The sequence below is a fragment of the Nocardiopsis flavescens genome (assembly GCF_900141985.1).
GTDB lineage: Bacteria > Actinomycetota > Actinomycetes > Streptosporangiales > Streptosporangiaceae > Nocardiopsis > Nocardiopsis flavescens.
Genome location: NZ_FQZK01000001.1, coordinates 387,856 through 595,662, shown reverse-complemented (window position 1 = coordinate 595,662; position 207,807 = coordinate 387,856). Strand labels below are relative to the sequence as shown.

At 75.2% G+C, this 207,807-nt stretch carries 183 protein-coding genes, 2 pseudogenes, 2 CRISPR repeat arrays and 1 riboswitch; of the genes and pseudogenes, 89 read left to right on the top strand and 96 right to left on the bottom strand.

What is annotated here, in order from left to right; all coding sequences use genetic code 11:
* The first annotated feature begins 160 nt into the window (after positions 1-160).
* Positions 161-804: pseudogene (locus BUE45_RS02775) on the top strand (NUDIX hydrolase N-terminal domain-containing protein).
* Between the two features lie 58 nt (positions 805-862).
* Here the strand turns inward: BUE45_RS02775 and BUE45_RS02770 are convergent.
* Positions 863-1,354 (bottom strand): nuclear transport factor 2 family protein, encoded by a 492-nt coding sequence (locus BUE45_RS02770; protein ID WP_073374519.1) that lies wholly within the window; start codon positions 1,352-1,354, stop codon positions 863-865.
* Between the two features lie 311 nt (positions 1,355-1,665).
* Positions 1,666-2,214 carry a TetR/AcrR family transcriptional regulator gene (locus tag BUE45_RS02765; RefSeq protein WP_245832731.1) on the bottom strand — a complete coding sequence of 183 codons (549 nt, stop codon included), beginning with the start codon at positions 2,212-2,214 and terminating at the stop codon, positions 1,666-1,668.
* Between the two features lie 272 nt (positions 2,215-2,486).
* Between BUE45_RS02765 and BUE45_RS02760 the strand changes: the two genes are divergently transcribed.
* The 3 genes from BUE45_RS02760 (at position 2,487) to BUE45_RS02750 (ending at position 5,594) form a co-directional block, all read left to right on the top strand.
* Positions 2,487-3,056: a TetR/AcrR family transcriptional regulator gene (locus BUE45_RS02760; RefSeq protein WP_073374517.1), complete on the top strand. Its 570-nt coding sequence runs from the start codon at positions 2,487-2,489 to the stop codon at positions 3,054-3,056.
* Positions 3,057-3,241: 185 nt separating this feature from the next.
* A complete protein-coding gene (locus tag BUE45_RS02755; protein WP_073375349.1) occupies positions 3,242-4,450 on the top strand; it encodes an FAD-dependent oxidoreductase in 1,209 nt (402 codons plus the stop codon).
* 382 nt (positions 4,451-4,832) lie between these two features.
* Positions 4,833-5,594 (top strand): phytanoyl-CoA dioxygenase family protein, encoded by a 762-nt coding sequence (locus BUE45_RS02750; protein WP_073375347.1) that lies wholly within the window; start codon positions 4,833-4,835, stop codon positions 5,592-5,594.
* A gap of 62 nt (positions 5,595-5,656) precedes the next feature.
* Here BUE45_RS02750 and BUE45_RS33155 read toward each other — a convergent pair whose 3' ends face one another.
* The 4 genes from BUE45_RS33155 to BUE45_RS02730 form a co-directional block, all read right to left on the bottom strand.
* Positions 5,657-6,151, bottom strand: a complete 495-nt coding sequence (locus tag BUE45_RS33155) for an NUDIX hydrolase (RefSeq protein WP_143173238.1) — start codon at positions 6,149-6,151, stop codon at positions 5,657-5,659.
* A 279-nt stretch (positions 6,152-6,430) separates the two neighbouring features.
* A CRISPR array of direct repeats spans positions 6,431-7,130; the repeat unit is 29 nt; unit sequence CTGCTCCCCGCGCACGCGGGGATGGACCC.
* A gap of 16 nt (positions 7,131-7,146) precedes the next feature.
* The gene (locus tag BUE45_RS02740; RefSeq protein ID WP_073374515.1) at positions 7,147-7,491 is read right to left on the bottom strand and encodes a DUF1048 domain-containing protein; all 345 of its coding nucleotides are present in this window, start codon (positions 7,489-7,491) and stop codon (positions 7,147-7,149) included.
* A gap of 1 nt (position 7,492) precedes the next feature.
* Complete coding sequence (locus tag BUE45_RS02735) at positions 7,493-7,849, bottom strand: DUF1048 domain-containing protein (protein ID WP_073374513.1); 357 nt, start codon at positions 7,847-7,849, stop codon at positions 7,493-7,495.
* The gene (locus tag BUE45_RS02730; protein WP_073374511.1) at positions 7,846-8,172 is read right to left on the bottom strand and encodes a PadR family transcriptional regulator; all 327 of its coding nucleotides are present in this window, start codon (positions 8,170-8,172) and stop codon (positions 7,846-7,848) included. The genes BUE45_RS02735 and BUE45_RS02730 overlap by 4 nt, the downstream gene beginning before the upstream one ends.
* 647 nt (positions 8,173-8,819) lie before the next feature.
* Between BUE45_RS02730 and BUE45_RS02725 the strand changes: the two genes are divergently transcribed.
* The 3 genes from BUE45_RS02725 to BUE45_RS02715 all read left to right on the top strand — a co-directional run bounded on the left by BUE45_RS02725 (position 8,820) and on the right by BUE45_RS02715 (position 14,180).
* Entirely contained in the window at positions 8,820-11,981 is a 3,162-nt protein-coding gene (locus BUE45_RS02725) for an AfsR/SARP family transcriptional regulator (protein ID WP_178378428.1), read from the top strand.
* A gap of 439 nt (positions 11,982-12,420) precedes the next feature.
* Positions 12,421-13,659, top strand: coding sequence for a hypothetical protein (locus BUE45_RS02720; protein ID WP_084736798.1), 1,239 nt, complete (start codon positions 12,421-12,423; stop codon positions 13,657-13,659).
* Positions 13,656-14,180 (top strand): hypothetical protein, encoded by a 525-nt coding sequence (locus BUE45_RS02715; protein ID WP_143173237.1) that lies wholly within the window; start codon positions 13,656-13,658, stop codon positions 14,178-14,180. Before BUE45_RS02720 ends, BUE45_RS02715 begins: the two co-directional genes overlap by 4 nt.
* Here the strand turns inward: BUE45_RS02715 and BUE45_RS02710 are convergent.
* Positions 14,083-16,197 carry a tetratricopeptide repeat protein gene (locus BUE45_RS02710; RefSeq protein WP_245832730.1) on the bottom strand — a complete coding sequence of 705 codons (2,115 nt, stop codon included), beginning with the start codon at positions 16,195-16,197 and terminating at the stop codon, positions 14,083-14,085. The two genes, BUE45_RS02715 and BUE45_RS02710, sit on opposite strands and share 98 nt — an antisense overlap.
* Before the next feature lie 241 nt (positions 16,198-16,438).
* Between BUE45_RS02710 and BUE45_RS02705 the strand changes: the two genes are divergently transcribed.
* The 4 genes from BUE45_RS02705 (at position 16,439) to BUE45_RS02690 (ending at position 20,507) form a co-directional block, all read left to right on the top strand.
* Complete coding sequence (locus tag BUE45_RS02705; protein ID WP_245832729.1) at positions 16,439-16,930, top strand: hypothetical protein; 492 nt, start codon at positions 16,439-16,441, stop codon at positions 16,928-16,930.
* 24 nt (positions 16,931-16,954) lie between these two features.
* A complete protein-coding gene (locus BUE45_RS02700; RefSeq protein WP_143173236.1) occupies positions 16,955-17,920 on the top strand; it encodes a hypothetical protein in 966 nt (321 codons plus the stop codon).
* A 215-nt stretch (positions 17,921-18,135) separates the two neighbouring features.
* On the top strand, positions 18,136-18,639 hold the full coding sequence (locus BUE45_RS02695) for a hypothetical protein (protein WP_073374503.1): 504 nt from the start codon (positions 18,136-18,138) through the stop codon (positions 18,637-18,639).
* Between the two features lie 710 nt (positions 18,640-19,349).
* Positions 19,350-20,507 carry a glycerol dehydrogenase gene (locus tag BUE45_RS02690; RefSeq protein ID WP_073374501.1) on the top strand — a complete coding sequence of 386 codons (1,158 nt, stop codon included), beginning with the start codon at positions 19,350-19,352 and terminating at the stop codon, positions 20,505-20,507.
* Between the two features lie 86 nt (positions 20,508-20,593).
* Here BUE45_RS02690 and msrA read toward each other — a convergent pair whose 3' ends face one another.
* Positions 20,594-21,103 carry a peptide-methionine (S)-S-oxide reductase MsrA gene (gene msrA, locus BUE45_RS02685; protein WP_073374499.1) on the bottom strand — a complete coding sequence of 170 codons (510 nt, stop codon included), beginning with the start codon at positions 21,101-21,103 and terminating at the stop codon, positions 20,594-20,596.
* 407 nt (positions 21,104-21,510) lie between these two features.
* Between msrA and BUE45_RS02680 the strand changes: the two genes are divergently transcribed.
* The 5 genes from BUE45_RS02680 to BUE45_RS02660 all read left to right on the top strand — a co-directional run bounded on the left by BUE45_RS02680 (position 21,511) and on the right by BUE45_RS02660 (position 27,574).
* Positions 21,511-22,989 (top strand): MDR family MFS transporter, encoded by a 1,479-nt coding sequence (locus BUE45_RS02680; RefSeq protein ID WP_073374497.1) that lies wholly within the window; start codon positions 21,511-21,513, stop codon positions 22,987-22,989.
* A gap of 277 nt (positions 22,990-23,266) precedes the next feature.
* Positions 23,267-23,815 carry a (2Fe-2S)-binding protein gene (locus BUE45_RS02675; RefSeq protein WP_073374495.1) on the top strand — a complete coding sequence of 183 codons (549 nt, stop codon included), beginning with the start codon at positions 23,267-23,269 and terminating at the stop codon, positions 23,813-23,815.
* On the top strand, positions 23,812-24,804 hold the full coding sequence (locus tag BUE45_RS02670; RefSeq protein WP_073374493.1) for an FAD binding domain-containing protein: 993 nt from the start codon (positions 23,812-23,814) through the stop codon (positions 24,802-24,804). Before BUE45_RS02675 ends, BUE45_RS02670 begins: the two co-directional genes overlap by 4 nt.
* A complete protein-coding gene (locus BUE45_RS02665; RefSeq protein WP_073374491.1) occupies positions 24,801-26,924 on the top strand; it encodes a xanthine dehydrogenase family protein molybdopterin-binding subunit in 2,124 nt (707 codons plus the stop codon). The genes BUE45_RS02670 and BUE45_RS02665 overlap by 4 nt, the downstream gene beginning before the upstream one ends.
* 89 nt (positions 26,925-27,013) lie before the next feature.
* Entirely contained in the window at positions 27,014-27,574 is a 561-nt protein-coding gene (locus BUE45_RS02660; protein WP_073374489.1) for a TIGR03086 family metal-binding protein, read from the top strand.
* A gap of 390 nt (positions 27,575-27,964) precedes the next feature.
* Here the strand turns inward: BUE45_RS02660 and BUE45_RS02655 are convergent, their stop codons facing one another.
* From BUE45_RS02655 to BUE45_RS02645, 3 genes are all read right to left on the bottom strand, one after another.
* On the bottom strand, positions 27,965-28,633 hold the full coding sequence (locus BUE45_RS02655; RefSeq protein ID WP_073374487.1) for a lysophospholipid acyltransferase family protein: 669 nt from the start codon (positions 28,631-28,633) through the stop codon (positions 27,965-27,967).
* Positions 28,634-29,048: 415 nt separating this feature from the next.
* Positions 29,049-30,902 (bottom strand): FHA domain-containing protein, encoded by a 1,854-nt coding sequence (locus tag BUE45_RS02650; protein ID WP_218619476.1) that lies wholly within the window; start codon positions 30,900-30,902, stop codon positions 29,049-29,051.
* Positions 30,903-31,329: 427 nt separating this feature from the next.
* Positions 31,330-32,250, bottom strand: a complete 921-nt coding sequence (locus BUE45_RS02645; protein ID WP_073374485.1) for a threonine/serine dehydratase — start codon at positions 32,248-32,250, stop codon at positions 31,330-31,332.
* 100 nt (positions 32,251-32,350) lie between these two features.
* On the opposite strand from BUE45_RS02645, the gene BUE45_RS02640 reads away from it, so the two are divergent.
* Entirely contained in the window at positions 32,351-33,271 is a 921-nt protein-coding gene (locus BUE45_RS02640) for a LysR family transcriptional regulator (RefSeq protein WP_073374482.1), read from the top strand.
* Between the two features lie 7 nt (positions 33,272-33,278).
* Here the strand turns inward: BUE45_RS02640 and BUE45_RS02635 are convergent, their stop codons facing one another.
* Positions 33,279-33,911, bottom strand: a complete 633-nt coding sequence (locus tag BUE45_RS02635; protein WP_073374480.1) for a trimeric intracellular cation channel family protein — start codon at positions 33,909-33,911, stop codon at positions 33,279-33,281.
* A 210-nt stretch (positions 33,912-34,121) separates the two neighbouring features.
* Here BUE45_RS02635 and BUE45_RS02630 point away from each other — a divergent pair, with 210 nt between their 5' ends.
* Positions 34,122-35,480 (top strand): dihydrolipoyl dehydrogenase family protein, encoded by a 1,359-nt coding sequence (locus BUE45_RS02630; RefSeq protein ID WP_073375335.1) that lies wholly within the window; start codon positions 34,122-34,124, stop codon positions 35,478-35,480.
* Positions 35,481-35,727: 247 nt separating this feature from the next.
* Here the strand turns inward: BUE45_RS02630 and BUE45_RS02625 are convergent, their stop codons facing one another.
* From BUE45_RS02625 to BUE45_RS02615, 3 genes are all read right to left on the bottom strand, one after another.
* Positions 35,728-36,615: a glycoside hydrolase family 19 protein gene (locus tag BUE45_RS02625; RefSeq protein ID WP_073374478.1), complete on the bottom strand. Its 888-nt coding sequence runs from the start codon at positions 36,613-36,615 to the stop codon at positions 35,728-35,730.
* Positions 36,616-37,032: 417 nt separating this feature from the next.
* Positions 37,033-37,887, bottom strand: coding sequence for a siderophore-interacting protein (locus BUE45_RS02620; protein WP_073374475.1), 855 nt, complete (start codon positions 37,885-37,887; stop codon positions 37,033-37,035).
* 114 nt (positions 37,888-38,001) lie between these two features.
* Positions 38,002-39,009 (bottom strand): N-acetylglucosamine kinase, encoded by a 1,008-nt coding sequence (locus BUE45_RS02615; protein ID WP_073375333.1) that lies wholly within the window; start codon positions 39,007-39,009, stop codon positions 38,002-38,004.
* A gap of 298 nt (positions 39,010-39,307) precedes the next feature.
* Between BUE45_RS02615 and BUE45_RS02610 the strand changes: the two genes are divergently transcribed.
* From BUE45_RS02610 to BUE45_RS02600, 3 genes and pseudogenes are all read left to right on the top strand, one after another.
* Positions 39,308-40,585 (top strand): GNAT family N-acetyltransferase, encoded by a 1,278-nt coding sequence (locus tag BUE45_RS02610; protein ID WP_073374473.1) that lies wholly within the window; start codon positions 39,308-39,310, stop codon positions 40,583-40,585.
* A gap of 143 nt (positions 40,586-40,728) precedes the next feature.
* Positions 40,729-40,896 (top strand): annotated as a pseudogene (locus BUE45_RS02605) (sterol carrier protein domain-containing protein); the annotation flags it as partial.
* A 57-nt stretch (positions 40,897-40,953) separates the two neighbouring features.
* Positions 40,954-42,228 carry a GNAT family N-acetyltransferase gene (locus tag BUE45_RS02600; protein ID WP_073374471.1) on the top strand — a complete coding sequence of 425 codons (1,275 nt, stop codon included), beginning with the start codon at positions 40,954-40,956 and terminating at the stop codon, positions 42,226-42,228.
* Between the two features lie 72 nt (positions 42,229-42,300).
* Here the strand turns inward: BUE45_RS02600 and BUE45_RS02595 are convergent, their stop codons facing one another.
* Together BUE45_RS02595 and BUE45_RS02590 are read right to left on the bottom strand one after the other, a co-directional pair.
* Entirely contained in the window at positions 42,301-43,353 is a 1,053-nt protein-coding gene (locus tag BUE45_RS02595) for an aminotransferase class V-fold PLP-dependent enzyme (RefSeq protein ID WP_073374469.1), read from the bottom strand.
* Between the two features lie 129 nt (positions 43,354-43,482).
* Positions 43,483-44,022, bottom strand: a complete 540-nt coding sequence (locus BUE45_RS02590) for a MarR family winged helix-turn-helix transcriptional regulator (protein ID WP_073374467.1) — start codon at positions 44,020-44,022, stop codon at positions 43,483-43,485.
* A gap of 494 nt (positions 44,023-44,516) precedes the next feature.
* On the opposite strand from BUE45_RS02590, the gene BUE45_RS02585 reads away from it, so the two are divergent.
* The 5 genes from BUE45_RS02585 (at position 44,517) to fahA (ending at position 50,690) form a co-directional block, all read left to right on the top strand.
* On the top strand, positions 44,517-45,479 hold the full coding sequence (locus BUE45_RS02585; protein ID WP_073374465.1) for an MBL fold metallo-hydrolase: 963 nt from the start codon (positions 44,517-44,519) through the stop codon (positions 45,477-45,479).
* Positions 45,480-45,573: 94 nt separating this feature from the next.
* A complete protein-coding gene (locus BUE45_RS02580; RefSeq protein ID WP_073374463.1) occupies positions 45,574-47,247 on the top strand; it encodes an FAD-dependent monooxygenase in 1,674 nt (557 codons plus the stop codon).
* 56 nt (positions 47,248-47,303) lie between these two features.
* Positions 47,304-48,509, top strand: coding sequence for a homogentisate 1,2-dioxygenase (locus BUE45_RS02575; RefSeq protein WP_073374461.1), 1,206 nt, complete (start codon positions 47,304-47,306; stop codon positions 48,507-48,509).
* The gene (locus BUE45_RS02570; RefSeq protein WP_073374459.1) at positions 48,506-49,399 is read left to right on the top strand and encodes a hypothetical protein; all 894 of its coding nucleotides are present in this window, start codon (positions 48,506-48,508) and stop codon (positions 49,397-49,399) included. Before BUE45_RS02575 ends, BUE45_RS02570 begins: the two co-directional genes overlap by 4 nt.
* A gap of 76 nt (positions 49,400-49,475) precedes the next feature.
* Positions 49,476-50,690: a fumarylacetoacetase gene (gene fahA / locus BUE45_RS02565; protein WP_073374458.1), complete on the top strand. Its 1,215-nt coding sequence runs from the start codon at positions 49,476-49,478 to the stop codon at positions 50,688-50,690.
* Positions 50,691-50,825: 135 nt separating this feature from the next.
* Here the strand turns inward: fahA and BUE45_RS02560 are convergent, their stop codons facing one another.
* Together BUE45_RS02560 and BUE45_RS02555 are read right to left on the bottom strand one after the other, a co-directional pair.
* Entirely contained in the window at positions 50,826-52,190 is a 1,365-nt protein-coding gene (locus tag BUE45_RS02560; protein ID WP_073374456.1) for an MFS transporter, read from the bottom strand.
* Between the two features lie 140 nt (positions 52,191-52,330).
* A complete protein-coding gene (locus tag BUE45_RS02555; protein WP_073374454.1) occupies positions 52,331-53,890 on the bottom strand; it encodes a DUF4241 domain-containing protein in 1,560 nt (519 codons plus the stop codon).
* A gap of 136 nt (positions 53,891-54,026) precedes the next feature.
* On the opposite strand from BUE45_RS02555, the gene BUE45_RS02550 reads away from it, so the two are divergent.
* Complete coding sequence (locus BUE45_RS02550; RefSeq protein ID WP_073374452.1) at positions 54,027-54,671, top strand: maleylpyruvate isomerase family mycothiol-dependent enzyme; 645 nt, start codon at positions 54,027-54,029, stop codon at positions 54,669-54,671.
* Positions 54,672-54,692: 21 nt separating this feature from the next.
* Here the strand turns inward: BUE45_RS02550 and BUE45_RS02545 are convergent, their stop codons facing one another.
* Entirely contained in the window at positions 54,693-55,097 is a 405-nt protein-coding gene (locus tag BUE45_RS02545; RefSeq protein WP_073374450.1) for a GatB/YqeY domain-containing protein, read from the bottom strand.
* A gap of 197 nt (positions 55,098-55,294) precedes the next feature.
* On the opposite strand from BUE45_RS02545, the gene BUE45_RS02540 reads away from it, so the two are divergent.
* The 3 genes from BUE45_RS02540 (at position 55,295) to BUE45_RS02530 (ending at position 57,108) form a co-directional block, all read left to right on the top strand.
* The gene (locus BUE45_RS02540) at positions 55,295-55,618 is read left to right on the top strand and encodes a sensor histidine kinase (RefSeq protein ID WP_245832727.1); all 324 of its coding nucleotides are present in this window, start codon (positions 55,295-55,297) and stop codon (positions 55,616-55,618) included.
* Positions 55,615-56,313 (top strand): response regulator, encoded by a 699-nt coding sequence (locus BUE45_RS02535; RefSeq protein ID WP_073374448.1) that lies wholly within the window; start codon positions 55,615-55,617, stop codon positions 56,311-56,313. The genes BUE45_RS02540 and BUE45_RS02535 overlap by 4 nt, the downstream gene beginning before the upstream one ends.
* 138 nt (positions 56,314-56,451) lie before the next feature.
* Positions 56,452-57,108, top strand: a complete 657-nt coding sequence (locus BUE45_RS02530; protein ID WP_073374446.1) for a DUF2306 domain-containing protein — start codon at positions 56,452-56,454, stop codon at positions 57,106-57,108.
* Positions 57,109-57,383: 275 nt separating this feature from the next.
* Here the strand turns inward: BUE45_RS02530 and BUE45_RS32365 are convergent, their stop codons facing one another.
* From BUE45_RS32365 to BUE45_RS02515, 4 genes are all read right to left on the bottom strand, one after another.
* Positions 57,384-57,530 (bottom strand): hypothetical protein, encoded by a 147-nt coding sequence (locus BUE45_RS32365; protein ID WP_178378427.1) that lies wholly within the window; start codon positions 57,528-57,530, stop codon positions 57,384-57,386.
* Positions 57,531-58,550: 1,020 nt separating this feature from the next.
* Complete coding sequence (locus BUE45_RS02525) at positions 58,551-61,694, bottom strand: PHP domain-containing protein (protein ID WP_073375331.1); 3,144 nt, start codon at positions 61,692-61,694, stop codon at positions 58,551-58,553.
* Between the two features lie 182 nt (positions 61,695-61,876).
* Entirely contained in the window at positions 61,877-62,581 is a 705-nt protein-coding gene (locus BUE45_RS02520) for a haloacid dehalogenase type II (protein ID WP_073374444.1), read from the bottom strand.
* Between the two features lie 57 nt (positions 62,582-62,638).
* On the bottom strand, positions 62,639-63,466 hold the full coding sequence (locus BUE45_RS02515; RefSeq protein ID WP_073374442.1) for a SecDF P1 head subdomain-containing protein: 828 nt from the start codon (positions 63,464-63,466) through the stop codon (positions 62,639-62,641).
* A 327-nt stretch (positions 63,467-63,793) separates the two neighbouring features.
* Between BUE45_RS02515 and BUE45_RS02510 the strand changes: the two genes are divergently transcribed.
* From BUE45_RS02510 to BUE45_RS02490, 5 genes are all read left to right on the top strand, one after another.
* Positions 63,794-64,633, top strand: coding sequence for a phosphotransferase enzyme family protein (locus tag BUE45_RS02510; protein ID WP_073374440.1), 840 nt, complete (start codon positions 63,794-63,796; stop codon positions 64,631-64,633).
* A 174-nt stretch (positions 64,634-64,807) separates the two neighbouring features.
* Entirely contained in the window at positions 64,808-65,341 is a 534-nt protein-coding gene (locus BUE45_RS02505) for an NUDIX hydrolase (protein WP_073374438.1), read from the top strand.
* A gap of 185 nt (positions 65,342-65,526) precedes the next feature.
* Positions 65,527-66,960, top strand: a complete 1,434-nt coding sequence (rox, locus tag BUE45_RS02500) for a rifampin monooxygenase (protein ID WP_073374436.1) — start codon at positions 65,527-65,529, stop codon at positions 66,958-66,960.
* Positions 66,961-67,938: 978 nt separating this feature from the next.
* Positions 67,939-68,274: direct repeats of the CRISPR family, unit length 29 nt; unit sequence GTGAGCCCCGCGCACGCGGGGATGGACCG.
* Positions 68,275-68,462: 188 nt separating this feature from the next.
* Positions 68,463-69,941, top strand: coding sequence for an AAA family ATPase (locus BUE45_RS02495; RefSeq protein ID WP_245832725.1), 1,479 nt, complete (start codon positions 68,463-68,465; stop codon positions 69,939-69,941).
* Positions 69,938-70,657: an HNH endonuclease gene (locus BUE45_RS02490; RefSeq protein WP_245832723.1), complete on the top strand. Its 720-nt coding sequence runs from the start codon at positions 69,938-69,940 to the stop codon at positions 70,655-70,657. The genes BUE45_RS02495 and BUE45_RS02490 overlap by 4 nt, the downstream gene beginning before the upstream one ends.
* Before the next feature lie 1,118 nt (positions 70,658-71,775).
* On the opposite strand, the gene BUE45_RS02485 is transcribed toward BUE45_RS02490, so the two are convergent.
* The 6 genes from BUE45_RS02485 to BUE45_RS02460 all read right to left on the bottom strand — a co-directional run bounded on the left by BUE45_RS02485 (position 71,776) and on the right by BUE45_RS02460 (position 76,905).
* Positions 71,776-72,666 (bottom strand): hypothetical protein, encoded by an 891-nt coding sequence (locus BUE45_RS02485; RefSeq protein WP_073374434.1) that lies wholly within the window; start codon positions 72,664-72,666, stop codon positions 71,776-71,778.
* A 76-nt stretch (positions 72,667-72,742) separates the two neighbouring features.
* The gene (locus tag BUE45_RS02480; protein WP_245832721.1) at positions 72,743-73,144 is read right to left on the bottom strand and encodes a peptidase inhibitor family I36 protein; all 402 of its coding nucleotides are present in this window, start codon (positions 73,142-73,144) and stop codon (positions 72,743-72,745) included.
* Between the two features lie 331 nt (positions 73,145-73,475).
* Complete coding sequence (locus BUE45_RS02475) at positions 73,476-73,832, bottom strand: DMT family transporter (RefSeq protein WP_073374432.1); 357 nt, start codon at positions 73,830-73,832, stop codon at positions 73,476-73,478.
* A 1-nt stretch (position 73,833) separates the two neighbouring features.
* Positions 73,834-74,148: a DMT family transporter gene (locus BUE45_RS02470; protein ID WP_073374430.1), complete on the bottom strand. Its 315-nt coding sequence runs from the start codon at positions 74,146-74,148 to the stop codon at positions 73,834-73,836.
* Between the two features lie 16 nt (positions 74,149-74,164).
* Positions 74,165-74,230: riboswitch (guanidine-III (ykkC-III) riboswitch) on the bottom strand.
* A gap of 7 nt (positions 74,231-74,237) precedes the next feature.
* Positions 74,238-75,839 (bottom strand): hypothetical protein, encoded by a 1,602-nt coding sequence (locus tag BUE45_RS31620; protein WP_143173235.1) that lies wholly within the window; start codon positions 75,837-75,839, stop codon positions 74,238-74,240.
* Positions 75,840-76,284: 445 nt separating this feature from the next.
* Positions 76,285-76,905: a TetR/AcrR family transcriptional regulator gene (locus BUE45_RS02460; RefSeq protein ID WP_073374426.1), complete on the bottom strand. Its 621-nt coding sequence runs from the start codon at positions 76,903-76,905 to the stop codon at positions 76,285-76,287.
* Positions 76,906-76,959: 54 nt separating this feature from the next.
* On the opposite strand from BUE45_RS02460, the gene BUE45_RS02455 reads away from it, so the two are divergent.
* Positions 76,960-78,417 carry an aldehyde dehydrogenase family protein gene (locus tag BUE45_RS02455; RefSeq protein ID WP_084736782.1) on the top strand — a complete coding sequence of 486 codons (1,458 nt, stop codon included), beginning with the start codon at positions 76,960-76,962 and terminating at the stop codon, positions 78,415-78,417.
* A gap of 44 nt (positions 78,418-78,461) precedes the next feature.
* Here the strand turns inward: BUE45_RS02455 and BUE45_RS02450 are convergent, their stop codons facing one another.
* Positions 78,462-79,193, bottom strand: a complete 732-nt coding sequence (locus tag BUE45_RS02450) for a polysaccharide deacetylase family protein (RefSeq protein ID WP_073374424.1) — start codon at positions 79,191-79,193, stop codon at positions 78,462-78,464.
* A gap of 133 nt (positions 79,194-79,326) precedes the next feature.
* Positions 79,327-80,862, bottom strand: a complete 1,536-nt coding sequence (locus BUE45_RS02445; protein ID WP_073374422.1) for a polysaccharide deacetylase family protein — start codon at positions 80,860-80,862, stop codon at positions 79,327-79,329.
* A gap of 357 nt (positions 80,863-81,219) precedes the next feature.
* Between BUE45_RS02445 and BUE45_RS32360 the strand changes: the two genes are divergently transcribed.
* Positions 81,220-81,465, top strand: coding sequence for a hypothetical protein (locus BUE45_RS32360; protein WP_178378426.1), 246 nt, complete (start codon positions 81,220-81,222; stop codon positions 81,463-81,465).
* Between the two features lie 70 nt (positions 81,466-81,535).
* Here the strand turns inward: BUE45_RS32360 and BUE45_RS02435 are convergent, their stop codons facing one another.
* Positions 81,536-82,597 carry a pyroglutamyl peptidase gene (locus BUE45_RS02435; protein ID WP_073374418.1) on the bottom strand — a complete coding sequence of 354 codons (1,062 nt, stop codon included), beginning with the start codon at positions 82,595-82,597 and terminating at the stop codon, positions 81,536-81,538.
* A 194-nt stretch (positions 82,598-82,791) separates the two neighbouring features.
* Between BUE45_RS02435 and amaB the strand changes: the two genes are divergently transcribed.
* From amaB to BUE45_RS02410, 5 genes are all read left to right on the top strand, one after another.
* Positions 82,792-84,336 (top strand): L-piperidine-6-carboxylate dehydrogenase, encoded by a 1,545-nt coding sequence (amaB, locus tag BUE45_RS02430; protein ID WP_073374416.1) that lies wholly within the window; start codon positions 82,792-82,794, stop codon positions 84,334-84,336.
* Positions 84,337-84,473: 137 nt separating this feature from the next.
* Positions 84,474-84,944: a MarR family winged helix-turn-helix transcriptional regulator gene (locus BUE45_RS02425; RefSeq protein WP_245832719.1), complete on the top strand. Its 471-nt coding sequence runs from the start codon at positions 84,474-84,476 to the stop codon at positions 84,942-84,944.
* A 62-nt stretch (positions 84,945-85,006) separates the two neighbouring features.
* A complete protein-coding gene (locus BUE45_RS02420) occupies positions 85,007-85,435 on the top strand; it encodes an organic hydroperoxide resistance protein (RefSeq protein WP_073374412.1) in 429 nt (142 codons plus the stop codon).
* Positions 85,436-85,913: 478 nt separating this feature from the next.
* Complete coding sequence (locus BUE45_RS02415; RefSeq protein WP_073374410.1) at positions 85,914-86,540, top strand: ABC transporter ATP-binding protein; 627 nt, start codon at positions 85,914-85,916, stop codon at positions 86,538-86,540.
* Positions 86,537-88,012, top strand: coding sequence for a DUF6297 family protein (locus BUE45_RS02410; protein WP_073374408.1), 1,476 nt, complete (start codon positions 86,537-86,539; stop codon positions 88,010-88,012). Before BUE45_RS02415 ends, BUE45_RS02410 begins: the two co-directional genes overlap by 4 nt.
* Before the next feature lie 66 nt (positions 88,013-88,078).
* On the opposite strand, the gene BUE45_RS02405 is transcribed toward BUE45_RS02410, so the two are convergent.
* The 4 genes from BUE45_RS02405 to BUE45_RS02390 form a co-directional block, all read right to left on the bottom strand.
* Positions 88,079-89,089 carry a hemolysin family protein gene (locus BUE45_RS02405; RefSeq protein ID WP_073374406.1) on the bottom strand — a complete coding sequence of 337 codons (1,011 nt, stop codon included), beginning with the start codon at positions 89,087-89,089 and terminating at the stop codon, positions 88,079-88,081.
* Positions 89,086-90,471 (bottom strand): hemolysin family protein, encoded by a 1,386-nt coding sequence (locus BUE45_RS02400; RefSeq protein ID WP_073374404.1) that lies wholly within the window; start codon positions 90,469-90,471, stop codon positions 89,086-89,088. The genes BUE45_RS02405 and BUE45_RS02400 overlap by 4 nt, the downstream gene beginning before the upstream one ends.
* 264 nt (positions 90,472-90,735) lie before the next feature.
* Positions 90,736-91,296: a TrmH family RNA methyltransferase gene (locus BUE45_RS02395; protein WP_245832717.1), complete on the bottom strand. Its 561-nt coding sequence runs from the start codon at positions 91,294-91,296 to the stop codon at positions 90,736-90,738.
* 122 nt (positions 91,297-91,418) lie between these two features.
* Positions 91,419-92,054: a class I SAM-dependent methyltransferase gene (locus tag BUE45_RS02390; RefSeq protein WP_073374400.1), complete on the bottom strand. Its 636-nt coding sequence runs from the start codon at positions 92,052-92,054 to the stop codon at positions 91,419-91,421.
* A gap of 325 nt (positions 92,055-92,379) precedes the next feature.
* Here BUE45_RS02390 and BUE45_RS02385 point away from each other — a divergent pair, with 325 nt between their 5' ends.
* Both BUE45_RS02385 and BUE45_RS02380 read left to right on the top strand, forming a co-directional pair.
* Entirely contained in the window at positions 92,380-92,658 is a 279-nt protein-coding gene (locus tag BUE45_RS02385; RefSeq protein ID WP_073374398.1) for a DUF1876 domain-containing protein, read from the top strand.
* Between the two features lie 239 nt (positions 92,659-92,897).
* Complete coding sequence (locus BUE45_RS02380; protein WP_073375319.1) at positions 92,898-94,172, top strand: APC family permease; 1,275 nt, start codon at positions 92,898-92,900, stop codon at positions 94,170-94,172.
* Between the two features lie 191 nt (positions 94,173-94,363).
* On the opposite strand, the gene BUE45_RS02375 is transcribed toward BUE45_RS02380, so the two are convergent.
* Together BUE45_RS02375 and BUE45_RS02370 are read right to left on the bottom strand one after the other, a co-directional pair.
* The gene (locus tag BUE45_RS02375; protein ID WP_073374396.1) at positions 94,364-95,353 is read right to left on the bottom strand and encodes an alpha/beta hydrolase; all 990 of its coding nucleotides are present in this window, start codon (positions 95,351-95,353) and stop codon (positions 94,364-94,366) included.
* A 47-nt stretch (positions 95,354-95,400) separates the two neighbouring features.
* The gene (locus BUE45_RS02370; protein ID WP_073374394.1) at positions 95,401-95,718 is read right to left on the bottom strand and encodes a putative quinol monooxygenase; all 318 of its coding nucleotides are present in this window, start codon (positions 95,716-95,718) and stop codon (positions 95,401-95,403) included.
* 185 nt (positions 95,719-95,903) lie between these two features.
* Here BUE45_RS02370 and BUE45_RS02365 point away from each other — a divergent pair, with 185 nt between their 5' ends.
* Together BUE45_RS02365 and BUE45_RS02360 are read left to right on the top strand one after the other, a co-directional pair.
* Positions 95,904-96,809 carry an AraC family transcriptional regulator gene (locus BUE45_RS02365; protein ID WP_073374392.1) on the top strand — a complete coding sequence of 302 codons (906 nt, stop codon included), beginning with the start codon at positions 95,904-95,906 and terminating at the stop codon, positions 96,807-96,809.
* Positions 96,810-96,948: 139 nt separating this feature from the next.
* Positions 96,949-97,710, top strand: a complete 762-nt coding sequence (locus tag BUE45_RS02360) for an SDR family NAD(P)-dependent oxidoreductase (RefSeq protein WP_073374390.1) — start codon at positions 96,949-96,951, stop codon at positions 97,708-97,710.
* A 251-nt stretch (positions 97,711-97,961) separates the two neighbouring features.
* Here BUE45_RS02360 and BUE45_RS02355 read toward each other — a convergent pair whose 3' ends face one another.
* The 5 genes from BUE45_RS02355 to BUE45_RS02335 all read right to left on the bottom strand — a co-directional run bounded on the left by BUE45_RS02355 (position 97,962) and on the right by BUE45_RS02335 (position 102,620).
* Positions 97,962-98,723, bottom strand: coding sequence for an NUDIX hydrolase (locus BUE45_RS02355; protein ID WP_073374388.1), 762 nt, complete (start codon positions 98,721-98,723; stop codon positions 97,962-97,964).
* A complete protein-coding gene (locus BUE45_RS02350) occupies positions 98,720-99,454 on the bottom strand; it encodes an HAD family hydrolase (protein ID WP_073374386.1) in 735 nt (244 codons plus the stop codon). Before BUE45_RS02350 ends, BUE45_RS02355 begins: the two co-directional genes overlap by 4 nt.
* Before the next feature lie 153 nt (positions 99,455-99,607).
* On the bottom strand, positions 99,608-100,555 hold the full coding sequence (locus BUE45_RS02345; RefSeq protein WP_073374384.1) for a VWA domain-containing protein: 948 nt from the start codon (positions 100,553-100,555) through the stop codon (positions 99,608-99,610).
* A gap of 34 nt (positions 100,556-100,589) precedes the next feature.
* The gene (locus BUE45_RS02340; protein WP_073374382.1) at positions 100,590-101,549 is read right to left on the bottom strand and encodes a DUF58 domain-containing protein; all 960 of its coding nucleotides are present in this window, start codon (positions 101,547-101,549) and stop codon (positions 100,590-100,592) included.
* A 6-nt stretch (positions 101,550-101,555) separates the two neighbouring features.
* Positions 101,556-102,620, bottom strand: a complete 1,065-nt coding sequence (locus tag BUE45_RS02335) for an AAA family ATPase (protein WP_073374381.1) — start codon at positions 102,618-102,620, stop codon at positions 101,556-101,558.
* 166 nt (positions 102,621-102,786) lie between these two features.
* Here BUE45_RS02335 and BUE45_RS02330 point away from each other — a divergent pair, with 166 nt between their 5' ends.
* From BUE45_RS02330 to BUE45_RS33730, 5 genes are all read left to right on the top strand, one after another.
* Positions 102,787-103,479, top strand: coding sequence for a hypothetical protein (locus tag BUE45_RS02330; RefSeq protein WP_245832715.1), 693 nt, complete (start codon positions 102,787-102,789; stop codon positions 103,477-103,479).
* 290 nt (positions 103,480-103,769) lie between these two features.
* On the top strand, positions 103,770-104,513 hold the full coding sequence (locus BUE45_RS02325) for a HipA family kinase (RefSeq protein ID WP_245832713.1): 744 nt from the start codon (positions 103,770-103,772) through the stop codon (positions 104,511-104,513).
* The gene (locus BUE45_RS02320) at positions 104,510-104,944 is read left to right on the top strand and encodes a DUF3037 domain-containing protein (RefSeq protein WP_073374375.1); all 435 of its coding nucleotides are present in this window, start codon (positions 104,510-104,512) and stop codon (positions 104,942-104,944) included. The genes BUE45_RS02325 and BUE45_RS02320 overlap by 4 nt, the downstream gene beginning before the upstream one ends.
* Before the next feature lie 175 nt (positions 104,945-105,119).
* Positions 105,120-106,394 carry a multidrug effflux MFS transporter gene (locus tag BUE45_RS02315; RefSeq protein WP_084736776.1) on the top strand — a complete coding sequence of 425 codons (1,275 nt, stop codon included), beginning with the start codon at positions 105,120-105,122 and terminating at the stop codon, positions 106,392-106,394.
* A gap of 206 nt (positions 106,395-106,600) precedes the next feature.
* Entirely contained in the window at positions 106,601-108,586 is a 1,986-nt protein-coding gene (locus BUE45_RS33730) for an AMP-binding protein (RefSeq protein ID WP_073375314.1), read from the top strand.
* Between the two features lie 54 nt (positions 108,587-108,640).
* On the opposite strand, the gene BUE45_RS02305 is transcribed toward BUE45_RS33730, so the two are convergent.
* Positions 108,641-109,288, bottom strand: a complete 648-nt coding sequence (locus BUE45_RS02305) for a LuxR C-terminal-related transcriptional regulator (protein ID WP_073374373.1) — start codon at positions 109,286-109,288, stop codon at positions 108,641-108,643.
* A complete protein-coding gene (locus tag BUE45_RS02300) occupies positions 109,240-110,508 on the bottom strand; it encodes a sensor histidine kinase (protein WP_073374371.1) in 1,269 nt (422 codons plus the stop codon). Before BUE45_RS02300 ends, BUE45_RS02305 begins: the two co-directional genes overlap by 49 nt.
* Before the next feature lie 217 nt (positions 110,509-110,725).
* Between BUE45_RS02300 and BUE45_RS02295 the strand changes: the two genes are divergently transcribed.
* From BUE45_RS02295 to rnhA, 3 genes are all read left to right on the top strand, one after another.
* A complete protein-coding gene (locus tag BUE45_RS02295; RefSeq protein ID WP_073374369.1) occupies positions 110,726-111,169 on the top strand; it encodes an SMI1/KNR4 family protein in 444 nt (147 codons plus the stop codon).
* 95 nt (positions 111,170-111,264) lie between these two features.
* A complete protein-coding gene (def, locus tag BUE45_RS02290) occupies positions 111,265-111,924 on the top strand; it encodes a peptide deformylase (RefSeq protein ID WP_073374366.1) in 660 nt (219 codons plus the stop codon).
* Positions 111,925-112,446: 522 nt separating this feature from the next.
* Positions 112,447-112,902 carry a ribonuclease HI gene (rnhA, locus tag BUE45_RS02285; protein WP_073374364.1) on the top strand — a complete coding sequence of 152 codons (456 nt, stop codon included), beginning with the start codon at positions 112,447-112,449 and terminating at the stop codon, positions 112,900-112,902.
* A 50-nt stretch (positions 112,903-112,952) separates the two neighbouring features.
* Here the strand turns inward: rnhA and soxR are convergent, their stop codons facing one another.
* From soxR to bla (BUE45_RS02265), 4 genes are all read right to left on the bottom strand, one after another.
* Positions 112,953-113,447 (bottom strand): redox-sensitive transcriptional activator SoxR, encoded by a 495-nt coding sequence (soxR, locus tag BUE45_RS02280; RefSeq protein WP_073374362.1) that lies wholly within the window; start codon positions 113,445-113,447, stop codon positions 112,953-112,955.
* A gap of 10 nt (positions 113,448-113,457) precedes the next feature.
* A complete protein-coding gene (locus BUE45_RS33145) occupies positions 113,458-113,934 on the bottom strand; it encodes a hypothetical protein (RefSeq protein ID WP_245832790.1) in 477 nt (158 codons plus the stop codon).
* Between the two features lie 674 nt (positions 113,935-114,608).
* Positions 114,609-115,532: a class A beta-lactamase gene (gene bla, locus BUE45_RS02270; protein WP_084736773.1), complete on the bottom strand. Its 924-nt coding sequence runs from the start codon at positions 115,530-115,532 to the stop codon at positions 114,609-114,611.
* Between the two features lie 153 nt (positions 115,533-115,685).
* Positions 115,686-116,603 (bottom strand): class A beta-lactamase, encoded by a 918-nt coding sequence (gene bla / locus BUE45_RS02265; RefSeq protein WP_073374360.1) that lies wholly within the window; start codon positions 116,601-116,603, stop codon positions 115,686-115,688.
* A 148-nt stretch (positions 116,604-116,751) separates the two neighbouring features.
* Here bla (BUE45_RS02265) and BUE45_RS02260 point away from each other — a divergent pair, with 148 nt between their 5' ends.
* Together BUE45_RS02260 and BUE45_RS02255 are read left to right on the top strand one after the other, a co-directional pair.
* Complete coding sequence (locus tag BUE45_RS02260) at positions 116,752-117,681, top strand: LysR family transcriptional regulator (RefSeq protein WP_073374358.1); 930 nt, start codon at positions 116,752-116,754, stop codon at positions 117,679-117,681.
* Complete coding sequence (locus BUE45_RS02255; RefSeq protein ID WP_073374355.1) at positions 117,678-118,589, top strand: serine hydrolase; 912 nt, start codon at positions 117,678-117,680, stop codon at positions 118,587-118,589. The genes BUE45_RS02260 and BUE45_RS02255 overlap by 4 nt, the downstream gene beginning before the upstream one ends.
* Positions 118,590-118,877: 288 nt before the next feature.
* On the opposite strand, the gene BUE45_RS02250 is transcribed toward BUE45_RS02255, so the two are convergent.
* Complete coding sequence (locus BUE45_RS02250) at positions 118,878-119,765, bottom strand: LysR family transcriptional regulator ArgP (RefSeq protein ID WP_073374353.1); 888 nt, start codon at positions 119,763-119,765, stop codon at positions 118,878-118,880.
* Between the two features lie 73 nt (positions 119,766-119,838).
* Between BUE45_RS02250 and BUE45_RS02245 the strand changes: the two genes are divergently transcribed.
* Positions 119,839-120,468 carry a LysE/ArgO family amino acid transporter gene (locus BUE45_RS02245; protein ID WP_178378425.1) on the top strand — a complete coding sequence of 210 codons (630 nt, stop codon included), beginning with the start codon at positions 119,839-119,841 and terminating at the stop codon, positions 120,466-120,468.
* 233 nt (positions 120,469-120,701) lie between these two features.
* Here the strand turns inward: BUE45_RS02245 and BUE45_RS02240 are convergent, their stop codons facing one another.
* The 3 genes from BUE45_RS02240 to BUE45_RS02230 all read right to left on the bottom strand — a co-directional run bounded on the left by BUE45_RS02240 (position 120,702) and on the right by BUE45_RS02230 (position 123,979).
* The gene (locus BUE45_RS02240; RefSeq protein ID WP_073374349.1) at positions 120,702-121,253 is read right to left on the bottom strand and encodes a dihydrofolate reductase family protein; all 552 of its coding nucleotides are present in this window, start codon (positions 121,251-121,253) and stop codon (positions 120,702-120,704) included.
* Positions 121,254-121,463: 210 nt separating this feature from the next.
* Complete coding sequence (locus BUE45_RS02235) at positions 121,464-122,267, bottom strand: SAM-dependent methyltransferase (protein WP_073374347.1); 804 nt, start codon at positions 122,265-122,267, stop codon at positions 121,464-121,466.
* Between the two features lie 143 nt (positions 122,268-122,410).
* A complete protein-coding gene (locus BUE45_RS02230) occupies positions 122,411-123,979 on the bottom strand; it encodes an MDR family MFS transporter (RefSeq protein ID WP_084736771.1) in 1,569 nt (522 codons plus the stop codon).
* A gap of 184 nt (positions 123,980-124,163) precedes the next feature.
* Between BUE45_RS02230 and BUE45_RS02225 the strand changes: the two genes are divergently transcribed.
* The gene (locus BUE45_RS02225) at positions 124,164-124,769 is read left to right on the top strand and encodes a TetR/AcrR family transcriptional regulator (RefSeq protein ID WP_073374343.1); all 606 of its coding nucleotides are present in this window, start codon (positions 124,164-124,166) and stop codon (positions 124,767-124,769) included.
* 36 nt (positions 124,770-124,805) lie between these two features.
* On the top strand, positions 124,806-125,531 hold the full coding sequence (locus BUE45_RS02220) for a creatininase family protein (RefSeq protein WP_073374341.1): 726 nt from the start codon (positions 124,806-124,808) through the stop codon (positions 125,529-125,531).
* Here the strand turns inward: BUE45_RS02220 and BUE45_RS02215 are convergent.
* From BUE45_RS02215 to BUE45_RS02195, 5 genes are all read right to left on the bottom strand, one after another.
* Complete coding sequence (locus BUE45_RS02215) at positions 125,418-126,716, bottom strand: lysylphosphatidylglycerol synthase transmembrane domain-containing protein (RefSeq protein WP_245832711.1); 1,299 nt, start codon at positions 126,714-126,716, stop codon at positions 125,418-125,420. The genes BUE45_RS02220 and BUE45_RS02215 overlap by 114 nt on opposite strands.
* Positions 126,717-127,027: 311 nt before the next feature.
* Positions 127,028-127,813 (bottom strand): class I SAM-dependent methyltransferase, encoded by a 786-nt coding sequence (locus BUE45_RS02210; RefSeq protein WP_073374339.1) that lies wholly within the window; start codon positions 127,811-127,813, stop codon positions 127,028-127,030.
* Positions 127,810-128,841 (bottom strand): glycosyltransferase family 4 protein, encoded by a 1,032-nt coding sequence (locus BUE45_RS02205; protein WP_073374337.1) that lies wholly within the window; start codon positions 128,839-128,841, stop codon positions 127,810-127,812. Before BUE45_RS02205 ends, BUE45_RS02210 begins: the two co-directional genes overlap by 4 nt.
* Positions 128,838-129,221, bottom strand: coding sequence for a 6-pyruvoyl trahydropterin synthase family protein (locus tag BUE45_RS02200; protein ID WP_073374335.1), 384 nt, complete (start codon positions 129,219-129,221; stop codon positions 128,838-128,840). The genes BUE45_RS02205 and BUE45_RS02200 overlap by 4 nt, the downstream gene beginning before the upstream one ends.
* A gap of 431 nt (positions 129,222-129,652) precedes the next feature.
* Positions 129,653-130,690 (bottom strand): LacI family DNA-binding transcriptional regulator, encoded by a 1,038-nt coding sequence (locus BUE45_RS02195; RefSeq protein ID WP_073374333.1) that lies wholly within the window; start codon positions 130,688-130,690, stop codon positions 129,653-129,655.
* Between the two features lie 223 nt (positions 130,691-130,913).
* Between BUE45_RS02195 and BUE45_RS02190 the strand changes: the two genes are divergently transcribed.
* The 5 genes from BUE45_RS02190 to BUE45_RS02170 all read left to right on the top strand — a co-directional run bounded on the left by BUE45_RS02190 (position 130,914) and on the right by BUE45_RS02170 (position 135,582).
* Complete coding sequence (locus tag BUE45_RS02190) at positions 130,914-131,957, top strand: extracellular solute-binding protein (RefSeq protein WP_073374331.1); 1,044 nt, start codon at positions 130,914-130,916, stop codon at positions 131,955-131,957.
* Positions 131,951-132,817: an ABC transporter permease subunit gene (locus BUE45_RS02185; RefSeq protein WP_178378448.1), complete on the top strand. Its 867-nt coding sequence runs from the start codon at positions 131,951-131,953 to the stop codon at positions 132,815-132,817. The genes BUE45_RS02190 and BUE45_RS02185 overlap by 7 nt, the downstream gene beginning before the upstream one ends.
* Positions 132,814-133,575: an ABC transporter permease gene (locus BUE45_RS02180; RefSeq protein ID WP_073374327.1), complete on the top strand. Its 762-nt coding sequence runs from the start codon at positions 132,814-132,816 to the stop codon at positions 133,573-133,575. The genes BUE45_RS02185 and BUE45_RS02180 overlap by 4 nt, the downstream gene beginning before the upstream one ends.
* Entirely contained in the window at positions 133,572-134,663 is a 1,092-nt protein-coding gene (locus BUE45_RS33725) for an ABC transporter ATP-binding protein (protein ID WP_073374325.1), read from the top strand. The genes BUE45_RS02180 and BUE45_RS33725 overlap by 4 nt, the downstream gene beginning before the upstream one ends.
* A gap of 136 nt (positions 134,664-134,799) precedes the next feature.
* Positions 134,800-135,582: an MBL fold metallo-hydrolase gene (locus tag BUE45_RS02170; RefSeq protein ID WP_073374323.1), complete on the top strand. Its 783-nt coding sequence runs from the start codon at positions 134,800-134,802 to the stop codon at positions 135,580-135,582.
* Positions 135,583-135,888: 306 nt separating this feature from the next.
* Here the strand turns inward: BUE45_RS02170 and BUE45_RS02165 are convergent, their stop codons facing one another.
* From BUE45_RS02165 to BUE45_RS02140, 6 genes are all read right to left on the bottom strand, one after another.
* On the bottom strand, positions 135,889-136,863 hold the full coding sequence (locus BUE45_RS02165) for a zinc-dependent alcohol dehydrogenase (protein ID WP_073374321.1): 975 nt from the start codon (positions 136,861-136,863) through the stop codon (positions 135,889-135,891).
* Positions 136,864-136,897: 34 nt separating this feature from the next.
* Positions 136,898-137,635, bottom strand: coding sequence for a CDP-alcohol phosphatidyltransferase family protein (locus BUE45_RS02160; protein ID WP_073374320.1), 738 nt, complete (start codon positions 137,633-137,635; stop codon positions 136,898-136,900).
* Positions 137,628-138,251: a GTP cyclohydrolase II gene (locus BUE45_RS02155; RefSeq protein ID WP_073374319.1), complete on the bottom strand. Its 624-nt coding sequence runs from the start codon at positions 138,249-138,251 to the stop codon at positions 137,628-137,630. The genes BUE45_RS02160 and BUE45_RS02155 overlap by 8 nt, the downstream gene beginning before the upstream one ends.
* A gap of 121 nt (positions 138,252-138,372) precedes the next feature.
* On the bottom strand, positions 138,373-139,278 hold the full coding sequence (locus tag BUE45_RS02150) for a carbohydrate ABC transporter permease (RefSeq protein ID WP_073374318.1): 906 nt from the start codon (positions 139,276-139,278) through the stop codon (positions 138,373-138,375).
* 8 nt (positions 139,279-139,286) lie between these two features.
* Positions 139,287-140,195, bottom strand: a complete 909-nt coding sequence (locus BUE45_RS02145; protein ID WP_245832709.1) for a carbohydrate ABC transporter permease — start codon at positions 140,193-140,195, stop codon at positions 139,287-139,289.
* Positions 140,192-141,475, bottom strand: a complete 1,284-nt coding sequence (locus tag BUE45_RS02140) for an ABC transporter substrate-binding protein (protein ID WP_073374317.1) — start codon at positions 141,473-141,475, stop codon at positions 140,192-140,194. The genes BUE45_RS02145 and BUE45_RS02140 overlap by 4 nt, the downstream gene beginning before the upstream one ends.
* Positions 141,476-141,675: 200 nt before the next feature.
* Here BUE45_RS02140 and BUE45_RS02135 point away from each other — a divergent pair, with 200 nt between their 5' ends.
* Positions 141,676-142,683, top strand: coding sequence for a LacI family DNA-binding transcriptional regulator (locus BUE45_RS02135; protein WP_073375302.1), 1,008 nt, complete (start codon positions 141,676-141,678; stop codon positions 142,681-142,683).
* Positions 142,684-142,690: 7 nt separating this feature from the next.
* On the opposite strand, the gene BUE45_RS02130 is transcribed toward BUE45_RS02135, so the two are convergent.
* Positions 142,691-143,341 carry a hypothetical protein gene (locus BUE45_RS02130; protein WP_073375305.1) on the bottom strand — a complete coding sequence of 217 codons (651 nt, stop codon included), beginning with the start codon at positions 143,339-143,341 and terminating at the stop codon, positions 142,691-142,693.
* Positions 143,342-143,373: 32 nt separating this feature from the next.
* Here BUE45_RS02130 and BUE45_RS02125 point away from each other — a divergent pair, with 32 nt between their 5' ends.
* Positions 143,374-143,691, top strand: coding sequence for a hypothetical protein (locus tag BUE45_RS02125; RefSeq protein ID WP_073374316.1), 318 nt, complete (start codon positions 143,374-143,376; stop codon positions 143,689-143,691).
* Between the two features lie 31 nt (positions 143,692-143,722).
* Here the strand turns inward: BUE45_RS02125 and BUE45_RS02120 are convergent, their stop codons facing one another.
* The gene (locus BUE45_RS02120) at positions 143,723-144,163 is read right to left on the bottom strand and encodes a very short patch repair endonuclease (protein ID WP_073374315.1); all 441 of its coding nucleotides are present in this window, start codon (positions 144,161-144,163) and stop codon (positions 143,723-143,725) included.
* 123 nt (positions 144,164-144,286) lie between these two features.
* Here BUE45_RS02120 and BUE45_RS02115 point away from each other — a divergent pair, with 123 nt between their 5' ends.
* Positions 144,287-145,039 (top strand): thioesterase II family protein, encoded by a 753-nt coding sequence (locus BUE45_RS02115; RefSeq protein WP_073374314.1) that lies wholly within the window; start codon positions 144,287-144,289, stop codon positions 145,037-145,039.
* 297 nt (positions 145,040-145,336) lie between these two features.
* The gene (locus tag BUE45_RS02110; RefSeq protein ID WP_073374313.1) at positions 145,337-145,858 is read left to right on the top strand and encodes a GNAT family N-acetyltransferase; all 522 of its coding nucleotides are present in this window, start codon (positions 145,337-145,339) and stop codon (positions 145,856-145,858) included.
* Positions 145,859-145,913: 55 nt separating this feature from the next.
* Here the strand turns inward: BUE45_RS02110 and BUE45_RS02105 are convergent, their stop codons facing one another.
* Complete coding sequence (locus BUE45_RS02105; protein ID WP_073374312.1) at positions 145,914-146,792, bottom strand: aldo/keto reductase; 879 nt, start codon at positions 146,790-146,792, stop codon at positions 145,914-145,916.
* A 249-nt stretch (positions 146,793-147,041) separates the two neighbouring features.
* Positions 147,042-147,188, bottom strand: a complete 147-nt coding sequence (locus BUE45_RS32355) for a hypothetical protein (RefSeq protein ID WP_178378424.1) — start codon at positions 147,186-147,188, stop codon at positions 147,042-147,044.
* 25 nt (positions 147,189-147,213) lie between these two features.
* Between BUE45_RS32355 and BUE45_RS02100 the strand changes: the two genes are divergently transcribed.
* On the top strand, positions 147,214-147,777 hold the full coding sequence (locus tag BUE45_RS02100) for a CGNR zinc finger domain-containing protein (protein WP_073374311.1): 564 nt from the start codon (positions 147,214-147,216) through the stop codon (positions 147,775-147,777).
* Here BUE45_RS02100 and asnB read toward each other — a convergent pair.
* From asnB to BUE45_RS02015, 17 genes are all read right to left on the bottom strand, one after another.
* Positions 147,725-149,566 (bottom strand): asparagine synthase (glutamine-hydrolyzing), encoded by a 1,842-nt coding sequence (asnB, locus tag BUE45_RS02095; protein ID WP_245832707.1) that lies wholly within the window; start codon positions 149,564-149,566, stop codon positions 147,725-147,727. The two genes, BUE45_RS02100 and asnB, sit on opposite strands and share 53 nt — an antisense overlap.
* Positions 149,567-149,587: 21 nt before the next feature.
* On the bottom strand, positions 149,588-151,066 hold the full coding sequence (locus tag BUE45_RS02090; protein ID WP_073374307.1) for a peptide MFS transporter: 1,479 nt from the start codon (positions 151,064-151,066) through the stop codon (positions 149,588-149,590).
* Positions 151,063-152,097, bottom strand: a complete 1,035-nt coding sequence (locus tag BUE45_RS02085) for a ketoacyl-ACP synthase III family protein (protein ID WP_073374305.1) — start codon at positions 152,095-152,097, stop codon at positions 151,063-151,065. Before BUE45_RS02085 ends, BUE45_RS02090 begins: the two co-directional genes overlap by 4 nt.
* Before the next feature lie 34 nt (positions 152,098-152,131).
* A complete protein-coding gene (locus BUE45_RS02080; protein WP_073374303.1) occupies positions 152,132-153,469 on the bottom strand; it encodes an acetyl-CoA carboxylase biotin carboxylase subunit in 1,338 nt (445 codons plus the stop codon).
* Between the two features lie 16 nt (positions 153,470-153,485).
* Positions 153,486-153,947: an acetyl-CoA carboxylase biotin carboxyl carrier protein gene (locus BUE45_RS02075; protein WP_073374301.1), complete on the bottom strand. Its 462-nt coding sequence runs from the start codon at positions 153,945-153,947 to the stop codon at positions 153,486-153,488.
* Positions 153,944-155,611 (bottom strand): acetyl-CoA carboxylase carboxyltransferase subunit alpha, encoded by a 1,668-nt coding sequence (locus tag BUE45_RS02070; RefSeq protein WP_073374299.1) that lies wholly within the window; start codon positions 155,609-155,611, stop codon positions 153,944-153,946. Before BUE45_RS02070 ends, BUE45_RS02075 begins: the two co-directional genes overlap by 4 nt.
* Complete coding sequence (locus BUE45_RS02065; RefSeq protein WP_143173233.1) at positions 155,608-155,808, bottom strand: hypothetical protein; 201 nt, start codon at positions 155,806-155,808, stop codon at positions 155,608-155,610. Before BUE45_RS02065 ends, BUE45_RS02070 begins: the two co-directional genes overlap by 4 nt.
* 11 nt (positions 155,809-155,819) lie before the next feature.
* Positions 155,820-156,128 carry an antibiotic biosynthesis monooxygenase family protein gene (locus BUE45_RS02060; RefSeq protein WP_073374295.1) on the bottom strand — a complete coding sequence of 103 codons (309 nt, stop codon included), beginning with the start codon at positions 156,126-156,128 and terminating at the stop codon, positions 155,820-155,822.
* On the bottom strand, positions 156,125-156,430 hold the full coding sequence (locus tag BUE45_RS02055; RefSeq protein ID WP_245832705.1) for an antibiotic biosynthesis monooxygenase family protein: 306 nt from the start codon (positions 156,428-156,430) through the stop codon (positions 156,125-156,127). The genes BUE45_RS02060 and BUE45_RS02055 overlap by 4 nt, the downstream gene beginning before the upstream one ends.
* Before the next feature lie 31 nt (positions 156,431-156,461).
* Positions 156,462-157,208 (bottom strand): SDR family NAD(P)-dependent oxidoreductase, encoded by a 747-nt coding sequence (locus BUE45_RS02050; protein ID WP_073374292.1) that lies wholly within the window; start codon positions 157,206-157,208, stop codon positions 156,462-156,464.
* 32 nt (positions 157,209-157,240) lie between these two features.
* Positions 157,241-157,711 carry an anthrone oxygenase family protein gene (locus BUE45_RS02045; RefSeq protein WP_073374290.1) on the bottom strand — a complete coding sequence of 157 codons (471 nt, stop codon included), beginning with the start codon at positions 157,709-157,711 and terminating at the stop codon, positions 157,241-157,243.
* A 66-nt stretch (positions 157,712-157,777) separates the two neighbouring features.
* Positions 157,778-158,245, bottom strand: a complete 468-nt coding sequence (locus BUE45_RS02040) for an SRPBCC family protein (RefSeq protein WP_073374288.1) — start codon at positions 158,243-158,245, stop codon at positions 157,778-157,780.
* Positions 158,242-158,499 carry an acyl carrier protein gene (locus tag BUE45_RS02035; protein ID WP_073374287.1) on the bottom strand — a complete coding sequence of 86 codons (258 nt, stop codon included), beginning with the start codon at positions 158,497-158,499 and terminating at the stop codon, positions 158,242-158,244. Before BUE45_RS02035 ends, BUE45_RS02040 begins: the two co-directional genes overlap by 4 nt.
* Positions 158,500-158,501: 2 nt before the next feature.
* Entirely contained in the window at positions 158,502-159,749 is a 1,248-nt protein-coding gene (locus BUE45_RS02030) for a beta-ketoacyl synthase N-terminal-like domain-containing protein (protein WP_084736767.1), read from the bottom strand.
* Positions 159,746-161,017, bottom strand: coding sequence for a beta-ketoacyl-[acyl-carrier-protein] synthase family protein (locus BUE45_RS02025; RefSeq protein WP_073374285.1), 1,272 nt, complete (start codon positions 161,015-161,017; stop codon positions 159,746-159,748). Before BUE45_RS02025 ends, BUE45_RS02030 begins: the two co-directional genes overlap by 4 nt.
* Entirely contained in the window at positions 161,014-161,445 is a 432-nt protein-coding gene (locus BUE45_RS02020; RefSeq protein WP_073374283.1) for a cupin domain-containing protein, read from the bottom strand. Before BUE45_RS02020 ends, BUE45_RS02025 begins: the two co-directional genes overlap by 4 nt.
* 79 nt (positions 161,446-161,524) lie before the next feature.
* Positions 161,525-161,851 carry a TcmI family type II polyketide cyclase gene (locus tag BUE45_RS02015; RefSeq protein ID WP_073374281.1) on the bottom strand — a complete coding sequence of 109 codons (327 nt, stop codon included), beginning with the start codon at positions 161,849-161,851 and terminating at the stop codon, positions 161,525-161,527.
* Positions 161,852-162,053: 202 nt separating this feature from the next.
* On the opposite strand from BUE45_RS02015, the gene BUE45_RS02010 reads away from it, so the two are divergent.
* The 5 genes from BUE45_RS02010 to BUE45_RS01990 all read left to right on the top strand — a co-directional run bounded on the left by BUE45_RS02010 (position 162,054) and on the right by BUE45_RS01990 (position 167,614).
* A complete protein-coding gene (locus tag BUE45_RS02010) occupies positions 162,054-162,518 on the top strand; it encodes an anthrone oxygenase family protein (protein WP_073374279.1) in 465 nt (154 codons plus the stop codon).
* A complete protein-coding gene (locus BUE45_RS02005; protein ID WP_073374277.1) occupies positions 162,515-163,930 on the top strand; it encodes an MFS transporter in 1,416 nt (471 codons plus the stop codon). The genes BUE45_RS02010 and BUE45_RS02005 overlap by 4 nt, the downstream gene beginning before the upstream one ends.
* Positions 163,927-164,964 (top strand): acyltransferase domain-containing protein, encoded by a 1,038-nt coding sequence (locus BUE45_RS02000; RefSeq protein WP_245832703.1) that lies wholly within the window; start codon positions 163,927-163,929, stop codon positions 164,962-164,964. The genes BUE45_RS02005 and BUE45_RS02000 overlap by 4 nt, the downstream gene beginning before the upstream one ends.
* A gap of 102 nt (positions 164,965-165,066) precedes the next feature.
* On the top strand, positions 165,067-166,653 hold the full coding sequence (locus BUE45_RS01995; RefSeq protein WP_178378423.1) for a multicopper oxidase family protein: 1,587 nt from the start codon (positions 165,067-165,069) through the stop codon (positions 166,651-166,653).
* A gap of 55 nt (positions 166,654-166,708) precedes the next feature.
* Positions 166,709-167,614 carry an NADP-dependent oxidoreductase gene (locus BUE45_RS01990; RefSeq protein ID WP_073374274.1) on the top strand — a complete coding sequence of 302 codons (906 nt, stop codon included), beginning with the start codon at positions 166,709-166,711 and terminating at the stop codon, positions 167,612-167,614.
* A gap of 4 nt (positions 167,615-167,618) precedes the next feature.
* On the opposite strand, the gene BUE45_RS01985 is transcribed toward BUE45_RS01990, so the two are convergent.
* Positions 167,619-168,506 carry a DUF6410 domain-containing protein gene (locus tag BUE45_RS01985; protein ID WP_073374272.1) on the bottom strand — a complete coding sequence of 296 codons (888 nt, stop codon included), beginning with the start codon at positions 168,504-168,506 and terminating at the stop codon, positions 167,619-167,621.
* Positions 168,507-168,720: 214 nt separating this feature from the next.
* Between BUE45_RS01985 and BUE45_RS01980 the strand changes: the two genes are divergently transcribed.
* From BUE45_RS01980 to BUE45_RS01970, 3 genes are all read left to right on the top strand, one after another.
* Positions 168,721-168,936, top strand: coding sequence for a DUF5957 family protein (locus BUE45_RS01980; protein WP_073374270.1), 216 nt, complete (start codon positions 168,721-168,723; stop codon positions 168,934-168,936).
* Positions 168,937-168,942: 6 nt separating this feature from the next.
* A complete protein-coding gene (locus tag BUE45_RS01975) occupies positions 168,943-170,151 on the top strand; it encodes a sensor histidine kinase (protein ID WP_084736761.1) in 1,209 nt (402 codons plus the stop codon).
* 72 nt (positions 170,152-170,223) lie between these two features.
* Entirely contained in the window at positions 170,224-170,889 is a 666-nt protein-coding gene (locus BUE45_RS01970) for a response regulator (RefSeq protein ID WP_073374268.1), read from the top strand.
* Between the two features lie 298 nt (positions 170,890-171,187).
* Here the strand turns inward: BUE45_RS01970 and BUE45_RS01965 are convergent, their stop codons facing one another.
* Complete coding sequence (locus BUE45_RS01965; protein ID WP_073374266.1) at positions 171,188-172,156, bottom strand: cytochrome d ubiquinol oxidase subunit II; 969 nt, start codon at positions 172,154-172,156, stop codon at positions 171,188-171,190.
* Positions 172,157-172,200: 44 nt separating this feature from the next.
* The gene (locus tag BUE45_RS01960) at positions 172,201-173,448 is read right to left on the bottom strand and encodes a cytochrome ubiquinol oxidase subunit I (RefSeq protein WP_073374264.1); all 1,248 of its coding nucleotides are present in this window, start codon (positions 173,446-173,448) and stop codon (positions 172,201-172,203) included.
* A 544-nt stretch (positions 173,449-173,992) separates the two neighbouring features.
* On the opposite strand from BUE45_RS01960, the gene BUE45_RS01955 reads away from it, so the two are divergent.
* The 7 genes from BUE45_RS01955 (at position 173,993) to BUE45_RS33720 (ending at position 190,774) form a co-directional block, all read left to right on the top strand.
* Entirely contained in the window at positions 173,993-175,921 is a 1,929-nt protein-coding gene (locus tag BUE45_RS01955) for an AfsR/SARP family transcriptional regulator (RefSeq protein WP_084736758.1), read from the top strand.
* A 343-nt stretch (positions 175,922-176,264) separates the two neighbouring features.
* Positions 176,265-178,100, top strand: a complete 1,836-nt coding sequence (locus BUE45_RS01950; protein WP_073374262.1) for an asparagine synthetase B family protein — start codon at positions 176,265-176,267, stop codon at positions 178,098-178,100.
* 64 nt (positions 178,101-178,164) lie between these two features.
* The gene (locus tag BUE45_RS01945) at positions 178,165-179,220 is read left to right on the top strand and encodes a PLP-dependent cysteine synthase family protein (RefSeq protein ID WP_073374261.1); all 1,056 of its coding nucleotides are present in this window, start codon (positions 178,165-178,167) and stop codon (positions 179,218-179,220) included.
* A 26-nt stretch (positions 179,221-179,246) separates the two neighbouring features.
* Positions 179,247-180,446: a M24 family metallopeptidase gene (locus BUE45_RS01940; protein ID WP_073374259.1), complete on the top strand. Its 1,200-nt coding sequence runs from the start codon at positions 179,247-179,249 to the stop codon at positions 180,444-180,446.
* Entirely contained in the window at positions 180,443-181,249 is an 807-nt protein-coding gene (locus tag BUE45_RS01935) for a putative hydro-lyase (RefSeq protein WP_073374257.1), read from the top strand. The genes BUE45_RS01940 and BUE45_RS01935 overlap by 4 nt, the downstream gene beginning before the upstream one ends.
* A gap of 32 nt (positions 181,250-181,281) precedes the next feature.
* Positions 181,282-181,992: a sulfotransferase family protein gene (locus BUE45_RS01930; protein ID WP_143173232.1), complete on the top strand. Its 711-nt coding sequence runs from the start codon at positions 181,282-181,284 to the stop codon at positions 181,990-181,992.
* Positions 181,993-182,029: 37 nt separating this feature from the next.
* The gene (locus BUE45_RS33720; RefSeq protein ID WP_073374255.1) at positions 182,030-190,774 is read left to right on the top strand and encodes a type I polyketide synthase; all 8,745 of its coding nucleotides are present in this window, start codon (positions 182,030-182,032) and stop codon (positions 190,772-190,774) included.
* A gap of 698 nt (positions 190,775-191,472) precedes the next feature.
* On the opposite strand, the gene BUE45_RS01920 is transcribed toward BUE45_RS33720, so the two are convergent.
* Both BUE45_RS01920 and BUE45_RS01915 read right to left on the bottom strand, forming a co-directional pair.
* Positions 191,473-192,717: a cytochrome ubiquinol oxidase subunit I gene (locus tag BUE45_RS01920; protein WP_073374253.1), complete on the bottom strand. Its 1,245-nt coding sequence runs from the start codon at positions 192,715-192,717 to the stop codon at positions 191,473-191,475.
* A 10-nt stretch (positions 192,718-192,727) separates the two neighbouring features.
* Entirely contained in the window at positions 192,728-194,362 is a 1,635-nt protein-coding gene (locus tag BUE45_RS01915; RefSeq protein WP_073374251.1) for an FAD-dependent monooxygenase, read from the bottom strand.
* Positions 194,363-194,565: 203 nt separating this feature from the next.
* Here BUE45_RS01915 and BUE45_RS01910 point away from each other — a divergent pair, with 203 nt between their 5' ends.
* From BUE45_RS01910 to pcaD, 3 genes are all read left to right on the top strand, one after another.
* Positions 194,566-195,585 (top strand): methyltransferase, encoded by a 1,020-nt coding sequence (locus BUE45_RS01910; RefSeq protein WP_073374249.1) that lies wholly within the window; start codon positions 194,566-194,568, stop codon positions 195,583-195,585.
* A 5-nt stretch (positions 195,586-195,590) separates the two neighbouring features.
* Positions 195,591-196,514 (top strand): hypothetical protein, encoded by a 924-nt coding sequence (locus BUE45_RS01905; RefSeq protein ID WP_073374247.1) that lies wholly within the window; start codon positions 195,591-195,593, stop codon positions 196,512-196,514.
* Between the two features lie 277 nt (positions 196,515-196,791).
* A complete protein-coding gene (gene pcaD / locus BUE45_RS01900; RefSeq protein WP_073374245.1) occupies positions 196,792-197,565 on the top strand; it encodes a 3-oxoadipate enol-lactonase in 774 nt (257 codons plus the stop codon).
* Between the two features lie 52 nt (positions 197,566-197,617).
* Here the strand turns inward: pcaD and BUE45_RS01895 are convergent, their stop codons facing one another.
* The 5 genes from BUE45_RS01895 to BUE45_RS01875 form a co-directional block, all read right to left on the bottom strand.
* On the bottom strand, positions 197,618-198,457 hold the full coding sequence (locus BUE45_RS01895; RefSeq protein ID WP_073374243.1) for an SAM-dependent methyltransferase: 840 nt from the start codon (positions 198,455-198,457) through the stop codon (positions 197,618-197,620).
* A gap of 343 nt (positions 198,458-198,800) precedes the next feature.
* Complete coding sequence (locus BUE45_RS01890) at positions 198,801-199,481, bottom strand: hypothetical protein (RefSeq protein WP_073374241.1); 681 nt, start codon at positions 199,479-199,481, stop codon at positions 198,801-198,803.
* Positions 199,478-202,537, bottom strand: a complete 3,060-nt coding sequence (locus tag BUE45_RS01885; protein ID WP_073374239.1) for an SNF2-related protein — start codon at positions 202,535-202,537, stop codon at positions 199,478-199,480. Before BUE45_RS01885 ends, BUE45_RS01890 begins: the two co-directional genes overlap by 4 nt.
* Positions 202,538-202,654: 117 nt before the next feature.
* The gene (locus BUE45_RS01880; RefSeq protein ID WP_073374237.1) at positions 202,655-204,043 is read right to left on the bottom strand and encodes an MFS transporter; all 1,389 of its coding nucleotides are present in this window, start codon (positions 204,041-204,043) and stop codon (positions 202,655-202,657) included.
* Positions 204,044-204,056: 13 nt separating this feature from the next.
* Positions 204,057-204,869 (bottom strand): glycerophosphodiester phosphodiesterase family protein, encoded by an 813-nt coding sequence (locus BUE45_RS01875; protein WP_073374235.1) that lies wholly within the window; start codon positions 204,867-204,869, stop codon positions 204,057-204,059.
* Positions 204,870-205,026: 157 nt separating this feature from the next.
* On the opposite strand from BUE45_RS01875, the gene BUE45_RS01870 reads away from it, so the two are divergent.
* Together BUE45_RS01870 and BUE45_RS01865 are read left to right on the top strand one after the other, a co-directional pair.
* Complete coding sequence (locus BUE45_RS01870; protein WP_073374233.1) at positions 205,027-205,509, top strand: Rv3235 family protein; 483 nt, start codon at positions 205,027-205,029, stop codon at positions 205,507-205,509.
* A gap of 189 nt (positions 205,510-205,698) precedes the next feature.
* Complete coding sequence (locus BUE45_RS01865; RefSeq protein WP_073374231.1) at positions 205,699-207,600, top strand: S9 family peptidase; 1,902 nt, start codon at positions 205,699-205,701, stop codon at positions 207,598-207,600.
* Positions 207,601-207,807 lie beyond the last annotated feature (207 nt).

Genomic DNA, 207,807 nt, shown 5'->3' with positions numbered 1-207,807 from the left:
CTGCTCCCCGCGCACGCGGGGATGGACCCCGGGGCACCGCGGCGACGTGGCCGGTGGTCGACTGCTCCCCGCTATCGCGGGGATGGGGACGGGGCCTGGCACGCCGACCGGGTCCCACCGAACTCCCCCCTCCGCACACCCCTGGCTAGACTCGGCGGGCATGAGTGCCCCGACACCCTCCGAACACCTCCGGCGTATCGCGATGGAGCTCACCGCGCAGGCGGAGTCAGGGCTCGCCTACTGCACGGACGCCTTCGACATCGAGCGCTTCCACCGCATCGGCGCCCTCGCCCGCGACCTGATGCAGACGGTCTCCTCCGACGAACTCCCCGCCTACGACCGCCATACAGCCATCGTCGCCGGGTACACCACCCCCAAGCTCGACGTGCGCGGCGGCGTCTTCGACGGCTCCGGCCGGGTCCTGCTCGTCCGCGAGGTCGCGGACGCCCACCTCTGGTCCCTGCCCGGCGGCTGGTGCGACATCCTGGAGAGCCCCAGGCAGGCCGTCGAGCGCGAGGTCCTGGAGGAGGCGGGCGTCCCCGTCCGGGCGGCCCACATCGCCGGGGTCCTCGACCGGCACCTGTGGCCGCACGTGCCGGTCTACGACCGCCACATCTACAAGCTCCTCTTCGTCTGCGAGCCCCTGGCCGACCCCGACCCCGCCTTCACCAGCAACGAGACCAGCGAGATCGCTTGGTTCGACGTCGACGACCTCCCGGAGCTGTCCGTGGCGCGGGTGCTGCCCGAACAGATCGCCCTGCTGCACCGGCACTGGGCGTCCCCGGCCCGGCGCACGTGGACTGACCTTCCCGCGTGGAGCGCCGGCGGCGGTACCGGCGTCCACACCGGCCCGGCGGCCCCCTCAGGTGAGGGCCGTCTGGAAGATCCCGAAGTTCCCCGTCATCCACAGGGCCGTCAGTTTGAGCTTCGCGATCCTCCACCCCCGCTCGGTGCGCTCGAACCGGTTCGTGTAGTACCCGTACACCGTCTGCTCGCCGCCCCCGGTGTCGTTCGGCAGGTGGTGGCCCGCCCGGACGTACGCGACGCACGTGGCGTGGTCATCGTCGTCGAACGTGACCACCTGGTTCGTGATCATGTGCTGCGTCGCCTTGAACGACTCCATCCGCGGCGCCGTCCCCCGGACCCAGTCGTCGGCCGCGAGCCGCATCACGGGCTGTCCGAAGCCGTCGCTGAAGTCCACCTCCACCTCGTCGGTGAAGCAGCTGCGGAACAGCTCCCAGTCCCGGGAGTCGGTCCCCGTGGCGTAGCGGAGCTGCACATCGCTGATCTCGGCCCGGTCCAGCAGGTGCCGGAGGCGGGTGTCGTCCGCTGAAATTTCATGTGACTGTGTCATATGAACCACGGTGCGCCATTCAGATGACATTGTCAAGTGAATGGTGGTGCGGAGCGGCTGGGGCGGACCGGCGGCACGGGAGAACGAGGGCGCGGCGAACCGCGGAGACGACGGGGACACCGGGGACACCTCGCGCGTACCGCCCTGGGCGCCCCCTCGGAGGGGACCTGAAGTGCCGCGCCCCGGCGTGTCCCCGCCGTACGGACGCCGGGTGCGCGTGTCGGCGCGCCGCGTCGAAGCCCCGGGCCCTCAAGGGCTCCCGTGGGCGAGGGCGCCGCCTGCCGCCGTCGTCCGTGCCGGACCGGCGCGGCTCAAACCTCCGTGCCGAGCTCCGGAGCCTCCGGCCGCAGGCCCTCGACGAGCATGTGCACCAGGTCGTCCACCCCGACCCCCCACTTCTCCCGCGCGAGGTGCCCGCTCAGCTCCAGTCCCGCGATCCCGTGCGCGCCCGCCATCACCAGGGCGCCGCGCCCGCGGGCCTGCGCCTCGCCGACCACGTCGGCGACCAGCGCAAGGAACTGGTCCTGGAGGCGTTCGGCGGCGCGGACCGACACGGGGTCGTCCGCCGGGGCGGCGAACATCAGCGCGTACACGTGCGGCCTGCTGCGGGCCACGCCGATCAGCGCCAGGACGGCCCGCTCCAGCCGGACCCGCGCCGTGGCGTCCTCGTCCGCGCGCAGCCGCTCCACGGTGTCCGCCAGGGACGACCAGGCGTCGACGGCGAGTTCGGCCAGCAGGTGCGCCTTGTCCTCGAAGTGGCCGTAGGGCGCCCCGCGCGAGACCCCCGCCCGGGCGCCCACCGCCCGCAGCGTCACCGCCTCGGGCCCGCCCTCGTCCAGCAGTTCGGACGCTGCGCGCACCAGGGCGCTCCGCGTTGCCGCGGCGGATTCAGATCGCGTGACCACGGCGCCATCGTAGTTGACGGTGTCACGCGGGGACCGGTCCACGCCGCGCGTCCGGTGCGCGCCCGGCGTGCCCGGTGTTCACCTGGCGCGCCCGGCCCGCTCCACGGGCCCCGGGCCCCCGTCCGCCGGGGGCGGCACGAGGGGTTGAAATCCCCGGAGGATGTGGCATCCTCGAAATTGGGCACTCGCCCAAGGCGATCGCCCAAATCATGAACCGGGAGGGACACATGGCCACACAGCGCGCGCAGGAGGTCCGCGAGCGCCTGCTCACCGCTGCCGCCGCACTCATCGCCGAGCGCGGCTGGGCCGGGGTGAGCACGCGCGTCCTGGCCGAACGCGCCGGCGTGGGGCCCGGCCTGGTCCACTACCACTTCCCGTCCCTGCGGGAGCTGCTCAACGAGGCCGCCCTGCGCACCATGTCCGCCGTGGTCCACGAGGGCGCCGCCCACCTGTCCGGCGCCTCCGCGCAACAGGGCCTGGACCTCCTCCTCGGCTCCCTCGACGCCTACTCCGGCGACGACCCCACCTCGGTCCTGTTCACCGAGGCCTACCTCGCCGCCGGGCGCGACGAGGAACTCCACCGGGCCCTCACCGGGCTCCTGGCCGACTTCCGCGCCCTGCTCGCCGACTGGATGCGCTCCATCGGCGTCCCCGAACCCGACACCACCGCCCGTGTCCTGGCCTCGGCCGTGGACGGGCTCATGCTGCACCGACCCCTGGACCCCTCCCTGGCCGCCGAGGCCGCCGTCCCCGTTCTGCGCAGGCTCCTGACCGGAGCCGTTGAGGAGCAACGTTGAGCACTTCCGGCACACCCGGCGCCTCTGGCACACCCGGCGCCTCTGGCACACCCGACGCCTTCGGTGCGCCGGGAACCCCCGGCGCACCCGAGGCCCCCGGCACACCCGCCGACTCCGGCACCGAAACCGACCCCGGCGCGCCGGCCTCCGTAGGCGCGTTCCGCGGCTCCGGCACGCCGCACGCCGTGGTCGCCGGAGCGGGCATCGCGGGGCTGGCCCTGGCCCGCCGCCTGGCCCACCACGGGTGGCGGGTCACCGTCGTCGAACGCGCCCCGGGACCACGCCCGCAGGGCTACATGATCGACTTCTTCGGCCCCGGCCTGGACGCGGCCCGGGAGATGGGGCTCCTGCCCCGCATCCGGGAGCTGGGCCACCGCGTCTCCGAAGCCGTCCTCGTGGACGAGCGGGGCCGGCGCCGCGCCTCGATGGGGTTCGAGCGCTTCGCCCAGGCCATGGGCGGCGACCTGGTCTCGATCATGCGCCCCGACCTCGAACGCACCCTGCGCGAATCCCTGCCCGAGGGCGTCGACCTCGTCTACGGCGCCGCGCTGACCGGCGTGGAGGAGCGCGTCGACGGCGTCGCGGCGCGGCTCTCCGATGGCCGCGCCCTGGAGGCCGACCTGATCGCGGGCGCCGACGGCGTCCACTCCACCGTGCGGGGCCTGGTCTTCGGCCCCGAGGAGGACCACCTGGTCCACCTGGGCTTCCACACGGGGGCCTTCGTCTTCGAGGACGCCGGGCTGCACGAGCGCCTCCGCGGCCGGTTCGTGCTCACCGACAGCCTGGGCGCGCAGATGGGGTTCTACGCCCTGGCGGGGGACCGGGTGGCGATCTTCACCGTGCACCGCAGCCGGGAGACCACCCTGCCCCGGGACCCCCGCCGGGCCCTGCGCGAGGCCTGCGCCGGCCTGGGCTGGGAGGTGCCGCGGGCGCTGGAGCGGTGCCCCGGGCCCGAGCACGTCTACTACGACCACGTGGCCCAGGTGCGGATGGACTCCTGGTCGCGGGGGCGGGTGGTGCTGCTGGGGGACGCCTCACAGGCGGTGTCGCTGCTGGCCGGGCAGGGCGCCTCGATGGGGGTGGGCGGGGCGTTCGTGCTGGCGGAGGAGTTGGCGCGGGCGGCCACGGTGGGGGAGGGGGTGGCGCGCTACGAGGCGCGGTGGCGTCCCGTGGTGGAGGAGCGCCAGCGTGCGGCCCTCACCGGGACCGCCTGGTTCCTGCCCGACACCGTCCTGCGGCTGCGGCTGCGCCGCATGGTGCTGCGCCTGGCGGCGCTGCCGGGGGTGGACCGGTGGGTGGCCTCGGCCATGTCCGGCAAGCCCAGCCGGGTGATCGCCGACGTGGCCGCCGAGCCCCTGGCCGGACCGGCGGTGGGCGGACGCCCGGGGGGTTGAGGGGGCCGGTGGTGGGTCTGCCGCTGGTGGTGGGGGCGGGCACGGTCCGGTCGTGGCGCGGGCGATCCTTGCGCGGCCGGACCGCTGGACCGCCGGACTGCCGGACTGCCGGACCGAAGGGCTGTCGGGGGCGGGCTCCGGTCGGGTGGTTCGTGGGCCGGGGGTGTGCCGCCCGCCCGCCGCGCGACCGGGACCCGACCGGACGTGCACCTCAACTGTCGGGTCGTACCCCCGCGCCACCGCCTAGCGTTGCCGACGAACGAGGGCGCCGGTGGAGCTGTCCGCCGCGGTCACGGCCCTGCGGTCGCGCCCGCCCGGGAACCCGGCCGGTGTCCACGCCGCAGCGCGCCCGAACGGCGCCCGTAACGAGGGGGAACCACCCATGCTGACCGATCGCGACATCGAGACGTTCGTCGAGAACGGGTTCGTCGCCCTGCGCGGCGCGTTCCCCCGCGAGCTGGCCGAGCAGGGCCGGGAACTGCTGTGGAAGGACCTCGGGTGCGACCCCGACGACCCCGCCACCTGGACCCGGCCGGTGGTCCGGCTCGGCGGCTACCACGCGCTGCCGTTCCGCGAGGCCGCCACCACCCCCGCGCTGCTCGACGCGTTCGACCGGCTGGTGGGGGAGGGGCGGTGGCTTCGGCCGGGCGGGCTCGGCACGTTCCCGGTGCGGTTCCCCAGTGAGGAGGACCCCGGGGACGCCGGGTGGCACCTGGACGCGTCGTTCGCCGGGGAGAAGGGGGAGGCCCGGGTCAACCTGCGCTCGCGGGGGCGGGCGCTGCTGATGCTCTTCCTGTTCTCCGACGTCGGTCCCGACGACGCCCCCACCCGCATCCGGGTGGGCTCGCACCGCGACCTTCCCCCGCTGCTGGAGGGGGCGGGCGACCAGGGGCGGGAGTTCATGGACCTGTGCGGGGCCGCCGTCCCGGCGAGCGAGGGGCGTCCCGAGGCGCTGGCGACCGGCGAGGCCGGTGACGTGTTCCTGTGCCACCCGTTCCTGGTGCACGCCGCGCAGCCGCACCGGGGGAAGGTGCCGCGCTTCATGGCCCAGCCGCCGCTGCTGCCGGTGGGCGAACTCGACCTCGACGCGGAGCGGCCCACACCGGTGGAGCGCGCCGTCATCGGGGCGCTGGGCCGGGGGTGAGCCGGCGGGCGGGTCCTGTGTTCGGATGCGGTGCGGTCTGGAGGGAGCCGGGCGCGGTGCGCTCAGCCCGCGCCCGGGTGGGCCGGTACCGGTGAGCCGTCGTGCAGGAGTTCGGCCAGGGGCGTGTGGACCTCGGCGGGGTGGAGGTTGAGGGGGCCGAAGTCGTCGGCCGTCGCCCACAGGAGGTCGTAACGGTTGTCCGGGCCCTGGAAGTCGGCCTCGGGGCCGGACAGGCGCGGGGTCCCGGTGACGTCGGTCATGAGGAAGTAGGAGGCCGGGCGCTCGTTGTGCATGCCGGTCCACAGCAGGTGGGAGATCCGTGCGCGCAGGCTGGTCTCCTCGGTGAGTTCGCGCAGGGCCGCGGTCTCGGCGGACTCTCCGTCCTCGACGTGGCCGCCGGGCAGGACCGCGTAGTGGTGGCCGGGGCAGGGCTCGCCCTCCGCCGGGACGAGCCGGTAGCGGGCGCAGGAGTCGGTGGAGGAGTGGCGGCGGAAGCGTTTGATGAGCAGGACCCGGTCGTCCCGGACGACGACGGCGACGGCTCTGGGAATCGGCATGCGTTCCAGGATGGTGGGTCGTGGGGCTGAGCGCCAGGTGGGGTGTGGCGTGTGGGGGGAAAATTGACCTGTGTCCGGTTCTCGGACGGTGTTCGCTGGGGTGGGTGCGTCTGCATCGGCTCGTGTTGAAGAGGGGACTTCGGCGGAAGGCGTTGCCGGTCGTGGGCCCATCCGGTAGGAAGTCCTGGAACCGCTGTTGAGCGGGTGGGCGTTTTGTCTGATTCTTGAGAAGTTGTAAAAACGGCTGGTTGACAGTGGAATCTTCCCAGGTCAATTACTCTGCTCCCCGCGCACGCGGGGATGGACCCTCCTGCCACCAGTCCGACGAGAGGGCGCGCTGCTGCTCCCCGCGCACGCGGGGATGGACCCTCGCGTGAGGCGAACCGGCTCATGAAGCGGGTCTGCTCCCCGCGCACGCGGGGATGGACCCGTCGGCTGGCGCGACGGTCTCTGGGGCCAGAACTGCTCCCCGCGCACGCGGGGATGGACCCGCGTCGGCGATGAACCCCGGCTCCCCGCTCATCTGCTCCCCGCGCACGCGGGGATGGACCCTTCGTCCCGGGGTAGACGCCGAGATGGCGCGCCTGCTCCCCGCGCACGCGGGGATGGACCCGCGTCGGCGATGAACCCCGGCTCCCCGCTCATCTGCTCCCCGCGCACGCGGGGATGGACCCTTCGTCCCGGGGTAGACGCCGAGATGGCGCGCCTGCTCCCCGCGCACGCGGGGATGGACCCTGTACGCGGTCGCTGCGGTCTGCGACCGCCTGCTGCTCCCCGCGCACGCGGGGATGGACCCCTGGTCGAGCGGATCGCGCTCGACCGGTCCGACTGCTCCCCGCGCACGCGGGGATGGACCCTGGGAGTTGGCCGTGGTTCCCGGGTTGCTCCACTGCTCCCCGCGCACGCGGGGATGGCCCTCGACTCTTCCCCGTCTAAATGGAGAGACAGAACTGCTCCCCGCGTCTGCGGGGATGGGCCGAAGTTGTGGTCGGCGGTCACGCGCTGGACGAGCCCGACCCCGATCCCGATCCCCGCCCCTGGGCCACGGACTCCTGGTAGATGTCCGCGTACGTCCTCGTGTCCCTGATCAGGTCGTCGCAGAAGGCGGCGACGTCGAGGCCGATGAGTTCCATGACCCCCTTGCCGGACGCGACGCCCTCCTCGAAGAAGTCGACGATCCCGCCGAGCAGCTCTCCGTCCGCCAGACCGACCGGCCCGACCTTGAAGTAGTACCGCTGGATCTCCTTGTAGACGATCCGGTAGTCCGGCGGCAGCGCCTTGACCCGCGCCGTGTGCGCCCGCCACTGCCTCTTGCCCTCGATGATGTCCTGGACGCCCACGTCAGCCTCCCAGCCGGCCCAATTTCCTCGCGACGTTCCGGTTCAACTGCTCGCGCCACCGGTCCCGGTGGCTGCGCGCCCCCTCGCCCCCGGCCAGGGCCGCGCAGAACCCCGGGACGTCGTCGCCCAGGACCTCCCGGACGTCCAGCCCGTCCGCCGCCGTCTCTTCGAGCAGGCCCAGGGCGCCGTCGAGGATCGGCGTCAGGTTGCGGCCCGTGAAGTCCGAGTACGCGAACAGCTGCGCCTTGATCTGTTCCCAGGCGGCCCCGTACTCGGGCGGCAGCGCCCCGGCCCGGACCTCGAACGCCTTCCACTCCCGCGTGATGTCGTTGCCCGTCACGGTGTCCCAGAGGTTCATCCCCCGCCCTCCCTGAGCTTGTCGACGCGTGATGACAGGTACTCCCATTTCGCCCAGAACGTGGCGAGTTCCGCGCGGCCCGCCTCGTTGAGCGCGTAGAACTTGCGCGGCGGCCCCATTCCGGACGGCCGCTTCGTCACCTGGACGAGTCCGTTCTTCTCCAGGCGCAGGAGGATGGTGTACACCGTTCCTTCGACGACGTCGACGAACCCGAGTTCGTTGAGCTGTCGCGTGATGGCGTACCCGTAGGTCTCCTCGCCGCCGATGATCTCCAGCACGCAGCCTTCGAGCGTGCCCTTCAACATCTCCGTCAGGTCTTCCATGGCGTACGCGCTCCGACCTCCCACTATCCGGTGACGCCGAGTACTACTACAAAGTACCACGGGGTAGAGGGCTGTGCGGGGCGGGGGCTCGGCGTTGTCCACAGGTCGGGCGAAACCGGTGCGGCGGACGCCGGGGCGGGTTAGCGTGGCCGGGCGGGGAGTCTGCGCTGAAGGGGACGGGGTTCGGCCCCCGAATCCATTGTCGGGCGTCTCCGCCGACCGCTGCAACGGGTGCCCGCGAGGGTGTGGACGACCCGCGGGCGGTCCGGTGGTGCAGGGGCTGGTCCGGCGGTGCGCCGTCCGGGGCTCGTCGTGGCCGTGCTTCCGAGCTGGTGGGAGTCCCGGGACGTGCGCCGCTGCGGTGGGCGGAGGGGATCGGTTCGCCCCCGGCTCCGCCGTGCACGTGCCGCGGAATGTGCAGAATGGCGTTCCGCGGTACGTGATGAATTTTCGTGCATTTATCTGTGCATGTTAGCGTCGCCGCCGTAAAAGCGAAAGCACCCCACCTTCCTTTCGGTGAGAAAACCCTGTCCTCCCGTGTGTTTGATTCGCATCGTCGCAGGTCGTGGCTTCGGGTTTTCGGCCCCCGTGCGATGTCCTTATCGACGATCTCGACAATCCGCAAAAGGCGGTGGCATCCTGATCCCGTGTTGGGTTATGGCAGGCTGGACATACGACTCCTCGCCCGTGGCCCGCGGCTCCTGGTCGACGACCGGCCGGTCGACGCGGGTTCCCCCCAGGCGGCACTGTCCCTCGCCGTCCTGTCCGACAAGGTCGGGCACCCCGTGCACAAGAGCGCCCTCGTCGACGCCCTGTGGGACGGCGCCCCGCCCCGCACGGCCGTGGAGACGCTCCACAGCCTCATGAGCCGGCTGCGCAGGAAACTGCGCGACGCCGGCCTCCCCGCCGAGGCGCTCGTCTCGCGCGGCCCCGGCTACGTCCTGGACGTCGACCCCCGGTGCGTGGACTGGCGCCGGGCCCGGCTCCTGCTCGACGATGCCAGGCGCAGGGCCGACACCGGCCGCCGCCCCGAGGCCGCCCTGCTCTTCGACGAGGCCCTCGCTCTGTGGGACGGCGACCCCCTGGCCCTGGTGGACGGCGCCTGGGCGCGGGCCCGGCGGGCCGACATGCGCGCCCTCCGGCTCCGCGTGCTCGCCGGGTGGGCGCACAACGCCCTCGAACTCGGCGACCACGCCGAACTCCTCTACCGCCTCGAAGACCACCCGCTGCACGAACCCCTCGTCCTCCTGCGGATGCGGGCCCTGGCCGAACTCGGACGGGGCACGGAGGCCGCCGAGGCCTTCACCGTCCTGCGCGAGCACCTCCGCCGCACCGGCGGGGTCGAGCCCAACACGCAGACCCGGCGGCTCTTCGAGAGGCTGCTCCGGGACGAGGTCCCCGCACCCCGGACCGAACCCCCGGGAGAGCGCCGTCCGCCCCCGGCCGCCCCGCCCGCCCCCGAGGCCGCGCCCGGTCCCGTCCCCGCTCCGGCACCGGCCGTCATCGACACCCTCCCGAACGACCTGGGCGACTTCACCGGCCGGGAGCGGGAGCTCCGGCTCCTGCTGGACGACGCCGAGCACACCGGGACCGGTACCGCCGTCCACGTGGTCCGCGGCCTGGCCGGCGTCGGCAAGACCGCCCTCGCGCTCCACGCCGCCCACCGGATGCGCGACCGGTTCGACATCCGGCTCCACATCGACCTGCGCGGCATCGACACCGGGCAGGCGCTCTCCCGGCTGCTCCTCGCCCTGGGCGTGCCCGGCGAGGCCGTCCCCCAGACTCTGGACCGGCGCGTCGAGATGTGGCGCACCGCCACGGCCGACCGGCGCGTGCTCCTGGTGCTGGACGACGCCGTCCGCGGGCGCATCGCGCCCCTCATCCCGGCCTCGCCCGGCGGGGTCGCCCTGGTGACCATCCGCAAGAACCCGGTCCTGGAACTCGACGGCGCCCGCGACCTCCAGCTCCGCTCGCCGTCCGACGACGAGGGCCTGCGGATGCTCGCGGCCTTCGCCCACCGCCCCGCCGAGGACGACGGCATGGCCCCCCTCGCGTCCCTCCTGGGCAACCTGCCGCTCGCCCTGCGACTGACCGCCGGCCAGCTCCGGCGCCACCCGGCCCGCAGTGCCGGGGCCCACGCGGAGCGGATCCTGCGCAACGGCCTGTCGGAGATCGAGGGGACCGAGCGGAGGCTGACCGTGGTCTTCGACATGTCCTACGCGGATCTGTCCCCGGTGGCCCGCCGCGTGTTCCTGTGCGCGGGCCTGCACCCGGTGGCCGACCTGCGCCTGTCCGCCGTGGCGGCGGCGTTCGGAGGGCTGCGGGAGGCGGAGGCCGCCTTCGAGGAACTGCTCGACGTCCACCTGGTGGAGGAGACCGCCGACGGGGTCTTCCGCATGCACGACCTGGTGCGCCGGTACGCGGGCGAGCGCGCGGGGCAGGAGATGACGGAGCCGGAGCGCCGCGCGGTGGAGCTGCGCGTGCTCGACCACTACCTGCACACGGCCGACGCCGCCGACCGCGCCGCCCTGCCCGGCCGCTTCCGTCCGGACCCGCCGATGATCGGTAGGCCGGCGGGGGAGGCCTTCGCCGGGCCCAAGGAGGCCCGGGACTGGTTCGTCGAGGCGTTCGCGGAACTCGACGCCGTGGTGGCCTTCGCCCGGGAGCGCGGCTACACCGCGCACCTGGCGTGGCTGCCGCTGGTGATGGCGGGCCTGCTGGAGAGCTGCGGGCCGTGGAACGAGGCGGAACGCTCCCTCGGCCTCGCCCTGGAGGCGTGGCGGTCGCTGGGCGGGGAGGAAGGGGCCGCGCACGTCCTGTACGAGAGGGGGTGCATACGCCGGCGCCTGCTCCGGCTCGACGGCGCCCGCGAGGACATCGCCGCCGCGGTCGCCGCCTGGGATGCGGCCGGGAACACCAGCGGCACCGCCTACGCCCGTGACCAGGCGGGCATGGTGAACAACGCGGCGCAGGAGTACCGGACGGGCCTGAAGGACCATGAGGCCGCGCTCGCCGCCTTCCGGGGGTGCGGGGACCGAGCCGGGCAGGCCCAGGCGCTCAACCGCCTCGGTCTCGCGCGGGCGCACCTCGGGGATTTCGAGGGAGCGGTCGAGGCCTTCAGGGAGGTGTGTCGGTTCGGGGACGACCACATCCGGGCGCAGTCGATGCTCAACGAGGCCCGGGTGCGCCTCGAAACCGGTTACCACAGGGAGGCCCGCCGCAACTGCGAGGAGAGCATGGCGATCTTCGAGGCCCTGGGCGACCGGTTGAGCGCCGTCAACGCGCGTGCCAACCTCGGGGTGGTGTTCGAGCACCTGTACCGCTATGAGGATGCCCTGAGATGCTTCTCCGGGGTGCGGGAGTTCTACCGGAGCGTGGGGAACACCCCCGGGATCCTGCGCGCGGACCGGGGGAGGGCGGCGGCCCTGCTCGGCCTCGGTCGGCCTGCGGAGGCCCAGAGCGTGGTGGAGGACGCGCTGCGCCGGAGCGACGAGTCCGGTATCCGCGGTATCGAACCGACCCTGCTCTACACCGCGGGGGACGTGTACCTCGCGATGGGGCGCCCCGCGATGGCCCGGATGCAGTACCGCAGCTCCCGTCAGCAGGCGCGCGTGTACGGCCTGACCGCCCCGGAGGGCCTGGCCTGCGACCGGCTGGGCGACCTCGACACCCAGGAGGGGGACCCGGTGGGGGCGCGCACCTTCTGGCGTGAGGCGCTCCGCCTGCTGGAACCCCTGCGGATACAGGAGGTCGCCCTGATCAGAATCAAGCTCGACATAGATCCGCATATCCACGGGACGGGTTTCTGACCTCGCACTTCTAACAATGTGCGCTTATGCCCGGAAAACCAACACGCGGCGGCGGCATCTCCAGTACGGTGTCAGCGCATCGAGAGCCCGGCCCCCAGGGTCCGGTTCCCCGCGTTCGCACACCCCCTCCTCCCCTCACGGGTAGAGACCGGGAGAAGCATGCTTCTGTTTGGCAAAAGCCTCTTTCCCATTCCCGGCGGTTTCCTGGCCTTCCTCGTCCACCTGCTCGGTGACCCGAACTCCTGGAGCGACAGCGGCTGAGCCCCCGTTCACGGTGGGGCCCTCGCCCGGGCACCGGACCCGACCAGGATTCTGCAAGGAGGCCCCCGGCCCGATGCAAGGAGCCGCAAGGAGGCTGCGAGCCGGCGGCACGGCCCTGACCGGGTCCTCCTCCCACAGTGGGAACCGACCTGCCACCGAGGCCGGAAGGAACACCCCCTTGGCCGCCACAAGAAGATGGATCCGGGGCGATGCCGGTCCCATCGCACCCGTCACCGTTCGCACGCAGCGCACCGTTCTCGCCGTCGTCCACAGCCAGCAGACCGCCGACCGCCTCTGCGAGTTCGTCGGCCACCTGGAGGGCGACACCCGCGTCCAGGTCGTCTGGGCCCTCGCGCCCGGCGCGCTCCACGCCGCCGGGGGCGCCGCCTACCTGCGCACCCTGGACGCCGCCGTCCTGCCCTGGGAGGACGCGACCTCCTTCACCTACGACCTGGCCCTGGCCGCCGGGCACGGGCGCCTGGACGAGGTCCGCGCGCCGGTCCTGGTGGTCCCGCACGGCACCGGGTTCTCCCGCGAGACCGCCCGCGGCCCCGGCCACGGGCCCCCGGTCGAGCGCCCGGTCGGCGGCGCCGTGTACGGGGCGCTGGTCCGCTACGGGCGGGTGGTGCCCGCCGCCATCGGGATCTCGCACGAGTGGCAGCGCGGGGTGCTCACCTCCGTCGTCCCCGAGGCCGACGCCGTCATCGAGGTCGTCGGCGACCCCGCCTTCGACCGGGCGGTGGCCGCGCTGCCCGACCGGGCCCGCATCCGGCGGGCCGCCGGGGTCGGCGACGCCGAGCACCTCACCGTGGTCACCAGCTCCTGGGGGCGCACCGGGCTGTTCGGCGTCCACCCGGACCTGGTCGGCCGGCTCTGCGAGGAGGCCCCCGCCGGGCACGTCACCGCCCTGGTCCTGCACCCCGGGATCTGGTGGTCCCACGGCCCCCGGCAGATGCTGGCCTGGCTGTCCGGCGCCCGCGCCCGCGGGCTGCGGGTCCTCGCCCCGACCTCCCCGTGGTCCCCGCTCCTGGTGGCGGCCGACTCGGTGGTCGGGGACCCGGGCAGCGTCACCGCCTACGCCGCGGCCCTGGGCGTGCCGACCCTGCTGGCCGGGGGAGGGCTCACCGACGTCGTCCCCGGCTCCACCCCGCAGGCCCTGCATGAGGTCGCCGCGCACTACCGGGACGGCGAGTCCCCGGTCCGGGCCCTGGCCGCGGCGGTGCGCGGGTGGGAGCCCGGCCACGGCGCCCACGTGGCGGCGCGCCTGACCTCGGCGCCCGGGCGCTCGGCGGAGCTGCTGCGGGCCCTCGCCTACCGGTTGATGCGCCTTCCCGAACCCGACCGGCCCGCCGTCCCGCCGCCGCCGGGCGAGCCCCGGTTCGCCGGGGACCCGCCGGCCCGGGGGTGGGCGGCGTGAAGGCCCCCGACGCCCCCGACCCCTACCGGGTCTTCCGGTGCGACCTGGTCGAGCTGGAGCCCTGCGGCCCGCGCCTGCTGGGGCGGCAGCTCCAGGTGATCCTGTCCGCGGGCGTCGGGCCGCACTGGCTGCACTCCGCGGACACCGTCGCCGTCCCGGCCCCGGGCCCGGACACCGGCACACCCCCCGGCCCGCCCGCCACCCGGCTCCTCACCGCCGCGGAGGTGTTCGACCGCCTCCCGGGCTGCCGCACCGTCGTGCTGCCGGGCCCGCCCCCGTCCGTCCACCTGCGCGGCGCGCACGCCCGCCTGACCGTTCCCGACCCCGTGACGGCGGCGATCGTCGCCGCCTTCGCCGACCTGCTCCCCGCGGTGCCGACCCGGGCCCTGCTCCGGGCCGCCGCCGTCACCGCGGCCTCCCCGATCACGGCCCTTCCGCGTACGGCGGGGAGGCCAGCCGCCTCCGCAGTACTGCGGCTTCCGGGGAGGACAGTGCGGTGTGAATGGCGAGCGCTCGCGTGAGCAGCTCCCGGGCCCGGGCGGTGTCCCCCTCCTCCTGCGCGAGGTCGGCCGACATCACCCGGGCCCCGGCCTCCTCCGCCGGGGCGCCGATGTCCGCGGCGATCCGCAGCACCTCCGCCAGCGCCTCGCGCGCCGCCTCCGGCCTGCCCGCCGCCCGGTGGACGGCGGCCAGCGCCCGCAGGGTCCGCGTGCGCATGTACGGCTCGGCGTCCTCGGTGAAGAACTCCAGCGCCCGCCCCAGCAGCTCCGCCGCCGCGCCGTGCTCGCCCAGGTCCCGGCGCGCCTCGCCCAGCCTGCGGTGCATCAGGGCGATGCCGCGCCGCCGGCCCAGGCCGGTGTGGACCTCCAGGGCGCGCTCGAAGTAGGGCACGGCGTCCGCCGGGCGGTCCCGGGCCAGCTCGCACACCCCGCAGTCCTCCAGCGCCGACGCGCGCCCCAGGGAGTGGCCGGCCCGCTCCCAGGCCGCCAGCGCCCGCAGGTGGGTCTCCCGGGCCCGATCGACGTCCCCCAGCGTCAGGTACAGGCCGCCCAGCGCGGTGAGCACGTTCCCCTGCGCCGCCGGGTCCTCCAGCGCCCGCGCCGAGGCCAGCCCGGCCAGGTGCGTGGCCTCCCAGGCGTCGATGTGCTTGCGCAGCGTGAACACGGTGCGCAGGCACTCGCAGAACTCCCAGGCCCACCGGTGCCTGCCCGTCCGCGAGCACAGGTCCACGCAGGCGCGCAGGACGTCCAGCTCCCCCTCCAGCCACTCCAGCGCCCGCACCCGGGTGGCGAACACCCGCACCGGCGGCTCCCCGAACACCGGCGCCAGGTGCCAGCGGCCCGGGTTGAGGGCCCGGTCGGCCGCCGCCGCGGTGGCCAGCAGGCGGTGCAGCAGCCGGTCGAGGGCGCGCTCGCGCTCGGCGGGCTCCTCCTCCCGCTCGGCCCGGCGCCCGGCGTGCAGGCGCACCAGGTCGTGCTGGGCGAACCGGCCACCCGGGGTCTCCTCCAGCAGGCTCGCGGCCACCAGCTCCGCCAGCAATTCCTCCGCGCGCTCGGGGTCCTCCCCGGCCAGGGCCGCCGCCGCGTCGGGCGCGGTGTCCCGGCCGGGGAGCAGCCCCAGCAGCCGGTGCAGGCGCCGGGCGGGCGGCGACAGCAGCAGGTAGGAGGCGGTGAGCACGGCGTCCACGGAGGGCTCCCCGGTCCCGTCGGGCCCGTCCAGGCGCAGTTCCCCGGACAGGCGGTCGGCCATGCGGCTCAGGGGCTGGCGGGGGCGCAGCAGCAGGCCGCCCGCGGCGGCCCGCAGCGCCAGCGGGAGCCGGCCGCACAGGCGCACCAGGGCGCGGGCCGAGCGCGGGTCGGCCCGGGTGCGGCCGTCGTCGAGCATGCGCTCCAGCAGCGTCACCGCGTCGTCCTCGGCCAGCGGGTCCAGGTCCACGAACCCGGCGCCGTCCACCCGCAGGCCCGGCAGGTGCAGGCGGCTGGTGACCAGCACCAGGTGCGGCCCGGGCCCGGGGGACAGGACCCGCACCTGCGCGGCGGACAGGGCGTTCTCCACCAGCACCGCCAGCCGGCGGCCGTGGGTGAGGGAGCGGAAGGCGGCGGCGCGCCCGGCCAGGTCGCGGGGGATCGAGCCGGGGGCGGCGCCCAGCCCGCGCAGGAAGGCGTCCAGGGCGTCCGCCGGGTCGGCCGGCCCGCCCTCGGCGAACCCCCGCAGGTCGGTGTACAGGACGCCGTCGGGGAACTCGCCGGCCGCCGCGTCCAGGAACCGCAGGGCCAGCGCCGACTTGCCCACCCCGCCGGTCCCGGTCAGCACGACGGTGCGCCCGGCGGGGTCGCCGAGCGCCTCGCGCAGGCGCAGCTGCTCCGGCTCCCGGTCGGTGAAGTGCCGGGGCGGGGCGGGGAGCTGGCGGGGGACGGGCGGTGCCGCCGGGTGCTCCAGGCGGACGTCGCCGTGCAGGGCGCCGACCTGGACGACGGTGCCGCCGCTCACCGCGCCCGCGGAGTTGGCGGCGGTCCCGGGGTCGTCTCGGGGGGTCACGGGGGAAGATCTCTCGATAGCAACACACGGTGGTGTTCCCCCGACCGTGCGCGCCAACCCCGGCACACCCGTCCGCACGCCTGCCCGCATGTCCGTCCGCACGGGCGTTCGCGCGGGCGTCGGCACGGGTGCCCGCGTGCGCCGGACGTCCGGCCCGTCCTCCCCGGCCCGCCCCTGCCGTCCCGCCGGTCCTCCCCGCCCCGGCCGGACCGGCGGGGCGCTCCTCGCGCCGGAGCCGGACATGGCGCAGGATCGGGGGGAGGAACCCGACACGACGGAGGACACCATGACGGAGCGCAAGGGGATTCCCGTACGGGCCTGCCTGCTGGGCCTGGCCGCCGGATCCCGGGCCAGCCTGGGCGTGGGGACGGCACTGCGCACCGTCCCCTGGGGCGGGCCCGTGCTGACCACCCTGACGGTGCTGGGCACCGTCGCCGAGTTCGCCGGCGACAAGGTCCCCGGCGTTCCGAGCCGCCTGGGCTGGGCCGGGCTGGCCCCGCGCATCGCCAGCGCCGCCGCCGGCGGGGCCCTGCTGGCCCGCGCCGCGGGGGCACCCGCGCTGCCCGCCGCCCTGATCGCGGGCGCGGTCGCCCCCGTGGGCGCCTGGGCCGGGGTCTCCTGGCGCGAGGCCTGGGGCCGGGTCGGCCCCGACACCGCCGGGGCGCTCATCGAGGACTCGGCCGCCCTCGCCCTCTCCGCCGCCGCCGTCCGGGGCCTGCCCCGCAGCGGCTGAGACGGACCGATAGGGTCGTCCGCCATGGCGGACGAAAGAGCGGTACACCCGGTGGGCGAGGAGAGCGGCGTCCGGTGGGAGGAGACGTGGACCGCCGGGGACCTGCTGCTGCTGACCGGATACGGCCCCGGCGGTCCGCGGGCGCGGGCCTACGACGCGCGCACCGGGGACCCGGCCGGGCCCCTCCTGGACACCCCGCCGCTGTCCCTGCTGCTGGACACCCCCGGCGGCGACCCCTCGGTGGCCCATGCCGAGGGCCACGACCTCGTCCTGCGCGACCCCCGCACCGGCCGGGTCCGCGAACGGCTGGCCGGAGCGGTCCCCTGGGACCCCGAGCACCTGCTGCACGTGCGCGTGGCCGAGGTGGCGGGGCGCCCCCTGGTGCTCTTCCTGGACTCGGACACGCCCCGCTCCTACGCCCGCTGGGCGGTGGATCCGGCCACCGGGGCCCCGGTGGACGAACTCCGCGGGGCCTGGAACTGCGACCACGAGCACGAGCGGTTCGCGGTCGCCGGGCCCTACCTCGTGGTCCAGGCCCACGAGGAGGAGGCCTACTTCTTCGACGACGGCGTCGACATCTGCTACAACTCCATGCTCCACCTGCACGGCATGCCCTCGGGCGAGCGGATCGGCGAGGTCGAGCGGCGGGCGGGGTGGCACCCCGTCGCCGCCGTGGTCGGCGGGCGCCCGCTGCTCTCCGACGGCCGCCGGGTGCTGTCCCTGCCGGACCTGGAGGTCGTGGCCGACTTCGAGGGCCTGGCCGACGAGATCGCCGCCCTGGCCGAGTGGGACGGCGAGCCCGTGGCCCTGGCCACCCGCCGCGCCTGGCGGGGGGCCGACGCCCCGGACATCCTGGAGGCCCGCCCCCTGGCCCGCCCCCAGGAGAGCACCCCCATCGCGCACTCGCCCCGCTACATCGACTCCGTCTCGGTCGGCCCCGACGGGACGGTCGCCTTCCTCACCGAGAGCGGCGCCCGGCTCTGGGCCTGACCGGGGGGCCGACCGGGGCCGACCGGGAGCGGAGCGGGCAAAGGCGAAGAATGTGACCGGAACGGTTCCGGACGGTGACTTCTCCATCACTCCCGCCCTGAGCTGCGCCTTTGTCCCGGACCCCGGGTGCGCTCCCGGCCGCGGGCGCCGGGAACCCCTGCTGTGACGGGCATTCCGGTTCACACCAGCCCCTTGCGTCACTCTAAGGTTCGCTCATGACCAACAATCGGAACGGGCGCGGGCGCCCCCTCGTTCGAGGCGAGTCCCCCGCCCAGGTCGGCGAACTCCTGGCCGACTTCGAAGCGCGCACCGGGGCCGCGCACACGGCGGCCTTCGACCTCGACGGCGTCCTCCTCGGGCACGCCGGGCACCCCGAGGACGAGGCGGCCACCGCGCGCGCCGAGCAGTCCGCCTCCAGCTCCTACATGCTCGCGTCCCTGTCCACCGGCGTCGGCACCACCCTGCCCTCCCCCCGCAGCCCGGAGGGCCTGGGCCGCCCCGACCACCTGCTGCTGCGCTACCGCGCCCGGGAGGAGAACGGGGGCCGTCCCTCGCCCTGGTGGGTGCTGGTGGTCCCCGTGCCCGAGTGGGGCGGACTGGTCACCGAGATCCCGCCCTCCTCGGACGCCTCGGTCACCACGGTCATGAGCGAGCTGCTGCTGTGCTCGGAGCACATCCACGCCGTGCTGGTCGAGGCGGGGCTCGCCATCTCCCGCTGACGCCGGCCCCCGCCCCGGCCGGGCCGCACGCGTCCCCCGGCCGCCCGGAACACCGGGGGCCGCTCGCCCGCCCGGACGCCCGGCGCCGCGCGGCGCCGCGGGGGAGCACCCGAACACCGAGGGCCCGGTACCCGAACCGGGCCCTCGGGCCGTTGCGGGGAACGCCCCGCGCGTGCCCGGCGCACCCGCCGGCCCCGCCGTGCGGGAGCGGTTCTCCCCGGTGGCCTGCCGTGCGGGTGTCCTTTCCGGGGCCCTTCGCCGGTCTTGTCGCGGAGGAGGGGTCTTCCCCGGTGCACCGCCGCGATTGCGCCGTCCGGCAGTGGTTCTCCCCGGCGTTCCCGCCGAGCGGCACCGGTCCTTCCCGGCGTTCCGGCCGGTCCCGCCCCGGCGGTCCCGCCGTGCACGGTGGTCTTTTCCGGCGCCCCCGCCGGTCCTGTCCGTGCGGGGGTGCACTTCTCCGGCACACCAGCCGGACCCGCCCTGCGGGAGCGGGCCCCGGAGGCCTCCCCGGGGCCGCCCCGCGCGAGGCCTCCCGCCCTGCTCGACCGCCAGCGCCTCCCGCGCCCCCGCACGGCGGCTCCGCCCGCCCGCCGCGGGGCACGGTTCCCCCAACAAGTGGCGATGTGACGGCAAGCACGTGTTTGCCACCCACCCCCACCGGGTCAGGGGGGAGGGGACAGCGCACCCACACGACGGGAGGAACACACCCCATGGCCGAGGACACACAGGCACCACAGCTCCGGGTCTTCGCCTCCCCGGGCCGCTACGTCCAAGGCCGCGGGGCGCTGGCCCGCCTCGGGGAGCTGCTCGCCCCGCTGGGGTCGCGCCCGCTGCTCCTGGCCGACGACACCGTCCGCGGGCTCACCGAGGGGGTCCTCGCGCCCGCCTTCTCCCGGGCGGAGCTGCCGCTGACCTTCGAGCGCTTCGGCGGGCTCCCCACCCGGTCCGAGATCGGCCGCGTCGCCCGCGTCCTGGCCGACGGCGGCCACGACGTGGTGGTCGGCGTGGGCGGCGGCACCGCCATCGACACGGCCAAGGCCGCCGGCGACGACGCCGGGATCCCCTGGGTGAGCGCGGCCACCGTCGCCTCCACCGACGCGCCCACCTCCGCGCTGTCGGTGGTCTACACCGAGGACGGCGGGTTCGAGTCCTACCGCTTCTACGACCGCAACCCCGCCCTGGTCGTGGTCGACACCGGCTTCGTGGCGGCGGCCCCGGCACGGTTCCTCTCCGCCGGGATCGGGGACGCCCTGGCCACCTGGATCGAGGCGCGCGCCGTGGAGCGGGCGCACAGCACGACCATGGTGGACGGCCTGCCCACCCGGGCGGGCACCGCCCTGGCCCGCCTGTCCTGGGACATCCTGTGGGAGTCCGCCCCCGCCGCCCTGGAGGCGGTGGAGCACGGCCTGGTCACCCCCGACGTGGAGGCCGTGGTCGAGGCCAACACCCTGCTCTCCGGCCTGGGGTTCGAGTCGGGCGGACTGGCCGCGGCCCACGCCGTCCACGACGGGCTGACCGCGGTGGAGCACACCCACCACCTCGCGCACGGGGAGAAGGTCAACATCGGCTCCCTGACCCAGCTCGTCCTGGAGGGGGCGCCGGCCGCGGAGGTCGACCGGTTCGCCGAGTTCACCGCCCGCCTGGGGCTGCCCACCACGCTCACCGAGGCCGGGCTGGGCGACGTCGGCGACGAGGTCCTGGACGAGGTCGTGGCCGCGGCCACCGCCCCCGGGGAGACCATCCACAACCTGGCGTTCTCGCCCACGGCCCGGGAGGTCCGCGACGCCCTGCGCGCGGTCGAGGGCGTGGGGCGCCGGGCCCGCCGCCGCGCGGGCCTGGAGGAGCCGCGTACGCCCGGCGGGCACTGAGCCCGCCGGCCCCCGCCACGCGCGGGGGAGGCGTACGCGCGGGGGCCCCGGCCGATCGGCCGGGGCCCCCGTCACGCGTCACACCCTCACGCGGTGGCCTCGCGCCGGGGCAGGCGCCAGTGCGGGCGCGGGAAGTGGCAGGTGTACCCGTTCGGGTACTTCTCCAGGTAGTCCTGGTGCTCCTCCTCGGCCTCCCAGAACGCCCCCGCCGGCTCGACCTCGGTGACCACCGGTCCCGGCCACAGGCCGGAGGCGTCCACGTCGGCGATGGTGTCCTGGGCGACCTTGCGCTGGCCCTCGTCGACGTAGTAGATCGCCGACCGGTAGCTCAGGCCGATGTCGTTGCCCTGCCGGTTCAGGGTCGTGGGGTCGTGGACCTGGAAGAAGAACTCCAGCAGCTCCCGGTAGGAGGTGCGCTCCGGGTCGAAGACGATCTCGATCCCCTCGGCGTGCGTGCCGTGGTTCCGGTAGGTCGCGTTCTCGACGTCGCCCCCGGTGTAGCCCACCCGGGTGTCGACCACCCCGGGGAGCTTGCGGATGAGGTCCTGCATACCCCAGAAACAGCCTCCGGCCAGGACGGCGCGCTCGGTCGTCATCTGTGACCACCCTTTCTTCGTACGGCGTCCTTCATAACACCGCGGGGCCGCGGGGAGTTCCCGGCCGGGGGTCTCCCCGGCGTCCCGGTTCCCGGTGCCCGCCCCGCGGGGCCCCGCCGTCCCGTCGGCCTCCGGTGCCGCCGTCCGCTCCCGGGCCGTCCCGGGTCGCCCGCCGGGGCCGGACCGCTCCGCGCCGAAGTGCCGTCCGCGTGCCCGGCGCCCCGCCGTGCCCCCGGCGCGGGGGCGCGCCGGGCATGCCCGCGGAACCGCCCGGGAATGCTGGAGAACACACCTCTCCAGTGGGAATGTCTTAAACGTGTGGAAGGTTGGGAGTTTTTCGGGAGAGAATACTTGCACTCCCTGCATCCCCCGCGTACACGCACGCCCCACGACGACAGAGGACACCTGTGACCGGGACACCCACACCATCCGACCGCGCGCCGGACACCGCCGCACCCGGCCCGAGCCCGCGCGCCGACCGCCTGGTCATCCCGCTGCTCCTGGTCTCGGCGTTCGTCGTCATCCTCAACGAGACCATCATGGGCGTGGCGCTGCCCGCGCTCAACGCCGACCTGGGCATCTCCGTCTCCACCGGGCAGTGGCTCACCTCCGCCTTCATGCTCGTGATGGCCGTGGTGATCCCCGCGACCGGCTACCTGCTCCAGCGCTTCCACGTGCGGCAGGTCTTCATCGCCGCGATGTCGCTGTTCACCCTGGGCACCCTGCTGTGCTTCGTGGCACCGGGGTTCGCGTTCCTGCTCATGGGACGCGTCGTCCAGGCGGTCGGCACGGCGATCATGATGCCGCTGCTCATGACCACCATCCTCAACACCGTGCCCGCTGACCGGCGCGGCCGCACCATGGGCAACATCTCCATCGTCATGTCGGTGGCGCCCGCCGTCGGCCCGACGCTGGCCGGCCTCATCCTCAGCGTCCTGGACTGGCGCTGGATGTTCGGCCTGGTGCTGCCCATCGCGATCCTGGGCCTGGTCCTGGGCGCCCTGTTCATCCGCAACGTCACCGACCCGCGCCCCTCCAGCATCGACATGTTCTCGGTGCTGGTGTCCGCGTTCGCGTTCGGCGGCCTGGTGTACGGCTTCTCCAGCCTGGGCGGCCACGGCGGCGGCCCGATCCCGCCGCAGGCGGCCATCGGCATCGGCGCGGTGGCGCTGGCGGTGTTCGTGTGGCGCCAGATCCGCCTCCAGAACGACGACCGCGCGCTGCTGGACCTGCGCGTGTTCCGCTCCGCCCAGTTCTCGATCTCCATCGGCCTGGTCGCGGTCAGCTTCATGGCGCTGTTCGGCACCCTGATCCTGCTGCCGCTGTACATGCAGAACGTCCTGCTGCACGACACCCTGACCACCGGCCTGACCCTGCTGCCGGGCGGCCTGGCCATGGGCCTGATCGCCCCGGTGGTGGGCCGCCTCTACGACCGGTTCGGCCCGCGCCCGCTCATCATCCCGGGCTCGGCGCTGGTGTCGGTGACGCTGTGGACCATGACGACGTTCGGCACCCAGACGCAGCTCGGGTTCATCGTCGCCACCCACATCATGCTCACCGTCGGCCTGGGCTTCATGTTCACGCCGCTGCTGACCGGCGCCCTGGGCTCGCTCACGCCGCGGCTGTACTCGCACGGCAGCGCGGTCGTGGGCACCGTGCAGCAGGTCGCGGGCGCGGCGGGCACCGCCGCGTTCGTCGCGGTCATGTCGGCGTCCTCGGCCTCCTCCATGGCCGGGGGCATGCCCGAGATCGACGCCATGGCGGGCGGTATCCACATCGCCTTCCTGCTGGGCGCCTCGATCTCCGTGCTGGCGTTCGCGGCCACGTTCTTCGTGCGCCGCGCCCCCGAGCCGGAGCAGGCCCCGGCCGCACCGGCCGTGCACTAAAGGCACACGGACACGGACCCCCGGGCGGTGGGACGGCACTCCCACCGCCCGGGGGTCCGTCGTGTCCGGCGCCGCCGTCCCCGCCGCCGCGGTCCTTCGGGGACCGGTCGCCCGGACCCGCCGCCGTTCGGGGCCCGACGCCCTCCCCTACGGCGATCTCGGGGCCGATCCCGCCGTCCCCGCCGTGTCGGCTTCGCCCCGCATCCGCTCCGTCGCAGACTGTGGGCAGCCGTCGCCCCCAGGCGCGGAGACCACGGAGACGGAGAGGGCACCCCCAGTGGACGCCACGATCACCCTGCACGTCGACGGTGAGGAGCACCGGCTCACCGTCGACACCCGCACCGGCCTGCTGGACGCCCTGCGCGACCGGCTGGGCGAGACCTCGCCCAAGAAGGGGTGCGACCACGGGCAGTGCGGGGCCTGCACCGTCCTGGTGGAGGGCCGCCGCATCCTGTCCTGCCTGGCGCTGGCCGTCTCCCACGACGGGGCGCGGGTCACCACCGCCGCGGGCCTGGCACCCCGGGGGGACCTGCACCCGGTGGCCCGCGCCTTCGTCGACCGCGACGCCCTCCAGTGCGGCTACTGCACCCCCGGCCAGGTCTGCTCGGCCGTGGGCGTGCTCGACGAGGCCGCCCGCGGCTGGCCCAGCCTGGTCACCGACGAGTCCGGGGACGACCCCGGCGAGGGCGCCCCGGTCCCGCTGGACCGCGAGGAGATCCGCGAGCGCATGAGCGGCAACCTGTGCCGCTGCGGCGCCTACACCCACATCGTCGACGCGGTCGAGTCCGTCGGCTCGGCCGGCGCGGGCGGGGAGGCGGCCCGATGAGGCCCTTCGCCTACAGCCGGCCGCGGGACGCCGCCGCGGCGGTGGCCGAGGTGTCCGCCGACCCCGAGGCCTGCTACCTCGCGGGCGGCACCAACCTGGTCGACCACCTCCGCCTCGGCATCACCCGGCCCGGACTCCTCGTCGACCTCCGGGACCTGCTCGACGACGGCGTCGAGGAGATGCCCGGCGGCGGCCTGCGCATCGGCGCCGCCACGCCCAACTCGGACCTGGCCGCCCACCCCCTGGTCCGCCGGCGCCACCCGATGCTCTCGGCCGCCCTGCTCTCCGGCGCCTCCGGGCAGCTGCGCAACGCCGCCTCCACCGGCGGCAACCTGCTCCAGCGCACCCGGTGCGCCTACTTCCGCGACACCGCCGCCCCCTGCAACAAGCGCGAGCCCGGCACGGGCTGCTCCGCCCTGGAGGGGCACGGCCGCCACAACGCGGTCCTGGGCGCCTCCCGCCACTGCGTCGCCGTCCACCCCTCGGACATGGCGGTGGCGCTCACCGCCCTGGACGCGCGGGTGCGCGTCCTGGGCCCCGGCGGCGAACGCGTCGTCCCCCTGCCCGGGCTGCACCGGCTGCCCGGCGACGAGCCGCACCGCGACACCGTCCTGGAACACGGCGACCTGATCACCGCGGTCGAGCTGCCCGACCCGCCCCGGGGGCGGCGCTCGGCGTACCGCAAGGTCCGCGACCGGGCCTCCTACGCGTTCGCGCTGGTGTCGGTGGCCGCCGCCCTGGAGGTCGCCGACGGCCGGGTCCGGGGGGTGCGGCTGGCCCTGGGCGGGCTGGCGCACGCCCCCTGGCGCGCCCGGCGCGCCGAGGAGGCGCTGACCGGGGCGCCCGCCACCGCGGACGCCTTCCGCGAGGCGGCCCGCGCCGAACTCGCCGACGCGCGCACCGGCCCCGACAACGCCTTCAAACCGGCGCTGGCGGTCGCCACCGTCACCGCCGTCCTGCGGGACCTGGCCGCGAGGGGGGACCGGTGAGCGCGACCGACGGACCCGGCGCCGCGCCCGGGGCGCACACCGCCCTGGGCCTGCCCCTGGAGCGCCTGGAGGCGGCCGACAAGGTCACCGGCCGGGCGCCCTACGCCTACGAGCACCCCCTTCCCGACCCCCTGTACCTGCACCCCGTCACCTCGACCGTGGCCCGGGGCCGGATCACCGCCGTCGACACCTCCGCCGCCGACGCGACGCCCGGGGTCCGCCTCGTGCTCACGCACACCGGCGCCGAGCGCCTCGCCGACACCGGGGACCGGGAGTTCGCCGTCCTGCAGTCGGACCGGGTCTCCTTCTACGGGCAGTTCGTCGCCGCCGTGGTCGCCGACACCCCCGAGACGGCCCGCGAGGCCGCCGCCCTGGTCCGGGTGGAGTACGAGGCGGAGCCGCACGACGTGGTCCTCACCGCCGACCACCCGCGCCTGTACCCGCCCGGGGACGAGGACGACCCCGCCGACCACGAGCAGGGCGACCCGGACGCCGAGCTGGCCCGCGCCCCGGTCGTCGTCGACCGCACCTACCGCACCCCCATGGAGCACAACAACCCCATGGAGCCGCACACCACCGTCGCCCTCTGGACCGGGGACGGGCCGGGGCCCGGGAGCGGGGACGGGGACCTCACCCTGTACGACTCCACCCAGGGCGCCCACCCGGTCCGCGAGACGGTGGCCGGGGTGCTCGGCCTGGACCCCGCCCGGGTCCGGGTGGTGTCCCCGCACGTGGGCGGCGGGTTCGGCTCCAAGGGGTCGGCGCACGCGCACGACATCCTCGCGGCCATGGCCGCGAGGGCGCTGCCCGGGCGTCCGGTCAAGTTCGCGCTGACGCGTCAGCAGATGTTCTCCCTGGTCGGCCACCGCACGCCCACCATCCAGCGGGTGCGCCTGGCCGCGGAGAGCGACGGCCGCATCCGCGCGCTGGTGCACGACTCGGTGGAGCACACCTCCACCGTCAAGGAGTTCGCCGAGGGCAGCGCGGCGACCTCGCGCATGATGTACGCCGCGCTGCACCGCCGCACCACACAGCGCCTGGCCGACCTCGACGTGCCCATCCCGTTCTGGATGCGCGCGCCCGGCGAGGCGCCCGGCATCTACGCCCTGGAGTCGGCCATGGACGAGCTGGCCCAGGCCTGCGGGATCGACCCCGTCGAGCTGCGCCTGCGCAACGAGCCGTCCGTGGACCCCCGCACCGGGGAGCCCTGGTCGGACCGGCGGCTGGTCGAGTGCCTGCGCGAGGGCGCCGAGCGGTTCGGCTGGGCCGACCGCGACCCCGCGCCCGGGACACGGCGCGAGGGGCGCTGGAGGGTGGGCACCGGCGTGGCCGCCGCCGTCTACCCGCACCTGTACAACCCGGGGTCCGTCGCCGAGATCCACTACGACGGCGACCGCTACACGGTGGACATCGGCGCCGCCGACATCGGCACCGGCTCGCGCACCGCGCTCACCCAGATCGCCGCCCAGGGCCTGGGGCTGCCGGTGGAGCGGGTCCGGCTGCGCCTGGGCGACACCGACCTGCCCGCGGCCACGGTTGCCGGCGGCTCCAGCGGCACGGTCTCCTGGGGCGCCGCCGTGCTGGCCGCCGCGGCGGCCTTCCGGGACCGGCACGGGACCGACCCCGGCCCCGGGGCCCGGGCCCGCGCCGCCGCCCCCGAGGACGCGGTGGCCCAGGGGCGCGCGGTGGCCTCGTTCGGGGCGCACTTCGTGGAGGCGCGGGTGGACGCCGACACCGGCGAGGTCCGGGTGCCGCGCATGCTCGGGGTGTTCTCGGTGGGCCGGGTCGTCAACCCGCGCACCGCCCGCTCCCAGCTGGTGGGCGGCATGGTCATGGGGCTGTCGATGGCGCTGCACGAGCGCAGCGTGCTGGACCCCCGCACCGGGCACGTGGTCAACGCCGACCTGGCCGAGTACCACGTCCCCGTCCACGCGGACGTGGGCGACGTGCGGGCCCACTGGCTGGAGGGCGAGGACCCCGCGGCCGGGCCGCTGGGCGCGCGCGGGGTCGGGGAGATCGGCATCGTCGGCGCCGCCGCGGCCGTCGCGAACGCCGTCCACCACGCCACCGGCGTGCGGGTGCGGGAGCTGCCGATCACCCTCGACCGCTTCGTCGGCTGAGGACCGGCCCCGCGGCGAACAGGTGTTCTTGCGCCCACAGCGGGTAGGCGTGGGTCCGGACCGGCGGAGTGAGGGAACGAGGGGTACGGATGGAACGGCTGATCGACCTGCACGGGATCGCCCTGGAGGAGTTCGACCGGCGGGTGCGCCTGGTCCGGATGACCGACTGGGCGCTGCCCACGCCCTGCGCGGACTGGGACGTCCACGACCTGGTCGACCACCTGGCCACCGAGCAGCTGTGGGTGCCGCCGCTGCTGGAGGGGCGGACCGTGGAGGAGGTCGGCGACCGGTTCGACGGCGACGTGCTGGGGGAGGAGCCGCTCGCCGTCTGGGAGGTGGCGGCCCGCGAGGCCCGGGCCGCCTGGCTCCAGCCCTCCGCGCACGACCGCACGGTCCACCTGTCCTTCGGGGACGCCCCGGCCCAGGAGTACCTGTGGCAGATGACGTTCGACCTGGGCGTGCACGCCTGGGACCTGGCCCGGGCGCTGGACGCGGACGAGACCCTGGACCCGGACCTGGCGGCGGAGCTCTACGGCTGGGCGCGCAGCCAGGACCTGGGGCCGGGGTCGATGTTCGACGCCCCGGTGGAGGTGGGGGAGGAGGCCGGGGTGCAGGAGCGGCTGCTGGCCCTCACCGGCCGCGCCCTGTGAGCGGCCGGGAGGCGCGCGCGTAGGGAGCGGATCGGGAGCGCGGTGTCCGCCGGAGGGCCCCGGCGGGGCCGCGGCGGCGGGGTCGGGCCCGGCAGGGGCGGGGGCGCGCAAGCACCGCCACGGCCGCGTGCGGGCCCGGTCCGGGCTTTCGGGACGGCCGCGGCCCGCCGCGCCCGCCGCCCCGGCGCCCCCGTGCGGGGACGCCGGGGCGGGACCGGCCGGCGGAGAGAGGGCCGCGGCCGGGCCGAACGGCCCCCGTGCCGTGCGGCGCACCGGTCCGGTGTCCGCGCGGGCACCATGTCACCACGGGTCAGCGGTCCGCGTGCGGGTTTTCCGCGAGACCGGGACCCGGGAACCGGGATTCCGGGACCGGGCCGGGAGGGACCCGGGTCAGCGGCCGCTCAGGGAGTTGTAGTGGTCGGCGCGCTCCTGCCCGGACAGCTCGTGGATGGCGTCCATGACCCGGTCGGTGATCTCCCGGCGGGCCTTGCCCGGGGCCAGGTGGTCGTAGCCGGTGGAGAAGTCCAGCGGCTTGCCGAATTTGACCGTGTACGGGTGCGGCCGGGGCATCGACGCCCCGATGGGCTGGACCTCCTGGGTCCCCGCCAGCGCCACCGGCACCACCGGGGCCTTGGACTCCAGGGCCAGGTGCGCGACCCCGGTGCGCCCCCGGTACAGGCGGCCGTCCTTGGAGCGGGTGCCCTCGGGGTAGATCACGCAGGCCTCGCCCTCGTGCAGCCGCTCCAGCATCACGTCCAGGGCCGCCAGGGCGTCCCGGGCGTTGCGGCGCTCCACCGGGATCGCCCCCAGCGCGCCGAACACGGTGCCGGTGAACCGGCCCTTGATCCCCTTGCCCTCGAAGTAGTCGCTCTTGGCGAGGAAGCGCACCTGGCGGTGGGTCACCGACAGGGGGATGGCCACGCTGTCGATGAAGGAGAGGTGGTTGCTGGCCAGGAGCACCGGTCCGGTCGCCGGGATGTTCTCGCGGCCCTCGACGGTCGGGCGGCACAGGGCCCGGGCCATGAGTGACACCGTCTGCCGCAGCACATCGTAGAGCACGTGGTCTCCCTCACGCCGGATGATGGTCGACCCCAATGTAAGGGTGACCCATGGGTAATGAGCGATCCGAGGATAGTGGAGTGCGGTAGGTCACTGAACAGGGACAACACGGACAGGGCGGGTGCGCGGGCGGTTCCGGTGTCCCCGCCCGGGCGTGTTCCCGGGGGCCCCGGGCCGGCGCCGGCGACGCCCGGACGCCGTCCCGGCCGGGTCCCGGGCCCGGGCGCGCGGGTGTCCTTCCCGGCCTTTCGCGCCGCCCGCCGTGCCCGGGACCGGGGTGCCGCCGCACCCGCCCGGCCCGCGTCCATGCCGGAGCGGGGTGCCTCGGGGCGCGGTTCACGTCGATGGGCCGTGCCGGATTCCCGGGCCCGGGCGCGCGGGGTGCCGCCCCACGCGCCCGGACGCCGTTCCGGACTCACGCCAGGGCGGGCCGGGCGGCCTCCTCGCGGTAGAAGATGTCGATGTCGACCTCCTCGCCGCCCACGGTCAGGGTGTCCCACGCCCCGCCCGCCACCAGCGACCGCAGGGTCTCGTCGGTCAGCCCCGCCAGGTGCTCGCGCAGGACGTCGTCGCCGGGCAGGCCCTCGATCCGGTTCGCCAGCCGCGACCGGATCGACCCCAGCCGCTCCAGGAGCGTCGCCGTGTCCTCCTCCCGGTCCCGGCCGGCCTCGGCCAGGCTCCGGCCGATGCGGTCCTTGATCGTTCCGGTCTCACCGTTCTCGTCGGTGGTCACCATCGCCTTCCAGGCCCGGCTCTTGTGCCGGTACTGGAGCATCGACATGGCGGCCTCGTGCCGGATGAAGTCCGCGTCCCGCAGGGGGCGGCCGTTCCAGGCGCTGCTGAGCGAGCGGGCCAGCGAGATGGCCGAGGCCAGGCCGCTGTTGAGCCCGCGGCCGGGCCAGAAGTGGATGGCGTTGGCCGCGTCCCCCAGCAGGAACCCGTAGGTGCCCGGGGTCGAGGCCGTCGCCGCGCGCAGCTGGGCCGTGAACCGCGGCCGCTGCACCATGCTCAGCCGGAACGCGGTGACGGCGGTCAGGTCCTCCTCGGCCACACCGAAGAACCCCAGCCCCTGGCGCACCCGCTTCCACAGTTTGGACCCCTTCACCAGGGCGGGCAGGAACAGCGTGCTGTGCGTGGAGCAGGTGAAGTCGCCCTCCTCGTCGCGGGCCATGACACACGGGCGCGAGCCCACGCACGCCTCGAACGACCGCCGGACCGGGTCGATGCCCACGACCTCCGCGGCCTCCTCGTCGGTCAGGCGCATGTTGAGGAAGCCCCGGCCGCGCAGCGAGTTCAGCAGGAACCGGTTCTGTGCCACGGTCAGCAGCACGGTCATGGGGTCCGACAGCCCCGACTTCACCTGGAGCCCCAGCACGACGTCCTCGACGTGCTCGCCGTCCAGCGAGTAGATGCCGCTGTCGGCCTGGCCGAACTTGTCGCTGAAGTGCTCGCGGGTGCGCGAGCGCGACCCCTCGCAGACGGCGAGCACGTGGCTGTCCTCCCACGCCCCGGGCACGGTCGCGTCGAACTTCTCGGGCACCAGCCGGATGCTGTCGGAGCGCTCGCCGCACATTTGCAGCAGCACGTCCTCCACGTGCGCGATGCGGATGTTGCGCGGCCCCTGCCCGCGGATGGAGTCGGCGCCCGAGGGCCACATCTCGCTGTACTCGCCCTCGGAGAACAGGCGCTCCTGCATCTCCTCGGAGAGGTTGAGGAACTGGCGGCTCTGGACGGTCACCACCTGCCGGCGCCGGACGTTGCCCTGCGTCTCGTCCTTCCACACCACCCGCGCCCCGTCCCGGGTCCAGCGCGCGTCGTACACGGTCACGGACACCTGCGCGCCCAGCAGGTGCTCCAGCAGCAGGGCGAAGGAGAGGCCCACCGGGCCGCCGCCGGCGACGGTCACCCGGAGCCGGGGGCCGACCGCCTCGGGCCGGACGAACATGTGGGTGACCGGGACGTCGGCGGCGCCGGGGCGCTCCACCGCCCGCCACAGGAACGACTCCTCCCCGATCTCGACCACGTCGCCCGGGACCAGGGGGTGCACGTCGACCGGCACGCCGTTGACGGCGGTCCCGTTGCTGCTGCCGCGGTCCCGGAGCAGGTACCCCTCCCCCTCGCGGGTGATCTCGGCGTGGAACCGCGACGCGGCCCGGTTGGCCGTCACGATCCTGTTGTCGGCGTGGCGGCCGAAGGTGAGGGGCGCGTCCCCGACGGGGAAGCTCCGGTCGGCGTAGGGGCCTTCACGTCCGACGATCTCGAATGACACGACCGACTTCTCTCTGTCAGGGGAGTGACCGGGGGTACCGGGAGGGTGGGGAGGGGGCGAACGCCGGTTCCGCCGCTTTCCCGGATGGGACGCGGACGCCGTGCATTCGGATCGGAATTTTACGGAAAAACCCCTTACTTCGCACATGCGGAAGGACCGGAACCCGGTGTCGTGTCCGGAACTCGCACACGGGGCGCGAGAGTCGCGGGAGCACGCGTGCGGCGGAGGGGAAAGCACAGGTCGGAACGGTGATACCGGTGGTCGGGGAATCGTCTCCCGATCGTGGCCGGAAAGGGTGAACCGGAAGTCGGATTCGCCCGTTGTCATGGAAAGGAATCGCCTTCCGGATTCGAGGCGGGAACACGCACACGAAAAAAGGACCCGTCGCCGGCGCGACGGGTCCCGGTGCACGGGTGCGGTGCGGGTCTCAGCCCACGCGGTCCCAGCGGGCGTTGGCGCCGCAGACCACCAGGCAGGGCCGCTCACCCGGCACCCGCCCCGCCAGCCAGGCGGCGAACGGCACCGCGGCGGCGGGCTCGGTGGCGATGCGGAACTCCGACCACAGGCGGTCCTGGGCGGCGGTGATCTCGGCGTCGCTCACCAGGGTCCGGGTGACCGGGTGGTCGCGCAGTACCTCGAACGGCACCCGGCCCAGCGTCGAGGCGCCCAGCGCGGAGGAGGCCACCGAGTCCACCGGCGTCCGCACCGGGCGGCCCGCCTCCATGGCGGCGTGCAGGCTGCGGCAGCCCTCGGGCTCCACGCCCACGACCTCGCGCCCGCCCGCGCCCAGCCGCACCCCCGCGACCAGTCCGCCGCCGCCCACGGCCACGGCGATGCTGTCGCACTCGGGGGCGTCGGCGGCGATCTCCAGGCCCAGCGTCCCCTGGCCCGCGACCACCAGCGGGTCGTCGAACGCGTGCAGGTAGCGGACGCCCTCCCGGTCCGCGTGCGCCAGCGCGGCCTCGGCCGCCACGGCGTAGTGCTCGCCCACCCGCACCACCTCGGCGCCGGTGGCGGCCAGCGGAGCCGCCTTGGCCTCGGGGACCGTCTCGGGCACGTACACGGTGGCGTGCACCCCGAGCAGGCGGGCGGCGGTGGCCACCCCCAGCCCGTGGTTGCCCCCGGAGGCGGTGACCACCCGGTCGGAGGGGCCCCCGCCGATCAGGGCGTTGAGCGCGCCGCGCAGCTTGAACGCGCCGGTGAGCTGGAGGTGCTCCAGCTTCAGGGTCACGGGCCTGCCGTCGACCTCGGTGTGCAGCACCGGGGTCCGGCGGGCGTAGGGCGCGATGCGTTCGGCGGCGGCACGGACATCGGTGGCCGTGGGCACGGCGTGCGCGGTCGTCGTCATGCCCCCATGCTCCCGCTACCGACGATTAACTTAAAGTTGTGTCTGCTAAAGATCGGTAAGCAGAACTTTGTACCGGATCGTGTTCGCCCGGGGAGGACCCATGCTGGACGCCAACCGCCTGCGCGTGCTCGTGGAGATCGCGCACGCCGGGTCCATCGCCGCCGCGGCGGCCCGCCTGTCCTTCACCCCGCCCGCGCTGTCCCAGCAGCTCACCAAGCTGGAGCGCGAGGTCGGCGTGGTCCTGGTCGAGCGCGGGCGCACCGGCGCCACGCTCACCGACGCCGGGCGGGTCCTGCTCGAACACGGCCAGCGCGTCCTGGGCGAGCTGCGCGACGCCGAGGCGGCCATCCGCGCCCACACCGGAACCCCGCCCGAGCACCTGTCCGTGGGGGCCTTCGCCAGCGCGGGCAAGGTCCTGCTGCCCCAGACCCTGGCCGCGTTCGGCCGCGACCACCCGCACGTGCGCCTGTCCCTGGCCGACATCGAGCCGCCCGGCGGCCACGACCTGGTGACCTCGGGCGACCTCGACCTGCTCGTCACCCACCGCTACCCGGCGGTCCCGCTGCCGCGCGCGCCGGGCCTGCACCGCGAGCGGATCCTCGTGGACCCGCTCATGGCGGTGGCCCCGGTCGGCCACCCGATCGGGGACCGCCCCGTGTCCCTGGCCGACCTGGCGGGGGAGGAGTGGATCTGCGGGGCCCCGGGCATCGCCAACCGCACCACCCTGGACGCCGCGGCCTCCGCCGCCGGGGTCGAGCTGACCGTCGCCTACGAGACCCGCGACTACGAGGTGGCGCTGGCCCTGATCGAGGTGGGCGTGGGGGTGGCGCTGGTCCCCGCCACCATCCTGGGCGCGGCCCGCCGCGGCGGCTGGGTGAGCCGGCCGCTGAGCGGGGTCCGGCTGGCCCGCGAGGTGTACGCGGTGCACCGGCGCAGGCCGCCCGAGCCGCTGCCGGAGCTGGTCGCCACCCTGCGCGGGGTGGCCGCCCGCGCGCTGGAGGAGGCGCCCGCCCCGCCCTGAGCCGGGGTCAGACCGGTGGGGCCCCCGGCGGCAGCGGCGCGTTCCACCGGTAGCGCAGCGCCAGCACGCGGACCGTGAAGCACAGCAGCGCGCCGGCCACCGCCACCCACCCGGCGTCGAACCCGAGCACGTGCGCCACCGACACCGTCCCCGCCCCCAGCAGCGCCGGGATCGCGTACAGGTGCGAGTGGGCGCTGAGCACCGTCGGCACCCGGTTGAGCAGCACGTCGCGGATGGTGCCGCCGCCCACCCCCGTGATCGCCCCCAGCAGGACCGCCTGGAGCGGCCCGAAGCCCAGCTCGATCGCCTTGGCCGCGCCGATGACCACGAACAGGCTCAGTCCCGCCGCGTCGAACAGCAGGATCGGCGTGGCCAGCCGGGTGAGCCGCGAGCCGAGGAAGAACGCGACCATGCCGCCGGTCAGGGCCACGGTCACGTACCGCCAGTCCTGGAACGTCGCGGGGGTCACCCCCAGCAGCACGTCCCGGACGATGCCGCCGCCGATCGCGGTGACCAGGCCCAGGACCAGGACGCCCACGATGTCCACCCGGGCGGTGCGGATGGCGGTGAGGGCCCCGTCGACGGCGAAGGCGAAGACCCCGACGAGGTCGAGGATCAGGAGGATGTTCTGCGTGGACATGGCCGGTGGCTGTGTTCCTGGTGAGAGCGGTGTGCCGACCTGCCATTGCACCACGGCCGGACCCGGCGCCGCGCCCGCCGGCGGGGTGACGCGCCGCACCCCGCCGCCGGCGGCGCCCGGCGGGCGGACCCGCGCGGCCACCGCGTGTCGGGGCGGTGGCGCGGCCCGGAGGGGTCCACCATCATGGGGGACCGGCGAGCGGAGGACACCATGGAACACCTGGACGCCATCGTCATCGGCATGGGACCGGGGGGCGAGGTCGTCGCCGACCGGCTCCTGGCGGCCGGGAAGCGGGTGGCGGTCGTGGAGCGCGAGCTCATCGGCGGCGAGTGCGGGTACTACGCCTGCATCCCCAGCAAGACCCTCATCCGCCCGCCCGAGGTGCGCCAGGACGCGGTCGAGGCCGCCGCCCTGGACCGCCCCGGCCTGGACTGGCCCGCGCTGCGCGCCTACCGCGACCGGATGATCCGCCACCTGGACGACTCCGAGCAGGTCCAGGGGTACCGGGACCGCGGTGCGCTGGTCCTGCGGGGCGAGGCCCGCGTCGTGGGCCGCGACCCCTGGCGGGTGGCGGTCGACGGGCGGGAGTACACCGCCGACCACGTCGTGGTCGCCACCGGCTCCTCGGCGGTGCGCCCGCCGATCGAGGGCCTGGACGCCCTGGGCCCGGACCGGGTGTGGACCAACCGCGAGGCCACCACGCTCACCGAGATCCCCGGCCGGGCGCTGGTGGTGGGCGGCGGCGCGGTCGCCGTCGAACTCGGGCAGTTCCTGGCCCGCACGGGGTCGCGGGTGACGCTCGTCCAGCGCGGCGACCGGCTGCTGGGCCGCGAGGAGCCGCGCCTGGGCGAGCTGGTCGCCGAGCAGTTCGCCCGCGACGGCGTCACCGTCCGGCCGGGCGCGCAGGTGGAGTCGGCCGCGGCCGACGGCGACGGCGTCGCCGCCGTCCTGGACTCGGGGGAGCGCGTCACCGCCGACGTCCTCGTCCTGGCCACCGGTCGCCGGCCCCGCGGCGACGGCCTCGGCCTGGACGCACTGGGGGTGGAGGCGGACCGCGGGGCGCTGGCCGTGGACGGGCACTGCCGGGTCGCCCCCGGGCTGTGGGCGGTCGGCGACGTCACGGGCCGCGCCCTGTTCACCCACGTCGCCAAGTACCAGGGGCGGCTGGCGGCGGCCAACATCCTGGGCGGGGACCGCCGCGCCGACTACACCGGGGTGCCCCGGGTGGTGTTCGCCCACCCGGAGATCGCCGGGGTGGGGCTCACCGCGGCACAGGCCCGGGAACGGGGCGTGGACGCGGTCACCGCGGAGATCGACCTGCCCGAGACCCTGGCCCGGCCCTGGACCCACGCCACCGACCCGCGCGGGACCCTGGGGGTGGTCGCCGACCGGGACGCGGGGGTGCTGGTGGGCGCCTGGGCGATCGGGCCGATGGTGTCGGAGTGGATCAACACCGCCGCGCTGGCGATCCGCGCGCGGATCCCGGTGGGGTACCTCATCGACTCCACGCCGCAGTTCCCCACGTTCAACGAGGGGTACGTGGCGGCCCTGGAACAGCTCGGCCTCTGAGGGCGGGACCCCGTCGCCCCGGTCGGCGCGGCGGGGGAGCGCACTCGGCCGCGGGGTGTGTGCTCGGCCGTGGGGCGTGCGTTCGGACCGGCGGGGGAGCGTGCTCGGCCCTTGCCGCGGGGGCTTTGCGCTTCCGGGCCCCGCCGTCGGCGCGGCGGGCCCGGACACGGGAGCGCCCCCGGCCGTCGCGCGGCCGGGGGCGCCCCCTCGCACTGCTCTCCACGGGCGTTCGGACCCGCCCGGGAGGTCAGCAGCTCAGGTTCGAACCGGTGGTCGTCCCCAGGATCTGCGTGAACTCGGTGAACTTGTTGATGCGGCTCTGGACCTGCCCCGGGTTGCCCCCGTTGCACTCCAGCCCGCCGTTGATCGCGCGGATCGTCTCACCGAAGCCGTGGCCGTTGACGATGGCGTTGTGGGGCGTGATGGAGCCGGCCCCGGTCTGGGTGTTCCAGTACCACAGGCCCGTCCGCCACGCGACGGACGCGTCCTGCTCGACCAGGTAGGGGTTGTTCAGCAGGTCGATGCCCAGGGCGTCGCCCGCGGCCTTGTAGTTGTAGTTCCAGCTGAGCTGGATGGGGCCGCGGCCGTAGTAGGCGGCCTGTCCGGCCGGGCAGCCGAAGGGCTGGCCCCAGTCGCAGTAGTGCGGGTAGTTGGCCTCGTTGGTCTCCTTGATGTACACGAGGCCGCCGGTCTCGTGGCTGACGTTGGCCAGGAAGGCGGCCGCCTCGCGCTTCTTCACCTCGTCGCTTCCGGTGTTGGCGAAGCCGGGGTAGGAGCTGAGCGCGGCGGTGAGGCCGCTGTAGGTGTAGAAGGGGTTCCGGTTCGGGAACATCTGGTTGAACTGGGCCTCGGTGACGACGAACCCGCTGGGGTTGGGCTGCTCGCCGCCTCCGCCGCCGGTGCAGGCGCCCTGGTCGGCCCACACGTCGGAGGTTCCGGGACGCTCGTTCTGCGTCCACCACTTGGCGGTGTAGTTGCGGCCCTCGTAGGAGGCCGTGCCGCCGCCGGTGTAGACGGCGGAGGAGCTCCAGGGCGCCGCGCAGGTGGCGGCCTGCGCCACGGTGGCGGGGAGGACGATGAGCGCAGCGGCGATCGCACCGAGGGCGGCCAACTGGCTCAGGAGACGTCGGATCACGTGATCACACTCCTTGGACGCGGCGCGCATCCGACCGCGCGCCGCCGGGGGTGCCGTCACCTAAGCAAGGGTGGTCTAGACCTGTCAAGATCCGTATCACGAATCGTGAGGATACGGTGACGGAACGACGTTCGCGGTGAGACGGCGGACCGGCGCCGGGCGCGCGCCGTCGGCCCGGGCGTGCGCGCCCGTGGCGGCGTGCCGCCCGCCCCGCGGCCCGGCCTGTGGCCGCCGGGCGGGGCCTGCGGCCGAGGGCCGGGATCCGGTGCACGGTCGAGGGGCGCGGGCCCGGGGCCCGGGTGGCCGCCGGTACGGGACGGCCCCCGCCGGTCGGGGACGCAGGGGGCGGTGATCCGGCGCTCCCGGCGGCCGGTCACGGCCCTGCGCCGCGGGCCGCCGGCCGGGGGATCCGGGGCCCTAGCCGCGGTCGGCGAGCGCGGCGGCCTCCTCGTCCTCCACCTGCCGGTTCCACTCGGCCTTGGAGGACTGCCAGCCGTCCTCGTTGCGCCCCAGCCGCCAGTACCCGGAGATCGACAGGTCCTCCTTGGGCAGGCCCCGCTCCACGCGCAGCAGGCGGCGCAGGTCGCGCACGAACCCCGCCTCGCCGTGCACGAACACCTGCACCCGGCCCTCGGGCAGCTCCAGGGCCCGCACCGCCTCGGTCAGCGGCGCGCCCACCGGCCGGTCGCCCCGGTGCAGCCAGTGCACCCGCACCAGCGCGTGGGCGTCCAGCTTCTGCTCCTCCTCCGGGCCCGCGACCTCCACGAACACGTGCGCCGGGCGCCCCTCGGGCAGCCGCTCCACCGCCGCCGCGATCGCCGGCAGGGCGCTCTCGTCCCCGGCCAGCAGGTGCACGTCGGCCTCCGGGTCGGGGGAGTAGCCGCCGCCCGGGCCGAACATGCGCAGGGTGTCGCCGGGGCGCGCCGCCGCGGCCCACGGGCCGGCCAGGCCCGCGTCGCCGTGCACGACGAAGTCGACGGTCAGCCGCCGGGTGCGCGGGTCGAAGGCGCGCACCGTGTAGGTGCGGGTGACCGGCCACTCCTCGCGCGGGAGGCTGTCGCGGACCGCCTGCATGTCGTAGGGCTCCGGGTCGCCCTCGGCGGGCGGCGGGAACAGCAGCTTCACGTACGAGTCGGTGTACCCGGCGGTGGAGAAGGCGTCCAGCCCCTCCCCGCCGAACACCACCCGCACCATGTGCGGGGTGAGCTGCTCGACCGCCTCCACCCGTCCCACGTGCACGGTCACCTTCGGTCGTTCCCGTCGCTCGGTCACGGCAGCCCCCTTCGTCGAAACGTGTTAGGTGAACCTAACATCATCGCCGGTCAGGCTACCTTCCCGGGGCCCGTGTGGGGGCCGCCCGGGGCCGGAACGGCCGCCCGCCGTCCCTCAGGCGGCGTCGCTGCGGCCGTCGCCGACGGGTGCGGTGAAGGCCGCGTGCAGGTCGGCGTCGTCGGCCGCTGCACCGGCCTCCAGCACCGCCAGCCAGGCCGCCGCCCCGGCCGTGCACCCGGCCGTGGACAGCGGCGAGCCCGCCGTGCCCAGCGCCAGCTTGCGGGTGAGCGACTCGCGCACCGGCTCCGACCCCAGCAGCACCCCGCCGGCCAGCACCACCGGCCGCCGCTCGCCCGGTGAGCGCACCTGGTGCACCGCGTGCGCCAGGTGCCCGGCCGCCGCGTTCACGATCACCTCGGCCGCCTCGTCCCCTTGCGCGAACGCCTCCGACACCAGCGGGGCCAGGGCCGCCAGCCCGATCGGCGGCTGCGCCGTCAGCGTGCGGGCGAAGGCGCGCGCGTGCTCCTCGGGCAGGTGCTCGCTCCCCTGCACGGGGCGCCGGCCGGGGATCACCCGCTTGGCGACCATCCGCGCCAGCGGGCTCAGGTCGGTGCCCCGGCTCAGCTGGCGGGCGGTCTCCCGGGCCGCCTGGTGGCCGATCCAGAACGCCGACCCCTCGTCGCCGATCAGCCAGCCCATGCCGTCCGCGGACCGGCTGCGCCGCCGCCCCTCGACCCGGGTGGCGATCGCGCCGGTGCCCGCGATCAGCACCGTTCCGTCCGGCTCGTGCGTGCCCGAGGCGAACGCCACCTCGTCGTCGCCCGCGAACCGCAGCCGGTCCGCCGGGACCCCCGCCGCGAGCAGTTCCTCCACCAGCCCCTGGCGCACCGCGTCGTCGCGCAGCGCCGAAACCCCGGCCAGGCCGACCACCCCGGCCGCCAGGTGCTCGCGGGCGGCGGGCCCGGCCCGGTCCAGGGCGGTGCCCACCGCCCGGGCCAGCTCCCGGCCCGCCTTGCGGGTGCCGTGCGTGTTGGGGTTGGCGCCGGCGGCGCGGGCATGCCCCACCCGCTCGCCGGACACGGTGGCGACCAGGGCGCGGGTGGCGGTGCCGCCCGCGTCCACCCCCAGCACCAGGCGGGGGCGGTCGGAGCGCTGTTCATCAGAGGAGGTCACAGGAGTCACAGCAGGGAACTGCCCCCTCCCGGGCGGGAATACTCTTCACGGATCCGGCCGCCCCCGGCCGCCCGGACCGCGAACCCGCCCCGGAGGGCCCGGCCGTCGCCCGGTCCCGGCGTTCCCCGCCCCCTGCGGCACCCCGCCCCACCCGGTAGGGCACCCCTTCCGGCGGTCACGGGAGGGTGGGACCGGACACGCCGAAAAGCAGTGGCGCGCCCCGCCGCGGTCCTGAGAGGGTCGGTCCATGGCAGCAGATCGGCACCCAGCGACCCCCGGAACCGGCGACCCCGGATGGGAGGCCGCCGCGGCGTCGGAGGACGAGATCCCCGAGGCCACACAGGTGTTCGCCACCGCCCTCAACATCCCCCTGCCCGACCTGGTCGACACCGAGCGCGACCACCCGGTCAACGACACCGACCGCTTCCTGCTGGTCCGCGACGGCGCCCGCGTCGCCGGCACCGTCAACTCCCACCTGTTCTCCCTCTCCGTGCCGGGCGGGCCGCGCCCCGCCGCCGGGGTGACCGGGGTGGGCGTGCTGCCCACGCACCGCAGGCGCGGCATCCTCTCCGCCCTCATGCGCGGCCAGCTCGCCGACCTGCGGCGGCGCGGGGAGAACCTGGCCGTGCTGTGGGCCTCCGAGGGCGGCATCTACGGCCGCTACGGCTACGGCCGGGCGACCCGCCAGTACACCGTCACGGTGAGCCGCGCCCACGCGGCGCTGCGGCCCGACGCCCCGCGCGACCCCTCCCTCACCCTGGAGCTGGCCGCCCCTGCCGACGTCCTGCCCGACCTGGACCTGCTGCACCGCGCCGCCCAGGCCGAGCGCAACGGCGGCTTCCCCCGCGAGGGCAACTGGTGGCCGCTGCGCCTGTGGATGCTCTCCCGCCCCCAGGCCGACACCTCCGACCTGCGCGCCGTCCTGGTCCGCGACGCCCGGGGACGCCCCGTCGGCTCCGCCCTGCACCGGCTCACCACCGGGTTCGGCCACGGCGGACTGCCCACCGGCAGGGTCACCGCCCGCGAGGTCAACGCCCTCACCCCGGCCGCCCGCACCGCCCTGTACGAGTACCTCTTCGCCACCGACCTCACGGTGGAGACCGAGATCATCGGCCTGCCCGAGGACGACCCCCTCCCCGCGCTGCTCGCCGACCCCGCCCAGGCCGTCCGCAGCGGCGGCGCGGGACTGTGGCTGCGCCTGGTCGACGTACCCGCGGCCCTGTCCGAGCGCACCTACGCCCGGCCCCTGGACACCGTCATCGAGGTCGCCGACCGGTACGCCCCCTGGAACGCCGGCCGCTGGCACCTCAAGACCGACGGCGAGGACACGCGGGTGGAGGCCACCACCGCCGACCCCGACCTCTCCCTGGACGCGGCCCACCTGGGCGCCGCCCACCTGGGGCGCGGACCGGTCACCACCCACGTCGACGCCGGGACCGCCGCCGAGCACACGCCCGGAGCCGCCGCCCGCCTGGACACGGCCCTGTACACCCCCCGGGCGCCGCGCTGCGACACCGGCTTCTGAGGGGAGGGACCCCGTGGGCGAGACCTCTCCCGAACCCGACGCCGAACCCGACGCCTGGACCGTGCGGGGCACCACCGCCGCCGAGTACCCCGAGGTCGCCCGGGTCGTAGGCGAGGCGCTGCTCGCCCGCCACCGGGCCCGCCGACCTGTCCCTGGACGTGTCCCACCTGGGAGCGGCCTACTTCGGGCGGCGGTCCCTGTCCGGGCTCGCCGCCGCCGGGCTGCTCACCGAGCACACCCCCGGCGCGGCCAGGAGCCTGGACACCGCCCTGTACGAGCCGCTGGAGCCGTACTGCGGCGTCGACTTCTGACCGCCGCCCCGCCCCCGCACACCGTCCCGACCGCACCGAACGACAAGGCGGAGAACAATGACCACACCCGACAGCGCGCGCACCGAGTGGACCGTGCGCGGCACCGACCGGGACGAGTACCCCCGGGTGGCCCGCGTCATCGGTGAGGCGCTCCTGGTGGCCGAGGACCTGGACGCCGTGGTGGAGCGGGTGCGCCCCCTCCACGACGCCGAGGGCTACGAGCGGGTGCGCGTGGCCGTCGACGAGGTCGACGGCGAGGAGCGCGTCGTCGGCGCCACCAACCACTTCCCCTTCGAGATGACCCTGCCCGGCGGGCCGCGCCCGGTGGCCGGGGTGACCGGGGTGGGCGTGTGGCCCACCCACCGCCGCCGGGGCGTGCTCAGCGCGCTCATGCGCCGCCAGCTCGCCGACATCCACGCCGCGGGCGGCCGGTACGCGGCGCTGTGGGCGTCCGAGGGCGCCATCTACGGGCGCTTCGGGTACGGCCCCGCCGTCTCCGAGACCGAGGCGCACATCGCCCGCCCGCACGCCCGCCTGCGCCCCGACGCGCCGCGCGACCCCGGGCTGTCGGTCCGCCTGGGCTACGCCGCCGAGTTCCGCGCGGACCTGGAGCACGTGCACGGGGAGGCCGCCCGCACCCGGCTGGGCCAGGTGCCGCGCACCGCCCACTGGTGGGACCGGGCGCTGAAGGACGCCCCCGAGAACCGCGACGGTAGGAGCCCCAAGCAGGCCGTCGTGGTCCGCGGGCCGCGGGGCCCGGTGGGCTACGCCCTGTACAGCACGCGCGCCAAGTGGGACTCCGACGGCCCGGCCGGGACGGTGTACGTCCAGGAGATGCGGGCCACCGCCCCGGCCGCGTGGACCCTGCTCTACGAGCACCTGCTCGACCGCGACCTGACGGCGCGGACCGAGTTCGAGTTCCTGCCGGTCGACGACCCGCTGGTGCACCTGCTCGGCAACCGCGACCGGCTGGTGCGGGAGATCTTCACCAGCCTGTGGCTGCGCCTGGTGGACGTGCCGGGCGCGCTGTCCGAGCGCACCTACACCGCGCCGGTGGAGGCGGTGCTGGAGGTCACCGACCGGTACGCGCCGTGGAACGCCGGGACCTGGTCGCTCAAGGCGGGCACGGACGGCGCGCGGGTCGAGGCCTGCGACACCGCCCCGGACGTGACGCTGGACGCGGCGCACCTGGGCGCGGCCTACCTGGGGCAGACCCCGCTCACCGGGTACGCGGCGGCCGGGCTGCTCACCGAGCACACGCCGGGGGCGCTCGCCCGCCTGGACGCGGCGCTGTACCGGCCCGACGCGGCCTTCAACGGCACCATCTTCTAGGCGTTGGGGCCGCTACCCGCCCGGTCCCGCCCCCGCACCCGCGGCGGGGCCGGGCGGGTAGCGCCGCACCGGTCAGCCGGTGAGGGCCTTGACCAGCCGGTCGACGTCCTCCTCGGTGTTGTAGAGGTGGAACGACGCCCGCAGCCGCCCGTTCCGGGCGGCCACCGCGATGCCCTCGGCCAGCACCCGCTCCACCCCGCCCGCCGGGGCGGACACCGAAACGATCGCCGACCCGGCCGGCTCCAGGTCCAGGCGGGCGCGCAGCAGGTCGCCCAGGGCCGTGTCGTGCGCGTGCACCGCCTCGACCCCGGTCTCCTCCAACAGCGCCAGGGTGTGCTCCAGCGCCGACCACGCGGGCCACACCGGGGGCAGGTCCAGCCCGCGCGCACCCGCCGCCAGCGGCAGCGGCGCGCCGTACAGGCTCTCCCACGGCTCCTCGGCGGCGTACCAGTTGGCCGCCAGGGGCGCCAGCTCCGCGAGCGCCTCCGGGGTGGCGGTGAGGAACGCCGACCCGCGCGGCCCCAGCAGCCACTTGTAGGCGCTGCACACCGTGTAGTCGATCCGGTCGGCGGGCACCGGCAGCCACCCCGCCGCCTGGGTGACGTCCACCAGCAGCCGCGCCCCGTGGGCGTCGCGGGCCGCCAGCAGGTCCTCCAGCGGGGCCACGCGCCCGTCGGAGGACTGCACCGCCGACACCGCCACCAGCCGGGTGGCCGGGCCCACCGCGTCGGCCAGGCGCTCCAGCGGCACCTCCCGGACGGTCAGGTCGTCCCGGGTCAGGAACGGGTGCACCACCGAGCTGAACTCGCGCTCGGCGGTCAGCACCTCCGACCCCGGCGGCAGCGCCGCGGCGACCGTCCCCACGAACTGCGCGGTGTAGGCGCCGATCGCCGTGCTCCGCACGGGCACGCCCAGCAGCCGGGCGTAGGAGGCGCGGGCGCGCTCCACACCCGGGTCGGCGTCGGCGGGGGAGAACCTCCCTGCGGCCACGTCCCGGGTGTGGCGCAGGGCCGCGTCCAGCGCGGTGTCGGGGGTCAGGCCGTGGGTGGCCGTGTTGAGGTACACGTTCGCGGGCGAGAAGCGCCGCCGGGCGGCGTCGATGCGGGCACGGGTGGAGTCGTCCATGCCCCCAGCCCACCGTGCGGCGGGACCGGGTTCAAGGGCCGCTCCGGTCCGGATTGGCCCCTAACGCGGGCGGCGGTCGGCGCGGGCGGCGGCGCGGGGTGGGCGCCGACCGCTCCGGTGCCGGCCGGGTCAGCTGCGGAACTTGGCCTGGGCGTCGGTGGACCCGGCCATCAGCTTGTTGAGCAGGCGCACGAGTTCGCGGCGCTCGTCGGGGTCCAGGGCGTCGGCCCAGGCCGACTCGCGCCGGTTGTGGGCGCGGAAGCCGCCGAGGATGGCGCGGTAGCCCGCCTCGGTCAGGCTGAGCTGGAGCGCGCGGCGGTCGTGGACGGCGCGCTCGCGCAGGATGAGTCCGTCGCGCTCCAGGGTGTTGAGCAGCGCGGACAGGGCGGCCCGGCTCATGCCGGAGATCTCGGCGGTGGTCTTGGCCTCCATCGGCCCGGCCAGCCAGAGCGCGAAGATCACCCGGAATCCGGGCCAGGTGAGCCCGCGCGGGCGGTGGACGGTGGATTCCAGGTCGTAGATGACCATGCTCGTGGCCCGGTTGAGGGTGAGCACCATGCGCATGGCGTCGGCGTTGACGGAGGGGAGTTCCTGCTCGGCCTTCTGCACCGCGTAGTCGACGAACGACCAGAAGGTGAGATCGCTGGGGGGTGCGGTGTCGTGGGTCACGGGACCACCCTAATACCTGGGGTACGGCACGCGTTTGCCGCTCTTTTCCTTTTCCGCGGCCGTGTTGTCCAGGGGTGATATCGGGTGAACGGGCCGTGTCGGTGCGCGTTCCGATGACGCTTCGCTGTCGTTCGTAAGCCAATGGTGCCTTTGTGATGGTCTGTTCTGTACGGGACGCCCGGTATCGGGAGGGTGTGCTTTCCCGGGGGATATCCGCGCCATTTCCGCTCCGCTTCCGGGGCGGCGGACCGGGTTGGTGTGGGAGTGGCGCAGGGGGTCGGGTGGGAAGGGTGGTGAGGGGGAGGCGGGGCGCGGCAGGTCGGGGCCCCGCCGTCCGGGACCGGAGGGCGTGCAGTGTGATCCGTATCACTCATGAGGCGGCTCTGCGCCTCTTGGTCCCGTGACGCAGCGCACGTTATGGTCTGAATCATCAAACGTTTGATCATTTTGGGCGGCGGCAGCCGCCCGCAGCGAGTGAAGGGGTCCCGACGACCATGGCAGCCAAGCCGTTCGCCTCGTCCGCCGACACCGAGGCCAAGCAGCAGACCCTGGAGGTCCTGGCCGACGGCGTCTACGCGCTCACCGCCGAGGGCGACCCCAACGTGGGCGCCATCGAGGGCGAGGACTTCCTCGTGGCGTTCGAGGCCCTGGCCACCCCCACCGCCGCCCGCGAGTGGCTGGCCCTGCTGCGCGAGCACACCGACAAGCCCGTCCGCTACCTGGTGCTCTCCCACTACCACGCGGTCCGCGTCCTGGGCGCGAGCGCCTTCGACGCCGAGATCATCCTCACCCACGAGAAGACCCACGAGCTGATCCGCGAGCGCGGAGAAGAGGACTGGGCCAGCGAGTTCGGCCGCATGCCCCGCCTGGCCAAGGACGCCGGCTCCGTGCCCGGCCTGACCTGGCCCACCCAGACCTTCGCCGACCGCACCACCATCGACCTGGGCGGCGACCGCGGCGAACTCGTCCTGGAGTACTTCGGGCGCGGCCACACCGAGGGCGACATCGTCGCCTGGCTGCCGCAGCGCAAGATCCTCTTCGCGGGCGACCTCGTCGAGGCCCAGGCCGCCCTCTACACCGGCGACGCCTTCCACATGGACTGGGCCGGCGCCACCCTGGACCGGGTCAAGGACCTGGGCGCCGAGATGCTCGTCGGCGGGCGCGGCGCGGTCAGCCGCGGACGCGACGAGGTCGACGCCGCCGTCGAGCAGACCCGCAACTTCCTCCAGGTCATGATCCGCGAGGTCGGCGGCGTCCACGGGCGCGGCGGCACCCTCAAGGAGGCGTTCGAGGCCACCCACGCGGCCCTGGTCGACGACTACGGCCACTGGCCGATCTTCGAGCACTGCCTGCCCTTCGACGTCTCGCGCCTGTGGGACGAGTTCTCCGGGATCGAGCGCCCCGTCATCTGGACGGCCGAGCGCGACCGCGAGGTCTGGGACCTCCTCCAGGCCTGACCGGCCGGGCGGCCGGCGGCGGACACCCGTCCGGCCCGGCCGCCGCCACCGACCACCACCGCCCCGCCGGGGCGCCGACGCCGAGGAGCCCGACGTGCGACCTCCCGCTCCACGACCCCCCGCCGACACCTCCGCCGAGCCCGTCCTGGTCCTGGGCGCCGGCCCGGTCGGCCAGACCGCGGCCCTGCTGCTGGCCCGGCGCGGCGTCCCCGTCCGCGTCGTCGACTCCCGGCCCGAGCGCGACGCCGTCGGCTCCAAGGCCATCTGCCAGCAGCGCGACGTCCTGGACGTGTGGGACTGGGTGGGCGCCGGGGAGATCGCCGAAGAAGGCCTGACCTGGGACACCGCCCGCACCTTCTACCGGGACAGCGAGCTGTTCAGCGTCCGCCTCGCCGACCCGGGCGCCTCGCCGCTGCCGCCCTTCGTCAACCTCTCCCAGTCCCGCACCGAGGAGATCCTGGACCGCCGCCTCACCGAGGCCGGGGTGGCCACCTCCTGGGACCACACCGTCACCGGGATCGAGCAGGACGCCGACGGCGTCACCGTCACCTGCGACACCCCCGCCGGGCCGGTCCGCCTGCGCGGCACGCACGCCCTGTCCTGCCTGGGCGCCCACGGCGGCGTCGTCCGCCGCGCCCTGGGCCTGGGCTTCGAGGGCACCAGCTTCGAGGACCGCTTCCTCATCTGCGACATCCGCGCCGACCTGGGCGACTGGGCCCGCGAGCGCCGCTTCTACTTCGACCCCGAGTGGAACCCGGGCCGCCAGGTCCTCATCCACCCCTGCCCCGACTCGGTGTTCCGCATCGACTGGCAGGTCCCCGCCGACTTCGACCTGGAGGCCGAGGAGGCCGCCGGGCGCCTGGACGCCCGCATCCGGCGGATCATCGGCGAGAAGCCCTACGAGATCGTCTGGCACTCGGTCTACCGGTTCCACACCCGCGTGGCGGACCGCATGCGCGCGGGCCGCGTCCTGCTCCTGGGCGACAACGCCCACCTGGTCGCCCCGTTCGGCGCGCGCGGCCTCAACTCCGGCGTCCAGGACGCCGAGAACGCCGCCTGGAAGATCGCCTACGTCCGCTCCGGCTGGGCGGACGAGGAGTTCCTGGAGACCTACCACACCGAGCGCCACGCCGCCGCCCTGGAGAACGCCGAGGTCACCGGCGCCACCATGCGCTTCCTCGTCCCCCAGGACGAGGAGGGGCACGCCACCCGGGCCGACGTCCTGGAGCGGGCCCTGACCGACGGGGCCGCCCGCGCCCTGGTCGACTCCGGCCGCCTGGCCGAGCCCTTCTGGTACGTGGACTCGCCCCTGACCACGCCCTGCCCGCAGCGCCCCTTCGGCGGGCGCCCGCCCCGCGGCCTGGCGCCCGCGCCCTGCCCCGGGGTGATCGTCCCCGACGCCCCCGTCGCGCTGCCCGGCGGCCCCGCCGACGCGCCCGCCCGGCTGCGCCCGCTGCTGCGCGAGGGCGTCACCCTGCTGCTGGGCCCGGACCCCGGCGGCGCCGGCGCCGCCCTGCTCGAACGCGCCCTGGACGCCGCCCGCGAGGCCACCGCGGCCCCCGTCGCCGGGTACCGCCTCACCGACATCGACGCCACCGGCGCCCTCGCCCAGGCCCTGGACACCGAACCCGGCCAGGCCTGGGTGCTGCGCCCCGACGCCCACATCGCCGCCGTCGTCGACGCCGCCGACCCGGCGGCCGTCGCGGCGGCCGTGCGCACCTGCCTGGGGCGGGCCGCCGCCCCCGAACACCCCGCGCCCGCGCTCTGACGCGGACGCCGCCGACAGCACCACGACCACCGACGACCACCCGGAGGACAGGCGCCATGGCCTACTACCGCCAGGTCGGCGAGGTGCCCCGCACCCGCCACACCCAGCACCGCACCCCCGAGGGGGGCCTCTACTACGAGGAGCTGATGGGGGAGGAGGGCTTCTCCTCCGACTCCTCGCTGCTCTACCACCGGGCGATCCCCTCGGCCATCGTCGACGCCGCCGAGTGGCGGGTCCCCGACCAGAGCCGCACCCGCAACGCGCCGATGGTGCCCCGGCACCTCAAGCTGCACACGCTCTTCGGCGACCAGGAGTGGAAGGCCGCCGACGTCGTCGAGTCGCGCCGCCTGGTCCTGGGCAACGACGACGTGCGCATCTCCTACGTCGTCGCCGGGGCCCCCTCGGAGCTGTACCGCAACGGCATCGGCGACGAGTGCGTTTACGTCGAGTCCGGCAGCGCCCGGGTGGAGACCGTGTTCGGCCTCCTGGAGGTCGGCCGCGGCGACTACGTCATCCTGCCCCGGGCCACCACCCACCGCTGGGTGCCCACCGGCGACGGGCCGCTGCGCGCCTACGTGGTCGAGGCCAACAGCCACATCGCCCCGCCCAAGCGGTACCTGTCCCGGTACGGTCAGCTCCTGGAGCACGCCCCCTACTGCGAGCGCGACCTGCGCGGGCCCTCCGCGCCCCTGCTGGCCGAGGGCGAGAACGTCGACGTGCTGATCAAGCACCGCGGCGACGGCCCCGGCGGCATCTCCGGCACCCGCTACACCTACCCCACCCACCCGTTCGACGTGGTCGGCTGGGACGGCTGCCTGTACCCGTACGCGTTCAACATCGACGACTTCCAGCCCATCACCGGCCGGGTGCACCAGCCGCCGCCCGTCCACCAGGTGTTCGAGGGCCACAACTTCGTCATCTGCAACTTCGTGCCGCGCAAGGTGGACTACCACCCCGGGGCGATCCCCGTGCCGTACTACCACTCCAACGTGGACTCCGACGAGGTCATGTTCTACTGCGGCGGCGACTACGAGGCCCGCAAGGGCTCCGGGATCGGCCAGGGCTCGATCTCCCTGCACCCCGGCGGCCACTCCCACGGCCCGCAGCCCGGGGCCTACGAGCGCAGCATCGGCGCCGAGCGGTTCGACGAGCTGGCCGTCATGGTGGACACCTTCCGGCCGCTGGACCTGGGGGAGGGCGGGACCGCCTCCGACGACGGCTCCTACGCCTGGACCTGGGCCGGCGGGAAGCGGGAACCGTGAGCACCGCCGACGCGGCCCGGGGCGGGGCCGGGGACGCCCTGTACCGCTCCCTGTTCGACGACGCCGCGCTGTTCCCGCCCGGCAACGCCCCCATGGGCGAGGCCCTGCCCGCCCACCGCCGGTACCTGGACTCGTCCCGGGCCGCCTACGTGGGACCCTTCCTGGTCTCCGACGCGCGCGTGGCCGAGCTGCGCGCCGTGCTCTCCCGCGAGGACGGCAGCCACCCGCCGCTGGAGGTCGTGGTCACCGTCCCCGGCGGCGCCGACGGGGTCGCCCCCGCCGTCGGGGCGGTGCTGGCCGACCCCGCGCTGCGCCTGCGCGGCGTGGAGGCCGCGGCCCCGCCCGGCGGCGCCGCCGGGGTCGCCGCCGCCCTCGCCGCCCACCTGCCCGACGGGTCGGGGGAGGCCGGGCCGGCCGACGGGTACGTGGAGGTGTCCCGCCAGGGCGGGCCCGAGGGCGTGCGCGCGGACCTGGAGGCCCTGGCCGCCGCCGGGCGCAGCGCCAAGTTCCGCACCGGCGGGCTGACCGCGCAGGCCCACCCGGCCGAGGACGAGCTGGCCGGGTTCCTGTACGCGGCCGTCGGCCTCGGCGTGCCCTTCAAGTGCACCGCCGGGCTGCACCACGCCGTCCGGCACACCACCGCCGAGGGCTTCGAGCAGCACGGCTTCCTCAACGTCCTGCTGGCCACGGACACCCTGGTCAGGGGCGGGACCGCCGCCGACGCGGCCGGGGTCCTGGCCGACCGGGACGGGAAGTCCCTGGCCTCCCGCGCCGCCGGGCTCACCGCCGGGGAGGCCGCCGCGGTCCGGGCGGGCTTCCGCTCCTTCGGAACGTGCAGCATCATCGAGCCCCTGGAGGACCTCGTCGTCCTCGGGGCGCTCGGCCCCTGACCGACCACGACCGCCCCCGCGGCCGGACCGGCACCGCCGCCCCGGCCGCGGGCCCGCACCCAGAAAGCGCACACCCATGCCCGACAGCTGGATCGACCTGCCCCGGGACGCCGAGTTCGGCCTCGCCACCCTGCCCTACGGGGTGTTCAGCACCGGCGGGGACGGCGCCACCCGCGTCGGCACCGCCGTCGGCGCCCACGTCCTGGACCTGGGCGCCGCCGCCCGCGCCACCGGATCGCCCCACGCCGACCTGCTCGGCGCGCCGAACCTCGACGCGCTGCTGGCCGCCGGACGCCCCGTGTGGGACCGGGTCCGCGCCGACCTGGTGGAGTGGCTCACCGACCCCGCCCACGAGGCCGCGGTCCGCCCCCACCTGGTGGACCGGGACGCGGTGCGGCTGCACCTGCCGTTCACCGTCGCCGACTACGTGGACTTCTACGCCTCCGAGCACCACGCCGCCAACGTGGGCCGGATGTTCCGCCCCGGCCAGGAGCCGCTCACCCCCAACTGGAAGCACCTGCCCATCGGGTACCACGGCCGTTCCGGCACCATCGTGGCCTCGGGCACCGACATCGTCCGCCCCACCGGCCAGCGCAAGTCCCCCGACGACCCGGCGCCCGTGTTCGGGCCCTCGGTGCGGCTGGACATCGAGGCCGAGGTCGGGTTCGTGGTCGGCACCCCCGCCCCGATGGGCGGCCGGGTCGCGGTGGACGGCTTCCCCGACCACGTGTTCGGCGTGTTCCTGCTCAACGACTGGTCCTCGCGCGACCTCCAGGCCTGGGAGTACGTGCCGCTGGGCCCGTTCCTGGGCAAGTCGTTCGCCACCTCGGTCTCCCCGTGGATCGTGCCGCTGGCCGCCCTGGAGTCCGCCCGGGTGGAGCAGCCCGCCCAGGACCCCGAGCCGCTGCCCTACCTGCGCGGGAGCGCGCCCTGGGGCCTGGACCTGCGGCTGGAGGTGCGGCTCAACGGCCACCCGGTGTCGCGTCCGCCGTTCTCGCAGATGTACTGGACGGCCGCCCAGCAGCTCGCCCACATGACCGTCAACGGGGCGTCGCTGCGCACCGGCGACGTGTACGCGTCGGGCACCGTCAGCGGCCCCGAGCCGGGGCAGCGGGGCAGCCTGCTGGAACTGTCCTGGAGCGGCAAGGAGCCGCTGCGGCTGCCGGACGGGACCGAGCGCTCCTTCCTGGAGGACGGCGACGAGGTCGTCATCACGGCGACCGCGCCCGGCCCGGACGGGACCGTCGTCCACTTCGGCGAGGTGACGGGCAGGATCCTGCCCGCCGTGTAGGGACGCGGGGCGGGGCCCCGGGCCCCGCCCCGCCACCCCTCGGGGGCGGTTTCGGGGGTGTGCCGTCCCGGCGCCCCGGTGGCCGGTGCCGCGATCGGCTCCGGGGGCCCGCCCCTTCTGCCTTCCGGCGGGCTTCTAGCCTTCGGGGGCGGTCTCGGGGATGCGCCGCCCCAGCACCCCGGCGGCCAGCGCCGCCGCCACCAGCCCCAGCCCGGTCAGGGCCAGTCCCGTCGGCGGGTCGGCGGCCACCAGCAGCGGCACCACCAGCATCCCCGCCGTCCCGCACAGCCGCACCACCATGTGGTGCGCGGACAGCACCGCCACCCGCTCCGCGACCGGGAAGCGGTCCGCGATGGACACCTGGAGGGTCACGCTCGCCCACGGCATGGCCGCCCCGGACAGCACCATGACCGCCGCCAGCACCCCCACCGTGGGCGCGAGCCCCATGGCGGCCAGCAGCACCCCGGCCACCGCCCACGACGCGCAGAACACCGGCAGCCACGGCCCGCGCGGGCGCAGGTTGCCCACGGCGAGGTTGCCCGCCACCGCCCCCGCGGCCGTCAGCGCGGTCAGCGCCCCGTAGACGGCCATGCCCTGCCCGTGCACGGTGGTGAGCAGGATGGGCAGGCCCACCGCCGAGGCGGTCGCCGCCAGCTGCCCGGCCCCGTTGAGCACCACCGCGACCGCCACGGAGGGGTGCGAGCGCACCAGGATCCGCCACCCGGCGGCGGTGGCCCCGGGACGGAGCGGTTGCGGCGGGGCGTGGGGAAGGCGCGACCGCGCGGCCGGGTGGGACGGACGGTGCGCGAGGGGCGCCGGAGTGCGGGGACCGGGCCCCGGGCCCGGCCCGGGGGCGGGCCGCGCCGACCCGGGCACGCCGCCCAGGCCCGCGATGACCGCCGCGCTGACGAGGAAGGCCGCCGCGGTCGCCCCGTAGAAGCCGACCTCGTCCACCACCAGCAGCAGGGCCCCGGCCGCCCCGGGGCCCAGGATGCGGGCCAGCCGGCCGGCCAGGTCCAGCAGCCCCATCAGCGGCCGCACCCGGTCGCCGTCGACCAGCGACGGTGCCAGGGCGGGCAGCAGCGGTTCGAGGAGGGAGGAGGCGGTCCCCACCAGGAGCGCGACCACCAGCAGCACCGCCACCCGCAGGTGCGCGGCGGAGTCCGCGGCCCCGGCCGCCCCCGCCTCCGCCGCCCGGGAGTCCAGCAGCGCCCAGGCCAGGGGCACCGCGGCCACGACGGCGGCGTACGCCAGCTGGACCAGGGCCAGGCGGCCCCAGGTGGCCAGGCGGGCGGTCAGCCGCCAGCCGAAGGCGCCCATCAGGATGTAGGGGAGCGACTCCAGCACCGCGACCAGGCCCATGAGGAAGGCCGACTCGGTGGCCTCCCACACCAGCCACATGACGGCCAGCGCGTACAGGCGGCCCCCCACCACCGCCACGAGCTGTGCCGACCACAGCGCCGCCACGCGCCCTTGCCGCAGCAACCGCAGGTAACCCACGCGCGTGCCTCCTGTGGTCGGTCCCGGGCGGGATCAGGGCCATGGGGCGGGCCCGCACCGGCGATACCCGGAGGGAGGCCCGGATTCCCACTGTGGCCGACCCTTCGGCCCTCCAGACCCGGGGGCGGGCTCCAGGGCCGTCACAGGCGCGCCTCCCCGGCGGAGCACCCGAACAGGCGGCCGTCGACCACGAAGCGGACCGGTGCGCCGCAGGCGTCCCGTCCGATCCGCAGCGGGGCGGACGAGACCGGGCCCGGGCGCACCACGAACATCGTCCCGCCCCCGGGCAGGCGCAGGGTGAAGGCCGGGTCCGTGTGCTGGTACGGGTGGACCACGCCCAGGAGTTCGCGGTGCAGCACCCCCTGGACGGGCGGGGCCGGCGGGCGCCCGGGGGGCGGCGGCAGGGCCCGCACGTGGGCGGCGGTCCGGGCCAGGTCCGCGCGGTCCGGTACCGGGTCGCCCGGACCGTACCCGAGGGCGCGGACGAACGCCTCCGTGTCGCGGGGGAAGGCCCGCGCCGCGGAGCGCAGCGCGGCATCGGCCTCGGCGGACTCCTCCAGTGCGCTCCCGTGCCCGCAGAAGGCGAGTTCGTAGCGCTCGAAGTCCTCGGCCATGTGGTCGGCGACGCGCTCGGCGACGCCCGGGTCGGCCAGGCACACCCCGCCCTGGGCGAAGCTCCCGTAGAACTCCCGCTCGTCCAGCTCCCCCGGGTCCTCCCCGTCCTGGAGGGCGTGCTCCCAGGAGGCGACCGGTGCGTCGCGGGCCTGGATCCGCACGGCGGCCAGCCGGACGTCGCCCGGACCGGGGAACCGCTCGGGGAAGGACGCCGGAAGGAGCCGGGGCTCACCCGAGGCGAAGGAGGCCACGGTGGCCACCACGCGGTGCCGCCCCGGCGGGAGGACGCCCCGGTACACGGCCAGGCCCTCGTCGACCGCCTGGCCCCCGCCGACGGCCAGGTCCCCCGAGGGCAGGTCCAGGCGGCCCAGGTCGACGTCGTGCAGCCGGGCCGGACCCCAGCCGGGGAAACCCGGGGAGGTGCGCACGCCCCCCTCCCGCAGCAGGCCGGTGAGGTCCGGCGGCGCCAGCGGGCGGACCGGCTGCCAGGGCGCGGGGACGGCGGGGCCGTCCGGGGCGCCGTCCTCACACAGGACCAGCGGACCCCACAGGTCCGGGTGCAGGGCGGCCGGACGGGCCCAGTCGCCGAAGGCGGGCACGTCCAGGACGGCCAGGGACGCCACGTGCTCCCGCCAGGCCGTGCCGCCGGGGGGCGGCGCGCCGCCCCCGAAGAAGGTGAGGTCCAGGGTGCGCCACCCGGCGCGCACGTCGAAGCAGCGGCCCCCGAAGGAGCGCTCGAACTCCGTCCCCAGCCGCTCCTGCGCCTCCACCAGGTCGGGGGTGCCCTCGTCCGGCCGCGCCCACTGGCGTCCGCCCAGCAGCACCAGGCGGTCGGGGCCGGGCTTGCGCAGGTACCGGAAGCGGCCCACGCGGCGACCGTCGGGGGACAGCAGGACGACCCGGAGGAAGCGTTCGCGCCGGGCGACCTCCAGGAGCAGGAGCGGGGTTCCCCCGGGGGTGCGCAGGAGGGCGGCGTACTGCTCTCCGTCCCGGTCCCGGCGGCGCGCGGTGGCCGGGCTCAGCCGGCCGGCCGGTGCACGGGACCCGGGGTCCCAGCCTTCGCAGTAGGCGACGTGGACGCGCACCGGTCCCAGGGGTCCTCCTGTGGTCGGGGGCAGGGCGCAGGCACCCTACCGGCCCCCGCCGGCGCGCCCGCGGGGTCCGGGGTTCTGTCGCAGGCGGGGTGAAGGATGGGAGTCCCGTTCCTTCGTGAGGAGTCGCATGATGCCGTCGAACCGCCGCCCGGTCCCGTGGCCGCAGGTGCACGCCGAGCGCGCGGCCCTGGCCGACGACCTGGCCGGCCTGTCCGAGGAGGACTGGCGGACCCCGTCGCTGTGCACGGGGCTGACGGTGCGCGAGGTCCTCGCGCACCTGACCGCCGGGGCGAGCCTCAACGGCCTGCGGTGGTTCGCCGGGGTCGTCCGCTGCCGCTTCGACTTCGACGCCCAGGTCGCGATGCGCCTGGCCGAGCAGATGGGGGACTCGGGCGCCGACACGCTCGCCCGCTTCCGCGCGGTGGTGGCGAGTACGACGTCGCCGCCGCTGCCCCGGATCGCCATGCTGGGCGAGGCCGTCGTGCACGCCGAGGACGTCCGGCGCCCGCTGGGCATCGCTGCGGACCGGCCGGTGGACACCCTGACGCGGGTCGCGGAGTACTACCGGGGCTCGGACCAGGTGGTCGTCGCCGGGAGCCGCGTCAAGGGCCTGCGGCTGGAGGCCGCGGACGGCCCCTTCGCGGCGGGGGAGGGGCCGCTGGTCAGGGGCGGCACGCTCGCGCTGATCATGGCCATGACGGGCCGGCCGGCCCACCTCGCCGACCTGGACGGGGACGGGGTGGAGGTGCTGCGCGGGCGCATGGACGGGTGAGCGCGGGGCCCGGTGCCGCGCTCACGCCGCCCCGGGTCCCGGGGCGGCGAGGTACACGGCGAGCACGTCCGCCTCGGCCCGGAGCCGCTCGGCGGCCGCGCCCCGGCCCAGGGCGGTGTAACGGGCGGCCTCCTCGCGGCGCTCGTCGACCTGGGCCCGCAGCAGGTCCGCCAGGTCGGCGGCGGACAGCTCGCGGCGGGCGGCCTCGGTGGAGCCCACGCCCTGCCGCGCGCCCGCCACGTGCTCGGAGGCCGCGGTGACCGCCTCCTCGGGCGCCCGGACCGCCTCGGCGTTGTCGACGGCGGCCAGCGCGGTGCGCAGCGCGGAGACCGCCGTGCGCTCGCGGGCCTTCATCGCCGCCGTCAGGTCGGCGCGCAGCCGCGCGCGCAGCTCCCGCGCCGGGCGGCTCCCCGGTGTCGTGTCCACGTCGTCCGTCCCTTCCCACCGCCGGGGTGGTTTCCGGTGGCGATGGTCTATGGTGGAAAAGTATCTCTTCGCTCCCTTTTGTTCAACAACATAGGGGTGTATAGAGGACTTTGGTGAATCCTGTCTCGTGTGAAGTGCCCGCCCCTGCGGGATGAGCGGCGCTCCCCGGGGCCGGGCCCGGCGGCCCGGCCGTGGAGGTGCGGGTCGACGACGGCCTCGACGACCTGCCGCCGGAGGTCGCGGCGACCGTCCACCGCCTGGCCCGTGAGGCGGTCACCAACGCGCGCAGGCACGCCCGCGGCGCCACCCGCGTCCGCGTGCGCGTCACCGCCGACGACACCTCGGTGCACCTGCGGGTCGCCGACGACGGGGACCCCGCCCCGCGCCGGCCGGCCGGCTACGGGATCACCGGCATGGCCGAGCGGGCCGCCCTGCTCGGCGGGACCTGCGAGGCCGCCCCGAACCCGGGCCGGGGCTGGACCGTCACCGCCCGCCTGCCCCGGTCGGGAGCCGCCGCATGAGTGCGGGAGAGGGAGCGGGGGAGGGGGCGCCCGCCATCCGCGTGGTCGTCGCCGACGACCAGGAGATCGTCCGCACCGGCCTGACGATGATCCTGGACGCCCAGCCCGGGATCGAGGTCGTCGGTCAGGCCGCCGACGGCCGCGGGGCCGTCGAGCTGGCGCGGCGCCTGCGCCCCGACGTGTGCCTGTTCGACGTCCGCATGCCCGGCACCGACGGCATCGAGGCCACCCGGCTGCTGGCCGGGCCCGACGTGCGGGACCCGGTCGCCGTCGTCGTCATCACCGTGTTCGACCTCGACGAGTACGTGTACGCCGCCCTGCGGGCCGGGGCGCGCGGGTTCCTGCTCAAGGACGCCGGGGCCGCGCTGCTCTCCCAGGCGGTGCGGGCCGCCGCCGCGGGCGACGCGCTCATCGCCCCCGGCGTCACCCGCAGGCTGCTCGACACGTTCGCCGGCCGCCGCCCGGCCGGGCCGCCGGCCCAGCCCGCCCAGGCGCTCACGGACCGGGAGGAGCAGATCCTGGAGGCGGTGGCCCGCGGGCGGACCAACGGCGAGATCGCCCGCGAGTCCTACATCGCGGTCAGCACGGTCAAGACCCACATCGCCGGCCTCATGGCCAAGATCGGCGCCCGCAACCGGGTCGAGGCCGCCCTGTGGGCGTACGAGACCGGGCGGGTTAGCGGCACCCCGCGCTGACCGGAAGGACGAGGACGCCCTCCCGCTTTCGGCGGAGGCGGTGGCGGCCCCGGGACCGATGCCCCCGAGGGGGCGCGCGGGCCACGATCGGGGTACCGCCCCGGGCACGGTGCCCTCGCGGCGGCGAAAGGAACCCTCGTGACCCCCTCCGACCGACGCGCGTGGCTCGTCGCCGCCCTGCTGGTCCTGCTCAGCGCCGTCCCCGTGATCGCGGGCGGCGCGCGCCTGGGCGAGCTGGCCGGCGGCGGTCCGGCCACCCCGGAGAACAGCAGGTTCTTCGCCGACCCCGCGCCCGTGGTGCTGCACATCGCCGCCGCCGTGCCCTACTGCCTGCTGGGCGCGTTCCAGTTCGTGCCCGGGCTGCGCCGCCGCCGCTGGCACCGCCTCGCGGGCCGGGCGCTGGTGCCGCTGGGGCTCGTCGCGGCGCTGACGGGGGTCTGGATGTCGCTCTCCTACCCGCTGAACGAGGGGGAGGACGTGTCGCTGACCGCGGTGCGGCTGGTGTTCGGGACGGGGATGGCGGCGGCGATCCTGCTGGGGTTCGCGGCGGTGCGGCGCCGGGACACCGCCGGGCACCGGGCCTGGATGGTCCGCGCGTACGCGATCGGGCAGGGGGCGGGCACGCAGGTGTTCACGCACCTGCCCTGGGTGCTGCTGCTCGGCCAGCCGGGTGAGGCGACCCGCACGGGGCTGATGGCGGCGGGGTGGCTGATCAACCTGGCGGTCGCCGAGTGGGCCGTGCGCAGGAGCGCCGCGGGGGCGGGCGTTCGCGCCGGGGGCGCGGGCGTCCGCTGACGGGCGGGGCCGCCGGGGCCCTGCGGCGGCGGAGCGGGCGTGGGCCGAGGGGCTCCCCCGGCTGCCCGGGCGGTTGCGCCGCCCCGCCGGGAGGAGGGGCGCCCGCGCGGAGGGAACGGCCGGGCATGCTCCCCCGGTCCGCGCCGGTGCGGGACCGCCGGGTTCCGGCACGGGGGCCGCCCCGGCAGGCCCGGCGACCGCCACGGGCACAGGGCCTGCCGGGGCGGGTCTTCGCCCACGCGGGAGCCCGGCGGCTCCCGCGTGGCGGACGTTCGCTAGGGCAGGGCCCCGCGACCGGCGTCGGCGTGCAGGCAGTGGCCGACGGCGGCCGGCTCCCCGAACGCCTGGTGGAGCGGGGAGAACGCCAGCAGGCCCGACAGCGCCGCCGCCGCGGCGCCGGAGGCGCCGACGAGCGTGAGCACCCGGTGGGTGCGGTCGGGGCCGGAACCCCGGTGCGGGCCGCTCTGACCGGGAGGCCGGGCCCCCGGGAAGGGGGATTCGGGCGGACCGGACGGGAGCGGGAACGGTGCGGGGACGGAGGGGCTCGTGGGACCGTCCGCTCCACGGGGGAGGAACGACGAATCCGTGTCGGGAAGTGCGCGCATGGAGTCCTTAAAAGTGTCTTTGCAGCGTTGAATGTACCTCCGGGGAATGCGGCCCGCCGGTGTGTCCGCACATTCTCCGGAAGTGGAAACCAAGGTCCCGAACCGGAGGCGGCGGGAGGTGTCCCGCCTTTGCCCCGATACGCCGTCGAACTGTGACGATATATCCGATCGCGGTGTGACAGGGGTGGCGTTTCGGCGCCCCGGAAAAGCACGGAAAGCGCATGATCTCCGGTGGGGTATTGCGGATGCACCCCGCGGCGTTCAAGGAACCGGCCCCGTTCGGGGAGCCCCTGTGGAAAACCGTTCGCGGCCCTGCGGCCCGGCGCACAATGGAGGCGAACCGAAGGTCGTTCCCCTCCCGAGCCACCAGGTGGGACCATGCCCAAGACCAGGACCGAGCCCCGCACCCCCCGCCGCCTCCGATCCCGCCGCGGCCGGGCCACCGGGCTTGCGCCCCTCCTCCGCTGCCGTGCCCCCGTCGGCCCGTGGCCGTCTCCGGCGGCACCGGGTCCGCGCTCGGCGCGCCGGGCCCGCGGGGAAGGGGCGCCGCGGCGTCGGCCGCCCCCGGCGGGTCCGGGCGGAGCAGTCCCGGCGCCCCCGCCCGGGAGAGGGGGTACGGAAGCGGCCGGTGATGCCCCCGGTGAGCGCGGGATGCCGCGGACCGGGCCTTGGGCGTTCCGGAGCGGGATCCGGGAGTTCCTCGGGCGCTCTGCAGTTCGCGCCGCTTCGTACGGCCGGTGGTGGGCCCGGTGCGTGCCCGGCGGTCTCCGGGGCGGACACGGGGTGTTCCCGCCCGGGCCGCGGGGGTTCCTCGACGGGCACCGGGCCCGGCGCCGGTCACTCCGCCAGGGGCCGCACGGTGGCGATGGTCAGCGTGGGCAGGGCTCCGGGGGCGGAGCGGCGCACGCGCCCCGTCACCACCACGAAGGGCTCGCTGCGGAGCACGGCCGCCCCGTGCTCCTGGGCGTCGGCGAACATGGCGGCCTCCACCAGCCCCGTACGGTCCTCCACGCTCGCGAAGATCACCCGGCGCCCCGAGCGCATCGGCGGCGTCTGCACGGCCACCTTCAGCCCGGCCACGGCGACGGTGGCGCCGGTCGGCTCCCGGTGCAGGTCGGCGGCGGCCACCAGCCGGGGGCTCTGCCGGGCCTCCAGCTCGGCCAGCCGGTCGGCGTGGCGGTCCATCACGTGCCCCGAGATCTCGTACCCCAGGACCCGGCCCTCCTCCGCCAGCCGCTCCGGGTGGGTCATCGGCGCGGCCCGGCCCGCGCGCACCCGGTCCGGCCCGGTGCGCAGGGCCAGCTGGCCCTCTCCGGCGGCCCGGGGCGGGTGCGCCCGCAGCAGCGCGTGGGCGTGCAGCAGCACGTCCCGCCGGTCCGGCCCGCCCTCCCGGTCGGCGCCGGTGAGGGCGTCCAGGGCCCCCACCAGCACCAGGTCGTCCAGTGCCGGGGCCGAGGGGCGGGCGCGCACGACGAGGTCGCGCAGGTCCGCGAACGGCCGCCGGGCGATGAGCCGGTCGGCCTCCGCGCCGGTGAGGGAGCCGACGTCGGACAGCGGCGGCCGCACGCCCCGGTCCAGGTCGCCGACCCGCTCCACCCGCCACACCCGGTCGGAGGCGTGCACGTCCAGGGGCAGCACGCGCACCCCGAACCTGCGCATCTCCTGGAGCAGGGTGCGCCGCGGGTACATGCCCGGGGCGTGGGTGAGCAGGCCCGCGGTGAACGCCGCCGGGTGGTGCCGCTTCATCCACGCGGACCGGTAGGACACCTGCGCGAACGCCACCCCGTGCGCCTTGGTGAACCCGAACGCGGCGAACGCCGCCACCTGCGCCCACACGGCGTCGACCACCGCCCGGGGGTGGCCGTGCTCGGCGGCGCGGACGCGGAACTCCGCCGCCACCTCGCGCACGCCCTGCGGCCGGGCCAGCGCCCGGCGCATCGCCTCGGCCTGGTGCAGCCCGCTGCCCGTCATGGCGGCCAGGACGCGCAGCATCTGCTCGTGCCAGACCATGACACCGCCGGTCTCGGCCAGGATCGGCTCCAGCGACGGGTGCGCGGCGGGGACCGCCCCGCCCCCGGCCCGGGCGGCCAGGTAGGCGCCCACGATGTCGGAGCCGATCGGCCCGGGCCGGAACAGGCTGATGTCCACGGTCAGGTCGGCCACGGTGGCCGGCCGCAGCCGGGAGACGAGTTCGCGCTGCCCGGGGGACTCGGTCTGGAAGCAGCCGACGGTGCGGCTGTGCGCCATCATGTGCGCGGTCGCGGGGTCGCCGTCGGGCACCCGGTCCAGGTCGACGCGCTCACCCGTGGTGCGCTCGACCTCGCCGAGAGCGTGGGCGAGCGCCGACTGCATCCGCACCCCCAGCACGTCCAGCTTGAGCAGCCCCAGCTGCCAGGACTCCACGGCGTGCTTGTCGGCCATCACCATCGCGTGTCCGCTGCCCGCCGGGCGGGTCGGCACCCGGTCGGTCAGGGCGTGGTCGCTCAGCACCAGGCCGCACGGGTGCATGGCCACGTGCCGGGGCAGGTCGGAGAACCGCTGCGCCAGCTCGACGAGTTCGCGCACCCGCGGGCCGTCCCAGCCCGCCATGGTGCGCAGCTCGGGCAGGTCCTCGATGGTCTCGGAGATGCGGGAGGCCTTGACCCGGGGGAACAGGGCGACGATGCGCTCCACCTCGGCCGACGGCATGGACAGCGCCAGCCCGGCGTCGCGCAGCGCCGACCGGGCCCGGTAGGTGTCGATCATCGCGACCGCCGCGGATTCGCCCGAATGCGCGGCGATCACCGCGTCGTAGGCCTCCAGGCGGCGTGCCGACTCCACGTCCAGGTCGATGTCGGGCATGGGCCGGTCGGGGCCGCAGAACCGCTCGAACAGCAGCCCGTGCTCCAGGGGGTCGACCGCCGAGACGCCCAGCTGGTGCACGATCATGCTGCCCACCGCCGACCCCCGCGCGCTGCACCGGATCCCCTCGGCGCGGATGGCGTCGGCGGCGTCCGCGATCGTCAGCAGGTAGGACTCCAGGCCCAGGCGGGCCACCGTCACCAGTTCCTCCTCCACCCGTTCCCGGGCGGGGCGGGAGCGGTCCAGGCCCAGCCGCGCGGCCCCGGACTCCAGGCGGGCGCGCAGCTCGGCGGGGGCGCCGGGGCGGTCGGGCAGGTGGATGCGGCCCGCGCCCAGGTCGGCGACCGGGTCCATGACGCACGAGAGGGCCAGGGCGAGGGTGTGGGCGACCAGGCGGCGGGCGCGCGTGGAGTCGCCCCCGCACACCCCCAGCGCCACCTCCCCCATGTGCTCGGAGCCGGCGAGGAAGGCCCGGTCGGTGGCGGGACCGGGGGAGTACCCGCCGGGGGCGTAGCCGCGGATCCGGTCCAGGGCCCGTGCCACGGGGGCGTCGTCGGCGGCGGGGTGGCGGACCGTGTTGGTCAGCACGGCCAGCAGCCGTTCGTCGTCGGCCATCCGCACCAGCGAGCGGGCGACGTGCAGCTGCCCGTCCACGCCGTGGTCGTGCGGGGCCAGGACGATCTCGGCGCCGGTCCGCCGCCAGGCGGCGAGCAGCGCGCGGGCGTGCGGGCCCCGCCGCTGGGCCAGCGACCGGCCCACGTCGGAGTCCGGGCCGAGCAGGACCACGAGGCCGTCGGGGCGCCCGGCGACCTCCTCGCGGGTGACCGCCACCGGTCCGGAGGGGCGGTGGTGGGCGGCGGTGACCAGGCGGCACAGGGAGGCCCAGCCGGCGGCGCCGCGGGCCAGCAGGACGACCCGGCCCCGGTCGGGGGAGGCCAGGGCCAGGTCCACCCCGAGCACGGGGCGCACCCCGGACCGGCGGCAGGCGTCCAGGTGCTCGGCGGTCCCGTACACGCCGTCGCGGTCGGTCAGGGCCGCGAACGGCTGGCCGAGCCGGGAGGCCTCTTCGACCAGCCGTGCGGGTGCGGCGGTGCCGTGGCGCATCGAGTAGTGCGAGGAGACCCGCAGGTGCGCGAACACCGACACCCCTCCCCTCCGCCGACGGGGACGGCCGCGGGGAAGGCACCGTCTCTTTCGAACCTGCGTTCGAAGACTGTAGCGCAAGGCCACCGCGCGTGCAGCGCCTGACCTGCCCTAACGGAGGGTGCGGCGACACGGGATCCCCTGCGCCCCGGGCGTTCCCGGGCGGCGCAGGATGATTTTCACGCGGGGCCGCGGCCCCCGGTCAGGAGCCCGGCCAGCTCGTCGAGTCCCTGCGTCACCAGGTCGAAGGCGTCGTCCGGCCGGGGCGGGTCGCCCACGGGGCGCTCGACGTAGGCGGTCCTCATGCCCACGTCCCGGGCGCCCCGCAGGTCCCAGGCGTGGGCGGCCACCATGAGCAGGCGTTCGGGGGCCAGGCCGGTGTTGGCCACGGCGAGGCGGTAGACGTCGGGGTGGGGCTTGTAGCCGCGTACGTCCTCCGCGGACAGCACCTGGTGCCAGCGCAGCCCGGCGTGCGCGTTGATGCGGGTGAGCGCCGAACGGCCGGCGCTCGACAGCCCCAGCACGGGCAGGTGCGCGGCGATCCGCCCCAGGCCCGCCACCGAGTCCGGCCACGGCTCCAGGCGCTGCGCGCAGGCCGCCAGCGCACGAATAGCGTCGGGGTCGCCGACCCCGGCCTCGGCGGCGACGCGCTCCGCCGCCTCCCGGTCGATCACCGTGCTGTCCGTGTAGGGGCGCCGGCCCGCGACGACCTCCCGCTGCTGCTCGTCGACGTGCCGCTGCCAGAGCGCGAGGAGGTCGGCCGCCCGCGCGTCGTCCACACCGGGGAGCAGGGCGCGGATGCCGCGCCCGATCCCCCCGGGCTCGTCGACCATGGTGCCGAGAATGTCGAAGACGACCACGTCCACGTCGGGAAGCGAAGTCACAGGGTCCTCCTGGAGGGGTGCCGGCCGCCGAGGGCGGGGGAGCGTGTCCGGGCGACCCTAGGGCACCGCCGTCACGGCGACGGGCAGCGGGTCCGATCCGACGAGGGTGGCCAGGACCGCGGCCTCGGTGCGCTCGAAGCCCCCGGTGACGACCGTGGCGCCCACGTCGAGGCCGACCCCGCACCCCACGTCGGGGGTGACCTCGGGGGCCGAGACGATCTCCTCGTCCACCACGATCGCGAGCCGGCGGCGCGGGTCGCCGGGGGACTGGCAGGCGGCCTCGCCGGTCATCGTGGCCCACGTCCCGGCGCCCTCACCGGTGAACTCGATCTGCACCTCCCACTGGCCGTAGGAGGGGTTGTGCTCGAACCCCGCCGAGGCGACCTGCGCGTTGCCGAGTCCCGCGGGGCCCACCCGCAGCAGCTCGGAGGTACTGGGGACGGGCAGGACCGTGTCCCCGTCGTCGGGGGACACCGCGGCGCCGAGTACGGGGTGGACGGCCATGACGCCGGGGCGCTCCAGCAGGGCGGTCGCCTCCGCCACGTCGGTGTCCGGGGGGAACTCGACGGTGAGGGCGGTGTCGCCTTGGACGGTGATGGCCGGCTCGCCCGCCGCCAGGTCCACGACGCGCCGGTGCAGGACGGCGGAGACCAGGTCGACGTCCTCGGCCGGAACGGGGTCCTGGCCGTTCCCGAGGCGGAACTCGACGCTCTCGCCGCCCCCGGGCCGCTCGGCTATGAACAGCAGCCAGGCGGTCACCCCGCCCGCGGCCACGAGGAGGGTGAGCGCCACGGCCCCGGCGACCAGCGGCCACAGCAGGTTCCGGCGCGGTGGGCCCTCGGGGGAGGGCGGGGACGGGTGCGGGTGCGGCGGCTGGGATTCCACGGGGTCCTTTCCGCTTCGGGGGCGTGCGGCCAGCCTTCCAGAAGCCCCCGACCCGCGACAGGCCCATCCGGGAACCCGGCACTTCCGGATGGGCGTCCCGCCGGGTGAAAGCCGGGGTGCCGCACCCGTGCAGCCGGCCTGAAGGGCCACACATGCCCCCGGACCGCCACCCCCGACGTGCTCGGGGCACCGTTCCTCAGGGCCGTGCCCTCCGGCGGCCGGACACCGGTCCGGGGAACGCGGCCAGGGTGCCGGGCGTAGCCTCGAACACCGGGGAGGGCCGCCCGCGCTTCCCCCACGTTCTCCCCAGCCCGACGGAGGTATCCCGTGCACGACCGGTCCAGCGGCGGTCAGGACGGCCCGGAGGCCCTGCCCCTGGTCGGCGACGGCGTCACCCCGGGCATCGTGCGGGTGGGCGACACGGTCCGCCGCCCGCTCCGGCCGTTCAGCGGGACGGTCCAGGCCTACCTCGCCCACCTGCACCGGAACGGTTTCACCGACGCACCGGTCCCGCTCGGCACCGACGAGCAGGGGCGCGAAGTGCTGACCTACGTCCCCGGCGACGTCCCCCGCGAGCCGCTGCCCGCCAAGACCGCCGGCGAGGACGTCCTCGCCGCGCTGGCGCGGCTGATCCGGCTCCTGCACGAGGCCGGCGACGGCTGGACCCCGCCCGCGGACGCCACCTGGGGCGGCATCCCCGGCTCCGCCGCCGCGGGCAGGGAGGCGGTGGAGGGTGCCCCCGAACTGGTGGGCCATCGCGACTACTGCCCCGGCAACGTCGTTTTCCGCGACGGCCTGCCCGCCGCCCTCATCGACTTCGACCTCGCCAGGCCCACCACCCGCCTCTACGAGATCGCCAACGCCCTCTACTGGTGGGTCCCGCTGCTGGACCCCCGGGACCGCGCCCCCGGCTTCGCCGACCTCGACGCGGCCCGCCGGGTCTCCGTCTTCGTCGACGCCTACGGTCTGACCGGGCGCCGGCGCGCGGAGCTGGTGCCCCTGGCGACACGGATGATCCACCGGTTCCACACCAGTGCGCGCGCCGCCGCGGACAGGGACCCGGTCTTCCACCGCCTGTGGGAGGAGGGGGTGAAGGACCGGATGCCCCGCGCCGAGAGCTGGATCGCACGGGAGGGCCCCGCCATCGCCGCCCTGATCACCCCGTGACCGTCAGCGGCCCGCCGCCCCCGACGGCACCGGACCGCGCGCAGGGCGCGACCGCCTGCCCCCGGAGGGGGTGACCGCGGGTCCCGCGGCCCGCCGGGCGGTGCCGCGTGAGAAGGTGCCCCGGGCCGTGGTTGGGTTGCAGCGTCACCCGTCACCCGACACCGGGGAGTAGCCGTGCGCTGGACCGTCCACTCGGAGGAGCCCCTGTACACCGACCCCTGGTTGGACGTACGGACGGCGGACGTCGAGATCACCGGCGGGCGGCGCCTGGAGCACCGGCTGATCCGGTCCGCGCCGGGCGCGGGTGCGGTGGTGATGGATGAGCGGGACCGGGTCCTGCTGGAGTGGCGGCACCGGTTCATCCCGGACGTGTGGGGCTACGAGATCCCCATCGGCGGGGTCGAGCCGGGCGAGAGCCCGCGGGACGCCGCCGCCCGCGAGGTGCTGGAGGAGACCGGGTGGCGTCCGGGGCCGCTGCGGCCCCTGCTGCACGTCCACCCCACCCCGGGCATCTCGGACTCCGAGCACCACATCTTCTTCGCCGACGCCGCCGAACACGTCGGCGACCCGCTGGAGGACTGGGAGGCGGAGCGCATCGAGTGGGTACCGCTCGCTGACGTCCCCCGGTTAGTGGGGGAGCACCGGATGCCGTCGGGCACGACGGTCGCGGCGCTGATGTACCTCTACGGGACCGGCCGCCCGGAGTGAGCGGGGCCGAAACGAAAGGCAGGGGGTTCCGGGAACCTCCTGCCACTCTCAATCTATAGCGCACCCCGGGGCTTGCGGCAAGACCCGGGGCATGGCGCACAATCGTCGCTCGTGGCCCTCCCCTGCGGGTATCCGTGACCCCTGGCGGGGGCCGCCCTTTCCATCGCGTGACACCAGGGGGACACATGATCGACGCGGTCATCGTCGGCGGGGGACCGACCGGCATGATGCTGGCGGCGGAGCTGCGGCTGCACGGTGCGGGGGTCGTCGTGCTGGAGAAGGACACCGAGCGGCCCCCGTTCGTGCGCTCGCTGGGGCTGCACGTGCGCAGTATCGAGGTGATGGACCAGCGGGGCCTGCTGGAGCGGTTCCTCGAACACGGGACGAAGTACCCCCTGGGCGGGTTCTTCGCCGCCATCCACAAGCCCGCCCCCACCGGGCTCGACACCGAGCACGGCTACGTGCTCGGCATCCCGCAGACCACCACCGACCGCCTGCTGGAGGAGCACGCCGCCGAGGCCGGCGCCGACATCCGCCGGGGGGCGGAGCTGGTCGGCCTGGAGCAGGACGCCGAGGGGGTGACGGCGGAGCTGGCCGACGGAACGCGGCTGCGCTCGCGCTACCTCGTCGGCTGCGACGGGGGCCGCAGCACCGTGCGCAAGCTGCTGGGCGTCGGCTTCCCGGGCGAGCCCAACAGGCGGGAGGCGCTGCTGGGGGAGATGGAGCTGACCGCGCCGCTGGAGGAGGTGGCGGCGACGATGGCCGAGGTCCGCAAGACCCACCTGTGGTTCGGCCTCGGGCCGGTCGGCGACGGGGTCCACCGCGTGCTCGTGCCCGCCGACGGGGTGTCGCAGGGGCGCACGGCGGCGCCGGCCCTGGAGGACTTCAAGCGGCAGCTCCGGGAGTACGCGGGGACCGACTTCGGGGTGCACTCACCGCGGTGGACGTCGCGCTTCGGCGACGCGACCCGGCTGGCCGACCGCTACCGGCAGGGGCGCGTGCTGCTGGCCGGGGACGCGGCGCACGTCCACCCGCCGGTGGGCGGGCAGGGGCTCAACCTGGGGCTCCAGGACGCGTTCAACCTGGGCTGGAAGCTGGCCGCCGAGCTGGACGGCCGGGCGCCGGAGGCGCTGCTGGACACCTACGAGTCGGAGCGGCGCCCGGTGGCGGCGGAGGTGCTGGACAACACCAGGGCGCAGACGGAGCTGATGTCCCCCGAGCCGGGGGCGAGGGCGGTGCGCCGCCTGGTGTCGGAGCTGATGGACTTCGACGAGGTCAACCGCCACCTCACCGAGAAGATCATCGCCACCGGCATCCGCTACGACGTGGGCGGCCGGGGGACCGGCACCCTGCTGGGCAAGCGGCTCCGCGACGTGCCCCTGAAGCGCTCCGGCCGCCTCTACGACCTGACGCACGCCGGCCGGGGCCTGCTGCTGGACCGGGGCGGGCTGTCCGTCGCGGGCTGGGAGGACCGCGTGGACCACGTCACCGACGAGAGCGCGGAGCTGGAGGCGGCGGCCGTCCTGCTGCGCCCCGATGGCCACGTGGTGTGGCTGGCGGACGGCGCGGAGGACCTCTCCGACGCCCTCCACAGGTGGTTCGGCCCCCCGGCCGAATGAGGACGCCCATGGCCGACCGTCGTTCTTGAAAGGCGGGTTCCGGGGGGTGGGTGAGGGCCGCAGGGACCTGCCGGGCTCATCCCCCCGGGGGGCGTAGGGGGTGTTCGCCCTCTTGGAGTGCTGAGCCACGTCCGGAGGGCATCGCTCCCACGCCAGGTCGCGCGGGGTAGGGCCGCGGGTACTTGCCCCTCCTCAACGCAATGGGGGGTGGAGCGTGCGCTGTCTTCAGGCCCGAGGCACGGCCGGTGAGCATTGATCGCCACCCCGACTCCAGGGGTTGACGAGGGCGTACTCGGCTCCCCAGACACACGGGGGTGAGGGCCGCGCGTACTTGCTCGCCGCGCCGGTGGGGGTTGTCCACCCGCTTGGAGCGCTCCGCCAGAGCGGGAGGGTGTCGCTCCCACGCGAGGTCCCGTGGGGTAAGGCCGCAGGTACTTGCCCGGCCCGCCGCAGGGGGTTTCGGGGCACGCTCCCGTGTGCTCCGCTCCAGGGGGTGAGACGGACGTGGAGGTCTCCAGGAGGGTCACCCGTTGGGAAGGGCGGTCTGTGGTCGCGCCCGACCAGAACCTTTGGCTTCCAAGACGGTCACCGCTTGGGAAGGTACAGACCGGCGGAGCCGGATCCGCCCCCACGATGCAACGGAGGGCAGACGGACAGGCAGACACGTGGGCCGCACGTCCGGGGTGGTGGGGGTGTGCTGTCCGGGGGTGGGTCCGGGCGAGGCCTGCCCCGCCCGACCGCTCGGAAAGGGAGGAAGGGTCCGCCTGCACAGCCGCGGTTGCTCCCGACCTCGCTTGGAACACCAACCCCAGACGCGGTAAGCCGCACCAGAACACCCTCCTGTACCCCGGGAGAGGACGGACGCGCGTCTTGAGCCGGTGGTGCACCTCGTGACACAGTTGCTCCGGGCTTAGGTTCTTACCTCTCGCATTCGCATGACGCGGAGATAACGGCTCGCGTTTTGCCTGGTCGCGAACTGTGAGCCCCGCGCACGCGGGGATGGACCGGGCCGGTCAGAGAGGGCGACCCCTCCAACCGGCGTGAGCCCCGCGCACATGGGGATGGACCGCCGGGGGCGTTCTCGGCGATGAGGTCGGCGAGGTGAGCCCCGCGCACGCGGGGATGGACCGGCCTGCGAGTGCCCGAAGCACAGCCCGCCCAGCGTGAGCCCCGCGCACGCGGGGATGGACCGCCCCCGAAGGACCGCGCCCCCTGGGTTTCCGAGTGAGCCCCGCGCACGCGGGGATGGACCGGGCACCGGCAAGGCGCTCTCCATGGCCCAGAAGTGAGCCCCGCGCACGCGGGGATGGACCGACCGCGGGTGAGACGTGCGCCGGTTCTCCGAGTGAGCCCCGCGCGCGGAGCGTACTGCCTCGCAGTCCGTTTGAGTGCCCTAGAGTGCCCTCACATGCCTTTAAGCCCCGCGCATGCGGGAACGGGGTCCTCCTGCCCCCAGCGCTCTGTCATCAACCACAAGCGCTGTTCGCGTGAAGACCACCCCGATGTCCATGCACGACCGCAGCGGCGACGGTTTCCGCTTCTGCGGTACATGCTTCACGCACTCGAGCGGCGAACTGCCCGCGTCGGGTGAGGAGCGCCCTTCTACGACGCGTGCCCGCCAGATCCAGACGGAGTCCCTTTTGCACATCGAGCACATCAGCATCAACGGAGTCCGTGGCTTCCACGGCCCCACCGCTGCTAGTGAGCTGGAGTTCCCCGTCCCCTCCGACGGTCGCGGAAGCTGGACCGTCCTGGCCGGTCGCAACGGCTCGGGGAAGACCACGCTGCTGCGCACGATCGCCCTCGCGTTGGTCGGCCCCTCCTTCGCGCGCAACCTCGTTCCCGATTTCGACCACTGGGTGACCCAGGGAGCCGATACCGGGGAGGTGACCGTGGCCATCATCCCCGGGGCGGAGGACACCGGCTCGGCCGCCGGGATGACCTCTGGCACCCCCTTCACCGGAGCCCTCCTATGGCGCCAGAACCGCGCGCCCCGGGGCGGTACCCGTGTCACCGGCCCGGAAGACGTCAGCGACGACGAAATCCCCCGGTCGGGGCCGTGGGCAGAGGATGCGAGCGGCTGGTTCGTCGCCGGCTACGGCCCCTTCCGGCGTCTCGAAGGCGGTGCCTCGCAGGCCCAACGCCTGAGTATGAGCCCGGGACCGGTTTCCCGGCTCGCGAGCCTTTTCAATGAGGACGTCTCCTCGGCGGAGGCGGTCGAGTGGCTCAAGGACCTGCACCTGCGCCAGTTGGAGGGCAGATCCCACGCCGGAGAGCGGCTCGCCTTCGTCACCGACATGCTCAACGACGGCCTCCTGCCCGATGGCCTGTCCGTCGACCGGGTGGACGCCGACGGCCTGTGGGTGAGGCGGGGCGACCACACATCGGCTCTCTCCGAACTGAGTGACGGCTACCGTACGGTCACCGCCCTCGTTCTCGACCTGGTCCGCCAGGTGTTCTCCCTGGAGGAAGAAGGCGCTTACGGCTACAGCGAAAGCGGAGTTCCGGCCGTATTCGTTTCCGGTGTCGTTCTCATCGATGAGATCGACGTCCATCTTCATGTGAGCTGGCAGAAGGCCATCGGTGACTGGCTCAAGCGCCACTTTCCCCACATGCAGTTCATCGTCTCCTCGCACAGCCCCTACGTCTGCCAAAGCGCGGATCCGGGAGGTCTGATCCGGCTGCCCGGTGTCAACGAGGAGACCGCTCCACGCGTGGTGTCGGAGGACCTGTACCGAAGAATTGTTTTCGGCAGTGGTGATGATGCCCTGTTGACCGAGTTGTTCGGTGTCGACTCGCTCTATTCACCGCAGGCCGAGAAGAAGCGGCAGAGGCTCTCCGAGTTGGAGGTCCGGGTCCTCGACGGGAGTGCGACTCCGGGAGAGATCGACGAGTACGTCGAGTTGAGACACACCCTGACCAGTTCTCTCGCGACGCGGGTGAACGAGGTGTCCCGCGCCTCGGGTACGGAGCGGATGTGATCCGCTTGTCGCGGACCGTCCTTCCCCATGCCCTGGAGGAAACGCTCGACCGCAGGACACAGAGGCTGGAACGGGACCGCGCGGACGGCACTGTGGCGCGGAGGCGCTGGAAGGACGCCCGGGATCTGCGGGGACTTCTGCGTGTGGAACTGTGCCGGTTCGCGGCGGGTCTGGACCGGTGTATGTACTGCGGCGAGAATGTCGGGACGGATGTGGACCACTTCGATCCCGTTACCCGTAACCCGCTGCGGGCGTTCGACTGGACGAACCATCTTCTGGCCTGCTCCCGCTGTAACAGTGAGGCGAAAGGCTTCGCCTTTCCCTGTGGTCCGGGCGGGGAGGCTCTTCTCATAGATCCCACTGTCGACGATCCTTATGATCATCTCCGCCTCAATCTTTCCATCGGTGACTACCAGGGGCGCACGGAGCGGGGAGAGGTGACGATCGATGTTCTGCGGCTGAATCGCGCCGAACTGGTGAGGGGGAGGAGTTTCGCTTTCGTCAGGGCGAAGTCCATGCTGCGTGATATCGACAGGCAGGTGCAGCAGGGCGCAGTGGCGCGTGCAGAAGCGGTCATGCTGGCCCTGAAAGAGCAGCCGTTCGCCGATGTATTGCAGGCGATGCTCAAGGTGAGGCATCTTCCGGGGGTACAGGTGGTCCTGGAAGACAGTGAGGTGATCCGAGCCCTGGAGATCATCGCTGATTCGGGGGGATAACGGCGGGTGGGGTTCCCGCTCTTGAGCATCGTCACTCCTTGTGGTCGAATGGTCGTCTTCCATTGCTCAGGGTGAGGAAGGCGCGAGTCTTGAGCCTGCGGTGCACCTCGTGACACAGTTGCTCCGGGTGTGGGCCCTCGCCTCTCGCATTCGCATAACGCGGAGATAACGACCCGTGTTTTGCCTGGTCGCGAACTGTGAGCCCCGCACACGCGGGGATGGACCGAGATGGCTGCCCAGATGGCCCGCCTGGACGTGGTGAGCCCCGCACACGCGGGGATGGATCGATCTCCTCCAGACCGGGGCGCCGGACCACGAGGTGAGCCCTGCGCACGCGGGGATGGACCGCCCCGCCCCATCCGAATCCACAAAACCGTGTGGTGAGCCCTGCGCACGCGGGGATGGACCGGGTTCGGGAGCGAGAGTGCGGGGAGCTTCACCGTGAGCCCCGCGTAGGCGGGGACGGGCGTGCGCCAACGGCATGGACGGCCTGTGGCCCGGGTGGGAGCGGCGCCCTCCGGGCTGTGGTCGGGGGCTCCGGGCGGGTGGGCGAGCTGGGGTGGGGGTCGCGGTTCTTCCTCCCGAACCCCCGTGTGGCTGAGCGGGGAGGGTGCGTGCGGGCTTCACCCCTGTGTGTCTGGGGAGGGAGGTACGCCCTACCGAAACCCCCTGGAGTCGGGGCATGGATCAACGCTGACCGGCTGTGCCTGAGGCCCAGAGAGAGCGCACGCTTCACCCCCTATGGCGTTGGGAGGGCATGGGTGTGCTCTACGTTCGGGCCGCTCCCCGCGCCCACCACCGTTTTCAGGGGGCATTCCTCCCGCCGCTGTGTCTGGGCTGGGATCGCCTCGCTCGACCCAGCCCCGGATGACACCCCCACCACCGACGACGTGCATCGAACGCACCACCCCTGCGCTCTACCGCTCGCCGACTGCGCCGGGGCCAGGTCCACGCTCCGCTGGCCGCCCACCCCAGGCGGCCGAGCTTTCGGAGAACTCCGGTTGAGCTTTCACCCCCACAACTTGAGCGGGGAGCGACGCTCTACGGCTGTGGCCGGGGCCGCGGTCCGCCGACCGGCTGTGGCGCAGGCCCTGGTCCAGTACAGGCCCCGCACCGGGTCAGGCGGGGGAGCCCGACTCGGAGATGACGGCCTCCGCCCGTTCCATCCGCTTCTCCTTCACCCGCGCGAAGAGCGCGAAGTCCTCCGTGTGCTCCTCGACCAGCTCCTCCTGCACGGCGGTCTCCGCGCGGTGCCAGGTCCGCACCACCGACGCCGTCTCCTTGCAGTCCACGTCCGCCGTCGCGGCCTCCGTCTCCACCGATGAGGGTTCACCCTCCCGGTCCGCCCAGCGCGGGTCCTCGGCGGCCTCGTCGGGCTCCCGGTAGTCGAACCCCCGGTCCGCCATGCACGCGCTCCAGGCGGCGAAGGCCCCCACCACCGCAGGGTCCTCCGCCGAAGCCTCGAACCCCGACCGGATGTAGGTGTTGAGCAGGTCCCCGTCCCGGTCGGGGACCCCCTCCGCCATGCCCTCGCGCCCCTGCTCAAGGCACCCGGCGCCGCCCTCGTCCCCGTGGGCCGCGCGGTGCTCGGTGGCCGGCAGCGTCCGGCGCTCCTCGCGGACCTGCTCCACCAGGGCCTCGTCCCGTGACAGCGCCGGCGCGCCGTAGCCGTGCCGCGCGGCGACCTCGGGCTCGGCCACCCCGTACCGCCGCCGGTGCGGGGGGTCGGTCCCCTCCTCATCCGGAGCGGGCTGCACCCGCCAGTCCATGCCGCGCCCCCTCATGCAGTCGCGCACGAGCAGGTCCTCGGCGTAGCGGAGCGTCCGCATCTCGAAGGGGGAGAACGTGTACACGTCGAACGGCAGCACCAGCTCCCGGACCTGTGCGCCGGCCGGGAGGAAGCCGCTCCCCCCGCCCTCGGCGTCGTTCGGGGCGGCGGCCCCGCAGGCGGCGAGGCCCAGTGCCAGGCACAGCGCCCCCGCGACCGGCGGCAGGTGTCGTGCGTTCAACGCTTGCTCCACTCCACGGGTCCACAGGGCGGAGCCGGGGAGGCCGGCCGCGCGGGCCCGCCTCCCCGGCCGGGGATCACCAGATGTAGATCGAGCTGATCTTGTTGTCGAACCCGTTGTTGGTCAGGTCCTTGTCGGAGGAATTGGCCTGGGCGTAGTAGGACGGTCCTTTGTAGTTCGCGTCCTGGTAAAAGGACGCCGCGCTGGACTTCTGGTTCTTCATGGAGCTGGCGTTGTCGTTGACGTTGCGGCAGCCCGAACCGCTCCAGCAGTTGTTGCTCAGGTTGCTGTCGTTTCCGGAGGTCCGGAACGAGCCGCCCTTGAAGTCGTCGTGCTCGTAGAGGTACACGTACGTCGCCTGCGCCTCGACCAGGGGCACGGTCGCGGCCGAGGCGGTCGCGGCCGTCCCGAACACGCCGGCCAGTGCGAGGGAGGTCAGCACGCCGGCCGTGGCGAGAATTCGCTTCCTGTCGGACAAGGATTCCTCCGTGGGGGTGGTCGGCAAGGGCGGGCGCCATTGCCGATTTTCTCGGCGCGGCGCCCGTTGCGTTATCGACGATAAGCGATGGCCGCCCATAAGGAAAGAAGGAATCCTGGCCGCATTGGGTTGGTTTGTTTGTTTTTATTTGCCTTTGTTCGTGGCCGCATTCGGCCATTCCCGGATGTGCCCTTTGCGGGGTGGGGTCCGGTGGGGCGGCGGATGGCGGCGGTGCCGCCCCGGGCTCCGGGAGCCGCCCGGCCCGCGAGAGGGGTGGGGCCGGGCGCCGCGCATCGCGACACCCGGCCCCACCATCCGCCCGGCGCTCGGGTCAGTTCTCCCGTGTGTGCTCCGGTGCCTTGTCCGGGTCCTTGCCCGGCACCAGCTTCAGCCCCACCACCGCGGCGATGATGCCGGTGAGGAACACCAGCTTGCCGACGGAGACGGCCTCCGCCCCGCTGGCCATCGCGTACAGCACCGTCAGGGCGGCGCCCACGCCGACCCAGACCGCGTACGCGGTGCCCATGGGGATGTGCTTGGCGGCCCAGCCCAGGCCGACCATGCTCACCGCCAGGGCGACGCCGAAGACGGCGGCCGGGACCGGCCGCGTCAGCCCATCGGACATGCCCAGGGCGGTGGCCCACACGGCCTCGAACACCGCGCTGATGAGAAGGACGATCCACGGCATGTCAGCTCACCGCCTTGAGGCCGATGATGGAGCCGACGAGCAGGACCAGGAGCAGGGACTTGGCCCACGTGGGCCGGTCCTGCCCGTTGAGGAAGCCCCACAGCACGGTCAGGGTGGCGCCGATGCCCACCCAGACCGCGTAGGCGGTGCCGGTGGGCAGGGACGTCATGGCCCAGGCCAGGCCGGCCATGCTCGCGGTGAGGGAGACGACGAAGAGGAGGGCGGGGCGCCAGCGGGAGAACCCGTGGGACGCCGCCAGCGCCGAGGCCCAGACGGCCTCCAGGACGCCCGAGACGATCAGTACGAACCAGGCCAAGGTAACGGCCTCCTTTACGAGGCCGTCTTGTCGTGGTGCGGGTACGGCTCCCTCGTCCGCGGACCCGTTCTCCGGGTCCCGCGCACATTCTAGGTCTCCGCGCCGCCGGGCGCAGTGAGGGCCGTCACCGGCGCCCGCGTGTCTCGCTCGGGCGCATCGCCGTCCGCTTCTCCGCAGGTGGGGCAGGGGGTGGCGGTGATGGTGCGGTCGTCGGGTGTGCGGCGGAGGATGGTGCGGTAGCGGGGTGAGTGGGGGTCGGGGTTGCAGTGTTCGTTGTCGCATTTGGGGGTGGTGAAGCGGGTGTCGGGGCGGGGTGGGCCGAGGAGGCGGTCGAGGGTGCGGGTGGGGTGGGGTGTTGCGGGTTTGGTGGGTGGTGGGGTGTGGTCGGGGTGGGTGCGGCAGGGGTGGCCGCAGATGGTGCAGGTGCCGCCGGGGGTGTTGCGGAGTGTGGGGTGGTGGGGGCAGGTGTGGGTGGCTTTGCCGTGTGTGTCGAGGGTGAATGTTGTGGGGTGGTCGGGTGCGTGCTGGTCGGCTGCGGGTTCGACCGGTGTGTGGTGGAGGTTGTGGGTGTTCCAGGCGTGGAGGGTGTCGGGGGTGGTGAGGCGTGCGTTGAGTGCGGCGTAGGGGCGGGTGGTGTGTTCCCAGCCGGTGAGGGCGTGGGTGAGTGCGGTGTGGGTGACGCCTTGTCGGGCGAGGTCGTGGAGGCGGGTGGCGAGGTGGGTGCGGTCGTGGTGGGGGTGGTGCAGGGCGGCGTCGGGGATGCGGGCGAGGAGGTCGTAGGCCCAGGCCGGGACGGGTGCGGGGTCTGCGGGGCGCGGAGGGCTCGACGGCGCCGGGGAGGTCGGTGGAGCCGGTCGTGGGACGGGGGTGCGTTCCGGTGCCGGAGGTGCCGGAGGGTCGGCGTCGGGTGCGGTGCGTGGTCGGGGCAGAGGCGGCTGTGCGGTCGGGGGCTTCGGGGGAGTGGCGCCCGGTGCCTGGCGGGGTGCGGGTGCGGGGGCGTGTTCGGGTGTGCGGGTCGCTGCTGGCGCGGCCTCGGTGCGTGGTCGGGGGACGGCCGCCCCTGTGGTTGTGCGCGTGCGGAGCGGATGCGGAGACGGGTCGCTGGGGTGGGGGTGGGCAGGGGACGGGTGTGTGGGTCGTTGTGACCCCTCGCGGGGGTTCAGGGTGACCCCTCGCGAGGGGCCACCCTGAACCCCCGCGGCCTCCGTGGTCCTGGTGGGTCGGGTGCGCCGGGGTGTTCTGAGTGCGGGGAGGTCGGGGCGGTTGTGGGGGGTGAGGGGTTCTTCTCCGATGCGTGCGCGGGCGTGGTTGATCTCTTCGAGCACGGCTGGGTGGTGGTGGGTGAAGGCGCTGGCGGGGATGAGGAGTTCCAGGACGTCGGGGAGGTTGTCGGCGCGGCGCCTGCCGGTGGCCAGGTCCTGGGCGAAGAAGGTGCGCAGGCTCTCGCGGGGGAGTTTGCGGACCAGGTGGTGGTGGAGGAGGTCGCGCAGGGCGCGTTTGGCGGTGGAGCGGCTGAGGGTGCCGCCGCAGCGGCGGGTGAGGGTGTCGAGGTAGAGGTAGCACCAGCGGCCGTCGCGGTCGGCGGCCTCGGCGATGGCCGAGGCGACGGTGTGGGCGCGGGTGGTGGGGAAGAGTCCGGCTTCAAGGGCGCTGTTGACCCATAGCAGGGGCAGGAACCCGATGCCGTTCATCGCGCCCAGGGGGCGTTTGCGCGGTGTGGGGGAGGGGTGCGCGGCCGGTTCCCGGTTTCGGGCAGGGGTGGGTGCAGGACTAGGATTCATCCCTAGCCGCCTTCCTGGTAGTGCAGGCAGGTTGGTCAGGGGCCGTTCCGGTGTTGGCGCACCGGGCGGCCCCGTTTTTGCGTGACACGGGGTCACGCAGTGGAGTCGGGGTGAAGCCTAGCGCTGCCGGGGGGAGTGCGGGGCGGGAATCCGGATTCCTGTTCGAATCCTGCCGGTTCGCGACTGATGACGACCCGTGTCGGCAGCGGATGCCTTGCCGGTCGGCCCTGGCTCTTCGGCTCCCGGGGTGGTCCTCCGGGCGGGCTGACTAGAATCTACGTCGTAAAGGTGCGGGTTCGAGAGAACAGCCCTACAAGCAACCGAACAGCAGAAGGAGTGCGGCTGCGCCGCACACTCACTCTCCCCTCGCCCCCAGCGCCCGCAGCAGGTAGGGGAGCAGCCGCTCCGCCATGTCCCGTCCGGGCCTGCCCCCGGGCTCGTGCGGCACCAGGAACGTGTGGGTGACCATCGGCCCGATCACCAGCTCGCCCACCACCATCGGGTCCTCCACCGGCGGGATCTCCCCCCGCTCCTCGGCGCGGGCCACCAGGGACGCCACGCGCTCCTGGAGCGGCGCCACGTACTCGCCCACCAGGACGTCGGCCAGCGCCCGGTTGTGCGCCGCCTCGCCCAGGATGGCACGCAGCAGCTGCCCCGAGGGCCCGTCCAGCGCCTCGGCCTTGTCGTGCAGCAGGGCGCGCAGGTCCGAGCGCAGGCTCCCGGTGTCGCGGTCGGGGCCCAGGTCCTCGGCCCACACCGCCGCGGCCTGGACCACCAGGTGCTCCTTGGAGCGCCAGCGGCGGTACAGGGTCGCGGTGGAGACGCCCGCCCGGCGGGCGACGGCGGCGGTGGTCAGCCCGCCGTAGCCGTGCAGGCGCAGCTCGTCCAGGGTGGCGGCCATCAGCGCGCGGTCCCGGGCGGCGTCCCTCGGCCTTCCCCGGCGGGGGGACGTCCCGGGCAGATGGTCGGTGGTCATGGGGGCATCCTACGGTCCTGTTCAAAACGAAAAGCTTTCGTTTAGTATCCGGACATGACGAACGACACCCCCGGCACCCCGGCCGTCCGACAGGCCACCGTCCAGACCGCGGCGCCCGCGCCCATCGACGGCGACGCCGCCGCCAGGATCGGCGCCCTGGTCCGCGACCTGCGCGTCTCCTTCGCCGCCGGCCGCACCAAGCCCGTCGCCTGGCGCCGCACCCAGCTGCGCGGCCTGCGCGACCTCCTGGTCCGCGAGCGCCCCGCGCTGGAGGAGGCGCTCCGGTCCGACCTGGGCAAGAGTCCCCTGGAGGCGCACACCACCGAGATCGGCTTCGTCCTCAACGAGATCGACCACACGCTCCGCCACCTGTCCTCGTGGCTGCGCCCGCAGCGGGTGTCGGTGCCGATGGCGCTGGCGCCCGCCAAGGCCCGCACGGTGCGCGAGCCGCTGGGCACGGTCCTGGTCATCAGCCCGTGGAACTACCCGGTCAACCTGGCGCTGGCCCCCCTGGTCGGCGCGCTGGCGGCGGGCAACGCCGTGGTGGTCAAGCCCAGCGAGCTGTCCCCGGCGACGTCCGCGCTGCTGGCCGACCTGCTGCCGCGCTACCTGGACCCGAAGGCCGTCGCCGTCGTCGAGGGCGGGGTGGCCGAGAGCACCGCACTGCTGGAGCAGCGCTTCGACCACATCTTCTACACCGGCAACGCGCAGGTGGCCCGGATCGTCATGGCCGCCGCCGTCAAGCACCTGACCCCGGTCACCCTGGAGCTGGGCGGCAAGAGCCCGGCGATCGTGGAGCCGGGGGTGGACCTGGCCGTCACCGCGCGCCGGCTGGTGTGGGGCAAGTTCACCAACGCGGGCCAGACCTGCGTGGCGCCCGACTACGTGCTGGCCGTCGGCGACTGCGCCGACGCGCTCCAGCGGGAGCTGTCGGCCGCGGTCACCGAGATGTTCGGGTCCGACCCCCAGGCCAGCCCCGACTACGGGCGGATCGTCAACGAGCGCCACTTCGACCGCCTGACCGCCCTGCTGGACAGCGGGACGGTGGTCTCGGGCGGCCGGCACGACCGCGAGGCGCTCTACATCGAGCCCACGGTGCTGGGCGGGGTCACCGCCGACACCCCGGTCATGGCGGAGGAGATCTTCGGCCCGATCCTGCCCGTGCTGCGGGTCCCGGACCTGGACGCGGCGATCGCGTTCGTCAACGAGCGGGACAAGCCGCTGGCCCTGTACGCGTTCACCGGGTCGGAGGAGACCCGGCGGCGCCTGACCACGGAGACCTCCTCGGGCGGCCTGGCCTTCGGCCTGCCCATCGCGCACCTGGCCGTGCCCGACCTGCCGTTCGGCGGGGTGGGGGAGAGCGGGATGGGCGCCTACCACGCGACGGCGTCGATCGACACGTTCTCGCACACCAAGCCGGTGCTGGAGAAGTCGCTGGCGCTGGACACCATGCGGCTCGCCTACGCGCCCGTCACCGACCTCAAGGAGAAGATCCTGCGGCGGATGCTCTAGCGGCGCCGCCGTGGTCCCCGGGGCCGCGGGCTCCCGGGCCCGCCTCAGCGGGCGTCGGTGAAGGTGGCGCCGGCCTCCATGCCGTCCCCGGCCAGGTCGGAGACGGTCACGAAGTGGTAGCCGTCCTCGGCGAGCCCGTCGAGGATGTCGGGCACGGCGTCCACGGTGCTCTCGTGGATGTCGTGGAAGAGCACGACGCTGCCCCGGGCGGTCTCCTCCAGGGTGACGTCGGTGACGGCTCCGGAGTCGCGGCTCTGCCAGTCCAGGGTGTCGACGTCCCAGAGCACGATGGGCCGGTCGACGGCCCCGCGCACGGTGTCGTCGAGCGAGCCGTAGGGCGGGCGCATGGTGGCGGGCTTCTCGCCGGTGACGTCCTCGATGGCCTCGTCGGTGCGGCGGAGGTCGTCCTCGACCTCGTCGCCGGACAGGGTGGCCAGGTCGTCGTGCTCCCAGGAGTGGTTGCCGATCTCGTGGCCTTCGTCGGCCATGCGCGCGACGGTGTCGGGGAGGTTCCCGACCTTGGAGCCCAGGAGGTAGAAGGTGGCCGCGGCGTCGTGGTCGGCCAGGGCGTCCAGGACCTCGTCGGTGTGCTCGCCGGGGCCGTCGTCGAAGGTGAGGGCGACGCACTCGACCTTCGCGCAGTCCGGCGCGGCCAGGCTCCGGGCCTGAGCGCTCAGGGCGGTGTCGGCGGTCGCGGCCGGGGCCGCCAGGGCGGCGAGGGCGAGCCCGCCGGTGGCGGCCAGGGCCAGTCCGGGTTTCGAAAGGGTAACGTTCACGCAGGTGAATGTATGCGAGTCCCTGACCTGGGCAAAGAAAAAAGCCCCCGAAGTGACGAACCGCTCTTTGCCCGCGCCGGGGAACAAAAAGCGCGGACCCCCGCCGCAGCGGGGGCCCGCGTCCCGGTCCGCCTCAGCCCACGCGGGCGTCGGTGAACACGTCACCCGGGGACAGCGCCTCCAGGCCGAACAGGTCGGTGACGGTCACGAAGTGGTACCCCTGCCGGTGCAGCCCCTCCAGCACCTCGGGGACGGCGTCGACCGTGCTCGGGTGGATGTCGTGGAAGAGCACCACGCTGCCGGGCACCGTGTTGTCCAGCGCGTGCCCGGCGACCTTGTCGGTGTCGCGGCTCTGCCAGTCCATGGTGTCCACGTCCCACAGGATCAGCGGCTGCTCCACGGACTTGCGCACGGTGCCGTTGAGCGAGCCGTAGGGCGGGCGGATCGTCGGCGGGTCGATCCCGGTGACCTCCCGCACCGCCTCGTTGGTGCGGCCGATGTCGTCGGCGACCCCGGACTCGGACTTGCCGGCCAGGTCGTCGTGCTTCCAGGAGTGGTTGCCCATCTCGTGGCCCTCGGCGTGGGTGCGCTCCACCACCTCGGGGAACTCGCTCACGAGCGAGCCCAGCACGTAGAACGTGGCGCGGGCGTCGTACTCGGCGAGCATGTCGAGCAGCCGCCCGGTGTGCTCGCCGGGGCCGTCGTCGAAGGTCAGGGCCACGCACTTGAGCCGCGAGCAGTCCAGGCTGTCGCCCTCGGCGGACAGGCCCTCGTCGAGCGGGAAGTCGGGCTCGTCCGCCAGGGCGGCCTCGCGGGCGTGGTAGCCCAGCTCCGAGAGGAGTTCCTCGGCCTCCTCGGGCTCCACCGGCAGCAGGACCTCGCTGACCCGGCCGGCCCCGGGGACGTCCCCGGGCTCCATGCGCACCGCGAGCCCGCCCGCGGTGCTGAAGGCCAGGTCGGCCAGGGGCGAGCCCTCCCACAGCTCGGCGGCGCGCAGCGCCTCCTCGGGGTCGGCCAGGTCCAGCGCCCCCTCCTCCCGGTCGGCGGGGGAGGGGGAGGCGTCGGCCGCGGCCTCGGCGTCCTCCTCGGCCTGGGCGGCGCGCACGGCCACCTCGCCGACCAGGCCGGGCAGCTGCTCGGTCGGCATGTCGTAGCCGTCCTCCAGCACCTCGGCGACGGCCAGGTGGGCGCGTTCGATGGCGGCCTCGTCCCGGAACAGCGAGGTCCAGGGCAGCACGGTGTCGTTCTCGGCGTCGTACCACAGGGTGCGGGCGCCGAAGGTCTCGTTGACCCCGGCCTCGACGGTCTCGGTGACGCGCACCCCCACCACGCGGGGCGAGGCGGCCAGGACGGTCGCGTCCTGGGAGAGCGCGGGTTTCCCGTTTTCGGGCAGGTCCTCCAGGAAAGCGGTCTGTCGTTCCGCCATGGAGGTGTGGATCTCCGTGGTCAGCGGGTGGTCCGGGCCCAGGACCGGGTAGCGGTACCCGACCGTTCCGGCCTCGGTGGCCACCGAGCGGGCCCCCACCTGCACCGCCGGCCATGCGTCGAGTGGTATGCGCACCGCTTCGGCGTAGGGCAGGGCCTGTTCCGCCGCGTGGCATCCCGGTACCAGGAGCAGGCTCAGAGCTGCGGTGATGGCGAGTTTTCGGCTAACTGAGGTGACAGGCACGAGGGGACCATATCGGAGGAGGTCTCCGGGAGAAGAATCGGAACGCGCCCGTTTGCGTACTCTGTGTCATATTTTTTGACGAGTCTCGATACCGGAACCGGCGGTCGGGGGCGGGCGTCCCACCCCTTAACGTGGTGCCCGCGCACCCACCTCTCGTGAAAGGGACTCATGAGTTACGGTCCAGGCCCCGGCCAACCGCCGCACGGCGGCTCCGGAGGATACTTCCCCCCGCCTCCGGGGGGCACCGGAGGCTATCCCCCACCCCCGGGAGGGCCGGGCGGCTACCCGCCTCCCCCCGGCGGTCCCGGCGGCTACCCGCCCCCGTACCAGAGCGGCCCGCCGGAGCCGCCGTACAGCATGGGCTCGGCCATCGGCGCGATCATCGCCAACGCGCTGGCCCTGTGCCTGTGCTGGGCGTTCGCGCTCATCGGCCTCGTCCTGGGCGTCGTCGGCGCGTCCCTGGCGACCAGCAACCCCGGCGCCGCCAAGACCTGCACGCTGATCTCGTGGATCCTGTTCGCCGTCAGCGCGGTGGTGGGCGTCATCTACATCGTCATGTACGGGGCGTGGTTCCTCACCGCCCTGGGCAGCGGCGCCTACTGACGCGGCGCCGCGTCAGTAGGCGGGCGCACGGCCCCGGGAGGGCCGTGCGCCCGTTCGCGTGCGGGGCGGCTCAGGCCAGGGTCGCGGCCACCGCGGCGACGGCCTCGCGCACCCCGGCCAGCACCGGGGCGTGCTCGTCCACGGAGCGGGTGAGGGGCAGGTGCACGTGCCCCGCCGGGACGGAGGTCCCGGCCCGGTCGCGCAGCAGGGTGTTGCGGTAGGCGATCTCGTTGGAGAGGTAGTCGCCGCCGCCCCCGCGCCGCGCGGCCGAGCCCGGGGTGGGGCCGCCGGGCCGCACGACCGGGTCGGTGCCGCCCGCGGGGACCTCGGTGACCTCGGTGTTGACCACGGCCTGCGCGCCGATGCGCTCGGCGATCTCCCGCACCGGCAGGGTGGAGCGGGTCCACTCGGGGGCGTCGCCGGGCAGGGCCCGGCCGGTGCGCGACACCCCGAGGTTGTCGGTGCCGCCGCCGCGCCAGACCCCGTTCCACACCTCCAGGTCGAACCGGTCGGGACGGCCGCGGCTGAGGGTGAGGACGGCGTCGGCCTCGCCGTGGACCCGGCCCAGGGCCTCCTCCACCAGCCCGGCGTCGAAGTCGTCCCAGCGCACGGGGAACACGGCGGTGCGCACCACGGCGGTGCGCCCGCCGACCGGGAAGGTCAGGCCGTTGAGGTCCAGGGCGGCGGCCCCGGACGGGTTGGCGCAGGCGGGGTCCTCGTCCAGGCGGAAGGGGTCGAACCCGGTGACGACGATGCGCAGCAGGCGCTCGCCGGGCGGGAAGAGCAGTTCGGTGACGCCGCGCGAGGCGGTCTCCAGCAGGTGCAGGAGACCTGCGCGGTCCTGTTCGGACAGGTCGAAGGCGGGCCGCCAGGCGCGCAGGCGCGCGGCGAGCCGCAGGCGGGCCCAGTACAGGGGGCGGTCGTCGACGGTCCCGGCGCCGGTGCGGACGGCCTCGGTCCACAGGCGCGAGGCGTGGGCCGCCACGGCCTGGCGGGCCGCGGCGTGGTCGGCGGCGTCGTTGAGGTCGGCGGCGAAGAGGGGGACGGCGGCTCCGAACCCGGAGCGTTCGAGGATCCTCCGGGGCACGTCGAGTCCGGCGCGGTCCTCTTCGGGGGTGGTGTCGTGGTGCACGGGTTCGCTGTCTGTAGGGAAGGCGGCCGCAACGGCCGCCGGGGGGACGGTCGTCGAGTCTAACGGCGCGCGGAGACGCCCCGGGGAACGCGCGGCGGGGGCGCCGCGAAACCTGGACGGCGGGGCTGGACCGGCGGGCCCGGACTTGGCAGGGTGTTGAGTGTCCAGCCCCCTCTCGACGAAGAGAGTCGCACATGCACACTTCCGCCCTCCCCGACACCGAGCACCTCGCGGAGCGCGCCAGGCGGGCCCTGGCCGCCTGCGGTGTCGAACGGCTGCGCGAGCCGGTCGGCGCGGCCGGGACCGCGCGGACCCCGGTCACCGGGGGGATCCTGTTCCCGGTGGAGTTCGACACCGCCGCCTCGGCCGGGCGGGCGGTGACGGCGGCGCACGCCGCGTTCCCGGCGTGGCGCGACACCCCGGCGCCGGTGCGCGGGGCGCTGGTGCGCCGCCTGGGGGAGCTGCTGCGCGAGCACAAGGCCGACCTGGCCGAGCTGGTGACGGTCGAGGCGGGCAAGATCCGCTCCGAGGCGCTGGGCGAGGTCCAGGAGATGATCGACGTCTGCGAGTTCGCGGTGGGCCTGTCCCGCCAGCTCTACGGGCGCACGATGCCCTCGGAGCGGCCCGGGCACCGGCTCATGGAGACCTGGCACCCGCTGGGCGTGGTGGGCGTGATCACGGCGTTCAACTTCCCGGTGGCGGTGTGGTCGTGGAACACCTGTATCGCGCTGGTGTGCGGTGACACGGTGGTGTGGAAGCCCTCGGAGCTGACGCCGCTGACGGCGCTGGCCTGCCACGCGCTGCTGATGCGGGCGGCGCGGGAGACCGGGGCACCCGAGGACGTGCACCGGGTGGTGCTGGGGGACCGGGCGGTGGGCGAGGCGCTGGTGGACGACGCGCGGGTGGCCCTGCTGTCGGCGACGGGGTCCACGGCGATGGGCCGCGCGGTGGCGCCGCGGGTGGCGGCGCGGATGGGCCGGTACCTGCTGGAGCTGGGCGGCAACAACGCGGCGGTGGTGGCGCCCTCGGCGGACCTGGACCTGGTGGTGCGCGGCAGCGTGTTCGCCGCGGCGGGCACGGCCGGGCAGCGGTGCACGTCGCTGCGGCGCCTGATCGTGCACGAGGACGTGGTGGAGGAGGTCGCGGAGAAGATCACGGCGGCCTACCGCCAGCTCCAGGACCGGGTGGGGGACCCCTCCGCGGAGGAGACGCTGGTGGGCCCGCTGATCGGCGAGCGCGGGTACACGGCGATGCGCGACGCGCTGGAGCGGGCGCAGGCCGACGGGGGCCGGGTGCTGGTGGGCGGGGAGCGCCGGCTGGAGGAGGCGGCCAAGGACGCGTACTACGTGGAGCCGGCGGTGGTGCGGATGCCGGGGCAGACGGAGGTGGTGCGCGAGGAGACGTTCGCGCCGATCCTGTACGTGCTGACCTACCGCACCCTGGAGGAGGCGGTGGAGCTGCACAACGGGGTCCCGCAGGGCCTGTCGTCGGCGGTCTTCACCCGGGACCAGCAGGAGGCGGAGCGGTTCCTGTCCTCGGCGGGTTCGGACTGCGGGATCGTCAACGTCAACATCGGCACCTCGGGTGCGGAGATCGGCGGGGCGTTCGGCGGGGAGAAGGACACCGGCGGGGGCCGGGAGTCGGGGTCGGACTCGTGGAAGGCGTACATGCGCCGGGCCACCAACACGGTGAACTTCGGCGGTGAGCTGCCGCTGGCGCAGGGTGTCCGCTTCCTGTGAGGCGCGGCGGGGCGGGCCGGCCGGGCCCGCCCCCCGGGGCACGCCGCGCCCGAAAAAAACTTTGCGCCCAATATTGTTGTAGGCAATCTAAAATGCTACGGTATGACCGCATCCGAGGACGCAGGGGAGGAGACACCGTGGCCGAGACCGAGGGCGACCCGCTCGCCCTGGACAACCAGCTGTGCTTCTCCCTGTACGCCGCCTCCCGGGCCCTGACCGGGCTCTACCGGGAGCTGCTGGGCGACCTGGGACTGACCTATCCCCAGTACCTGGTCATGCTCGCGCTGTGGGAGCACGGGACCCTCAGCGTCAAGGGGCTCAGCCGGGTCCTGCACCTGGACTCGGGCACCCTGTCGCCGCTGCTGCGCCGCCTGGAGGGGCTGGGGGCGGTCACCCGCACCCGCAGCACCTCCGACGAGCGCGTCGTCGAGATCGGGCTCACCGAGAGCGGCGCCGCGATGCGCGAACGCGCCCTGGGCATCCCCGAGCGGCTCGCCTGCGCCTCCGGACTGCCCGGCGGGCGCGTGCGCGAGCTCATCGCCACCCTCGACGAGCTGACCCGCTCCGTCGAGACCGAGTCCGCGCGCCGGCCCTGCGGCCCGGAGTGACCACCGCACACCACCACCAACGCCACACGGGCTCCACCACGGGGCCGGAAGAAGGGGACACCATGGCCTACAACGTCATGTACACCGCCAACGCCAGCGTGACCGGCGAGGGCCGCAAGGGCCACGGCCGCACCGACGACGGCCGCCTGGACGTGGAGCTGTCCGTGCCCAAGGGCGTGGGCGGCGACGACGGCCCGGGCACCAACCCCGAGCAGCTCTTCGCCGTCGGCTACGCGGCCTGCTTCCACGGCGCGCTCAAGGGCGTGGCCCGCAAGGACAAGACGAACGTGGACGGCTCCACCATCGAGGCGCACGTCAGCCTCGGCAAGTCCGACGAGGGCCTGGACATCGCCGTGGAGCTGGACGTCACCATCCCCGGCGTCGACCAGGCCAAGGCCGAGGAGCTGGTCGAGGCCGCCCACCAGATGTGCCCGTACTCCCGCGCCACCCGCGGCAACATCGAGGTCAGGCTGACCGCCCGGGCCGGCTAGCCCGTACCGCCGCACACGAGGGGGCGTCCCGCACGGGGCGCCCCCTCGCCGTTGTCACCGGCCGCCGGGGCGTCCCGGGGCTCGGTGGATCGTGGTGGGGCGCCTTCCGCCGCCCCGGCGCCCGGACGGGTGCCGGGGCAACGCCCTCCGGGCGGCGGTCCGGGAGGGGCCTGCTGGTCGACGGGCGTCGCCCGCCGCATCCGGTGCCCGCTGTTCGGCGGGTCGCGGTCCCGGGGCGCCTCCCGCCGTGCCGCCCGGGGGCCGGGAAGGCCCCGCTGCTGGACGGGGCGCGGGCTCCAAGCCGTCGCCCGGAGGGGCCGGGCGGGTGCAGGGGACCGCCGTGCGGCACCGCCGAGCCCGCGGGGTACCGCCCGGCGGTGGCGGCGTCCGGCGACGGACCGCCCACGAATCCCTCCCGCTTCAGGGCGGGAGCCGCACCACACGCGGGCGTGCCCCGGGCACGCCCTAGGCTGTCCCGGTGAGCGAACCGATCATCGTGGCCCGCGGCGTGGGCGTGGAGCTGGGCGGCACCCCCGTCCTGGACGGCATCGACCTGACGGTCTCCCCCGGGGAGGTGGTCGCGGTGCTGGGCGCCAACGGCGCGGGCAAGACCACCCTGCTGCGCTGCCTGGCCGGCCTCCAGCCGGCCGCGGGCAGCGTCAGCGTGCTGGGCGGCCCGCCCGCCGACACCCCGGAGTTCTGGCGCGACGTCGTCCTGGTCGGCGACGAGCCCGCCTGGTACCCGGGGCTGACCGTGCGCGAGCACCTGGACCTGGTCGGGGCGGTCCACGGCCCCGGCCCCCTGGACGCCGGACGCGCCCTGGAGCTGTTCGAGTTGGCCGACCGCGCCGACCGCGCCGACCGCGCCCCCACCGCCCTGTCCACCGGACAGCGCCAGCGGCTGTCCCTGGCCCTGGCACTGCTGCGGCCCAGCCGCCTGCTCCTGCTGGACGAGCCCGAGCGCGGGCTCGACGCCGCCTTCCGGGACCGGCTCGCCGTGCTTCTCTCCGACTACGCCGCCGGCGGCGGCACCGTGGTCATGGTGACCCACGACCCCCGGTTCGCCGAGGGCGCCCGCCACGTCGCGCTGGAGGCCGCCGCGTGAGCGCGACCGCGCGGGTCCGCGCGCTGACGCGGAGCGGCGTGCGCCGGCGCCGCACCTGGTCCGACCGCTACATCACCCTGTTCGGCCTGGTCCTGCTGGCGGTCCTGGCGTCCCCGCTGCTGGGCCGCGCGCTGGAGGCCGTGCCCGCCGACACCGACCCCGCCCGGGCCGGCGCCGGGCTGGCGCTCACCGCGCTGCTCGCCGCGGGCGCCCTGGCCCTGGCGCGCGCGGCCGGGCCCCTGGGGGTCTCGCCCGCCGACGCGGCGTGGCTGCTGCTCACCCCGCTGCCGCGCCGGGCCGTGCTCACCCCCGCCCTGCTGGTCCTGGCCGCGGTGTGCGCGGTCCTGGGAGCCGCCGCGGGGCTGGCGCTGACGAGCGCGCTCGGCGCCCCGGGCGCCCTGCTCCCGCGGCTGTCCGGGCTGGTGCTGCTGGGCCTGGCCTGGGCCGTGGCCGCGGCTTCGGCCACCGTCCTGGGCCAGGCCTCGCAGGCCTGGGACACGGCGGTGGTCGCGACGATCGCCGTCCTGGTCGCCGCTGCCGCCGCCGCGGCGGTGCTGGGCGCGGGACCCGGCCAGCGGGCGCTCACCGCCCTGGCGACGGCCCCCGGCCAGGCCTGGGCGGCGGTGGCCGCCGTGTCGGTCGCGGGCGCCGCGGCCCTGGCGGTCCGGGCGTGGGCGGCGGCCGGGCGCATCCCGGCCCGCGCCGTTCTGGAGGCCTCGCGCCGGACGGGGCTGGCCGCGGGCGCGGTCACGGGACTGGACCCGGGCCCGCTGGCGTGGATCGCCGAGGACGCCCACTGGCGCGGGCGCACCCTGCGCTCGCGCCCCTGGCCCGCGCGCCTGCGCGGGGCGGCGGCGGTGGCCTGGCCGGACTGGAAGCGGCTGGGGCGGCGCCCGGGCCTGCTCGCGCTGGCGGCGGCCACCGCCGTGCTGCCCGCCCTGGCGGCCCTGGCCGGCCTGGGCGGGGCGGGGGTGCCGCTCGTGCTCGCCGCGGGTGCGGCCGCCGTCGCCTCGGCCGGTACCGCGGGGGCGCGCCGGGACGCCGGGGACGCGGCGCTCGCCCGCCTGCTGGGGGCCGCGCCGCGCGCCCTGCTGGCGGCGCGCGCGGTGCTGCCCGCCGTGCTGGGCGGCGCCTGGCTGACCCTCGCGCTGACCGCGCTGGAGGCCGTCGGCGCCACGGGAGCACTCTGGCCGCTGGGCCCGCTGTGCGCGCCCGCGCTGGCGGCGGGGGCGCTGCGGATGGCCCGGCGCCGCCCCGTGGAGCACACCGCGCCCGTCATGGACACGCCGCTGGGCCCGGTGCCGCTGGGCCCGCTGCGGTGGGCGCTCACCGGCGCCGACCTCGCCCTGCTCGGCTGCCTGCCCGCGCTCGCAGCGTTCGCCGCCGGCCCGGGCGCGGCCCTGTACGCGGCCCAGGCGCTGTGCGGGGCCGCCGTGCTGGCGGCCTACTGCGCCGCGCCCCGGCGCGGATAGGGGACCGGACCGACGACGAGGGGCCCGGGGTCGTACGACCCCGGGCCCCTCCGCTCATCCCGACCGTCAGGCGGCGGTCTCCAGCAGCAGCAGCCGGTCCAGGATGTCCTGGAGGGTGACCAGGCCGATGGTCCGGCCGTCCTCCTCCACCAGGGACAGGTGGCTGCGGCTCTCCCGCATGATGCTCATGGCCGAGTACATCGGCGTGCCCGCGGGCAGCGTCAGCACCGGGCGCATGAGGTCGGCGGCGGTCGTGCCCGCCGGGCTCGCCAGCGCCTCGCGCACGTGCAGCACGCCCACCGGCTCGCCCCCGTCCACGACCACCAGGCGCAGGTGCGAGGACTCGCGGGAGACCCGCTTGATCTCCTCCACACCGTCGTCGGGCTCCACCGAGGCCATCTCCTCGCTGGGGGTGACGATCTCGCTCAGCGGCCGGGAGTTGACCTCCAGCGCCGTGGCCAGCTGGTCACGGCGGTCGGAGTCCAGCGCACCGGCCTTGGCCGAGTGCTCCACCAGTTCCCGCACGTCCTCCGGGTTGTGCCCGGAGTGCATCTCGTCCACGGCCTCCACACCGAACCGGTGCAGGCACCAGTTCGCGATGCCGTTGAGGCCGAGCAGCAGCGGCCGGGTGAACCACATGAACACCCGCATCGGGACCGCCAGCATGATCGCCGACTTCTCCGGGTGCGAGATCGCCCACGACTTGGGGGCCATCTCGCCCACGACCAGGTGCAGGAAGGTCACGATGATCAGCGACACCACGAACGAGACCACGTATCCCACCGCGCTGGGCAGTCCGCCGAAGAGCGGCTCCAGCAGGTGGTGGAACGCGGGCTTGGAGATCGCGCCCAGCGCCAGGGCGCACAGCGTGATCCCCAGCTGGGAGCCGGCCAGCAGCAGCGACAGGTCCCGGGCGCTCTTGACGGCCGCCCGCGCCGAGGCGCTGGTCTTGGCCGCCTCCTCCAGCCGGTAGCGGCGGGCCGCCACCAGCGCGAACTCGATCGCGACGAAGAAGGCGCTCAGGGCGATGATGATCACCGTCAGCGTCAGCGCCAGCCAGATGTTCATGTCGCTCATGCGCGCACCTCCTCGGCCTTCTCCTCGGCGCCGGACTCGTGCAGGCGGACCTCCACCGTGTGCGGCACGTGCCGCTGGACGGAGGACACCCGCAGGGTCAGGGCCATGTCGGGATCGTCGTCGTGGGCGCTGGTCGGCCGCGGCAGCGCCAGCTCCAGGGTGTCGCCGACCTCGGGCAGCCGGTGCAGCTCGTGGATGACCAGGCCGCCCAGCGTCTCGTAGTCGCCCTCGGGCAGGTCGTGCTCGATCAGCCGCTCGACCTCGTCGATGTGCAGCGCGCCGGGGACCAGGTAGGAGCCCTCCCCGTCCAGGTGGGCGGGGACCTCCTCCTCCGGGGTGTGCTCGTCGGCGATCTCGCCGACCAGCTCCTCGGCCAGGTCCTCGGTGGTGATCACGCCGGCCAGGCCGCCGTACTCGTCCACCACGCACGCGAACTCCTCGTTCGCCTCGCGCAGCTGGTCGAGCACGCCCGGCAGCGGCAGCGACGCCGGGACCATGACGGTGGGCCGGGCCACCTCGCTGACCTTGACGTGCTCCAGGTCGCGGTCGCCCAGCGCCAGCACGTCGCGCAGGCAGATGACGCCCACGATGTCGTCCACGCCGTCGCCCAGGACCGGGAAACGGGAGTGGTCGGAGGCCATCAGCTCCACGACGCGGCTGACCGGGTCGCCCTCCTCCACGGTGGTGACCTCCGGACGCGGGATCATCGCGTGCCCGGCGGTGCTCTCGTGGAAGTCCAGGGTGCGGTCCAACAGGGTGGACAGCTCCGCGGGCAGGTCCCCGCTCTGCTTGGACTCGGCGATGATGCTCTCCAGGTCGCGCGGGGTCGCCGCGTGCTGGACGTCCTCGACCGGCTCGATCCGCGCCAGCTTCAGGAGCAGGATCGCCGCCTGGTCGAACAGCCAGATGACCGGTCCGAAGATCTTCAGGTAGATCCCCGTGGACAGGGCCAGGGCGCGGGCCACCGGCTCGGGCCGGGCGATCGCCAGGTTCTTGGGGAAGAGCTCCCCGAAGACCATCTGCACGACGGTCGAGAAGAGCAGCGCCAGGGTGATGCCGATCGCGGCGCCCACCCCCGCGGGCACTCCGACGCCGCCGAGCAGCTCGCCGATGCCCTCTCCGATCAGCGGCTCGGCGACGTAGCCGACGAGCAGCGCGGTGACCGTGATGCCCAGCTGGGCACCGGAGAGCATGAACGACGTGCGGTTGGTGATGCCCAGCGCCCGCTTGGCGCCGGCGTCACCCGCCGAGGCCCGCGCCCGCAGCCGGGAGCGGTCCACGGCCATGTAGCCGAATTCCTGGGCGACGAAGTATCCCGTCGCCACGGTGATCAGGAAGACCACCAGAATCCCCAGGCCGATACTGAGAACGGTGCTCATCATCGGGCACGCACCGCCTGGGAGGTGTTCCCGGCGCGACCGGGAACGGATCTATGAGGGCGCGTGCCCCCGGGAGAAGGAGGCTCGTCGGTTTCGGAGCCGCAGCATCCCTTGGGGATGCCGCCGGTACTTCGGGACGGGTCCACTTTTCCTCTCTCTGCGCTCGTGCGCTGCGGATGAATGCCGTTTCGGGTACGGCTGTGACAGGTGAGAGACCTGCTACGCGATCAAGGACGAAGGAAGGCGGGGGAAAGTTCCCGCCCGTTCCTACTTCCCGATCGGAGCGTCCGTCTCACCACCGGATGAGGCCCACTCGCGACGGCGGGCCTCGGCGAGCGCGATCGCGGTGGCCACGGCCACGTTCAGCGATCCCACCCGCCCGATCTGGGGAATGTACGTGAGGGCGTCCGCGCCGGCCAGCAGGGCGGGGGAGCACCCGTGGTCCTCGGCGCCCACGGCCAGGCACACGTCGCCCTCCAGCGGGGCGACGTGCAGGGGCACGGCCCCCGTGGCCAGTTCCAGGGCGACCACCCTGTACCCGTCCGCGCGGGCGGCGGAGAGCGCCTCGGCGGTGGAGCCGGCCCGGACGTGGTCGACCTTGGCGGCGGTGCCCAGGGCGGTCTTGCCGACCTTGGGGTCCAGCGGGTCGGCGCTGTTGCCCGCCAGCCACAGGCGGTCCACGCCCAGGGTCGCGCAGGTGCGCAGGATCGAGCCCAGGTTGTAGGGCTGGGTGACCGACTCGACGATCAGGGCGAGGCGCCCCTCGGTGCTCCTGCGCCACTGGCGGTTCAGGCGTTTGACGTCGGTGGGGCGCAACTGCGTGCTCAACTGCGGTGTGTTCCTCGGCGGGATCGGCGTGGATGGTCGCACCCGTGTCCGGGTGTGCGCACCAGGGTACCGGGCGCGCCCCCGGCGCGCACGTGCGGGCGGGCACCGCGGGGGCGATCGCCTCAGGTGGGGGCCGGTCCGCGGCGCACGGCCAGCACCCTAAAGCCCGCCCGGGACGCGGCCCGCTCGGTCGGGAACCCCTGCTGCTCCAGCCACTTGTGCAGCGAGTCCGCGCCCAGGTGGCGCTGGACGACCAGGTGGGCGGTGCCCTGTTCGGACAGCCGTCCCAGCCACACCCGCAGCAGGGTGTGCAGGACGTCCTTGCCGACCCGGATCGGGGGGTTGGACCAGAGCGCGTCGAAGGGCCCGGCCAGGTCGGGGGCGTCCTCCTGCGCGGGCTCCCCCTCGGGGGTGACGACCGCGAAGTCCGCGTTGCCCAGCCCGTGGGCGGCGGCGTTGCGGCGGGCCAGGCCCACCGCGCGGGAGTTCACGTCCACGCCCAGCACGCGGGCGCCCGGCGCCCGGGAGGCCAGCGTCAGCGCGATCGGGCCGTAGCCGCAGCCCACGTCCAGCAGCCGCCCGCCGGGGGGCGGGGCGGGGACGGTCTCCAGCAGGACCCGGGTGCCCAGGTCCACCTTGTCGGGGGAGAACACGCCGCGGTCGGTGTGCAGCCGCAGGTGCAGGTCGGGCAGGACCAGGTCCGCGGTGGAGGGACGGCTGGGGGCGTCCGGGTCGGAGTCGAAGTAGTGCTGGGCCACGCCGTGACGCTACCAGCACCGACGGGCCGCCCGGCCCCGGCAAAAACCTCGCATGAGCGGGGAAACGACACGCCAAGCCCGGCCGCGGAGGGGCGAAGGGTGCCGAAGATGGAGTTAGCCGGCCACGGCCGCCGGGAACCCCGTGGGGACACGCCGCGGGCCCCGGCCGCCGGGAGGCCGGCGCGCGGGCGCCCTCCCGGCCCCGCCACCGACGCGGGGCGCGGGGGAGCCGGCGGGGCACGGCGCCCCGGTCCCGTCCGGGCCGGGCGCGCACAGCGGATCACCCACCCGGCGCGGGGCCGGGACGAGCCCGGAGGGGGCGCAGATGCACACGACCAAGCGCTGGAACGTCGACGTCGTGGTCTCAGAGGAGAACGAGGGCGAGGCCGCCCGGACCTGGGCGGAGGTGGGCGTGGTCGCCGACGACGGCACGGCGCTGCGGGGCCACGGGATGGCCCGCAAGCACCCGATGGACATGGACGTCCCCGAGATCGGCGAGGAGCTCGCCGTGTCGCGGGCGCTGTCGGACCTGTCGCGCCAGCTCCGCCAGGTCGCCGCCGAGGACATCAACGACAACACCGGCACCCCGTGGCGGCCCACCTGATCCGGGCCGGCCCGGGCGCCGCGGACACGGGGGCGGGCCCCCGGACCCCTCGGGGGCCGGGGGCCCGCCCGTGCCCGCCCGGCCGGTCCCCGACACCCCCCGGACCGGAAGCGGCCATCCCCGCCACCGGGGGAACGCACCCGGTGGTCACCGGCATCGGGCACACTCGAAGCGTCGAACGGGAAGGAGACCACGGGCCGCGGGGCCCGCCGCCGACGTCCATCAGCCAAGGAGACGCCCTGTTGACCACCTCATCACCGCAGGCCGGACCCTCCCGGGTTCTCGGCACCGTCGACGCGGTCGCCATCGGTGCGGGCGCGATGCTGGGAGCCGGGGTCTTCTCGGTGTTCGCCCCCGCGGCCGAGGGGGCCGGGGCGTGGCTGCCCGTGGCGATCCTCATCGCCGGCCTGGTGGCGTACTGCAACGCCGTGTCCTGCGCGCGCCTGGCCGCCCGCCACCCGGAGTCGGGCGGTGCCTACGTGTACGGCCGGGAGCGGCTGGGCGACCTGTGGGGCTACCTGGCCGGCTGGTCGTTCGTGGTGGGCAAGCTGGCCTCCTGCGCGGCGATGGCGCTGACCTTCGCCGCCTACGTGCTGCCCGGCTGGGAGAGACCCGTGGCGGCCGCCGCCGTGGTGGCGATGACCGCCGTGGGCTACCGGGGGGTCCGCCGCTCCACGGCCGTGGTCAAGGTCCTGCTGGCCGCGGTGCTGGCGGTCCTGGCCGGTGTGGTGGTCGCCATGCTGGCGAGCGGGCGGCTGGCCGCCGTCGCGGAGGTCGACGGACTCGGGCCCTGGCCGGGGTCCTTCGGGGTCCTGGGCGCCGCCGGGATGGTCTTCTTCGCGTTCGCCGGGTACGCCCGGGTGGCGACCCTGGGCGGGGAGGTCCGCGACCCGGCGACGACCATCCCGCGCGCCATCGCCCTGTCCCTGGGCGGGGTGCTGCTGATCTACCTGGTGGTGGGTACCGGGACGCTCATCGTCCTGGGCCGGGAGCGGCTCATCAACTCCACGGCGCCGCTGGTGGACGTGGTGCGGGTCGCCGGGCTTGACTGGGCGGCCCCGGTGGTGGCCGCCGGGGCCGCGGTGGCCTGCCTGGGGGCGCTGATCACCCTGCTCATGGGGGTCACCCGCACGACCGCGGCGATGGCCGCGGACGGGCACCTGCCCCGGGTGCTGGCGCGGCTCGGCGGACGGCACGGGGTGCCGGTGTACGCGGAGGCGCTGATCGCCGCGATCGTGGTGGGCCTGGTGCTGTTCACCGACCTGGCGGGGGCGATCTCCTTCTCGGCGTTCGGGGTGCTGGTGTACTACGCCATCGCCAACGCCTCCGCGCTGCGGCTGGGGCCCGACGAGCCCCGCCCGCCGCTCCCGGTGCCGCTGGGCGGCCTGGTGGGGTGCGTGGTGCTGGCGTGCAGCCTGCCGCTGGGAGCGGTCGCGGTCGGCGCCGCGGTGCTCGCGGTGGGAGCGGCCCTGTGGTGGGTGCGCGACCGCCTGTCCGCCCGAGCGGGGGAGTAGGGACTGTTCGGCGACCGGTGCGGTCGGGGATCGGAGCACCGGGTGTGCCGCCCGTGAACGCGGCACCGTCCGGGCCGGAGTGCTCGACGGCGGCGCGGGAGCGGGCGCACTGCGCGGGGGCGGGGTCCACCGCCCGCACGTGGGCGGCCGGGCGGCGGGTCGGTCCGGAGGCGGAGCGCGGTCGCGTGTCGTCACCGCGCCCCCTGGAGACCACTCGCCCGGGCGGCCGGGGCCAGGAGCCGGGCGAGCCAGTCGTTGCGCGTCCGGCGGGCCGCGGCCGAGACGCGGGCCCGCGGGTACAGCGCGTCGAACCCGTGGAAGCCCCCCGACCACACGTGCAGCTCGCACTGACCGCCGGCCGCCCAGATCCCCGCGGCGTAGGCGACGTCCTCGTCGCGGAAGACCTCGGCCGAACCGGTGTCGATGTAGGCGGCCGGGAGCCCCGAGAGGTCCTCGGCCAGGGCGGGTGATACGCGGGCGGGCACGTCGCCGTCGGTGGGGTCGCCCAGGAGGGAGCGCCAGCCGAACGCGTTCTTCTCCCGGGTCCACACGCCCGGGCCGCCGGAGTACTGGTGGCTGGAGACGGTGTCGTTGCGGTGGTCGAGCATGGGACCGACGAGCACCTGGGCGGCGATGGCGGGGGCACCCTCCTCACGCGCCGCCAGGCAGACCCCGGCGGCCAGGCCCCCGCCCGCGCTGGCGCCCGCGACGATCACCCGGTCGGGGTCGACGCCCAGTTCGGCCGCGTGCCCGACGACCCAGCGCAGGCCCCGGAGGCAGTCGTCGACCGGGGTGGTGCCGGTGGCCTCCGGTGCCAGCCGGTAGTCCACGGAGACCACGACGGCGCCGAACAGGTCGAGCCACTCCAGGGGGAGGTCGATCTGGGAGAAGCGGTCGCCCATGACCATGCCTCCTCCGTGCATCCAGTAAATGCACGGTGCCGCCGCGGGGCGGTCGGCCCCCGAGGGGCGGAACACCGAGAGGGTGATCCGCGCTCCGTCCGGGGTGGGGAGGACGACCTCGGAGTGCTCGGCCGCCCGGCCGGCCAGGAGCGTCTCGATCGGGGTCGGCGGCAGGGCGCGCAGCATCGCGAGCATCCCGGGGTCGAGGTCGGTGGTCAGGGGCAGGTCGGCGAGCAGCGCGCTCAGTTCGGGGTCGGTGGCGGGGCGGGGCGGTGCCATGGCGGGTTCCTCTGCGTGCGGGTCGGGCGGGTCCGGGGCGATCGGTCTCAGAAGGCGGCCCTGCCGCCGACGGGGACGTGGTCCGTGTACGCGGACTCCCGGGCCAGCAGCCCCTGGACCCGCGCCACGATGGCCTGTGCGGCCTCGCCCGCGAAGATCCGGTGGTGGTCGTCCTCGCTGGTCCAGCCCTCGATGACGTGCACGGTGTCGGGGTCGGAGGCCGAACGCGAGACGAGGTAGACCGCGCAGTGCTCGCTCGCTCCCGGGCCGCCCTCGTCCAGGCCGGTCAGCAGCAGGGCGACCAGTTCCCCGCCCTTTCCGGGGCGGGCGGTCAGGGTGGCGCTGAATCCGTAGCCGACGTCCATGGTTTTCTCCTGCGCTTGGGGTAATGACAGGTCGGGGAATGCCCTTCCGGGCTGACGCGCCCTCCGGAATTCCTTGTCGCCATTCCATCGACCGCAGGCGGGGAAAGGTAGCGACATACTCTCTCGGTCTTGCATGATCCTCTCGAACAGGGGAGGAGCCTGCCGCCGCGTGCTGTAATCGGGGCATGCCTCTCGACGAGCTCCGCTCCCTGCTGGCCCGACACGCCCGACCCGACTGGACCACAGCCCTCGACGGCGTGTTCGTCTCCAGGGTCGACCGCGCGGCTCCGCCGGCGCCGTCGATGTTCGGAACGGTGCTGGCGGTCATCGCCCAGGGCGCCAAACACCTCGCCCTCGGCGACCGGATCCACGAGTACGGCGCCGGGCAGTACCTCGTCGCCTCGGTCGACCTGCCCGTCACCGGCCGGTTCGCCGGGGCCTCCCCGGACCGTCCGGCGCTGGGCTTCGGGATGGCCCTGGACCCCGCCCTCATCGCCGAAGTGCTGTTGCGGGCCGGGCCCGGCGACCTGCCGCGCGTCGGGACGGGCGCGCCGCCGGGCATCGCCGTCAGCGACGCCTCCGAGGAGCTGATCGACGCCGTGGTCCGGCTGCTGCGCCTGCTCGACCGCCCCCGTGACCGGGCGGTGCTCGCCCCGCTGGTCCGGCGCGAGATCCTCTGGCTGCTGATCACCGGGGACCAGGGCGGCACCGTGCGCCAGCTGGGCCTGGCCGACAGCGGGCTCAGCCACATCGCGCGGGCGGTGCGGTGGATCCGGGAGAACTACGCCGAGCCGTTCCGGGTGGAGGAGGTGGCACGGCTGTCGGGCATGAGCGTGTCCGCCTTCCACCGCAACTTCCGCGGGGTGACCGCGATGAGCCCCATCCAGTTCCAGAAGCAGATCCGGTTGCAGGAGGCCCGGCTGCTGCTGGCCACCCGCCCCCGCGACGTCGCCGGGGTCGGCCACCGCGTCGGGTACGACAGCCCCTCGCAGTTCAGCCGGGAGTACCGGCGCCGGTTCGGGGTGCCCCCGGGTGAGGACGCCGCCCGCCTGCGCCTGTCCGGGCCGGCGGCCGCTCCCGCCCTGCCCTGAGGTGCGCGCCTGACGGGGCCGGCAGGATCGTGCACGGGAACGGGAGGAACGTTCTTCTCCCGGTCCGACCCCCGCTGATTGCATGGGAGGAGTCGGACCGGAACGGCCCCAGGGGCCGGGGAATTCAGGGAGAAGAACAATGAAGGTCGCCATTGTCACGGGTGGCAGCTCCGGTATCGGGCGCAGCGCGGCGGTGCACATCGCCCGGCGGGGGAACGGGGTGATCGTGACCTACGGCGACAACCGGCAGGGGGCCCTGGACGCGGTGGCCGAGATCGAAGAGGAGGGCGGCACGGCCGTCGCCCTCCCGCTGGACGTCGGCGAAACGGGGGGCTTCCCGGCCTTCCGGGCCTCCGTGGCCGAGGCACTGGGCGGGCGCTGGGGGCGCGACACGTTCGACCACCTCGTGAACAACGCCGGGTTCGGCCGGGCGGCACCGTTCGAGGACACGACCGAGGAGCTGTTCGACAGGTTCACCCGGGTCCTGCTCAAGGGCCCGTACTTCCTGACGCAGACCCTGCTGCCGCTGCTGGCGGACGGCGGGGCCGTGGTGAACACCGCCAGCAGTTCCGCGTCGGCGGCCACCGGCCTGGAGGCCGGCTACTCGGCCTACGCCTCGGCCAAGGGCGGGGTGGTCGTCATGTCGCGGTATCTGGCCAAGGAGCTCAGCGGTCGGGGCATCCGGGTCAACTCCGTGTCCCCGGGACCGACCCGTACCCGGATCTCCGACGACGCCTTCGAGCGCTTCCCCGAGGTGCTCCCGGCCCTGGCGGCGCGGACCGCGCTGGGCCGCGTGGGCGAGCCCGACGACATCGGCACGGTGATCGCCTCCCTGGTCTCGGAGGAGGGGCGCTGGATCACCGCGCAGAACATCGAGGTCACCGGCGGGTACGACCTGTGACCGACACCCGGTGGGGAAAGGCCCCGGGGCCGCCACGTGTCGGCGGCGGCACCGGTGAGGGGAGGCCGCCCGGTCGAAGGGGCGCACCGACCGCGGCGGCCGGATCGGGGCACTCACCGGTTCGACGGCTCCGGACGGTCGTCGGGGGCGGGCCGCCGTCGGTCGCCGCCCGGGGCCTCCCGCCCGGGCCCGCGCGACACCGCCGACGCCCGAAGGCGCGGGGACGGGCTCCGGACACGGGCCGGCCGGTGTCAGCCGCCGACCAGGAACTCCAGGCCGCGCCGGGTGGTGGTCGACAGGCGCAGGCCGCCCAGTTGGTCGGGGGTGAACCAGGCGCAGTCGGCGGTGGAGCCGCTCTCCTCCAGCACCCGCGCCGGGACCGGGCGGGCCACGTGGACGTGGGAGAACACCCACACCGCGTACACCTCGTGCCCGCTCGGCGGGACGCGGTGGTGGCTGGAGACGGTGATGAGGCGGCCCACCACGCCGTCCTGGCCGGTCTCCTCGCGGACCTCGCGGCGCAGCGCCGAGCGCACGTCCTCGCCCGGGTCGACGCCGCCGCCCGGCAGGTGCCAGGTGCCCGCGCCGGGGAAGCCGTCGGCGATGAGGCTGAGCATGATGCGCCCGCCCGGGTCGGTGACGATCCCGTAGGAGGCCATGCGGCGCAGCCGCGGCCGGCCGCCGCCGGGCTCGGGCTCCTCGGGCACGAGTTCGGCCGTCCCGGGTTCCAGTCCCTGCGGGGGGAGCACCGCGGGCCAGGCGTCGGCGGCGTCGGGGGTGGCGAACACCACCCGGTCCACGTGCAGCGGGGTGGGGGCGCGGCCCGGGGTGGAGGCGACCTCGGTGATCACGTCCAGCGCCACGAGGGGGGCGTCCCCGGGCAGGCCGCCCAGGGCGCGGGCCAGGGCCGCGGGGTCCTGGCCGAACAGGACGCGGGCGCCCAGCAGGCGGGGCCCGTCGGCCCCGCGGACGACCAGGTGCGCGGTGACCCGGCGGGGGAGCACGGGGATCACAGCGACCCCGCGGCGGCGGAGGGCAGGCCGACCAGGCGCAGCAGCTCGTCCAGGCTCTGGACGCTGGTGACGCCCTCGTAGCGGCGGCCGTGGTGCCGGTCGATCATGATCGGGCGCATGCGCGAGGCCATGGCGCCCAGCCCGTCGGCCTGGATCTGGTCGCCCACGTGCCAGCAGGAGGCGGGGTCCACGCCCAGGCGCTGGGCGGTGAGGTGGAAGATGCGGGGGTCGGGCTTGCCCTTGCCGGCGCCGGCGCTGTCGGCGCAGACGACGGCGTGGAAGTAGGGGGTCAGCTCCAGGGCCTGGAGCTTGGCGTGCTGGAGGGCCTCGATGCCGTTGGTGAGGACGGCCAGCCGGTACCCGGCCGAGCCCAGGGCGTTGAGGACGGGCACGGTGTCGGGGAAGACCCGCCAGGCGGAGCGGTGGGCGTCCAGGTACATGCGGTACAGCTCGTCGCAGTGCTGGTCGGCGATGCCCGCGTGCCCGGCCTGGACGGCCAGGGCGCGCACCCGCTCGCGGCGCTGGCCCTCCAGGGACAGGTCGCCGCGCAGGTAGGCCCCGAAGGAGATCTCGGTCTGCACGTCCCACAGGGTGCGGGCGGCGCCGAAGTCCGGGTGTCCGATCCGCTCCATGATCGCGCGCAGTCCGGCGGAGGAGGCGGCGAGGTCGTCGATCAGGGTGTCGTCCAGATCGAAGCAGATGGCGGTCGGGGCAGCGGGTGAGTTCGGCATCGTTCCTCAAGGGGTGGGCAGGACAAAACATGCCCACGCTAACCCGTGAAGATGACGAAAAAGGGGTAAACCCCACCGAAAGGGATGTGACCAGGGTCACAGGCCTGTAGTTCTCACGCTCCGTCGCCGCACGTCACGGCCCTGCGGCCTCCCCTAGGGCAGGCGCTGGAACCACAGCAGCGAGGTCACCGCCGTGGCGAGCGCCAGCAGGATCGCGACCAGCACGAACCGGGTGACGATCTCCTCGTGCACGGTCTCGGTCCCCAGCGAGGAGCCGATGTCCTCGTAGACGTCGTCCAGCTCGCCGCCGCTCTCGGCCTCGTAGAAGTGCCCCTCCGTGACCTGCGCCAGCTCCTGCAGCGCCTCCTTGTCGATGTCGGCCGGCACCTGGTAGCCGTCGATGTCGATCATCGCCGCCCCCGTGCCGAACGCGATCGTCGACACCGGGACGCCCTCGTCGCGGGCCGCCGCCGAGGCCTGCTCGATCTCCCGGCCGCTCGTGTTCTCCCCGTCCGACAGCAGCACGATCGCCGACGGGGGAGGGTCGTCCTGCGACTCCTCGTCGAACCCGCGGATCGACTCCAGGGACGCGAACACGCCCTCGCCGATCGCCGTCCCCGGCCCCAGCTGCAGGTTCTCGATCGAACCGACCACCGCCTGGTGGTCCTGGGTGGGGGAGGACACCACCGTCGACTGCGCCGAGAACGCCACCAGGCCCACGTTGAACCGGTCCGGCAGCGTCTCCACGAACCCCTGCGCCGACTCCTTGGCCGCCCGCAGCCGGTCCGGCTCGATGTCGGTCGCGGCCATGGACAGGGACACGTCCACCGCCACGATGATCGTCGCCCGCTCGCGCGGCTGCTCCACCGGCATCGCCGGCAGCGCCATCGCCGCGATCAGCACCCCCAGCGCCACCGTGAACAGCACCGCGGGCACGTGCCTGCGCGCGTCCGGCCGGTGCGGCGCCACCTGGTCCAGCAGGGACAGGTTGGTGAACCGCACCGTGTACTCGCGCCGCTGCGTCTGCGCGAACACGTACGCCGCCGCCAGCGGGACGAGCAGCAGCAGCCACCACAACCGCTCGGGTTCCAGGAAGGTCATCGGCCACTCCCCCGTCTCCAGGCCCGCCGCGGCCTCACCGCGGCACCCCCGGCGTGTGCCGGGACAGCCGGTGCGCGGTCCGCCTCTGGTGGATCACGAACCGTGCAATGTCCAGTACCCAGTCCCGGTCGGTTCGCAGCACGAGGTGCTGCACCCCGCTGCGGCGCAGTGCCAGCCGCACCTGCTCGCGCTGGGCCCGGGCCGCATCACGGTACCGCTCCCGCACCCCCCGCGTGAGCCGCACGTCGCGCACCCGGCCGCTCACGGGGTCCCGCAGCGTCACGTCGCCGATCTCGGGCAGGTCCAGCTCCCGGGGGTCGATCACCTCCACCACCAGCACCTGGTGCCGGGAGGCGATCCGCGACATCGACCGCTCCCAGGACACTTCCCCGCCGAACGCGGGGGTGTCCAGGAAATCGGAGACCACCACGCGCAGGCCGCGGCGCCGCCGCGTGCGCCCCAGGTCCTCCAGCGCCTCGCCCAGCCCCGCACCGCCGCCGCCCCGCGGGTCGTCCCCGGTCGGGGCCGCGGCCACCGTGGCCAGCAGCGACAGCAGCGCCTCGTTGCCCGAGCGGGCGGGCCAGCGCCGGATCACCCCGCGGTGCAGGAAGTGCGCGCCGAAGCGGTCGGCCACCCGCTGGGTGAGCAGGGTGACGGCGACCATCGCACCGACCGCCACGTCGCGCTTGACGTGGCGGTCGGTGCCGAAGTCCATGCTGGCCGACAGGTCCAGCAGGGTCCAGCTCTCCAGCTCGCGGTCGGCGACCACGTCCCGCACGTGCGGGGTGTCGGTGCGCGCGGTCACGGCCCAGTCCATGTGCCGCACGTCGTCCTCGCCCGGCTGGTACAGGCGGGCCTCGGCGGCCTCCGAGCCCGGCCCCAGGCGCAGGCCCAGGTGCTCACCGTGCAGCAGGCCCTCCAGCCGGTGCACGACGCGCAGGTCCAGCCGGCGCAGCGCGGAGCGCAGCCGAGGGTCGGTTCCCGGGGAGGTCACGGGGCCTCACCTCTGCACGGCGAACGAGGCGGTCTCCCCGCTGGGGGGTTCGTCCCAGATCACCCGCGGCGCGGGCACCGTGGCCAGGATGCGGTCCACGACCTGGACGGCGGTCACCCCGTCGGCCAGGGCGTCGAAGGTGAGCACCAGGCGGTGCGCGATGACGTCGCGGGCCAGGACCCGCACGTCGTCGGGCAGCACGTAGTCGCGCCCGCGCAGCAGCGCCAGGGCGCGCGCGGCGGCCACCAGGCCCAGGGTGGCCCGCGGGCTCGCCCCGACCTCCAGGACCCCGCGCAGGTCGGGCATCTGGTGGGCCTCGGGCTCGCGGGTGGCCATCACCAGGCGCACCACGTAGTCGGCGATGAGCTGGTGGACGTGCACCCGCTCGGCGTCGGCCTGGAGCTCGCCCAGGGTCACCGGGTCCAGGACCTGGTGGGCGGTGGGCGGGTCGGTGGACATCCGCCGCAGGATCTCCATCTCCTCGTGCGCCCGCGGGTGGCCGACCTCGACCTTCATCAGGAACCGGTCGCGCTGGGCCTCGGGCAGCGGGTAGACGCCCTCGGACTCCACCGGGTTCTGTGTGGCGATGACGATGAACGGGGAGGGGAGGGGGTAGGTGGTCCCGCCCAGGGAGACCTGCCGCTCGGCCATGACCTCCAGCAGGGCCGACTGCACCTTGGCGGGGGCCCGGTTGATCTCGTCGGCCAGGACGAAGTTGGCGAACACCGGTCCCAGCTCCACGTCGAACTGCTCGGTGGAGGGGTGGTAGATGCGCGTGCCGACGATGTCGGAGGGCACCAGGTCCGGGGTGAACTGCACGCGGGCGAAGGAGCCCCCGGTCACCTTGGCCAGGGTGGACACCGCCAGGGTCTTGGCGATGCCGGGCACCCCCTCGATGAGGCAGTGGCCCTTGGCCACCAGGGCGATCAGGGAGCGCTCCACCATCCGTTCCTGGCCCACGATGACCGTGGACACCTCGTGCAGCGCGGCGCGCAGCAGCCTGGTGGGCTCGCCCGGGGCGCCCTCGGAACCCGAGGGGGACGCGCCATTGCCGGGTGAGGTCTGTGCCATGTTCCGCCTTCCAGGCACGGCGCCCCGCCGGGGCGCCGGATAGGTTGTGGATCACTCACCTGTGGGCGAGACTACCCGCTCCGGGAGCATCGGACCGGTGCACAACGCGCCGAAGGGGACGGAGCGGACGCGGGAGATGGGGGGTGGGGGCGTGACGGCTCCCGTGATGGGATTGAACGCGGGCGATCCGCGCCAGCTGGGCGCCTACCGGCTCCGGGGCCGGACGGGGGAGTCCGCGCTGGGCGTGGTGTACCTGGGGAGCGACCGCGAGGGCGCGCCGGTGGAGGTGGCCGTGCTGAACCCGGGCGCGGTGGCCGACCCGCAGGCCCGGGAGAGGTTCGCCGACGCCGTGCGGGCCGACACCGGCGTGCTGGCGGCGCGCACGCAGGGGCGCTCGGTGCTGTGGGTGGCGGTCCCCGGCGGGGGAGAGGGCGCCGCGCGGTTCCTGGAGCGGGCGGGGCGCCCCGGGCGCGTCGCGGCGCGGGGCCCGGTGGTGATGCCGCACTGGGCGGGCCGGCGCGCGGGCCCGGCGGTGCCGTGGGCGCCGTGGGCGGGCCGCCGCGACAGCGCGGTGGAGGAGGGGCGCGGCAACTGGTGGCTGATCGGCGGCCTGGCCGCGGTCCTGCTGCTGATCCTGGCGCTGGTGGCGCTGCTGTACTGGTTCATGCTCCAGTTCCCGCCGCCGGAGATGCCCGCGCCGGGGCAGCCGGTGCCGGAGGAGGGGCCGCCGGGGGAGCCGGGTGAGGACGGCGAGCCCACCGAGGGGCAGGAAGGGGAGGGGAGTCCCACGACCCCGATCGTCCCCACGCCCGGGGAGGGCGAGGAGGGCTGGAGCGAGGACCCGCAGGACAACCTCTGACCCGGCCCGGCCGGGCGCGCGCTCCTTCTGCGTGCACCTCAGTAAATCTACGTCGTAAAGGCGGCGGAGCTTTTCTATAAAAGCACACGTCAAAAGAGAATGGAGTGCGGCTACGCCGCACACTCACTACATAGCCCCTGGTCAGAAAGGTTTCGGCGTGTCGCTCCCGCGGGGCAGGACGGCGGGAGGGCGCCCAGGGGCCCGTAGCGGGCCCGGGAGGGGGCTCTGCCGGTGAGGGGAAGGGGCGCCGGGGTCCTAGGCTGGTCGGCGTGGTGAAGGCGCTGAAGGAAGTGACAGGCACGCGGTACGTCCTACCGCTGCGCGAGGGCGGTTCGCTGCCCGGACTCGTCGAGGCCGACGACCTCGGCATGTACGTCGTGAAGTTCATCGGGGCCGGCCAGGGGCGCAAGACCCTGGTCGCCGAGGTCATCGCCGGAGAGCTGGGGCGTGCGCTGGGGCTGCCCGTCCCGGAGCTGGCCGTGCTGGACTTCGACGCGGTGATCGCGCGCGGGGAGCCCGACGAGGAGGTGCAGGAGCTGCTCAAGGCGAGCGGCGGCGCCAACCTCGGGATGGACTTCCTGCCGGGCTCGCTGGGGTTCGACCCGCTGGCCTTCGAGGTTGACTCCGTGTTCGCCGGCCGGGTGCTGTGGTTCGACGCGCTGACCGGCAACGTGGACCGGTCGTGGCGCAACCCGAACATGGTGGTGTGGCACGGGGAGCCGTACCTGATCGACCACGGGGCGACGCTGATCTTCCACCACGCGTGGGCGGGCGCGGACCGCTTCGTCGGCCGCGCCTACGACGCCTCCGACCACGTGCTGCTGCCGTTCTCGCCGGACCTGGCCGCCGCGGACGCGGCGTTCGCGCCGCTGGTGACCGCGGAGCTGCTGCGGGAGGTGGTGGGCCTGGTGCCCGACGCGTGGCTGGAGGGGGAGCCGGGGTTCGACTCGCCGGCGGCGGTGCGGGAGGCGTACGTGCGCCACCTGTGCGCGCGGGTGGCGGACCGCGGGTGGCTGCCGGAGGTGGGGCGGTGAGCGCGCCCAGGTACAGCGACGCGGTGACGACGGGCCGGGTCGGCGAGGAGCGGGACCGCGCGGTGTTCGAGTACGCGCTGCTGCGGGTGGTGCCGTGCGTGGAGCGCGGGGAGTGCGTGAACGCCGGGGTGATCCTGTACTGCCAGGAACGGGCGTTCCTGGCGGCCCGGGTGGAGGTGGACGAGGCGCGTCTGCTGGCGCTGGCGCCGGGGGTGGACGTGGCCGGGGTGCGGCGTGCGCTGGCCGCGGTGGAGGCGCTGTGCCTGGGGGGTGCGGCGGCGGGTGCGGCGGGCCGTGAGCGGCCGGGGCGGCGGTTCCGGTGGCTGACGGCGCCGCGGAGCACGATCGTGCAGCCGGGGCCGATCCACGGGGGTCTGACGGAGGATCCGGCGGTGGAGGTGGAGCGGTTGCTGGACCGGCTCGTACGGTAGCGAGTCGTGCCGTAACGGATGTCACAGGCATTTCGGGGTTAATGGAGGAGATTTTCCGGGGGCCCCGGTGTTGGTATGGAGTGGCCCCCCTCTTTCGGGTGCGCTCCCACGCACCGGGGTCCCCCTTGTGTCCGAACCTCTTCCTCGATCCCGTCGAGATCCTTTGGAGTGGCCTGTGCAGTCCCCGAACTCCCCTGACACGGCAACCCGGCCGGTGGCGGCCGACGGCGCGCCGCGGGTTCCGCGTGCCCGGCGGTCGGTGGTGTTGCTCGTCCTGGTGCTGGGTGTGCTGGCGGCGGTCGGCCCGCTGGCGACCGACATGTATCTGCCGGCCTTTCCGCTGATCTCCGAGGACCTGCGGGCCTCGGAGGCGCAGATCCAGCTGACGCTGACGTCGATCATGCTGGGGCTGGCCGTGGGCCAGCTGGTGATCGGTCCGATGAGTGACGCCTGGGGGCGGCGGGGTCCGCTGCTGGTGGGCGGTGCGGTGTTCACGGTGACGTCGGTGCTGTGCGTGTTCGTGCCGGATGTGACGCTGTTCGTGGTGCTGCGGTTCGTGCAGGGTGTGGCGGGTGCCGCGGGTGCGGTGATCTCGCGTGCGGTGGTGCGCGACCTGTTCAAGGGCGATGACGCGGTGCGGTTCTTCTCGCGTCTGGCGCTGGTGATGATGCTGGCTCCGCTGCTGGCTCCGCTGGCGGGTGCGCAGCTGCTGCTGGTGGGTCCGTGGCAGTTGAGCTTCTGGGTGCTGGCGGCGATGTCGGCGGTGAGCTTCGTGCTGGTGCTGGTGTGGCTGCCGGAGTCGCTGCCGGCGGGTGAGCGGCGGGCGCAGGGTCCGCGGGCGCTGGCGCGGACGGTGGCCTCGCTGGTGCGTCAGCCGAGGTTCGTGGGTCCGGTGCTGACGCTGGGTCTGAGTTTCGGGATGTTGTTCACGTACGTGTCGGCGTTCTCGTTCGTGGCGCAGCAGGAGTTGGGGCTGTCGGCGCAGACGTATGCGTGGCTGTTCGCGGTGAACTCGCTGGGGATGTTGGCGGGTACGCAGGTGAACGGGTTCCTGGTGGGTCGGATGGAGACGTTGCGGCGTCTGGGTCTGGGCCTGGTGGTGGGTCTGTCGGCGGTGTCGGGTCTGCTGGTGTCGGCGTTGGTGGGTGCCGCGTCGTTGTGGCTGGTGGTGGGTCTGTTGGCGCTGATGATGTTCAGTACGGGGTTCATCATGCCCAATGCGACGGTGACGGCGTTGGACGGTCAGCCGGCCGCGGTGGCGGGGACGGCGTCGGCGCTGATGGGTGCGTTGCAGTTCGCGCTGGGCGGTGGTGTGGCGGCTCTGGCGGGGTTGACCCCGTCGGGTCAGGCGTCGCTGGTGAGCATGTCGGCGGTGATGGTGGGTGCCGCAGTGCTGTCGGGTGCGGCGTTCGTGTGGACGGTGCGTGCGGCGGTGCGTGCGCGGGTGTGATGTGTGCGGGTGGCCGGTGGCCCCATGACCCCATGTTGCGGGGGTCGTGGGGCCTCGGTGTTTGTGGGTCTCTCCATGTTGCCGTGGGTGGGGGTGGTTGGGCATTGTAGGGGCACTATTTCCCCTTGGTGCGGGATGTCTTTCATGTGCGGGCCGGTGTGGTCCGTGGTTCTTCGACGCGGCTTGAGGATGAGTGGTCTGTGGTCATGGGCGAGGCGGGTGTCGGTCGCGGGGGATGGGCCCGGGGGTTGTCGGGTTTGAGCGACCTGGTCTACGAGATGGCGACCGACGATGCGCACGCGGAGCTGTTCTCGGTGCCGGAGGAGGGGCGCCGGGGGCGGTGGTCCGCCGTGAGTGCGGGTGCTTTCGCCACGGATGTGACGGGTGTGGCCAAGGGGTTGGTGGCGGCCGGGGTGGGTGAGGGTGACCGGGTGCTGGTGATGTGCGCCGATCACCTGGACTGGGTGCGTTTGGCGTTCGCGGTGTGGTCGGTGCGGGGGGTGCTGGTGCCGTTGCCGGTGTCGGCGGCTCCGGAGCGTGTGGTGCACGCGGTGCGTCAGACGCGTCCTGCGGCGGCGGTGGTGGAGGGTGAGGGTTCGCTGCGGGTGCTGGGTGCGTTGCAGCGGGAGCTGCCGGATCTGGGCCGTGTGTGGCGGTTCGAGCCTGGGTTGGCGGAGATCGTGTCGCTGGGTGCGTACATGGACGCCTCGTCGGTGCGGTTCCGTCGGGATGCGACGGTGCCGGGGGACATGGCGGTGGTGCTGTACCCGGTGACGACGGTGTCGCGGTGGGTGCGGGGTGTGGCGCTGTCGCACGGGGCGCTGCTGTCGGGTGCGGCGGACGCGGTGGACCGGTTGGGTCCGCGGGTGGCGGAGCTGGGTCCGGGTAGGGCGTCGGCGCTGTCGGATGCGGCGTTGTCGCAGGTGCCGGGGTTGGCGACGCTGTTGGCGTGTGTGGCGGGCCGGGTGCGGCTGGGGTTGGGGGGCGGTGGGCGGTTCCTGGACCGGGTGCGGGCGTTCCGGCCGTCGGTGCTGGTGTGCGGGGCGGGGGTGCTGGAGTCGGTCTTCGAGGGGGAGCGGGGGAGCGCGCGGTCGACGGGGTGGGATTCGCTGGGGACGTTCAATTCGGCGGTGGACGCGGCGGTGCAGTTCGACCGTTCGCCGAAGAAGGGGGCGTGGCAGCGGTTGTCGCGGTCGATGTACGACTGGCAGTTCGCGAAGGTGCGCGAGATGTTGGGGGATCGCGTGCATCTGGCGGTGTGCTGGGGCGGGGGGCTGGCGGCGCGGTTGGACTCGTTCTACGCGGGTGTGGGGATCCCGGTGGTGCAGGTGTTCGGTACGGCGGAGGCCGGGGGGCTGTTCGCGGCGAACGCGGTGGGGGCGCGGGTGCCGGGTTCGGTGGGGCGTGCGCTGGAGGGGCGTGAGGTGTGGGTGTCGCGGGAGGGCGAGGCCCATGTGCGCGGGGGCGGGGTGTTCTCGGGGTACTGGGGTGAGGAGTCGTCGACGGCGTCGGCGTTTCGTGAGGGGTGGCTGGCGACGGGGTTCGCGGGTTCGGTGGACGGTGACGGGTTCGTGTCGGTGACGGGTCGTCTGCGGGTGCAGGCGGCGGTGGAGGAGTTGCCGGTGCGGTTCCGGGCGGGGGGTGTGGGCCCGGTGGAGGAGGCCGGGGTGTTGGAGGGGGTTCCGCTGGTGGAGGAGCCGGTGGAGGTGGAGCGTCCGGTGCCGGAGCCGGATGTGACGGTGGCGCTGCCGGTGGTGGTGGAGGAGCCGGTGGATCCGCCGGAGGTGTCGGACGCGGAGCTGGTGGCGGGGTTCGAGGCGCGGTTGCGTTCGCATCCGTTGATCAGCCAGGTGTTGGTGATCGTGGAGGGGCGGCCTTTCGCGAGTGCGCTGATCACGTTGGTGCGGGATCAGTTGGAGTACTGGCGTCTGGTGAACGGGCGGCCGTTGTCGATGGCGCCGGAGGAGATCGCGGGGGACCGGGATCTGCTGCGGGAGGTGCAGGGGTTGGTGTACGAGGCGAACCGGAGTGTGCCGCGGCCGTTGGCGGTGCGGTCGTTCCATGTGCTGGCGGAGGAGTTCACGGTGCAGTCGGGGTTGGTGCATCCGTCGGGGGAGTTGCGGCGTGAGGCGGTGCTGCGGGCGTTCTCGGAGGAGATCGACGGGTTGTACCGGGTGCGTCGGGAGCAGTAGGCGGTGGTGTGCGGGGCCCTGGGGTGGTTGTTCCCCCGGGGCCCTTCGGTGTTTCTACTGGCCGTTGAGGTAGGCGAGGACGGCGAGGACGCGGCGGCTGTCGTCGGAGGAGGGGGGGAGGTCGAGTTTGGTGAAGATGTTGTTGATGTGTTTGCTGACGGCTTTTTCGGTGATGTAGAGGCGTCCGGCGATGGCGGAGTTGGAGCGGCCTTCGGCCATTTCGGAGAGGACTTCGCGTTCGCGGGGGGTGAGTTGGCCGAGGGGGCCGTGGCTGTCCTGGCGGGCGAGGAGCTGGGAGATGACGGCGGGGTCCATGGCGGTGCCGCCGGCGGCGACGCGGCGGACGGCTTCGATGAACTGGCCGATGTCGAAGACGCGGTCTTTGAGGAGGTAGCCGACGCCGCCGGTGTCGTCGGAGAGGAGTTCGCGGGCGTAGAGCTGTTCGACGTGCTGGGACAGGACGAGGATGGGCAGGCCGGGGATCTGGGTGCGGGCGGAGATGGCGGCTTGTAGTCCTTCGTCGGTGAAGGTGGGGGGCAGGCGGACGTCGACGACGGCGACGTCGGGTCGGTGGTGGGTGAGGGCCTTGTGGAGGTCGGGTCCGTTGTCGACGGCGGCGACGACGGTGAACTGGTGGGCTTGGAGGAGTTTGATCAGTCCTTCGCGGAGGAGGGCGAGGTCTTCGGCGATGACAACGCGCATGGGATCTCCAGGGTGACGATGGTGGGGCCGCCGGTGGGGCTGGTGATGTTCATCGTGCCATCGAAGGCGTCGATGCGTCGGCGGATGCCGGAGAGTCCGCTGCCGGGGGCGGCGTCGGCGCCGCCGTGGCCGTTGTCGGTGACGGTGATGACGAGGCGGTCGTTGCCGTGGTTGATGTGGACCCAGGCGTGGGTGGCGTCGGCGTGTTTGGCGGTGTTGGTGAGGAGTTCGGCGACGGCGAAGTAGGCGGCGGATTCGACGGGGTCGGCGGGGCGGCCGGGGAGGCGGATGGTGGCGGTGACGGGGAGGTGGTGGGTGAGGGCGAGGGCGTGGACGGCGCCGTGGAGTCCGCGTTCGACGAGGACGGGGGGGTGGATGCCGCGGACGAGGTCGCGGAGTTCGATGAGTGCGGTGCGGGTGGTCTCGCGGGCTTCGGCGAGCATGGTGCGGGCGGTGGCGGGGTCGTTCTCGACGATCTGTTCGGCCATGCCCAGGTGCATGCCCAGGGCGACGAGTCGGGCTTGGGCGCCGTCGTGGAGGTCGCGTTCGATGCGGCGGATCTCGGCGGCCTGGGTGTCGATGGTGTTGGCGCGGCTGGTGGCGAGGTGGGCGACGCGGGCGGTGAGTCGGGCTTTTTCGGAGGGTTGGAGGAGGAGGCGGTTGAAGGCGGTGTAGAGGCGTAGGGCGGGGGCGGCGAGGGTGGCGCCGAGGGTGAGCAGGAGGGTGGCGGGGATGAGGAGGAGGAGTCGTTCGGTGGTGGTGGCGGGGGTGTAGGCGCCGTAGAGGGCGGGGTCGGGGGTGAGGGTGAGGGCGTGCAGGGTCTGGTAGGTGCCGTGGACGAGGAAGGCGGCGGGGAGGGCGATGAGGAGGATGTTGAGGGTTCCGGTGATGAGCCAGAGGAGGTCTTTCCAGGTGGCGGGGTCGGTGATGATCGTGCTGGCGCGGCGGTTGATGCCGGTGGCCGGCATGGGTCGGTAGCCGGAGTGGACGGGGCGGTGGGGGTGCAGGTGGGTGAGGGTGCGGCGTTGGCTGTCGGCGAGGGTGCGCAGGAGGTGGCCGGTGAGGATGATGAAGGGGAGGCCGATCCAGATGAGGGAGAGGACGGCTGAGGCGATGAGGAGGGGGATGAGCAGGAGGGCGGCGGCGTTCTGGGAGAGGAGGAGGAAGAGGTAGGCCAGGGTGGTGAGGGGGCCTGCGCGGTGGTGGGGTGCGGTGGCCATGGTGGGTGGGGCTTCCTCTTCGGTCGGGTGTGGTGGTTTCCATTGTGGCGTGTCGGGGGTGGGGTGGTCGGTGGTGGTGGCTCCCCTGGTGGCGGGTGTGTGCGGGTGTCGGGGGTGGGCTGTTTCGGGGTGGTGTGGGTGGGTTGTGGGCTGGGCGGGTGCGGGTTTTTGGCGCAACTCGCCGCCGACGATTTCCCGTGGGTTGGCATGACCTGTGATGATCGTGGGTGTGTGGCGTGAACTGATTCTGGAGTTGTATCCCGAGGCCGATCTGCGTGATCCGGCCGATGAGACGGCGTTGGCCGAGGTCGAGAAGCGTTTGATGCTGCCGTTGCCGTTCGAGTTGGCGTCGTTGCTGCGGGAGACCGACGGTGTGGTCAACGAGTACGGGGATGCGGTGGTGTGGAGCGCGCAGCGTTTGGTGGAGGACAATCTGGCGATGCGGGGGGAGCCGGATTATGTGGAGTTGTACGCGCCGTTCGACGAGATGATCTTCTTCGGTGATTCGGACATGGGTCCGCAGTTCGCGTATGTGCACACGGACTACGGGCCGGGGGTCGTGGTGTGGGACCATGAGACGGACCGGCGCCGGCTGGTGGTGGTGTCGTTGCGGGATTACCTGGCGCGGTGCCTGTTGCAGGGCAATGCGTGGTTCCGTTGACGGTGTGTGGTCGCCCACCTGGCGTTCCGTGCTATTTTGCGGGGTGGTGCGGCGGTGTGCGCCGCCGGTGAGCGCGTTGTGAGAGTGGGACCCCTATGCCGGATGAGTCGCAGGTGGCGGCCGTTGTTCAGGGCCGCGATGTGGCCGACTTCCCGGAGTTGGCGCCGGAGGCGGCGCGGGGTTCGGTGCGGCGGATCACGGTGACGGGCGAGGACGTGCTGCACCGCCGCAACCGGGACGTGCCGGCGGAGATGCTGGGCGGTGCGGAGCTGCGCGGGCTGGTCGACGACATGTTCGTGACGATGTACGCGGCCGAGGGTGTGGGGTTGGCGGCGAACCAGGTGGGTGTGGACCTGCGGGTGTTCGTGTTCGACTGCCCCGATGACGAGGGTGTGCGGCATGTGGGCCATGTGGTGAACCCGGTGTTGGACGAGCGGGGGCCGCAGGACGCGCTGGTGGTGGAGAACGAGGGGTGCCTGTCGGTGCCGGGGCCGCACGCGGAGCTGGGGCGTGTGGAGCACGCGACGGTGCGGGGTGTGGACCGGGACGGTGCGCCGGTGGTGTTGAGCGGGAGCGGGTATTTCGCGCGGTGCCTGCAGCACGAGACCGACCACACGCTGGGGCGGTTGTACATCGACCGGTTGTCGGCGCGCGAGCGCAAGCGTGTGCTGAAGAAGATGAACGAGATGGCCAACGACGTGTTCGCGCGTCGTGAGGTGCGGGCGGCCGAGCTGGAGCGGGAGTTCGCCGGCTAGTCCGTGCCGGGTGCCGGGGCCGGTGGCCGGTCCGGGCGGGTGTGCGAGGGGGCGGGGCCCGTGGGGGCCCCGCCCCTTTTTTCGTGTGCGGTGGGGGTGGTCCGGGGCGGGCCCCGTCGTCTTCGGGGCGGCCGGGAGGGTGCGGCCGGGGTGCGGATGCGGGTGGCCGCGGTGTCGCGGGTGGCGGGCGGGCCCGCAGGCGCCGGGGCGGGGTGGTTCCGGGCGGTCTCGGGCTCGGAGACGGGTGCGTGCAGGGGCCTGCCGGTGGTCGCCGCCGGGGTCCGGGGGCGGGCCCGGGAGGGGTGCCGGTGCGGTCGGGGGCGCGGTGACGCCGTGGGGGCGGGTGTGTCTGTTGGTGGGTGTGTGGTCTGGTGCCGGGGATATGCGGGGGTGCCTTTGGTCGGCCTGGGGGGCCAAAAGGGGAGGTTTGGGGGTTCCATTGCGGGTGGTGGCACCCATATTGGCCCTCTTTGGGGGGCGTGTGGCCTTTTCGTTACTCTCCGGCGCGGTAGATTGCCCGGCATGAGCGACGGGGAACACCAGGTGATCGTGTACACCGACGGGGCGTGCAGCGGCAATCCCGGCCCGGGCGGGTGGGGGGTGTGGCTGCGCTACGGCGCGCACGAGAAGGAGATCTACGGCGGCGAGGAGCAGACCACCAACAACCGGATGGAGCTGATGGCGGCCATCCGTGCCCTGGAGAGCCTGACCAAGCCGGTGCCGGTGGTGGTGTACACCGACTCCTCCTACGTCCGCAACGGGATCACGTCGTGGGTGGCGGGGTGGAAGCGGCGCGGGTGGCGCACCGCGGACAAGAAGCCGGTCAAGAACGTGGACCTGTGGCAGCGGCTGGAGGAGGCGGCGTCGGCCCACGAGGTGGAGTGGCGGTGGGTGCGCGGGCACAGCGGCGACGAGGGCAACGAGCGCGCGGACGAGCTGGCGCGTCGCGGGCGCGATGAGGCGGCCGCGGTGCGCTGAGGCCGGGCACGGCGAAGGGCATCCCGTTGGGGGTGCCCTTCGTCGTGTTCTCAGGCGGTGTGGGCCCCGGGCTCCCCGTGGCCGGTGTCGGGGTGGTCGGGTTCGACGAGCAGGCGGCGGGGGCCGGAGCCGTCGGCGGCCAGGGCGTCGTCGGGGTTGACCAGGACGCAGGAGTCCAGGGACAGGCAGCCGCAGCCGATGCAGCCGGTGAGGTCGTCGCGCAGGCGTACGAGCTGGGCGATGCGGGTGTCGAGTTCGTCGCGCCACTGTTCGGAGACGCGCGCCCAGTCGGTGCGGGTGGGGGTGCGGTTGTCGGGGAGCCGGTCCAGGGCCTGGCGGATGCGGGCCAGGGGGATGCCCACGCGTTGGGAGACGCGGATGAAGGAGACGCGGCGCAGGGTGTCGCGGCGGTAGCGGCGCTGGTTGCCGGCGGTGCGGCGGCTGTGGATGAGTCCCTGGCGTTCGTAGAAGTGCAGGGCGGAGATGGCCACGCCGGAGCGCTGGGACACCTGCCCCACGGTGAGTTCCTTGGCGATGGGCGGCACGGGGTCCAGTTTAGGGGCGCGGGGTGCGGTGGGTGCCGCGTAGGGCGTACAGGCGGGCGTAGGCGCCGCCGCGGACGAGGAGCTGGTGGTGGGTGCCGGTCTCGGTGACGCGGCCGCGGTGCAGGAGCAGGATGCGATCGGCGGTGCGGGTGTGGGTGGGGCGGTCGGTGAGTTGGAGCAGGCCGGTGGTGGGGGTGTGGGTGAGGTGTTCGCCGGGGGCGGGGTGTCGCGAGGACTGGGTGCGGGGGAGTTTGCGGACCAGGCGGTGGTGGAGGAGGTCGCGTAGGGCGCGTTTGGCGGTGGAGCGGCTCAGGGTGCCGCCGCAGCGGCGGGTGAGGGTGTCGAGGTAGAGGTAGCACCAGCGGCCGTCGCGGTCGGCGGCCTCGGCGATGGCCGAGGCGACGGTGTGGGCGCGGGTGGTGGGGAAGAGCCCGGCTTCAAGGGCGCTGTTGACCCACAGCAGGGGCAGGAACCCGATGCCGTTCATCGCGCCCAGGGGGCGTTTGCGCGGTGTGGGGGAGGGGTGCGCGGCCGGTTCCCGGTTTCGGGCAGGGGTGGGTGCAGGACTAGGATTCATCCCTAGCCGCCTTCCTGGTAGTGCAGGCAGGTTGGTCAGGGGCCGTTCGGTGTTGGTAGCACCGGGCGGCCCCGTTTTTGTGTGACTTGGGTGTCACGCAGTGGAGTCGGGGTGAAGCCTAGCGCTGCTGTGGGGAGTGCGGGGCGGGAATCCGGATTCCTGTTCGAATCCTGCCGGTTCGCGACTGATGACGATCCATGACGACGGAGGCGGCCTTCTGTGGCCTTCCGCTCTTCTGTCTCGCAGTCCTGGTCGCGTAGGTAAAATCTACGAGGTAAAGGTGGCGGTTCTGTTCAAGAAGAACAGACACCAAAACGCGCGGCTGCGCCGCACCGACCCCGGTACGGCGCAGCCGCGTCCCTACGCGGCGCACGATGTGCCCTTCGCTTCGTCGCGCCCCCGTCTGCGCCGGTGCGGGGCTTGCGCACACCGCCGGGAACCCGGCTCCGCGGGCCGCCCCGCTCCTCGGAGCAGGGCGGCCGCGTTACGTCCTCACCCGTCGTCCCGGGCTGGAACCGCCCACCGCGGCACAGGGCCCGCGTTCCCTCCGGGCCGACCGGCCCGCAGGACGCGCCCCCTGTCCGTCAGCGCAGGGCGTCCGCCACGACCCCCGCCGTCTCCGCGATCAGCTCGTCGCGGCGCTCGGCGTCCTCCTCGTCGCGGCTGGACATGATCGCCAGCACGATCGGCTCCTCGCCCTCGGCCGGCCACAGCAGCGCGATGTTGTTGCGCGTCCCGTAGTTCGCCGACCCCGTCTTGTCGCCCACGGTCCACCCCTCGGGCACGCCCGCGCGGATCGTGGCGTCGCCGGTGGTGTTGCGCAGAAGCAGGTCGATCAGCACGTCCTGCTTCTCCTCGGGCAGGACGTCGCCCAGCGTGTAGGCCTCCAGGCTGGCGGCCATCGCCCGCGGGGTACTGGTGTCGCGCTCCTCCCCGGGGGTGTGCTCGCTCAGGTCCGGCTCCCAGCGCTCGGCCTCGATCACCTCGTCGCCGATGCCGCGCAGGGCGTCCTCGAACCCCTGCGGCCCGCCCAGCTCCTCCAGCGCCAGGTTGGCGGCGGTGTTGTCGCTGTGCCGGACGGCCGCGTCGATGACCTCCAGCAGGGTCATCCCCGTGTCCACGTGCTGTTCGGTGACGGGCGTCCACCCCACGAGGTCGTCCTCGGTGAAGGTGACGACCTCCTCCATCTCCTCCAGGGTGTTGCGCTCCAGGATCGCCCCCGCCGACAGGGCCTTGTGGGTGGAGGCGTAGGCGAACCGGTCGTCGGCGTTGTGGGCGATCTCCGCCCCCGTGCCGGTGTCGACCGCGTACACGCCCAGGTGGGCGTCGAACTCCTCCTCCAGGGCGGCCAGCTCCGCCGAGACGTCGACCGGGGAGGCCGGGGCCGGCGGGGAGGCCGAGGGCGCGGGCTCCTGCGCCGTATCCCGGTCGGCGCCCCCGCAGCCGGCCAGGGGGAGCAGGACCAGCAGCGCGGCCGGGGCGAGATGGCGGGCGGAACGTGCGGTCACGTACGGCCTTCTTTCGTGTCCGGAGGGTGAGGGGCGTGGGGCGCGGGGCGGCGCGTGGGCCGCCCCGCGCCCCGGGGGGTGTCCTGCTGTTCCGGTGGGGTCGCACCGGACGGGCGGGCGGGTGTCCGGAGCCCGCGGCCCGGACCGGCCCGGTCAGCCGAGTTCGTCGACCACGATCTCGGTGGCGTCGGCGATGATCTCGTTGATCGGCTCCGCGTTTTCGGCGTCCTGAGCGGTGTAGACGGAGATGAGGATCGGGTCGGCGCCCTCCTCGGGCCACACCACGGCGATGTCGTTGCGCCCGCCGTAGCCGGCCGAGCCGGTCTTGTCGCCGACGATCCAGCCCTCGGGCACGCCCGCGCGGATGGTCTCGTCGCCGGTGGTGTTGCGGATGAGCAGGTCGATCAGCACGTCCTGCTTCTCCTCGGGCAGGACGTCGCCCAGGGTGTAGGCCTCCAGGCTGGTGGCCATCGCCCGCGGGGTGCTGGTGTCGCGGATGTCGCCCGGGGTCGCCTCGTTCAGCTCGGTCTCGTAGCGGGCGGGCTCGGTGACGTCGTCGCCGATGGAGCGCAGGTCCTCGGTGAACCCCTCGATACCGCCGAGGGCGTCCAGGGTGAGGTTGGCGGCGGTGTTGTCGCTGTAGCGGACGGAGGCGTCGATGACCTCCATCAGGGTCATGCCGGTGTCCACGTGCTGTTCGGTGACGGGGGAGTAGTCGACCAGGTCCTCCTCGGTGTAGGTGACGACCTCCTCCATCTCCTCCAGGCTGTTCTCGGCGAGCAGCGCGCCCGCGGACAGCGCCTTGTGGGTGGAGGCGTAGGCGAAGCGCTCGTCGGCGCGGTACTCGACCTCCTCACCGGTCCCGGTGTCGAGGGCGTAGACGCCCAGGCGCGCCCCGTACTCGGTCTCCAGCGCGGCGAAACCGGGGTGGGCGGTGGGCGATGCCGACGGCGCGGCCTGCGTGCTCTGGGGCTCGGCCTCGGCGGTGCCGCAGGCGGTGAGCGCGACCAGGGCCAGTGCGGCGGCGGCCGTCGGCCGCAGGCTGCGGATGCGGGTGCTGCGAGTGGGCATCGGTGGTGCCTTTCGTGTGCGCGTGGGCGTGCCGGGACCGGGGAACGCCAGGCCTGGGGCGGCCTCGGCAGCAGTCTGTACTCCGTTCCCTCATGCCGTCCAAGACGGGAATCGCCGTTTCCATGCGTTTCCGACATAATCTCGGCTCATGGATCTGGTGGGTGCCTGTCGGGCCTTCGTGCATGTGAGTGATCGGGGCGGTTTCACGCCGGGGGCCGCCGCGGCGCGGATTCCGCAGCCCGTGGCGAGCCGCCGGGTGGCGGCGCTGGAGCGCCACCTGGGCGGGCGGCTGTTCGACCGCTCGACGCGCCGGGCGGTGCTGACGCCGTTCGGCCGGGAGGTGCTGCCGGCGGCGCGGCGGCTGGTGCGGCTGGCGGAGGAGTTGGAGTACGACGCGGAGCGGGCGCGGCACAGCCCGCTGCGGCTGGCGGTGCCCGAGACGTGTGCGACGCGGGACCTGGCCGCGCTGGGGGCGGCGGGGCGCGACGCGGGGGTGCGGCTGGACTTCCGTCCCGGTCCGCCCGGGACGCGGTCGGCGGCGCTGCGCGACCGGGAGGTGCGGGCGGCGGTGCTGGCGGTTCCCCCGGGCGGTGCGGTGTGGACGGTGCCGCTGGGGGTGGGGGCGGCGACGGCTCCCGGGGTGCGGACGCTGTTCCTGGAGACGCTGCGGGTGGGGCGCGGGGAGCGGGCCGGGGGCGGGCGGCGGCTGTGGATCCAGCCCGAGGACGACGTGCCGCACGTGCGCGACCCGCTGCTGCGGGCGCGCGACGCCCTGGGGCTGGGCCCGGGGCAGGTGGCGGTGGCCTCGTCGGTGGCGGACGCGGCGACGGAGGTGCTGGTCCGCGGTGACCTGCTGCTGTGCCCGGCGGGGCAGGCGGAGGAGCTGGGGCTGTACTGGTGCGGGCTGGGCGAGCCGGTGGTGGCGCGCGGCTACGATCTGGTGGCCGAGGGGCCGGAGGAAGCGGAGCGGTTGCGCGTTCCGCTGGCCGCGGCCCTGGCCCACTGCCTGGACGCCGACCCCGGGGCCGCCCCCGCCCCCGTCGCCGGCACCGATCCTGATCCCGGGAGGAACCCGTGAACGTCGCCACCACCACCGCCCTGCTGCGCGGGCTGCGCCGTGAGTTGGACGAGGGGGGACTGCGGGGGTCGTTCCTGGTGCGGGACCTGCGGTCGGGCGAGGAGATCGGGATCGAGCCGGAGGTGGAGTTCCCGTCGGCGTCGCTGGTGAAGGTGCCGCTGGCGCTCGCGGTGCTGGAGCGGGTGCGGGCGGGTGAGATCGACGGGGCGGAGCAGATCCCGGTGGAGCCGGGGAGGGTGGCGACGTTCGGCCCGATCGGCATCTCGCGGTTCCGGCACCCGGCGCGGGTGGCGGTGGAGGACCTGGTGTACCTGAGCACGTGCCTGAGCGACGGGGCGGCGGCGGACGCGCTGCTGGCCCTGGTGTCGCCGGAGCGGGTGGCGGCCTCGCTGCGGGCGGCCGGGGTCGCGGGGATCACGGTGCGGCACACGATGGTGGAGCTGCACCACACGCCGGTGGACCGGCTGGACCCGGACGAGGGGCACCTCGCGCACAGCCTGGCCATCGACGCGGGGACGGCGGGGCGGGGGCACCGGATCCCGCAGCTGGACGTGGCGCGGGCGAGTACGGGGACGGCGCGGGCGTTCGTCGACCTGTTGCAGGAGCTGTGGGCGCCCACGCGGGTGGATCCGGAGGTGGCGGCCCGGGTGCGGGCGCTGATGGCGCACAACGTGCTGCGGCACCGGTTGACGCCGGACTTCGTCTCGGACGCGACGACGTGGTCGTCCAAGACGGGGAGCCTGTTGAACCTGCGCCACGAGGTGGGCGTGGTGGAGCACGCGGACGGGGCGGTGTACGCGGTGGCGGCGCTGACGGAGTCGCGGGTCCCGGCGGTGCACCAGCCGGGGGCGGAGGCGCTGATGGCGCGGGTGGCGCGGACGCTGCGGGACCGTCTGCGGTCGGGGTGAGGGCGGGGGTGTTCCGGTAGGGGCGGTGGGGCGCCGGGCTTCCCGCCCGGGTGCGGGCGGTGTCGTGGGTTCCGGTCGGATGGGGTGGCGCCGGGGTTCTACCCGTGTGCCGTCGTGTGCGGGCAGGGGCGGCGGGGGCGCCCGGCCCGGGGAGCGGTCCCGTTCCCGTGTGGGCGGGGCGGGGCCGGTGGTCGCGCCGTCCCGGGGGCACGTCCAGGGCCGTTCCGGTGTGCCCGGGGCCCGGGACTTCCGTGTCACGGATCGCGCGTGGGTGGGGGCGGCAGGACGTCACAGCGGGTGCAGTCCGGCGGCGGCGTGGCGGCGGACGACGTCGGTGAGCAGGTCCAGGGCGGGGGTTCGCAGGTTCCAGCGCTGCCAGTAGAGGTGGACGTCGACGGGGTGGTCGGGGGCCAGGGGGACCAGTTCCCCGGCTTCGAGGGCCCGGGCGCACTGCGCCTCGGGGACGGCGCCCCACCCCATGCCGAGTTCGACGGCCCGGGCGAAGTCCTGGGAGGCGGGGATGTAGTGGCGGGGGCCCCGGTGCCCGGTGCTCAGGGTCTGGCGCAGGAAGCGGTCCTGGAGGTCGTCGCGCCGGTCGAAGGTGACCATGGGCGCGCGGGCCAGGAGGGCGGTGTCGCGTCGGCCGCCGAGGTGGCGGGCGTCGAACTCCGGCGTGCAGACGACCAGGTAGCGCATGGTGCCCAGGCGTTCCACGGTGCAGCCCTGGACGGCTTCGGGGGTGGAGGTGACGGCGGCCATCACGGTGCCCGCGCGCAGCAGCGAGGTGGTGTGCTCCTCGTCCTCCCGGTGGACCTCGAAGGCGGGGCCGAGCCGCTCGGTGACGGCGGCCAGGGCGTCGAGGAACCAGGTGGAGAGGCTGTCGGCGTTGACGGCGACGGGCAGCAGGGGGTCGGTGTCGCCGGTGCCCAGCTCGCCGAGCGCGTCCGCGTCCAGGACCAGGACCTGGCGGGCGTGGCGCAGGACGACGTCGCCGGCGGGGGTGGTGGCGACGGGTGTGGTGCGGCGGACGAGGACTTTGCCGACGGCCTGTTCCATGGCCCGGATGCGCTGGGAGACGGCGGAGGGGGTGACGTGCAGGGCGCGGGCGGCGGCTTCGAAGGTGCCCTCGTCGACGAGTGCGGTGAGGGTGCGCAGGTGCTCGAACTGGAAGGGCATCGTAAGCCTCTCTTAGGGGTTCTAAGAAAGTTTAGCTTTACTGCATGAGGGCGCCTGGCCTAGCGTTTCGCGGGTGAACGCGACTCTTCTCCCCGCGGTGCTCGGTCTGGGGACCGGGCTCGCCCTCATCATCGCCATCGGCGCCCAGAACGCCTTCGTCCTGCGCCTGGGGATCGCCGGCCGCACCGCGACGGTGCTGCCGGTGGTGCTGGTGTGCTCCCTGTCCGACGCCCTGCTGATCGTGCTGGGGGTGCTGGGCGTGGGCGCGGTGATCGCGGCGGCCCCGGCACTGGTCACCGTGGTCCGCGTGCTGGGGGCGGGGTTCCTGCTCGTGTACGGGGCGCTGGCGGCCCGCCGGGCGCTGCGCCCGGGCGGGGAGGCGCTGGAGGCGGGCCCGGGTGCGGGCGAGGTGTTGGGGAGGGGCGCGGCGGTGGCCACGGCGGTGGTGTTGACCTGGCTCAACCCGCACGTGTACCTGGACACGGTGCTGTTCCTGGGGTCGCTGGCCAACCAGTACGAGGGGGCGCGCTGGTGGTGGGCGGCGGGCGCGGTGACGGCCAGCTTCCTGTGGTTCTTCTCGCTGGGGTTCGGCGCGCGGCTGCTGCGGCCGGTGTTCGCGCGGCCGGGGGCGTGGCGGGTGCTGGACGGTGTGATCGCGGTGGTGATGCTGGCGCTGGGGGTCCGGATGGCCCTGGGCGGCTGAGCCGGGGCGGGGGCCGGTGTCCGCGGCCCGCGGGCCCCGCGTGGGGCGGTGCCGGGCGGGTGCGGCCGGGGCCCGGACGCGGTTCACCGCGCGGTCGCGTGCGTCGGGGGGCGTCCGCCGCCGGGGCCGGCGCGCGGTGGCGGGCCCCGCCCACGGGCCGTGGTGTCCGGGGGCCGCGCGTGCGGTGCGGGGCCGGAGTGCCCACGGCCCGCGGACCGGGCGCGGGGTGCGGTTCAGGCGCGGCGGTAGCGCAGCAGGACGGCCTGGGAGTCGAGCACGCGGGACTCGGCCAGTGTCAGCCCCAGGCGTCCGACGGAGGCGGGGAAGGCGGGCTTTCCGCCGCCCAGGACGACGGGGTGCACGAACACGCGGTACTCGTCGACGAGGCCGTGGCGGGTGAGGTCGGCGGCCAGGGCGGAGCCGCCGAACAGGACCAGCTCCCGCCCGGCGGCCTTGAGCTCGGCGACCCCCTCGACGCCGCGGACGACGGTGGTGTTCCAGTCGGCGCGCTCCAGGGTGCGCGACACCACGACCTTGGGCTTGGCCCGCCACAGGGGGGCGAAGGCGAGGTCGTGGGGGTCCTGGGAGTGCTCCTCGGCGCGCGGCCAGAAGCCCGACATCATGTCCCACACCGCGCGGCCGTAGAGGAAGGCGTCGGCGCGCTCGCTCAGGGCCCGGGCGTCCTCGGACATCTCGGGTCCCATGACGGGCCAGTCGAACTCGCCGTTCGGGCCCTCGATGAAGCCGTCGAGGGACTGGTGCACGAAGTGGACGAGTTCGGCCATGGAGGGCTCCCGCGGGTCGGGGCCCGGTCCTGTTCGCGGCCGGGCGCGGGCCCACGGTAACGCGGCCCGGTGACAGTCGCCGGGCCGCCGCGCGGCCGGCCGTCGCCGCGGGGCGGACTGGCCGGTCGCGCGGGTTCCGCCGTCGTGCGGGTGTCCCGGGGTGCCCGGACGGGAGTCCGCCCGCCCCGGCCGGGGCGGGCGGCTCCGGGGTCAGGGCTTGCGGGCCAGGCCGCAGTACTGCGGCAGATCGGTGACCTTGCCGATCTCGGCGGGCTCCGGGCGCCAGCGGTAGACCGACACCACGCCGGGGTCGACCAGGTGGAGTCCGTCGAAGTAGCGGGTGAAGTCCTCGACGGACCGCATGTGGTACTCCTGCGCGACACCCTCCTGCCACAGTTCGAGGGCCTCGGCCAGGTTCTCCTCCTGGACGGGCTCGACGTGTGCGTCGACGCCGTCGCACACGGCCAGGTAGCTGCCGGAGGGGAGCGCGTCCACGTAGGTCCGCACGATGTCCAGGGCCTCCTCGACGTCGCCGAAGTGGCCCATGGTGCCCATGAGGGTCAGGCCGATGGGCTGCCCGAAGTCCAGGGTCTCGCGGGCGGCGGCCAGGACGGCGGCGGTGTCGCGCAGGTCCGAGCCGATGAACCGGGTGCCGCCCTCGTCGGTGCCGCGCAGCAGGGCGCGCGCGTGGGTGAGGACGAGCGGGTCGTTGTCGACGTAGACCACCCGGGACTCGGGGGCGATGCGCTGGGCGACCTCGTGGGTGTTGTCGGCGGTGGGCAGGCCGGTGCCGATGTCGAGGAACTGGCGGACCCCCTCGTCGCGCACGAGGTGGGTGACGGACCTGCGCAGGAAGAGCCGGTCGCCGCGGGCGGCCTCGGCGACCTGGGGGAAGAGTTTCCGGATGCGGTCGCCCACCTCCCGGTCGACCGGGTAGTTGTCCTTGCCGCCCAGCCAGTAGTTCCAGACGCGGGCGGTGTGGGCGACGGTCGTGTCGATGGGGGTGTCGGTCATGGGAAGCCTTTTCCATCTCGGCGGGGACGCGTTTCGACACTACCCGCTCGGGGGCCTGATCCCTTGTCCCGTAAGGCTTCGCGTACGCCGACGCCCTCCCCGGGGCGGGCCCGGGGAGGGCGTGCGCGGCGGTCGGGGCCGGGTCAGCCGGCGGCGGGGCCGCGGCCCTCGGCGGCCGGTGCCCGGTCCCGGGCGGTGCCGGTGTCCTCCGCGGCGCCCTCCGCCTCGGCGATGACCGCGGCGGCCGGCTCGGGCAGGTCGAGGCTGTCGCGCAGCCGGACCCGGGGCAGCAGGACGCCGACCAGGACGCCCAGCACGGCGATGCCGGTGGCGACCAGGAAGATGTCGCCGGTGGCGGAGCCGTAGGCGTCGGCGACGATGTCGCGGACGAAGGGCGGCATCGCGTCCAGGTTGAGGGTGCCGGTGCCGGAGGCCGCGGCGCCGGAGGCGTCGAGCCCGGCGGCGCCCAGGCCCTCGGTGATGTTGGTGGCGACCCGGTTGGCCAGGACGGCGCCCAGGACGGAGACGCCGATGGTGCCGCCCAGGGAGCGGAAGAAGGTGATGGCGCCGCTGGCGGCCCCGAGTTCGCTCAGGGGCACGGAGTTCTGGACGACCAGCACCAGGTTCTGCATGGACAGGCCCACGCCGGTGCCGACCAGGAGCATGCCCAGGCCGACGTAGGGCAGGGCGCTGTCGGCGTCGATGGTGGAGAGCAGGAAGAACCCGGCGGCGAGGGTGACGAGCCCGGTCATGACGTAGGACTTGACCCGGCCGGACCGGGAGACCATGCGCCCGGAGACGGTGGAGGAGACCAGCACGCCGAGCATGAGCGGGACGGTGAGGAGTCCGGCCTCGGTGGGCGAGTAGCCGCGGGCGAGCTGGAAGTACTGGCCCAGGAAGACGGCGCCGCCGAACATGGCCATGCCCACGGCGACGCTGGCCACGATGGCGACGGCGGTCTCGCGGCGGGTGACCAGGTGCAGGGGGATGACCGGCTGGGAGACGCGGGACTCCACCCACACGGCGAGGCCGAGGAGCAGGGCGGCGGCGCCGACCATGGCGCCGCTCTGCCAGGAGATCCAGGCGAACTCGCCGCCGACGAAGGTGATCCACAGGAGCAGGACGCTGACCCCGGCGGCGATGAGGGTGGCTCCGACGTAGTCGACCCTGGTGTCGGGGCGGCGCACGTCCTCCAGGTGCAGGGTGCGCGAGAGCACGATCATGGCGATGACCATGAACGGCACGCCGATGAGGAAGCACCAGCGCCAGCCGAGCCAGGAGATGTCGGTGATGGCGCCGCCGATGAGGGGGCCGCCGACGGTGGCGACGGCCATGATGGCGCCGATGTAGCCGTTGAACTTGCCGCGTTCCTTGGGGCTGACCAGGGAGCCGATGACGACCTGGACCAGGACCTGGGAGGCGCCCATGCCCAGGCCCTGGACGGCGCGGAAGGCGATGAGCTGGCCGGTGGTCTGGGCGAGGCCGCACAGCAGGGAGGCCGCGATGAAGATGACGATGGAGATCTGGAGGAGCCGCTTCTTGTCGAAGAGGTCGGCCAGCTTGCCCCAGACGGGGGTGGAGGCGGTGGAGGCCAGGAGGGCGGCGGTGACGACCCAGGTGTACTGGGACTGGGTGCCGTTGAGGGAGCCGACGATCTGGGGGAGGGCGACCGAGACGATCGTGCCGCTGAGCATCGTGACGCCCAGGACCATGAGGAGTCCGGTGAGGGACCGCAGCACCGTGGAGTGGGCCTTGGTGTCGGATAACGGACGTGACGTGCTCACATGCACCCCTGCGGAGAAAAAGTAAACGGAGTTGACCTGCGCGCACCAGCATACATGCACGGTGCGCAAACATGCTTTCTGGGAAATTTTTCATCGCGTGTAACATGTCACCATGGACGTCTCACCGGGCCTGCGCGAAATCAAGAAGGAGAGGACGCGCCGCCGCATCCACCAGAGCGCGCTGCGCCTGGTCGTCGAGCGCGGCCTGGACGCGGTCACCGTGGAGGAGATCGCCGCCGGGGCCGAGGTCTCCCGGCGCACCTTCTCCAACTACTTCGCCGGCAAGGAGGACGCCTGCCTGTACGGCGACACCTCCGCCATGGAGGACTTCCTCGCCGCCCTGCGCGCCCGGCCCGCCCACGAGTCGGCCTGGACCGCGCTGCGCGCCACCGCGCGCACCCTCTACCGCGCCCTGGACCCCTCGCCCGACCCCGCGTGGGCGCAGAGCACCCGCCTGGCCCTCAAGCACCCCGCCCTGCTGGGGCGGCGCCTGGCCGGGCAGCACGGGTTCCTGCGCGAGATGACCGCGCTGCTGGGCGGGCGCGCCCTGCCCGCCGGGATGCACCGCCACGGCCTGCTGGCCTCGGTGTTCCTGTCCGCGCTGCTGCACGGCGTGCACGAGTGGACCCGGGAGGGCGGCCGGCCCCTGGGAGAGGTGGTGGAGGAGGTGCTGGACGAGGTCGGCGCCGCCTTCGGCGATCCCCGCCCGGCGCCCTGACACCGCTCCCCGATGCCGCTCCCCGATACTGGGGGCATGGACCAACGCGCGATCCTGCCCGAGACCACCGCACCGCAGGAGGGCGCGCGCACCCCGGCCGCCGCCGTCCTGCCCGTGGGCAGCCTGGAGCAGCACGGGCCCCACCTGCCGCTCACCACCGACACCCTCATCGCCTGCGCCCTGGCCCGGGAGGTGGCCGACGCCCACGGCCTGCGCGCGCTGCCCCCGCTGGCGTTCGGCTGCTCGCACGAGCACGCCGCCTGGCCCGGCACCGTGAGCATCTCGGCGACCACCCTGCACGCCCTGGTCACCGACATCGCCGACTCCCTGGCCGGGCTCCCGCTGCTGCTGGTCAACGGGCACGGCGGCAACCACGTGCTCGCCAACACCGTCCAGCAGTCGCGCGGGCGCATGGCCCTGTTCCCCGGCCCCGGCGAGTGGGAGGCCGCCCGCGCGGCGGCGGGCCTGACCACCACCAACGACCAGGACATGCACGCCGGGGAGCTGGAGACCTCCGTGCTGCTGCACGCCCGCCCGGACCTGGTCGGCCCCGACCACGCGCGGGCCGACCACCGCGCCGACGAGCGCGACCACATGGGCACCCTGGGACTGTCCGCGTACACGGACAGCGGCGTGGTGGGCCTGCCCTCACGGGCGAGCGCCGCCAAGGGGCGCGCCGTGCTGGAGTTCCTCACCGGCCGGGCCGCCGGGCACCTGGCGGCGCTGGAACAGGCGCGCGGCCGCGACGGCCAGGCCCGGTAGCGCCGCCACCAGCGCCAGCAGCCCGTACACCACCGACACCGTCACCCCCAGGCCGGAGCCGAGCCCGGCCGCGCCGAACGCCGCGCCGGCCGCCGCCTCGCGCGGGCCCCACCCGCCCACGTTCACCGGCAGGCTCATCGCCGCCAGGGCCAGCAGCGCCAGCGGCACCAGGCGCGGCGGCGGGACCTGGGCCCCGGCCGCGTGGGCGGCCACCAGGAACAGGGCGACGTGGCCGGCCAGCGCCGCCGCCGACAGCGCCAGCACGGCGGGGGCCCGGCCCACCAGCGCGGTGCGCGCGTCGCGGACGGACGCCGCCAGGAACCGGCCCGCGCGGGAGGCGCGCAGGCGGGGGACGCGCAGCGCGGCGGCGGCCGGCACCGCCAGGGCCGCGACCAGGCCCAGGGAGGACAGTGCCGCCGCCCACCCCGGGCCCCACAGGGCCGAGGGCAGGGTGAGGACCAGCGCCGCCACGGCCAGGGCCAGCACCGCCTGTCCGGCCAGCCGCTCCAGGACCACGGCGCGCACCCCGCGGCCCAGGTCGCCGTTGGCCCGCCCGTGGCGCACCGCCCGGTGCGCGTCGCCCAGGATCCCGGCGGGCAGCACGGCGTTGAGCAGCTGGGCCAGGTAGTAGTCGGCGACCGCCCGAAGCGGGGACAGGCGCAGGCCCACCGCCCGCGCCACCACCAGCCAGCGGGCGGCGCTCAGCACGGTGGTCACCGCGCCCAGGGCCAGGGCCGCGGCGACGGCGCCCGCGTCGACCGAGGCCAGGGCCGCGGTGAAGGCCTCCAGGGGGTGGTGCCACAGCACCCAGCCCAGGATGAGGGCGCCCGCGCCCGCCCGCAGCAGCGCCCCGCGGCGGCGGCGCCACCACCCGTGGGCGCGGCCGGCGCGGGGACCGTCCGGGGTGTGCGGGGCGCCCGGGGCGTCCGGGGGCCGGGGGGACGTGTGGTGTCCGGGTCCGAGGCCGGACGAGGGCCGTTCCCCGGCGCGGTCGCAGGGGTGGCCGGGGCCCGTGGCGGGTGCCGGCGGCCGGGGCGTGCCGGGCCCGTCGGCGGGTCGCCACGGCTCCCGTGCGCCGGGGGCCGGACCGTCGGAGCCCTCGGCCGGGCCGGTGCGGCCGGCGGTGTCGGGGCCGCTGCCGTGGGCGCGGGGGCGGTCGGGGGTTTGTGCGGGGGCGGGTGGCACGGAAGGGGTGGTCCTGCGCCACCACCCGCGTGCGCGGCCGGCGCGGGGGCCGTCCGGGGTGCCACGGGTGTTCGGGGGCCGGGAAGGCCCCTCGTGCCCGGGACGGTGGTCGGGCCGGGCGGGCCCTCCCGGGTCGTGGGCCTGGGCCGGGCCGGTGGTGTCGGGGCCGTCGTGGGCGCCGGGGTGGTCGGGGGCGGGCGGCCCGGTGGAGGCGGCCCTGCGCCACCACCGCCGCGTGCCGCCGCCGTCGGCGGCCCGGGCGGGGCCCAAGGGCGGCTCCCGGCCGGGGCGGGGCGTCGGCGGGCGCGGGGTCACGGGCGCTTCCCGGGCGGCATGAGCAGCAGGTCGTCGTGGTGGACGACGGCGGTGAGGCGGCCCGCCCCCCACTGCTCCAGGCGCCGGGCGAGGTAGCCCTCCAGCGGCAGGTCCGGGTCCTGCTCGGCCGCCGCGCCCACCCAGCCGTGCAGCCACAGCCGGGTGACCTCGGCCGGGTCCGGCCCCAGCCGCCACGGGCTGGGAAAGGTCGTGGCCCGGTAGCCGCGGCGGGCGAACGCGTCGATCGCGGCCTCCACCGCGTCCGGGCCCAGCCGCTCCCCGCGCCGCTGGTGGGCGTTGAACGCGGCGGCCACCGCCGCGTCCAGCGGCTCCTCCGGGGTCAGGACGACCCGCCCGGCCACCGACAGCGTGAACCAGGCGGGGCAGCCCACGGCCGCGACCGCGTCGGCCACGGGCAGGACCTCCCGCGGTGTGAGGACGTCCAGCAGGGCCGAGCCCGCGACCAGGGTGGCCCCCGCCAGGTCGGCGGGGCCCAGCCGGGCCAGGTCCAGCAGGCGGGTCTCCACGGTCGGTGCCGGGACCCGGGCGCCCGCCAGGGCCAGCAGTTCCGGGTCGCGGTCGAACAGCGTCCAGCGGCGCACCCCCGGCAGGCGGGGGACGGCCCAGCGGCCCAGGGAGCCGGTGCCGCAGCCCAGGTCGGCGACCACGGAGCCGTGCGGGGCCAGGGCCGCCAGCGGTCCGCGCGAGCGGGCGTCGGCGTCGGCGCCCTCGCGGGCGTCCAGCCAGCGCGGGGCGAACTCCTGGGCGTGGTCGGTGCTCACGGGGTTTCCTCCCGGTCGAGGACGGCGCCCACCGAACGGGCCGTCTCCTCCCATCCTGCCAAGGCCGGCCGGCGCCGGCGGGCCGAACGCCGAAGCGCTTCCCGCAGGGGCGGGTCGGTGAGCCATCGGCGCAGCGCGTCGGCCAGGGCGCCCGGATCGTCGGGCGGGACGAGCAGGCCCGGCCGGTCCCCTCCGGGGTCGCGGCCCAGCGCCTCGGGTACGCCGCCCACCCCGCTGGCCAGCACGGGGACCGCGCGGGCCAGCGCCTCGGTGACGACCATGCCGTAGGTCTCGGCGCGGGTGGGCAGCACCAGCAGGTCGGCCGCGGCGTAGGCGGCGTCCAGGTCGGCGCCCGTGAGCGGGCCCGGCAGGGCCACCCGGCCGTCCAAGGCGCGGGCCGCCTCCCGGACGCGGGCCTGCCACGGGTCGCCGCCGTCGTCGGCCAGCCCGGGGCAGGCGCAGGTCCAGGGCAGGTCGCGGACCCGGTCCAGGGCGTCGAACAGCACGTCGTGGCCCTTGCGGGGGGTGGGGGAGGCCGCGCACAGCAGCCGGGTCCCGTCCCCGGGAACGGTCTCGGGCGCGGGGTCCACCCCGGGCGGGGCGGTGTCCACGCGGGGCAGGCCGTGGCGGGACTCCAGGTCGCGGGCGGCGGCCCCGCCGGTGGCCACCACGGCCGCGGCGGCGCGCAGCACCGCCCGCTCCCGCGCCTCCAGGTCGGCCGCCTCGGCGGGGCCCGGGCCGGTCTCGTCCGCCAGGGGCAGGTGGACCAGCACCACGACGCGCAGCCGGGCGGAGTGGGGCACGACCACCTCCGGGGCGGAGCAGGCCACCAGCCCGTCCAGCAGGACGGCCGACCCGTCGGGCAGGGCGGTCAGCAGCAGGTCCAGGCCGGCCAGGTCGCGGACGGCGGGGCGCGGCCAGGTCCCGGGCATCTCGACCCGGTCCAGGCCCAGCGCGCGGGCCAGGCGCCGGCCGTAGGTGTGGCCGCCGCTGGGCGCGGCGGGCTCGGGCACCGCGAAGACCGTCACGGCTCCCTCTCGTAGGAGGCCCGGGCCACGTGCGACTCGTGCAGGGTCACGGCGATGCGGCACAGCCCGCGGGCCGCCGCGTCCAGCCGCTCCGCCAACCGGTCGGCCACCGTCCGGGCCAGGAACTCGGTGGTGGTGTTGACCCCGGCGAACTCGGGCACCTCGTCCAGGTTGCGGTGGTTCAGCTCGCCCACGATCTGGGCCAGCACCCGGGAGAACTCGCCGATGTCCACCACGACGCCGTCGGGGTCCAGGTCCCGGCGGTGCACGGTGGCGTCGACGACGAACGTCGCGCCGTGCAGGGCCCGGGCCGGGCCGAAGACCTCGCCGCGGAAGCTGTGGGCGACCATCATGTGGTCGCGGACCGTCACACTGAACACCGGTGCTCCTCCATCGTCGGCGGCTCGCCCCGGGAGGCGGGACGCCGGGGTCCGGCGTGCCGGACCGGGCGCCGCAACGGCCGCCCCGCGGCCGTGCCGGACCGCCGGGCCCCGCGCCGGGGCGTGTCCGGTGGATGTTCTCATGCCGACCGGGCCCCGCGCCGGGGGACGCGGGGACGGCGGGCGGTTCCCGCCGGGTGGCGGACGGGACCGCGCCCCGGTGCGGCCGTCCGGGCGGTGCCCGCCGGCGACGGTCCGCGTGACCCGTCCCCGCCCCCGCCCCTCGGTGCGCGGGCCCCGGGCCCGGTCGGGTACCCGACCGCCCCGGCCCCGCAGAGTCCCGCTCGCCCCGCCCTTCGCTTCCCGGGACCCGGTCCGTCCGGTCCGTGGCGTGCGACCCCCGCCCCGCGGCGTGCGGGCCCCGGGTCCGGTCAGGTGTCCAGGACGGCGACCGAGTCCCGTTCCACCAGGTGGACCGGGAGCCGGACGCCGTCCGCCCCGGTGCCCTCCCCGGGGCTCAGCAGCAGCCGCATCACGTGGTCGCCCAGCAGCGCGCGGTCCAGCGCGACGGTGGTCAGGCCCGGGTCCAGCAGCGCGGAGGTGGGCAGGTCGTCGTGGCCCACGACGCTGGCGTCGCGCCCCACCCGCAGGCCCAGGGAGCGGGCCGCGTCGTAGACCGCGGTGCCCAGGTGGTCGGAGTTGACCACCAGCGCCTCGTGCCCGCCGCCCCCGCGCGCGCGGCCGATCCGCTCCGCCGCCATCCGCGCCACGCTCGCGTGGTCCAGCGGGCAGCGCACGACGGTGCCCCGCAGGCCCCACTCGGCGCAGCGGCGGTGGAACTCCTCCTCCCGGCCCCAGTCCGCGGCCAGCTCCAGCGGCGCGGTGACCAGGGTCGCCGCCCGGTGCCCGCGCTCGCGCAGGTGTCCCAGCGCCAGGGAGACGGCGGCCCCGTCGTCGGGGCCCACGGTGGTCACGGTCCCCCCGGCGCCGGTCAGGGCGGGGTCCGGGGTGCAGTTGAACGCCACCACGGGGATGCCGGGGTGGCGCGGTATCCACTCGGTGAGCCGTCCGGCCCGTCCGATGGGGGCGATGGCGACGCCGCCGACCCCCTCGGCGCCCAAGCGGCGCAGGGCCGCGGCCTCGCGGTCGGCGTCGTAGTCCGAGCTGAGGATGAGCAGCAGGGCGCCCTCGCGGTGGGCCCGCACCTCCATGCCGCTCAGCACGTCCAGGAAGAACGGGTTGCGCATGTTGCGGATGACCACCCCGTAGGCGGACCGCTGGCCGGTGCGCAGCTGCCGGGCGCGGCTGTCGGCCTGGTAGTCCAGCTCGGCCGCCGCCCGGCGGATGCGCTCGGCCGTGGCCGGGGCGACCCGGCCGCGGCCGTTCAGGGCCAGGCTGGCCTGGGCGGCCGAGACCCCGGCCCGGGCCGCGACGTCGCGCAGGGTGGCGCGTCTGGGGGGTGGGGGCATGGTCTCTGTCCTTCGCGTCGTCGGTGCCTGGCACCGAGAGTGGCACCGTCCGGGGGCCGCGGGGGTCCGCGGGGGCGGATTCTTCGAGGGTTCCAGCGGAGTTGGCCCGTTGGACACACATGGAGACAGTGCAGGTCACCCCCATGATAAATCGTTTAATCACAACGTCCTCCCGTTCCTTCCCCGGCCCCGCGCGGGCCGCCCCACCAGCATCGGAGCCCCCATGTCCCACCGACGCGCGGCGACCGCCGGCACCGCCGCCGCCCTCGCCGCCCTGACCCTGGCCGCCTGCGGCAACGTGGAGCCCCCGGCGGGAGCGGCCGCGGGCGAGAACGGCATCGTCATCACCTACAACTCGCCCACCGAGTGGGGCAACTACGGCGCGGTGCTGGACGCCTTCACCGAGCGGACCGGTATCGAGGCCCCCAACGACCCCAAGAACTCCGGCCAGGCCCTGGCCGCCCTCCAGGCCGAGAAGGGCGCACCCGTCGCCGACGTCGCCTACACCGGCATCGCCTTCGCCGGGCAGCTGACGGACGCCGGCGTCCTCCAGGACTACGTGCCCGAGGGCGCCGAGCAGGTCCCCGACGACCTGCGCGACCCCGACGGCGCCTGGACCGCCGTGCACACCGGCACCATCGCCTTCATCGTCAACGAGGACCACCTCGACGGCGCCCCCGTGCCCCAGGGCTGGGCGGACCTGCTCGACCCCGCCTACGAGGGCAAGGTCGGCTACCTCGACCCCACCCAGGCCGCGGTGGGCTACTCCGCCGCCACCGCCGTCAACCTCGCCCTGGGCGGCGACCTCGACGACTGGGGCCCGGGCCTGGACTACCTGGGCGACCTCAAGGACAACGGCGCCTCCACCGCCGCCCAGACCGCGACCGCCAAGGTCGCCCAGGGCGAGATCCCCATCCTCATCGACACCGACTTCAACGGCTACAGGCTCCGCGACGAGGGCGCCGACGTCTCCGTGGTCATCCCCCGGGAGGGCTCCCTCCAGATCCCGTACATCGTCGGCCTGGTCGAGGGCGCGCCCAACGCGGACAACGGCAGGAGGCTCCTCGACTTCTACTTCTCCGAGGAGGGCCAGGGCCTGTTCGCCGCCGGGTACATGCGCCCGGTCGTGGGGGAGATGCCCGACGAGGTCGCCGACAAGGTGCTGCCGCCCCAGGACTACGAGCGCGCCCGCACCGTCGACTACGCCGAGCAGGGGCAGCGCCAGCAGGAGTTCATCGGGCTCTACCAGGACGAGGTCGGATTCTAGTGTCCCTCCGCGCACCCGCCCGGGGGCGCGCCGCGGCACCGCCGGCCTGGCTCGCCGCGCTCCCGGCCCTGGCCGTCGTCGGCCTGTTCAGCGCCTACCCCGTCGCGGTGATGGCCGCCAACTCCCTGGGCCTGGGCCGGCCCCCGGCCGACGGCGGCCCCACCCTGGAGCACTACTCCCGGGCCCTGGGCTCGGCGGCCGTCCGCGACGCGCTGCTCAACTCCGTGCTCATCGCCGGGGGAGCGGTCCTGTTCACGCTCCTGGTCGCCGTGCCCGTGGTGCTGCGCCAGGCCCGGGACGACCGCGCCGGCCGGGGCGGAGCCGCCGCCGACGCCCTGCTCACCCTGCCCATCGCGCTGCCCGGCATCATCATCGGCTTCTTCGCGATCATCCTGACCGGCCGCACCGGGCTGCTGGGCCTGGCCTGGGACGGCTTCTCGGGGCTGGCCTACACCTTCACCGGACTGCTCGTCGCCTACGTCTACTTCTGCCTGCCCCGCGTGCTCGGCCCGCTGCGCGGCGCCGCCGCGACCCTGGACCCCGCCCTGGCCGAGAGCGCCCGCACCCTGGGCGCCTCCCGGGCGCGCGTGTTCCGCACCGTCACCCTGCCCCTGCTGCTGCCCGCCGCCATCGAGACCGGCGGGACCGCGCTGGCGGTCGCCCTGGGCGGGTACGGCACGGTGGCGACCCTGTCCGAGGGGGTGCGGCTGCTGCCGCTCAACGTCGCCAACGAGCTGACCACCGGCTACCGGGTGGCCGCCTCCTCCACCCTCGCCGTGGTCCTGGCGGCGATGGCGGTGCTGGCGCTGGTCCTGGGCCGGGCCCTGGCCCGCCTCGTCCGACGGGCGGTGGCCGCATGACCCGCGTCGTCACCTATCTGACCTGCGTTTTCGTGGCCGTCCCGATCCTGGCGACCCTGGTGGCCGCCACCAGCGCCGACTTCTCGCAGGGCCCCTGGGGCGGCGGGCCGACCCTGGACTGGTTCGCCTACGCCTGGCCGCCGCTGGCCCCGGTGATCGGCCGCAGCCTGGCCGTGGCCGTGCTGGTGGTCGTGCTCAACCTCCTGGTGGGCGGCCCGCTGGCCTGGTGGGTGGCCCGCCACCCCTCGCCGCTGACCCGCCTGACCGGCCACCTGGTGAACGTGCCCCTGGCCGTGCCCGGCATCGCGCTGAGCGTGGCGCTGGTGGGCGCCTACCCGATGCTGCGCCCCAGCGGCCTGCTGCTGGTCCTGGGCCACCTCGTGTTCACCCTGCCGTTCACCCTGGCGGCCCTGGTCCCGGCCCTGGCCGACGACGAGCTGCGCACCAACGAGAGCGTCGCGCGCAGCCTCGGCGCGGGCCCCGCCCGGGTGCTGGGCACCCTCACGGTCCCGTCCTGCGCGGTCGCCCTCGCCCAGGCGGTCACCATGGTCTTCGCCCTCTCCTTCGGCGAGTTCAACATCAGCTTCTTCATCAACCCGCCCGCCACCCCCACCGCACCGTTCGCGCTGTTCGACTCCTACTCCACCCAGCGCCTCGAACTCGCCTCGGCGCAGTCGGCGATCTTCATCGCCTTCGTCGCGCCGGTGCTGACCGCCATCGCCTGGGCCCGGCGCCGGGCCCCGAGGAGGAACCCGTGAGCATCCGCGCCGCCGCCGACCGGCGGTCCGCCCCCGCACGAGCGGAGGGGCTGGCCGTGGACGGCCTGACCGTCCACTACGGCTCCACCGCCGCCGTGCGGGGGGTGTCCCTGGACGTGGCCCCCGCCGAAACCGTCGCCGTGATCGGGCCCTCGGGCTGCGGCAAGAGCACCACGCTGCGCGCCGTCGCCGGGCTGGTCCCGGTCAGCGGGGGAGCGGTGTCCCTGGCCGGGCGCGACGTCACCGGGTGGAACCCGTCCCGGCGCAACATCGGGCTGGTCCCGCAGAACTACGCGGTGTTCCCGCACATGAGCGTGGCCGCCAACATCGCCTACGGGCTGCGCGCCCGGGGCACGGCGGCGGCCCGGCGCCGGGAGCGGGTCCGGGAGATGCTGGAGGTCACCCGGCTCACCGACCTGGCCCAGCGCCGGCCCGACCAGCTCTCCGGCGGCCAGCGCCAGCGGGTGGCCCTGGCCCGCGCGCTGGCGATCCGGCCCGACGCCCTGCTGCTGGACGAGCCGCTGGCCGCGCTGGACCCCCAGCTGCGCGGCGGGCTGCGCCGGGAGCTGGCCGCCATGCTCGCCGAGACCGACTGCGCCACCCTCATCGTCACCCACGACCAGCAGGAGGCGCTGTCCCTGGGGTCGCGGATCGCGCTGCTGCGCGAGGGCCGCCTGGTCCAGTTCGACACGCCCCGCAGGCTGTGGGACGACCCGGCCGACGCCTTCGTCGCGGACTTCCTGGCCGGTGCGGTGCTGCTGGACGCCGTCGTCGACGACGGGCACGCGCTGGCCCTGGACGGGCGCTGGCGGGTCCCGGTCCGGGACCTGGCCGTGCGCCCCACCGCGCACGGGAGCACCCGCCTGCTGCTGCGCCACGACAGCCTCACCGTCACCGACGATCCCGCGCGGGCGGTGCTGGAGGCGCGGGTGACCCACTCGGAGTTCACCGGGGACGGGGTCCGGCTGACCGTCCGGGCGGGGGAGCAGGTCCTGGGGGTGCGGGTGCCCCCGGACGCGCGCGTGGGCGGGTCGGTGTCCCTGGCGGTGGCCCCGGGCCGGGCCGTGCTGCTCACCCCGGGGGCCTGAACGGACCGGGCCGCGCCCCGGGGCGGGCGCCGCCGCCCTCCGGCGGGGGAGCGGCCCCCGCCGAACCCCTTCCACCCCCGCGCCGGCCGTCCGACACGGCCGGTCGCCACCACGTGCGAACGAGTCAGGAGCACACATGCTGGAACTGGAGATCCTCGGATCCAACGCGACCGCGCCCACCCGGGAGGGGCCCGCCTCGTGCTACCTCCTGCACACCCGGACGGGGGTGGTCCTGGTCGACGCCGGCCCCGGGTCGCTGCTGGCCTACTGCTCCCGGTACGGGCTGGACCGGCTGCGCGGGATCGTGGTGACCCACCTGCACGCCGACCACAGCCTGGACCTGATGGCGTGGGCGTACCGGTGGACCTTCCCCGAGGTGCTGCCGCGCGTCCCGCTCTTCGTGCCCGCGGGCGAGACCGACCGGCTGGCCGCCTTTGACGCGGTCTTCGGCATCCCCACCCTGGCCGCCATGAACCGGCCCATCGCCCAGTCGTTCGAGGTGGTGGAGATGCCCAGGGACGGGTGGACCGTCCACGAGGTGGACGGTGCGGCGTTCCGGTCCTTCGCGGCCCACCACAGCGTGCCCTCGGCGGCGCTGCGGTTCGAGGGCCCGGACGGCCGGACGGTGGCGTTCTCCTCCGACACCGGCGACTGCGAACCGGTGGCGGAGGCGGCCCGCGAGGCGGACCTGTTCGTGTGCGAGGCCACCTACCTGGAGGCCGACGAGCAGGCCCTGCACGGGCACGGCCACCTGACCGCGCGCATGGCCGGGGCCCTCGCGGCCCGGGCGCGGGCCCGGCGCCTGGTCCTGACCCACTTCGCCGACCCGGCCGACCGGGACCGGGGCCGCGAGCACGCCGGGGAGTCCTTCGGCGGCCCGGTCGCCGTCGCCGTCCCGGGCACGGTCTTCACGCCCTGAGGGCCGGGCCGGGCGGCCCCGGTGCGTCGGGGCCCCGGGAGGCGGATCGCGCTCCCGGGCCCGGCCGTCCGGTCCCCGGCGCGGCCTTCGGTGCTCGGCCGCGGGCAGGGTCGCACGGCCGGTCCCGCCGTCTCCGGGTTCCGGGCCGCGGGTGCCGCTTTTCGGTCCATGCCCGCGCCCTCGGCGTCGGCCGCGGGTGCGGTCTTTCGTGCCGGGACCCGGCCCTCGGCTCGGATGGCTCGTGCCGGGCCCGGGGACCCCGGCCCCCGTTTGCGGGCACGGCCGGGGCGGCGCCCCGCTCCCCGGTCAGGGGTAGGCGATGCGGTGGCACAGGGCGGGCAGGGAGCCGTCGGCCAGCCGCGGCAGCACCGAGGGCAGGTCCCCGAAGGCGCTCTCGCCGGTCAGCAGGGCGTCGAAGGCCGGGTCGGCGAGCAGGCGCAGGGCCAGCTGGAGGCGTTCGGCGTGCTCGTAGCGGGACCGGCGGGCGGGGGAGATCATCCCCACCTGGCTGGCGCGCACGGCCAGCCGCTGGGAGTGGAACTCCCCGCCCAGCGGCAGGATCACCCGCCGGTCGCCGTACCAGCTCAGCTCGACCACCTCGCCCTCGGGCGCGAGCAGCTCCAGGGAGCGGGTGAGCCCGGCCTCGGTGGCGCTGGTGTGGAAGACCAGGTCGCAGTCGGCGCCGGCGTCCTCCGGCGCGGCGAACCCCACCCCCAGCGCGGCGGCGGTGTCCGCGCGGGCGGGGTCCACGTCTACCAGTTGGACGCGCGCCCCCGGGATGCCCGCCGCCAGGCGGGCCACGCAGCAGCCCACCATCCCGGCGCCCACCACGGCGATGCGGTCCCCGATCAGGGGCGAGGCGTCCCACAGGGCGTTGACGGCGGTCTCGACCGTCCCGGCCAGCACCGCCCGCTCGGCGGGCACCCCTTCGGGCACGGGGCAGACGGCGTCCACCGGGACGGTGAACAGGTCCTGGTGCGGGTGGAGGGTGAACACCGTGCGCCCGGCCAGCCGGTCGGGGCCCTCCTCGACGACGCCCACGTTGAGGTACCCGTACTTGAGCGGGCCGGGGAAGTCGCCCTCCTGGAAGGGGGCGCGCATGACCCGGTACTGGCCGGGCGGGACGCCGCCGCCGAACACCAGGGTCTCGGTGCCGCGGCTGATGCCGGAGTACAGGGTGCGCACCAGGACCCGGCCGGGTCCGGGGTCGGCCAGTGCCTCCTCGCGGATCTCGCCCCTGCCGGGCGAGAGGGTCCAGAACGCCCGCGCGGTCCGTGCCATGGTCCTCCTCCTGGTGGATGTCCCCGCCACCCTTTCAGGTCCGGACGCGTTCGGGGGCGGTGCCGGCCGGGTTCCGGGTGCGGTGGAGCCACCGGACGTCGCGGCCGAAGGACCAGGTGAGCAGCGCCAGGGCGACCGCGACCGCGGCGGCGGCGACCGGCACGGGGGTGAGCGGGGCCAGGGCCGCCAGGAGCGCGACCCCCTGTAGGGCGGCCACAACCTTGCGGGCCCGGCCGGGCGGCAGCGGCGCCGACAGCCAGGGGGCCCACCACGCGGCGGCGGCGAACGCGTACCGCATCCCGCCGACCGCGAGCGTCCACGGGCCGAGCAGGGGCGCGGCGGCCACGCTCAGGACCAGCAGCAGGAACGCGTCCGCCTCCATGTCGAAACGCGCCCCGAAGTCGGTGGCGGTGCGGGTGCGGCGGGCCACCGGCCCGTCGACCAGGTCCAGGGCCAGGGCCGGGGCGGCGGTGCCCAGCACCGCCCAGGGGTGGGCGCCGTCGGCGACCAGCCCCGCGGTGGCGGCGATGAGGGTGCACCGGGCCAGGGTGACGGCGTCGGCGGGGCCGAACCGGTGGCGGGCGCGGAGGGCGGCGCGGGCGGTGAGCAGGGCGCCCGCGGCGGCGGTGGCCGCGGCCACCGCCGCCCCGGCCGGGCCCAGGCCGACGGTGGCGGCCAGGGCCGCGAGCACGGCGATCTGGGCGGCTGCCGCGCCGGCGAGCGCGCGGTGCGGGGAGCGCCGGGCGTCCGCCGCGGCGGCGAGGTCAGGCATCGGGCAGGTCCGGTGCGGGCAGGTCGTGGCCCAGCCGCTCGCGCTTGGCCCTGAGGTAGGGCAGGTTCTCGGGGCGCACGGGGGCGAGCAGGCGTTCGCGGGCGGCCACCCGTACCCCGTGCTCCTTCAGGGCGCGGACCTTGTCGGGGTTGTTGGACAGCAGGCGCACCGAGCGCACGCCCAGGTGGTGCAGGACGCGGGCGGCGGGTCCGTAGTCGCGCACGTCCACGGGCAGGCCCAGGGCGGTGGCCGAGTCGACGGTGTCCAGCCCCGCCCCGTCCTGGAGCGCCAGGGTGCGGACCTTGTCCAGCAGGCCGATGCCGCGCCCCTCGTGGCCGCGCAGGTAGACGATCACGCCCAGGCCGGCGGCGGCGACGGTGTCCAGGGCGGCGGTGAGCTGGTCGCCGCACTCGCAGCGCAGGGCCCCGAAGACGTCGCCGGTGAGGCATTCGGAGTGCACGCGCACCGGGACCTCGTCGCGGTCGCGGACGCTGCCGCGCACCAGGGCCATGTGGTCGGTGCGGTCGGCCGGGTCGCGAAAGGCCACCAGGCGGAAAGGTCCCCAGCGGGTCGCCAGTTCGGCCTCCGCGGCCCCGTCCAGTGCGTCGTGGTCCATCGGTTCCCCTCGTCCCGTCCCTGTGGGGGACTACGGGCGGGGGAGCCGTTCGGTTCGCGCCCGGGCCCTCCCGGTGTCATCAGCCGCCTGCCCTGGTCGCGGCGGTCCGAAACCCGGCGGCTCATTTGCCGCCCACGCCCATCAGGCCGTCAGCGAGGGAGCGGCGGGCCACCAGGTAGACGAGGAAGAGGGGGACGGTGGACAGGACGACGGCGGTGAGGAGCCCGGGGACGTCGACCCGGTACTCGCCCTGGAACTCGTACAGGCCCATGGTGATGACGCGCCGGTCGGAGGACTGGGTGAGGATCAGCGGGAACAGGAAGCCGTTCCAGGCCTGGAGCGCGGAGTAGACGGCGACGGTGCCCAGCCCGGAGCGGGACATGGGCACGACCAGGCGCCAGAAGGTGCGCACCGGTCCGGCGCCGTCCAGGGCCATGGCCTCGTACAGCTCCTCGGAGATGTCGCGCATGGAGCCGACGAGGATGAGCACGCACACCGGCAGGGCGAAGGCGGCGGTGGGCAGGACGATCGCGGCGAGGGTGTCGTACAGCTCCAGGCGCACGATGATGACGTACACGGGGATGATGACGGCCTGCGCCGGGATGGCCAGGCCCAGCAGGAACATGCGGAACGCGGTGTCGGTGAGCCGGGTGCGCGAGCGCACCACGGCGAACGAGGTGGTGGCGGCCAGCACCACGACCAGGGCGACCACGCCCACCGTGACCAGGGCGGTGTTGCCGATGAAGCCGAGCAGCCCCTTGTCGACGGCGGTGGCGTAGTTGCCCAGGGTGGGGTCCGAGGGCGGGGCCAGCGGGCCCTCGGGGACGTAGTTCTCGCCGCGCTGGAAGGTGGCGATGACCAGGGCGTACAGCGGCAGTACCACCACGGCGAGCCAGGCCAGGGCGCCCAGGCCGCCCAGGAGGTTGGGGCGCTCGCCCACCCCGCGGTGGCGGACGCGCCCGGCGGTGCCGGGGCGGCGCGGGGGCGGGGCGGTGCGCCGCCCGCTCGCGGGGGTGCGTTCGTCCACGACGCTTCTCACAGGCCCTCCCTGGTGCTGCGCATCGAGCCGAACCCCGTCAGGCGGACCATCACCAGGGCGATCAGCGTGGCCACCACGACCAGGGTGAACGCGATGGCGCCGGCGTAGCCCAGCTCCCAGCTGCGGAACCCGGCCCGGAACATGAGGTAGGGGACGATGGTGGTGTCGGTGCCCGGGCCGCCGTCGGTCATGATGAGCACCGTGTCGAAGTAGGTCAGCGATCCGACGACCATCAGCACCGAGGAGGTGGTGATGGTGTTGCGCAGCTGGGGCAGGGTGATGTGCCAGAACATGCCCAGGCGCCCGGCGCCGTCGATGCGGGCCGCCTGGTAGAGGGTGGCCGGGATCTGGCGGGCCCCGCCCTGGTAGAGCAGCATGTGCAGGGGGATGAACTGCCAGGCCGCGACGGCCACGATCACCCAGAAGGCGCTGCCGCCGCTGCCCAGCGGGTCCAGGGAGCCCAGGCCCAGGGCGGGCCCGGCCCAGGCCAGGGGGCCGAAGTTGGGGTCGAGCAGGGCGCGCCAGACGATGGCCACGGCCGCGGACGACAGCAGCAGGGGTAGGAAGAAGACCGCCGAGAGGAAGGCCCGGCCGCGCTGGCGCCCGGCCGACCACACCCCCAGCAGCAGGCTGATCGGTGTCTGGATCGCCCAACTGGAGACGGTGAGGAGCAGGCTCAGCCCGGCGGCGCGGTGCATGAGGGGGTCGCCGGCCAGGCGGGTCCAGTTGTCGAGCCCGGCGAAGGCGGGGGTGCCCAGCCCGTTCCAGTGGGTGAAGGACAGGTACGCCACCAGGAGCATGGGCAGGACGGCGAACACGCCGAAGAACAGGGCGCCGGGCAGGGCCCAGAGGGGGCCGGGCCGCCCGGTGCGGGGGGCGGCCCGGCTGCGGGCGGGGGCGCTCACAGGGCGGCCACGGCGTCGACGAATTCCTCCGGGGTGCTCTGGCCGTTGAAGAGGGCCTCGATCTCGGTGACCATCGGGGTGGCGATCTCCGGGGTCAGCGCCTGGTCCCAGGACAGCTGGAAGTGGGGGGCGTCGCGGACCAGCTCGTACTGGAAGACGGCGAACTCGGGGTCGGGGCTGTCGGCGAGCACGTCCTCGGCGCCGGTGGTGGTGGGCACCTCGCCGTTGGCGACCATGTCGGCCACGTACTCGTCCTGGGCGGTGTAGGCCAGGAACTCCAGGGCGTGCTCCAGGTGGGGGCCCTCGGCGGTGACGGAGAAGTAGTTGGTGGGGTTGCCGACGATGTTGGCGGGGTCCCCGGCGCCGTCCGGCAGCGGCGGGAAGGTCACGTAGCCCAGGTCGTTCTCGGCGAACTCGGGGGCCTGGTCCAGGTGGGTGGAGTACTCCCAGGAGCCCATGAGGTGCATGGCGGCCCGGCCCTCGGAGAGCAGGGTGGAGGCGCCGCCCTCGGTGTAGCTGACCGAGGCGTAGGAGTCGCCGAAGGCGCCGCGGTCGACGAGGTCGGCGACCGTCTCGGCGGCCTGGAGGATGGCCGGGTCGCGCCAGCCCTCGGAGTCGCCCCCGGCGATGCGGGCGAACACCTCGGGTCCGCCGATGCGGTCCACGAGGTACTGGAGCCACATCTGCTCGGTCCAGGGGTCGGCGCCGGCCAGGGCGAAGGGGGTGACGTCGGCCTCGGTGAACTCGTCGACCAGGGACAGCAGGTCGTCCCAGGTCTGCGGGGGCTCGGCGCCGACCTCGTCGAAGACGGCCCGGTTGTAGAAGAGGACGACGGGCTGGGTGCCGCGCAGGGGGATGCCGTACTGGACGCCGTCGACCTTGCCCGACTCCAGGACGGAGGGCAGGAAGGCCTCGGCCAGCTCCGGGTTCTGGGCGAGGTGGTCGTCGAGGGGTTCGAGCAGGCCCTGTTCGGCGTAGGGGGCGATGCTGCCCGCGCCCCAGTTGAAGAACACGTCGGGCTTTTGGGCCGATCCCATGGCGGTGCGCAGGCGTTCGACGTAGTTGTCGCCGGGGACCTGGTCGATGACGGCGGTGGTGCCGTCGGCGCCCTGGTCCTCGTTGAAGCGTTCGACGGCTCCCTCCTGGACGACGACGAGGGTGTCCTGGTACATCCACACGTGCATGTCCTCGGAGGCCGCTCCGCCGCCGGAGCAGGCGGTGGCGGTGAGCAGGGTGAGCGCGGCCAGTGCGGCGGCCGTGCCGACTCGGGGGGTGGTCATCGCGTGTCCCTTGGTCGAAACTTTCGGACTTTATTCCGAAACTTGTGGTGCCCGAATGTACGACGCGGCGTGAGGCGCGTCAATATCCGTTGTGGCTCAGATCACCGGGGATTCGCGGGCGGCGGTGCTGAACAGCCCGGAGGCGCGTAGTATCGGGCGGCGTGAGTACACACCCGAACCAGGAGGCCCCCGCCGGGGCGATCACCGGGCCGGTGACCATCGCGAAAATTGCGGAGGCCGCGGGGGTCTCGGTCCCCACCGTGTCCAAGGTCCTCAACGGCCGCGCCGACGTCGCCGAGGACACCCGCGCCCGGGTGGAGGAGCTGATCCGCACCCACGGGTACCGGCGCCGGCGCGGGCCCGGCGGCGGGCGCTCCGCCCTCATCGACCTGGTCTTCCACGAACTCGACAGCGCCTGGGCCATCGAGGTGGTGCGCGGGGTGGAGAACATCGCCCGGGAGGAGGGGCTGAGCGTCGTGCTCACCGAGTCCGGCGGGAGCACCCCGCGCGACGACTGGATCGACGCGGTCCTGGCCCGCCGCCCCACCGCGGTGGTCCTGGTCTTCTCCGGCCTGGCCGCCGAGCAGCGCACCCGGCTCTCGGCGCGCGGCATCCCCTTCGTCGTGGTGGACCCGGCGGGGGACCCCGGACCGGACATGCCCGCGGTGGGGTCGGCCAACTGGAGCGGCGGGCTGGCCGCCACCCGCCACCTCGTCGACCTGGGGCACCGGCGCATCGCCGTCATCGGCGGGCCGCGCGCGGTGCTGTGCAGCAAGGCGCGCATCGACGGCTACACCTCGGCCCTGGACGCGGCGGGCATCGCGGTGGACCCCGCCCTCATCCGGCACGGGGACTTCCACGTGGAGAGCGGGCGCGACCGGGGCCGCGAGCTGCTGGCGCTGGAGGACCCGCCCACGGCGGTGTTCGCGGGCAGCGACCTCCAGGCCATGGGGCTGTACGAGGCGGCGCGCGAGCTGGGGGTGCGCATCCCCGAGGACCTCAGCGTCGTGGGCTACGACGACCTGCCGGTGGCCCGGTGGGTGGGGCCGCCGCTGACCACGGTCCGCCAGCCCCTGACCGAGATGGCCGAGGAGGCGACCCGCATGGCGCTGGTGCTGGCGCGCGGCGGGCGCCCGGCCAACCTGCGCCTGGACCTGGCCACCGACCTGGTCGTGCGCGGCAGCACCGCCGCCCCGCCCCGCCGGTGAGGGCCCGCTACTCCCCGGGCAGCGAGACGGTGATCTCCCCGCCCAGGGAGTGGCCGCCCTCCAGCTTGAGGCGGTCCCCGCTCCAGAACCGCCCCGGGTCGTAGTACCCGGGGCGGCGCCCGCCGGGCAGCAGGCCCATCGCCTCGTAGGTCAGGGCGATGACCTCGGCGCAGTAGGCGGACTCCAGGGCGCTCTCGGCCTGCTCCGGGTCCCGGTCGCGGCGGCGGAACGAGGGCAGGCGCAGCGGCAGCCGCCCGCGCGCCCACCGCCCGGCCATCTGCGCGGTGGAGGGGAAGGGGGTGCCGTCCAGGCGCGCGATGGTGCGCAGCACGGCGTCCTCGGCCTCCCGGCCCACCTCGGGGTCGATCTGGCGCAGCCAGCCGCGCTGGCCGTACTTGCGCCCCCACACCAGGACGGCGTCGCGCAGGTCGTGCAGCTGCACGCCGCGCTGGTGCCTGCCGGTCCACATGTCGGGCAGGGACCGGCCCAGCTCGGCGTGCCACATGAGCGGGGGCAGGTCGTCGACGACCACCGACATGCCCACGTGGTTGACGGGGCTGTTGGTGGTGATCTGGATGGCGCGGTCGGCCGCGCTCGTCCCCCGGAACACCCACACGTCGCCGGTCCGGGTCAGCTCCAGCGCCCGGTCCAAAGAGATCTCGCTATCGGCCACACCGCTAGCCTAGGCACATGCGATGGTGGAAAGTACTCGGAGCGGCCGCTTTCGTGGGAGTCGCGGCCACGGGCGTGGCGATCGCCCGCGCGGAGCGCCAGCGCCGCGCCTACACCCCCGACCAGGTCCGCGACCGGCTGCGGGACCGCACGGAGCAGGCCTCGCAGGCCGCCGTGGCGGCGGACGGGGCCGTTGACCAGGAGGTTTCCGGCGCGACCGCGGCGGGGCGGACGGGGCGGGTGAGGTCGGCGCTGCTGCGCGCCCGGGGCCGCCTGCGCGCCCTGGCCGCGCGCGCCGCGGCCCGCCTGCCGCGCGGGGGCGGCCCGCGGGAATAGTCGCGCCCGCCCGGGCGGTGGCCGGATCCGGTCACCCCCCGGGCGTGTCGCCGGCCCCCCGCACCGCCGCGACGATCCTCTGGGCCGCGGCGTCGGCCCCCTCGTGCTCCCAGATCCGCAGCACCGTCCACCCGGCCCGTGCCAGGCGCCGGTCGGTGTCGGCGTCGCGCTCGCGGTTGGCCCGGACCTTCTCGGCCCAGTAGTCGGCGTTGGTGCGCGCCCGGGTGTGGTGCTCGGGACAGCCGTGCCAGAAGCAGCCGTCGACGAACACGGCGATCCGGCGGCGCGTGAAGACCAGGTCGGCGGTGCGGCGCAGGTCCGGCAGCGGCCGGGCCGAGACCCGGTAGCGCAGGCCGGCGGCGTGCACGAGCCGCCGCACGGCCAGTTCGGGGCCGGTGTCGCGGCCCCTGTTGGCGCGCATGCTCTTGCGCACGCCCTCGTTGAGCGCCTTGGCGGGCCGGGGAGCGGACATGGGGGAATCCTAGGCCGGCCACCGCGGTCCCCTTTTGTTACCAGTGGGTACTACCGACTGGTAGGTTCGCCGTGGGCGCGGCGGGACCGCCGCGCCCGCGATCCACCACGGAGGAGTAGTGCGGTGCGGCGGGATGCCCTGATCCGGATCCGGCCGGTGCCCGTCTCGGGTTTCCGGCTGTTCGTCCTGCACCACGCGGGCGGTTCGGCGCGCGCCTACCGGCCCTGGGTGCGGCACCTGCCCGCGGACTGGGACGTGTGCCTGCTCCAGGCCCCGGGCCGCGAGCCCGGGACCGAGCCCCTGCGCGACGCCCGGGAGCTGGCCCGGCACCTGTACCCGTGGGTGGCCGCCGGCCACGACCGGCCCTTCGGCCTGTTCGGGCACAGCATGGGCGCGCTCGCGGCCTATGAGATCGCCCTGCTGGCCCTGGCCGCGGGCGGCCCGGTGCCGGACTGGCTGGGGGTGTCGGCCTGGAGCCCCGCGCCGGGCCCCGAGTGGCACGAGCCGCGCCACCTGATGCCCGCCGACCGGCTCCGCGCGGAGCTGGAGCGGACGGGCGGCGCCCCGCCGGACGCGGCGGCCGACCCCGCGCGGTGGCGGGCCGCCGAGCCGCTGCTCCGCGCCGACCTGGAACTCGTCGACACCTGGCGCCCGCGCGCGGGGACCCCGCGGCTGCCCATGCCCGTCTCGGCGATGTCGGGCGCCGGGGACACGGGGATGCCCCCCGCGCGGATGGACGCCTGGCGCGAGCACGTGGACGGCCCGCTGCGGCGGCACACCCTGCCCGGCGGGCACTTCTACTTCGTCGGCTCCATCGCCGGTGCGGCCGGGGCGATCACCGCCGACGTGCGCGCCGCGGTGGGCGCGTCCGCCTGAGCCGTCCGGGGGGCGCCCGGACCCGTCCCCCACGGCGGGCCCGGGCGCAGGTCCCGGCCGGAGGAGCGGGGGAGTCGGCCGCAGCGCTCCCAGAACTGGGAGCGCTCCCAGACCGGGGTTCCACGATAGGCTATAGGGGGACCCTGAGTAAAGGGGGGATGACGAACCGTTTCCCCTCCCTTGGTCCGCTGCGGGGCAACGGCACCCGGACCCCGCCGGGACGCCCTTCCCCAACGGATGCCCACTCTTGTCCCGCCACCCCTGTCACGGTGCTCGCCCCGGCGCTACCGTTGTGGTATGAGCCTTGAGCTGACGACCGACCGACTCCGCATCAGGGAGTGGGAGCTGGACGACGCCGAGGCCGCCCTGGAGATCTACGGGGCGGCCGAGGTCGCGCACTGGCTGACACCGGAGTGGCAGCCGGTGAACGACGCGGGTGCCATGCGCTCGGTCCTGCACGCCTGGATCGAGGCCGGCCCCAACCTCATCCCGCCCGCCGGGCGCTGGGCCATCGTCCGCAAGGACGACGGCGCGCTGGTGGGCGGCCTCTCCCTCAAACTGCTGCCGCCCTACGAGGAGGACTTCGAGCTCACCTGGGCGCTGCGCCCGGACGTGTGGGGGCAGGGCTACGCCACCGAGGCCAGCCGCGCCGCCATCGGCTGGGCCTTCGAGCAGGGCATCGACGAGGTGTTCGCCGTGGCCAGGCCCAACAACCGGCGCGCCGTCGGGGTGGCCCGGCGGCTGGGCATGGAGTGGGTGGGCGAGACCGAGAAGTACTACGACATGCGTTTGCAGGTCTTCCGCCTGCGCCCGGTCTGAGCGGCGCCGCCGGCCCGCCCCGGACGCCGTCCGGGGCGGGCCGCGGGCGCGCGCCTCAGCTCAGGTGGCTGCCGATCCGCTCGGCCTCCTCCTCCGACAGCCGCAGGGCTGCCGCCGCCGCGTTCTCCTCCAGGTGCGCCACCCGCGAGGTGCCCGGGATGGGCACCATCACCGGCGAGCGGTGCAGCAGCCAGGCCAGCGCCAGCTGCACGGGGGTGACCCCGCGCTCGGCGGCCAGGGCGGCCAGCGGCGATTCCGCCCCGGCCAGCGTGCCCCGGTCCACCGGGGCCCAGGGCAGGAAGGCGATCCCGTCCTTCTCGCACTGCTCCAGCACGTCCTCCGACTGCCGGAAGGAGGGCGCGTACTGGTTCTGCACCGAGGCGACGGGGACGACAGCGCGGGCCGCCGACAGCTCGTCCACGGTCACCTCGCTCAGCCCGATGTGCCGGATCTTGCCCTCCTCGCGCAGCAGCGCCAGCTCGCCCAGCTGGTCGGCGAGGGGCACCTCGGGGTCGATGCGGTGCAGCTGGAACAGGTCGATGCGCTCCAGGCCCAGGGTGCGCAGGCTCATCTCCACCTGCTGGCGCAGGTACTCGGGGCGGCCCAGCCGGTGCCACCGCCCCGGGCCGGTGCGCACGAACCCCGCCTTGGTGCCGATGACCAGGTCCTCGGGGTAGGGGTGCAGGGCCTCGCGGATGAGCTGCTCGCTGATCTGGGGACCGTAGGAGTCGGCGGTGTCGATGAAGGTGACGCCCAGCTCCACCGCCCGGCGCAGGACCGCCAGCGCCCCGTCGCGGTCGCGCGGCGGGCCCCACACCCCCTCGCCGACGATCCGCATGGCGCCGAAGCCGAGCCGGTGGACCGGCAGGTCGCCGCCGAGGGCGAGCGTCCCCGAGAGTGCGGCGGTGCCCGCCGCGTCGTGCTGGTCGGTCACGGATGTCCCTTTCGTGTGCGGCCACCGCCGGAGACGCGCCCGGGCCGGTGGTGCGGGCAGGATCTCAGGAGGTGAGGGGCGCCCGCAAGGCACCACGGCCCCGGCCGGGCCGCCGGCGGTGCGCCGGGCGGTCCGCGGGGGCGGGTGGTGCGGGGTGCGTGAGGGCGGGGTCAGTGTGCGGCGGGTGTGGCCAGGGTGACGGTGGGGCCTGGTGGTGCGGGGACACGCGTCCGCGTCTGCGGGGACGGGTCAGCGCGGGGCGGGTGCGGCCACGGTGGCGGCGGGGGCCAGGGTGACGCGCCGGCGGCCGCAGGCGCAGTGCTGGTAGGAGACCAGGCCCTCGCTGGTGGAGTGCGCGGATTCGGTGGTCCAGTGGTGTTCGTGCTCGGTGGGCATGCGCCCAGTCTGGTGTAATGGCATTATGCATATCAACCCTTACGGCCAGGACCCGGTGGGGCTGGCCGTCGACCTGGTCAACCGCCCCCCGCACGACGCCGCCGACCTCGCGCGGCGCTGCGCCGCGGTCGGATTCGTGCTGGACCGGGAGGTCGGCGACGACGACCTGGCCCGGGTCCGCTCCTTCCTGGAGCGCTGGACCGGGGTCGTCGACGCCGCCGACCCCCCCGCGCGGGCCGCCCTGCTCAACCCGCTGCTCACCGAGTCCGCGTCCGCGCCGCGCCTGACCGACCACACCGGCGACGGCTGGCACCTGCACTACCGCCCCGACGGCCTGCCCGCCCACCGCCAGATCGCCGTGCTCGTCGCGGTGGGCACGGCCCTGCACCTGACCGGCCGGGGCATGGACCGGCTGGGCCGGTGCGCCGCCCGCGACTGCGCCCGCGTCTACGCCGACTTCTCCCGCAACGGGCGCCAGCGCTACTGCTCGCCCCCGTGCGGCAACCGCGACGCGGTGCGCCGCCACCGCGCCCGGGTCAAAGGGTCAGGCGCACCCCCTGGTCGGACAGCCAGGAGTTCAGCTGGATGACCATCTCGGCGTGGGTGCGGGCCACCCACACGCCGCGCCCGGACACCAGCGCCCCGGGGTCGGCGGCGGCCTTGGCGACCGCCTCGCGGTCCACCAGGTCGGCGACGGGCGCGCCGGGGTCGTCGAGCACCGCCAGCAGGTCCGCGCACAGCGCCTCGGCGTAGGCGATGTCCTGCACCACCGGGTAGGGGGACTTGCGGCGTTCGAGCACCTCGCGCGGCAGCACGTCCGCCAGCGCCGCGCGCAGCAGGCTCTTCTCCCGGCCGTCGAACCCCTTCATCGACCACGGGGCGTTGTAGACGTACTGGATGAGCCGGTGGTCGCAGTAGGGCAGCCGCAGGGACAGGCCCACCGACCGGGCGATCGCCTCGCTGTGCGGGAGCAGGGTCTCCAGCCAGTTCGTGACGTTGACGTACCAGGCCCCGCGCATGAGCGCCTCGCGCGGCTCCTCCCCGTCCGCGGGGCGGGGGACCCGGTCCATGGACTCGCGGTACCGCTCCCGCCCGTACCCGGCCACGTCCAGCCGCTCCAGCAGGTCCGGGGCGAGCAGGTCGGTGCCCAGCCCGTGCTCGGCCCCCGTCCAGCGCGCCATCGCGGTCCAGGGGAACGTCGGGGCCCGCAGCAGCGGCTCGTGCTCCATCCACATGACCCCGCCGAACACCCCGTCGGCCGCGTCGCCCAGCAGCGCCGTGTCCGTGTGCTCGCGCACCGCCCGGCACAGCAGGTACAGCGACGTGTTCATGTTGCCCAGCGGGCTCGGCATGTCCTTGGCCCGCAGCGCGGCGATCCGCAGGTCCGGGTCGAGCAGCTCGGCGGTGTCCACGACGATGTCGGTGTGCTCGGCGCCGGTGTGCTCGACCATCGCCCGCACGAACGGCGCGTCCGGGGTGCTCCACACCTCGTCCGCGCGGAAGTCCTCCTCGGAGCCGAACGCCACCGAGAAGGTGCGCAGCGGCGCGCCGCCGCGGTCGGCCCGCGCGGCCAGCGCGGTCACCCCGCTGGAGTCCAGGCCGCCCGAGAGCATCACGGCCGCGGGGGACCCGGACGGGGACTGCTCGGCGACCGCCGCCTCCACCAGGTCCGCCACGGTCCGCACCGTGGTCGCCAGGTCGTCGGTGTGCGGCCGGGCGGTCAGCGCCCAGTAGCACTCCTCGCGCACCCCGCCCCCGGTGACGCGGACCAGGTGCCCGGGCCGCACCTGGCCGACCCCGCGCAGGATCCCGTGCCCGGGGGTGCCCGCGTAGGACAGGATCTCGCGCAGGCCGTCGGCGTCCACGGCCCGCTCGGTCCCCGGGTGGGCGAACAGGGCCTTGCGCTCGGAGGCGAACAGCGCCCCGTCCCCGTGCGGCAGGTAGAACAGGGGTCGGGTGCCCAGCCGGTCCCGGACCAGCAGCAGCTCCTCGCGGTCCACGTCCCACACGGCGAACGCGTACCCCCCGCGCAGGCGGCCGGCGCACCCGGCCCCCCACTCCAGGTACGCGGAGCCGACCACCCCGGCGTCGTCCTCCCCGGGCGCGCGGTGGCCGCGCGAGCGCAGCTCCGCCGCCACCTCCGCGGCGTTGTGGACCGCGCCGTCGAGGAGGACCACCGCGCGCGGGCGCCCCTCGCGCTCGACCACGGTGAGCGGGGGCCCGCCCGCAGGGGCGTTCCCGCGCCGGCCCAGCAGGGCCCGCCCGGAGGTCCACACCCCCTCGCGGCCGGGGCCGCAGGGCGACAGCGCGGCGGTCATCGACCGGACCACCGGCCACTGGCGCCGCAGGTCCCGCCCGTGGTCCACCCAACCCGTCATCCCGGACATGATGCTCTCCTCTCAGTTGGCACTCTCGACGGGGGCCGCCGCCGCGCTCCCGGCGGACAGGCGTGTCTCCAGGCCGCGGCGGGCCATGGCCAGGGCCAGGGCGACGACCAGTCCGGCCGCGCCCAGCCCCAGGTAGTAGAAGGTCTCGCCCACGACCGAGGACAGGCGGGCGAACTGCCCGCCCAGGGCCGCCCCGGTCGCGGCGAACAGCCAGAAGGCGCCCAGGACCTGGCCGTCCAGGCCGCGCGGCGCCACCTGGGAGGCCAGGCTCAGGCCCACCGGCGCGACCGCCAGCTCGCCCACGACCAGCAGCAGGTAGACGGCCAGCAGCCACCACGGGGAGACGGGGGCGGACTCGGCGCCCAGGGCGGCCCGGGCCATCAGCGCGAAGGCCGCCCCGCCGAACAGCAGGCCCACGGCGAACTTGGCGGCCGGGCCCACCCGGGCGCCCATCCGGATCCACAGCGCCGCGAACAGCGGGGCCAGCAGCAGCAGGAACAGCGGCTGGGCCGACTGGAACCAGCTGGCGGGGACCTCGAACCCGCCGACCGAGCGGTCCACCGACTCCAGGGCGAACAGGTTGAGCAGCGCCGGGCCCTGGGCGAAGAGCATCCAGAAGACCGCGGACGCCACCAGCATCCACACGAAGGCGCCCAGGCGGACGCGCTCCCCGCCCTCGCGCCGTCCGCGGATCAGCCGCGTGCAGTACACCACGGGGACCACCAGCACCCCTACGCCCACGAGCATCAGGACGTGGCGCGCCGACAGGACACCGGTCGCGGTCAGTGCGGCGAGCACGGCCAGGGGCGCGCCGCCCCACAGCAGCACCCGCCCGGCCACGGCGCGGCCCCGGCCGGGCGGCAGCGGGTCTCCGGGGCGGGCCCCGACATCGCCCAGGCCGCGCAGGCCCACCACGTAGTGGACCAGGCCCACCGCCATGCCCACGGCCGCCAGCCCGAACCCCAGGTGCCAGTCGATGCGCTCGGCGGCGTACCCGGTGACCAGCGGGGCGAACAGGGCGCTCACCTGGATGCTCACGTAGAACACCGAGAACGCCGCCTCGCGCCGCTCGGGCCGGCCCTCGAACATCCGCCCCACCATGGCGGCCATGCTGGGCTTGACCAGGCCGGTCCCGACCACCACCAGGCCCAGGCCGGGGTAGAGCGACAGGTCCCAGGGCACGGCCAGCACGGTGTGCCCGCAGGCGATGGCCGCGCCGCCCCACAGGGTGGCCCGGCGGGGACCCAGGATCCGGTCCGAGACCCAGCCGCCCGGCAGGGAGGCCATGAACACCAGGGCCATGTAGATGCCGAGCAGGGCGGCCGCGTCCTGGGCGCCCATGCCCAGGCCGCCCTCGGCGGGGGCGGCGACCAGGTACAGGTAGAGGATGGCGAGCAGGCCGTAGAAGCTGAACCGCTCCCACATGTCGACGACGAACAGGGTGCCGAACCAGCGCGGGTAGCCGAAGAACGTCTTCGCGGGGGCGCTCACCGCTCCTCCCCGGCGGCGGGGGTGCGCAGCAGCTCGACCACGGCGGCCGACCAGGTGAACCCGGCGCCGACCCCGACCAGCAGGCAGCGCTGCCCGGGGGCCAGGCCGCCGGTGGTCACCAGGTGGTGCAGCCCCGCGCACTGGTCCCCGGCGCCCAGGTGGCCCACGCCGCGCCCCCACTCCCAGGTGGAGGCCTGCGGGGCGATGCCGAAGCGGTCGAAGAAGTGCGCCCGCATCCGGGCCCTGCCCAGGTGGGGCAGCACGAACCGGTCCAGGTCGCCGAGCTTGAGCCCGGCCTCCTCCAGCACGAGGTCCACGACCCGGTCCTGTCCGGCGTCGATGCGCTCCAGGACGCCGTCCAGGCCGTGCTCGGACACGAACGCGCGGCGCGCCGACTCCACGTCGACGGGGGAGCCGTGCTCCAGGGGGGCGGCGCCGAAGGGGCGGCGCCCGCGCTGCATGCCCTCCAGGCCGGGGTCGGAGACGGTGGCCGCGGCCAGGACGCGGGCGAACCCGTCCCGGGTGGAGAGCACCAGGGCGGTGCCCCCGTCGGCGTACAGGGTCCCGGGGTCGGTGGTCCACCGGTCGAACCCGGGCGGGCAGAACCGGTCGCCGGTGGTGACCAGTGCGGTCGTGCGGGCGGGGTCGGCCAGCAGGTGGCCGGCGGCCAGCTCCAGGGCGGCCATCCCGCCGTTGGACATCTGGCGCACCTCGAACGCCGGGCCGCTCCCGGCGCCCAGGGCGACCCGCTGGACGTAGGAGGCGGGGGCCCACATGTCGTGGCCCTGGTGGTAGGTGGACGCGTGCAGGGTCAGGTCGGCGCGGGAGGCCCCGGCCATGCGCAGGGCCCCGCGCGCCGCCTCGGCGGCCATCTCGGGCCCCGACGCGCCCTGGGACACGCGCACCGCCTCGATGCCGGTGCGCCACACGGCGGTGCTGGCGCACAGGCCGCGGGCCACCGCCTCCTCGACCCGCAGCGGCGGTGCCAGCCGGTGGCCGGTCCCGGCCACGAACAGTCCCGTGAAGAGCACGGGGGCACTCCTTTCACTTTTTCGTGCCGCCCGGTCAGGGCAGCAGGCCGTCCAGCAGCGACGTGTCGTGCGAGGCGGACGCGAAACGGGGGTCGGCCAGGACCTCGCGGAGCACGCCCACGGTGGTGCGCACGCCCGGGCCGCCGACGCGGAACTCGCTCAGTGCCCGGTCCATGCGGGCGATCGCCCCTGCCCGGTCGGGCGCCCACACCACGACCTTGGCCAGCAGCGAGTCGTAGTCGGGGGTGACGGTCCACCCCGGCCGGGCGTGGGTGTCGACCCGGGTGAACGGGCCGCCGGGCGGCTCGAACTCGGTGAGCGTGCCGGGGGTGGGGGCGAAGCCGCGGCGGGGGTCCTCGGCGTTGACCCGGCACTCCAGGGCGGCCCCCCGCATCCGCACCGGGGCGGTGTCCAGGGGCAGGCCGGCGGCGACGTTGATCTGCTCGCGCACCAGGTCGACGCCGGTGACCATCTCGGTGACGGGGTGCTCCACCTGGATGCGGCAGTTGATCTCGATGAAGAAGAACTCGTCGCCGCTGACCAGGAACTCGAACGTGCCGGCGCCGGTGAAGCCGACCGCCAGGGCGCCGCGCACCGCCGCCTCGCACATGCGCTCCACGAGCGGCGCGGGCAGCCCGGGCGGGGGCGTCTCCTCGACGAGCTTCTGGTGGCGCCGCTGCACGGAGCAGTCGCGGGCGCCCAGGTGGACGCCACCGCCGTGCCGGTCGCACAGCACCTGCACCTCCACGTGGCGGGCCGGCTCCACGAACCGCTCCAGGTAGACGCGGCCGTCGCCGAAGACCGCCCGGGCCGAGGCCACGCACTCGCGGAAGGCGTCGGCGAGGTCCTCGGGGGCGTGCACGACCCGCATGCCCCGGCCGCCGCCGCCCGCCACGGCCTTGACGATCACCGGGTACCCCACGGCGGCGGCCACCTCGCGGGCGGTCGCCTCGTCGGGGACGGCTCCGGTGCTGCCCGGGACGGTGGGCAGCCCGGCGGCGGCCATGATGGTGCGGGTCCCCGCCTTGTCGCCCAGGCGGGTCATCACCTCGGCGGGCGGGCCGACGAAGGTCAGGCCGTGGGCCTGGCAGACCTCGGCGAAGTCGGGGTCCTCCGACAGGAACCCGTACCCGGGGTGGACCCCCTCGGCGCCGCTCATCAGGGCGGCCTCGATGACGGCGGGGATGTTGAGGTAGCTGCGGCGCGGGGCGGCGGGGCCGATGACGACGGTCTCGTCGGCGAACCGGGCCACCGCCGAGTCGCGGTCGGCGCTGGAGCAGGCGGCGACGGTGCGGATGCCCATCTCGCGGCAGGTGCGGGCCACGCGCAGGGCGATCTCGCCCCGGTTGGCGATGAGGATGCTCTTGAGCACGTCTTCTCCTCGCCGCTCAGGGGTTCTCGGGCAGGACCGCGACGAGGGGGCGCCCGTAGTCGACGGACTCGCCGTCGGAGACGAGGATCTCCACGACCCGGCCGCGCACGTCCGACTCGACGGGGTTCATGAGCTTCATGGCTTCGAGGATCCCGATCCGGGCGCCCTTCTCCACGAGGTCGCCGGGGACGACGAAGGGGGCCGCCCCGGGCTCGGGCGCGTGGTAGAAGGTGCCGACCATGGGGGAGGCGACGTGGTGGGCCCCGGGGTGCTCCAGGGCGGCGGGGGCCGCGGCCGGGGCGTCGTGGGCGGGCGGGGCGGCCGGGGCGGGCGGGGCCCACTCCAGCTCGACCTCGGTGTCGCCGGAGACCACCCGCAGCCGGGCCAGCCGGCCCCCGGCGGCGCCCAGCAGGGCCGCCGCCTCCTCGCACATGCGCGCCACCGCGGTCCCGGTGTCCTCGTGTCCGCGTTCGGTCATCGCGCCGACCTCCTGATCTGGTTGTGTCCGATGTCGCGGAAGCGCCGTCTGCGGCGTTCCAGGAGTTCCGACGGGGTGGACCCGGCCAGTTCGGCCAGGGCCGCCCGCAGGGCGCCGTGCAGGGCCCGGGCCGCGGCGGCCGGGTCGGTGTGGGCGCCCGCGCCGGGTTCGGGGACGACCGCGTCCACCGCGCCCATGCGCAGGAGCTCGCGGGCGTCCAGGCGCAGGGCGGAGGCGGCCTGGCGGGCCATGGCCCCGTCCCGCCACAGGATCGCGGCGCACCCCTCGGGGCTGATCACGGAGTAGACGGCCGAGGACAGGCACAGCACCCGGTCGGCGACGCCCAGGGCCAGGGCGCCGCCGCTGCCGCCCTCGCCGGTCACGACGCTGACGGTGGGGACGGGCAGCTGGGACATCAGCCGGATGCTCTCGGCGATGGCCACGGCCTGGCCGCGCTCCTCCGCCTCGGGGCCGGGGTAGGCGCCGGGGGTGTCGACGAGGGTGAGGACCGGGATGCCCAGCTTGGCGGCGAGCCGCATCAGCCGGGCGGCCTTGCGGTAGCCGTCGGGGGTGGGCATCCCGAAGTTGCGGGCGACGCGCTCGCGGGTGGTGTGGCCCTTCTGGTGGCCGATCACCATGACGGTGCGCCCGTCCAGCGAGCCCATGCCGCCGACGATGGCCGGGCAGTCCCCGGCGATGCGGTCGCCGTGCAGCTCGTGGAACCCGTCGAGGACGCGGTGGACGTAGTCCAGGGTGGTGGGGCGGTCCTCGTGGCGGGCGATGCCCACCGACTCCCAGGCGTCGCGCTCGGGCAGCCCGGCCGGGTCGCGCAGCAGCGGGGCGGGGCCGTCCGGGGGCGGCGGCGCGGGCTCGCCGCCGCCCAGCAGCCCGGCCAGGACCGCGCGCAGCTCCGAGCGGGGGCGCACGTCGTCCACCATCCCCTTGGACAGCAGGAACTCGGCGGTCTGGAAGCCCTCGGGCAGCTCGCGCCCCAGGGTCTGGGCGATCACCCGGGGGCCGGCGAAGCCCATGCGGGCCCCGGGCTCGGCGACGATGACGTCGGCCAGGGTCGCGAACGACGCCGCCACCCCGCCGAAGGTGGGGTCGGTGACCAGCGACACGGTGAGCACCCCGGCCCGGTCCAGCGCGGCCAGGGCCTGGGCGGTCTTGGCCATCTGGAGCAGGGAGAGGATGCCCTCCTGCATCCGGGCGCCCCCGGAGGCGGTGACCAGGACCAGGGGCGTGCGGGTCTCCAGCGCCAGGTCGGCGGCGCGGGCGATGCCCTCGCCCATCGCGGTGCCCAGGCTGCCGCCCATGAAGGAGAAGTCCAGGACGCACAGGACGACGGGCCGGCCCCGGACGGTGCCGGTCGACAGCAGCAGGGCGTCCTCCATGCCGGTGCTGCGGCGCGCCTCCCGCAGCCGCTCGGCGTAGGGGCGCAGGTCGGTGAACTCCAGCGGGTCCTCCGGCGGCGAGGGCAGGTCGACGGGGACCCGCGACCCCTCGTCGAGCAGCTGGGCCGTCCGCTCGGCGGCCCCCACACGGGAGTGGTGCCCGCACTCGGGGCAGACCCCCAGCGCGCGCCGGAACCTCTTGCGGTACACCAGGGCCGTGCAGCCGGGGCACGCCAGCCAGTCGGTGGTGGTGGGTGCGGTCACGGTCACGTCCGCTCCTCCTCGCACTGTTCGTCGGGTTCCACGTCCGGTCCAGGCGGGCGCGGGCCCCGTTCCGGTCCCGCCGCCGGGGGGACGGGGAAGTACAGCCGGCCGTAGGCGGCCAGGGACCGGCCGAGCCGGTCCAGGGCCGCCCGCGCCCACCGGGGGACGGGCCGCCGGCGGGCGCGGGCGTCGGGGGACCTCACGCCGACCACCCCTAGAAGGCCGCTTCGACCCGGTAGACCTCGAAGAAGCGGTCGCGTCCGCGGTCCTGGAAGGGCCGCAGGGGCGAGGTGGCGGAGCGGTGGCCGGAGCCGCCCTCCCACGCCCGGAAGGCGTCGAGGCTCTCCCACTCGCTCATCACGAGCAGGCTCCCCTCGTCGGTGAGCGAGGCCAGCAGCTCGTTGCCGAGCAGCCCGGGGGTGCCCGCCAGGTCCCCGCTGATGGACCGGTAGGCCTCGGCGACCGCGCCGGGCCCCTCGGCGGGGGCCCGGTGCCAGATCAGGACCCGGGCCCGGCCGCTCACCGGGACGTCCCGGCGAGCTCGTGGACGACCGTCATGGTGTGCATCGCCCCGCCCCTGCGGAAGGGGTGCAGCTTGGTGCGGTGCTCCACGTGGGCGTCGCTGTGCTCGAACTCGCGGAACCGCTCCTCGTCCACCCAGTCGCTGACGACGTAGTAGACGCTCTCCTCGGCGGAGTCGCGCAGCAGCCACTGGCCCAGGTTGGCGGGGTGGTCGGTGATCACGCGCCCGATGGACAGCCAGGTGTCCTCGAACCCCTTCTCCATGCCGGGGTTGAGCTCGAAACGCAGGAGTACGCGGAACACGTCGCGTCCTTTCTCTCGGTGGGGTGCCATGTCAGATGCCGCCGTCGACGGGGATCGAGGCCCCGGTGACGTAGCGGGAGAGGTCGCTCGCCAGGAACAGGACGACGTCGGCGACCTCGTCGGGCTCGCCCAGGCGCCCCAGCGAGGTCAGCTCCTCGTAGCGCTCGCGCAGCCGCGCGTAGCGCTCGGGGGGCATCGCCGAGGCCGCCTCGGTCTCGATGACGCCGGGGTCCACGACGTTGACGCGCACGCCCCGGCCGCCCAGCTCCTTGCACAGGGAGCGGGAGAAGCCCGTCAGCCCGGCCTTGGCGGCCGTGTAGTGGGAGCGGGTGGGGATGCCGACCATGGCGGCGCGCGAGCCGATGTTGACCACCGAGGAGCCCGGGCCCAGCAGCGGCAGGGCGAGCTGCGTGACCAGGAAGGCCCCGGTGAGGTGGGTGTCGATGATGCGGTGCCACTCGTCCTCGCCGAGGTCGCCGAAGGGGACGTGGCTGATGACGCCCGCGTTGTTGACGACGACGTCGAGGCCGCCGCGGGTGCGGCAGTCCTCGACCAGCTCCCGCACCTGGTCCCGGTCGCGGACGTCGACGCGGACGACGCGGTGGTCGCCGGGGACGTCCTTGAGCTCCCGGGCCAGGGTGAGGGCGGCCTCGTTCTCGGTCAGGTGGCAGACGGTCACGTCGGCGCCGGCGCGGGCCAGGGTGAGGGCGACGGCGCGGCCGATGCCGCGGGAGCCGCCGGTCACCAGGGCCTTCTTGCCGGACAGGGATGCGTTCATGGGTTCCTCGTCGTGGTCGCGGGTTCGGGGGGTCACAGGGCGGCCAGGGCCGCGGACAGGGCCAGGGAGTTGACGAGCAGTGCGGCGGCGGCCAGGCCGGTGCGCACCGCGTTCCAGTCCCGCCACCGGCGCCGGGGGTCGACCGACTCCCAGTCCGGGGGCAGGTCGTCGGGGTCCAGGGCGGCCACCCAGCGGTTGATGGGGACGTTCTTGGTCAGGGAGACGGCGATGGCGGCGACGAGCAGGGCGGCGGCGGTGCCGGCCAGGGCGCGCACGGGCGCCTCCGGCGCGGTGGCGACCAGCGCCAGGTCCGCGATCAGGGCGGTGATGAGGCAGACGGGCATGAACGGGTCGAACCTGGAGACCAGGAAGCGGTGCACCGGCACGTACTGCTCCTTGGGCAGGCGCAGCAGCAGGGGGGCGCCGCCCAGGAAGGCGATCATCATGCCCCCGGCCACCAGGCCGTTGCCCGCCAGGGCGATCGGCAGAAGAATCCAGGACATGCTCAACTCCAGTCGGAGCCGGCGGAGGCCGTCCCGGGGCCGGTCGGCCCGGCCCCGGGACGGTGCTCACGACGGCGTGTTCGCGCGCCGGGCGGCCTGCTCGACCCGTTCCTTGATGTGGGGCATCTGCTCGGAGGTGTTCTTGGCGATGTGCGCGGCCATGGCCTCGTCGTCGAAGGGCATCTCGTCCTTGACGTGGAACTCCTGGACCCAGCGCATCTCCACGCCGCCCTCCACGGGCGTGTACTCCCAGAAGATGTGCATGAACTCGAAGGGCCCGGTCTCGACGCGGCGCGCCCGGACCGTGCGCGAGGCGCGGTCGGGGGTGCGCTCCGAGACCCAGCTCCAGACCTTGCCCGACTCGTCGGGGTGCAGGGCCAGCCGGAACCGGACGGTGTCGCCGTCGCGTTCGAGGACCTCCGCCTCGGCGTACTCGGTGAACAGCTCCGTCCAGGACCCGACGTCGTTGGTCATGTCCCAGACCAGGTCCAGGGGCGCGTCGATGACCACGGAGGCCTCGGTGCGGGCGCTCACGGCGCCACCCCGATCCGCCCGTTGACGTAGTCGATGAAGGCGCGGGGGGTGTCCAGCTCGCCCACCTTGTCCTCGGGCAGGCCCACGTCGAACTCCTTCTCGACCTTGTTGGCGATCTCCAGCACGGCCAGGGAGTCGTAGCCCAGGTCGGTGAAGGGGGTGTCGAGGATGTCGCCGTCCAGGTCCACCCCGTCGTCGACCCCCACGGACGCCCGTGTGACCCGACGGAAGGCGTCGGCGTCGAAAAGTGCCATCGTTAACCTCCTGAGACGCTGCTGCGGGCCGGGTCCCGGGGTCCGCGGACCACGAGGGCGGAGTTGAAGCCCCCGTGGCCGCGGCCCAGCACCACGGCGATGCGCGGGTCCGCCGCGCGCGGTTCTCCCGTGACCAGGTCGATCTCACAGCCCCGGGCGAGTTCGGTGACGTTGGGCGTGGCCGGGATGACCCGGTCGCGGCAGGCCAGCAGGGCGGTGACGGCGTCCAGCGGGCCCGCGCCCGCCGAGAGCCGCCCCACCAGGGCCTTGGGCGCGGTGACGGGGACCCCGCGGGGGCCGAACACCGCGGTGATGGCGCGGGCCTCCTCCAGGTCGGGCCCGGGCAGCCCGGCGGCGTCGGCGAAGACCGCGCCCACCTCGCCGGGGGCGACCCCGGCGTCGTCCAGGGCCGCCCGCAGTGCCTGTTCGAGGGCGGGCGGGCGCCCGCTCCCGGGCCGGGGGTCGAAGGTCGAGGCGTGGCCGATGACCGCGCCGTGGTCCTGGGCGGCGCCGCGCCCGCGGGCGTGTCCTGGGCTCTCCAGGACGAGGATGGCCCCGCCCTCGCCGGTGACGGCCCCCGTGGCGTTGGCGTCGAAGGGCAGGAACGCCCGGTCGGGGTCGCTGCGGGTGCTCAGGCGGCCGGTGGGGATCTGGGAGACCAGGCCGGCCGGGGACATGGGCGACTCGGTGCCGCCGACCAGGACCAGGCCCTGGTCCCCGGACAGGGCGCGGCGGCCCTGGCCGATGGCGTCGAGGCCGCCGGCCTGGTCGGCCACCACCACCCCGCAGTGGCCGCGCAGCTTGTGCCGGATGGAGAGCTGGCCGCTGGTCGCCGCGTAGAACCACGCGATCGACATGTAGGCGCTCATGTGCTCGGGGCCGTTGCTCCAGAGGTTCTCCAGCTCGCGCTGGCCGAACTCCACGCCGCCGGTGCTGTTGGCGGTGATGACGCCGAGCCCGTACTCGTCCAGCGCCGCCGTGTCGGCGCCCGCGTCGGCCAGCGCCTCGGCGGCGGCGGCGAACGCCAGGTGGCTCATGGTGGAGGTCTCCACCAGAAGCCGGCTGGAGACGTGCTCGGCGGGCTCGAAGCCGTCGACCTCGCCGGCCAGGGTCACGGGGTAGGGGGTGTGGTCGAAGCGGCCGATGCGGCCGATGCCGCCGCGCCCCTCCAGGACCGCCTCCCAGTAGGACTTGGTGCCGATGCCGTTGGGGGCGACGACCCCCATGCCGGTCACGCGCGCCTCGTTCACGCGGCACCTCCCCGGGGGGCGGTCACGACGATGGCGCTCTGGAACCCGCCGAACCCGCTGCCCACCGACAGGGCGACGTCGGTGCGGTGCTCGCGGGCGGTCAGGGGCACGTAGTCCAGGTCGCACTCGGGGTCGGGGGTGTGCAGGTTGGCGGTGGGCGGGACGACGTCGTTGTCGATCGCGAGCGCGCACGCGGCGATCTCGATGGAGCCGATGGCGCCCAGGGAGTGGCCGACCATGGACTTGATCCCGCTCATGGGGGTGCGCCGGGCGTGCTCGCCCAGGCTGGCCTTGACGGCGGCGGTCTCGTGCCGGTCGTTCTGCCGGGTGCCCGAGCCGTGGGCGTTGACGTAGTCCACGTCCTGGGGGGCCACGCGGGCGCGGTCCAGGGCGACCCGGATGGCCTCGGCCATCTCGCGGCCGTCGGGCTTGAGGCCGGTCATGTGGAAGGCGTTGGCGCGGGTGGCGTAGCCGCCGATCTCGCAGTAGACGCGGGCGCCGCGCCGCCGGGCGGCCGAGGCCTCCTCCAGGACGAACATCGCCGCGCCCTCGCCCAGGACCAGGCCGTTGCGGTCGTTGTCGAAGGGGCGGCAGGCCTGCGCCGGGTCGTCGTTGGTGGTGGAGGTGGCGCGGATCGCGTCGAAGCAGGCGACGGTGATGGGGGAGATGGGGGCCTCGGTGGACCCGGCCATCACCACGTCGGCGCGCCCGTCGAGGATCTGCTCGGCCGCGTAGCCCAGGGCGTCGATGCCCGAGGTGCAGCCGGAGGAGACGACCGCGGCGGGGCCCTCGGCGCCGGTGGCCCAGGCGACCTCGCGGGCCATGGAGGAGGGGGTGAAGTAGTCGTAGATGTGCGGGACGGCGTACTCGTGGTCGACGAGCCACTTGCGGCCGCCGTCGCTGACCACGGTGTACTCCCGCTCCAGGCCCATGGTGCACCCGACGGCGTTGCCGACGGTGACGGCGGTGCGCTCGGGGCGCAGGTCGGCGGGGGACAGGCCGCTGTCGCGCAGGGCCTCCCCGGCGGTGACCACCCCGAACTGGGTGGCCCGGTCCATGCGCCGGACCTCCTGGGGGGTGAGCCCGGCGGCCACGGGGTCGAAGTCGGCCTCGGCGGCGATGCGGCAGCGGAAGCCGTCGGTGTCGAAGAAGGTGATGGCGCGGGTGGCGGTGCGGCCCGCGGTGATGCACTCCCAGAAGGCGTCGCGGCCGACCCCGCCCGGGGCGATGACCCCGATGCCGGTGACGGCGACGCGGCGCCCGCTCATCGGGCTCCCCCCACCCGGGAGGCCGGGCCCGTGCCGGGCGCCGGGAGCTCTTCGAGGTCCACGTGGCCCAGCTCGGGGCGCGGGGCCAGCGGGCCCAGGTGGAACACGGCGCGCGCGGGGCCGGACCCGGGGTTGCGGATGCGGTGGCGCTCGCCGACGGGGACGACGGCCGCGTCGCCGGCGGCCATCTCCACCTCCTCGTCGCCGATGCGCAGGACCACGGCGCCGCTCACCACGTACACGAACTCCTCGGAGTAGGGGTGGGTGTGCTCGCACACGTACTCCTGCGGGTCCAGGACCAGGGTCCCCCCGAAGCCGGAGGTGGATCCGACCGTTCTGGGGCTGAGCAGGACCCGGACCTCGCCACCGCGTCTGCGGTCGGCCGGGACGTCCCTCTCGGAGACCTTCACCACCGGGGCGGCGGTCATGGGCACCTCCTTGTTTCTGTGCTCTGGCTTGTCGTCGAATGCCTGGTGCGGCCGGGACGGGGGCGCGGGGCCCCGCCGCCTACCGGCCGTCGGGGGTCCACGAGTAGAAGACCTCGGCCATGGCGTCCTTGGGCTCGCTCCAGGCCGGGTCGTAGGGGCTGATGTACTGCGCCAGCCGCCGGTGGACGTCCTCGTAGAGGGGGTGGGACCGGGCCCGGTAGAGGTTGCCGGTGATGTTCTCGTCGGCTTCCACCAGGTGGAAGTAGAGGTCGTGGAACCGCAGCAGGGTGCGCCGGTCCACGCCGATGAGGTGGGGCAGGTCGGTCGCGTCCGAGTCGGCGAAGACCCGGGCGACGTTGTCGGCGTCGGAGGGGTCCATCCGGGCGACGATGAGTGTTCGGTGCATGTCCTCGCCTCTTGCGCGGAGGTCTACGGGGTCGCGACCACCGGAGCAGGGGCGGTCCCGATGAGGCTCGCAGAGCCGGGTCGAATCCTCTTAAATGCACGCAAGACGGGGCACGAGGGATCCTCGACACCCGCCCCAGGGGCGGTCGAAGGGCGCATGGGTTAGTGGTCTGCGCAAGGCAACCACCGAAGGGGGCGGGCCCATGCTCGTACTAGTCCCGGGAACCGTCGCCGTGATCGGCAGCGGTCTCGTCGCCGGGGTGTTCTTCGCCGTCTCGGCCAGCGTCCTGCCCGCGGTCGGGGCGCTGCGCACACCCGACTACATCCGCCTGCACCGCAGGCTCGGCGAGGGGTACCACCCGGTGATGCCGCTGGTCGTCACCGCCGCGGCGGCCGCCAACCTCGCCATGGTCGTGCTGGCCCCCGACACGCTCGCCCGGGTGCTCTTCGGGACCGCCCTGGCCGGGCTCGTGGGGGTGCAGCTCATCTCCCAGTTCGGGAACGTGCCCCTCAACCGCCGGGTCAACGCGGTCGACCCCGACGCCCTGCCGCCGGACTGGGCGGACCCCCGCGAGCCCTGGCGCGCGTGGCACACCCGGCGCACGCTGTGCGCGTTCGCCGCGCTCCTGGCCGACGCCGCCGCCGTGGCCCTGGTCCCGGTGCCGTGAGCACCGCGGTCGCGGCCGGGCCGCGCACCGGGCCGGTCCTGGCCACCGTCCTGACCGCCGCGTTCCTCACCCAGGCCGGGGTGACCGCGGTCAACGTCGCGGTCCCCGCCATCCAGCGCGGGTTCGACGCCGGCCCCGCCCTGGCCCAGTGGATCCTCGCCGGGTACACGCTGCCCTTCGCGCTGCTGCTCATCACCGGGGGCCGCCTGGGCGACCTGCTGGGGCGGCGCCGCGTGTTCCTGGCGGGCGCCGCCGGGTTCGCCGCCGCCTCCCTGCTGGCCGCGCTCGCGCCCGGCCCCGGCGTGCTGGTCGCCGCCCGGGTCCTCCAGGGGGCGTCCGCCGCCGTCGTGGGCCCCCAGGTCCTGGCGGTGATGCGCGCGGTGGTGCCCGACGGGCGCCGGGGCGCCGCGCTGGGCGCCTACTCCGCGGTGATCGGCCTGGCCACCGTGGGCGGCCCCGTCCTGGGCGGGGTCCTGGTCCAGTTCACCCCCCTCGACGCGGGGTGGCGGGCCATCCCCGCCGCCCAGGCCCTGCTGGGCCTGGCCGTCCTGGCCGGCGGCACGCTCCTGCCGGACCGGCGCGAGCGCACCGGGGGCGGCCTCGACCCGCTCGGGCTGCTGCTGGCCACCGCCTGCCTGCTCCTGCTGCTCCACCCGCTCCTGGGCGGGGCCGAGAACGGCTGGCCGTGGCACTCCTGGGCGGCGCTGGCCGCCGCGCCGGCCGCCGCCGCCCTCTTCGCCGCCGCCGAGCGGCGGCGCGAGCGCCGGGGCGGGCTCCCCCTGGTCCCGGTGGCGCTGTTCGCCGACCGGGTCTTCACCACCGGGCTGCTGGTGACCGTGGTGACGGCCGCCCTGGTCGGCGGCTTCTTCCTCGTCTTCGTCCTGCACCTGCAGAACGGGGCGGGGATGTCCCCGGCGCTGACCGGCCTGGTCGTCTCGCCGTGGGCCCTGGGCACCGCGGCGGCCTCCCGCCCCGCCATCGCGTGGGCGCGCCGCCGGGGCCGCCGCGTCCTCATGGCGGGCGGCGTCCTGATGGCCGCGGGGCTGGCGGCCCTGGCCGCGCTCACCGCGGCCCTGCCCGCCCCGCCGCCGCTGCCCACCATGGCGCTGCTGGCACTGGTGGGGGTGGGGATGGGCCTGGTGAGCGCCCCCGTCCTGGACCTGGTCCTGGCCGCCCTGCCCGAAGCCGACTCCGGCGCCGCCGCCGGGGTCTTCACCACGTTCAAGCAGGTCGGGGCGGCGCTGGGCGTCGCCGTCCTGGGCGGGCTCTACTTCGCCGCGCTCGGCGCGGCGCCCTCCCGGGAGGCCGCCGCGGCCGTCACCGCCTGCGGGGCCGCCGCCTGCCTGCTGCTGTGGCCCCTGCTCCTGCTGATGCCGTCCCGTACCGACGACCGAGGAGGTGACCGGCGATGACCCGGTCCGTTGCCCTGATGTTCCCCGGCCAGGGGGCCCAGCACGTGGCCATGGCCGCCGGGCTCTACGGCCGCGACGCGGCCTTCACCGCGACCATGGACGAGGTGTTCGCGCGCCTGGGCCCCCGGGGCAGGGAACTGCGCTCGGACTGGCTGGGCCGCGGCGGCGCCGCCGACGCCCGCTTCGACGACGTCACCCGGGCCCAGCCCCTGCTCTACGCGGTGGGCTGCGCCCTGGGCCGCTCCCTGCTGGAGCTGGGCGTGCGCCCCGGCGCCCTCATCGGGCACAGCGTGGGCGAGATGGTCGCCGCCACCCTGGCCGGGGTCCTCGACCTCGCCGACGGCGTGGAGCTCATGCTCGACCGGATGGACACCCTGGCGGCCAGCCCCGCCGGGTCGATGCTCGCCGTGGCGGCCTCGGCCGCCGAACTGGAGCCCTACCTGCGCGGCGAGGTCGTCGTGGGGGCGGTCAACGCCCCCCGCCAGACACTGCTGGCCGGGCCCGCCGCGGAGCTGGCCCGGGTGCGGGCCGACCTGGCCGGCGCCGGGATCACCTGCCGGGAGGCCCGCTCCCGCCAGGCCTTCCACAGCCCCGTCATGGCGCCCTTCGTCGCCGAGGCCCACCGCGCGTGGGAGGGCGTGCCCCTGCGGGCCCCGCGCATCCCCGTCTACTCCGCGCGCCTGGGCGCGCCCCTGACCGCCGGCCACGCCCGCGACCCCCGGTTCTGGGCCGCCCAGCCCGCCGAGCCGGTGCTGTTCTGGCCCGCCCTGGACCGCCTTCTCGCCGACCGGGACGCCCTCCTGGTGGAGGCCGGTCCGGGGCAGGGGCTGAGCACCCTCGCCCGCCGCCACCCGGCGGTGCTCGCGGGGCGCGCCGCCGTCCTGCCGCTGCTCCCCGCCCGCCGCCGGGGGCCCGGCGACGACCGGGAGGCCTTCGACCGCGCCGTCCTGCGGCTGCGGGAGGAGGGGCACGCCCCTCATGCTCCCGATGTAGTGGGCGCCGCCCCCGTACACCCGGGGTCGCAGGGCCGCTGACGACCCGGGTGCGACGCCCCGGGCGGTGCCGCCTCCCTACCCTCACCCGTAAGCGCGCCGCCCACCCCCGGCCGCGCGACCCGACACAGCGAGGAAGTGAGCATGGGCATCACCCGACGCGACACCCTGCGACTGGCGGCCGGGGCGGTGGCCGCCCCGCTCCTGGCGGGCGCGGCGTCCTCCTGCTCCGGGAACGGGGGAGGCGGCGACGGCGGCGACAACCAGACCGAGGGGAGCACCGGCCGCCTGCTGACCAGCACGGCCGAGCTGCCCGAGCCCGGCACGGTCCCGCTCCCGGTGCCGCCGGTGCTGGAGCCGCGGTCCACCGACGGCGGCGAGGACTACTACGTCATCACCCAGCGGCCCGGGAAGATGGAGATCCTCCCCGGCCTGACCAGCGACGTGTGGGGGTACGAGGGCGTCTTCCCGGGGCCGACCATCGTCTCGCGCACCGGCCGCCGGACCGTCGTCGAGCACCGCAACGAGCTGCCCGTCCCCGTCGCGGTGCACCTGCACGGCGCCAAGACCGCGCCCCAGCACGACGGGTACCCCACCGACCTGGTGCTGCCCGCGGCGGGCTGGGACGGCGGGCTCCCCGGGGGCGACGTCAGCGAGGGGTCGCGCGTCTACGAGTACCCGATGGACCAGCCCGCGGCGACCCTGTGGTACCACGACCACCGCATGGACTTCACCGGGCCGCAGGTCTACCGCGGCCTGGCCGGCTTCCACATCGTCCACGACGACGAGGAGGAGGCCCTGCCGCTGCCCCGGGGCGAGCGCGACGTCCCGCTGATGATCTGCGACCGCGCCTTCGGGGAGAACGGCGAACTCCTCTACCCGGCCCTGTCCTCCGACCTGGCCGGGGAGCCCGGGGTCGAGAACCGGTACATGTCCGGGGTGCTGGGCGACGCGATCCTGGTCAACGGCGCGCCCTGGCCCTACATGGAGGTCGCCGCCGTCCGGTACCGCCTGCGCCTGCTCAACGCCTCCAACGCCCGCCGCTACGACCTGGCGCTGGACCCGCCGCCCGCCCGGGGGGACGCCTTCACCCAGGTGGGCAGCGACGGCGGTCTGCTGGGGGCGCCGCTGGGCCACGAGCACATCGAGATCGCCCCGGCCGAGCGCTTCGACGTCGTCGTCGACTTCTCCGGCTACGGCGCCGGCGACGAGGTCGTCCTGGCCAACCGGTTCGGCGAGGGCGGCACCGCCGAGGTGATGCGCTTCCGCGTCACCGGGCCCGCCGAGGACGACTCGGAGATCCCGCCGACCCTGTCCGACTTCCGGCCGCTCACCCGCGGCGAGGCCGGGCGGACCCAGCGCGTCCGCTTCGCCCGGGAGGCCCGCAACCCCCACGGCGCCGGCCCCAACATGTGGACCATCAACGGGGAGGTGTTCGACCCCGAGTCGGACGGCATCGAGGTGCCCGAGGGCTCCACCGAGATCTGGCGCGTCACCACCAACGTCCACCACCCGGTCCACCTCCACCTGGTCCGCTTCCAGGTGCTGTCCCGCAACGGCGGCGACCCCGGCCCCTACGACGCGGGCTGGAAGGACACCGTCGACCTGGGGTCGGAGGAGGAGGCCGAGATCATCGCGACCTTCAGCGGAGAGCCCGGCAAGTACGTCTATCACTGCCACAACCTCGAACACGAGGACATGATGATGATGGCGAACTTCCGGGTGGTCTGACCCGCGCCCGGCCGCCCGGCCGGCGCGCCACCACCACAGAAGCGAGGACGCCCCCGTGAGAGCCGTCGCCTTCCCCCGCACCGGTCCCCCCGAGGTCCTGGAGTCCGTCGACCTGCCCGACCCCGAGCCCGGACCCGGGCAGGTCCGGGTCCGGGTGCGGGCGGCCGGGGTCCAGCCGGTCGACACCGCCCTGCGCCGGGGCGCCCCCATCGGGCCGCCCGCGCCCCTGCCCCGCGTCCCGGGCAACGACTTCGCCGGCACCGTCGACCGCCTGGGCGCGGGGGTCGCCTCCCCGGCGGTCGGGGACGCCGTCCTGGGCTGGGCCTGGACCTCCTGCTACGCCGAGTACGTGGTGGTCGGCGCCGACCACTGCGCCGCCCGGCCCGCGGGCATGCCCTGGGAGGAGGCCGGGGTCCTGGCCTCCTCCGCGCAGACCGCGCACACCGCCCTGGAGGACCTGCGGGTGGGGCCGGGCGAGACCCTGCTCGTCCACGCCGCCGCCGGGGGAGTGGGCACCTTCGCCGTGCAGCTGGCCCGGGTGCTGGGCGCCCGCGTCCTGGGCACCTGCGGGCCCGGCAACGAGGAGCACGTCGCCTCGCTGGGCGCCGTCCCCGTCCGGCACGGCGAGGGCCTGGCCGGGCGGGTGCGGGCGCTGGCCCCGGAGGGGGTGGACGCCGCCCTGGACATGGTCGGCGGCGACACCCTGCGCCTGTCGGTCGCGCTGGTCGGCGACCCCGCCCGGGTGGGGACCCTGGTCGACCACGCCGCCGCGGAGCGGGCCGGTGCGCTGGGCCTGCGCTCCCGGCCCGGCGCCGACCGCCTGGGCGCGATCGTGGACCTGTACGCCGCGGGGGAGCTGCGGGTGCACGTGTCGCACGCCCTGCCCCTGCACGAGGCGGCGCGGGCGCACCGGCTCTCCGAGACCCGGCGCACCCGCGGCAAGATCGCGCTGCTGGTGTGAGCCCTCACGGGGCCCGGCGCGCGCGCCGGGTCCCGGCGGCCCACCGCACGGCGGCGGCGACCGCGGCCACCAGGCCGCCGCCGATCACGGCCATCCACAGCACCTCGGGGACCATGTCGACCACGAACATGGGGGTCAGCAGGGCCAGCACCAGGGCCGCGGCCCCGGTGAGGCGGTCGCGCCGGCGGCGCGCCTCCCAGGCCAGCAGGGCGGCCGGCGCCAGCAGGACCCACGCCAGGGCGCCGGGCAGGCGCATCGCCTCGCCCGCGCCCTCGGGCAGGAAGGGCATGAACGCCACGTAGTCCACCAGCCAGAAGGCGACGAACACGAACGCGGTGGCCAGGGCCGCCGGGACCCGGGCCCACCGCAGGGCGCCGTCCCGGTCCCCGGTCCGGCGGGCCAGCGCCGTCTCGGCCAGGTCCACCGCGTTGAAGGGGGAGTAGATCGCGTACCGGCGCCGCCACACCAGGCTCGGCAGGGCCGCCACCTCCAGGCCGGCGTACCCGATGGCCGCGTTCAGCAGCAGCGACCCGGCCGTGTACGCGGCCAGGGCGTCGTGCAGGGGGCCCGAGCCCAGCCCGAAGGGGTAGATCAGCACCGGCGCCTGGAGCACCCCGGCCGGTATCCACGGGCCCAGCCCCCGCGAGAGCGGGCCCCGGGCCAGCCCGAACACGCCGACGTAGGCCGCCGCGATCAGCACCAGGTACAGCGACGCCATGCCCAGGTGGGCGCCGGGGTCCCCGTCCCAGGGGATGCGAAAGCCCAGCAGGAGCAGGCCGCACACGCCCGCCACGATCCGGAAGGCGCGCCCCAGCGGGGGCAGGTCCCTCCCGATCACCGGGGCGCCGGCGGTTCCCGCGGCGGTGCTCGTCGTTGCGTCCGTGCGCGTCATGTCCACTCCTCAGCGTCGACCGCACCGAGGGTCCCACCCCCCGCTGAAGGAACGATCGATGCCCGCTCGGAGGCCGGTCGGAGCAGTCCGGACACCCCGTGTACCTCTCAAGGGTGACTGCGGGTGTCCACCGTGGACGGACGACGGGCCGCTCGACCACTCCCTAGGCTGCGGATTCACCGTGATAGAAGTTGATCCGAAAGGGACGAGAACAATGGGCAACGGGCTGAAGATCCTGGGCGCCTCCGTGCTGGGGCTCCTCGCGGGCATCGTGGTGGGCTTCATCGTGTCGGAGCTGATCGGCGTCGCCCTGCTGCTGGGCGGCGGCGAACTGCCCTCCTGGGCCTCCTCGGTGCGGTTCGTCATCGTCCTCTTCGCCGCCATCGGCCTGGTCGGCGGCCCCATGCTGGTGACGCGAAAGGGACGGTAGCCGCAGGTGTCCTCGGGAAAACCCGGCGAGAGCGGGAGCGCCGGCCGGCGCCCCGAACCGGAGGAGCCGGGGCCGGGCGGGCGCGCGGAGACGGTCACCAACGCCGCCATCGCGGTGGTGACCGCGGCGGCCCTGGTCATCGCGGAGGTGGTGTTCGCCTTCGACCGCGGGGTCAGTCCCGAACCGCACAGCCTGCTGATCCTGCTGGCGGGCTCGGCCTCGATCGCGCTGATCGGGAGGTGGCCGATGGCCACCGCCGTCACCGTCGGGCTGTGCCTGCCCCTGTACTACGTGACCGGGACCGACGACACGTGGGTCGCGTGGCTGATGCTGTTCGTCGCGGTCATGCGGTCGGCGGCCAACGGCCGCCGGGCGGCGCCCGTGGCCACGGTGGTCATCGCCCTGGGGTTCTTCACCATCGGCGAGATCACCGCCTTCGACCCGTGGCGGGCCGCGGCCATCCTGGCGTGGATGGCGGTCATCGTCGCCGCCGCGGAGCTGATCCGCAACCGCGCCGCCTACCTCCAGGCGGTCGAGCAGCGCGCGGCCGAGGCCGAGCGCACCCGGGAGGAGGAGGCGCTGCGCCGTGCCACCGAGGAGCGGCTGCACATCGCCCGCGAGCTGCACGACGTCATCGCGCACAACATCTCCCTGATCAACGTGCAGGCCTCCTCGGCCGTGCACCGCAGGGACCCCGAGCGCGCGTTCGAGGCGCTGGAGGCGATCAAGACCGCCAGCAAGGACACGCTGCGCGAGCTGCGCACGACCCTGGGCGTCCTGCGCCAGGTGGACGAGCAGGACGGGGAGCGGGCCCCGGTGCCCGGCGCGGGCCGCCTGCCCGAGCTGGTGCGCGGCGCGCGCCACGACGGGCTGGAGGCCGTGCTCACCGTGGACGGGGAGCCCGCCGACGCGCTCGGCGGCCCCGAGCCGCCGGCCCCCGTCGGGGCGGCGGCCTACCGCATCGTCCAGGAGGCGCTGACCAACGTGCGCCGCCACTCCGCGGCCGACCGCGTCGAGGTGGCCGTCGCGCACGGGCCGGGCTCCTTCTCGGTGCGCGTCACCGACAACGGGTCCGGGGGCGCCCCGGGCGGGCGCACGCCCGGCAACGGGCTGCGGGGCATGCGCGAGCGGATCCTCGCGCTGGGCGGTGAATTCTCGGCGGATTTCCGTCCCGAGGGCGGTTTCCAGGTGTACGCCCGGTTCCCCGTGGAATGACGGTGGGGGTTCCTCCGGCCGGGTGGGGTGTTTTCGATGCGAACCAGCGCTGTGCGCGAGGGAAGGCGAGATGTGGTCAACGTTCTGATCGCCGACGACCAGACCCTGGTCCGGGCGGGCTTTCGGTCCATACTCGACGGCGAGGACGACATCTCCGTCATCGCCGAGGCGGGTGACGGGCTGGAGGCGGTGGAGATCGCCCTCCGGGAGCGGCCCGACGTGGTCCTGATGGACATCCGGATGCCCGGGGTCGACGGGCTGGAGGCGACCCGCCGGATCGTGGCGGACCCCCGGTCGGAGGGGGTGCGCATCGTCATCCTCACGACGTTCGACCTGGACGAGTACGTGTACTCGGCGCTGCGCTCGGGGGCCAGCGGGTTCCTGGTCAAGGACACCGAGCCCATGGAGCTGATCCACTGCGTGCGGGTGGCCGCGCGCGGGGACTCCCTGCTGTCGCCGGGGGTCACCCGGCGCCTGATCGCCGAGTTCGTCGACCGGATCAAGGAGCCGCCGCCCGCCACGCGGCTCAACAGCCTGACCGAGCGCGAGCGCGAGGTGCTGGCGGGGATCGCGGAGGGCCTGAGCAACGACGAGCTGGCCCGCAGGCTGGTCGTCTCCACGGCCACCGCCAAGACGCACGTCAGCCGGGTGCTGGCCAAGCTGGGGGCCCGCGACCGGGCGCAGCTGGTGGTCATCGCCTACGAGAGCGGCGTGGTGCGGCCCGGCTGGCTCTCCTGAGGACGCCCCGCACGCGGGAGCCGGTGGGGGATCGTCCGGGAGGGGTGGGAAGGCCCGGCCGGGCGTCCCCCGCGCGCGGGGGCGGCGTGACCGCCCGAGAGCGCCCGGAACGCGTGATCGGGCGTCCCGCACACGCGCGGGTGGCGGGAAACCGCCGGGGAGGGGCGGACCCTCCTGACGGCGGCCCGCAGGTGAGTGGTGGCGGGCAAGCCCTCCGGGAGTGGCGGGGACCGGGTGCCCGGGTGCCCCGCAGGGGAGGGGGCGGCGGCCGGACGACCGGCCGCCGCCCCCTCGCGGTTCAGCGCCCGGCCGGGACCGGCGGCGGGGTGACGAAGAACCCGTGGTCGGGTGCGGGGCGGCGCAGCATGCGGTAGAGCGCCACCTGGCCCACCACCATCAGCGGCAGGAGCGGGACGACGGCCGCCCCGACCAGGACGAGCGTCCCCGGCGGGGCCGGGTCCAGGGGCAGGACCAGGGCGGTGCCCACCAGCACGGGCACCGCGCCCAGGGCCAGGGCGGAGGTGTGCCGGGACAGGTGGGGGCCCGACACCCCGCTGGTCGCGCCCACCGCGGCCAGGACCGCCGCCGCGGCGGCCAGCGCGAACCAGGGCCGCCCCAGGTCGGCGCCGGTGAAGGGCACCGCGGCGAGCACGGCGGCCAGGAGGCCGGCGCCCAGGGCGGTCCGCGCCAGCAGCCGGGTGAGCCGCGCGGCCTCGTCGGCGCCGGCCGCCGATGCCGAGGGGCCGGCCGGGACCAGGCGCTCGGCGCCGAAGGCCGCCCCCCGCAGCAGGAACAGGGCGACCACCGCGGCGGCGCAGGCGAGCGCGAAGGGCGTCAGGGGGCGCCCGCCGGAGAGCAGGCCGCCCACCGCCAGGCCCCAGCACACCGCCAGCGTCCAGCTGCCGCCCACCAGGGCGGCGTCGCAGGCCGAGCGCCAGCGGTCGGTGTCGACCCGGGCGCGCGCCCACAGGCCCGCGTCGCGCATGATCCACCCGAACGCCAGGACGGTGAACACGGCCCACATGCCGCCGCCGCCGAACAGGACGCCCTTGAGTGCGGGGAAGAGCCCGGCGACGACGCCGATCGCGGCCACCAGCCACACCTCGGTGCCCAGGAAGTAGGGGGCGATCGCCGACACCAGCCGGCGCCGCTCCGCGGGGGTGCGGGCGAGCCGGGGCGCGGCCATGCCCAGCCCGATGTCGCAGCCGGCGAGGACGAAGTAGCCGACGATCAGAACGGTCAACAGGAGTACGGGAAGAAGGTCCATACGGGTGTGTCCCTAGGGTCGTGGGTGTCCGGGGGGACGCGGTCTCACAGGGGCGTCACCGGGTCCCGCCGCTCGTCGCCGTCGGCCTCGGGGGCGCGCAGCGGTCCCGCGTCGGGGCCCAGGCGGGCGAACCGCACGAGCAGCCATGCGGTGGTGATCCCCAGGACGGCGAAGGCGGCCGTGAAGAGGGTGAACGAGGCCCCCGCCGCCAGCGGCGACATCTCGGTCAGGGCGTCGGCGGTGGTCAGGTGGTGGCGCACGGTCCAGGGCTGGCGCTCGGTCTCGCGGAAGACCCACCCGCCCACGCTGGCCGCGTAGGGGAAGAGCGGCATGACCGCCGCCACGCGCAGGTGCCAGCGCCAGCGGCCCAGCCCGCCGGCCATCCACACCAGGGCGGTGACCAGGCCCAGGAGGGCCATGACGGCCCAGGACAGCATCATCAGCAGGTCCCCGGAGATGCCGATCAGGTGCGCGGTGCTCGTGTCCCCGTAGGCCGACTCGATCCCCTCGATCTCGGCCGGGGTGTAGCTCTGCCCGCTGGTGGGGGGCTCCTGCCCGTACATGACGAACTGGGTCCCGCCGGTGACCACCGTGGGGACCAGCCCGACGAGCACCAGGACGGTGCCGGTCCGCAGCGCCCGTGCGAAGAGCCCGTCGGGGTCGCGCCGCCGGCGCAGGTGGTAGGCGGACACGGCCATGACGACGGCGCCGCCCATGAGCAGGGCCGACACGCAGATGTGCGCGAAGGCCAGGGTCGCCGACGGGTTGGCCATCAGGGCCGCGGGGTCGTCGAGCACGGCGGCGCCGTCGCGGACCGAGAAGCCGGCGGGCCACTTCAGCAGGCCGTTGGAGACCATCACCCAGTACGCGGACAGGTAGGCGGTGAGGGTGACGACCAGGAAGCAGGACCAGTGCGCCCACCGGCCCATCCGGTCCCAGCCGAAGATCCACAGGCCCAGGAAGGTCGACTCCACGAAGAACGCGGCCATCGTCTCGATCGCCAGCGGGGCGCCGAAGGCGTAGCCGAACATGTCGTGCAGCCCGGACCAGTTGAGCGTCAGCTGGAGTTCCATGACCAGGCCGGACAGGATGCCCATCGCGTAGTTGACCAGGTACAGGCCGCCCCAGAACCGCACGGCGCGCATCCCGGTGGAGTCCACGCGCAGGAGCGCTCTGAGCTGGCCGAACAGCACGTACGGGGCCATGCCCAGGGTGAAGGCCACGAACATGTAGTGGGTCGCCGCGGTCAGCGCGAACTGCACCCTCGCCAGCAGCAGGGGGTCTTCGAACATCGGTGGGCCTCACGCCTAGGGAACGCTCGTCGCCGCCATGGTCATCGGCGGGTCGGGGGCCGTGCATCCCCCCGGAGGCTGCACCCGGTGTACAGCTTCGGAGTGGTACACCAGAAACCTTCGTACGTCCTCGGATGTACGACAAACACGCAGAGGTTGACGTACCGTTTCCGAACGATGGCTTTCGGTTGGGACCTTCGACCTACGGGTAACCAGCCAGATGTGCGGTCCGCCCCTGCCCCCCGGCGCCCACTGCGGAGACGCGGTCGTTCGGCCGCCGGCGGAGAGGGGGAGTGGCGCGGAACGGAGTCCCAAAAATAGCCGGGGACCGGGACTAGAATTCCTCAAGCGGTCTGTTCGATACTTTGTACCGTGTCCGACTTTTCACATGATGTCGGGTTGATATCTTCGATGCTTTCCCGGGCGTGCGCCTGAGTGTGCGCCCTGGTCTGCTTTTCTCTTTTTGCGCCGGGGGATCGACCGGAAGGGGGTAGTCGACACTTTTTTCTTGCCTATGTGAGTTCTTAACGATCAGAAGGTGGGCATGTCTCGTCCAGCTCAGTACAGAGACTCGGCAATCCTGGACAACCCGCGCGGCGAGACCCGCCGCGACGAAGACCCCCCTGGTCCCCGCACCCCCACTCACATCGAGTTCCGGCTGCTGGGACCCCTGGAGATCCACGTGGACGGCCATGAGGTGACGCCCAGCGCACCCAAGCTCCGTCAAGTACTCGCGCTCCTGCTCCTGCGGCGCGAATCCCTCGTCCAGACATCGGAACTCATCGACGAATTGTGGCACGGCGCGCCCCCGCCGAGCGCTATCCCCACCCTCCAGACCTACGTTTACAAGCTGCGGAAGATTCTCGGTTCCGTCGGCGCGAACGTCGATATTCGCACCCGCACCTCGGGTTACGTCGTCCATGCCCCCGACGCCGTCGTCGACGTATCCCGATTCGAGATCTGCGTCGACCGGGGAATCCGGGAATTCACCTCCGGAGAGCTGGAGTGCTCCGTCTCCCGCCTCGGCGAGGGCCTGTCCGTGTGGCGCGGCCCCGCCCTGGCCGACGTGGAGCGGGGGGAGATCCTGGCCCCCCTGGTCGCGCGCCTGGAGGAGGAGAGGATGCGCGCCCTGGAGATGCGCATCGAGGGGGAGATCCGGCTGGGCCGCTGCGAGGCCCTGGTGGGGGAGCTGCGCTCGCTCACCGTCGACCACCCCCTCCACGAGGGCCTGCACGCCAAGCTCATGCTCGCCCTCAGCGGGGCGGGGCGGCGCTACGAGGCCCTGGACGTGTACCGGTCCCTGCGCGACACCCTCGTGCGGGAGCTGGGCGTGGAGCCCTCCACCGAGATCCGCGCCATCCACCAGGGGCTGCTCATGAGCGGGCCCGACGAGGCCGAGCCGGCCCCGGCCGCGCCGCGCCGCGGCTACGGCTCCCCGGTCCGGACCCCGGCCCAGATCCCGCCGGACGCCCCGCACTTCCAGGGCTACGGCGGCGAACTCCGCACGGTCGAGGGCTGTTTCCCCGGGAAGGGCGCGGACACCGCCATCCGCGTCGTCTCGATCACGGGGATGCCCGGGGTGGGCAAGACCGCCTTGGCCGTGCACGCCGCGCACCGCCTCCGCGGGCGGTTCGAGGACGGGCAGCTCTTCGCCCGGCTGGGCGGGGACCGGGCCGACCCCGTGGACCCCGGGTCGGTCCTGCGGGGGTTCCTGGTCTCGCTGGGCGTGGCCGCGGAGCAGATCCCCGACGGGCTGGAGGAGCGGGCGAAGCTCTTCCGCACCTGTACGTCCGGCCAGCGCGTCCTCATCGTGCTGGACAACGCCGCCTCCGCGGACCAGGTCGAGCACCTCGTCCCCGGCGGCCCCCAGTGCGGGGTCATCGTCACCAGCAGGCCGCACATCCTGCACGACTCTTGCGTGGTGTCCCTGCACGGGCTCGACCGGTCCGACGCCATCGAGCTGTTCAAGGGGATCGTCGGCGAGCGCAGGGTCGCCCGCGAGGCCCGGGAGGCCGAGCAGATCGTCCGCTCCTGCGGCGGGCTGCCGCTGGCCATCAAGGTCGTGGGGGCGCGGCTGGCCGCCGTCCCCGGACTGCCCCTGGCCAGCATCTCCCGCGAGCTGTGCAACGCCGACCGGCGCCTGGACGCCCTGCGCTTCCAGGGGCTGGACCTGCGGGCCCGCTACCACAGCAGCTACATGCACCTGCATGTGCAGGAGGCCGGACTCCTGCGGCTGCTGAGCATCCTGCCGGAGAACGTCTTCACGGCGGAGCGCGCGGCCAGGCTGCTGAACTGCTCGGTGGAGGAGGTCGAACCGCTCCTGTCCTCGCTGGTCGAGAATCGGTTCCTCCAGGTCTGGGAGAAGGCCGGCGGTTCGGAGGTGCTGTACTACTTCCACGAGCTCATCCGGCTCTACGCGCGCGAGCGGATGAAGAGGGAGAACGGGGGACGGGCGGCGGGGACACCGCGCTGACCGGACGATCCGCCCGTCCCGCCCCCCTGACCGGGCCGGACCGCTGACGCGGTCCGGCCCGGCCGCATTTCTCCCTGTCCGGTGCGGTCGCTGCCGACATTACGGGACGAAGGCCACCCGGGTCCTCCGTCTCAAGACCCATCCTCCGTGCGACTCCATGGGTACGGAAGGTCATCGCCCCTCCTCCGCGAGGTGTACACACCGCGGTCCCCGGTGCCCCAGAACCTCTTCAGGCGGCTTCGATCCTCCTACGATGCGCCGTTGCCACCCTGGTCCGGACAGTGCGAGGTGCGCCGCTCCGGGCGCACCCGGCCGTGCGAGGGAACCGAGGGATGGTGACGCGATGTCAGGCGTCGTGGGCGTGATCGACTACGAACGGGACTTGGAACGGGACCGGCCGCTCCTGCTCTCCCTGACCGCCACGCTCGCGCACCGGGGACCCGACGGGGAGGGCCTGTGGCTGTCCCCGCGGGCGATGTTCGGCCACCGGGCCCTGGGCGCGGACGCCGACACCGCCGACCAGCCGTTCGCCCTGCGGGCCGGCGGCGCCGACGTGGTCTGCTGCGTCACCGGCAACCCCACCGGGGTCGACACCCTGGCCCGCCGCCTGCGGGCCAGCCGCGTCGGGCTGGCCCCGGGCGCCGGCACCGCCGAGGTCGTCGCCCGCGCCTACCTGGAGTGGGGCCAGGACATCGTGCCCGGCCTGGGCGGCTCCTTCGCCATCGCCCTGTGGGACGGGCGCGAGGAGCAGCTGGTCCTGGCCCGGGACCGGATGGGCGGGCAGACCCTGTACCACGCGCGCACCCGGACCGGCCTGGTGTTCGCCTCCGAGCGCAAGACCCTGCTCGCCCACCCCGACATCGAGCCCCGCGTGGGCGTGGAGGGGCTGCGCGAGGTCGTCGCCCACGCCCTGCCCCCGGGTCCGGTCTTCGAGGGCCTGGGCCAGATCGAGTCCGCCGAGGTCGCGCGCTACGGCCGCGACGGGTGGCGGCGCAGCCTCTACTGGGCGCTGGAGCCCCGCCCGCACACCGACGGCGTCGACGCCACCGTCGACCGCGTCCGCGAGATCCTCCGGGAGAGCGTGCGCCTGAGCGTGCCCGCCGACTCCTCGGGGCTGGTGGGCACCCTGTCCGGCGGCATCGACTCCTCGGCGGTGGCGGCCCTGGTCGCCGCCGAGCTGCGCTCCCGGGGCGAGCGCGACCTGCACACCTTCACCCTGGACTTCACCGACGACGACTTCCAGCGCGACGCCGTCCACGACACCCGCGACGCGCCCTTCGCCCGGTCGGTCGCCGACCACATCGGCTCCTGGCACGAGGTGGTCGAACTCGACGCGTACGGGATCCTGGACCCCGACGTGCGCCTGGGGCTGCTGCGGGCCAAGGACCTGCCCACCCGCATCTACGACATGGACGCCTCCCAGTACGTGTTCCTCCAGCACGTCGCTGCGGCCGGGGGGCGCACCGCGTTCACCGGCGGCATGGGGGACCAGCTCTTCCACGGGGCCAGGTGGTCGACCGACACCGCCCTGGTGGACTCGGGCACCTTCCCCTGGATCGCGCTGGCCCAGCGGCACGGCGCCGCCAACGGGTTCGGGACGCGGCTGCTCGACGAGGGCGTGCTGCGGCTGATGGAACTGCCCGACTACTACCGCGACTCCTACGCCGAGAGCGTCGCCGAGGTCGAGTTCCTCCCCGAGGACGACGAGGACCAGCGCCGGATCCGGCGGCTGTCGTACCTGCTGCTCACCCGGTTCCGCACCGACGCCGGGCTGTTCTCCTCGGTGGGCCTGCGCATGCGGGCGCCCATCAACAGCGTCGACCTCATCGAGTACGCGTACAACATCCCCGCCCGGATGCAGCGCCACGGGGACATCGAGAAGGGGCTGCTGCGGGCCGCCGTCGCGGACCTGCTCCCCCCGGACGTGGTGCGCCGCCCCCAGAGCGCCACGCCCGTCGGCAGGAACCCCGACTACGCCCGCAGGCTCCAGGAGCTCTTCACCGAGATCCTCGCCGACCCGGCCTCCCCGGTGCTGCCGCTCATCGACCTCCAGGCCGCCGCCCGGCTGGCCGACTCCCCCGACGAACTCATCAAGAACCGGCTGAGCAGGGCCGACGTCGACCTCGTCCTCCAGCTCAACCTGTGGCTCGACCACCACCGGGTCCGGCTGTCCCTGTGACCCGGCCACCCGCCGCACCCGCGGCGCAGACACGAAGGCGACTCGACTCCCCTGGGGGTTCCGCATGATTCACGACAGCGTCCTGGAGACGGTCGGGCGCACCCCGGTCGTCCGCCTGAACAGGCTGACCATGGGCAACGGCTCGGAGATCCTCGTCAAGATGGAGGGCTTCAACCCGGCCGGCAGCATCAAGGACCGCACCGCCCTGGGCATGGTGACCCGGGCCGAGTCCGACGGCCGGCTCAAACCCGACGGCACGATCGTGGAGTCCACCTCCGGGAACATGGGCAAGGCCCTGGCCATGATCGGCGCGGCCCGCGGCTACCGGGTCGTCCTGGTGACCGACCCCAAGGCCCCGCGGTCCATGATCGAGTTCGTCTCCGCCCTGGGGGCCGAGCTGGAGATCGTGCGCACCCCCGACGAGAACGGCGGCTACCAGGAGCCCCGCAGGCGGCGGGTGCGCCGGCTCATGGAGGAGATCCCCGACTCCTTCTGGCCCGACCAGTACAACAACCCCGACAACGCCTCGACCCACGCCGAGATCACCGCGCGCGAGCTCCTGGACGAGGTCCCCGAGTTCGACGTGCTGGTCGCGGCGGTCGGGACCGGCGGCCACATCAGCGGTCTGTCCCGCACCCTCAAGCGCGAGCGGCCCGGCGTGGTCACCGTCGGCGTCGACGCCGACGGGTCGGCGGCCTTCGGCTACCCGGTGGGCCACTGGGCCATGCGGGGGCTGGGCATCGCCTGGCCCCCGGGCAACCTCAGCCCCGAGTACGTCGACCGCGTCCACCTGGTCCGCGACCACGAGGGGATGGGCACCGGCCGCATGCTGGCCCGCAGCGAGGGCCTGCTCGTGGGGGAGTCCGCCGGGGCGGCCGTCTTCGGCGCCCTGCACCACGCCCACCTCGCCCCGGGCGCCCGGATCGTCGTCGTGGCCCCCGACGCGGGGGTCAACTACCTCGGGGAGTCCTTCGACGACGCCTGGCTGCGCGAACGCGGCATCGCCCAGCGCATCGAGGCCGCCGGGCTGGACACCCCCCGGGGCCTGCTGGCCGCCGCGCGCCGCCCCTCGCGGCGGGCCGAGCCCACGCCCCGCCCGGCCGGCGCGGCTCGTCCGTGACCGACGCACCCCCGGAGAGGACACCCGTGGCACCGAACACCGACAGGCTGATCCGCCGCATGGACGCACTGGGCGCGGACGCCCTGGTGGCGACGACCCTGGAGAACGTCCGCTACCTGACCGGCGTCTCCAGCGTCTCCCTGGAGATCTTCCCGCACACCGGCGAGTGCGCCGCGGTCGTCTCGCGCGAGCGCCCCGACCGGCCCTACCTCGTCTCCTCGCGCTGCGACCTGGACCAGGCGCTGGACGCCGAAGCCGACCTGGCCGGAGCGGTCGGCTTCGGCACCTTCCACCGCGAGGCCGCCGGGCGGGAGGGCCCGGACCCGCGCCAGGTCGAGCTGGGCCGCCTGTGGCGGACCGGGCCGGTCCCGGCCACCGCCGCCGAAGCGCTGGCCGGCGTCCTGCGCGGCGCCGGGCTGGACACGGCCCGCATCTGCCTGGACACCGGCGCCCTGCGCCCCGGCGCGCTCGACACCCTGGCCGACGCCCTGCCCGGCGCCCGGCTGCGCACCGACGGCGCCGACCTGCTGCGCTGGACCCGCAAGGTCAAGACGGCGCCGGAGGAGCGCCTGCTGGCCGCCGCCGCGGCCGTCGCCGAGGAGGGCATCCGGGCGGTCGCCGCGATCGCCGCCCCCGGGGTCACCGAACGCGACCTGGTGCGCGAGTTCGAGCGCACCGTCGCCGGGGCGGGCGGGCGCCCCCGCTTCACCCACATCAAGGTCGGCGCCGGGGCCGTGCTCGGGCAGACCCGTCCCACCGACACCCCGCTGCGCCGCGGCGACGCCGTGTGGTTCGACGTCGGCTGCGTCCTGGACGGCTACTGGGCCGACATCGCCCGGGTCCTGACCCTGGGCGAGCCCGACGCCCGGGTCCGCGCCTACTACGACGCGATGCTGGCCGGGACCGACCGGGCGCTGGCCGCCGCCGCGCCCGGCATGACCGGCAAGGAGCTGTTCGACATCACCGTCGAGGCGGTCCGCGAGGCGGGCGTGCCCCACTACCGGCGCAACCACGTCGGCCACGGGATCGGGGTGGAGGTCTACGACCGGGTCCTCATCGGCCCCGACGAGGAGGACGTCATCGAGGAGGGGACCGTGGTCAACATCGAGACCCCCTACTACGAGTTCGGCTTCGGGGCCGTGCAGGTCGAGGACCCCTTCGTGGTCCGCTCCGCCGGCAACGAGCTGCTCACCACCCTGGACCGCGGGCTGGGGGTGCTCGCGTGAGCACCGCCGCCGCGCCGGCACCGCCCGGCGACCCCGCGCTCCTCACCGGGGCCGGGGCGCGCGCCCTTTTCCGGGCGGGCCTGGACACCGACACCGTCGGCTGGGCCGCCGCCAGCGCCCAGGCCAACCTCATCGCCGTCCCCCGGGCCGACGCCTACGACCTGCTGCTGTTCGCCCAGCGCAACCCGCAGGCCTGCCCCCTGCTGGACGTCACCGACGCCGGCTCGCCCGCCACCGCCCTGGCCGCCGGCGCCGACCTGCGCACCGACCTGCCCGCGTACCGGATCTGGCGCGACGGGGAGGTGGTCGAGGAGGTCGCCGACGCCACCCCGTACTGGCGCTCCGACATGGTCGCCTTCCTCATCGGGTGCAGCCTCACCTTCGAGACGGCCCTGCTGGAGGCGGGGGTGCCCGTCCGCCACCTGGAGGAGGGGGTCATCGACCCCATGTACGTCACCGACCGGCCCACCCGGGGCGCGGGGGCGCTGTCCGGGCCGCTCGTGGTGTCGATGCGGCCCGTCCCCGCCCACCAGGTGGCCGAGGCCGTGCGCATCACCGACCGCTACCCCGACGTGCACGGCGCCCCCGTCCACGTCGGCGACCCCGCCGGGCTGGGCATCGCCGACCTGGGCCGCCCGGACTTCGGCGACGCCGTGACCGTCGGCGGCGACGTGCCCGTCTTCTGGGCCTGCGGGGTCACCACCCAGGCCGTGGTCGCGGCCTCCCGCCTGGAGCTGGCGATCACCCACGTCCCCGGGCGCATGTTCATCACCGACGTCCCGCACACCGCCTACCGCCGCTGAGGCGGGGCGGCGCGGAAGGAGAGGAGAAGGCCTTGCACGTCATCGGAGCGGGGTTCGGCCGGACCGGGACCATGTCCCTCAAGGTCGCCCTGGAAAGGCTCGGGCTCGGCCCCTGCTACCACATGCGGGAGGCGATCCGCGCCCCCGGCCACAAGGCCCTGTGGCTCGACGCCGCCCAGGGCGCGCCGGTCGAGTGGGACCGGGTCTTCGACGGGTACGCGTCCACCGTGGACTGGCCTGCCTGCCACTTCTGGCGCGAGCTGACCGCGGTCTACCCCGAGGCCAGGGTGGTGCTCACCGTCCGCGACCCCGAGCCCTGGTACCGCAGCACCCGGGAGACCATCTACGTCCTGTCGACCTGGGTCGCCCGGGTGGCGGCGCCGTTCTTCCCGACCGCGCGCGGCATGGCGGCCATGACCCGCGCCGTCATCTGGGACGGCACGTTCGGCGGCCGGTTCGAGGACCGCGACCACGCCCTCGCCGTGTTCCGCGACCACGTGGAGGAGGTCCGCGCGGCCGTGCCGCACGACCGCCTCCTGGTCTACGACGTGAAGGAGGGCTGGGAGCCGCTGTGCCGGTTCCTGGGGGTGCCCGTCCCCGACGAGCCGTTCCCGCACGTCAACGACCGCGACCACCAGAAGGGCAAGATCCGCCGGGCCCGCGTCCTGGTGGGCGCCCTGGGCGCCGCCTCGGCCCTGGCCGCCCTCACCGGCGCCGCGCTGTGGCGGCGCACGCGCGCCTGAGCCGGCGCACCGACACGTGTCCCGAACAGGAGTGACCTTGAGCGAGCAGGAAGTCCACCCCCGTGCCCACCCGGAGCCCATCGCGATCGTGGGCCTGTCCTGCCGGCTGCCGGGCGCCCCCGATCCCGGGGCGCTGTGGCGGCTGCTCGCGGAGGGCCGCGAGGCGGTGGCCGAGCCCCCCGCGCACCGGGGGCTGGCGAGCCTGCCCCGCGCCGGGCTGCTGGACGAGGTCGACCGCTTCGACACCGGCCTGTTCGGCCTGTCCCCCCGCGAGGCCGCCGCCGCCGACCCCCAGCAGCTGCTGACGGCGGAACTGGGCTGGGAGGCCCTGGAGGACGCGGGGATCGCCCCCGACCGGCTGCGCGGCGCCCCCGTCGGCGTTTTCGTGGGCGGCATGGCCGACGACCACGCCCTGCGCCGCCACCGCTCCGGAGACCCGGCCGGGGCGCACACCATGGCCGGGTCCCAGCGCTCGATGATCGCCAACCGGCTCTCCCACCTGCTCGGGCTGCGCGGGGACAGCGTGGTCGTCGACACCGGGCAGTCCTCCTCGCTGGTGTCGGTGGCGCTGGCCTGCGAGAGCCTGCGCGCGGGGCGGGTGCGCACCGCCATCGCGGCGGGGGTCGGGCTGATCCTGGACGACGCGTCCTCGGAGGCCCCCCGCGCCCTGGGCGCGCTCTCCCCGACGGGCCGGTGCCGCACCTTCGACGCCGCGGCCGACGGCTACGCCCGGGGCGAGGGCGGGGCGGCCGTCGTGCTGCGCCCCCTGGCCGACGCCCTGGCCGCGGGGGACCGCGTCCACGCGGTGGTCCGCGGCGCGGCGGTCGGGCACACCGGCGGGGCCGCCGCGCTCACCGCCCCCGACGCGGACGGCCAGGCCGACCTGCTGCGCCGGGCCTGCGCCGACGCCGGGGTCGACCCCCGCACCGTGTGGTTCGTGGAGCTGCACGGCACCGGCACGCCCGCGGGGGACCCGGTGGAGGCCCGCGCCCTGGGCGCGGTGCACGGCGCGGGCCGTCCCGCGCACGCCCCGCTGCTGGTGGGCTCGGTCAAGACCAACATCGGGCACCTGGAGGGCGCGGCCGGGATCGCGGGCCTGCTCAAGGCGGTGCTGAGCCTGCGCGAGCGGGCGCTGCCGCCCGGCCTGAACTTCACCCGGCCCCACCCCGGCATCCCCCTGGAGGAGCTGGGGCTGCGGGTCCACACCGGGGGCCCGGCCCCCGCGCCCGACCGCGCCCCGCTGACCGCCGGGGTCAGCTCCTTCGGGCTGGGCGGCACCGGCTGCCACCTGGTCCTGGAGGGGCCGCCCGCCGCGGAGCCCGCGCCCGGGCCCGCCCCGGACGGGCGGTCGGCGCCCCTGGTGCTGTCCGCCGCCGACCCCGAAGCGCTGCGCGGGCAGGCCGCGCGGCTGCGCGACCACCTCGCCCGCCGGCCCGCGGCGCCGCTGGACACGGCCTTCACCCTGGCCGCGGGCCGCGCCGCCCTGCCCCACCGGATCGCCCTGCCCGGGGACGCCCCGCGGGAGACCCTGGAGCGCCTGGACCGGGCCGCCGCCGGGGAGGTGCCCGCGGGGGCGCGCGCCGGACGGGCGCGCGAGGGCGCCGCCACGGCGTTCGTGTTCACCGGGACCCCGCCCGCCCCCGGCGCGGCGGACCGCCTGTACGCCGCAGAACCCGCGTTCGCGCGGGCCGTGGACCTGGTGCGCGACGCCGTCGCCGCACACGGCGGAGCCCCGGAGGGCGCGGACCCGGTGGCCGGCGGTGTGCCGGAGGGCGCGGGCCCGCCGGTGGCCGGCGGCGCCTCGAAGGGCCCGGACCCGGTGTCCGGGAGTGTGTCGGAGGGTGCGGTTCCGACGGCCGGTGAGGCACCGGCAGGTACCGACCCGACGGTCGGGGGTGTGCCGGAGGACGCCGACTCCGCGCTCGGCGGGACCGCCGCCGCACTCGCGGCGCTGGCCTGGGAGACGGCCCTGTACCGGCTCCTGCTCGCCCGGGGGGCGGTCTTCGACGCCGTGGGCCACCGGCCCGGAGGGGGCGCGGGGGCCGCGCTCGCCGCCGGCCGGCTCGACCCCGCCGGCGCCGTCCGCGCCCTGCTCGCGGGGGAGGACCCCGGCGCGGCCGACAAGGAGGACGCGCCCGCCGGCGTGGCCGTCACGGCGGGGCCCCGCGGCCCGCTGGTCGACGGTGAGGCCCCCCTCGCCTGCGACGACGCGGTCCTGGGAACGCTGGCCGCCGCCTTCGCCGCCGGCTCCCGGGTCGACTGGGAGAAGGCCTACGCCGGGACCGGGGCCGTCCGCACCGCCCTGCCCACCTACGCCTTCCGGCGCCGCCCCCTGCGCGACCGGGCGCAGGCGCGCCCCGCCCCCGCGCCAGGCGGGGCGCCCGCCCCGGGCACCGCGACCCCCGCCGGGGCACCCGCTCCGGGCGACCGGGCCCGCGCCCTGCGCACCGTCGCCGACGCGGCGCGCGCCGTCCTGGGCGGCGACGCCCTGCTCCTGCCCGACGCGGCCTTTCGCACCCAGGGGTTCGACTCCGTCGCCTCCCTGGAACTGCGCAACGTCCTGGTGGAGGAGACCGGCCTGGACCTGCCGCCCACCCTGGTCTACGACCTGCCCACCCCGCGCGCCGTCGCCGACCGGCTGGCCGCCCTGTCCGGGGACCGCGCCGCCGGGCCGGACGGGGAGCGGGCCGCGCCCGGCCCGGCCGCCACCGGCCCCGACGGGGACGACCCCGTCGTGGTGGTCGGCATGGGCTGCCGCTACCCGGGCGGCGTCCGCACCCCCGAGGACCTGTGGCTCCTGGTCTCCAGCGGGGCCGACGCCATCACCCCCTTCCCCGACGACCGGGGATGGGACGCCGACTCCCTGTACGACCCCGAGCCCGGGACCCCCGGCCGGTCCGCCACCCGCCACGGCGGGTTCCTGCACGACGCGGCGGAGTTCGACGCGGACTTCTTCGGGATCAGCCCCCGGGAGGCCGCCGCCATGGACCCCCAGCAGCGCGTCCTGCTGGAGGTCGCCTGGGAGGCCCTGGAGCGCGCCGGGACCCCGCCCGAGCGCCTGCGCGGCGACCGCGTCGGCGTGTTCGTGGGCGCGATGGCCCAGGAGTACGGACCGCCCCTGCACCGGACCCCGCCCGGCCACGGCGGCCACATGCTCACCGGCGGCTCCGTCAGCGTCGCCTCCGGCCGCCTGTCCTACGTCTTCGGGTTCCGCGGCCCCTCCCTCACCGTGGACACCGCCTGCTCCTCCTCCCTGGTGGCCCTGCACCAGGCGGTCCGCTCGCTGCGCCAGGGCGAGTGCGACGCGGCCCTGGCCGCGGGCGTGGCCGTGATGTCCTCGCCCGGGATGTTCGTCGAGTTCAGCATGCAGCGGGGCCTGGCCCCCGACGGGCGCTGCAAGCCCTTCTCCGCCGCCGCCGACGGCACCGCCTGGGGCGAGGGCGCCGGGGTCCTGGTGCTGGAGCGCCTCTCCCGCGCCCGCGCGCTGGGCCACCGGGTGCTCGCCGTAGTGCGCGGCAGCGCCGTCAACTCCGACGGCGACTCCAACGGCCTGACCGCGCCCAGCGGGCCCGCGCAGGAGGAGGTCGTGGCCGCCGCCCTGGCCGACGCCGGGCTGGAGCCGCGCGACGTCCAGGCGGTCGAGGCGCACGGCACCGGCACCGTCCTGGGCGACCCCGTCGAGGCCCGCGCCCTCCAGGCGGCCTACGGCGCCGACGCGGACGCGGGCCCCCTGTGGCTGGGGTCGGTCAAGGCGAACCTGGGGCACACCCAGGCCGCGGCGGGCATGGCCGGGGTGATCAAGACGGTGCAGGCGCTGCACCACGGCGTCCTGCCGCGCTCCCTGCACGCCGACACCCCCAGCCCGCACGTGGACTGGTCGGCCGGGCGGGTGCGCCTGCTCTCCTCCTCCGTGCCCTGGCGGCCCGGCGGCGGGGTCCGGCGGGCCGGGGTGTCCTCCTTCGGGATCAGCGGGACCAACGCCCACGTCATCGTCGAGCAGCCCCCCGCGCCGGACGCCGCCCCCGGGGACGGGACCACCACCGTGTGGTCCCTGTCCGCGCGCGACGCCGGGGCGCTGCGCGCCCAGGCCGCCCGCCTGCGCGACCACGTCGCCGACCGCCCCGGCATCGCCCCCGCCGCCCTCGGGCGCGCCCTGGAGCGCACCCGGTCCCGGTTCGCGCACCGGGCCGCGGTCGTGGGCGCGGACCGCGCCGCGCTGCTGGAGGGGCTCGCCGCCCTGGCCGAGGGGCGGCCCTCGCCGCACACCGTCCAGGGCCGCGCCCTGGAGGACGCGCCGGTGGTGTTCGTCTTCCCCGGCCAGGGGTCGCAGTGGCCCGGCATGGCCGCCGGGCTGCTGGAGGAGTCGGAGGTCTTCCGCACGGCCATGCGCGCGTGCGCCGACGCGCTGGCCCCGCACACCGACTGGTCCCTGACCGACGTCGTCCGGGGCCTGCCCGGCGCCCCGGGCCTGGACCGCGTCGACGTCGTCCAGCCCGCGCTGTGGGCCGTCATGGTGTCCCTGGCGCGCGTGTGGCGCGAGGCGGGCGTCGAACCCGCCGCCGTCGTGGGCCACTCCCAGGGCGAGATCGCCGCCGCCTGCGCCGCCGGCATCCTGGACCTGTCCGACGCCGCCAAGGTGGTGGCCCTGCGCAGCCGCGCCATCGCCGAGATCGCCGGCGGCGGGGGCATGGCCTCGGTCCCGCTCTCGGAGGAGCGCACGCGCGAGCGCCTGGCCGCCTCCCCCCTGCTCCACGTGGCCGCCCTCAACGGGCCCGCGTCCACGGTGGTGGCGGGCGACGCCGACGCCCTGGACGCGTTCGTGGCGGCGTGCCGCCGCGACCGGGTGCACGCCCGCCGGGTCGACGTGGACTACGCCTCCCACACCCCGGCCATGGAGTCCCTGCACGAACGGCTGCTGGACCTGCTGGGTGAGCTGGAGCCCCGCACCGGCGGCGTGCCCCTGTACTCCACCGTCTCGGAGGGGCCGGTCGACCCCCTGGGCCTGGACGCCGACTACTGGTACTGCAACCTCCGCAACACGGTGCGCTTCGAGCCGACCGTGCGCCGCCTCATCGAGGACGGGCACGGCGTGTTCATCGAGATGAGCCCGCACCCGGTGCTCACCGGGCCGGTGGACGACACCATCGCCGCGTCGGGGCGCCCCGGCCGCGCCCTGGGCACCCTGCGTCGGGAGGAGGGCGGAGCGCACCGCCTGGCCGCGGCGTTCGCCGAGGCCCGCGTCGCGGGGGTGGCGGTGGAGTGGGACCGCGGACCGGACACCGGGCCGCTGCCCGAGCTGCCCACCTACGCGTTCCAGCGGTCCCGCCACTGGCTGGACCCCGCCCCGGACCCCGGGGCCCCCGCCCGGGACGGGCACCCGCTGCTGGACGGCCCCGTCGAGGTCGCCGGGACCGGGCGGACCGTGTTCACCGCCAGGGTCGACCCGGCCCGGCACCGGTGGGCGGCCGACCACGTGATCGGCGGCGAGCCCCTGCTGCCCGGCGCCGCGACCGCGGACCTGGCCGCGGCGGCGGGCGCCGCCCTGGGCCTGCCGCTGGTCGCCGAGCTGGTCCTGCACGCCCCCGTCCGCCTGGACGGGCCGACCGAGGTGCAGGTCGGGGTCGACCCCGCCGGCGCCGACGGCTCGCGGCCCCTGACCGTGCACGCCCGCCCCGCCGGCGGCGCGTGGCTGCGCGCCGCGACCGGGACCCTGGCCCGCGACACCGCCGCCCCCGACACGACGGCCCCGCTCGCCTGGCCGCCGCCCGGACGCCGCGCGGACCCCGACGAGGCCTACGCCGCCCTGGCCGAACGGGGCTACGGCTACGGGCCCGCCCTGCGCGGGGTCCGGGAGCTGTGGCTCTCCGCCACCGCCCTGCACGCCCGGGTGCGCCTGCCCGCCGGGGGAGCGGACGGCCACCTCCTGCACCCGGCCCTGCTCGACGCCGCCCTGCACCCCCTGCTCATGGCCGAGGAGCACGGCGCCCCCGCCGGGCTGCCCTTCCTGTGGTCCGGCGTGCGGGCGCCCGCGCGGTGCCCGCGGGAGCTGCTGGTGCGCGTCGAGCCCCTCGGCCCGGGCGAGGCCCGGGTGACCCTGGCCGGGACGGACGGCGCCCCCGTCGCCCGGATCGACCGCGTCGCCCTGCGCCCGGCCGCCGCCGCGTCCGGCGGCGGGGACCTCCACCACGTGGTGTGGGAGCCCCCGGAACCGCCGCGTGAACCGTCCGGGCCGCCGCGCTGCGCGGTGGTGGGCCCCGGGGACCTGGGCCTGGCCGGGGCCGAGCGCCACCCCGACCTGGACGCCCTCCTGGACCGGGACCCGCGCGTCCCCCTGCCCGAACGCGTCGTGCTGGACCTGCGCGTTCCCCGGGACGCGGACCGGGAGCCCCTCCCGGCCGCCGCGCTGGCCCGCACCAACGAGGCGCTGGCCCTGCTCCAGCGCTGGCTCGGCGACGAGCGCACCGAGCGCTCCCGCCTGGTCGCGGTCACCGCGGGCGCCGCCCCGGCCGGAACCGCGCCCCCGGACCCCGCCGCCGCCGCGCTGTGGGGCCTGCTCCGCTGCGCCCGCGCCGAACACCCCGGCCGGTGGGCGGCCGTCGACCTGGAGCCCGGCCGCGACGTGCTCCCCGCCGCGGCGCTGGACACCGCCGAACCCGAGGTCGCCGTGCGCGGCGGCGGCCTCCTCGTCCCCCGCCTGGCCGCCCCGGCCGCGGGGCGGCTCACCCCGCCCGGGGAGGGGGAGTGGCACCTGGAGACCGACGGCCGCGGCGGCGCCGAGGGGCTGTCCGCCGCCGCCCACACCCCGGTTCCGCCGCCCCCGGGCCACGTCCGGGTCCGGGTGCGGGCCGCCGGGCTGAACTTCCGCGACGTGCTGATCGGGCTGGGGGTCTACCCCGACCCCGCCGACATCGGCACCGAGGCCGCGGGCGTGGTGGCCGAGGCCGCCCCCGGAACCGGCCTGGCCCCGGGCGACCGGGTCATGGGGGTCTTCCCCGGCGGGGCCCTGGGCACCGAGGCCGTCACCGACCACCGGCTGCTGGCCCCGGTCCCGCCGGGGTGGTCCGACGCCGACGCGGCGGCGGTCCCCATCGCCTACCTGACCGCGCGCCACGCCCTGGTGGACCTGGCCGGGCTCAGGGCGGGGGAGAAGGTCCTGGTGCACGCCGCCGCCGGGGGAGTGGGCACCGCCGCCGTCCGGCTGGCCCGCCACCTGGGCGCGGAGGTGTTCGCCACCGCGGGCCCGGAGAAGTGGGGGGCGCTGCACCGGCTGGGCCTGGACGACCGGCACGTCGCGGGCTCGCGCACCCTCGACTTCGAGGACGCGTTCTGCGACGCCACCGGGGGCGAGGGGGTCGACGTCGTGCTCAACTCCCTGGCCGGGGAGTTCACCGACGCCTCGCTGCGGCTGCTGGCCGAGGGCGGCCGGTTCGTCGAGATGGGCAAGACCGACCTGCGCGACGCCGAGAGCACCGGGGTGGAGTACCACGCCTTCGACCTGCTGGCCCTGGACCCCGACCGCATCGCCGCCGCGCTGGCGGAGCTGGGGCCGCTGCTGGCCGACGGGACGCTGGCGCCGCCGCCGGTCACCGTGTTCCCGCTGCACCGGGCGCCCGAGGCGTTCCGGCTCATGCAGGGCGGCGGGCACACCGGCAAGCTGGTGCTGACCCCGCCGCCGGCCCCCGACCCGCGGGGCACCGTCCTGGTCACGGGGGGCACCGGCACGCTCGGCGGGCTCGTGGCCCGGCGGCTCGTCGAACGGCACGGGGTGCGCAGGCTGCTGCTCGTGGGCCGCCGGGGCGCGGACGCCGAGGGCGCGGCGGAGCTGCGCCGGGAGCTGGCCGGCCTGGGCGCCCACGTGGACATCGCGGCCTGCGACGCCGCGGACCGCGCGGCCCTGGCCCGGGTCGTCGGGGGGATCCCCGGCGCGCACCCGCTGACGGCGGTCGTCCACGCGGCGGGCGTCCTGGACGACGCCGGGCTGGCCCGGCTCACGCCGGAGCAGGTGGGCCGGGTCTTCCGGGCCAAGGCCGACGCCGCGTGGAACCTGCACGAGCTGACGCGCGGCCTGCCGCTGACGGCGTTCGTGCTGTTCTCGTCGGTGGCCGGGGTGGTGGGCACCGCCGGGCAGGCGGGGTACGGGGCGGCCAACGCCTTCCTGGACTCCCTGGCGCGGACGCGGCGGGGGCTGGGGCTGCCGGCCTCCGCCCTGGCCTGGGGGCTGTGGGAGCGGTCCAGCGGGATGACCGGGCACATGGGCCGGGCGGACGTGGCGCGGCTGGCGCGGCGCGGCATCGCGCCGGTCTCCACGGAGGAGGGCCTGGAGCTGTTCGACCGGGCGTGGGCGCTGGACGAGCCGCACCTGGTCCCGGCCCGGATCACGGACGCGGCCGTGCGCACCTCCCCGGGCGGCCCTCCCGCGATCCTGCGCGGGCTGCTGGGCGGGGCGGCGGCGCCCCCGCCGGCGCCGCGGGACCCGGAACCGGCCGCGCCGGCGGCGGCACCGCCGGGGCCGGGCGCCGCGGCGGGCGGCCCCGGGCCGGAGCGGTCGCGGCTGGGCGGCCTGGTGCTGACGCACGTGGCCACCGTCCTGGGCCACGACTCGCCGGACCGGGTGGACCCCGAGCGGACCTTCGAGGAGCTGGGGTTCGACTCGCTCACCTCCGTGGAGCTGCGCAACCGGCTGCGCTCGGAGACCGGGATCGGCCTGCCGGCCACCGTGGCGTTCGACTACCCCACGGTCCGCGAGCTCACGGACCGGCTGCTGGCCGGCGACGCGGGCTGACCGCCCCGGCCGGCGCACGGGCCCCCGCCGCGAGGCGGGGGCCCGTCGCCCGTGCCGCACCCGAGTGGGCGTGTGCCGGGGGCCGGTGGCGTCCGCCATGTGTGCGGGGGCCACCGTGGTCTCCCACGGGGGAGGGGCGGCCCGTGTACCTCTCCCCGGGCGTGCGCGCCGTCGGCGTACCGCCGCATGCGGCGGCACGTCCGCCCCGGTCCACGGACCACCGGTACGCGGCGCCCCTCCGGCTCCGGACAACGATCGCGATGACCTGCAAGGGCACGGTCGTGGGAAGGCCACACCACTCCCGGGGCGCGGCCGTCGCCCCTTCCGGGACAGAGTGGAGCGGCCGTGTGTGCGGGGCGCCGCCGCGTCCGCGCCCCCCGGTGCCCCGTCCGGGGACGCGGCCCGCGCCGCGCCCTGCCCTCCCCGGGGCCGCCGCGCACCGGGCCCCGGCGTCCGCGCCGCGTACCCCCGCCCGGACGGCGCCCGGCCGCGTGGTGTCTTTTGCGGCCCCGTCCCGGCGCGTCGGCCGGGAGGGGGCCGACCGGCCCGGTTCCGCGCGCCGCGCCCTTCCGGACAGAGGCCCGCCTCCCGGTGTCTCGCGCCCGCCGCCGGGGTCCGGGCCCCGCACGCCGGACGGGGCCCCGCCCCGCGGCGGGACCCCGTCCGGCGCCCCCGCCCCCGCCGCGCTGCGGGGGCGGTCAGAAGCGCACCGGCTCCCGGCCCTCCTCCGCGGGCGGGCCCTGGTCGGGCTCGCGCAGCGGACCGCGCCCCACCCCCAGCCGGGCCACCCGGACCAGCCACCACGCCGTGGCCCCGGCCAGCAGCGCGTACGCCGACACGAAAACGCACAGCGACACCACGGCCGCCCCCGCCGACATCGGGGTCACCGCCTCCGCCGTGGTCAGGTGGTGGGTGACCGTCCACGGCTGGCGGCCCAGCTCGCGGTACACCCACCCGCCCACGCTCGCCGCCCACGGCAGCACCGGCGAGAACACCAGCACCCACAGGAACCACCGCCACCGGTCGAGCCGGCGCGCGATCCACGCCACCGCCCCCACCAGGCACAGCAGGACCACCAGCTCCCACACCACCGTCATCGTGCCGCCGGCCACGTCCCAGATCCACCCGTAGGAGGGCTCCCAGGCCGCCTCGACCGCGGCGATGCCCGCCTCGTCATAGGTCAGCCCGGTCGTGGGCGTGGGCCCCTCGGTGAACCGGAACTGGGTCCCCCCGGTGACCGCGACCGGCGCGACCGCCGCCATCACCAGCACCAGGCCCGTGCGCACCCCCCGGCGGAACACCCCGTCCGCGTCGGTGCCGCGCAGCACGTGGCGGGCGCTCACCGCCGCCACGAACAGCCCGCCCACGAACAGAGCCGTCACCGCCGTGTGCGCGAAGCCCAGCAGCCCCGACGGGTTGAACGCCACCGCCAGCGGGTCGGTCAGCACCGCCTCACCGCCGCGCATCTCGAACCCCACCGGGTTGCGCAGCAGCCCGTTGGCCGCCATCACCCAGAACGCGGACAGGTAGGCGGTCCCGGTGACCACCGCGAAGCAGCCCAGGTGCGCCCACCGCCCCATCCGGTCCCAGCCGAACACCCACAGCCCCAGGAACGCCGACTCGACGAAGAACGCCGCCGCCGTCTCGATCGCCAGCGGCGCGGCGACCACCGAGCCGAACACGCGGTTCAGCCCCGACCAGTTCAGGGCCAGCTGCGTCTCCATCACCAGGCCGGAGAGCACCCCCGTGCCGTACCCGATGACGTACAGGCCGCCCCAGAAGCGCACCGCCCGCATCCGGGCGGCGTCGCCGGTCCACACCGCGCGGGCCTGCACGCACAGCACGAAGGGCGCCAACCCCAGGGTCAGCGCGACGAAGAGGTAGTGGATCCCGGCGGTCAGCGCGAACTGCAGCCGCAGCAGGTCCAGGGACGCGTCGGACACGGCGCACCCCTCACAGCCCGGTCGGCACGTCGACGGGCACCCGGCGCAGCATCCGGGCCAGGGCCCCGGCCACCGCCGAGTCCGCGAGCCCGCCCGCGGGGGAGCGGTGCGACACGAACCCGTCCGGCCGCACCAGCGACATCCCCTGCGGGCCGATCCCGAACGCCGCGTGCGGGTCGGCCCCGTCCTGCGCGAGGACGTCCCGCCCGAGCACGTACACGTCCAGCGGCACCCCCAGCCGCTCCGCCAGCGCCCGCAGGTCCCCGGCCCGCTCCACCCCCGCCGACCCGGCCAGCAGCACCGGGCGCGGGCCGAACAGGTCCAGGGTCGACACCCGGGCCCCGTCCACCCGCACCCACAGGTGCGGCGCCCGCGTCCCCGGGCGCCCCGACAGCAGCGCGGGGTGCACGAACCCGTCCGCCCCCTCCCCGCCGTCCCCGTGGGCGGGGCCGTCCCCGTCCCGCACGGTCGAGGACCGGTAGCGGTAGCCGAAGGTCACCGCCAGCGGCTCGGCGAGGTCCGGGCCCGCGGGTCGCCGCCCCGAGCGCACCGCCAGCCGGGCCACCGCCTGGCGTACGGTCGCCTCGGCGACCGGGCGGCGCTCCTCGTCGTAGGTGTCCAGCAGTTCCGGGGGAGCGGTGCCCTCCGTCACCGCCTCCAGTTTCCACGCCAGGTCGTAGGCGTCCTGGACGCCGCAGTTGGCGCCGTAGCCGCCCACCGGCGGCATGAGGTGCGCGGCGTCCCCGGCCAGGAACACCCGCCCCCACCGGAACCGCTCGGCGGTCAGCGCCGCCATCTCCCAGGGCAGGATCTGGCGCACCCCCACCCGCGCGTCCGGCACGCCCAGCGCCGCCCGCACCAGCCCGGCGCACCGCTCCTCGGTGAAGTCCCCCGGGGACTCGCCCCGCTCGGGCCGGTAGGTGACGATGAGGGTGCCCCGGGTCAGGCTGTCGTCGTGCCCCAGCACCCCCTCCACCCGGTCGTTGGCCACCTGGCAGACGGCGAACCGGCGCCCGCGCAGCGGCCCGGCCAGGTCGGCGTCGAACAGCACGCTCATCTGGTGGCGCAGCACCCCCCGGCCCCGCCGCCCGATCCCGGCCCGCTCCCGGGTCGCGCCGTGCGCCCCGTCGGCCGCGATCACATACCCGGCGCGCAGGACGGACTCCCGCCCCGTGGCGCGGTCCCGCACCCGGACGGCGACCCCGTCCTCCCCCGGGTCCAGGTCCAGGACCTCGGTGCCGAACCGCACGTCGGCCCCCCGGCGGCGCGCCCGCTCCAGCAGGATCGGCTCCACCCGGTCCTGGCTCAGAGACACGATCCGCTCGACCGGGCTGATCGCCCCGACGTCGTCCGGCTCGGGGATGCGCCCCACCGCGATCTCCGCCCCGGCCAGGGACTCCACCCGGCCGTTGAGCACGTGCCCGGCGAACCCCGCGCTCTCGGCCATGACCTCCTTCTCCACCCCCGCCGCGCGCAGCAGTTCGAGCGTGCGGGGGTAGAGCCCCCAGGCCCGCGGGTGGACCGACGTGCCGGGGTGGCGCTCCACCAGGACGGAGGGCACCCCCCGCCAGGACAGGAACAGCGACGCGGACAGGCCCACGAGCCCGCCGCCGATGATGAGGACCGGTGTCGACTCCTCGTACACGGGCGCACCCCTTCCGATGGTGGTATCCGGCCCAGGCTCGCAACCGCCGCTGTAGTGCCCTTCGAGGAACGCTCAAGGTTCCGTCGTCGCGCCGGGCGGCACCAGCCGGAGTCGATCGGGCGACGACCGGGGTCTGCGACGGTTCGTCCGTGCCCCGCGCCCCCCGTGCGGGGCGGCGCCCAGCGACAGAAGGAGCCGAGAGCATGGGCATGACCGTCGACGACACGACCGGCACGGCCGGGATCATGGAGCTCGCCCAGGGGTTCTGGGCGTCCCGGGCCCTGCTGAGCGCGGTCGAACTGGACCTGTTCGCGACCCTGGCCGAGGGGCCGCTCACCGGGGAGGCCCTGCGGGACCGGCTCGGCCTGCACCCCCGCGCCGCCGCGGACTTCCTCGACTCCCTGGTGGGCCTGGGCCTGCTCCGGCGGGACGGGGACGAGTACCGCAACGGCGGGGCCGCCGCCCGCCACCTGGCCGCCGACGGGCCGGGCTCCCTCACCGGGCGGCTGCGCCTGCTGGCCTGGCGCTACCGGATCTGGGGCGACCTCACCTCCCTGCTGCGCACCGGGGACCAGCAGGCGCACAGGGGCGGCCAGGACTTCCAGCGCTTCTACGGCGACCAGGACGCCCTGCGCCGGTTCATGGCGGCCATGGACGCCAACAACGCCGAGATCGGCCCCGCCCTGGCCGACGCCCTCGACTGGTCCGGGCACACCTCGTTCGTCGACGTCGGCGGCGCGCGCGGCAACCTGGCCGCCGACCTGGTCCGGGCCCACCCGCACCTGCGGGCCGGGTGCCTGGACCTGCCACCGGTCCAGCCCCTCTTCGACGAGCACATGGAGCGCCTGGGGCTGACCGGCAAGGTCGACTTCCACCCGGCGGACTTCTTCGCCGACCCGCTGCCCGAGACCGAGGTGATGGTGTTCGGGCACGTCCTGCACGACTGGGACGACGAGGCCCGGGTCCGCCTGCTGCGCCGCGCGCACGACGCGCTCCCGGAGGGCGGGCGCGTCGTCGTCTACGACGCGCTGGTGGGCGACGGCCGCGACGAGCCGGCCAACCTGCTGCGCAGCCTCAACATGCGGCTGGTCACGCCGGGCGGCTCGGAGTACACGCCCCGGGAGTGCCGCGCCTGGCTCGCCGCGGCCGGGTTCGAGGACGTGACCGTCGCGCCGCTGGTGGGCGTGGACTCGGTCGTGGTGGCGCGCAAGGCGAAGGGGTGAGGGGCGTGTTCGCACAGGACGGGACGGAGGGCGCCGCGGACGCGGGGGACCGCGGCCCCACCCGGCGGCGGGTGCTCGCCGGGGCGGCGCTGGCCGGCGCCGCGGTGCTGCTGCCGGGCGGGTCCGCGGCGTTCGCCGGGGAGGCCGCGGCCGGGCCGATCGAGGTGGTCCTGGAACCCGACACCCTCGACGTGCCCGAGCGCGTCCCCTGCGGGGCCGTCACGTTCCACGTGACCACCCCCGCCGAGGAGGGCCGCTCGCTGCTGCTGGTGCGCCTGGCCGAGGGCGTCGGCGTCGACGAGTACCTGGCGCTCCTGGCCGGCACCGGCGCCCAGGACCCGCAGGAGCGGGCCGCCGCGGCCCGCGCGGTCTCCGCGGCGGCGGACAACCTGGGCGGGGCCGTGGTGTCGGCCGCGACGGGGGCCGGGTTCACCCAGGTCCTCACTCCGGGTGAGTACGTGCTGGTCAACTACGGCTACGCCAGCCCGGGACCGCCCGTGGTGCGCACCGTCCGGGCCGTGCGCGGCGCCGTCGCGGGCCGCCCCTGGGCGCCCGCGGCGATCGTCCACCACGACGGGGCGGGCGGCAAGGAGTTCGCGGTCGCCGGGTCGCCGCCCGCGGGCGGGGCCCTCACCGTCGTCAACACCACCGCCACCCCGCAGGAGGCGATGCTCGTCCCGGTGGTCCCGGGGACGACGGAGGAGGACGTGCGCGCCTACTTCGAGGCCCTGCGCGACGGGCGCGAGCCGCCCGTGCAGCCGATGCTCGGCCGGCCGGTGGGCATGGCGCCGCTCGGCGCGGGGCGGCGGGCCGTGCTGCACACGGAGTTCGCCCCGGGCCCGCACGCGCTGTTCTCGTTCACCGTCGACCACGAGACGGGGATCAACCACGCCCTCCAGGGCATGTCCCGCCTGGTCGGCCTGGCCTGAGGCCGCGGCCCCGCGCCCGGTCCGCCGACCGGGCGCGGGGCCGCGGTGTTCCGGGCGGAGGTCGCGCGGCCCGCGGTCGGCGGCGGTCTTCCACCGCCCGGCGCAGGGGGCCGTACCGCGCCGGTGGTGGGCCCGGGTGCCGGCGGTGTCCTGGGAGGGAGTCGCCCGGCCTGCGGCGGTCTCCTGCCGCACGACCGCGCCGGTGCCGCGGCACCCCCGGGGGCGCTGGCAGGATGGGGCCCCAGCCGGACACCGCCACGGAAGGGGACACGAACCCATGAGCGTCGACCTGCACCACGTCGAGAGCGGACCCCCCGACGCGCCCCCGCTGCTGCTCGGCGGCTCCCTGGGCACCACCACCGCCATGTGGGAGCCGCAGGTCGCGGCGCTGTCCACCGCGTTCCGCGTGATCCGCTTCGACCACCGCGGCCACGGCGGCTCCCCGGTCCCGCCCGGCCCCTACACCATGGCCGACCTGGCCGGTGACGTGGTGGCCCTGCTGGACCGCCTGGGGCTGGCCCGCGCCCACTACGCGGGCCTGTCCATCGGCGGGATGGTGGGCCAGTGGCTGGCGGTCCACCACCCCGACCGCCTCGACCGGCTGGCCCTGCTGGCCACCTCGCCCCACACCGGCCCGGCCGGGCCCTGGCTGGAGCGGGCGGCCCTGGTGCGCGCCGAGGGCACCGCCGCCGTCGCCGACGCCGTGGTGGGCCGCTGGTTCACCCCGGAGTTCGCCCGGGACCGCCCCGGGGACGTCGCCGTCCTGCGCGCGCAGGTCGCCGCCACCGACCCCGAGGGGTACGCGGGCTGCTGCGAGGCCGTGGCCGGGTACGACGTGCGCGGGGGCCTGCCCGGCGTCACCGCGCCCACCCTGCTGGTGGCCGGGGCCGAGGACCCCTCCACCCCGCCCGCGCAGCACGCCGACGTGATCGCCCGGCTGCTGCCCGACGCCGCCTACACCACCCTGCCCGACACCGCCCACCTGGTGTCGTGGCAGCGCCCGGACGAGGTGAACGCGCTGCTCCTGCGGCACCTGCGCGCGGGGGAGTGAGGGGACCGGCCCCTCACCGGCCCCGCCGGAGCCGTCCGGCGGGGCCCGCCGTTCACGGCTTGACCGCGACCCCCGAGTACTCCCACAGCTTCACCGTCAGGTCGCCCGGCCGGGTCCGCGGGGCGATCTCGGGGTGGCGCCAGCTGGCGCAGTCCACCGCCCGCGGCTCCTCGGAGCGGCCGTCGGACCAGGCGCTCACCTTCTCCAGCCCCTCGAAGGCGACCGCCGCCTCCTGCGGGGAGCGCACCCGCCCCCACGGGGTGCCGAACGAGAGCATCTTGTCGGTGACCCACCGGGCGGTCTCGGGGTCGTCGGACACGATGTGCGAGTAGATCAGGACGGACCCCGGGGCCGCGTGCTCCATCAGCCGGGACACCATCCCGAACGGGTCGGCGGCGTCGGGGATGCAGTGCAGCATCGACACCAGCATCACGCCCATCGGGCGGTCGGTGTCCAGCAGGCCGCCGGCGCGGGCGTCGGCCAGCACCGGCTCCACGCCCTGCGAGATGTCGGCCATGAGGAAGTCCGCGCCTCGGCCGCCCGCCAGCAGCGCCCTGCCGTGCGCGATGACGATCGGGTCGTTGTCCACGTACAGCACCCGGGCGCCCGGTGAGGCGCGCTGGGCGACCTGGTGGGTGTTGTCCGCCGTGGGCAGGCCGGCCCCCAGGTCGAGGAACTGGTCGATGCCCCGGGAGGCGGCGTACTCCACGGCCCGGGTCAGGAAGGCCCGGTTCTGGTGGGACAGGGACAGGAACTCCGGCAGCTGGGCCAGGAGGACGTCGCAGGCCTTGCGGTCCACCTCGAAGTTGTCCTTGCCGCCGAGCAGGTAGTCGTACATCCGGGCGACGCTGGGGGTCTCCATGTCGATGTCGGGCGGGAAGCGGTCGGCCATGAGCGGTCCGGGGCGTCGCCCGGCGGCCTCCGCCGGGCGGAGGGCGCCCCTGCCTCCTTCTGGGTGTGGGTGCGGTCGTCGCGGACGGGGACGGTGTCACGGGTGAGAGGGCCCGGACGGAAGGGGCGGAGGCCGCGCGCTGCGGGGCTGCGGACCGGCATCGTCGACCTCCTGTTGCTCGGGCGGCGCGGCGGCGTCCGCGCCGGAAGCGGTCCCCGTTTTCCTCCGCGGGAATCCGTCACGCCGTGCGACGTGATGTTCTGCCGAATCGTAACCGCCCGCGTCCCTTCCCACCGGTGTTTTCCTGAGGAAATCCGAAATCGCGTATTCGATCGTCCCGTTTTCACGTTCCCGGGCGCGGGAATGGCGGGAGTTCGTCGGCGAGCGCCCCCGGAGCCGCTGCCCTGACGCGATCCCCGGCTCCCGAGGGTATATCCACGGGGGGCGGCGGGGAAGGCGCGGACCAGAACGCCGCTGCGGAGTCGGGGGAGTGGCCGGTGGGGAGGCCGGGGTCCCCGATTATCGCCTCAGAGGCATTATCCCGGGGTGTCTCGTGTGCTGTCGAAGGTCCTTTTATGCCGCCCGCCGCCATGACCCGGGTGCGCAGCTCCGCCTTGTCCGGCCCCGCCCACCGGGTGAGCGAGAAGGGGTCCCGGTCGGCCTGCGCGCCCAGGGCCGCGGCCGCCGTGCGCAGGTGCGCGCACACCCCGTCCCAGCGGTCGCAGGAGCAGGTCGCCACCAGGGCCTCCCACCCCCGCGGCACCAGGTCGACCCCGAACATCGCGCACACCCGCTCCACCGGCACCGGCAGCTCCCCGGCCAGCACCCGCGCCCGGAACACCTCCTGGGAGGCCAGGGCCGCGCACACCCGGTCCCACAGGGCGTCGTCGGGCACCGAGCGGATCAGGCTCACCTCGAACCCGCCGACCCGGGCGGTCACCTCGCCCGGGCGCACCGCCAGCCGCTCCACCGGCCCGGGCAGCACGGGCCCCAGCCACCGCTCCACCTCCGCCGACCAGCTCACGCCACCGCCTCCGGCGCCAGGCGCACCACCTCGCGCAGGTCGTCCACCGACAACCCGGCCAGCCACGCCTCGCCGGTCGCCACCGCGCCCCGGGCCAGGGCGCTCTTGCGCTCGATCATCTCGTCCACCCGCTCCTCCACGGTGCCCACGCACACCATCTTGCGGACCTGCACGTCGCGCCGCTGCCCGATCCGGAACGCGCGGTCGGTGGCCTGGTCCTCCACGGCCGGGTTCCACCAGCGGTCCACGTGCACCACGTGGTTGGCGGCGGTGAGGTTGAGGCCGGTGCCCGCCGCCTTGAGCGAGAGCAGGAACACGGCCGGGCCGTCCATGGACTGGAAGCGGGCGGTCATCTCCTCGCGCTCGGCGCGCGGGGTGCCGCCGTGCAGCCACAGCACCGGTACCCCCAGCCGCGCGCGCAGGTAGGGGGCCAGCCGGTCGCCGAACCTCGCGTACTGGGTGAAGCACAGGGCCTTGTCGCCCTCGGCCGCCGCCTCGCCCAGGATCGACTCCAGCCGGTCCAGCTTGCCCGAGCGGCCCGCCAGCGCCGACCCGTCCCCCAGGAACTGGGCGGGGTGGTTGCAGACCTGCTTGAGCCGGGTCATGGTCGCCAGCACCAGGCCCTTGCGCTCGCGCTCGTCGGCCTCGCGCAGCCGCTCCGTCATCTCCTCCACCACGGCCTTGTACAGCGACGCCTGCTCGGGGGTGAGGGTGCACCAGGTGCGCATCTCCACCTTCTCGGGCAGGTCGGCGATGATCGACCGGTCGGTCTTGAGGCGGCGCAGCACGAACGGGCCGGTCATCCGCCGCACCCGCGCGGTGTCGGGCCCGTCCTCCCCGGCCACGGCCTCGCGGAACGCCGCCGCCGAGCCGAGCAGGCCCGGGTTGGCGAAGTCCAGGATCGACCACAGCTCCTCCAGGTCGTTCTCGACCGGGGTGCCGGTGAGCGCGATGCGCGTGCGGGCGGGCAGGGAGCGCACCGCCTTGGCCTGGAGGGTGTCGTGGTTCTTCAGGGCCTGGGCCTCGTCGCACACCAGGCGCTGCCAGGGCAGGCCCGCCAGCTCTTCGGTGTCGCGGGAGACCACGCCGTAGGTGGTGACGACCAGGTCGCAGGAGCCCACCAGGCGGGCCAGGGCGTTGCCGTGCGGGCGGTCGGGGCCGTGCTGGACGTGCACGCGCAGCCCGGGGGCGAACCGCTCGGCCTCGCGCCGCCAGTTGCCGACCAGGGACACCGGGCAGACCAGCAGGGTGGGCCCGGTGTCCGCGGGGCGGGCGTCGGTGAGCAGGGCCAGCAGCTGGACGGTCTTGCCCAGGCCCATGTCGTCGGCCAGGACCGCGCCCAGGCCCAGTTCTCCCAGGAACCGCAGCCAGGAGGCGCCGCGGTCCTGGTAGGGGCGCAGCCGCGCCCCGAACCCGTCGGGGGTGCCCAGCGGGCGCAGGTCGGCGGCGGCCGAGCCGTCGAACAGGGCGCCCAGGGGGCCGGGGGCCACCACCTCCTCGACCGGGAGCGGCGGCGCCCCGTCCGCGCCGACGGCGGCGCGCACCGCCTCGTCGGGGCGCATCCGGCGCCCGCGGGAGGAGATCCACTCCAGGGCGGCCCCCAGGCGCTCGGGGTCCAGCTGGGTCCACCGGCCGCGCACCCGCACCAGGGAGCGCTTGAGGCGGGCGAGTTCGGCCAGCTCGGCCAGCTCCTCCTCGGTGAGGGGCTCGGACGTGCCGTCGGGGCCGCCGCGCAGGACCGCCTCGAAGGAGACGCCGACGATGTCGGAGGGGCCGATGCCGCCGGTGCCCTTGCGGCCCCTGACGGGCTCGGCCGTCATGCGCAGGGCCACGCGGGGCCCCTTGCGGAGTTCGGGCAGGACCACCCCGAACCCGGCGGCGGCCAGCGCGGGCGCGGCCTCGGCGACGAACCGCTGGGCGTCCTCCACGCTCAGCAGCAGGCGGGAGGGGGCCAGGTCGCGCAGCGCCCGGCCGAGCAGGGGGTGGTGGCGGGCGGCGCGGCGCAGGTCGGCCAGGGCGGTGACGGACACGTCGGCGGGCAGCCAGGCGGCGCCCTCGCCCGACCACACCTCCTCCAGGGGCAGGCGCAGCCCGGGGTCGGCCACCGACCGCACCCAGAACTCCACGGTCCAGGGGGTGGCGCGGTCGGGCTCGCGCAGCAGGAACACCAGCCCGGCGCGGCCCGCGCCGCGCACCCGGGAGCGCCACTCCTTGAGCGCGGGGCGCAGGCGGTCGGCCGTGGCCGGGTCCAGGGCCGCGTCCGCCCCGGTCAGGGCCGCGGCCAGCCGCTCCCCGGGGCCGGGCTCCGGGTGGGGGGTTTGCGGCCGGGGGCCTCCGTTGGGGGTGGTGGAGGGTGACGGGTGGGGGGTTTGCGGCCGGGGGCCTCCGTTGGGGGTGGTGGAGGGTGACGGGTGGGGGGTTTGCGGCCGGAGGCCTCCGTTGAGGGTGGTGGAGGGCGACGGGCGGGCGGTGCGCCGCGCCACCGCGTCGGTGAGCAGCTCCAGGGGGGCCAGCACGCAGGAGCGGGCGGCGGCGTCGGCGGAGGCCCCGGGCAGGTGGGCCCGCGCGGAGGCGGGCAGCGCCGCGGTGAGCGCCGCCAGGTGCTCCTCGGCCCAGGAGGCGGGGACGGGGCGCCAGCGGGCCCGGGGCGGGGAGCCGACCAGGTCGGGAAGCACGCATCCGGCGTCCACCAGGGCGCGGGCGAAGGCGTGCACCGCGGCCAGGTGCCGCAGGGAGGGCCCCGCCCCGGCGGGCAGGGCGCCGAGCAGCCGGTCGGCGGCCCCGGGGTCCAGCCGCACGGCGGGCACGGTCCAGGTGTGGAAGGCGGCGGGCTCGCCGGACGCGCCGGCGGACCGGTCCGGTGCGGCGGTCGTGCCGGGCAGCCGCAGCTCCAGCACGGCGGTTCGGCCCCCGCCGGGAACGAGCGCCGCCAGCGCCCGGTGCCCGAGCGCGAAGGGGTGCGGCCGCTCCCCGGCCGCCTCCCCGGTGTCCCGCTCCCCGGCCTCGCCCCACACCACCAGCGCGTCCCGGTCCCACACGCCGTGCAGCACCCGCATCCGTCCCCCCGTTCGCGTCGCGCCCCCCAGTATCGCGGCCCCCTGAGACACCCCGCCCGCCGCGGGCGCGCAAGAGGGCCCCGGCGGTGCCGGGGCCCTCGGGTGCGCACGGGGGTGTCAGAGGCGCTCGGGGACCTCGTTGCCCGCGTCGATGATGCCCTGGCGCATCCGCGTGCGCCACAGCAGGACGCCGCCGACGATGAAGAACACGATCAGTGACAGCACCGCCACCCGGTAGCCGCCGGTCAGCGACACCGCGACGGTCACCGCCAGCGACCCCAGGAACGTCGACCCCTTGTCGGAGATCTGGTACAGGCTGAAGTACTCCGCCTCCCGGCCCTTGGGGATGAGCTGGGAGAACAGCGACCGCGCCAGCGACTGCGTGCCGCCCAGCACCAGGCCGATGCCCACGCCCAGCGTCATGAACAGCGGCACGTTGCCCGCGGGCAGGAAGTACGCCGCCGCCACCAGGCCGCCCCAGACCACCAGCGTCGCCAGGACCGTGTTCTTGGGCCCCAGGGTCCGGGAGACCCGGCCGGTGGCGAAGGCGCCGGCGAAGGCCACGAACTGGATGATGAGGATCGTCACGATCAGCGTGTCCTGGTCCAGGCCCAGGTCCTGGGTGGCGAAGGGGGCGGCGTAGCGGATGGCCGCCTGCACCCCGTCGTTGAAGAAAATAAAGGCCAGCAGGAACAGCACGGTGTTGGGGTACTTGCGCATGTCCTTGAGCGTGCGCCCGAACTGCCGCAGGGACGCGCCCATCCGGGGCGGACCGCCGGTGGCCAGCGCGCCGTAGCGGTTGCGCAGCGGCCGCAGCGACAGGACCGTGAAGCCCACCCACCAGAGGCCGCAGGACGCGAACGCGATCCGGGCGGCGTCCGCGGCGCCCAGTCCCAGCGCCTCGGCGTTGACCACCAGCAGCAGGTGCGCGACCAGCAGCACCGCCCCGCCCAGGTAGCCGATGCCCCAGCCGGCCACCGACACCCGGTCGCGCTCGTCTGCGGTGGAGATCTCCGGGAGGAACGCGTGGTAGACGACGATCGAGAAGCCGTACAGCAGGTTGGCCAGCAGGAACAGCACCGAGGCGGCCAGGTAGCCGTCGGTGGCGAAGTACAGGCCGAGCGTCGCCGAGGACCCCGCGAACGCGGTCCAGAACAGCCACCGCTTCTTGTGCCGCGAGTGGTCGACCATCGCGCCGAACAGCGGCAGCAGCAGGATCTGGATGAGGATGGCGGCCGTGGTCAGCGCCGGGTACAGCGCGTTGGGGTGCAGTCCGAACAGCCCCAGGGACAGGCCGGGGTCCAGACAGGCCGCCGCGGTGTCGGCGCCCACCGAGGAGCAGGCCAGGCCGCTCAGGTAGGGGCCGATGAGCACGGTCACCACCGAGGTGATGAACACCGAGTTCGCCCAGTCGTACAGGTACCAGCCGCGCTGCTCGCGCCTGCGCCGGGCGGGGTCGGGGGAGGGGCCGGAGTGCGCGGCGGCCTCCGGGGAGGGTCCGGTCATGGTGGGGGCTTTCCTATCCGTTGTGCGCTCTGGCCCGGCCGCCGGTCCAGCGGCCGCGGCGGATCAGCACCTCCCGCAGCGCGGTGGTGTTGTCGGTGACGATCCCGTCGACGCCCGCGTCGAGCAGGCGGTCCATCACCTCCGGTTCGTTGACGGTCCACACGTGGACCTGGATCCCGAGCCGGTGGGCGGTCCGGATGAGGTCGCGGCTCAGCACCGGGAACGAGCCGTGGCGCAGCGGGATCTGCGCGCACTGCGGGGCGCCCGGGGCGAGCGGGCGCAGCACGGGGACCAGGGAGGCCGCGCGCAGCCGGGCCACGTCCACCGGGCCGCAGGAGGTGGCGACGGGCCGCGGGAAGAGGGCGCGGGCCCGGTCCAGGCGGCGCTGGTCGAAGGAGCCCACGCACACCCGGTCCCAGGCGCCGGTGCGGCGCAGCACGTCGATGAGGGGCGCCACGGCCCCGTCGGCCTTGAGGTCGATGTTGAACCGCGCCCCCGGCCAGCTCCCGAGCAGGTCCTCCAGCAGCGGCACGGGCTCGCTCCCGCCCACACGGGCGCGCGCGACCTCGCGGTAGGGCAGGTCGGCGATGGCGCCGGACCCGTCGGTGGCGCGGTCCAGGGTGGCGTCGTGGAACGCGGTGAGCACGCCGTCGGCGGTGGCGTGCACGTCCGTCTCCAGGTACGTGTAGCCCAGGTCCACGGCGTGCTGGAAGGCGGCCGCGGTGTTCTCCAGCTCGGTGCGGCGCACCCCCCGGTCGTCGGTGATCCACCCGCCCCGGTGGGCGAGGGCTACGGGGACGGGGGAGGAAAGGTACGCGTGAGTCACGTTAGGAAGTATGCCGCCTGGGGCGGGCGCCCGTCGGCGGGCGGCGGGCCGGGGGGACGCGGACCGGAAACCTGGTACGCCAGGTGGGGCGGGCGTGCGCGCGGGTGCTCTGTGGCCGGGTGAGACCCGCTGTCGTCCCCAGGGCAGGAGAACGTTCATGTCCCACTCGTCCGACCGTCACCGCTGCCCGCGCCGGATCTGCGCGGGCGACCGGGCGCCGCACGCCCGCCGCTCCGCCGCGCACGCACCCCACCGGCCCGCGGCGACCCCGGCGCGCACCCCGCCGCGCCGGGTGCCCCCGGGCCGCCGCCACGCCCCGCTGGAGGGGCACCGCACCCCCGGAGAGGTCCACCTGCTGGCGCAGCAGGTGGCGGAGGTGCTGGTGGGCAGGCGCACCCCCGAGGCCCTGCGGGGCCGGGTGGCCGTCGCGGTGCGCGAACAGCTGCGGCGGCTGCGCGGCGCGCTGCCGTGCGGGTCGGCGCCCCGGCTGGAGCGGGTGTTCCACCAGCGGTCGGGCGACGGCCTGGAGGCCAGCGCCGTGATCGCCTGCGACCTGCGGGCCCGGGTCTTCGCGTTCCGCGCGCGCCGCCGGGACGGGGTGTGGGTGTGCACCGACCTGGAGACCGACGGACTCCTGTGACGTCCCGCGTCCGCAATGCCCTGGATATTCACCTGAGGGCGCGGATAGTGTCCCCGGGGGGCGGGATCCGCCCCCGACGGACACGGCCGGCCGTACCCCCGCGGCCGTGCCGGGTACGCGGCGGGGCCGAACGGCGGCCCGCCGCCCGAGGAGCGAGGAGGGGCGCCCCGCGCCGGGGCGCCGACATGTATGAAGCCGACTGACATCGTTCACCTGCACACCGTCGGGGCCCCGGCCCTGTCCCCCGACGGCGCGCGCGCCGTGTTCTCCGTGGTCCGCCCCGACCTGGAGGAGGACGCCTACCTCGGGTCCCTGTGGTCGGTGCCCACCGACGGCTCGGCGGCGCCGGCCCGGCTGACCCGCGGCGACCGGGACCGCTCGCCCGCGTTCTCCCCCGACGGCCGCTGGATCGCGTTCCTGCGCCCGGACGGCGACAAGCGACCGCAGATCCACGTCCTGCCCGCCTCCGGCGGGGAGGCGTGGGCGGTCACCGCGCACCCGCTGGGCGCGGGGAGCCCCGTGTGGAGCCCGGACTCGACCCGCCTGGCGTACACGGCGCGGGTGCCGGAGGAGGACCGGTACGTGGACGTGGAGCCGGGCAAGGAGCCGCCGCGCCGGATCACCCGCCTCAAGCACAGGGTCGACGGCCTGGGCTACTTCACCGACCGGCCCTCCCACGTGTTCGTGTCCGCGCCGGTGGACCCGTCCGGGGACGCCGGCGAGCCGGTGCGGGTCACCGACGGGCCCCTGGACCACGAGGGCCCCGTGGCCTGGCGCCCGGACGGCGGCGAGCTGGTGTTCGCCGCCTCCCTGCACGCCTCCCACGACACCGACCTGGTGTGCGACCTGTGGGCGGCGGCGCCCGAGGCCGGCGCGAAGCCGCGCCGGGTGACCGACGGGACCCTGAGCGCCGGGGCGCCCGCCTACTCCGCGGACGGCTCCACCGTGTACTTCCTCGGCGACCGGCTGGGCGAGGACCTGCGGGACTTCGTGGGCCGGACCACGGCGGTGTGGTCGGTGCCCGCGGACGGGTCCGCGGCGCCGGCCCGCCTCACCCCGGAGGAGGACCCGCGCTTCGTCGGCTCCCTGGAGGTGACCCCGGAGGGCGTGCTGGCCACCGCCGAGCGGCGCGGTGCGGTCGACCTGCTCCGGGTGCCGTTCGCGGGCGGGGAGCCCGCCGAGGTGCTCGCCGGCAAGGTGCAGGTGCAGGCGTTCGCCTCGGCGGCCGGGGTGACCGTGGCCGCGGTGGCGGACGGGCGCAGCAGCGGCGAGCTGGTGGCGGTGTCTGAGCGGGGCGCGCGCCCGCTGACGGCGCTGGCCGCCGGGGTGGACCCGCTGCCGCTCCAGGAGCTGGTGGCGCACGCCGCGGACGGGTACCCGGTGCACGGCTGGCTGGCGGTCCCCGAGGGCGAGGGCCCGCACCCGGTGCTGCTGATGATCCACGGCGGCCCCTTCGCGCCCTACGGGCACCAGCTGTTCGACGAGGCGCAGGTGTACGCGTCGGCCGGATACGCGGTGGCCATGTGCAACCCGCGCGGCTCCTCGGGCTACGGCCAGGAGCACGGCCGGGCGATCATCGGCGCGGTGGGCGAGGTCAGCGCCACCGACCTGCTGGCGTTCCTGGACGGGGCGCTGGAGGACGACCGGCTGGACCCCTCCCGGGTGGGCGTCCTGGGAGGCTCGCACGGCGGGTTCATGACGACGTGGATCGCCGGCAACCACGGCGACCGCTTCCGGGCGGCGATCAGCGAGCGCGCGGTCAACGCCATCGACAGCTTCAGCGGCTCCTCCGACATCGGCTCGCTGTTCCCCCGGCCGCTGTACGGGCCGCCGCAGACGTGGGCGGAGCAGAGCCCGCTCACCTACGCGGACCGGATCGACATCCCGGTGCTGATCATCCACTCCGAGGAGGACTGGCGGTGCCCGGTGGAGCAGGCCCAGCGCCTGTTCGCGGCGCTCAAGGGCCGCGGGGCCGAGACGGAGATGCTGCTGTTCCCGGGTGAGGGCCACGAGCTGTCCCGGTCGGGCCTGCCCAGCCACCGGGTGGCGCGTTTCGACGCGATCCTGGACTGGTGGTCGCGCCACCTGTGACGGTCGGGGCGGGGGGGTCCGCCTCCCCCGCCCGCGGTTCGCATGATGCACGTCACATTTTCAGGTGATTTGACCTTGTTTTGGTGGGCCCTGGCCGGGCAGGGAAGGAAGCCGTTCCCCCGCGCCGGCGGGCGTTGCCGCCCCGGGGGAGCAACCCCGCAGGTCGGAAGGTTGCCCAAGGGAAAGTAACGAAAGGGTCGCGTCCGG

Bases quoted from the DNA above. Each gene is read 5' to 3' on its own strand.
- BUE45_RS02770 (WP_073374519.1), bottom strand. From the start codon at position 1,354: ATGACACAGTCACATGAAATTTCAGCGGACGACACCCGCCTCCGGCAC.
- BUE45_RS02760 (WP_073374517.1), top strand. From the start codon at position 2,487: ATGGCCACACAGCGCGCGCAGGAGGTCCGCGAGCGCCTGCTCACCGCT.
- BUE45_RS02750 (WP_073375347.1), top strand. From the start codon at position 4,833: ATGCTGACCGATCGCGACATCGAGACGTTCGTCGAGAACGGGTTCGTC.
- BUE45_RS33155 (WP_143173238.1), bottom strand. From the start codon at position 6,151: ATGCCGATTCCCAGAGCCGTCGCCGTCGTCGTCCGGGACGACCGGGTC.
- BUE45_RS02735 (WP_073374513.1), bottom strand. From the start codon at position 7,849: ATGAACCTCTGGGACACCGTGACGGGCAACGACATCACGCGGGAGTGG.
- BUE45_RS02730 (WP_073374511.1), bottom strand. From the start codon at position 8,172: ATGGAAGACCTGACGGAGATGTTGAAGGGCACGCTCGAAGGCTGCGTG.
- BUE45_RS02705 (WP_245832729.1), top strand. From the start codon at position 16,439: ATGGCGCAGGATCGGGGGGAGGAACCCGACACGACGGAGGACACCATG.
- BUE45_RS02700 (WP_143173236.1), top strand. From the start codon at position 16,955: ATGGCGGACGAAAGAGCGGTACACCCGGTGGGCGAGGAGAGCGGCGTC.
- BUE45_RS02695 (WP_073374503.1), top strand. From the start codon at position 18,136: ATGACCAACAATCGGAACGGGCGCGGGCGCCCCCTCGTTCGAGGCGAG.
- BUE45_RS02690 (WP_073374501.1), top strand. From the start codon at position 19,350: ATGGCCGAGGACACACAGGCACCACAGCTCCGGGTCTTCGCCTCCCCG.
- msrA (WP_073374499.1), bottom strand. From the start codon at position 21,103: ATGACGACCGAGCGCGCCGTCCTGGCCGGAGGCTGTTTCTGGGGTATG.
- BUE45_RS02670 (WP_073374493.1), top strand. From the start codon at position 23,812: ATGAGGCCCTTCGCCTACAGCCGGCCGCGGGACGCCGCCGCGGCGGTG.
- BUE45_RS02660 (WP_073374489.1), top strand. From the start codon at position 27,014: ATGGAACGGCTGATCGACCTGCACGGGATCGCCCTGGAGGAGTTCGAC.
- BUE45_RS02645 (WP_073374485.1), bottom strand. From the start codon at position 32,250: ATGACGACGACCGCGCACGCCGTGCCCACGGCCACCGATGTCCGTGCC.
- BUE45_RS02640 (WP_073374482.1), top strand. From the start codon at position 32,351: ATGCTGGACGCCAACCGCCTGCGCGTGCTCGTGGAGATCGCGCACGCC.
- BUE45_RS02635 (WP_073374480.1), bottom strand. From the start codon at position 33,911: ATGTCCACGCAGAACATCCTCCTGATCCTCGACCTCGTCGGGGTCTTC.
- BUE45_RS02630 (WP_073375335.1), top strand. From the start codon at position 34,122: ATGGAACACCTGGACGCCATCGTCATCGGCATGGGACCGGGGGGCGAG.
- BUE45_RS02610 (WP_073374473.1), top strand. From the start codon at position 39,308: ATGGCAGCAGATCGGCACCCAGCGACCCCCGGAACCGGCGACCCCGGA.
- BUE45_RS02600 (WP_073374471.1), top strand. From the start codon at position 40,954: ATGACCACACCCGACAGCGCGCGCACCGAGTGGACCGTGCGCGGCACC.
- BUE45_RS02595 (WP_073374469.1), bottom strand. From the start codon at position 43,353: ATGGACGACTCCACCCGTGCCCGCATCGACGCCGCCCGGCGGCGCTTC.
- BUE45_RS02585 (WP_073374465.1), top strand. From the start codon at position 44,517: ATGGCAGCCAAGCCGTTCGCCTCGTCCGCCGACACCGAGGCCAAGCAG.
- BUE45_RS02575 (WP_073374461.1), top strand. From the start codon at position 47,304: ATGGCCTACTACCGCCAGGTCGGCGAGGTGCCCCGCACCCGCCACACC.
- fahA (WP_073374458.1), top strand. From the start codon at position 49,476: ATGCCCGACAGCTGGATCGACCTGCCCCGGGACGCCGAGTTCGGCCTC.
- BUE45_RS02550 (WP_073374452.1), top strand. From the start codon at position 54,027: ATGATGCCGTCGAACCGCCGCCCGGTCCCGTGGCCGCAGGTGCACGCC.
- BUE45_RS02535 (WP_073374448.1), top strand. From the start codon at position 55,615: ATGAGTGCGGGAGAGGGAGCGGGGGAGGGGGCGCCCGCCATCCGCGTG.
- rox (WP_073374436.1), top strand. From the start codon at position 65,527: ATGATCGACGCGGTCATCGTCGGCGGGGGACCGACCGGCATGATGCTG.
- BUE45_RS02495 (WP_245832725.1), top strand. From the start codon at position 68,463: ATGTCCATGCACGACCGCAGCGGCGACGGTTTCCGCTTCTGCGGTACA.
- BUE45_RS02475 (WP_073374432.1), bottom strand. From the start codon at position 73,832: ATGCCGTGGATCGTCCTTCTCATCAGCGCGGTGTTCGAGGCCGTGTGG.
- BUE45_RS31620 (WP_143173235.1), bottom strand. From the start codon at position 75,839: ATGAACGGCATCGGGTTCCTGCCCCTGCTATGGGTCAACAGCGCCCTT.
- BUE45_RS02460 (WP_073374426.1), bottom strand. From the start codon at position 76,905: ATGACCACCGACCATCTGCCCGGGACGTCCCCCCGCCGGGGAAGGCCG.
- BUE45_RS02455 (WP_084736782.1), top strand. From the start codon at position 76,960: ATGACGAACGACACCCCCGGCACCCCGGCCGTCCGACAGGCCACCGTC.
- BUE45_RS32360 (WP_178378426.1), top strand. From the start codon at position 81,220: ATGGGCTCGGCCATCGGCGCGATCATCGCCAACGCGCTGGCCCTGTGC.
- amaB (WP_073374416.1), top strand. From the start codon at position 82,792: ATGCACACTTCCGCCCTCCCCGACACCGAGCACCTCGCGGAGCGCGCC.
- BUE45_RS02420 (WP_073374412.1), top strand. From the start codon at position 85,007: ATGGCCTACAACGTCATGTACACCGCCAACGCCAGCGTGACCGGCGAG.
- BUE45_RS02405 (WP_073374406.1), bottom strand. From the start codon at position 89,089: ATGAGCGACATGAACATCTGGCTGGCGCTGACGCTGACGGTGATCATC.
- BUE45_RS02400 (WP_073374404.1), bottom strand. From the start codon at position 90,471: ATGATGAGCACCGTTCTCAGTATCGGCCTGGGGATTCTGGTGGTCTTC.
- BUE45_RS02385 (WP_073374398.1), top strand. From the start codon at position 92,380: ATGCACACGACCAAGCGCTGGAACGTCGACGTCGTGGTCTCAGAGGAG.
- BUE45_RS02375 (WP_073374396.1), bottom strand. From the start codon at position 95,353: ATGGCACCGCCCCGCCCCGCCACCGACCCCGAACTGAGCGCGCTGCTC.
- BUE45_RS02370 (WP_073374394.1), bottom strand. From the start codon at position 95,718: ATGGACGTCGGCTACGGATTCAGCGCCACCCTGACCGCCCGCCCCGGA.
- BUE45_RS02365 (WP_073374392.1), top strand. From the start codon at position 95,904: ATGCCTCTCGACGAGCTCCGCTCCCTGCTGGCCCGACACGCCCGACCC.
- BUE45_RS02360 (WP_073374390.1), top strand. From the start codon at position 96,949: ATGAAGGTCGCCATTGTCACGGGTGGCAGCTCCGGTATCGGGCGCAGC.
- BUE45_RS02350 (WP_073374386.1), bottom strand. From the start codon at position 99,454: ATGCCGAACTCACCCGCTGCCCCGACCGCCATCTGCTTCGATCTGGAC.
- BUE45_RS02345 (WP_073374384.1), bottom strand. From the start codon at position 100,555: ATGACCTTCCTGGAACCCGAGCGGTTGTGGTGGCTGCTGCTGCTCGTC.
- BUE45_RS02335 (WP_073374381.1), bottom strand. From the start codon at position 102,620: ATGGCACAGACCTCACCCGGCAATGGCGCGTCCCCCTCGGGTTCCGAG.
- BUE45_RS02330 (WP_245832715.1), top strand. From the start codon at position 102,787: ATGGGATTGAACGCGGGCGATCCGCGCCAGCTGGGCGCCTACCGGCTC.
- BUE45_RS33730 (WP_073375314.1), top strand. From the start codon at position 106,601: ATGGGCGAGGCGGGTGTCGGTCGCGGGGGATGGGCCCGGGGGTTGTCG.
- BUE45_RS02305 (WP_073374373.1), bottom strand. From the start codon at position 109,288: ATGCGCGTTGTCATCGCCGAAGACCTCGCCCTCCTCCGCGAAGGACTG.
- BUE45_RS02300 (WP_073374371.1), bottom strand. From the start codon at position 110,508: ATGGCCACCGCACCCCACCACCGCGCAGGCCCCCTCACCACCCTGGCC.
- BUE45_RS02295 (WP_073374369.1), top strand. From the start codon at position 110,726: ATGATCGTGGGTGTGTGGCGTGAACTGATTCTGGAGTTGTATCCCGAG.
- def (WP_073374366.1), top strand. From the start codon at position 111,265: ATGCCGGATGAGTCGCAGGTGGCGGCCGTTGTTCAGGGCCGCGATGTG.
- rnhA (WP_073374364.1), top strand. From the start codon at position 112,447: ATGAGCGACGGGGAACACCAGGTGATCGTGTACACCGACGGGGCGTGC.
- BUE45_RS33145 (WP_245832790.1), bottom strand. From the start codon at position 113,934: ATGAACGGCATCGGGTTCCTGCCCCTGCTGTGGGTCAACAGCGCCCTT.
- bla (WP_073374360.1), bottom strand. From the start codon at position 116,603: ATGCCCACTCGCAGCACCCGCATCCGCAGCCTGCGGCCGACGGCCGCC.
- BUE45_RS02260 (WP_073374358.1), top strand. From the start codon at position 116,752: ATGGATCTGGTGGGTGCCTGTCGGGCCTTCGTGCATGTGAGTGATCGG.
- BUE45_RS02250 (WP_073374353.1), bottom strand. From the start codon at position 119,765: ATGCCCTTCCAGTTCGAGCACCTGCGCACCCTCACCGCACTCGTCGAC.
- BUE45_RS02240 (WP_073374349.1), bottom strand. From the start codon at position 121,253: ATGGCCGAACTCGTCCACTTCGTGCACCAGTCCCTCGACGGCTTCATC.
- BUE45_RS02235 (WP_073374347.1), bottom strand. From the start codon at position 122,267: ATGACCGACACCCCCATCGACACGACCGTCGCCCACACCGCCCGCGTC.
- BUE45_RS02230 (WP_084736771.1), bottom strand. From the start codon at position 123,979: ATGGTCCTGGGCGTCACGATGCTCAGCGGCACGATCGTCTCGGTCGCC.
- BUE45_RS02225 (WP_073374343.1), top strand. From the start codon at position 124,164: ATGGACGTCTCACCGGGCCTGCGCGAAATCAAGAAGGAGAGGACGCGC.
- BUE45_RS02220 (WP_073374341.1), top strand. From the start codon at position 124,806: ATGGACCAACGCGCGATCCTGCCCGAGACCACCGCACCGCAGGAGGGC.
- BUE45_RS02195 (WP_073374333.1), bottom strand. From the start codon at position 130,690: ATGCCCCCACCCCCCAGACGCGCCACCCTGCGCGACGTCGCGGCCCGG.
- BUE45_RS02190 (WP_073374331.1), top strand. From the start codon at position 130,914: ATGTCCCACCGACGCGCGGCGACCGCCGGCACCGCCGCCGCCCTCGCC.
- BUE45_RS02180 (WP_073374327.1), top strand. From the start codon at position 132,814: ATGACCCGCGTCGTCACCTATCTGACCTGCGTTTTCGTGGCCGTCCCG.
- BUE45_RS02170 (WP_073374323.1), top strand. From the start codon at position 134,800: ATGCTGGAACTGGAGATCCTCGGATCCAACGCGACCGCGCCCACCCGG.
- BUE45_RS02165 (WP_073374321.1), bottom strand. From the start codon at position 136,863: ATGGCACGGACCGCGCGGGCGTTCTGGACCCTCTCGCCCGGCAGGGGC.
- BUE45_RS02160 (WP_073374320.1), bottom strand. From the start codon at position 137,635: ATGCCTGACCTCGCCGCCGCGGCGGACGCCCGGCGCTCCCCGCACCGC.
- BUE45_RS02155 (WP_073374319.1), bottom strand. From the start codon at position 138,251: ATGGACCACGACGCACTGGACGGGGCCGCGGAGGCCGAACTGGCGACC.
- BUE45_RS02140 (WP_073374317.1), bottom strand. From the start codon at position 141,475: ATGACCACCCCCCGAGTCGGCACGGCCGCCGCACTGGCCGCGCTCACC.
- BUE45_RS02125 (WP_073374316.1), top strand. From the start codon at position 143,374: ATGCGATGGTGGAAAGTACTCGGAGCGGCCGCTTTCGTGGGAGTCGCG.
- BUE45_RS02120 (WP_073374315.1), bottom strand. From the start codon at position 144,163: ATGTCCGCTCCCCGGCCCGCCAAGGCGCTCAACGAGGGCGTGCGCAAG.
- BUE45_RS02110 (WP_073374313.1), top strand. From the start codon at position 145,337: ATGAGCCTTGAGCTGACGACCGACCGACTCCGCATCAGGGAGTGGGAG.
- BUE45_RS32355 (WP_178378424.1), bottom strand. From the start codon at position 147,188: ATGCCCACCGAGCACGAACACCACTGGACCACCGAATCCGCGCACTCC.
- BUE45_RS02100 (WP_073374311.1), top strand. From the start codon at position 147,214: ATGCATATCAACCCTTACGGCCAGGACCCGGTGGGGCTGGCCGTCGAC.
- asnB (WP_245832707.1), bottom strand. From the start codon at position 149,566: ATGACGGGTTGGGTGGACCACGGGCGGGACCTGCGGCGCCAGTGGCCG.
- BUE45_RS02075 (WP_073374301.1), bottom strand. From the start codon at position 153,947: ATGACCGAACGCGGACACGAGGACACCGGGACCGCGGTGGCGCGCATG.
- BUE45_RS02050 (WP_073374292.1), bottom strand. From the start codon at position 157,208: ATGAACGCATCCCTGTCCGGCAAGAAGGCCCTGGTGACCGGCGGCTCC.
- BUE45_RS02045 (WP_073374290.1), bottom strand. From the start codon at position 157,711: ATGTCCTGGATTCTTCTGCCGATCGCCCTGGCGGGCAACGGCCTGGTG.
- BUE45_RS02035 (WP_073374287.1), bottom strand. From the start codon at position 158,499: ATGGCACTTTTCGACGCCGACGCCTTCCGTCGGGTCACACGGGCGTCC.
- BUE45_RS02025 (WP_073374285.1), bottom strand. From the start codon at position 161,017: ATGAGCGGGCGCCGCGTCGCCGTCACCGGCATCGGGGTCATCGCCCCG.
- BUE45_RS02020 (WP_073374283.1), bottom strand. From the start codon at position 161,445: ATGACCGCCGCCCCGGTGGTGAAGGTCTCCGAGAGGGACGTCCCGGCC.
- BUE45_RS02015 (WP_073374281.1), bottom strand. From the start codon at position 161,851: ATGCACCGAACACTCATCGTCGCCCGGATGGACCCCTCCGACGCCGAC.
- BUE45_RS02010 (WP_073374279.1), top strand. From the start codon at position 162,054: ATGCTCGTACTAGTCCCGGGAACCGTCGCCGTGATCGGCAGCGGTCTC.
- BUE45_RS02000 (WP_245832703.1), top strand. From the start codon at position 163,927: ATGACCCGGTCCGTTGCCCTGATGTTCCCCGGCCAGGGGGCCCAGCAC.
- BUE45_RS01995 (WP_178378423.1), top strand. From the start codon at position 165,067: ATGGGCATCACCCGACGCGACACCCTGCGACTGGCGGCCGGGGCGGTG.
- BUE45_RS01985 (WP_073374272.1), bottom strand. From the start codon at position 168,506: ATGACGCGCACGGACGCAACGACGAGCACCGCCGCGGGAACCGCCGGC.
- BUE45_RS01980 (WP_073374270.1), top strand. From the start codon at position 168,721: ATGGGCAACGGGCTGAAGATCCTGGGCGCCTCCGTGCTGGGGCTCCTC.
- BUE45_RS01965 (WP_073374266.1), bottom strand. From the start codon at position 172,156: ATGGACCTTCTTCCCGTACTCCTGTTGACCGTTCTGATCGTCGGCTAC.
- BUE45_RS01960 (WP_073374264.1), bottom strand. From the start codon at position 173,448: ATGTTCGAAGACCCCCTGCTGCTGGCGAGGGTGCAGTTCGCGCTGACC.
- BUE45_RS01955 (WP_084736758.1), top strand. From the start codon at position 173,993: ATGTCTCGTCCAGCTCAGTACAGAGACTCGGCAATCCTGGACAACCCG.
- BUE45_RS01950 (WP_073374262.1), top strand. From the start codon at position 176,265: ATGTCAGGCGTCGTGGGCGTGATCGACTACGAACGGGACTTGGAACGG.
- BUE45_RS01945 (WP_073374261.1), top strand. From the start codon at position 178,165: ATGATTCACGACAGCGTCCTGGAGACGGTCGGGCGCACCCCGGTCGTC.
- BUE45_RS01910 (WP_073374249.1), top strand. From the start codon at position 194,566: ATGGGCATGACCGTCGACGACACGACCGGCACGGCCGGGATCATGGAG.
- pcaD (WP_073374245.1), top strand. From the start codon at position 196,792: ATGAGCGTCGACCTGCACCACGTCGAGAGCGGACCCCCCGACGCGCCC.
- BUE45_RS01895 (WP_073374243.1), bottom strand. From the start codon at position 198,457: ATGGCCGACCGCTTCCCGCCCGACATCGACATGGAGACCCCCAGCGTC.
- BUE45_RS01885 (WP_073374239.1), bottom strand. From the start codon at position 202,537: ATGCGGGTGCTGCACGGCGTGTGGGACCGGGACGCGCTGGTGGTGTGG.
- BUE45_RS01880 (WP_073374237.1), bottom strand. From the start codon at position 204,043: ATGACCGGACCCTCCCCGGAGGCCGCCGCGCACTCCGGCCCCTCCCCC.
- BUE45_RS01870 (WP_073374233.1), top strand. From the start codon at position 205,027: ATGTCCCACTCGTCCGACCGTCACCGCTGCCCGCGCCGGATCTGCGCG.
- BUE45_RS01865 (WP_073374231.1), top strand. From the start codon at position 205,699: ATGAAGCCGACTGACATCGTTCACCTGCACACCGTCGGGGCCCCGGCC.